Origin of the sequence: Paucibacter sp. TC2R-5, assembly GCF_025717605.1 — a bacterium.
GTDB lineage: Bacteria > Pseudomonadota > Gammaproteobacteria > Burkholderiales > Burkholderiaceae_C > Paucibacter_A > Paucibacter_A albus.
Genome location: NZ_JAJIRQ010000001.1, coordinates 572,954 through 801,060, shown reverse-complemented (window position 1 = coordinate 801,060; position 228,107 = coordinate 572,954). Strand labels below are relative to the sequence as shown.

General features: G+C 61.7%; 205 protein-coding genes, 4 tRNA genes and 1 other RNA gene (2 of these 210 running past the window's edge). 85 read left to right on the top strand and 125 right to left on the bottom strand.

Translation table 11 applies throughout. The annotated features are described in order from the left end of the window. Positions 1-548, bottom strand: partial view of a biosynthetic-type acetolactate synthase large subunit gene (gene ilvB / locus LNV08_RS03425; protein ID WP_263532233.1) — the 5' portion only. Its footprint begins 1,261 nt before the window's first position; 548 of the gene's 1,809 nt are visible here — the first part of the coding sequence; the start codon lies at positions 546-548; its stop codon lies beyond the left edge, outside the window. Between the two features lie 99 nt (positions 549-647). Here ilvB and LNV08_RS03420 point away from each other — a divergent pair, with 99 nt between their 5' ends. Continuing rightward, positions 648-1,109: an Lrp/AsnC family transcriptional regulator gene (locus LNV08_RS03420; RefSeq protein ID WP_263532232.1), complete on the top strand. Its 462-nt coding sequence runs from the start codon at positions 648-650 to the stop codon at positions 1,107-1,109. 38 nt (positions 1,110-1,147) lie between these two features. Here LNV08_RS03420 and LNV08_RS03415 read toward each other — a convergent pair whose 3' ends face one another. Genes LNV08_RS03415 through yedA form a run of 4 tightly spaced genes read right to left on the bottom strand, consistent with a single transcriptional unit; the run spans position 1,148 to position 4,066 of the window. Then, positions 1,148-1,450, bottom strand: coding sequence for a hypothetical protein (locus LNV08_RS03415; protein WP_263532231.1), 303 nt, complete (start codon positions 1,448-1,450; stop codon positions 1,148-1,150). A gap of 29 nt (positions 1,451-1,479) precedes the next feature. Next, positions 1,480-2,349 carry a 2OG-Fe(II) oxygenase gene (locus LNV08_RS03410; RefSeq protein WP_263532230.1) on the bottom strand — a complete coding sequence of 290 codons (870 nt, stop codon included), beginning with the start codon at positions 2,347-2,349 and terminating at the stop codon, positions 1,480-1,482. Then, positions 2,346-3,140: a peroxide stress protein YaaA gene (yaaA, locus tag LNV08_RS03405; protein ID WP_263532229.1), complete on the bottom strand. Its 795-nt coding sequence runs from the start codon at positions 3,138-3,140 to the stop codon at positions 2,346-2,348. The genes LNV08_RS03410 and yaaA overlap by 4 nt, the downstream gene beginning before the upstream one ends. Positions 3,141-3,172: 32 nt before the next feature. Then, positions 3,173-4,066 carry a drug/metabolite exporter YedA gene (gene yedA, locus LNV08_RS03400; RefSeq protein ID WP_263532228.1) on the bottom strand — a complete coding sequence of 298 codons (894 nt, stop codon included), beginning with the start codon at positions 4,064-4,066 and terminating at the stop codon, positions 3,173-3,175. A gap of 108 nt (positions 4,067-4,174) precedes the next feature. Here yedA and LNV08_RS03395 point away from each other — a divergent pair, with 108 nt between their 5' ends. Further along, a complete protein-coding gene (locus LNV08_RS03395) occupies positions 4,175-4,699 on the top strand; it encodes an Lrp/AsnC family transcriptional regulator (protein ID WP_263532227.1) in 525 nt (174 codons plus the stop codon). Between the two features lie 61 nt (positions 4,700-4,760). Here the strand turns inward: LNV08_RS03395 and LNV08_RS03390 are convergent, their stop codons facing one another. Genes LNV08_RS03390 through LNV08_RS03365 form a run of 6 tightly spaced genes read right to left on the bottom strand, consistent with a single transcriptional unit; the run spans position 4,761 to position 12,152 of the window. After that, the gene (locus tag LNV08_RS03390) at positions 4,761-6,098 is read right to left on the bottom strand and encodes a TolC family outer membrane protein (RefSeq protein WP_263532226.1); all 1,338 of its coding nucleotides are present in this window, start codon (positions 6,096-6,098) and stop codon (positions 4,761-4,763) included. A gap of 34 nt (positions 6,099-6,132) precedes the next feature. Beyond that, positions 6,133-6,462: a rhodanese-like domain-containing protein gene (locus tag LNV08_RS03385; RefSeq protein WP_263532225.1), complete on the bottom strand. Its 330-nt coding sequence runs from the start codon at positions 6,460-6,462 to the stop codon at positions 6,133-6,135. An 8-nt stretch (positions 6,463-6,470) separates the two neighbouring features. Next, positions 6,471-7,124, bottom strand: coding sequence for a protein-L-isoaspartate O-methyltransferase family protein (locus tag LNV08_RS03380; protein WP_263532224.1), 654 nt, complete (start codon positions 7,122-7,124; stop codon positions 6,471-6,473). A gap of 28 nt (positions 7,125-7,152) precedes the next feature. After that, entirely contained in the window at positions 7,153-10,308 is a 3,156-nt protein-coding gene (locus tag LNV08_RS03375; protein ID WP_263532223.1) for an efflux RND transporter permease subunit, read from the bottom strand. Positions 10,309-10,323: 15 nt separating this feature from the next. Beyond that, entirely contained in the window at positions 10,324-11,508 is a 1,185-nt protein-coding gene (locus LNV08_RS03370) for an efflux RND transporter periplasmic adaptor subunit (protein ID WP_263532222.1), read from the bottom strand. After that, positions 11,505-12,152 carry a TetR/AcrR family transcriptional regulator gene (locus tag LNV08_RS03365; protein ID WP_263532221.1) on the bottom strand — a complete coding sequence of 216 codons (648 nt, stop codon included), beginning with the start codon at positions 12,150-12,152 and terminating at the stop codon, positions 11,505-11,507. Before LNV08_RS03365 ends, LNV08_RS03370 begins: the two co-directional genes overlap by 4 nt. Positions 12,153-12,507: 355 nt before the next feature. Here LNV08_RS03365 and LNV08_RS03360 point away from each other — a divergent pair, with 355 nt between their 5' ends. Further along, positions 12,508-13,332, top strand: coding sequence for an undecaprenyl-diphosphate phosphatase (locus LNV08_RS03360; RefSeq protein ID WP_263532220.1), 825 nt, complete (start codon positions 12,508-12,510; stop codon positions 13,330-13,332). Here the strand turns inward: LNV08_RS03360 and LNV08_RS03355 are convergent, their stop codons facing one another. Together LNV08_RS03355 and LNV08_RS03350 are read right to left on the bottom strand one after the other, a co-directional pair. After that, positions 13,333-14,733 carry a wax ester/triacylglycerol synthase family O-acyltransferase gene (locus LNV08_RS03355; protein ID WP_263532219.1) on the bottom strand — a complete coding sequence of 467 codons (1,401 nt, stop codon included), beginning with the start codon at positions 14,731-14,733 and terminating at the stop codon, positions 13,333-13,335. It lies immediately after the preceding gene. 67 nt (positions 14,734-14,800) lie between these two features. Further along, on the bottom strand, positions 14,801-15,934 hold the full coding sequence (locus tag LNV08_RS03350; RefSeq protein WP_263532218.1) for a DUF1624 domain-containing protein: 1,134 nt from the start codon (positions 15,932-15,934) through the stop codon (positions 14,801-14,803). Between the two features lie 130 nt (positions 15,935-16,064). On the opposite strand from LNV08_RS03350, the gene map reads away from it, so the two are divergent. From map to gltS, 7 genes are read left to right on the top strand one after another with little or no spacing between them, the layout of a single operon-like run. After that, positions 16,065-16,868 (top strand): type I methionyl aminopeptidase, encoded by an 804-nt coding sequence (map, locus tag LNV08_RS03345; RefSeq protein ID WP_263532217.1) that lies wholly within the window; start codon positions 16,065-16,067, stop codon positions 16,866-16,868. 4 nt (positions 16,869-16,872) lie between these two features. Next, positions 16,873-19,494 carry a [protein-PII] uridylyltransferase gene (locus LNV08_RS03340; RefSeq protein WP_263532216.1) on the top strand — a complete coding sequence of 874 codons (2,622 nt, stop codon included), beginning with the start codon at positions 16,873-16,875 and terminating at the stop codon, positions 19,492-19,494. Then, the gene (mnmH, locus tag LNV08_RS03335) at positions 19,491-20,582 is read left to right on the top strand and encodes a tRNA 2-selenouridine(34) synthase MnmH (protein WP_263532215.1); all 1,092 of its coding nucleotides are present in this window, start codon (positions 19,491-19,493) and stop codon (positions 20,580-20,582) included. The genes LNV08_RS03340 and mnmH overlap by 4 nt, the downstream gene beginning before the upstream one ends. 43 nt (positions 20,583-20,625) lie before the next feature. Next, entirely contained in the window at positions 20,626-21,411 is a 786-nt protein-coding gene (locus tag LNV08_RS03330) for a DUF2189 domain-containing protein (RefSeq protein ID WP_263532214.1), read from the top strand. Between the two features lie 21 nt (positions 21,412-21,432). Then, on the top strand, positions 21,433-21,651 hold the full coding sequence (locus tag LNV08_RS03325) for a DUF2788 domain-containing protein (RefSeq protein ID WP_263532213.1): 219 nt from the start codon (positions 21,433-21,435) through the stop codon (positions 21,649-21,651). 7 nt (positions 21,652-21,658) lie between these two features. Next, the gene (locus LNV08_RS03320; protein WP_263532212.1) at positions 21,659-22,279 is read left to right on the top strand and encodes a YitT family protein; all 621 of its coding nucleotides are present in this window, start codon (positions 21,659-21,661) and stop codon (positions 22,277-22,279) included. 56 nt (positions 22,280-22,335) lie between these two features. Then, the gene (gltS, locus tag LNV08_RS03315; RefSeq protein ID WP_263532211.1) at positions 22,336-23,541 is read left to right on the top strand and encodes a sodium/glutamate symporter; all 1,206 of its coding nucleotides are present in this window, start codon (positions 22,336-22,338) and stop codon (positions 23,539-23,541) included. Between the two features lie 16 nt (positions 23,542-23,557). Here gltS and LNV08_RS03310 read toward each other — a convergent pair whose 3' ends face one another. The 7 genes from LNV08_RS03310 to LNV08_RS03280 form a co-directional block, all read right to left on the bottom strand. Then, positions 23,558-24,427, bottom strand: a complete 870-nt coding sequence (locus LNV08_RS03310) for an alpha/beta hydrolase (RefSeq protein WP_263532210.1) — start codon at positions 24,425-24,427, stop codon at positions 23,558-23,560. Positions 24,428-24,595: 168 nt separating this feature from the next. Further along, a tRNA-Val gene (locus LNV08_RS03305) sits at positions 24,596-24,670 on the bottom strand. Between the two features lie 67 nt (positions 24,671-24,737). Beyond that, positions 24,738-24,812: transfer RNA gene (locus LNV08_RS03300), tRNA-Val, on the bottom strand. Between the two features lie 62 nt (positions 24,813-24,874). Next, the gene (dnaQ, locus tag LNV08_RS03295; RefSeq protein ID WP_263532209.1) at positions 24,875-25,579 is read right to left on the bottom strand and encodes a DNA polymerase III subunit epsilon; all 705 of its coding nucleotides are present in this window, start codon (positions 25,577-25,579) and stop codon (positions 24,875-24,877) included. Positions 25,580-25,602: 23 nt separating this feature from the next. Further along, entirely contained in the window at positions 25,603-26,400 is a 798-nt protein-coding gene (gene lgt / locus LNV08_RS03290) for a prolipoprotein diacylglyceryl transferase (protein ID WP_263532208.1), read from the bottom strand. Positions 26,401-26,500: 100 nt separating this feature from the next. Continuing rightward, complete coding sequence (locus LNV08_RS03285; protein ID WP_263532207.1) at positions 26,501-27,457, bottom strand: tetratricopeptide repeat protein; 957 nt, start codon at positions 27,455-27,457, stop codon at positions 26,501-26,503. Positions 27,458-27,658: 201 nt separating this feature from the next. After that, complete coding sequence (locus LNV08_RS03280) at positions 27,659-28,549, bottom strand: LysR family transcriptional regulator (RefSeq protein ID WP_263532206.1); 891 nt, start codon at positions 28,547-28,549, stop codon at positions 27,659-27,661. A 107-nt stretch (positions 28,550-28,656) separates the two neighbouring features. Here LNV08_RS03280 and ilvD point away from each other — a divergent pair, with 107 nt between their 5' ends. Then, positions 28,657-30,336 carry a dihydroxy-acid dehydratase gene (ilvD, locus tag LNV08_RS03275; RefSeq protein WP_263532205.1) on the top strand — a complete coding sequence of 560 codons (1,680 nt, stop codon included), beginning with the start codon at positions 28,657-28,659 and terminating at the stop codon, positions 30,334-30,336. 6 nt (positions 30,337-30,342) lie between these two features. Here the strand turns inward: ilvD and LNV08_RS03270 are convergent, their stop codons facing one another. Continuing rightward, complete coding sequence (locus tag LNV08_RS03270; RefSeq protein WP_263532204.1) at positions 30,343-31,188, bottom strand: hypothetical protein; 846 nt, start codon at positions 31,186-31,188, stop codon at positions 30,343-30,345. A gap of 247 nt (positions 31,189-31,435) precedes the next feature. Between LNV08_RS03270 and LNV08_RS03265 the strand changes: the two genes are divergently transcribed. The 3 genes from LNV08_RS03265 (at position 31,436) to LNV08_RS03255 (ending at position 39,712) form a co-directional block, all read left to right on the top strand. Continuing rightward, positions 31,436-33,148: a DUF885 domain-containing protein gene (locus tag LNV08_RS03265; RefSeq protein ID WP_263532203.1), complete on the top strand. Its 1,713-nt coding sequence runs from the start codon at positions 31,436-31,438 to the stop codon at positions 33,146-33,148. 136 nt (positions 33,149-33,284) lie between these two features. After that, positions 33,285-38,126 carry an NAD-glutamate dehydrogenase gene (locus tag LNV08_RS03260; RefSeq protein WP_263532202.1) on the top strand — a complete coding sequence of 1,614 codons (4,842 nt, stop codon included), beginning with the start codon at positions 33,285-33,287 and terminating at the stop codon, positions 38,124-38,126. 215 nt (positions 38,127-38,341) lie between these two features. After that, the gene (locus LNV08_RS03255; protein ID WP_263532201.1) at positions 38,342-39,712 is read left to right on the top strand and encodes a DUF3422 family protein; all 1,371 of its coding nucleotides are present in this window, start codon (positions 38,342-38,344) and stop codon (positions 39,710-39,712) included. A gap of 39 nt (positions 39,713-39,751) precedes the next feature. Here LNV08_RS03255 and LNV08_RS03250 read toward each other — a convergent pair whose 3' ends face one another. The 4 genes from LNV08_RS03250 to LNV08_RS03235 all read right to left on the bottom strand — a co-directional run bounded on the left by LNV08_RS03250 (position 39,752) and on the right by LNV08_RS03235 (position 42,886). Further along, positions 39,752-40,228 carry a hypothetical protein gene (locus LNV08_RS03250; RefSeq protein WP_263532200.1) on the bottom strand — a complete coding sequence of 159 codons (477 nt, stop codon included), beginning with the start codon at positions 40,226-40,228 and terminating at the stop codon, positions 39,752-39,754. Between the two features lie 148 nt (positions 40,229-40,376). Beyond that, complete coding sequence (locus tag LNV08_RS03245; RefSeq protein ID WP_263532199.1) at positions 40,377-41,084, bottom strand: riboflavin synthase subunit alpha; 708 nt, start codon at positions 41,082-41,084, stop codon at positions 40,377-40,379. A gap of 35 nt (positions 41,085-41,119) precedes the next feature. After that, positions 41,120-42,322: an ammonium transporter gene (locus LNV08_RS03240; RefSeq protein ID WP_263532198.1), complete on the bottom strand. Its 1,203-nt coding sequence runs from the start codon at positions 42,320-42,322 to the stop codon at positions 41,120-41,122. A 204-nt stretch (positions 42,323-42,526) separates the two neighbouring features. Continuing rightward, on the bottom strand, positions 42,527-42,886 hold the full coding sequence (locus LNV08_RS03235) for an ArsC family reductase (RefSeq protein WP_263532197.1): 360 nt from the start codon (positions 42,884-42,886) through the stop codon (positions 42,527-42,529). 53 nt (positions 42,887-42,939) lie between these two features. On the opposite strand from LNV08_RS03235, the gene aat reads away from it, so the two are divergent. Beyond that, positions 42,940-43,680: a leucyl/phenylalanyl-tRNA--protein transferase gene (aat, locus tag LNV08_RS03230; RefSeq protein ID WP_263532196.1), complete on the top strand. Its 741-nt coding sequence runs from the start codon at positions 42,940-42,942 to the stop codon at positions 43,678-43,680. 18 nt (positions 43,681-43,698) lie between these two features. Continuing rightward, on the top strand, positions 43,699-44,454 hold the full coding sequence (locus LNV08_RS03225) for an arginyltransferase (RefSeq protein WP_263532195.1): 756 nt from the start codon (positions 43,699-43,701) through the stop codon (positions 44,452-44,454). On the opposite strand, the gene LNV08_RS03220 is transcribed toward LNV08_RS03225, so the two are convergent. Further along, positions 44,394-45,590: an NAD(P)/FAD-dependent oxidoreductase gene (locus LNV08_RS03220; protein WP_263532194.1), complete on the bottom strand. Its 1,197-nt coding sequence runs from the start codon at positions 45,588-45,590 to the stop codon at positions 44,394-44,396. The two genes, LNV08_RS03225 and LNV08_RS03220, sit on opposite strands and share 61 nt — an antisense overlap. Before the next feature lie 308 nt (positions 45,591-45,898). On the opposite strand from LNV08_RS03220, the gene LNV08_RS03215 reads away from it, so the two are divergent. Further along, positions 45,899-46,873 carry a response regulator gene (locus LNV08_RS03215; protein ID WP_263532193.1) on the top strand — a complete coding sequence of 325 codons (975 nt, stop codon included), beginning with the start codon at positions 45,899-45,901 and terminating at the stop codon, positions 46,871-46,873. A 123-nt stretch (positions 46,874-46,996) separates the two neighbouring features. On the opposite strand, the gene LNV08_RS03210 is transcribed toward LNV08_RS03215, so the two are convergent. Then, the gene (locus LNV08_RS03210) at positions 46,997-47,647 is read right to left on the bottom strand and encodes a glutathione S-transferase family protein (RefSeq protein ID WP_263532192.1); all 651 of its coding nucleotides are present in this window, start codon (positions 47,645-47,647) and stop codon (positions 46,997-46,999) included. A 27-nt stretch (positions 47,648-47,674) separates the two neighbouring features. Next, positions 47,675-47,878, bottom strand: coding sequence for an oxidoreductase-like domain-containing protein (locus LNV08_RS03205; RefSeq protein WP_263532191.1), 204 nt, complete (start codon positions 47,876-47,878; stop codon positions 47,675-47,677). 182 nt (positions 47,879-48,060) lie between these two features. On the opposite strand from LNV08_RS03205, the gene LNV08_RS03200 reads away from it, so the two are divergent. Together LNV08_RS03200 and LNV08_RS03195 are read left to right on the top strand one after the other, a co-directional pair. Then, a complete protein-coding gene (locus tag LNV08_RS03200) occupies positions 48,061-50,583 on the top strand; it encodes an ABC transporter permease (protein WP_263532190.1) in 2,523 nt (840 codons plus the stop codon). Positions 50,584-50,613: 30 nt separating this feature from the next. Continuing rightward, complete coding sequence (locus tag LNV08_RS03195; protein ID WP_263532189.1) at positions 50,614-51,336, top strand: ABC transporter ATP-binding protein; 723 nt, start codon at positions 50,614-50,616, stop codon at positions 51,334-51,336. 19 nt (positions 51,337-51,355) lie between these two features. On the opposite strand, the gene LNV08_RS03190 is transcribed toward LNV08_RS03195, so the two are convergent. From LNV08_RS03190 to ompA, 10 genes are all read right to left on the bottom strand, one after another. Further along, entirely contained in the window at positions 51,356-52,162 is an 807-nt protein-coding gene (locus LNV08_RS03190; RefSeq protein ID WP_263532188.1) for a LytR/AlgR family response regulator transcription factor, read from the bottom strand. Between the two features lie 25 nt (positions 52,163-52,187). Next, complete coding sequence (locus LNV08_RS03185; RefSeq protein WP_263532187.1) at positions 52,188-52,928, bottom strand: hypothetical protein; 741 nt, start codon at positions 52,926-52,928, stop codon at positions 52,188-52,190. After that, a complete protein-coding gene (locus LNV08_RS03180) occupies positions 52,925-54,046 on the bottom strand; it encodes a sensor histidine kinase (protein ID WP_263532186.1) in 1,122 nt (373 codons plus the stop codon). Before LNV08_RS03180 ends, LNV08_RS03185 begins: the two co-directional genes overlap by 4 nt. A gap of 190 nt (positions 54,047-54,236) precedes the next feature. Further along, positions 54,237-54,803 (bottom strand): YbhB/YbcL family Raf kinase inhibitor-like protein, encoded by a 567-nt coding sequence (locus tag LNV08_RS03175; RefSeq protein ID WP_318014092.1) that lies wholly within the window; start codon positions 54,801-54,803, stop codon positions 54,237-54,239. Positions 54,804-54,915: 112 nt separating this feature from the next. Then, positions 54,916-55,713, bottom strand: a complete 798-nt coding sequence (locus LNV08_RS03170) for a helix-turn-helix transcriptional regulator (RefSeq protein WP_263532184.1) — start codon at positions 55,711-55,713, stop codon at positions 54,916-54,918. Between the two features lie 12 nt (positions 55,714-55,725). Next, entirely contained in the window at positions 55,726-56,670 is a 945-nt protein-coding gene (locus tag LNV08_RS03165) for a DHH family phosphoesterase (RefSeq protein ID WP_263532183.1), read from the bottom strand. A 117-nt stretch (positions 56,671-56,787) separates the two neighbouring features. Next, positions 56,788-57,159: a transfer-messenger RNA gene (gene ssrA, locus LNV08_RS03160) on the bottom strand. Between the two features lie 13 nt (positions 57,160-57,172). Then, positions 57,173-57,886 (bottom strand): phosphoglycolate phosphatase, encoded by a 714-nt coding sequence (gph, locus tag LNV08_RS03155; RefSeq protein WP_263532182.1) that lies wholly within the window; start codon positions 57,884-57,886, stop codon positions 57,173-57,175. Next, positions 57,868-58,572, bottom strand: coding sequence for a bifunctional 2-polyprenyl-6-hydroxyphenol methylase/3-demethylubiquinol 3-O-methyltransferase UbiG (gene ubiG, locus LNV08_RS03150; protein WP_263532181.1), 705 nt, complete (start codon positions 58,570-58,572; stop codon positions 57,868-57,870). The genes gph and ubiG overlap by 19 nt, the downstream gene beginning before the upstream one ends. Before the next feature lie 143 nt (positions 58,573-58,715). Continuing rightward, a complete protein-coding gene (ompA, locus tag LNV08_RS03145; protein ID WP_263532180.1) occupies positions 58,716-59,375 on the bottom strand; it encodes an outer membrane protein OmpA in 660 nt (219 codons plus the stop codon). 267 nt (positions 59,376-59,642) lie between these two features. On the opposite strand from ompA, the gene gyrA reads away from it, so the two are divergent. The 12 genes from gyrA (at position 59,643) to LNV08_RS03085 (ending at position 74,246) form a co-directional block, all read left to right on the top strand. Further along, a complete protein-coding gene (gyrA, locus tag LNV08_RS03140) occupies positions 59,643-62,312 on the top strand; it encodes a DNA gyrase subunit A (RefSeq protein ID WP_263532179.1) in 2,670 nt (889 codons plus the stop codon). A 14-nt stretch (positions 62,313-62,326) separates the two neighbouring features. Further along, entirely contained in the window at positions 62,327-62,926 is a 600-nt protein-coding gene (locus tag LNV08_RS03135; protein ID WP_263532178.1) for a hypothetical protein, read from the top strand. Positions 62,927-62,971: 45 nt separating this feature from the next. Further along, entirely contained in the window at positions 62,972-64,093 is a 1,122-nt protein-coding gene (serC, locus tag LNV08_RS03130; protein WP_263532177.1) for a 3-phosphoserine/phosphohydroxythreonine transaminase, read from the top strand. Then, positions 64,086-65,231, top strand: coding sequence for a prephenate dehydratase (gene pheA / locus LNV08_RS03125; protein WP_263532176.1), 1,146 nt, complete (start codon positions 64,086-64,088; stop codon positions 65,229-65,231). The genes serC and pheA overlap by 8 nt, the downstream gene beginning before the upstream one ends. Positions 65,232-65,245: 14 nt before the next feature. Next, positions 65,246-66,127 carry a prephenate dehydrogenase gene (locus tag LNV08_RS03120; protein WP_263532175.1) on the top strand — a complete coding sequence of 294 codons (882 nt, stop codon included), beginning with the start codon at positions 65,246-65,248 and terminating at the stop codon, positions 66,125-66,127. Between the two features lie 46 nt (positions 66,128-66,173). Continuing rightward, on the top strand, positions 66,174-68,201 hold the full coding sequence (locus tag LNV08_RS03115; RefSeq protein ID WP_263532174.1) for a bifunctional 3-phosphoshikimate 1-carboxyvinyltransferase/cytidylate kinase: 2,028 nt from the start codon (positions 66,174-66,176) through the stop codon (positions 68,199-68,201). Positions 68,202-68,369: 168 nt separating this feature from the next. Then, the gene (rpsA, locus tag LNV08_RS03110; RefSeq protein WP_263532173.1) at positions 68,370-70,091 is read left to right on the top strand and encodes a 30S ribosomal protein S1; all 1,722 of its coding nucleotides are present in this window, start codon (positions 68,370-68,372) and stop codon (positions 70,089-70,091) included. Positions 70,092-70,215: 124 nt separating this feature from the next. Further along, the gene (locus tag LNV08_RS03105; protein ID WP_263532172.1) at positions 70,216-70,554 is read left to right on the top strand and encodes an integration host factor subunit beta; all 339 of its coding nucleotides are present in this window, start codon (positions 70,216-70,218) and stop codon (positions 70,552-70,554) included. Between the two features lie 42 nt (positions 70,555-70,596). After that, a complete protein-coding gene (locus tag LNV08_RS03100; RefSeq protein ID WP_263532171.1) occupies positions 70,597-70,896 on the top strand; it encodes a lipopolysaccharide assembly LapA domain-containing protein in 300 nt (99 codons plus the stop codon). Further along, the gene (gene lapB / locus LNV08_RS03095) at positions 70,886-72,031 is read left to right on the top strand and encodes a lipopolysaccharide assembly protein LapB (protein ID WP_263532170.1); all 1,146 of its coding nucleotides are present in this window, start codon (positions 70,886-70,888) and stop codon (positions 72,029-72,031) included. The genes LNV08_RS03100 and lapB overlap by 11 nt, the downstream gene beginning before the upstream one ends. Next, complete coding sequence (locus tag LNV08_RS03090) at positions 72,018-73,109, top strand: glycosyltransferase family 9 protein (protein WP_263532169.1); 1,092 nt, start codon at positions 72,018-72,020, stop codon at positions 73,107-73,109. The genes lapB and LNV08_RS03090 overlap by 14 nt, the downstream gene beginning before the upstream one ends. A 12-nt stretch (positions 73,110-73,121) precedes the next feature. Then, positions 73,122-74,246 (top strand): glycosyltransferase family 9 protein, encoded by a 1,125-nt coding sequence (locus LNV08_RS03085; protein ID WP_263532168.1) that lies wholly within the window; start codon positions 73,122-73,124, stop codon positions 74,244-74,246. On the opposite strand, the gene LNV08_RS03080 is transcribed toward LNV08_RS03085, so the two are convergent. Further along, entirely contained in the window at positions 74,229-74,960 is a 732-nt protein-coding gene (locus LNV08_RS03080) for a DUF5672 family protein (protein ID WP_263532167.1), read from the bottom strand. The two genes, LNV08_RS03085 and LNV08_RS03080, sit on opposite strands and share 18 nt — an antisense overlap. A 159-nt stretch (positions 74,961-75,119) precedes the next feature. Here LNV08_RS03080 and LNV08_RS03075 point away from each other — a divergent pair, with 159 nt between their 5' ends. Beyond that, positions 75,120-76,415 carry a glycosyltransferase gene (locus LNV08_RS03075; RefSeq protein ID WP_263532166.1) on the top strand — a complete coding sequence of 432 codons (1,296 nt, stop codon included), beginning with the start codon at positions 75,120-75,122 and terminating at the stop codon, positions 76,413-76,415. On the opposite strand, the gene gmhB is transcribed toward LNV08_RS03075, so the two are convergent. The 4 genes from gmhB to LNV08_RS03055 are packed head-to-tail and all read right to left on the bottom strand — an operon-like array spanning position 76,412 to position 79,013. Further along, positions 76,412-76,966 carry a D-glycero-beta-D-manno-heptose 1,7-bisphosphate 7-phosphatase gene (gene gmhB, locus LNV08_RS03070; protein WP_263532165.1) on the bottom strand — a complete coding sequence of 185 codons (555 nt, stop codon included), beginning with the start codon at positions 76,964-76,966 and terminating at the stop codon, positions 76,412-76,414. The two genes, LNV08_RS03075 and gmhB, sit on opposite strands and share 4 nt — an antisense overlap. Position 76,967: 1 nt before the next feature. Further along, positions 76,968-77,438 (bottom strand): adenylyltransferase/cytidyltransferase family protein, encoded by a 471-nt coding sequence (locus LNV08_RS03065; RefSeq protein WP_263532306.1) that lies wholly within the window; start codon positions 77,436-77,438, stop codon positions 76,968-76,970. Between the two features lie 32 nt (positions 77,439-77,470). Then, entirely contained in the window at positions 77,471-78,436 is a 966-nt protein-coding gene (gene rfaE1 / locus LNV08_RS03060; protein WP_263532164.1) for a D-glycero-beta-D-manno-heptose-7-phosphate kinase, read from the bottom strand. Positions 78,437-78,443: 7 nt separating this feature from the next. Further along, on the bottom strand, positions 78,444-79,013 hold the full coding sequence (locus tag LNV08_RS03055) for an SIS domain-containing protein (RefSeq protein ID WP_263532163.1): 570 nt from the start codon (positions 79,011-79,013) through the stop codon (positions 78,444-78,446). A gap of 143 nt (positions 79,014-79,156) precedes the next feature. Between LNV08_RS03055 and LNV08_RS03050 the strand changes: the two genes are divergently transcribed. Both LNV08_RS03050 and LNV08_RS03045 read left to right on the top strand, forming a co-directional pair. Continuing rightward, positions 79,157-80,893 (top strand): ATP-binding cassette domain-containing protein, encoded by a 1,737-nt coding sequence (locus LNV08_RS03050; RefSeq protein WP_263532162.1) that lies wholly within the window; start codon positions 79,157-79,159, stop codon positions 80,891-80,893. Positions 80,894-80,974: 81 nt separating this feature from the next. Then, positions 80,975-81,193 carry a ComEA family DNA-binding protein gene (locus LNV08_RS03045; protein WP_263532161.1) on the top strand — a complete coding sequence of 73 codons (219 nt, stop codon included), beginning with the start codon at positions 80,975-80,977 and terminating at the stop codon, positions 81,191-81,193. Here the strand turns inward: LNV08_RS03045 and LNV08_RS03040 are convergent. From LNV08_RS03040 to LNV08_RS03030, 3 genes are all read right to left on the bottom strand, one after another. Further along, complete coding sequence (locus tag LNV08_RS03040) at positions 81,181-82,494, bottom strand: patatin-like phospholipase family protein (protein ID WP_263532160.1); 1,314 nt, start codon at positions 82,492-82,494, stop codon at positions 81,181-81,183. The genes LNV08_RS03045 and LNV08_RS03040 overlap by 13 nt on opposite strands. A gap of 88 nt (positions 82,495-82,582) precedes the next feature. Continuing rightward, positions 82,583-86,125 carry a DNA polymerase III subunit alpha gene (gene dnaE, locus LNV08_RS03035; protein WP_263532159.1) on the bottom strand — a complete coding sequence of 1,181 codons (3,543 nt, stop codon included), beginning with the start codon at positions 86,123-86,125 and terminating at the stop codon, positions 82,583-82,585. 428 nt (positions 86,126-86,553) lie between these two features. Beyond that, positions 86,554-87,324, bottom strand: a complete 771-nt coding sequence (locus LNV08_RS03030; protein WP_263532158.1) for a hypothetical protein — start codon at positions 87,322-87,324, stop codon at positions 86,554-86,556. A 669-nt stretch (positions 87,325-87,993) separates the two neighbouring features. Here LNV08_RS03030 and LNV08_RS03025 point away from each other — a divergent pair. Continuing rightward, positions 87,994-89,055, top strand: coding sequence for a peptidylprolyl isomerase (locus LNV08_RS03025; protein ID WP_263532157.1), 1,062 nt, complete (start codon positions 87,994-87,996; stop codon positions 89,053-89,055). Here the strand turns inward: LNV08_RS03025 and LNV08_RS03020 are convergent. From LNV08_RS03020 to LNV08_RS03000, 5 genes are all read right to left on the bottom strand, one after another. Next, complete coding sequence (locus LNV08_RS03020; protein WP_263532156.1) at positions 89,027-90,496, bottom strand: WS/DGAT domain-containing protein; 1,470 nt, start codon at positions 90,494-90,496, stop codon at positions 89,027-89,029. The genes LNV08_RS03025 and LNV08_RS03020 overlap by 29 nt on opposite strands. A gap of 130 nt (positions 90,497-90,626) precedes the next feature. Further along, positions 90,627-91,424: a phosphonate ABC transporter, permease protein PhnE gene (gene phnE, locus LNV08_RS03015; protein WP_263532155.1), complete on the bottom strand. Its 798-nt coding sequence runs from the start codon at positions 91,422-91,424 to the stop codon at positions 90,627-90,629. Then, positions 91,421-92,260, bottom strand: a complete 840-nt coding sequence (locus LNV08_RS03010) for a PhnE/PtxC family ABC transporter permease (protein WP_263532154.1) — start codon at positions 92,258-92,260, stop codon at positions 91,421-91,423. The genes phnE and LNV08_RS03010 overlap by 4 nt, the downstream gene beginning before the upstream one ends. Beyond that, on the bottom strand, positions 92,257-93,087 hold the full coding sequence (locus LNV08_RS03005; protein ID WP_414858672.1) for a phosphonate ABC transporter ATP-binding protein: 831 nt from the start codon (positions 93,085-93,087) through the stop codon (positions 92,257-92,259). The genes LNV08_RS03010 and LNV08_RS03005 overlap by 4 nt, the downstream gene beginning before the upstream one ends. Before the next feature lie 15 nt (positions 93,088-93,102). Next, positions 93,103-93,969, bottom strand: coding sequence for a putative selenate ABC transporter substrate-binding protein (locus LNV08_RS03000; protein WP_263532153.1), 867 nt, complete (start codon positions 93,967-93,969; stop codon positions 93,103-93,105). 198 nt (positions 93,970-94,167) lie between these two features. Between LNV08_RS03000 and selD the strand changes: the two genes are divergently transcribed. Together selD and LNV08_RS23045 are read left to right on the top strand one after the other, a co-directional pair. Beyond that, entirely contained in the window at positions 94,168-95,229 is a 1,062-nt protein-coding gene (gene selD / locus LNV08_RS02995) for a selenide, water dikinase SelD (protein ID WP_263532152.1), read from the top strand. Positions 95,230-95,289: 60 nt separating this feature from the next. Next, a complete protein-coding gene (locus tag LNV08_RS23045; protein ID WP_318014090.1) occupies positions 95,290-96,831 on the top strand; it encodes a methyl-accepting chemotaxis protein in 1,542 nt (513 codons plus the stop codon). Between the two features lie 94 nt (positions 96,832-96,925). On the opposite strand, the gene LNV08_RS02980 is transcribed toward LNV08_RS23045, so the two are convergent. Then, the gene (locus LNV08_RS02980) at positions 96,926-97,429 is read right to left on the bottom strand and encodes an OmpA family protein (RefSeq protein ID WP_263532151.1); all 504 of its coding nucleotides are present in this window, start codon (positions 97,427-97,429) and stop codon (positions 96,926-96,928) included. A 483-nt stretch (positions 97,430-97,912) separates the two neighbouring features. Next, a complete protein-coding gene (gene acs / locus LNV08_RS02975) occupies positions 97,913-99,874 on the bottom strand; it encodes an acetate--CoA ligase (protein WP_263532150.1) in 1,962 nt (653 codons plus the stop codon). A gap of 185 nt (positions 99,875-100,059) precedes the next feature. Here acs and LNV08_RS02970 point away from each other — a divergent pair, with 185 nt between their 5' ends. Together LNV08_RS02970 and LNV08_RS02965 are read left to right on the top strand one after the other, a co-directional pair. Next, positions 100,060-100,662: a TIGR00645 family protein gene (locus LNV08_RS02970; RefSeq protein ID WP_263532149.1), complete on the top strand. Its 603-nt coding sequence runs from the start codon at positions 100,060-100,062 to the stop codon at positions 100,660-100,662. A gap of 15 nt (positions 100,663-100,677) precedes the next feature. Continuing rightward, positions 100,678-101,754 carry a calcium/sodium antiporter gene (locus tag LNV08_RS02965; protein ID WP_263532148.1) on the top strand — a complete coding sequence of 359 codons (1,077 nt, stop codon included), beginning with the start codon at positions 100,678-100,680 and terminating at the stop codon, positions 101,752-101,754. A gap of 150 nt (positions 101,755-101,904) precedes the next feature. Here LNV08_RS02965 and LNV08_RS02960 read toward each other — a convergent pair whose 3' ends face one another. The 6 genes from LNV08_RS02960 to LNV08_RS02935 are packed head-to-tail and all read right to left on the bottom strand — an operon-like array spanning position 101,905 to position 107,909. Continuing rightward, positions 101,905-102,249 (bottom strand): Na+/H+ antiporter subunit G, encoded by a 345-nt coding sequence (locus tag LNV08_RS02960; protein WP_263532147.1) that lies wholly within the window; start codon positions 102,247-102,249, stop codon positions 101,905-101,907. Between the two features lie 18 nt (positions 102,250-102,267). Beyond that, positions 102,268-102,567 carry a K+/H+ antiporter subunit F gene (locus LNV08_RS02955; RefSeq protein WP_263532146.1) on the bottom strand — a complete coding sequence of 100 codons (300 nt, stop codon included), beginning with the start codon at positions 102,565-102,567 and terminating at the stop codon, positions 102,268-102,270. Beyond that, entirely contained in the window at positions 102,564-103,073 is a 510-nt protein-coding gene (locus LNV08_RS02950; protein WP_263532145.1) for a Na+/H+ antiporter subunit E, read from the bottom strand. The genes LNV08_RS02955 and LNV08_RS02950 overlap by 4 nt, the downstream gene beginning before the upstream one ends. Further along, positions 103,070-104,728 (bottom strand): monovalent cation/H+ antiporter subunit D, encoded by a 1,659-nt coding sequence (locus tag LNV08_RS02945; protein WP_263532144.1) that lies wholly within the window; start codon positions 104,726-104,728, stop codon positions 103,070-103,072. Before LNV08_RS02945 ends, LNV08_RS02950 begins: the two co-directional genes overlap by 4 nt. After that, entirely contained in the window at positions 104,725-105,063 is a 339-nt protein-coding gene (locus LNV08_RS02940; RefSeq protein WP_263532304.1) for a Na+/H+ antiporter subunit C, read from the bottom strand. Before LNV08_RS02940 ends, LNV08_RS02945 begins: the two co-directional genes overlap by 4 nt. Before the next feature lie 8 nt (positions 105,064-105,071). Further along, positions 105,072-107,909, bottom strand: a complete 2,838-nt coding sequence (locus tag LNV08_RS02935) for a monovalent cation/H+ antiporter subunit A (protein WP_263532143.1) — start codon at positions 107,907-107,909, stop codon at positions 105,072-105,074. A 128-nt stretch (positions 107,910-108,037) separates the two neighbouring features. Here LNV08_RS02935 and LNV08_RS02930 point away from each other — a divergent pair, with 128 nt between their 5' ends. Continuing rightward, positions 108,038-109,579 (top strand): fumarate hydratase, encoded by a 1,542-nt coding sequence (locus LNV08_RS02930; RefSeq protein WP_263532142.1) that lies wholly within the window; start codon positions 108,038-108,040, stop codon positions 109,577-109,579. 24 nt (positions 109,580-109,603) lie between these two features. On the opposite strand, the gene LNV08_RS02925 is transcribed toward LNV08_RS02930, so the two are convergent. After that, a complete protein-coding gene (locus tag LNV08_RS02925) occupies positions 109,604-110,512 on the bottom strand; it encodes a hypothetical protein (RefSeq protein WP_263532141.1) in 909 nt (302 codons plus the stop codon). A 394-nt stretch (positions 110,513-110,906) separates the two neighbouring features. On the opposite strand from LNV08_RS02925, the gene LNV08_RS02920 reads away from it, so the two are divergent. Continuing rightward, positions 110,907-112,022, top strand: a complete 1,116-nt coding sequence (locus LNV08_RS02920; RefSeq protein ID WP_263532140.1) for an HD-GYP domain-containing protein — start codon at positions 110,907-110,909, stop codon at positions 112,020-112,022. Positions 112,023-112,080: 58 nt separating this feature from the next. On the opposite strand, the gene LNV08_RS02915 is transcribed toward LNV08_RS02920, so the two are convergent. The 11 genes from LNV08_RS02915 to orn form a co-directional block, all read right to left on the bottom strand. Further along, positions 112,081-112,494 (bottom strand): EVE domain-containing protein, encoded by a 414-nt coding sequence (locus LNV08_RS02915; RefSeq protein ID WP_318014089.1) that lies wholly within the window; start codon positions 112,492-112,494, stop codon positions 112,081-112,083. Positions 112,495-112,556: 62 nt separating this feature from the next. Next, positions 112,557-112,931, bottom strand: a complete 375-nt coding sequence (locus tag LNV08_RS02910; protein ID WP_263532138.1) for a VOC family protein — start codon at positions 112,929-112,931, stop codon at positions 112,557-112,559. Between the two features lie 80 nt (positions 112,932-113,011). Then, positions 113,012-113,704: a helix-turn-helix transcriptional regulator gene (locus tag LNV08_RS02905; RefSeq protein WP_263532137.1), complete on the bottom strand. Its 693-nt coding sequence runs from the start codon at positions 113,702-113,704 to the stop codon at positions 113,012-113,014. Positions 113,705-113,723: 19 nt separating this feature from the next. After that, a complete protein-coding gene (locus tag LNV08_RS02900; protein WP_263532136.1) occupies positions 113,724-116,543 on the bottom strand; it encodes an ATP-binding protein in 2,820 nt (939 codons plus the stop codon). Between the two features lie 2 nt (positions 116,544-116,545). Continuing rightward, positions 116,546-117,307 (bottom strand): hypothetical protein, encoded by a 762-nt coding sequence (locus LNV08_RS02895; RefSeq protein WP_263532135.1) that lies wholly within the window; start codon positions 117,305-117,307, stop codon positions 116,546-116,548. Beyond that, positions 117,304-118,638, bottom strand: a complete 1,335-nt coding sequence (locus tag LNV08_RS02890) for a hypothetical protein (RefSeq protein WP_263532134.1) — start codon at positions 118,636-118,638, stop codon at positions 117,304-117,306. Before LNV08_RS02890 ends, LNV08_RS02895 begins: the two co-directional genes overlap by 4 nt. 8 nt (positions 118,639-118,646) lie before the next feature. Further along, positions 118,647-119,252, bottom strand: coding sequence for a cold shock and DUF1294 domain-containing protein (locus tag LNV08_RS02885; RefSeq protein ID WP_263532133.1), 606 nt, complete (start codon positions 119,250-119,252; stop codon positions 118,647-118,649). A 115-nt stretch (positions 119,253-119,367) separates the two neighbouring features. After that, on the bottom strand, positions 119,368-121,041 hold the full coding sequence (locus LNV08_RS02880; RefSeq protein ID WP_263532132.1) for a DEAD/DEAH box helicase: 1,674 nt from the start codon (positions 121,039-121,041) through the stop codon (positions 119,368-119,370). Positions 121,042-121,526: 485 nt separating this feature from the next. Next, positions 121,527-124,382, bottom strand: a complete 2,856-nt coding sequence (locus LNV08_RS02875; RefSeq protein ID WP_263532131.1) for an SNF2-related protein — start codon at positions 124,380-124,382, stop codon at positions 121,527-121,529. A 16-nt stretch (positions 124,383-124,398) separates the two neighbouring features. Next, positions 124,399-126,246, bottom strand: coding sequence for a chorismate-binding protein (locus tag LNV08_RS02870; RefSeq protein WP_263532130.1), 1,848 nt, complete (start codon positions 126,244-126,246; stop codon positions 124,399-124,401). Positions 126,247-126,274: 28 nt separating this feature from the next. Further along, complete coding sequence (gene orn / locus LNV08_RS02865) at positions 126,275-126,850, bottom strand: oligoribonuclease (RefSeq protein WP_263532129.1); 576 nt, start codon at positions 126,848-126,850, stop codon at positions 126,275-126,277. Positions 126,851-126,910: 60 nt separating this feature from the next. Here orn and LNV08_RS02860 point away from each other — a divergent pair, with 60 nt between their 5' ends. From LNV08_RS02860 to rsgA, 3 genes are read left to right on the top strand one after another with little or no spacing between them, the layout of a single operon-like run. Further along, the gene (locus LNV08_RS02860) at positions 126,911-128,221 is read left to right on the top strand and encodes a M48 family metallopeptidase (protein ID WP_263532128.1); all 1,311 of its coding nucleotides are present in this window, start codon (positions 126,911-126,913) and stop codon (positions 128,219-128,221) included. A gap of 13 nt (positions 128,222-128,234) precedes the next feature. Beyond that, positions 128,235-128,564, top strand: a complete 330-nt coding sequence (locus LNV08_RS02855) for a 4a-hydroxytetrahydrobiopterin dehydratase (protein ID WP_263532127.1) — start codon at positions 128,235-128,237, stop codon at positions 128,562-128,564. Continuing rightward, positions 128,561-129,469, top strand: coding sequence for a ribosome small subunit-dependent GTPase A (gene rsgA, locus LNV08_RS02850; protein ID WP_263532126.1), 909 nt, complete (start codon positions 128,561-128,563; stop codon positions 129,467-129,469). Before LNV08_RS02855 ends, rsgA begins: the two co-directional genes overlap by 4 nt. 6 nt (positions 129,470-129,475) lie before the next feature. Here the strand turns inward: rsgA and LNV08_RS02845 are convergent, their stop codons facing one another. Both LNV08_RS02845 and LNV08_RS02840 read right to left on the bottom strand, forming a co-directional pair. Continuing rightward, positions 129,476-129,748: a hypothetical protein gene (locus LNV08_RS02845; RefSeq protein WP_263532125.1), complete on the bottom strand. Its 273-nt coding sequence runs from the start codon at positions 129,746-129,748 to the stop codon at positions 129,476-129,478. Between the two features lie 41 nt (positions 129,749-129,789). Then, entirely contained in the window at positions 129,790-130,545 is a 756-nt protein-coding gene (locus LNV08_RS02840) for an SDR family oxidoreductase (RefSeq protein WP_263532124.1), read from the bottom strand. Positions 130,546-130,638: 93 nt separating this feature from the next. Between LNV08_RS02840 and LNV08_RS02835 the strand changes: the two genes are divergently transcribed. Beyond that, positions 130,639-131,151, top strand: a complete 513-nt coding sequence (locus tag LNV08_RS02835) for a response regulator (RefSeq protein ID WP_263532123.1) — start codon at positions 130,639-130,641, stop codon at positions 131,149-131,151. On the opposite strand, the gene LNV08_RS02830 is transcribed toward LNV08_RS02835, so the two are convergent. The 3 genes from LNV08_RS02830 to LNV08_RS02820 all read right to left on the bottom strand — a co-directional run bounded on the left by LNV08_RS02830 (position 131,117) and on the right by LNV08_RS02820 (position 134,400). Continuing rightward, the gene (locus LNV08_RS02830) at positions 131,117-133,183 is read right to left on the bottom strand and encodes a M3 family metallopeptidase (protein ID WP_263532122.1); all 2,067 of its coding nucleotides are present in this window, start codon (positions 133,181-133,183) and stop codon (positions 131,117-131,119) included. The two genes, LNV08_RS02835 and LNV08_RS02830, sit on opposite strands and share 35 nt — an antisense overlap. A gap of 118 nt (positions 133,184-133,301) precedes the next feature. Further along, positions 133,302-133,961: a hypothetical protein gene (locus LNV08_RS02825; protein WP_263532121.1), complete on the bottom strand. Its 660-nt coding sequence runs from the start codon at positions 133,959-133,961 to the stop codon at positions 133,302-133,304. A 166-nt stretch (positions 133,962-134,127) separates the two neighbouring features. Beyond that, entirely contained in the window at positions 134,128-134,400 is a 273-nt protein-coding gene (locus tag LNV08_RS02820) for a hypothetical protein (protein ID WP_263532120.1), read from the bottom strand. Positions 134,401-134,530: 130 nt separating this feature from the next. Between LNV08_RS02820 and LNV08_RS02815 the strand changes: the two genes are divergently transcribed. The 5 genes from LNV08_RS02815 to LNV08_RS02795 all read left to right on the top strand — a co-directional run bounded on the left by LNV08_RS02815 (position 134,531) and on the right by LNV08_RS02795 (position 140,292). Beyond that, positions 134,531-135,091 carry a YaeQ family protein gene (locus tag LNV08_RS02815; protein WP_263532119.1) on the top strand — a complete coding sequence of 187 codons (561 nt, stop codon included), beginning with the start codon at positions 134,531-134,533 and terminating at the stop codon, positions 135,089-135,091. A 30-nt stretch (positions 135,092-135,121) separates the two neighbouring features. Next, positions 135,122-135,982: a DUF924 family protein gene (locus tag LNV08_RS02810; protein ID WP_263532118.1), complete on the top strand. Its 861-nt coding sequence runs from the start codon at positions 135,122-135,124 to the stop codon at positions 135,980-135,982. 84 nt (positions 135,983-136,066) lie between these two features. Next, positions 136,067-137,428 (top strand): argininosuccinate synthase, encoded by a 1,362-nt coding sequence (argG, locus tag LNV08_RS02805; protein WP_263532117.1) that lies wholly within the window; start codon positions 136,067-136,069, stop codon positions 137,426-137,428. Between the two features lie 23 nt (positions 137,429-137,451). Then, positions 137,452-137,967: a hypothetical protein gene (locus tag LNV08_RS02800; protein WP_276595171.1), complete on the top strand. Its 516-nt coding sequence runs from the start codon at positions 137,452-137,454 to the stop codon at positions 137,965-137,967. An 18-nt stretch (positions 137,968-137,985) separates the two neighbouring features. Continuing rightward, a complete protein-coding gene (locus tag LNV08_RS02795) occupies positions 137,986-140,292 on the top strand; it encodes an ATP-binding protein (protein ID WP_263532116.1) in 2,307 nt (768 codons plus the stop codon). Here LNV08_RS02795 and murB read toward each other — a convergent pair. Next, complete coding sequence (gene murB, locus LNV08_RS02790) at positions 140,289-141,317, bottom strand: UDP-N-acetylmuramate dehydrogenase (protein WP_263532302.1); 1,029 nt, start codon at positions 141,315-141,317, stop codon at positions 140,289-140,291. The genes LNV08_RS02795 and murB overlap by 4 nt on opposite strands. Positions 141,318-141,441: 124 nt before the next feature. Between murB and LNV08_RS02785 the strand changes: the two genes are divergently transcribed. The 4 genes from LNV08_RS02785 (at position 141,442) to LNV08_RS02770 (ending at position 145,173) form a co-directional block, all read left to right on the top strand. Continuing rightward, the gene (locus tag LNV08_RS02785) at positions 141,442-141,936 is read left to right on the top strand and encodes a YajQ family cyclic di-GMP-binding protein (RefSeq protein WP_263532115.1); all 495 of its coding nucleotides are present in this window, start codon (positions 141,442-141,444) and stop codon (positions 141,934-141,936) included. A gap of 6 nt (positions 141,937-141,942) precedes the next feature. Beyond that, positions 141,943-142,605 carry a TIGR02281 family clan AA aspartic protease gene (locus LNV08_RS02780; protein ID WP_263532114.1) on the top strand — a complete coding sequence of 221 codons (663 nt, stop codon included), beginning with the start codon at positions 141,943-141,945 and terminating at the stop codon, positions 142,603-142,605. A 243-nt stretch (positions 142,606-142,848) separates the two neighbouring features. Continuing rightward, positions 142,849-144,033, top strand: coding sequence for an acyl-CoA dehydrogenase family protein (locus LNV08_RS02775; protein WP_263532113.1), 1,185 nt, complete (start codon positions 142,849-142,851; stop codon positions 144,031-144,033). A 12-nt stretch (positions 144,034-144,045) separates the two neighbouring features. Next, positions 144,046-145,173: an acyl-CoA dehydrogenase family protein gene (locus LNV08_RS02770; protein WP_263532112.1), complete on the top strand. Its 1,128-nt coding sequence runs from the start codon at positions 144,046-144,048 to the stop codon at positions 145,171-145,173. A 13-nt stretch (positions 145,174-145,186) separates the two neighbouring features. On the opposite strand, the gene LNV08_RS02765 is transcribed toward LNV08_RS02770, so the two are convergent. Beyond that, complete coding sequence (locus LNV08_RS02765; RefSeq protein WP_263532111.1) at positions 145,187-146,182, bottom strand: isoaspartyl peptidase/L-asparaginase family protein; 996 nt, start codon at positions 146,180-146,182, stop codon at positions 145,187-145,189. Between the two features lie 125 nt (positions 146,183-146,307). Between LNV08_RS02765 and LNV08_RS02760 the strand changes: the two genes are divergently transcribed. The 9 genes from LNV08_RS02760 to LNV08_RS02720 all read left to right on the top strand — a co-directional run bounded on the left by LNV08_RS02760 (position 146,308) and on the right by LNV08_RS02720 (position 158,250). Next, complete coding sequence (locus LNV08_RS02760; RefSeq protein WP_263532301.1) at positions 146,308-147,066, top strand: pseudouridine synthase; 759 nt, start codon at positions 146,308-146,310, stop codon at positions 147,064-147,066. 202 nt (positions 147,067-147,268) lie between these two features. Beyond that, positions 147,269-149,176: a response regulator gene (locus tag LNV08_RS02755; protein WP_263532110.1), complete on the top strand. Its 1,908-nt coding sequence runs from the start codon at positions 147,269-147,271 to the stop codon at positions 149,174-149,176. Positions 149,177-149,202: 26 nt separating this feature from the next. Then, positions 149,203-150,270 (top strand): S41 family peptidase, encoded by a 1,068-nt coding sequence (locus LNV08_RS02750; protein ID WP_263532109.1) that lies wholly within the window; start codon positions 149,203-149,205, stop codon positions 150,268-150,270. A 112-nt stretch (positions 150,271-150,382) separates the two neighbouring features. Then, positions 150,383-151,405: a bifunctional riboflavin kinase/FAD synthetase gene (locus LNV08_RS02745; protein ID WP_263532108.1), complete on the top strand. Its 1,023-nt coding sequence runs from the start codon at positions 150,383-150,385 to the stop codon at positions 151,403-151,405. Positions 151,406-151,548: 143 nt separating this feature from the next. Continuing rightward, complete coding sequence (gene ileS / locus LNV08_RS02740; protein WP_263532107.1) at positions 151,549-154,386, top strand: isoleucine--tRNA ligase; 2,838 nt, start codon at positions 151,549-151,551, stop codon at positions 154,384-154,386. A 3-nt stretch (positions 154,387-154,389) separates the two neighbouring features. Continuing rightward, positions 154,390-154,887: a signal peptidase II gene (lspA, locus tag LNV08_RS02735; protein ID WP_263532106.1), complete on the top strand. Its 498-nt coding sequence runs from the start codon at positions 154,390-154,392 to the stop codon at positions 154,885-154,887. A gap of 73 nt (positions 154,888-154,960) precedes the next feature. Continuing rightward, entirely contained in the window at positions 154,961-155,740 is a 780-nt protein-coding gene (locus tag LNV08_RS02730; RefSeq protein ID WP_263532105.1) for a DUF2189 domain-containing protein, read from the top strand. Between the two features lie 72 nt (positions 155,741-155,812). Continuing rightward, positions 155,813-157,324 (top strand): ATP-binding protein, encoded by a 1,512-nt coding sequence (locus LNV08_RS02725; protein WP_263532104.1) that lies wholly within the window; start codon positions 155,813-155,815, stop codon positions 157,322-157,324. Between the two features lie 38 nt (positions 157,325-157,362). Beyond that, entirely contained in the window at positions 157,363-158,250 is an 888-nt protein-coding gene (locus LNV08_RS02720; RefSeq protein WP_263532103.1) for a DMT family transporter, read from the top strand. Between the two features lie 102 nt (positions 158,251-158,352). Here the strand turns inward: LNV08_RS02720 and LNV08_RS02715 are convergent. The 6 genes from LNV08_RS02715 to cysS form a co-directional block, all read right to left on the bottom strand. Beyond that, a tRNA-Ser gene (locus tag LNV08_RS02715) sits at positions 158,353-158,445 on the bottom strand. Positions 158,446-158,490: 45 nt separating this feature from the next. Then, on the bottom strand, positions 158,491-159,759 hold the full coding sequence (locus LNV08_RS02710; protein WP_263532102.1) for an aspartate kinase: 1,269 nt from the start codon (positions 159,757-159,759) through the stop codon (positions 158,491-158,493). Positions 159,760-159,926: 167 nt separating this feature from the next. Then, entirely contained in the window at positions 159,927-161,282 is a 1,356-nt protein-coding gene (gene tilS / locus LNV08_RS02705; RefSeq protein ID WP_263532101.1) for a tRNA lysidine(34) synthetase TilS, read from the bottom strand. Next, positions 161,251-162,222, bottom strand: coding sequence for an acetyl-CoA carboxylase carboxyltransferase subunit alpha (locus LNV08_RS02700; protein ID WP_263532100.1), 972 nt, complete (start codon positions 162,220-162,222; stop codon positions 161,251-161,253). The genes tilS and LNV08_RS02700 overlap by 32 nt, the downstream gene beginning before the upstream one ends. Positions 162,223-162,297: 75 nt before the next feature. Next, the gene (locus LNV08_RS02695; RefSeq protein WP_263532099.1) at positions 162,298-162,933 is read right to left on the bottom strand and encodes a DNA-3-methyladenine glycosylase family protein; all 636 of its coding nucleotides are present in this window, start codon (positions 162,931-162,933) and stop codon (positions 162,298-162,300) included. 16 nt (positions 162,934-162,949) lie between these two features. After that, complete coding sequence (cysS, locus tag LNV08_RS02690; protein ID WP_263532098.1) at positions 162,950-164,338, bottom strand: cysteine--tRNA ligase; 1,389 nt, start codon at positions 164,336-164,338, stop codon at positions 162,950-162,952. A 216-nt stretch (positions 164,339-164,554) separates the two neighbouring features. Between cysS and LNV08_RS02685 the strand changes: the two genes are divergently transcribed. From LNV08_RS02685 to LNV08_RS02660, 6 genes are all read left to right on the top strand, one after another. Then, on the top strand, positions 164,555-165,094 hold the full coding sequence (locus LNV08_RS02685) for a tetratricopeptide repeat protein (protein WP_263532097.1): 540 nt from the start codon (positions 164,555-164,557) through the stop codon (positions 165,092-165,094). A 121-nt stretch (positions 165,095-165,215) separates the two neighbouring features. Then, positions 165,216-165,800, top strand: coding sequence for a peptidylprolyl isomerase (locus tag LNV08_RS02680; RefSeq protein WP_263532096.1), 585 nt, complete (start codon positions 165,216-165,218; stop codon positions 165,798-165,800). Next, the gene (locus LNV08_RS02675) at positions 165,800-166,306 is read left to right on the top strand and encodes a peptidylprolyl isomerase (RefSeq protein WP_263532095.1); all 507 of its coding nucleotides are present in this window, start codon (positions 165,800-165,802) and stop codon (positions 166,304-166,306) included. Before LNV08_RS02680 ends, LNV08_RS02675 begins: the two co-directional genes overlap by 1 nt. Then, the gene (locus LNV08_RS02670; protein ID WP_263532094.1) at positions 166,293-167,102 is read left to right on the top strand and encodes a UDP-2,3-diacylglucosamine diphosphatase; all 810 of its coding nucleotides are present in this window, start codon (positions 166,293-166,295) and stop codon (positions 167,100-167,102) included. The genes LNV08_RS02675 and LNV08_RS02670 overlap by 14 nt, the downstream gene beginning before the upstream one ends. Continuing rightward, positions 167,102-167,887, top strand: a complete 786-nt coding sequence (locus LNV08_RS02665) for a zinc-dependent peptidase (RefSeq protein ID WP_263532093.1) — start codon at positions 167,102-167,104, stop codon at positions 167,885-167,887. Before LNV08_RS02670 ends, LNV08_RS02665 begins: the two co-directional genes overlap by 1 nt. Positions 167,888-167,991: 104 nt before the next feature. Further along, entirely contained in the window at positions 167,992-169,818 is a 1,827-nt protein-coding gene (locus LNV08_RS02660; protein ID WP_263532092.1) for a hypothetical protein, read from the top strand. Between the two features lie 171 nt (positions 169,819-169,989). Here LNV08_RS02660 and clpA read toward each other — a convergent pair whose 3' ends face one another. Both clpA and clpS read right to left on the bottom strand, forming a co-directional pair. Continuing rightward, positions 169,990-172,305, bottom strand: a complete 2,316-nt coding sequence (gene clpA, locus LNV08_RS02655) for an ATP-dependent Clp protease ATP-binding subunit ClpA (protein WP_263532091.1) — start codon at positions 172,303-172,305, stop codon at positions 169,990-169,992. After that, positions 172,302-172,658 (bottom strand): ATP-dependent Clp protease adapter ClpS, encoded by a 357-nt coding sequence (clpS, locus tag LNV08_RS02650; protein WP_263532090.1) that lies wholly within the window; start codon positions 172,656-172,658, stop codon positions 172,302-172,304. The genes clpA and clpS overlap by 4 nt, the downstream gene beginning before the upstream one ends. 77 nt (positions 172,659-172,735) lie before the next feature. Here clpS and LNV08_RS23040 point away from each other — a divergent pair, with 77 nt between their 5' ends. Together LNV08_RS23040 and LNV08_RS02640 are read left to right on the top strand one after the other, a co-directional pair. After that, positions 172,736-173,155 carry a cold-shock protein gene (locus tag LNV08_RS23040; RefSeq protein WP_273599269.1) on the top strand — a complete coding sequence of 140 codons (420 nt, stop codon included), beginning with the start codon at positions 172,736-172,738 and terminating at the stop codon, positions 173,153-173,155. A gap of 375 nt (positions 173,156-173,530) precedes the next feature. After that, entirely contained in the window at positions 173,531-175,777 is a 2,247-nt protein-coding gene (locus LNV08_RS02640) for an NADP-dependent isocitrate dehydrogenase (protein WP_263532089.1), read from the top strand. Between the two features lie 110 nt (positions 175,778-175,887). Here LNV08_RS02640 and icd read toward each other — a convergent pair whose 3' ends face one another. The 3 genes from icd to hemN all read right to left on the bottom strand — a co-directional run bounded on the left by icd (position 175,888) and on the right by hemN (position 179,416). Further along, positions 175,888-177,141: an NADP-dependent isocitrate dehydrogenase gene (gene icd, locus LNV08_RS02635; protein ID WP_263532088.1), complete on the bottom strand. Its 1,254-nt coding sequence runs from the start codon at positions 177,139-177,141 to the stop codon at positions 175,888-175,890. 131 nt (positions 177,142-177,272) lie between these two features. Continuing rightward, on the bottom strand, positions 177,273-177,986 hold the full coding sequence (locus tag LNV08_RS02630; protein ID WP_263532087.1) for a sulfite exporter TauE/SafE family protein: 714 nt from the start codon (positions 177,984-177,986) through the stop codon (positions 177,273-177,275). After that, positions 177,986-179,416 (bottom strand): oxygen-independent coproporphyrinogen III oxidase, encoded by a 1,431-nt coding sequence (hemN, locus tag LNV08_RS02625; protein WP_263532086.1) that lies wholly within the window; start codon positions 179,414-179,416, stop codon positions 177,986-177,988. The genes LNV08_RS02630 and hemN overlap by 1 nt, the downstream gene beginning before the upstream one ends. 179 nt (positions 179,417-179,595) lie before the next feature. Here hemN and fnr point away from each other — a divergent pair, with 179 nt between their 5' ends. Then, the gene (fnr, locus tag LNV08_RS02620) at positions 179,596-180,330 is read left to right on the top strand and encodes a fumarate/nitrate reduction transcriptional regulator Fnr (RefSeq protein ID WP_263532085.1); all 735 of its coding nucleotides are present in this window, start codon (positions 179,596-179,598) and stop codon (positions 180,328-180,330) included. Between the two features lie 9 nt (positions 180,331-180,339). Here the strand turns inward: fnr and LNV08_RS02615 are convergent, their stop codons facing one another. The 9 genes from LNV08_RS02615 to LNV08_RS02575 are packed head-to-tail and all read right to left on the bottom strand — an operon-like array spanning position 180,340 to position 188,231. Further along, complete coding sequence (locus LNV08_RS02615) at positions 180,340-180,621, bottom strand: hypothetical protein (RefSeq protein ID WP_263532084.1); 282 nt, start codon at positions 180,619-180,621, stop codon at positions 180,340-180,342. Between the two features lie 35 nt (positions 180,622-180,656). Then, entirely contained in the window at positions 180,657-180,941 is a 285-nt protein-coding gene (locus LNV08_RS02610; RefSeq protein ID WP_263532309.1) for a hypothetical protein, read from the bottom strand. A gap of 30 nt (positions 180,942-180,971) precedes the next feature. After that, a complete protein-coding gene (gene ccoG, locus LNV08_RS02605) occupies positions 180,972-182,450 on the bottom strand; it encodes a cytochrome c oxidase accessory protein CcoG (protein ID WP_263532083.1) in 1,479 nt (492 codons plus the stop codon). Positions 182,451-182,482: 32 nt separating this feature from the next. Further along, positions 182,483-183,397 carry a cytochrome-c oxidase, cbb3-type subunit III gene (ccoP, locus tag LNV08_RS02600; protein ID WP_263532082.1) on the bottom strand — a complete coding sequence of 305 codons (915 nt, stop codon included), beginning with the start codon at positions 183,395-183,397 and terminating at the stop codon, positions 182,483-182,485. Next, positions 183,394-183,549 (bottom strand): cbb3-type cytochrome oxidase subunit 3, encoded by a 156-nt coding sequence (locus LNV08_RS02595; RefSeq protein WP_263532081.1) that lies wholly within the window; start codon positions 183,547-183,549, stop codon positions 183,394-183,396. Before LNV08_RS02595 ends, ccoP begins: the two co-directional genes overlap by 4 nt. A 13-nt stretch (positions 183,550-183,562) precedes the next feature. After that, positions 183,563-184,186 (bottom strand): cytochrome-c oxidase, cbb3-type subunit II, encoded by a 624-nt coding sequence (ccoO, locus tag LNV08_RS02590; protein ID WP_263532080.1) that lies wholly within the window; start codon positions 184,184-184,186, stop codon positions 183,563-183,565. Positions 184,187-184,213: 27 nt separating this feature from the next. Continuing rightward, a complete protein-coding gene (gene ccoN / locus LNV08_RS02585; RefSeq protein ID WP_263532079.1) occupies positions 184,214-185,662 on the bottom strand; it encodes a cytochrome-c oxidase, cbb3-type subunit I in 1,449 nt (482 codons plus the stop codon). Positions 185,663-185,683: 21 nt separating this feature from the next. Beyond that, a complete protein-coding gene (gene ccoS / locus LNV08_RS02580; RefSeq protein WP_263532078.1) occupies positions 185,684-185,884 on the bottom strand; it encodes a cbb3-type cytochrome oxidase assembly protein CcoS in 201 nt (66 codons plus the stop codon). Positions 185,885-185,891: 7 nt separating this feature from the next. Further along, positions 185,892-188,231, bottom strand: a complete 2,340-nt coding sequence (locus LNV08_RS02575) for a heavy metal translocating P-type ATPase (RefSeq protein WP_263532077.1) — start codon at positions 188,229-188,231, stop codon at positions 185,892-185,894. A gap of 45 nt (positions 188,232-188,276) precedes the next feature. On the opposite strand from LNV08_RS02575, the gene LNV08_RS02570 reads away from it, so the two are divergent. Next, complete coding sequence (locus tag LNV08_RS02570) at positions 188,277-188,810, top strand: DUF192 domain-containing protein (RefSeq protein WP_414858668.1); 534 nt, start codon at positions 188,277-188,279, stop codon at positions 188,808-188,810. Between the two features lie 14 nt (positions 188,811-188,824). Here the strand turns inward: LNV08_RS02570 and LNV08_RS02565 are convergent, their stop codons facing one another. The 4 genes from LNV08_RS02565 to xseA all read right to left on the bottom strand — a co-directional run bounded on the left by LNV08_RS02565 (position 188,825) and on the right by xseA (position 193,044). Further along, the gene (locus LNV08_RS02565; protein ID WP_263532076.1) at positions 188,825-190,264 is read right to left on the bottom strand and encodes a sensor histidine kinase; all 1,440 of its coding nucleotides are present in this window, start codon (positions 190,262-190,264) and stop codon (positions 188,825-188,827) included. After that, positions 190,251-190,958 (bottom strand): response regulator, encoded by a 708-nt coding sequence (locus LNV08_RS02560; protein WP_263532075.1) that lies wholly within the window; start codon positions 190,956-190,958, stop codon positions 190,251-190,253. The genes LNV08_RS02565 and LNV08_RS02560 overlap by 14 nt, the downstream gene beginning before the upstream one ends. A gap of 112 nt (positions 190,959-191,070) precedes the next feature. Further along, complete coding sequence (locus LNV08_RS02555) at positions 191,071-191,652, bottom strand: superoxide dismutase (RefSeq protein ID WP_263532074.1); 582 nt, start codon at positions 191,650-191,652, stop codon at positions 191,071-191,073. 96 nt (positions 191,653-191,748) lie between these two features. Beyond that, a complete protein-coding gene (gene xseA / locus LNV08_RS02550) occupies positions 191,749-193,044 on the bottom strand; it encodes an exodeoxyribonuclease VII large subunit (RefSeq protein WP_263532073.1) in 1,296 nt (431 codons plus the stop codon). A gap of 374 nt (positions 193,045-193,418) precedes the next feature. Between xseA and LNV08_RS02545 the strand changes: the two genes are divergently transcribed. The 7 genes from LNV08_RS02545 to LNV08_RS02515 all read left to right on the top strand — a co-directional run bounded on the left by LNV08_RS02545 (position 193,419) and on the right by LNV08_RS02515 (position 198,204). Beyond that, positions 193,419-194,036 (top strand): MotA/TolQ/ExbB proton channel family protein, encoded by a 618-nt coding sequence (locus LNV08_RS02545; RefSeq protein WP_263532072.1) that lies wholly within the window; start codon positions 193,419-193,421, stop codon positions 194,034-194,036. A gap of 7 nt (positions 194,037-194,043) precedes the next feature. Then, positions 194,044-194,460 (top strand): ExbD/TolR family protein, encoded by a 417-nt coding sequence (locus LNV08_RS02540; RefSeq protein WP_263532071.1) that lies wholly within the window; start codon positions 194,044-194,046, stop codon positions 194,458-194,460. 35 nt (positions 194,461-194,495) lie between these two features. Next, positions 194,496-195,569 (top strand): tetraacyldisaccharide 4'-kinase, encoded by a 1,074-nt coding sequence (lpxK, locus tag LNV08_RS02535; protein WP_263532298.1) that lies wholly within the window; start codon positions 194,496-194,498, stop codon positions 195,567-195,569. After that, complete coding sequence (locus LNV08_RS02530) at positions 195,562-195,783, top strand: Trm112 family protein (protein WP_263532070.1); 222 nt, start codon at positions 195,562-195,564, stop codon at positions 195,781-195,783. Before lpxK ends, LNV08_RS02530 begins: the two co-directional genes overlap by 8 nt. After that, complete coding sequence (gene kdsB / locus LNV08_RS02525) at positions 195,780-196,556, top strand: 3-deoxy-manno-octulosonate cytidylyltransferase (protein WP_263532069.1); 777 nt, start codon at positions 195,780-195,782, stop codon at positions 196,554-196,556. The genes LNV08_RS02530 and kdsB overlap by 4 nt, the downstream gene beginning before the upstream one ends. Before the next feature lie 154 nt (positions 196,557-196,710). After that, a complete protein-coding gene (gene adk, locus LNV08_RS02520; protein ID WP_263532068.1) occupies positions 196,711-197,364 on the top strand; it encodes an adenylate kinase in 654 nt (217 codons plus the stop codon). Positions 197,365-197,445: 81 nt separating this feature from the next. Continuing rightward, positions 197,446-198,204, top strand: a complete 759-nt coding sequence (locus LNV08_RS02515) for a 3-hydroxyacyl-CoA dehydrogenase (RefSeq protein WP_263532067.1) — start codon at positions 197,446-197,448, stop codon at positions 198,202-198,204. A gap of 131 nt (positions 198,205-198,335) precedes the next feature. On the opposite strand, the gene LNV08_RS02510 is transcribed toward LNV08_RS02515, so the two are convergent. The 11 genes from LNV08_RS02510 to LNV08_RS02460 all read right to left on the bottom strand — a co-directional run bounded on the left by LNV08_RS02510 (position 198,336) and on the right by LNV08_RS02460 (position 209,334). Beyond that, the gene (locus LNV08_RS02510) at positions 198,336-199,589 is read right to left on the bottom strand and encodes a hypothetical protein (protein WP_263532066.1); all 1,254 of its coding nucleotides are present in this window, start codon (positions 199,587-199,589) and stop codon (positions 198,336-198,338) included. 116 nt (positions 199,590-199,705) lie between these two features. Next, positions 199,706-200,137 (bottom strand): ExbD/TolR family protein, encoded by a 432-nt coding sequence (locus LNV08_RS02505; RefSeq protein WP_263532065.1) that lies wholly within the window; start codon positions 200,135-200,137, stop codon positions 199,706-199,708. Between the two features lie 15 nt (positions 200,138-200,152). After that, positions 200,153-200,581, bottom strand: a complete 429-nt coding sequence (locus LNV08_RS02500; protein ID WP_263532064.1) for an ExbD/TolR family protein — start codon at positions 200,579-200,581, stop codon at positions 200,153-200,155. A 38-nt stretch (positions 200,582-200,619) separates the two neighbouring features. Then, complete coding sequence (locus LNV08_RS02495) at positions 200,620-201,462, bottom strand: MotA/TolQ/ExbB proton channel family protein (protein WP_263532063.1); 843 nt, start codon at positions 201,460-201,462, stop codon at positions 200,620-200,622. Between the two features lie 90 nt (positions 201,463-201,552). Then, the gene (locus tag LNV08_RS02490) at positions 201,553-202,200 is read right to left on the bottom strand and encodes a hypothetical protein (protein WP_263532062.1); all 648 of its coding nucleotides are present in this window, start codon (positions 202,198-202,200) and stop codon (positions 201,553-201,555) included. Positions 202,201-202,676: 476 nt separating this feature from the next. Beyond that, entirely contained in the window at positions 202,677-203,987 is a 1,311-nt protein-coding gene (locus LNV08_RS02485; RefSeq protein ID WP_263532061.1) for an aspartyl/asparaginyl beta-hydroxylase domain-containing protein, read from the bottom strand. A gap of 103 nt (positions 203,988-204,090) precedes the next feature. Beyond that, the gene (locus tag LNV08_RS02480) at positions 204,091-207,036 is read right to left on the bottom strand and encodes a TonB-dependent receptor domain-containing protein (RefSeq protein WP_263532060.1); all 2,946 of its coding nucleotides are present in this window, start codon (positions 207,034-207,036) and stop codon (positions 204,091-204,093) included. Positions 207,037-207,355: 319 nt separating this feature from the next. Then, the gene (locus tag LNV08_RS02475; protein WP_263532059.1) at positions 207,356-207,607 is read right to left on the bottom strand and encodes a hypothetical protein; all 252 of its coding nucleotides are present in this window, start codon (positions 207,605-207,607) and stop codon (positions 207,356-207,358) included. Further along, entirely contained in the window at positions 207,573-208,526 is a 954-nt protein-coding gene (locus LNV08_RS02470) for an LD-carboxypeptidase (RefSeq protein ID WP_263532058.1), read from the bottom strand. The genes LNV08_RS02475 and LNV08_RS02470 overlap by 35 nt, the downstream gene beginning before the upstream one ends. Then, entirely contained in the window at positions 208,523-209,077 is a 555-nt protein-coding gene (gene tadA / locus LNV08_RS02465; protein ID WP_263532297.1) for a tRNA adenosine(34) deaminase TadA, read from the bottom strand. The genes LNV08_RS02470 and tadA overlap by 4 nt, the downstream gene beginning before the upstream one ends. A gap of 32 nt (positions 209,078-209,109) precedes the next feature. Further along, positions 209,110-209,334: a hypothetical protein gene (locus LNV08_RS02460; RefSeq protein ID WP_263532057.1), complete on the bottom strand. Its 225-nt coding sequence runs from the start codon at positions 209,332-209,334 to the stop codon at positions 209,110-209,112. 354 nt (positions 209,335-209,688) lie between these two features. On the opposite strand from LNV08_RS02460, the gene LNV08_RS02455 reads away from it, so the two are divergent. Both LNV08_RS02455 and LNV08_RS02450 read left to right on the top strand, forming a co-directional pair. Further along, the gene (locus LNV08_RS02455) at positions 209,689-211,824 is read left to right on the top strand and encodes an alkyl/aryl-sulfatase (RefSeq protein ID WP_263532056.1); all 2,136 of its coding nucleotides are present in this window, start codon (positions 209,689-209,691) and stop codon (positions 211,822-211,824) included. An 80-nt stretch (positions 211,825-211,904) separates the two neighbouring features. Beyond that, positions 211,905-213,206 carry an OmpP1/FadL family transporter gene (locus LNV08_RS02450; protein ID WP_263532055.1) on the top strand — a complete coding sequence of 434 codons (1,302 nt, stop codon included), beginning with the start codon at positions 211,905-211,907 and terminating at the stop codon, positions 213,204-213,206. Positions 213,207-213,290: 84 nt separating this feature from the next. Here the strand turns inward: LNV08_RS02450 and guaA are convergent, their stop codons facing one another. From guaA to guaB, 3 genes are read right to left on the bottom strand one after another with little or no spacing between them, the layout of a single operon-like run. Next, a complete protein-coding gene (gene guaA, locus LNV08_RS02445) occupies positions 213,291-214,895 on the bottom strand; it encodes a glutamine-hydrolyzing GMP synthase (protein ID WP_263532054.1) in 1,605 nt (534 codons plus the stop codon). Between the two features lie 26 nt (positions 214,896-214,921). After that, entirely contained in the window at positions 214,922-216,178 is a 1,257-nt protein-coding gene (locus tag LNV08_RS02440; protein ID WP_263532053.1) for an MFS transporter, read from the bottom strand. Between the two features lie 60 nt (positions 216,179-216,238). Then, positions 216,239-217,708, bottom strand: a complete 1,470-nt coding sequence (gene guaB / locus LNV08_RS02435; RefSeq protein ID WP_263532052.1) for an IMP dehydrogenase — start codon at positions 217,706-217,708, stop codon at positions 216,239-216,241. A gap of 84 nt (positions 217,709-217,792) precedes the next feature. Here guaB and LNV08_RS02430 point away from each other — a divergent pair, with 84 nt between their 5' ends. Continuing rightward, positions 217,793-218,359, top strand: coding sequence for a DUF4124 domain-containing protein (locus tag LNV08_RS02430; protein WP_263532051.1), 567 nt, complete (start codon positions 217,793-217,795; stop codon positions 218,357-218,359). A 12-nt stretch (positions 218,360-218,371) separates the two neighbouring features. Here the strand turns inward: LNV08_RS02430 and LNV08_RS02425 are convergent, their stop codons facing one another. Beyond that, the gene (locus tag LNV08_RS02425; RefSeq protein WP_263532050.1) at positions 218,372-218,692 is read right to left on the bottom strand and encodes an RnfH family protein; all 321 of its coding nucleotides are present in this window, start codon (positions 218,690-218,692) and stop codon (positions 218,372-218,374) included. Between the two features lie 2 nt (positions 218,693-218,694). Beyond that, positions 218,695-219,156, bottom strand: a complete 462-nt coding sequence (locus tag LNV08_RS02420; RefSeq protein ID WP_263532049.1) for a type II toxin-antitoxin system RatA family toxin — start codon at positions 219,154-219,156, stop codon at positions 218,695-218,697. A gap of 73 nt (positions 219,157-219,229) precedes the next feature. On the opposite strand from LNV08_RS02420, the gene smpB reads away from it, so the two are divergent. Beyond that, positions 219,230-219,748: an SsrA-binding protein SmpB gene (smpB, locus tag LNV08_RS02415; RefSeq protein WP_263532048.1), complete on the top strand. Its 519-nt coding sequence runs from the start codon at positions 219,230-219,232 to the stop codon at positions 219,746-219,748. Between the two features lie 77 nt (positions 219,749-219,825). Here smpB and LNV08_RS02410 read toward each other — a convergent pair whose 3' ends face one another. The 7 genes from LNV08_RS02410 to LNV08_RS02380 form a co-directional block, all read right to left on the bottom strand. Then, positions 219,826-221,013 (bottom strand): PLP-dependent transferase, encoded by a 1,188-nt coding sequence (locus LNV08_RS02410; RefSeq protein WP_263532047.1) that lies wholly within the window; start codon positions 221,011-221,013, stop codon positions 219,826-219,828. A gap of 61 nt (positions 221,014-221,074) precedes the next feature. Further along, the gene (rimO, locus tag LNV08_RS02405) at positions 221,075-222,487 is read right to left on the bottom strand and encodes a 30S ribosomal protein S12 methylthiotransferase RimO (RefSeq protein ID WP_263532046.1); all 1,413 of its coding nucleotides are present in this window, start codon (positions 222,485-222,487) and stop codon (positions 221,075-221,077) included. Positions 222,488-222,550: 63 nt separating this feature from the next. After that, a complete protein-coding gene (phaR, locus tag LNV08_RS02400; protein WP_263532045.1) occupies positions 222,551-223,147 on the bottom strand; it encodes a polyhydroxyalkanoate synthesis repressor PhaR in 597 nt (198 codons plus the stop codon). A 312-nt stretch (positions 223,148-223,459) separates the two neighbouring features. Continuing rightward, a tRNA-Val gene (locus tag LNV08_RS02395) sits at positions 223,460-223,536 on the bottom strand. 60 nt (positions 223,537-223,596) lie between these two features. Beyond that, positions 223,597-225,948 (bottom strand): RelA/SpoT family protein, encoded by a 2,352-nt coding sequence (locus LNV08_RS02390; RefSeq protein ID WP_263532044.1) that lies wholly within the window; start codon positions 225,946-225,948, stop codon positions 223,597-223,599. Continuing rightward, the gene (locus LNV08_RS02385; protein WP_263532043.1) at positions 225,945-226,886 is read right to left on the bottom strand and encodes an alpha/beta fold hydrolase; all 942 of its coding nucleotides are present in this window, start codon (positions 226,884-226,886) and stop codon (positions 225,945-225,947) included. The genes LNV08_RS02390 and LNV08_RS02385 overlap by 4 nt, the downstream gene beginning before the upstream one ends. Before the next feature lie 48 nt (positions 226,887-226,934). After that, positions 226,935-227,636, bottom strand: a complete 702-nt coding sequence (locus LNV08_RS02380; RefSeq protein WP_263532042.1) for an SIMPL domain-containing protein — start codon at positions 227,634-227,636, stop codon at positions 226,935-226,937. Positions 227,637-227,830: 194 nt separating this feature from the next. Between LNV08_RS02380 and ompR the strand changes: the two genes are divergently transcribed. After that, positions 227,831-228,107 carry the 5' end (the start) of a two-component system response regulator OmpR gene (ompR, locus tag LNV08_RS02375; RefSeq protein ID WP_263532041.1) on the top strand. It continues 458 nt past the right edge of the window, so only the first 277 of its 735 coding nucleotides appear in the window; its start codon is at positions 227,831-227,833; the stop codon falls past the right edge of the window.

Here is a 228,107-nt window from a genome sequence, read left to right as displayed (position 1 = left end):
TTGGGAAAATCCACCAACACCGGCCCCGGCCGCCCACCGGCCGCGCTGGCATGGGCTTTGGCAACGACCGCCGCCACCTCGGCGGCCGAGCGGATCTGCACATTCCATTTGGTCACCGGCTTGGAAATACCGAGCGCGTCACACTCCTGAAACGCATCGGTGCCGATTGCGCCGGTGGCCACTTGCCCGCTGATGCACAACACCGGCACCGAGTCACACAAGGCATCCAACAAGCCGGTGGTGGTGTTGCTCATGCCCGGCCCCGAAGTGACAAACACCACCCCGACGCGGCCGCTGCTGCGCGCATAACCTTCCGCCGCATGGACTGCCGCCTGCTCATGCCTCACTAAAACATGGCGCAGGCGCGGCTCGGCATGCAAAGCGTCATAGAGCGGCAGCACAGCCCCGCCTGGGTAGCCGAAGACGGTATCCACCCCCAGACTCAAGAGCGTCGCAATCAAGGTTTGCGCACCATTGAGCAGAGGAGCCGGCTGGGCCGCTGCATTGCAAGCTGCAGCGGAGAATGTTTTTTCAAGCAAGGTGTCCATATCAACACTTTGCCCAAACAGACTCAGCAAAGGCTGCTGTATTTTCAGGATACTTGGAGGAATTCAGGAAATCTTGCTGCAAATCTACAATACGGCAGCATGAACCTGGATAAATTCGATTTTTCGATTCTGGCTGCACTGCAGCAGGATGCGCGCATCAGCTTGGCCGAGCTCAGCCAAAAGGTCGGACTGACCAGTTCACCCTGCTGGAGTCGCATCAAGCGCATGGAAGAAGCCGGCGTGATCGAGGGCTACTCGGTGCGGGTCAACGCCGCCAAGATTGGCTTGGCCGACACGGTGATCGTGCAAGTCACCTTGGACAATCACTCCGACGAAGCCTTGTTCGAGTTTGGCCAGGCCTTGGAGCAAATACCGGAAGTACTGGAGGCTTTTTTGGTCTCGGGGGACTATGACTATTACGTCCGCATTGCTGTCGCCGACACACGCGACTACGAGCGCCTGCTGCGCGAGCGCCTGTACAAGATTCCCGGCATACGCCACAGCAAATCAAGCTTTGTGTTGCGGCAATTGAAGCAAAGCCAATTGCCGCTGAGGCGCTAAGGTCTCACATCGCTCTGACCCTGAGGCGCCAAAGACACTCAGTGAACTTTATGTCCGCTCTTGGCCTGGACCTTGCCCTTGGCCTTGACCTGAGCGCTCTTGGTCTTGCCTTTGCCGGTCTTCTTGGCATGCTTGCTGCCCTTGGCAGAGGACGTGCTCTTGGCGGCATGCTTGCCGCTCTTTGATTTCTTGGCCGATGCCGTGTGGCCGCCGGTCGAAGCCTTTGCTGCAGGCACCGCATAACGCTGCGCTTGCACCGCACCGGACTGGCTCGGCAGCGACTGCGCCAGGGCCATGCTGGAAACGAAACCGGCCAGCGCCAGAGCAATGATTTTCTTCATGGAATAACTTTCAATGATTGAGACAAAAACTAAACAAACACACCCGCACGCAACCATTTGGTTGCCACCCACTTTTCTCCCTCGCGCACCGGCGCCCCGCCATGCAGGCTTTGCGTTTGGGGGTGCGGTCTGTCATAACTGAAGAAGACCGCATTGCCTTTGACCGGCGAAACGTCCAGCTTGATGTCCGGGAAGATTGTCGCGCCGCCGGCCTGCGGCGTATTGAGATACATCACGAGCGTGCCGACGCGCTGCCCGCCGCGCTTCAAAATGGCCGCCGCGCCGTCCATCGTCGGATCGAAGTAGTCATAGTGCGGCAGATACTCCGCACCGGGGCGGTAACGCAGCACTTGCAGGCCTTCGCCATGGTCGATAGGCCAATTCAAGAGCTTGGCCAGGCGCGACTCGATGGTGCGAATCAGCTCACTCTCGCCGCGCTCGAAAAACATGCCGTCGCTGGTGCGCGCAGGGTTGATTTCGCTGCCGCCCGGCGTGGTCGCAACCGTCTCTGAGCGAGCCAAACGCGCGCTCGCCGCCGCGACCATGGCATCGCACTCCGCATCGGACAAGAGCCCGCCGAGCACCACGACACGCGGCTGAGTGATGCTCATCAAAACCTTGACCTCGTGCCCATCAATCCACAAGGTGGGCTGTCCGCCGCTGAGATCGAGCTCGGGCACTTTGCTTGCAATTTGTAGCTCCGCCGGCACTTGCACGTCGGAGTCGGCACGCGACTCATCCAGCGCCCGGGCGGCCAAGTCCTCTTGCCAGCCGCTGCTTTTCATGGCGTCCAGCAATTGCGCGCGCGTAAAACCCTGCGCCAATTGCTCTTGAATCCAAACCCGCAGTTCAGGGCTGATTGCTTGCTGTTGAATTGATTGATTGTGATGGGCGCTCATAAATTCGATGGCTCCAGCTTGCGTCTAAACACCAAACGTCCCGGCTCCGACAGAGCCGACTGGAAAGCATAACCCTCGGCCGCAAAATCCTGCAGGCCGGCGGGCGTATCAATCCGCTCGGTGATGGCGTAACGGGCCATCAGGCCACGCGCGCGTTTGGCAAAGAAGCTGATGATTTTGTACTGGCCGTTCTTCCAGTCTTCGAACACGCATTCAATCACGCGCGGCTGCAGGTCCGGCCGATTGGCGGCGCGAAAATACTCCTGTGAGGCCAGATTGACAATCACCGGCACCTGCGCGGCACGTGTGCGCACATTCAGATGTTGTGCCAGGCGCTCGCCCCAGAATTTATACAGATTGGCACCCGCCGGATTGGCCAAGCGGCTGCCCATCTCCAAACGGTAGGGTCGAATCAAATCCAGCGGCCGCAGCACGCCGTACAGGCCCGACAAAATCGCCACATGCTCTTGCGCCCATTGCAGCTGCGCGGTGCTCAAGCTATTGGCCGCCAAACCCTCATACACATCGCCGTTAAAGGCCAGCACCGCCGGCTTGCTGTTGACGTGGCTGAAGTTAGGCTTCCAGGCTGCAAAGCGCGCCACATTCAGCTCGGCCAAGGACTCGGACAGATCCATCATGTTGGCAATATCGGCCGGCGTCTTGGCGCGCAGCAGCTTGATCAACTCGCTGGACTGCGGCACAAACTGGGGTTGGCTGGCAAGTTCCAGCAGATCCGGCGGTGTTGGGGTTTCGTAGTCGAGCGACTTGGCGGGAGAGAGCAAATAGAGCATGGACCTGATTGTCGCCGCTCCTGAGCTTACTCTCAGCTCCGACGGCCTTTGAGCAGCAAGACCACGCCCATCAGCACCACGCCAGCCGCCGCCCACTCGAAGCTGCTGATGTGCTCGCCGGCAATCGCCACGCCCAGCAACATCGCAATCACCGGGTTGACGAAGGAATAGCTTGTCGCCAAACCTGCAGGTGCCTCGGCCAGCAAGACCATATAGGCGTTGAAGCCAATCAACGATCCAAACACCACCAGATAGACCCAAGCCAGCACGGACTCCTGCTGCAGCGGCCATTGCAGCGCCTCGCCGCGCAGCAAGCTGATCAAGATAAGTACCACCCCGCCGGCCAGCATCTCACTGGCAAAGCCCATCGCGCCCGGCGCCAAGGGGAACACACGCTGCGACAACACACTGCCCAAGGACCAGGTCAGGCAGGCGATGCTGATGGCCAGCAAACCGACCGGCGAGGCACTGAAGCCCTGCCCCTGCATCAGCATCAACACGCCAACCAGGCCGATGGCCATGCCCAGCATTTCCAGCCGTGTCGGGATCACCTTCCAAAACAGGTTCATCGCGGCCGTCATCAAGGGAATCACCGCGATAAAGGCGACCACCAGGCCCGAGCCCACAGTTTGCTCGGCCGTGGCGGTGAAGCCCATGCCGCCGCCCAGCATCAAAGCACCAATCACCAGCGCATTCAGCCATTGACGCGCGCTCGGCCAGGCCTTGCCGCGCCAGCGCATCCAGGCCGCCAGCAAGACACCCGCCGCCAGGAAGCGCGTGCCCATCTGGAAAAAAGGCGGAAAGCTGATCAGCGCGAATTTGATCGCCAGATAGGTCGACCCCCAGACCAACCAAGTGGCGGCCAGGCAAACCAAGATACGGGGGCTCAAGCCCACTTGAGTGGGGGCAACAGTGGTGCTATTCATGGCCGCAATCGTAAAGAAAGGCCGCCATTTATTGAATGCAACTTCAAAGGCAATCAGCAGTATTCAAACTAACATTGAAGGAATTTCCGCAGCATCGCCTTCAAAAACATGGACAACTCCGATTTCGACAGCCACGACCACCGAATCTTGGCCGAACTCCAGGCCGATGCCCGCCTAAGCATGGCCGAGCTGGGCCGGCGCGTCCACCTGAGCCAACCGGCCGTGACCGAGCGGGTACGCAAGCTGGAAGACCTGGGCGTCATCAGCGGCTACCAAGCGATCGTCAATAGCGCCAAGCTTGGCTATGCGATGCGCGCCGTGATCCGGGTCGGCCGCTGCGATGAGTCGCGCGTATTGCGTGCGCTGGAGGCCAGCCCCGAGGTCTTGACGGCCTATAACGTGACCGGCGAAGACAGCTGGATCTTGGAGATCGCGGTGCGCGACGTGGCGCATTTGGACCAGGTGCTGCAGCGCTATTGCCAGCTGGCCCAAACCTCCACCGCCATCATCCTTAAGGTCTTGCGTGAACATGCGCCGCTGCGCCCGGCGCCGCCGCTCGAGAACGATCCCGGCGAAGCGCCTTCGCCAAACCCGAGCAAGCAAAAAAAGACCCGCCGAAGCGGGTCAGTTTGAGTTGGGCCGGCTGAGTCAGCCCGGACGCATCTGGCCGGCTACATCTGGCCGGCAAACCAACTTACTTCACCAGCAACTGATTGGTTGCGGCCACATCTTCCGGCTTCAGCACGCCAGCCGCCTGGCGCAGCTTCAGGTTCAAGAGCACCGCGTCATAGCGCGCCTTGGCCAAATCACGCTGGGTGGTGAAGAGCTGCGTCTGCGCGTTCAAGACGTCCAGATTGACTCGAACGCCGACCTTGAAGCCCAGTTGTGTGGCGTCAAGCGCCAATTTGGTCGAGGACTCTGCCGCTTCCAGCGCTTTGACCTGCGCAGCCTGCGACAAAGCACCGAAGAAGTTACTCCGCGTTCCCTCTGACACGCTGCGACGCGCGTTGGCCAGATCTTGCCTAGCCTTCTCTTCCAGCACCAAGGCCTCTTTGATGCGGTTTTGCGTGGCGCCGCCGGTATACAAAGGCAGATTGACCGACAACGCAATATTGCCACTATTGGTCGTGCCGAGTATCTGCGAACCATTGCCGCGCGCATTGATCACACCTGCTGTAGCGCTCAAATCAGCCGTCAGGCCATCGGAGGCGCGGGCCTTGCCGGTTTCCAAGACCGAGGAGTCAACACCGACACGGGCCTTGCGGATCAGTGGATGCTGTTCCTCGGCTCGCTCGACCCAAGGCTCGACGGAGGCCGGCGCGATCGCCGGCAAGGCCACCGGCAAGGCCAGCGCCTTGGGCGTGACCTGCTTGCCGACGACATGGTTGAGCTTCAAGCGCTTGACGCGCAAATCATTATCGGCAGCGATTTCGGCGGCGGTGGCCAAGTCATATTTGGCCTGCGCCTCACGGGTGTCGGTGATGGTGGTAGTGCCGACCTCAAAATTGCGCTTGGCAGAGGCCAGCTGCTCTGCAAATGCAGCCTTGGCCGCCTGCGTCGTTGCCAATGTGTCCTCGGCACCGAGCACGTCGAAATAGGCTTGCGCCAGGCGGACGATCAAATCTTGCTCGGCGCTCTCAAGATCGGCCGCCGCGATGTCCAGGCCCAGACGCGCTTGTTCGACGGTGAGGCGGTTGCCCTTGTTGTACAGCGAATACTTGCCGGTCAGGCCTGCTTGAAAGGTGCTGGCCCCCACCCAGTCACGCTTGGGCAGATCGACCTGCTCGTGCTTGGCGGTGCCGCCAATACCCAGCGTAGGCTTCTCCAAGGCTTCGATCTGACCCACCCGATACTGGGCCGAATCGGCCTGAGCACGTGCCGACAAATAGGTCGGGTCAAAGGCACGGGTCGCGTCGTACAGCTCCAGCAGACTCTGCGCCCGCGCACCTGCGGCAGCGCCGAAAGCCAAGGCCAAGGCCACACCAATCTTGGTCAGTGGGCGGAGCGAATTAGATACGCGTTGGTCTGACATGAACTTCCTCGTTAGCAATTACAAATGACAAGCGTCAATATCTCGGCACCGATGGGTCGGTCGAAAGCGACCACGCATCAATACCACCGGCGAGGTTATAGACGGAATCGAAGCCTGCGCGCAGCAAAAATGCGACGACTTGCAGACTTCTGACCCCGTGATGGCAATAACAGACGATGGGCTGCGCCCGGTCCAGCTCTCCCACGCGCGCAGGAATCTGCCCCATCGGTATCAACTCGCTGCGTAAACCGTCAACAACAATGCGGGACAGCTGCGCTTCCCAGGGCTCGCGCACATCCAGCAGCACAGGCGGATGGCTGCCGGCGCACATCGCCAGCAACTCGTCGGAGCCAATCTGCCGCATCTCAACAATCAGAAGCTGAAAGCGCTGACCGGCGCAAAGCCCTGCAAGCGGGGTGCGACGGTATCGAACAAATTGCTGGTGCGGAAGTCTTGCTCACCGACGCGCACGATCAACTGCGCGCGCATCACCGGCTCCTCACCGACGATTGCCGCCAAACGCCCACCCAGCTTGAGCTGAGCCAAGAGCGCTGCCGGAACTTCGGCAACCGAGCCGGATAGCAAAATCACGTCAAACGGGCCTTCCGCCGCAAAGCCATTGGCGCCGTCCTGCTCACGCACAGCCACGTTAGCCAGACCTGCGCGCTTGAGATTGGCGGCGGCAAAAGCGGCCAGTTCGGGGTTGATCTCGAGCGAAATCACCCGCTGCGCCCGGTGGCCCAGCAAAGCCGCCATAAAGCCGCTGCCCGCACCGACTTCCAGCACTTTCTCATGCCGAGCGACCTTCAACTCTTGCAGCAAGCGAGCTTCCACGCGCGGCACCAACATGCACTGACCGCCGGGCAAAGGGATCTCGACGTCCATAAAGGCCAAGGCCTTGCAAGACGGCGGCACAAAATCTTCGCGCTTGACCACCGCCAACAACTGCAAAACGCCGGCATCCAGCACATCCCAGGGCCGGATCTGCTGCTCGATCATATTGAAGCGGGCTTGTTCGATATTCATGTCTAGTCCTTGGGAAAAGCTAATTCCATCAGCCCGGGATTCTAGGGCCTGCAAACTTGCGTTTGGCCCAGGCCCCGAGGTCATCCAGATAGCAATAGATCACCGGCACCACCACCAGCGTCAGCAGCGAGGAGGTGATCACGCCGCCAATAACGGCCTGCCCCATCGGCGCGCGCTGCTCCGAGCCTTCGCTGAGCGCAAAGGCCAAGGGCACCATGCCGAAGACCATCGCCATCGTTGTCATCAAAATGGGCCGCAAGCGCACCTTGGCCGCATGCAGCAAGGCTTCTTCACGCCCCATCGGCTCAGCTTCAACGCCGTGGCCATGCTCCCCGGCGCGCGAGCGGATCGCAAAGTCGATCAACAAGATCGCGTTCTTGGTCACCAAGCCCATCAACATCACGATGCCGATGATGCTGAACATATTCAGCGTCGAGCGGAACATCAGCAGCGCCAGCACCACACCGATCAAGGTCAAAGGCAGCGAGCTCATCAAGGCCAAGGGCTGCAAAAAGCTCTTGAACTGGCTGGCCAGAATCATGTAGATGAACACGATCGCCAGCGCCAGGGCGCCTACTGCGTATTGGAAAGACTCGTTCATATTCTTGGTCGAGCCGCCGAAGGTGTAGCGATAGCCGGGCGGGAAAGCGGTGCGCTCGAGCACCGCCTTGATATCGCTCGACACCTCGCCCGAACTGCGGCCCAAGGCATTGGCGTCGATGGTGATCTCGCGGCTCATATCGCGCCGATTGATCTGACTCGGGCCGCTCGACTCGCTCACCTCGGCCACTTGCGACAAGCGCACAACGCGCGCCGAGCCGTCGGCGGCCGCCGTCACATTGATGGGCAACTGCTGCAGATCGGCCAAAGCCTTGCGGCCGGCCGGCCCCAGCCGCACGATCACGTCGTAGTTCTCGCCATCGAGCGCGCGCCAGTTGCCGACTGTGGTGCCGGCCAGCAAGGTCCGCAGCGAGCCGGCCAAGGCATTGACATTGAGGCCGGCGTCGGCGGCGGCGTCACGCTTGACCTCGATCGCAATCGTCGGACGGTTCGCCTTCAGCGAGCTATCCAGATCGACCAGACCGGGGATCTTGATGATCTCGGCCTGGATCTGCTTGGACAGCCGCTCCAACTCGCCCAGGTCCGTCCCCTGAATCGAAAACTGCAGGCTTTTGCCACCGCCCAAATCGGTCGGGCCAATATTGGTGATGGTGATGGCCGGCACGGCGGCGAGCTTGTCACGCATAGGCTGGGCCAGATCGGCGACGCTGCGGCTGCGCTCGGCGCGGTTGGCCAGGCGCACATAAATCGCGCCGTAAATCTTGCCGGCCGCGAAGCCGCTATTGATCGTCGTGACGGTGTAGCGCACCTCGGGCAACTCGCGCAGCAGCGCATCGATTTGGCGCGCCCGTGCCTCGGTGACTTCCAAGGCGGAGCCCACCGGCGTGTAGAAATTGATTTGCGTTTCGGACAGATCGGCCTTGGGCACGAACTCCTTGCCGACCCCGCCGAGCAAGACAAAGCTGAACAAAAACGTCCCAAACGCGATCCACAAGGTGGTGGCCTTGTGGCGCAGCGACCAGCCCAATATGCGCTGATAAGCGGCCGATAACCATTCGGTGAAGCGGTCCACCTGCAGGGTCAGGCGGCCCAGCGTCTTGTCATACAGCGTCACCGGCGGACCCCGGTGCACACCATGCGCCTGCGGGTCATGCCAGATGCTGGACAGCATCGGGTCGAGCGTGAAGCTGACGAACATCGAAATCAGTACCGCCGCGACGATGGTGATGCCGAATTCATGGAAAAACTTGCCAACGATGCCGCCCATAAAGCCGATAGGCAAGAACACCGCCACGATGGACAAGGTGGTAGCCAGCACGGCCAGGCCGATTTCGGCCGTGCCGTCGAGTGCGGCCTGCCTGGGACTGGCGCCCATCTGCACATGGCGCACGATGTTCTCGCGCACGACGATGGCGTCGTCGATCAAGAGCCCCACGCATAGGCTCAGCGCCATCATGGTGATGTTATTGATCGTGAAGCCGAAGGCATACATGAACAAAAACGTACCGATCAAGGCAATCGGTAGGGTCAGGCCAGTAATGACGGTGGAGCGCCAGGAGTTGAGGAACAAAAAGACGATCAGGATGGTCAGCGCCGCGCCCTCGAACAAGGTGCGCTGCACATTGGCGACCGAGACCCGGATCGCGCGCGAGTTGTCGCGGTTGATCTCGGTGCGTATACCCGCCGGCGTCACATTGGCCGAGTCTTTCAGCGCACTCATCAAACCGTCAACCACCGCAATGGTGTTCTCGCCCTGACTTTTTTGCACGCTCAACAGCACCGTGCGCTGGCCGTTATAGAGCGCCAAACTCTCCACTTCCTGCGGCCCGTCGATCACATCGGCGACCTGCCAGAGCCTGACCGAGGCGCCGCCTTTGCGCGCCACCACGATGTCGCGAAAGTCCGCCGGCACCTTCAGCCGCGCATTGATCTGCACGACCCGTTCCTGCTCATTCGAGCGGATCGTGCCGAGCGGCAATTCCTGGTTCTCGCTCTTGACGGCGGCCAGCACCTGATCAACGCCAACCCCCAGCGCTTCCATGTCTTGCGGGCGCAGTTGCAACTGAATCTGACGCTGCAGCCCGCCGACGACCGACACCGAGCCGACCCCGCGCACGTTCTCAAGCCGCTTTTGCAAGACCTGGGTGGCCCAGGTGGTCAGCTCTTGTGTGCTTCGACTCTTGTCGTCAGCCAAGACCGCCACACTGAATATGGGTGTGCTCTGCGGGTCAAAACGAGAGATGCGCGGCTCCTTGACCTCGTCGCGCAGGAGTGGGCGCATCAGGGCCACCTTCTCGCGCACATCCTCGGCGGCCTTGCGGCCATCAACATCCAGATTGAACTCGATGATGACCACCGAAGTCCCCTCGTAGGAGCGCGAGGTCAAGGCACTGATACCGGCCACCGTGTTGACCGCCGACTCGACCTTCTTGGTGACCTCGCTCTCGACGATCTCCGGCGAGGCGCCGGGATAGTCCATTTGCACCACCACGGTGGGGAAATCAATATTCGGGAACTGATCGACCGACAGACGCTGATAGCTGAACAGGCCCAAGACCACCAAAGCCAGCATGACCATCACGGCCATCACGGGGTTGTTGATCGATACGCGGGTGAACCACATGGTGTCGGCTCCTGCTCAGGGTGCCGAAGCCGCGGCGGCCGGCGCGGTGGCGGGAGCCGAAGCCTGCGCAACGCCTACACGTGGCGGCAGCGTCACCAGCGTGCCATCAGCCACCTGCCCCGCCGTGCCGGTCAAGAGCTGCGCACCTTCGGGCACGCCGCTGCGCAAGGCCTGTACCGGCTGGCCGCGCAGCTCGCCGCTGCGACCCAGCTCCACCTCGCGGGCCCGCGCCTTGCCGTCGATGATTTGCAGCACATAGGGCCGCGCCCTGTCGAAACGCACGGTCGATACCGGCGCCACCAAGCCCTCGATCTCATCCAGCAAAATCCGTCCGCGCGCGAACATGCCGTGGCGCAAGCCCGCCTGACCGGCCACCTTCAGGTAGACCAGCACAGCCCGCGTACCGGCCTGAGCCGCTGGGTTGATGCGCACCACGGTGGCGGGAACTTCCTGCGCCATGCCGTCCACCTGCAGCAGCGCCTTGGCGCCAATCTTCAACTCGGCCGCCATTTCGGGCGGAATGGCCGCCTCCAGCTCCAGCTGGCTCAGGTTGACGATCTCCAGCACCCGGCCGTCTACAGGAACCCGCTCGCCCGGCTGGGCCAGGCGCTGTGAAACCTGGCCGTTGATTGGGGCAATCAATGTGGCGTCGCCATGGGCCTTACGCGCCAGATCGACGGCAGTTTGGGCCGCCTGATAAGTGGCCTCGCTGCCGGCCATGCTCGCCACGGCGTTATCCAAAGCGGTGCTGGAAATAAAGCCCTGCCCGACCAAGGCGCGGTTGTTCTCCAGCGCGCGCCGCGCAATATCGAGTTGCGACTTGGCGGCGCGCGCGTTTTGCTCGGCTTGGCGCAGGCGCAAGTCCAACTCAACCGTATCGAGTTTGCCCAAGACTTGGCCCACACGCACGCTGTCGCCCTCACGCACCGTCAAGTTGGCCAGTTCGGCCGCCACCTTGGCCTTGATGATGGCGGTCTCAAAGGCCCGCAAACTGCCGGAAATTTCAAGCTTGCCCGCGAAGCGTTCGCGCTTGACCACAGCAACATCGATATCGGCCAAGCTCAGGCCGCTGCGCGGTTTGGCCTGCGCCTGAGCCTGCGCATCTTTGGCCGACTTCATCGCCTTCATTTGGCGCACGCCACCGACGCCAAGCAGGGCCACGACGGCCACCGCCAGAGAAATCTTCACCCAAGTTTTCATTGATCTCTTGCTTTCGAATTGCGGCTCAAAAGGCCTCGCAACATCAAGTCCATTTGCACCGCCAAGACGGCGGGCGGGTCGATTGTGGGGCCGTGCAGCTTGCAGGCGCCGAGTGAGTGTTGGTAAAGAATCATGTGCAGCATCGGCCCGACCAGCACATGCACGGTGTCGGCAACCGGCACCGGGCGAAACTCGCCGCTCTGGATGCCGCGTTCGATCAAGCTGCCCAGCAATTGGTGCGTCGGCTGCACCACCTCGTCAACATAAAAGCGCGCCAACTCGGGAAAGTTGCGCGCCTCTGCCATCATGATCTTGCTGATCCCGCCGGCCGTTCCCAGGCCCACCTGCCGCCACCATTCCCCCATCACATGGCAAAGCAAATCGGCCACCGAACCCTGGTGCTGCGCGGCCAGCACGGCGGCCTCGGCGATGCGCGATGACAAGTTCTCACGCACCACCGCCTTGAACAATTCGTCCTTGCTCGGGTAATACAGGTAAAGCGTGCCCTTGGACACCCCCGCCAACGCCGCCACCTCTTCGGTGCGCGTTGCCGCAAAGCCCTTTTCAACAAACAGCGTCAATGCCGCCGCCAGCAACTCCTGCGGGCGGGCTTCTTTGCGACGTTGACGGGGGCTTGTACTCAAGTGCGGCTATACCTAATGACCAATTGGTCAGTAATGTAGGCCAGGGCTCCGTGGGGGTCAACGGCGTAAACCGCGAAAAGCCAAAACCAAGGCTTCGTTGGGCAGCACGGGCCGGCCCGAGCCGCGCAGATGGTTCTTCGCTCGAACTGGGTTTGGCGGAGGTCGGATCAAGGCACAAAGTTGTGCGCTGAAGTCGGAAAATGCCCGGAGCGGGGTTTCGACGGCCGTTCTGCCGCGCTCCGGGCACAAGGCCCACCTCGGCTCTCAATCCAGCACCCCACGCAGCCACGCCGAAGATGGGTGGACATAGCCACTTGTTATCATCGCGCCCACTCAAAAAACAAGGGAGCCCCGTGTGGACGCCATTTTGCTGATCAAGGCCGCCGTCATGGGCATCGTGGAAGGCCTGACCGAATTCTTGCCGATCTCCAGCACCGGGCATTTGATTTTGGCCGGCTCGCTGCTGGGCTTTGATGATGCAAAGAGCAAGGTCTTTGATATCGCCATCCAGACCGGCGCCATCTTTGCCGTCATCTTGGTTTACTGGCAGCGCCTGCGTGAAGTGGCGGCCGGTTTGGGCAATGACGCGCGCGCACGCCGCTTTGTCATCAACGTCGCGATCGGCTTTTTGCCGGCCGTGATCCTGGGCCTCCTGTTCGGCAAGGCCATCAAGGCTCATCTGTTCACACCCATCGTGGTGGCCAGCACCTTTATTTTGGGCGGCTTCATTATTTTGTGGGCCGAGAAGCGCCAGCAAGCGGAGGTCCGCATCCACTCGGTCGACGATATGACACCGCTGGACGCGCTCAAGGTGGGCTTGATTCAATGTCTGGCCATGATCCCAGGCACCAGCCGCTCGGGCTCCACCATCATCGGCGGTATGTTGATGGGCTTGTCGCGTAAAGCGGCGACCGATTTCTCTTTCTTCCTGGCCATCCCGACTCTGATTGGCGCCGGCGCTTACAGCCTGATCAAGGAGCGTGCGCTGCTGAGCATGGCCGATGTGCCGATGTTCGGCGTCGGCCTGCTGTTCTCGTTTCTGAGCGCCTGGGTTTGCGTGCGCTGGTTGCTGCGCTACATCTCCAGCCACAGCTTCACGCCATTTGCCTACTACCGTATCGGCTTCGGCATTCTGATTTTGGTGACCGCCTTCACCGGCACCATCGTTTGGAAAGACTAGTTACGCTGCATGCGCATCACTCACCGAGGCTTCCAACTCGGTGAAGGCCTCCTGCACATAGCGACCCAGCAGCGGCAGATTGGGCAACTCGTCGGTCGCAATCAGGCCGAAGAACAGCTCGCCCGCATAGCTGAACAGCGTGATATTCAGGAGGTTGCTCGGCGGCAAGGTGCTGATGGGATGCATTTCTTCCATCCGCGCGCCTTTGACGTACAGGTGCGACTTCGGGCCCGGCACATTCGACACCAGCGTGTTGCCCATAGGCGGCAAGGTGTTGCTCAGGCCCAGCATCTCGGCGATCTGCGCCACCAGGCCGGTGATGATGGTGTAGGACTCGATCGCTTCGGCCGACACGCTGTCGATCATGGTGCGCACATTGCGCAGCGAGAAGCCGATATTGCGCAGGCGCACATAGGGGTCTTCGGTCGGCGCGGACAGCTCCACCTGGATGATGCCGATCTTGTTACCGGCTGTCTTCTCGCCCTCTTTGCGCAGATTGACAGGCATCTGTATCGTGATCGGCCGGCGCAACTCCACGCCTTGGTCCAAGAGATAGCGGCGCAAAGCACCATCCAAGCAGGTCAGCGCCACATGGTTGATGGTGGAGCGAGTGCGCTCACGAATGCGGTTGACACGGTCCATGGACACGCCAGCGGTGGTGAACTGGCGCCCGGACGTCACTTGGCCGGTCAGCGGTGTCTTGGCGCTGGAGACAAAGGGCAAGGCGATCGCGTTCTTGGTCAGCTTGACGCTCTCCAAGAACAACATCGCGGCCAGGCGACTGATGCCCAGAATCCGCAGGCTGGTGCCGCTGAGTTCTTTCCAGACAGCGGCCAGCATCTCGTCTTGGCGTTTGACGCCAATCCGACGCTTGCCCTTGCCGTGCCCGCCATGTTGGAGCGTCCACACCGGCGTCAGCTCCAGCTCTTCGGCCGAATCGGCCAGCCCCTCGGCCGTCCAGCGCGCCATGGTGACGCCGTCGGCATAGGCATGGTGCATCTTTTGATAGATCGCGAAGCGCCCCTCGGTAAGCCCGTCGATCACATGCAAGGCCCACAGCGGGCGCGAGCGGTCCAACATCGGCTCATGCAGGCCGGCCACAAAGGCGTAGAGCGCCTCGCGGTCATTCGCGCCGCGCGGCAGCTTGTGATAAAAAATATGCTGGCTCAGGTCCACTTCGGCGTCTTGCCAGCAGGGCATGGCGGTCAGCGAAAAGCGAATCACTCGGTTGAAGGGCGGCGCCACCTCGGTGAAGCCCAGGTATTCGCGGTAGAGACTTTTGGCAAAGCTCACTGGCGCTTTGGCCGGCCGCTTGAACATCAGCAGCCCGCCCACATGCTTGGGGCTGGCCTGCGACTCGGCGACGAAGAAACCCAGGTCAAGCAAGGACAGTTTTTTCATGGTGTTGCGCGCAGAGAAATGGTTGCAGCGATTGTGTCGCCAGCGAGTCAGTCGCTTGTCCGTGGGTTTACCCGCGCCAGTGGCGGGTTTGCCTCACCCAAAGCCGGGTCAAAACAGCCATCAACAGCAACACCAAGAACCAGGCCAAATAGCACACCAGCAATGAAGGCTGATAGCCCGGCGGCGCCTGCCAGCCCTGATGCTCCAACATCTGGCCGCCAAAGCGCCATTGCATATAGACCCAGGCCAGGGCATGAATCAAGGCGATGTGTACCAGGTAGAAAAACATTGGCCGGCTGCCGAACAGCATCAAGACGCGCGGCGGGTGTTGCACCCAACGCTCGATCAGGGCCAATGCCGCCAAGCCAAGGCCCAATGTGATGCACAGATAGAGCAGCGAAGGCGGGTATTTATGCACATCGACAAAAGCCATCAGCTCCAGCGCCAAGCCGCTGCCCTGCCCCAAACGCGCCTGCCAGCTATGCGGGTCGCCATAAAAATTGCCGCTGCGCAGCAGTACAAAAGCGAACAACAAGGCAGCTGCAGCGCTCAGCAAAAATCGCTGCCGGCGCGCGGGCTCCCAGGCCAGCACCGGCCCCAAGGCGTAGCCGGCCGCGATCAGCCCGACCCAAGGCATCAAGGGATAGGCAAACACGACGCCCAGGCCCGGCCAAAGCTGCCGGTAGCCGCCCTGATGCCAGGCCATCATCGGCCAGGAGGCGTCTTTGCCATGCCAAGCGTCCAGCAGGTTGTGCGGCAAGATCAAGGCCGCCGCCACCAGGGCAATGAGGGGCAGCGGCAGCCAGATCAACAAGCCCAAGACCATCATGGCCATACCGATCGCCCAGATCACCTGCAAGATCAGCACATTGAAGCCAAACTGCCAGCTGAAACTGACCCAGGTGAGTTCCAGCAAGACCAGCAAAGCGCCGCGCCCGAGCAAGTAACGCGTCATCTCGACCTTGCTGCGGCGCTTTGAGCGCAAGTAAGCCGACATGCCGGCCAGCAAGACAAAGATCGGCGCGCACAAATGGGTGATCCAGCGCGTCCAGAACCAAGCGGGCGAGCCCAGTTGCAGATCCAGGGGATTGAAGGGTGTCGGGGCAAAGAAATCGCGCGTGTGATCCAAAGCCATCAAGACGATAACCAGGCCGCGCAGCAAATCGATAGCGAACAGCCGCTGGGAGGGAGAATGATTCACGGTCGGGAGATGGAGTTGAGGAAGGCCGTTTGTTAGCTTGGATATTAGGTCGGCGATCGCCCCAAGCATCTGGGGTGATTCCCTCGGCACAGCGACGAGGCTTAGGCTTCCCCCAGTTAAACTGCGAGCCATGACGATCACGATCAAATCCGGCGCCGATATCACCGCTTTGCGCATTGCCGGGCGCTTGGCCTCCGAAGTCTTGGACATGCTCACGCCGCATGTCAAACCCGGCATCACCACCGACCAACTCGACAAGCTGGCACACGACTACATCGTCAATGTGCAGCAAGCGATTCCAGCCCCCCTGAACTACACGCCGGCCGGCTACATCCCCTACCCCAAGTCGATCTGCACCTCGGTCAACGACCAGATCTGCCACGGCATCCCAAACGACCGCGCCTTGAAGAACGGCGACATCGTCAATATCGACGTCACCGTGATCAAAGACGGCTGGCATGGCGACACCAGTCGCATGTTTGTCGTCGGCGAAGGCTCGATCGCGGCCAAGCGCCTGTGTGCCTTTACCTACGAAGCGATGTGGAAGGGTATTGCCAAGGTCAAACCCGGTGCTTATCTGGGCGACATCGGCCACGCCATCCAGACCTATGCCGAGAACGCCGGCTTCAGCATCGTGCGCGAGTTCTGCGGTCATGGCATCGGCCAGGTCTTCCACGAAGAACCGCAAGTGCTGCATTACGGCCGCCCCGGCACCCTGGTGCAACTGGTCGAGGGCATGGTGTTCACCATCGAGCCCATGATCAATGCCGGCCGGCGCGAGATCAAAGAAGGCAATGACGGCTGGACCATCAAAACCAAAGACAGATCGCTGTCGGCGCAGTGGGAGCACACGCTGATCGTCACCGAGACCGGCTACGAGGTGTTCACACTCTCGGCCGGCAGCCCGCCGCCGCCTGCATTCATCACTGCTTGATCAGGTGAGCAAGGGCGTGGGCAAGGCGGTCGCAAGTGTCGAGCCCAAAAGCTTGGCCGAGTTCCGCCAAGACTTCAAAGCCGGCAAGCAAGCACTGGTCGAGGCTTTCCGCAAGGGCCGCCCTACGGCCGCAGCAGCGGCCGGTCTGCTCAGCGCACTGGCTGCGCATGTCGACGCCGCCCTGCAAGGGCTATGGGCCCGCAGCACCATGCCCGCAGGCGCCAGTTTGCTGGCCGTGGGCGGCTACGGCCGCGCGGAGCTCTTCCCCTACTCCGATGTCGATGTCTTGCTGCTGCTGCCCGACGGTGTCGAGGCGCATCAATGCGGCGCGGTCAAGACCGGCATCGAGGCCTTCATCACCGCTTGCTGGGACATCGGCCTGGAGATTGGCTCCTCTGTGCGCACGCTGGACGAATGCCGCCAGGAAGCTGCCGGCGATGTAACCATACAAACAGCGCTGCTGGAAGCGCGCTGGCTGGCCGGCGACCGGCCCCTGGTCCAACAGTTGGAAAAATTACTAACGGCCTCCATGGACGCCAGCGCCTTCTTGCGCGCCAAGACGCTGGAGATGAGCCAGCGTCACACCAAGTACGACGACACGCCCTACTCCCTGGAGCCCAATTGCAAGGAAAGCCCGGGCGGCCTGCGTGACCTGCAAGTGCTGATCTGGATCGCCCGCGCCGCCGGCCTGGGGCAGACCTGGAAGGGTTTGGCGCAGGCCGGCCTGATCACCGCCTTCGAGAGCCGCCAGCTGCAACACAACGAAGGCCTGCTCAAACTGATTCGCGCCCGCCTGCACTGCGTGGCCGGTCGGCGCGAAGACCGGCTGGTGTTCGATCAACAAACCGCCGTGGCCGAGAGTTTTGGCTATCAAAGCAGCGCCGGCCAGCGCGCCTCGGAAGTGCTGATGCGGCGCTACTACTGGGCTGCCAAGGCGGTCACGCAGCTGAACCAGATTCTGCTGCTGAATCTCGAGGAGCAGATCAACGGCTCGCAGCAAGGTCTGATGCGCCCGATCGACGCGCATTTTCTGGACCGGGCCGGCATGCTGGAGGTCGCCTCGGACGACCTTTATCAGCGCGAACCGCATGCGATTTTGCGCACCTTCTTGGTCTATCAGCAGACCCGCGGCATCAAGGGGCTGTCGGCCCGCACCCTGCGCGCGCTCTACAACGCGCGCCAGCTGATGAATAGTGCGTTCAGGCGTGACCCGGTCAACCGCGCGACTTTTATGCAGATCTTGCGCCAGTCCGAGGGCCAGACCCACGCCATGCGCTTGATGAACCAGACCTCGGTGCTGGGGCGCTATCTGTGGGTGTTCCGCGGCATCGTGGGTCAGATGCAGCATGACCTGTTCCACGTCTACACGGTCGACCAGCACATCCTGATGGTGCTGCGCAATGTGCGGCGCTTCTTCATCCCCGAGCATGCGCATGAGTACAGCTTTTGCTCGCAGCTGGCCGCGCAATGGGCCAAACCGGAGCTGCTTTATATCGCCGCCCTGTTCCATGACGTGGCCAAGGGGCGCGGCGGTGACCATTCCGATCTCGGGGCCCTAGAAGCCAGGCGTTTTTGCCGCGACCATGGCCTGGACAAGGCCGATGCGGACCTGGTGGTGTTCTTGGTACAGCAACACCTGACCCTCTCCAGAGTGGCACAGAAGGAAGATCTGTCCGACCCCGACGTGATCAATCGTTTCACGCTGAAGATGGTCGATGCCCGGCATCTGACCGGCCTGTATTTGCTGACGGTGGCCGATATTCGCGGCACCAGTCCCAAGGTTTGGAATGCCTGGAAAGGCAAGCTGCTGGAGGACTTGTACCGTGTCAGCCTGCGTGCCCTGGGCGGCGCACAGCCCAATTTGACGGCCGATATCGAAGCCCGCAAGCAAGAGGCCCGGCAAGCACTGGCCCTGCATTCGATGCTGCCCGGTACCGAAGCGCCGCTTTGGCAGACACTGGAGATCAGCTACTTCGCGCGCCATGAAGCCGGCGATTTGGCCTGGCATGCGCGCTCGCTCTGGCGCCATGTGCAAAGCCCGGTGCCGGTGGTGCAGGCCCGCCCCTCGCCGGTCGGCGAAGGCCTGCAAGTGCTGGTCTACTCGCCCGATGCGCAGGATCTGTTCGCCCGCATATGCGGTTACTTTGACGGCGCCGGCTTCAATATTCTGGATGCCAAGGTGCACACCACGCGCAGCGGCTACGCGCTCGACACCTTCCAGGTGCTGAGCCCTGATCTGGACCTGCACCACCGCGACCTGGTGTCGCTGGTCGAGAACAAGCTGACACAGGCGCTGCTGAACGCCGGGCCCTTGCCCGAGCCGCGGCGCGGGCGCTTGTCGCGTCGGGTCAAGTCCTTCCCCTACACGCCGCGCATCGCACTGCGCCCGGATGAGCGCGCCCAACATTGGCTGTTGACCATCAGCACCAGTGACCGCGCCGGCCTGCTCTATGCGATTGCCCGCGTGCTGGCGCGCCACGGCATCAATCTGCAATTGGCCAAGATCTCGACCCTGGGCGAGCGGGTCGAAGATACCTTCCTGGTCGACGGTGCCGCTTTGCAGCACAACAAGGCTCAACTTCAAATCGAGAGCGAGCTGCTCGATGCAGTGGCGCTGCAAAAATGAACGCAGAAACCACAGCCAAACATGGCCCACCTTCGCCGCTGATAGCCGCCGAGGAAGCGATTAGCGCGCTGAAGGCCTTTGACGCCATCATCGACGTGCGCTCGCCGGCCGAATATGCCGAAGACCATCTGCCCGGCGCGCTCAATTGGCCCGTGCTGGATAACGAGGAGCGCCACCGGGTCGGCCTGCTCTACAAAAGCTCGCCCTTCGAGGCGCGCAAGATTGGTGCGGCTTTGGTGGCGCGCAATATCGCCCGTCATATCGAGGCCCATGCCGAGCCCTTGAGTCGCAACTGGCGGCCATTGGTCTACTGCTGGCGCGGCGGCCAGCGCTCGGGCGCCATGACCTGGTTTCTCGGCCAGATCGGCTTCAAGTCACGCCAGCTGCAGGGCGGCTACAAGGCCTATCGGGCGCAGGTTCGCGAAGCCTTGCTGACGCAACCGGCCGGCTTCGAGTTTCATGTGCTGTGCGGCCGAACCGGCAGCGGCAAGACCAGATTGCTGCAGACGCTTGCCGGCTTAGGCGCGCAAGTGCTTGACCTCGAAAAATTGGCGGCCCATCGAGGCTCAATCCTCGGCGCATTGCCGGATCAACCCCAACCCAGCCAAAAAGGCTTTGACACCTTGCTGTGGCAGCAGCTGAGCCAGCTGGACCCAAGCCGGCCGGTCTTTGTTGAAAGCGAAAGCCGCAAGATCGGCCAGGTCCGCATGCCCGAATCGATGTACGAAGCGATGCGGGCCAGCGACCACATTTATTGGCTGGAGATGCCGGGCGCGGCCCGTGTGGAGCTGCTCTTGCAAGACTATGCTCATTTCTTCGAGCGGCCCGACTACTTCTGCGCCAAGCTCGACGCCTTGATCAGCATGCGTGGCCGCGAACGCGTGCAAGGCTGGCAGGCACTGGCGCGCGCCGGCGATTGGGGCACGGTGTTCGCAGAACTGATGCGCGATCATTACGACCCCGGCTACGAGCGCTCCTTGGCCGGACATTACCCGCAGCTTGAGCGGGCAAGGCGCATCCAGCTCGCCGATGGCTCCGCCCCTTGCCTTCATGCCCTCGCGCTGGACTTGATGGCGGTCAAGGCCTGAAGCCCTGCTGCGTGGCAAGATACTTTCTTCAAAGTGAGTACAGATGCAATTTTTAGAAACTGAAAATGCCCTGCGTCAATCACGCCAATTCGGGGTGAAGCCGGTGCCCGTGCTGCGCCCCTTGGGTTGGTTGTCCCGGGGCTGGCAGGACTTGGTGCGCTGCCCTGGCCCCTCGCTCGCCCATGGTCTGGTGCTGGCGGCCCTCGGGGCCTTGATCTTTGTGTTGGCGCGCCAGCATTTCTGGCTGCTGGCCGGCGCCTTCAGCGGCTTCTTGCTGGTGGCGCCGATTTTGGCGACCGGCTTGTATGTGATCAGCCGCGACCTTGAGCATGGTCGCACACCGAGTTTTGCCGCCATCATCAAGGCCTGGCGGCCACGCGACGGACGCTTGGTGGTGTTCGGCGTGTTGCTGGCCTTTGCCGGCACCGGCTGGGTGATGACATCTGCCTCCTTGATCACCGGCTTTGCGGGCGCACCCATTCGAGAGCCGGCGGACTTTTTGCGTCACGTGGTGCTGAACGAAGAATCTCATTTATTCGAAATCTGGCTGGCCATGGGGGCGGTCTTGGCCGCCCCGATGTTCGCCTCGACCTTGATCGCCGTGCCGCTGCTGCTGGACCGCACGGACGTTGGCGTGCTGGGCGCCGTGTTCACCAGCTGGCGCGTGGTGATGGCTTACCCGGCGGCGGTCGCTTTGTGGGCAGGCTTGATCATGTTGCTGACTTTGCTCGGCATGGCCAGCCTGATGCTGGGCTTCGTCGTGGTCTTGCCCTGGTTGGGTCACGCCAGCTGGCACGCCTACCGTGACCTCGTTTCCAACACCGACTGACCGCGGAGGCCCAAGCACAGTATGTTCGGATACAGCGAGCAGCAAATTGCCCAGTTCGGCCTGAGCTGGGGCGTAGGCCTCTTCATGGTCTATATGGTGTTCATCATCTTGCAGCTGGCGCGCGAGTCCAAGGCCGGGCGTTTCGGCACTTTTGTCTTGCTCTTGGGCCTGGGCTTCGGCATGGTCGGCTACTTGGCCAAGGGCGCCATCAAATGGTTTATGACGGGCATCGGCGGATAGATTCCCGATGAGCCTGCGCGACACCATCACCCGCAGCTTCAAGCATTCCAGGCTTGAAGATGTACAGGCCCTGCTCACCGGCACCTTGTTCGTCGCCCTGGGCGTGGCGCTGTTCAAGCAGGTGGGCATGTTGACCGGCGGCACGGTCGGCATCGCCTTCTTGCTTCATTACGCCAGCGGCCTGCCCTTCGGCGCCCTCTTCTTTTGCATCAACCTGCCTTTTTACTGGCTGGCCTATAAGCGCATGGGCTTGCCCTTCACCCTCAAAACCATCACCGCAGTCAGCTTGATGGCCGTGTTAGCTGAAGCACTGCCGCGCTGGCTGCAGTTTGCCCAGCTCAACCCCTGGTTCGCGGCGATTGCCGGTGGCCTGCTGATTGGTGCGGGCATGTTGATTCTGTTCCGTCACCGCGCCTCTCTTGGCGGGCTGAATGTGGTGGTGCTCTATCTGCAGGAGAAGTACGGCTGGCGCGCCGGCTATGTGCAGGCTGGCCTGGACCTGGTGATTCTGCTTTGCGGCTTGGCCTTTGTGCCACCCGATCGAATCGGCCTGTCAATTGTGGGCATGCTGGCCATCAACGCCGCGCTGGCCATCAATCACCGGCCAGGCCGCTATATGGCGGTGTAGTTGTTCACGCAAGTCCTGTAAGCTCGCTAACTTGCCAACTACTGGGACGCGCAACGATGAATGTCAGTAATATCGGCGGATACGGCAGCCTCGTCGCCGCCTCGCTTGTGCTGCTGTTTGGCCGCATGCTGGTGACACGCATTGCCGTTCTGAAGGCCTTGACGATCCCCGAGCCGGTCGCAGGCGGCTTGGTGGTGGCTTTGCTGATGCTGCTGGTGCAGCAGCTGAGCGGCTACACGGTCAAGTTCGATACCTCTTTGCAAACCCCGCTGATGCTGGCGTTTTTCGCCACCATAGGCCTGTCTGCCAACCTTGCCAGTCTGAAGGCCGGCGGCAGCATCATGGTCAAGTTCCTGGGGGTCGTGCTGGGCCTCTTGTTGATGCAAAACATGATAGGCCTAGGCATGGCTTCGCTGCTGGGCCTGGATCGACATCTGGGCCTGCTGGCCGGCTCCATCACCTTGTCGGGCGGGCACGGTACGGGTGCAGCTTGGAGCAAGGTCTTCAGCGAACAGTTTGGCCTGCAGGGCGCGACCGAATTGGCGATGGCTTGCGCCACCTTCGGCCTGGTGCTGGGCGGCGTGATCGGCGGTCCGGTGGCGAAATTTCTGATGAGCAAGATGAAGCCTCAAGCCGCAGCACAGCAGCCGGCTCAGGCGCCAAGCAACTTTGAAGAGCCCGAAGCCACCCGCCTGATCACGGTCAATTCCTTCATTGAGTCCTTGGCCTTGATTGCGCTGTGCTTGGCCGGCGGCGACATGCTCAGCGCTGCCATCGCGGGCACGGCGTTCGAATTGCCGACCTTTGTTTGCGTGCTCTTTATCGGCGTCCTGCTGCGCAACGTCTTGGCCGGACTGGGGCTTCACCAAGTTTTTGACCGCGAAGTTTCGGTACTCGGCAATGTCAGCTTGGCGCTTTTTCTGGCCATGGCCTTGATGAGCTTGCGTCTGTGGGAGCTGGCTAATCTGGCCCTGCCCATGCTGCTGATTCTGGCGGTACAGGCGATGGCCATGGCGGCCTATGCGATCTTGGTCACGTTCCGCGTCATGGGCAGCAACCATGACGCCGTGGTGTTGGCGGCCGGCCACTGCGGCTTTGGTTTAGGTGCGACGCCCACCGCAATCGCCAATATGCAGGCGGTCACGCATCGCTTCGGCCCTTCGCATCTGGCCTTCATCGTCGTGCCCATGGTGGGCGCCTTTTTTATCGACATCGCCAACGCACTGATCATCAAGCTGTTCATGGCCCTGCCGATTTACTGAGCCCGCCAACTTCTTGTCAAAGCAATGCGCTATACCAGCGCAAGTCCAGCAAGCGCCGCGCCAGCTGGTGGCTGCGCCCTGCTGGGTCGGCCAGATCGTGCAAGATATCGAAGTGGTTGCAGCCCTTGATTTCTTCGCAAATCGGCACCACCCGGCGGCCCCAGGCCTGGCGGATCAAACGGTTTTGGCGTTTGAACTCCTCACTCTCTTGCGCGCCCACGATGGCATAGACCGGCGCCTCGGGGGCGGGAAACTGTGCCGGGCTGAGGCGGCGCACGCTGTCGGCATCCAGGCGCAGATCAGCCTGCAAAAACGGGGCCTGGCGCAGCGGCGCCAGATCGTAGACACCCGAGATCGCCAACACGCCCTTGACGAGGTGATGCGGCAAATCCGGCGCGACAGCCTTCCAGTCGCAGCAATTGAGCATGCTCGCCAGATGTGCCCCGGCCGAATGCCCGACCAAGACCACCCGCATGGGGTCGCCGCCATATTCGGCCGCATGACGCCAGACCCAGGCAAGTGCTTGCACCAGTTGCAAGGGAATGCGGTCCATGCCGACATCCGGGCAAAGCGAATAGTTTGGAATCACGACCATGGCCCCTTCATCGGTGAAGGAGCTGGCCAAAAAAGAGCTGTCCGATTTATCCAGCGAGCGCCAATAACCACCGTGCACAAACACCAGCACCGGCGCGTTCGGCACGTCCGAGGGGAAAACATCCAGCCGCTCCGCCGCAGCCTCGCCGTAGGCCACATCAAGCAGGCAGCGCGACCGTTCACGCACCAATTGCGAGGCCCGCGCCCAGCGGCCCAGAATGTCGGCGCTGTCGGCCACGCGAGCGCGGTTGTTGTATTGCTGATCGAACCAGGCGGGGCTTTGACGGGGCATGCTCGGCTACTCCTTGCTTGAAGCTTAGGACTCAAGTGTCGATGCTGGCGGCGGGCCAGCCACTCGACAAAAACCCGCAGCATCGCACAGACCGAGCAGCCTCCTGGCGAGCAAACTGAGCGGGCAAGAAAAAACCTCGCGAAGTCGTCAGACTTGGCGAGGTTGATCTGGTGGGCGGTGCAGGTTTCGAACCTGCGACCCCCACAGTGTGAATGTGGTGCTCTACCCCTGAGCTAACCGCCCTGAATTTTGTGAATCAAATCCACCAGTCCATCTAGACGCACGGCATGCAGCCATGCAGATGATGTTCTGGTGGGCGGTGCAGGTTTCGAACCTGCGACCCCCACAGTGTGAATGTGGTGCTCTACCCCTGAGCTAACCGCCCGACTTTTTCAGTTCTTCGCTAACTGCGAAGCCCACAATTATGCCACGGATTTTGCTGGCGACTCAAGCAGATTGCCAGATTCTTTTTCCGCCGCTGGCCTTGTCCAGCTCGCCCAGCACGCGCTCATGGGCGAGTTGTTCTTCCTCGCTGGCCTGCAAAATCGGCAGCACAAAGCTGCTCAGATCAATCGCGGCCAGCTTGAATTCAGCCGACTGCGCATTGCTGCCCGAGTCATCCATGACCAGCGAATCCTGTCCGCGCGTCAGGCGGATATAGACCTCGGCCAACAATTCGGCGTCGAGCAAAGCGCCGTGCAGCTTGCGGTTGGAGTTGTCAACCTCCAGCCTGCGGCACAAGGCATCCAGCGAGTTGGCCTTGCCCGGGAACAAATCACGCGCCATCAACAGCGTGTCGCGCACGCTGCCCACGGTGTCGGTGATGGGCGGGCGGCGCAGCCTCTTCATCTCGGCATTGACGAAGCCAATATCGAAGGGAGCGTTGTGGATCACCAGCTCGGCGCCGGCCAGAAAATCCAACAACTGATCGGCAATGTCGGCAAACAAAGGCTTGTCGGACAGAAACGCTTCGGTCAGGCCATGCACACGCAGCGCGTCCTCATGGCTGGCGCGTTGCGGGTTGACGTAAAGGTGCAGGTTGTTGCCGGTCAACTGGCGGTTGACCATCTCGACGCAGCCGATTTCGATGATGCGGTCGCCGCCCTCGGCGGCCAGACCGGTGGTTTCGGTGTCGAAAAAGATTTGACGCATGGGGACTCGGGGAAAACTAGAAATCAGGCTTTGCGACGGCTGGAGTAAACCCAGATCAACATGCCCACCGCCACCATGGGCACGCACAGCCATTGGCCTTGGCTCAGGTTGAGCGCGCGCAGGCCCAGATACTCATCGGGCTCACGGAAATACTCGGCCATAAACCTGAAGATGCCGTAACCGATCAAAAACATGCCCGAAACCTGACCGGTTTGGCGGGGCTTGCGCGCATACAGCCACAGCAGAACGAACAACAACAGGCCCTCGCCGAAGAACTGGTAGAGCTGTGAGGGGTGGCGTGGCAAGGCTGAGCCCGACTGCGGAAACACCATTGCCCAAGGCAGGCTGGGGTCCGCCGCGCGCCCCCACAGCTCGCCGTTGATGAAGTTACCCAGACGGCCCATGGCCAGCCCGGTCGGCACGCAGGGCGCGATCAGGTCGGTGACTTCAAAGAACTTGCGCCCACGCAGCTTGGCGAACAAGGCCATAGCGGCAATCACGCCGAGCAAACCGCCGTGAAACGCCATGCCGCCCTTCCAGACCGCCAGCACTTCACCCAGGTTATGCATGTAGTAGTCAGGCTTGTAGAACAGCACAAAGCCCAGCCGCCCGCCCAACACCACGCCCAGCACGCCGAAGAACAAGAGGTCGTCCACATCGCGGCGGCTCCAACCCAAACCCGCAAACTGCGGCTGCGCGACCCGGCGGTTGGCCAAAAACAAAAACAGGCCAAAGGCGGCCAGATAGGTCAGGCCATACCAATGCACGGCCAGGGGGCCGAGCTTGATGGCTATCGGGTCAAACTGGGGGTGAACCCACATTGCGTCGTCCTTTGAAGAGCGCTTGAATGAATCTTGCTGCGCCGGGAAATCAGCCGCGCATCATAAGGTGCCGGCTCAGGCGCGCGGCCGGCCGGCAGCCTCAGCCCAGTTCGGCCAAGCTCTTGCGCGCATCTTTGGCGTAGTTAGGCCGGATATGTTTGTCCGAGGCGGCGCGGCTGAAGGCTGCTTTGGCCGCAGCCTTGTCGTCCAAGGCTAACCAGGCCTCGCCCAACCGGTGGTCAATGGGTAGCTGCTGCGCGCCGGCCAGGCTCTTGGCGCGCTCCAGATGTTGGACCGCAGCCTGGTTTTGCCCTTGATCCAGCGCCAGACGAGCCAGGCAATAGGAGGCCATGGCCTGGCTGGGCTGATCACGCTGCAACTGCTCGAACAAGCTGCGCGCCTTGTCGAACTGCTGCTCCCTCATCCAGTGCCGGCCCAGCTGCGACGTGGCCTCGCGCACGTCGGCCAGCAAGGCGCCGTCACTGCCCGCACGCACGGCCATCAACTCACGCTCGGCCTCGGGCCATTTTTCGGCCGCAGCGGCCACCAGCGATCGCAGCAAGCGCGCCTGTTCGGGCTGGCTGGCGCGAATCTCGGCCTCCAGCGCCTTGGCCTTGGCCGCGCTACCACCCAACATCTGCGGCGTGAACAAATAGAGCTGCACCAGCTTGCTGCGCGCGGCGTACAGCGTCGGGTCAAGTTCAAGTGCCTTGTGCAAAGCGTCCTTCAGGCGCCCCACCATCGCCACCGCTTTCAAGGGGTTGATCATTTGCACTTGGTGGCCCATCACCTCGGCTGCGGCGTAATAGCAAATGGCTTCTTGCGGGCCGCGTTCGCGGCAGGTCTGCGCCAGCTTGGCCGCAGCGTCGAGCCGCGCCACGTCATAGGCATCACTGCTGCCCAAAGCCGCGCCCGCCAAGGCCTGCACATCATCGGGCTTGAGCTTCAGGCGCGCCTTCGAGGCACGCTCCAAGTCCTCATAGCGGCCTGCGTCTAGCAGGCTTTGCAGCTGAGCATCCTTGAACAGCGCGGCCTGCGCGGCAGGGCTCAAGCTCAACAGAGCGAGCAGGCAGATCAAGGAGCTTAGGGCGTGAAAACGGCGGGGCAAGGGCTTGAAGGGCATAGGCAAAAATGACTCGAAGCGAGTTTGAAGTGATTTCGACAAAGAGAGTATGTCTTGATTGTGCGCATCCACGCTGCGCCCAGGCAAGTTCTGCGACGAAGTGCAGAAACAAGCGCTTCAGACGCTGGTTCGAACTCAAGGCAGCATCAAACGCTGAATATGTTCGACAAATCGCAGCACCGTCGGTGCGGCGTCGCGGCGCCAAATCAGGCTGGTTTCACACACCGGCGCCGCCCCAAGCAAAGGCCGGTAGACCACGCCGGCGCGCTGAAAAGCCATCACGCTGGCCGGCACCCAGGCCAGGCCAATGCCGGCCGAAACCAGATTGACGATGGTCTGCATCTGAATCGCCTCTTGCACGACCGGGGGCTCCAAGCCATGCTGGCGATAAAACGCCAGCAGCGCATCGAACAAGGACGGCGCAATCTCGCGCGGGAAAATCACGAGCGGCCGGCGTAGCACCGCCTGTACATCCAGGCTGGCGCTCACCGCCAAGGACTCCTCGCTGCTGAGCGCCAGCACCATGGCCTCGCTGGAAATCCTCAAGCTCTCAAAGCCGGGCGGCTGAGCGCCGGGCGCATGGATGATGAAGCCGGCATCCAGATCGTTCTGCGCGAACTCACGCATTTGCACGTCCAAGGTCGCTTCGCGCAAGGTCAATTCGATGTCGGCGAAGTCCTCGCGAAACAACCTCAACCAGCGCGGCAAATCGCCAAAGCCTACGGTCGATATAAAGCCCAGGCGCAGCCGGCCGCGACTGCCGCGCGCCGCCGCCTGCGCAAAAGCCGGCAAGGCCTCGGCCTGCGCCAAGATGGCGCGCGCCTGCGGCAGCAGGCCCAGGCCGGCCGCGCTCAAGGCGACCGAGCGGCTGCTGCGCTCGAACAGGGGCGCGCCCAGGCTGCCCTCCAGCTTTTGTATCGCCTGCGTCAAGGGGGGCTGCGTCATGTGCAGGCGCTCGGCGGCGCGCCCGAAATGCAGTTCTTCCGCCACGGCTACAAACTGGCGCAGCGTTCGCAACTCAATCATTGATATGCCAATTGTATTAATCAGAAGTGAATAATATATTTGAACAACAGTCAACGCCAACGCATACTGCCAGCATCCCAGCTTTTCAAGAACCGGAGACCACGCTCATGACCGCTGCCAACCGCCGCTCCAAGAACATCACCGAGGGCGTTGCCCGCGCGCCGAACCGTTCCATGTATTACGGCATGGGCTACCAGGAAAGCGACTTCGGCAAGCCGATGATAGGCATTGCCAACGGCCACTCGACCATCACGCCCTGCAACTCCGGCTTGCAAAAGCTGGCCGACGCAGCCGTGATTGGCCTCAAAGCAGCCGGCGCCAACCCGCAGGTTTTCGGCACGCCGACGATCTCGGACGGCATGGCCATGGGCACCGAAGGCATGAAGTACAGCCTGGTCTCGCGCGAAGTGATCTCCGACTGCGTGGAGACCTGCGTCGGCGGCCAATGGATGGACGGCGTGATGGTGATTGGCGGCTGCGACAAGAATATGCCCGGCGGCATGATGGGCATGTTGCGCGCCAATGTGCCGGCCTTGTATGTCTACGGCGGCACGATTCTGCCGGGCAAGTACAAGGGCCAGGATCTCAACATCGTCAGCGTGTTCGAGGCGGTCGGCCAGTTCTCGGCCGGCAAGATGAGCGAGGAAGATTTCTGCCAGATCGAGAAGCGCGCCATCCCCGGCAGCGGTTCCTGCGGCGGCATGTACACGGCCAACACCATGAGCTCGTCTTTCGAGGCGCTCGGCATGAGCCTGCCCTACTCGTCAACCATGGCTAACGTCGAAGACGAGGTGACCGAGAACGTCAAGAAAGCAGCGGCCGTCTTGGTTGAGGCGGTCAAAAAGGATTTGAAGCCGCGCGATATCGTGACCAAGAAAGCGATCGAGAACGCCGTGGCCGTCATCATGGCGACCGGCGGCTCGACCAACGCGGTCTTGCACTTCCTGGCCATCGCCCATGCAGCCGAAGTCGAATGGAGCATCGACGACTTCGAGCGCATGCGCCGCAAAACGCCGGTGCTGTGCGATCTGAAGCCCAGCGGCCAATTCCTCGCTATTGACTTGCACCATGCTGGCGGCATCCCGGCGGTGATGAAGGAGCTGCTCAAGCACGGCCTGCTGCATGGCGACGCGATGACCATCACCGGCAAGACCGTGGCCGAGAACCTGGCCGACGTACCGGACTTGCGCGCCGACCAAACAGTCATCCGCCCGGTCACCAACCCGATTTATGCCGAAGGTCATCTGGCCATCCTGAAAGGCAATCTGTCGCCAGAAGGCTGTGTCGCCAAGATCACCGGCCTGAAAAACCCGGTGATGAGCGGCCCGGCGCGGGTGTTTGAGGACGAGCAATCGGCGCTGGCCGCGATCATGGCCGAGAAAATCGTCGCCGGCGATGTGATGGTCTTGCGCTACTTGGGCCCCAAGGGTGGCCCCGGCATGCCAGAAATGCTGGCGCCAACCGGCGCCCTGATCGGCCAGGGCCTGGGCGAAAGCGTCGGGCTGATCACCGACGGGCGCTTCTCCGGCGGCACTTGGGGCATGGTGGTCGGCCATGTCGCGCCAGAAGCCTACGCAGGCGGCGTGATCGCGCTGGTGCAAGAAGGTGACCGCATCACCATCGACGCACACAAACTGCTGCTGGAACTGCATGTCAGCGAGGAAGAGCTGGCACGTCGCCGCGCGGCCTGGGTGGCGCCGGCACCGCGCTACACCCGCGGCGTGATGGCCAAGTTCGCCAAGAACGCATCCAGCGCCAGTTCAGGCGCGGTGCTTGACTTGCTGTAACGAAGCTCAGCCCTTCAACAAGGGCTCGATCAAGCGCTGCCGCACCAGCGGATGCCAGAGTTTGGCATCTTGCAGCAGTGCCGGCGGCGGCTGGTCCGGGTTGTTCAGGATCAGCCAGCGCCGCTCGGCCAGATGCGCCTGCCTGACCTGCCAACCCACGGCCTTGTCGTGCAAGGCCTCAAAGCTGCCGTCGGCCTGCACCAGCTTCCAGCCATGGCGCAGGCGTTTGGCCAGTTCGGGCCGCGCATGGTTGACCATAAAGGCAAAGGTGGACGGGTAGGCCACCAGCCATTGCTTGAGCACCACCAGTTTGGGCAGGGCCTGCACGATGCCGAAAGCCTCATCCGAGGCCAGCAGAAAAACATCGAAGCGCCCCAGCTCCAACATCGCATCGAAAACGCCGAGCCTCTGAATCCGCTGCACCGGCCAGGCATTGCGCTCCAGCACCGTGGCGTCGGGCCAATGCGAGACCTGCGCGACGCGTAATTTTTTGGCCTGCGCCAAGTCCTTGATGCCCTCAAGCTCGGCCTGCCGGCTGGCCAAGCAGACCGGCAAGCGCAAGCCGTTCAAGCCACGCCTCAGACAGCCGCGCACCTGGATGCCGTCGGCCTCACGCGCTAGCGAGTTCATGCTGGCCACCACATCCAAACTGCCCGCACGCAACTCCAACATCGTGCGACTCTGGGTGATGCTGTCGCGCGGCGGCAGCGCTTCGAATTGATAGGGGCCGTAGCTGGCAATGGTCTTGTCCATCAACAGGGTCAGTACCGCCAAGGGAAAAGAATCGGCCTCGCCTTGCAGAGGCTGCATATCGTGCTGGACCGTCACCGGCTCGCCCTTGGTGGCTGCCATACATGGCGCTGCATACAAGGTGGCGGCAGAGGCCACAGTGGCAGTGAGCGCCTGGCGGCGGCTCACAAGTCGGGGCTCGAAGTCTTCATGCATGGACTCAGTCTAGATCAGGCCACAGACGCGGCAGGACGCAAAGCACCGAGGGTTTTCCCAAGCCGGCGGTTTTGCCGCGTACAAAATGGGCAAGAATGCGCAGGCGTCATTCAGCCAAAAACAACCCAACACGCGCCGTCAAGGCCCGTTCAATATGACCCAAACCTTGAGCCCCTCGGTGCAGCGCCTGCACGCCTTGTTTGATGCTTGTTGGGAACGCGAGTTGGCGGAGAACCCGCTGCAGGCGAGTTACATCGGCGATGCGCGCTTCAATGCCTTGTGGCCGGATTTGAGCCCCGCCGCACAAGCCCGCAGCACCACCGCCAATCAAGCTGCGCTTGCCGAGCTGGATGCCTTAATGGAGGCCGGTTTGCCAACCGAGGAGCAGCTGAACGCCCAGCTCTTCAAGTACGAATTGCAGGCCCGTTTGGCCGTTGCAGCTTTTCAGCCGCTGGCCTGGGCAATTTCCGCGCGCGAAGGGCCGCAGTCGCTGAATGAAATTGCGGAATTCATGCCGCTGGATTCGGCAGCGGATTTCGAGATCTGGCTGCAACGCATGCGCGGCCTGCCCGCCTACCTCGCTCAGTACGAAGCGCTGCTGAGCGACGCGGCCAGTAGCGGCCGCACGCAGCCCCGCCTGTTGATGCAGCGCGTGATGCCGCAGCTGGATTTGCAAGTGGTAGACGACCCTGAGCAAAGCCCCTTCTTCAGCGCCTTCAGACAAATGCCGCCTCGCATCGGCGCCGTCGAAACAGCGCGGCTCCAGGAAGCGGCGCGTCAGATCATCGGCGAGCAAGTCGTGCCGGCTTACCGGCAGTTCAGGCAGTTTTTTGCCGCAGTCTATTTGCCCGCCTGTCGCGAGACGGTCGGCATTTGGGATAGCCCAGAAGGTGCAGCCTATTACGCCAACCGCATCGCTTTTCACACCACCACCACGCTGGACGCCGAGCAGATCCACCAGATCGGCTTGGATGAAGTTGCACGCATCCACCGCGAGATGCAGGCGGTGATGGATCAGCTCAAGTTCGGCGGCAGCAAGGCCGAGTTCTTCGAGCATCTGCGCAGCGACCCCAAGTTCTATTGCAAGAGCGAGCAAGAGCTGTTCACCGCCTACGTGCTGGCGGCCAAGAAGATCGAGCCGGAGTTACCCAAACTCTTCGGCAAGCTGCCGCGCACGCCCTACGGTGTACGCGCTATTCCCGCTACCAGCGCGCCCAACACCACTGCCGCTTATTACAGCGGCCCGTCCGACGACGGCCGACGCGCCGGTTATTACTACGTCAATCTTTACCGCCCCGAGATGCGGCCAATCTACGAGATCGAGGTGCTGACCGCCCATGAGGCGATGCCTGGCCACCACTTGCAGATTGCCTTGGCACAAGAGCAGCAAGACCTGCCCAAATTCCGCCGCTTTGCCGGCTACAACGCTTACCTCGAAGGCTGGGCGCTGTATGCCGAAAAGCTCGGTTTCGAGCTGGGGCTCTACCAAGACCCCTATTCACATTTTGGCCAGCTGACCTATGACATGTGGCGGGCGGTCCGTTTGGTGGTGGACACCGGCTTGCACGCCAAACGCTGGACACGCGAGCAGGCGATTGACTACTTCCGCGCCAATGCGGCCAAGACCGAGGTCGATATCGTCAACGAAGTAGACCGTTACATCGGCTGGCCGGGCCAAGCGCTGTCTTACAAGATTGGCCAGCTGCGGGTGCTGGCGATGCGGGCTCGTGCCGAGGCGGCGCTGGCTCAAAAATTCGATGCCCGGGCCTATCACGACATGCTGCTGGATGGCGGCGCACTGCCGCTGGATCTGCTGGACCGCAAGGTGGACGCCTGGATTGCCGGGCAACATTGCCGAAGTACATAGGCAATGCAGAAAATGCATATAGAGGGGTTTTTCAGACAGCCAGACCCTTTGGCGCCTGCCGCCTGAGGCACACTGCCGGGCACAAGCTGAGCATGGCCACGAGCCCACGGCCTTACTGATTCCTAGGAGACAAGCAATGACTGAACCTCTCAACGCCCTACAGAGCGAACGGATCGATGCGGTGCTGGCGCTGGCCGCCACGCGTCAAAAAACGCCCGAACAAGCGGCGATGATAGAAAGCTTCGGGCGCGAGTATTTCCGCCGCGTCGACACCGAAGACCTGCTGGCCCGCACACCCGAAGACCTGCTGGGCGCCCTGCTCTCGCATCTGCAGTTCGGCGCCAAGCGCCAGCCCGGCCAGACCCTGGCGCGGGTCTTGAGCCCCAGCGTCGCCGACAACGGCTGGGCCTCGCGCCATTCGGTGATCGACATCATCAATGATGACATGCCGTTTTTGGTCGACACCACGACCATCGAGATCAATCGCCAAGGCCTAACCTTGCACCTGATCGTGCATCCGATTTTTGGCGTGGAGCGCGACGCCGACGGCCAACTGCTGGCCATCCGCCCACGCAGCGAGGCGACTGACGCGCCGGGGCTCAAGCGCGAGTCCTGGATGCATATCGAGGTTGACCGCATCATCGATGCCGGGCAGCGCCATGAATTGCTGGCCGGCATTGAGCGTGTGCTCGGCGACGTGCGCGCGGCCGTGCAGGACTGGAAGCCCATGGTCGGCGCCTTGCACGCGGCCATCACAGAGCTTGAGCAAGCACCGGCTGCACTGGACAAAGCCGAAGTTCAAGAAAGCCTGGCCTTTTTGCATTGGCTGGCCGACGACCACATGACCCTGCTGGGCTACCGCTGCCACGAGTTGGTCAGCGAAGGGGGGGCCGACGCCTTGCGCCTGATTTCCGGCAGCGGCCTGGGCCTGCTGAGAGAAACGTCGGAGGAAAAACTCTCCAGCAGCTTCTCGATGTTGCCCGCCAATGCCCGCGCCCTCGCACGTGCGCCCTCGCCATTGCTGGTCATCACCAAGGCCAATACCCGCTCCACCGTGCACCGCGCGGGCTACACCGACTACGTCGGCATCAAGCGTTACAACGCCGCCGGCGAAGTGACGGGCGAGCACCGCTTCATCGGCTTGTTTACCTCTACCGCCTACAGCGCGCGCGTCTCCGAGACCCCGCTGCTGCGCGGCCGCGTCGGCGCCATCACACAGCGCGCCGGCTTGCCTGCGGGCGGCCATCTGGCCAAGGCCTTGCAGCATATTTTGGAGACTTATCCGCGCGACGATCTCTACCAAATCTCCAACGACGAGCTGTATGAAACCGCGCTGGGCATCCTCGCCTTGGGTGAGCGCCAGCGCCTGCGTCTGTTCGTTTGCCGCGACCCCTTTGACCGCTTCTTCTCCTGCTTGGTCTATGTGCCGCGCGAGGCCTACTCGACCGATATGCGGATCAAGTTCCAGGCCATTCTGATGCAGGTCTTCAGCGGCAGCAGCGCCGAGTTTGATGTGCAGTTGAGCGACGCGGTCTTGGCGCGCATCCATTTCACCGTGCGCACGACGCCGGGCCAAGTGCCTGTGTTTGATTGCAAGGATGTCGAGGCCAAGCTGACGGCTGCGGCAAGGCGCTGGGATGATGACCTGCGCGAGGCCTTGGTTGATGCCGAAGGCGAAGCGCGCGGCTTGGAGCTGTTCAAGCGCTGGGCAGCTGGCTTCCCCGCCGGCTACCGCGAGCGCATCAGCGCGCGCGCGGCCGTGCCCGACGTTGTCAAGCTCGCCAGCCTGAGCCCGGAGGCGCCGCTGGCGCTGGCCCTGTACCGCCCCTTTGGCGCCGAGCCGGGCACGCTGGGCTTCAAGGTCTATCGCCTGGGTCAGGCGGTGGTCTTGTCCGACAGCCTGCCGATGCTAGAGCATATGGGCGTGCGCGTGCTGGGCGAGCACAACCACCGCATCCTCGACGCCTCGGCCCCTGCCGGCCAAGGCAATAGCGTGTCGCTGCATGACTTTGAGCTGCAGGCAGCGGTGTCGGATGAGATCGAGCCCGAGGCCTTGGCCCGCTTGTTCGAGGACACTTTTGCGCGCGTCTTCCGCGGCGAGGTCGAGAACGACGACTTCAACCGTTTGGTGCTGCGCGCAGGCCTTGCCAACGACGAAATCGTCGTGCTGCGTGCCTATGCCAAGTATTTGCGCCAGATCGGTTTTGCGCTCTCGCAAGCCACCATCGAAGCCACCTTGGCCGCGCACCCCCGCATCGCGCGCATGTTGGTGACGCTGTTCAAGCTGCGCTTTGACCCCGTCGCCCATGATGAGCTGGGCGCTAACGCACAAGTCAACGGGATTGAGAAGGCGCTGGAGAAGGTCAGCAATCTGCAAGAAGACCGCGTCTTGCGCCAACTGCTGGCCCTGATGCAGGCCACGCTGCGCACCAACTTCTGGCGCACCGGCGTCGGCCACAGCGGTGCAGCCGGCCCGCGCCGCAGTTTCTTGAGCTTCAAGCTCGATTCGGCCAAGATCCCCGGCCTGCCGGAGCCGCGTCCGCTGTACGAAATTTCGGTTTACTCGCCGCGCTTTGAAGGCATCCATTTGCGCGGCGGCAAGGTCGCCCGTGGCGGCTTGCGCTGGTCGGACCGGCCGGAAGACTTCCGCACCGAAGTGCTGGGCCTGGTGAAGGCGCAGATGGTCAAGAACACCGTCATCGTGCCCGTGGGCAGCAAGGGCGGCTTTGTATTGAAAAAGGCCCCGCCACAGTCTGATCGCGAAGCCTTCATGAAAGAAGGCATCAGCTGCTACCAGGACTATTTGCGTGCGCTGCTGGACCTGACCGACAACTATGCGGGGGGTCAGGTCGTGCCGCCGCCGCAGGTCGTGCGTCTGGATGAGGATGACCCGTACTTGGTGGTCGCGGCCGACAAGGGCACCGCCACCTTCTCCGACTACGCCAACACCGTCAGTCTGGAGTATGGCCATTGGCTGGGCGACGCCTTCGCCTCGGGCGGCAGTGTCGGCTATGACCACAAGGCCATGGGCATCACCGCACGCGGTGCCTGGGAATCGGTCAAGCGCCATTTCCGCGAGATCGGCATCAACACGCAGAGCCAAGAGTTCACCGTGGTGGGCGTAGGCGATATGTCGGGCGATGTGTTCGGCAACGGCATGTTGCTGTCACCCCATATCCGCTTGGTGGCCGCTTTTGATCACCGCCATGTCTTCATCGACCCAAGCCCGGACGCAGCAGCCTCGTTTGCCGAGCGCGAACGCCTGTTCAAGCTGCCGCGCTCCAGCTGGGCCGACTATGAAACGGCGCTGATTTCAGCCGGCGGCGGCGTCTGGGCGCGCTCGGAAAAATCGATTCCGATCTCACCGCAAGCACAGGCCGTGCTCGGTATCAGCGCCGACCGCCTGGCCCCTAACGAGTTACTCAGTGCCATCTTGAAGGCGCCGGTCGACCTGCTCTACAACGGCGGCATTGGCACCTATATCAAGGCCAGCAGCGAGGTGCACGCGGATGTCGGCGACCGCGCCAACGATGCCTTGCGCATCAATGGCGCCGAGCTGCGCTGCAAGGTGGTCGGCGAAGGCGGTAACCTGGGCTGCACGCAGCGTGGGCGCGTCGAGGCCGCCTTGGCCGGCGTGCGCATCTACACCGATGCGATCGACAACTCGGCCGGCGTGGACACCTCGGACCATGAGGTCAATATCAAGATCTTGCTGGGTCTGGCCATGGGCGACGGCGAGATGACGCTGAAGCAGCGCAATACCTTGCTGCCGCAGATGACGGACGAGGTGGCGTCGCTGGTGCTGCGTGACAACTACTTCCAGACCCAGGCGCTGTCGATCGCCAACCGCCAAGGCGCGGCGCTGATTGACCAGCAGGCGCGCTTTATCCGCTTCCTGGAACGTGCCGGGCGCTTGAACCGGGCGATCGAGTTCTTGCCCACCGATGACCAGATCAAGGAACGCAAGGCACGCGGCGTCGGCCTGACCACACCCGAAATGGCGGTTTTGCTGGCTTATAGCAAGATGTGGTTGTCCGACGAGTTGATGAGCTCCGATCTGCCTGAGGACAGCTGGATTGGTACTGCGGTAGAGCGTTACTTCCCTGCGCTGCTGCGCGAGAAGTTCGGCGCCTACATCCCGCGCCACCCGCTCAAGCGTGAAATCATCGTCACCCACGTGCTCAACAGCATGTTGAACCGTGTCGGCGCTACCTTTGTGCACCGGCTGAGTGAATCCAGCGGCGCTAAGCCGGCGCAAATCGTGCGCGCCTACCTGGCCACCCGCGAGGTCTTCGGCTATGTGCCGCTGTGGCTGAAGATCGAGGCGCTGGACAATCAGGTCGCAGACGAGGTGCAAGCCGACATGATCGACGAGTTGGGTCGCTTGGGCGCGCATGCCACCAACTGGTTCCTGCGCTCGCGCCGCCTGGCCGAGCCGATGGAGCAGGTGATCAAGCGCTTTGCACCTGCGGTGGAGGTCTTGCGCACCACCTTGGTTCAGCACAACGATCTCTCGGCGCGGGCTGCGGCGCGGGTCGCGGCGGGTGTGCCGATCGACATTGCGCGCGACGTCAGCCATGCCGAGGAGCTGTTTGCGGCGCTCGATATCGCCGAGATCGCCGATGCCACCCAGCATTCGCTGGAAGTCGTTTGCGAGGTCCACGCCAAGCTAGGTCAAAAGCTCGGCCTGGAGCGCCTGCGCCAACAGATCGATGCCTTGGCCGCAGACAGCTATTGGCAGACGCAGGCCAAGGCCGCGCTGGGCGACGATCTGTCCGGTCTGCAACGCGCTATCGCCTTGGATGTGCTGGGGCAAGGTGAAGGGCAAGCCGCGCCCGAACTGCTCAGCAACTGGACCACCCGCAACCAAGACGCACTGGAGCGCGCGCACAAGCTCTTGGGCGAATTCAGCGAAGCCAAGGCGGTGGATCTGGCCATGCTGTCGGTTGCACTGCGCGAGCTGCGCAACTTGGCTTGAACTCCACTTGAGCTTAACTTGAGCAAATCGGGTTAAGCTGACACCCGGCTTGGGTCTCTTGCAAGACAAGGGGCAGAGCAAGACACATGAACCTGCGCGCCGGCTTATCCAGCCGGCGCGCTCATGTTGGCAGCATGGCGATGAGCGCTTTTCAGCGCTGGCCTGCTTTATGCCTCCTGCTTTGTGCCCCCTTTTACTTGCCCAAGACCAGCCCCATGCCCAACTCAGCCGACGCCAACACCGCCGCCCGCTCCATCCTGCCGCCCGATGATGGGCTGCGTTATCTGCTCCACAACGAGGTGCATGCCAGGCCCTCGGCGCGCATTCATTTGCCGGCCCTGATCATCAGCGTGGCCGTGCTCAACGAGGGTGTAAGCCGCGAAGCCGAGTGCGAACACCTGCGCCGCCTGCCCGGCCAAGAAGGCTTGCAACTGGACGAGATGCAGGGTAATTTTTTACGGCTGCGCGGCGACGGGCACACGGTCAAATGGGAACGCCACAGCGAGTTCACCCGCTATGCGATCGTGCAGCCGTTGCCCGAACAGGCACTCCTGGGCAGCCAGCAGCCGGAGCTGATGTCGGCCTTGCGTGTCGATGCCGACTGGCTGCGCACGCTGCCCGGGCGCACGGTGGCTGCCGTCAAGCTGGTCATGCTCGAACATGACATCAGCCACCCCGATGAAGCAAGAGCCCTGGGTCAGCAATGGTTTGGCGGGCGCACCGTCCTGGCCTCGATGATGGGCAACTCGGAAGAGTCCGGGCCTGGCGGGCACTCGGTGGTGGTGACCAATTTCCGCCTGGCAGCGAGCGGCTTTGAGCGCATCTTGGTGATTGCACCGCCCGGGACCAGCCCGACACGCGCGGGCCGCATTTCTCAGCGTTTGCTGGAGCTGGAGGTCTACCGCCTGATGGCTTTGCGCGGCCTGCCGGTGGCCAAAGACATTGCGCCGGTGCTGGCGCAGGCCGAGGCCAGCTTGGCCGAGGTGACGCTCAAACTCGAGGGTAGGCAGGCGTCCGAGAGCGAGCTGCTGGACACCTTGATCCATGTCGCTGCGGGGGTTGAACGCGCCACCGCCCAACATGCCTACCGTTTCGCCGCGACCCAGGCCTACGACACGCTGGTGCGCCAGCGCATTGCCGAGCTGCGCGAAAAGCCGATTCCGGGCACGCAAACCCTGGGGGAATTCATGCAGCGCCGGCTCTCGCCGGCGATTGCCACGGTCGCGGCCACCGCGCAGAGGCTGGCCTCCTTATCGCAGCGCATCGAGCGCGTCAGCGCGCTCTTGCGCACCCGGGTCGACATCGCCACCGAGCAGCAAAACCATCAGTTGCTGGCCAAGCTCACGAGGGGTCAGGACTTGCAGCTGAACCTGCAGACCACGGTGGAGGGGCTCTCCATCGCGGCGATTTCCTACTACGTGGTGAGCCTCTTGCTCTACGGCGCCAAAGCGCTGAAGTCCTCGGGCCTGCCCGTCAACCCTGAAATTGCGGTGGGGGTTTTGATACCGCTAGTGCTTTGGTCCGTCTGGCGCGCGACGCGGCGCGTGCACACAAAATTGCACGCCAAATTGCACAGCAGTGATTGATGCATCAACCCGGCACCCGGGTCGCCCCAGGCCGCAGGCTCAAGCGACTTGAGCACTCGCCTTGTCCCGCTCCTTGTCCCGCTTCTTGGGCGGGCTGGACTGCCAAGACTTGGGCCGCTCGCTGGCTCGCGGGGCCGGTCCAGCGCTTGCAGCACTCAGAGCAGCAGAAGCAGCGGGCTTGATCGATTTGGCCCGGCTCAAGTGCAAGACCTGCAAACAGCTTTGCAATTCGCTCAAGGCTTTGTGCATATTGAGCAATTGCTTTTTTTGCTCGCTCAGCACCGCCACGGCGCCGGGCGGGAAGCTCTCAATATCGGCGTGCATGCGCTTGAGCCAATGATCGACCAGCACTTGCAGCACGCGCAGCTCATGCCCGGCAGACGGCAAACCCTGTGCCTGCGCTTGCAGAAAATGAGTCAGCAAGCTGCCCACCGGCACACCGGCCAGCGCGGCACCTGGTGTCTGCGCGGCCAACCAAGCCTGCAGCGCTTGAATCGGAGTCGTCGGCTGTTCCATGGTTTTCCTCTTCCGGACCGGCTACAACAGGGCCCGAACAATTGGCAGGCAGTGTATGCGGGACAACCCTAGGAAACGCCTATTCCTTCAATATTGCCGGCTTATTTTTCGCAGGCTTGATCCAGCTCAGCAAAGCCGATTTTTGGCCTCAGCCGACCGGCTTGTGTGGCGGCTGGCTCAGATCATCCAGGCTCTGGCCCTGCGCGGCCAGCAGCTTCTCCAGGGCCGGCAGCAAGGGGCCGAGCCGCTCGTCGATCGCCGCCCGCACTGTATCCACAAAGACTTGCGTCTGACGCTCGATTTCAATGTTGAGCAAATCGCCCTCGGCCTTGGCGCCAAAGGTCGTCATGCGCAGCGTTTCGGGGATCAGCCACACCTCGAACCAGCCGGCTTGGCGGTCGGCCTCGGCGACGGTCAGGCTGGCGCCGTTGATGGCGATATAACCCTTGGCGAAGATGTAGCGCATCCAGCTCGGTGGCACTTGGATGCGCACACAGACATTGTTTTCGGGGCGCCGCACGGCCGCCACCGTCGCCATGAAATCGATATGGCCGGAAAGCGGGTGGCCCCCAATCTCGGCGCCGTCGCGCGCGGCGCGCTCAACATTGAGCAAACCGCCCTGCTTCAAGCCGGCCAAGGTTGTCAGATTCAGGCTCTGCTGCATCACGTCAAAATTGGCTTGGTCGCCAGGGCCCAAGGCCGTGACGGTCAGGCACACGCCGTCGCAAGACACGCTGGCGCCGATCTCGAGGCCGACACAAAAGCCGGGCGGAAACTGCAGCGTAAAGCTGCGCAGGCCGGGCCGGTCGGTGATGGCCGCGACGCTGGCGACGGCCTGAACAATGCCAGTGAACATGAGCGAAAGGTCTTGGAAACCGAAAGACCGGCAGCTTACCAGCTGACCTCACGCTCCGGCGTGGAGCCGATCTTGTGGATGGACAGATCGGCGCCGTCGAATTCTTCTTCCCGCGTCAGGCGCAGGCCGACAAAGTGCCGCAGCAAGCCATACACCGTGAAGCCGCCGAGCAAAGCCCAGACCACACCGGCCAAGGTGCCCAGCAGTTGCGCCGCCAAGCTGACCCCGCCCAGGCCGCCCAGCGCCGACTGGCCGAAGATGCCGGCGGCAATACCGCCCCAGGCGCCGCACAAGCCGTGCAGCGGCCAAACGCCCAACACGTCATCGATCTTCCAGCGGTTCTGCGTCAGGGTGAACATCTTGACGAAGATGGCGCCGGCCACACCCCCGACGATCAATGCGCCCAGCGGATGCATCAGGTCGGAGCCCGCACACACCGCGACCAGACCGGCCAAGGGGCCGTTATAGGCAAATCCGGGGTCATTGCGGCCCAGCAAGACGGCCACCAAGGTGCCCCCGGCCATGGCCATCAGCGAGTTCACCGCCACCAGGCCGCTCATCTTGTCCAGCGTTTGTGCGCTCATCACATTGAAGCCAAACCAGCCCACGGTCAGCACCCAGGCGCCCAGCGCCAAAAAGGGAATGCTGGAGGGCGGATGCGCGCTGATGGCGCCGTCCTTGCGGTAGCGATTCAAGCGCGGGCCCAGCAGCAACACGGCCGCCAAGCCGATCCAACCACCCACCGCATGCACCACCACGCTGCCAGCAAAGTCATGAAATTCGGCGCCAAATTGAGCCTTCAACCAGGCTTGCAGGCCCCATGCCTGATTCCAGGCCACGCCCTCAAACAAAGGGTAGATCAAACCGACGATCACGGCCGTGGCGGCCAACTGCGGGCCAAAGCGGGCCCGCTCGGCGATGCCGCCAGAAATAATCGCCGGTATCGCCGCGGCGAAGGTCAGCAAGAAGAAAAACTTGACCAGCTCATAGCCATTCTTCAGGGCCAGCGTTTCGGCCCCGGTGAAGAAGTTGCTGCCATAAGCAACCGTGTAGCCCAATAAAAAATACGCGACGGTCGACACGCAAAAATCCACCAAGATTTTCACCAGCGCATTGACCTGATTCTTCTTGCGCACCGTGCCAAGCTCCAGAAAAGCAAAGCCGGCATGCATGGCGAGCACCATGATGGCGCCCAGCAGAATGAACAGCGCATCAGCGCTTTGTTTGAAGTTCTCCATCGGGTTCTCTGAGTCCTGCGGTAATCATTGAGCACGGCATCCCGAGTGCAACGCACCGACTCGGGATTTAATGCACCAGATCAGCAAGATACATGCCCGCTTTTGGCTCACTGTCGCGCACCAAATCAGGACAACTCACCCCAGAAAGTGGCACTGACTCAGCGTGATGCGCACAAACAAGGGGCAACCTGCACCAAAACAGGATCAAACTTGGCTGTTGAGATGGCTATTGAACAGCTCGGCCGAAAACCCCACGCTCAGGCGCCCGTCGGCCCAGCGCATGACCGGGCGCTTGATGGCGCTGGGCTGGGTGAGCAACAAGGCTTGTGCCGAGGCACTGTCAACGACCGCTGCGCGGGTGGCTTCGTCGAGCTTGCGCCAGGTCGTGCCGGCGCGGTTCAAGACCCGCTCCCAGCCGAGCTGCTCGCACCACGCGGCCAAGTCGCCCGGTGGCACACCGGCCCTTTTGAAGTCATGAAATTCGTAGCTCAAGCCCTGCTCAGTGAGCCAGGCGCGCGCGCGCTTCACGGTGTCGCAGTTCGAAATTCCAAAAAGGGTGTTCATGGGGCGCAGGCCAGTTGAAAGTTCATCTTGGGCTACACGCTACCATGGCAAGCATGATCGATTGGCTTGATGACAACTCTTTGGAATTTCCGCCCAGCGCGCGCACCTTGGGCGCCGATTCGGACGCCCCCGGCCTGCTCGCCGCCGGCGGCGACTTGAGCCCTCAGCGCCTGCACGCGGCCTATTCACGCGGCATCTTCCCTTGGTATGGCGCCGGCCAGCCGCCGCTGTGGTGGGCGCCCGACCCACGCATGGTGCTGCAAACGCAGAACTTCAAGCTCGCGCGCTCGCTGCGCAAAACCATCGCCCATTTCAGGCGCTCGGCCAATTGCGAAATCCGCGTTGACTCCGCCTTGCCGGAAGTGCTGAATGCCTGCGCCGGCGCGCCGCGCGAAGGCCAGTCCGGCACCTGGATCTTGCCCGAGATGCAGGCAGCCTATCTTGACTGGGCAAAGCAATCGGGCGCGGTTCACAGCATCGAGACTTGGATGGACGGCGAACTGGTCGGCGGCCTTTACGGCGTCAATCTGGGCCGTATGTTCTTCGGCGAGTCGATGTTCATGCGCCGCAGCGACGCCTCCAAGATCGCACTCGCCGCCTTGGTCTGCCTTTGCCGCAAGCATGGCATCCCCTGGATAGACTGCCAACAAAACACCGGCCACTTGGCCTCGCTGGGCGCGGCCGAAGTGCCGCGCAGCGCCTTTGAAGCACATGTGGGCCAAGCCGTGAATGAGGCAGCACCAAGCAGCTGGGCCTATCATCCAGCCCTTTGGGCCTTGCTGGATCAAGACTAGCCCCTTGCGAGCCACGCCGTGACACATCCCAAAGAACTCCCCTTGGCGCAGCTGCAGTTCTATGCGACTGCCGCCTACGCTTGCAGCTACCTGCCCGACCGGCAAGCTCGCTCGCAAGTGGCCACGCCCAGCCATTTGATTCACGCCGACGCCTATTCGGGCCTGGTGGCGGCGGGCTTTCGGCGCAGCGGCCTGTTCACCTACCGCCCCTACTGCGACGGCTGCAAGGCTTGCGTGCCGATGCGGGTGCCGGCCGCCAGCTTCAAGCCCAGCCGCAGCCAGCGCCGGGCCTGGCATCAACACCGCCATCTGCAAGCCAAGGTGATGCGCCTGGGCTATAGCCAAGAGCATTACGAACTCTATTTGCGCTACCAAACCGGTCGGCACTCGGGCGGCGGCATGGACCACGACAGCGTCGATCAATACACGCAGTTCTTGCTGCAAAGCCGAATCAATTCACGCATGGTGGAGTTCCGCGAGCCGCAGCCAGATGGCTCGCTGGCGCTGAAGATGGTCTCAATTTTGGACATCCTCAGCGATGGCTTGTCGGCCGTCTACACCTTTTACGAGCCCGAGGAAAAGACCAGTTATGGCACCTACAACGTGCTGTGGCAGATTCAGCAAACCCGAGACCTGCAGCTGAGCCATCTCTACCTGGGCTACTGGATCGCCGAGAGCCCCAAGATGGCTTATAAAACCGGCTTCAAGCCCTATCAGTTGCTACAGGGCGGCACTTGGGTGGATGGCGTGGACACGGGTGACGACCAAGCCTGATCCCCCGCCATCCGCACCAAGACCTCTTGCGCCAGCGCCAGGCAGCTGGTCAATCCGGGCGACTCAATACCCAATAGATTCACCAAACCAGGCAAGCCATGCTGGGCCGGCCCGTCGATGCGGAAGTCCGGCGCGGGCTCGTCCGGGCCATGGATCTTGGGCCGCACGCCGCTGTAAGCCGGCTGCAGCGCGCCGTCCGGCAAGGCCGGCCAATAGCGCCGCACATCGGCGTAAAAAGCATCGGCCCGGCGCGGGTCGAGGCTGTAGTCGAGTTGCGCCGGGTCGTTGATGCCTTGCAGCCACTGTGCGTCCGGCCCAAAGCGGGCCGCGCCGGCCAGATCCAGCGTCAGGTGCACACCCAAGCAATCGTCTTGCGGCATGGGGTAGATCAGGCGACTGAATGGCGCCGGACCGGCCAGGGCGAAATAGCTGCCCTTGCTGAAGTAAGCCTTGGCCTGCTGGGCCGGCGCAAGGCCTTCTATCGCCTGCGTCAGGCCAGCCGCCCACAGACCGGCCGCGTTGACCACGATGCCGGCCTGCAAGCTCATCTCGGCCCCTTCCGCTTGCACTTGCAAGCGCCAGGCCTGGCCGACGCGCCGCAGCCCGGTCACGGTGGAGCACAGGCCCAGGGCGCCGCCGGCCGACTCAAAATCACCCAGCAAGGCGAGCATCAGGCCGTGGCTGTCGATGATGCCGGTGGACGGCGAAGCCAGCGCAGCCTCACAGCGCAGCGCCGGCTCCAGGGCGCTCGCCTGCGCGGCATCAAGCCAGCGCAGATCGTGCACCCCATTGCGCTGCGCCGTTTGCATCAAGCGCTGCAAAGCGCTCACTTGAGCGGCGTCGGTCGCCACCACCAGCTTGCCGCAGCATCGATGGGCGACTTGATGCGATTCGCAATAGTCGTACAGCAGCGCGCGCCCTTGCACACACAGCCTCGCCTTGAGCGAGCCCGGCGGGTAGTAGAGGCCGGCGTGTATGACCTCGCTGCTGCGCGAACTCACGCCGCTGCCTATGCGCTCGGCGCGCTCAAGCAGCAAGGTCTCCAAGCCTTGCTGCGCCAGCGCGCGGGCGACAGCCAGCCCCACCACACCGGCACCTATCACCACCGCATCGACTTCTTCTATAGCTGCGTCCACCCCGACATTGTGCGGCTCCTCGGTCGGGCTCGCGTAAACACTTAGACCGCGATGAGGCGGGGCGCGCAATTTTTCACAAGCTGCTGCGCGCGTAAACCCTAACGTCGAATTTGGCAGGTATTCGCACCTCTACTCCAGCGAATGCTCCATCTTGAAACACTGAAACTGCGCTCCCAACAAGCCCTGCTGTCAAGGGCAATCAACCAGCACGCGTCAGCACCAGATACACGCGGCATGGTCACGGGGAGCTCAGCAAGCGCAGTAAAGATCAGGCCCGACGTCATCACAGGGCTACGAGGGAAGCACCGATGTCCGCCTTTGCTAACGCAAAAAGTAAGCGCATCTTGATTGTTGATGACAGCCGGGCCATTCAGGCCATCATTCGCCGCACGCTTGAATGCGAGGAGTTGGGCGACTTGCTTTTTCAAACCGCCAACGACGGCGCCGATGCGCTCGACAAGGTGGCGTCATTCAAACCTGACCTGGTCCTGTCGGACTGGCATATGCCCGGCGTCTCGGGCATCGAGATGCTGCAAACACTGCGGCAAACCGGCCACAACCATATTGCCGTGGGCTTCATCACCACCGACACGGCCGCCGAATGCCAAACCCAGGCTCGTAGCAACGGCGCCTTGTTCCTGCTCAACAAGCCATTTGATGACCGTACCTTGCGCAGCGCCGTGGCGCTGGGTCTGGGCCGCAGCTCCTTCCTCCGGCCCAGCGCCAAGCCCCGTGAGGCTCGCGGGTCTGAGTTGCCGCCGCCCGCCCAGGCTCAGTCGCAGACGCAGCTGCCTGCCATCGAGTCCTTGGCGCAAACGCAGCAAACCCTGTTCACTCACCTGGGCATGCGGGGCTTTGAGTTGGAGCGTATCTACACGGAGGGCCCTTATGTTCAACAATCGCCGCAGCTGATTGCGCTCTACGGCAGCGCAGGCCGCAAGGGCGTGTACGCTGTCGGATTGCTGGATCTGAGCGCTTGCGTGCTGATCGGCGGGCTGGCGGCCGGCTGCAGCGCGCAAGAGATGCAGGCCAGCCGCATCCAGCAAGCACCTAGCCAAAAGCAAATCGAGCAAGCATCGCGCTTTATGCGCTCAATGGCCGGCTTACTGAAAAAACGCTCCCCCAGCGACGCCCCAGCGCTCAACGCCGCCCGCGTCAGCAGCCAGCCGCAAGACAAGCTGGCCGGCCTGATCGAATCCAACGCGGGACGCTCGGACTTTTTGTTGCGCGTCAACAGCATGGGCGTTCAGGGCGAGGCGCGCCTGAGTTTCTTGCTGGCCTGAAGCTTTGCTTTTTGCGGAGCAGTTCGTTGATGCTCGCACTGGTTCACCGAATCCAAAAGCGAATGCATGAGCGCTATCAAGGTGCTGCCCAGCGACTTGCTGAAGTTCGAAAAATAGGCTTGGCTATGCCTTGGACGGCAGCGCCATCGTCGGCCGCTGCGCCATTGCCAAGCGCCAGCGGTGCAGATCGGGATGGCTCCGCTCATCGGGTTTGATGCGCAGCACGCGCGCGAAATCCACCGCCACGACTGCGGTGATATCGGCCAAGCTGAAGCGATCGGTGGCGATGAAGTCGCGCCCTTGCAAGCGCTCGTTCAAGACAGTGAAGAACTGCTGCACTCTTGCCAAACCACGTTGGGCCAGCTCGGGAATCTGCGCATAGTCCACCGGGCCGGGCAGCGCGCGGTTGACCATCGCGGGCGAGCTGTTACGCAGTGCCTCGGCGATGGCCAGCAGCCCCTCGAACTCGATGCGCCAATTCCAACTGGCGATCTCGGCCTTCTCTTCGGGCGAGATGCCCAACAAGGGCGGCTGCGGAAAACGCGCTTCCAGATAGGCGGCGATGGCCGCGTTGTCACTCAGCAGCAGGCCCTCGCCGGTGCGCAGCGCCGGCACCGTGCATTGCGGATTCAGCTGCCGGTAGGCCTGACCCATCTGTTCGACACGGCGCAGGTCGATCTCGACCGTGTCATGAGCAATGCCTTTTTCGGCCAGCAAGATGCGGGCGCGGCGGGGGCTGGGCGCGGTGGCACAGTCGTAAAGCGTGATGGGCATAGCGGCTGCTTTCTGGATTGCGGTGGGCTAAGGCCTGGCTAGAAGGTCCTGGCCGGCATCGGCCTGGCGAGCTCGCCAGGCGCGCAGGTCCTGCCGGTATTGGTCCATGGCCAGGTCGTGCAAATCGAAGATGCAAGGCTCGCAGCCATTGCCGCAACAGGCATCGAGGTCCGCCGCTGAGGGCGGCTGGGGCATGGCGTCGCTATCTCGAGCATTAAGAGGTAAATCCATGGCGAGAGATTGTCCACCAGCGCCGTCTAAAACGCCTGGCACAGGGCTTTGCGTTTCGGGCGTGGATAAATTTCAGACCGCCCTGGCCAATTTCGTCCTACGCAATGCGTGCTTGGTCGCAATCCCCCTGCCAGGCTCCGCCCGGCCTTCTACATTGGGCCACCCAGTTCCGGTGGAGGCCCATGAACACCCCCAAGTTTTCCCTCTCGATGACGCTGCGCGATTGGCGCGCCGGTGAGTTGCAGTTCCTGTTGATCGCGTTGACGCTGTCGGTCGCTGCGATCGCTTCGGTGAGCTTTTTTGTCGACCGCATCCGGGCCGGCATGGACCGCGACGCGGGCCAGATGCTGGCCGCCGACTTGCGCGTCGCCAGCGACACGCCGCTCAGCCCCGATTGGCAGGCCGCCGCCCTGCAGCGCGGCCTGCAGACGGCCCAAACCATTGAAACCCTCAGCGTGGCCATGGCCGGCCAAGGAATCGACACCCGCTCGCATTTGGTTGGGGTCAAGGCGGTCAGCGCCAGCTACCCGCTGCGCGGCCAAATCCGTTTGAAGCCAGAGGAAGAACGATCCCTTGCCACGCCCGCAACGCCTTCAGCAGGCAGCGCCTGGGTCGACGAGCTGGTGTTGAGCGAGCTCAAGCTCAAGCTGGGTGAGCCGCTGCAACTCGGCGACAAGACTTTTCGGGTCACGCACATCATCAGCAGTGAGCCCGACAGCAGCGGCGCCATGCGCAGGTTCGCGCCCCGGGTGATGATCGCCCAGGCCGATCTGGCCGCCACCCAGTTGATCGGGCCGGCCTCGCTGGTGATTTACCGCCTCTTGCTGGCCGGCGCGCCCGCGTCGGTGGAGGCGTTCAAGACCGAGCTGCAAGCCAAGGCCGAGGCGCGCAAACAGACGAACCTGCAGGTCGATTCGCTGGCCTCCAGCCGCGCGAAATTGGGCGAAGTGTTGCAACGGGGCGAGCAATTTCTAGCTTTGGTGAGCCTGCTCTCGGCGCTGTTGGCGGCGGTGGCGGTGGCGATGGCGGCGCGCCGCTTCATGCTGCGCCACCTGAACGCCAGCGCCATGCTGCGCGTGCTGGGCCTGACGCAAAATCAGCTCGGCGCCGTCTTCTTTATCGAGTTCTTGCTGGTCGGCCTGCTCGGCAGCGCGGCCGGTGTGGCCATCGGTTACGCCGGCCATTTCGTGTTGTTGGAATGGCTGGGAAAACTGCTCGGCAAGGAGCTGCCCGCGGCAAGCTGGCTGCCGGCCTTGCAATGCCTGGCCAGCGGCCTGGTCTTGCTGCTGGGTTTTGCGCTACCGCCTTTGCTGCAACTGCGCCATGTACCGCTCGTCAGCGTGATGCGCCAAGAACCGCTGCCGATGAAGGGGCTGACCCTGGCCAGCTACGGCCTGGGCCTGCTGGCCTTTGTCGGCCTGCTGCTGTGGCAGACCGGCGATGTGCGTCTGGCCGGTTTGAGCGTCGTCGGCTTCCTGCTCGGCTTTGCGCTTTTCGCTGGCGCCGCGATCTTGAGCATGCGGGCGCTCAAGCTGACAGCGGGGGCCTTCCCCACCCTGCCCACCTGGCGCTTCGCCGTCACCGCGCTGCAACGCCGACCGGCCGCCACCGTGACCCAGATCGTCGCCTTGGCCATCGGTTTGATGGCCTTGCTGCTCTTGACCCTGGTGCGCCAGGACTTGATCAAGTCCTGGCAAAACAGCACGCCGGCCGACGCCCCCAACCATGTGATCTTCAACATCATGCCGCAGCAAGTTGCCCCGATCAGCGCCAAGCTGGCCAGCATCGGCTCGCCCGAGTTGCAAAGCCAAATGCGCGGCCATTTGGCGCAAATCAACGGCAAAAATATCGCCGACATCAAGTTCAGCGACGCCAAGGCGCAGGCGCTGGCCGAGCGGGAGTTCGATCTGTCCGACACCGACCGGCTGCCGCCGAACAGCAAAATCACGGATGGTCATTGGCACCAGCTTCAACAAACGCAGCAGGGGCCAAGCAAGGCCGAAGTATCGGTCGACGAGCAAATTGCCAAGCGGCTGGGGCTGAAACTGGGTGACCGCCTGAGTTTCGCGTTAGCCGGTCAGACTTACAGCGCCAGCATCACCAGCCTGCGCAAGGACGAAGTGCAGCTCCAGCGCCTGATCTTCGACTTTTTGCTCAAGCCCGACAGCAGCGTCGATCTGCCGCGCACCTATCTGACGAACTTCTTCTTGCCGGCCGGCGAGCAGCGGTTGATCACCGAGCTATTGCACGAATTCCCCAACCTCAGCGTGCTCGACTTTGGCACCCTGCTCCAGCAAGCGCGCGAGATGCTGGATCAGGTCGCGGCAGCAGTGGAGTTCTTGTTTGCCTTTACGCTGGCTGCCGGCGTGGCGGTGCTGTATGCGGCGCTGGCCGGCTCGCAAGACCAGCGCATGCAAGAAGCGGCCCTGTTGCGAACCCTGGGCGCCACGCGCCAGCAGTTGCGCAGCGCGCAGTGGCTCGAATACCTGCTGATGGGCGGCCTGGCCGGCCTGCTCGCCGCGAGCGGCGCTGCGGCCATCAACTGGGCGTTGGCCAAATTTGTTTTCCACCTCGCATGGAGCCTCTCGCCGCAACTATGGCTGGCCGGCCTGGTCCTGGGCGCCGTTTGCGCGGTGCTGGGCGGCTGGCTGGGCCTGCGCAAGATCCTCACACAAGCACCGCTGCTCAGCTTGCGCGGTGTCTAGACCGCAACTCCTTATCTACAGGCTCTTAACATGAACAACTCGAACACAGATGCCCTGCCGGCGACAGCGCAGCCTGCGGCCATCAGCGTCAAAAATCTAGGCAAACAAGTCCCCGATGCCGGTGGCGCGCTGACGATTCTGCAAGACATCTCATTCGAGGTGCAAAAGGGCGAAACATTGGCCTTGCTCGGGGCGTCGGGCTCCGGCAAGTCCACCTTGCTGGGCCTGTTGGCCGGCCTGGACAGCCCCAGCCAAGGCAGCGTCTGGCTGGAGGGTCAGGACATCTTTGCTCTGGATGAAGACGGCCGGGCGATTCTGCGCAAGCACAAGCTCGGCTTCGTGTTTCAGTCCTTCCAGCTCTTGCCGCATCTCAACGCGCAGGAGAACGTGTCGCTGCCGCTGGAACTGCGCGGCGACAAGTCAGCTCGAGAGAAGGCGCGCGCGATGCTGGACCGGGTGGGTCTGGCAGCCCGGCTGCGCCACTACCCTAAATACCTGTCGGGCGGGGAGCAGCAGCGGGTCGCACTGGCGCGCGCTTTTGTCACCGCACCGGCGCTGTTAATGGCCGATGAGCCGACCGGCAGCCTGGATGCCGCCACCGGAACAGCCGTGATGCAATTGATGTTCGACCTGACCCGCGAGCATCGCTCCACGCTGGTGATGGTCACGCATGACCAGGGGCTGGCGGCGCGCTGCGGGCGCCAGATCAGCTTGTCTGCGGGCAGGATGTTGGAGCCGCAAGTCTGCGCTTAAAGCTGCGCTTGAGCCGCACTCACATCTGCTTGAACAGATGCGTATAGCTCTCGGCCACCAGCAGCGACTCGGGCTTATCTTTCAGCTTCAATTGCAAGCGCCCGCGGAAGTCTCGGCTGGCGCCGGCGATGGCCGCCACATTGACCAGCGTCGAGCGATGGATTTGCCAGAACTGATGGGCATCGAGCTCCTCCGCCAGTTCTTTGAGCGGCTTGCGAATCAAGGCCTCGGCGTCACGGGTCACCACACGGGTGTATTTGGTGTCGGCCTGAAAGTACAAGATCTCGTCAACGGTCAGCAGCCTGAGCGTCTGCCCGACCGAGGCATTGATCCAGCGCAGCGGCGCACGCGCTTGCGCTCCAGGCTGCGGACTCGATGGCGAGTTCCGCTCTTCTGCCTCAAGCGGCTCTCGCGACAGTTGCTTCAACAGGTTCCCGATATCCGCAGGCGGCCCTTGCAGCCGCTCTTTGAGGCGGCGGATGGTGGTGAACAGGCGCGGCACCGACAAGGGTTTGAGCAAATAGTCGACTGCGCCGGCATCAAAGGCCTCGATCGCGTATTGGTCGTAAGCCGTTGCAAAAACAATATGCGAGCGTCCCTGCCCTGCTAGCTGAGCGGCGACTTCCAGCCCGGTGGCGCCCGGCATCTGAATGTCCAAAAACACCACATCAGGCCGATGTTCGGCGACCAACCGCAGCGCCGCGATGCCGTCGGCGGCCTCGCCCAAAATGCACAGCTCGGGCCAGACCTGGCCCAAAGCCTCGATCAATTCCTGCCTGAGCGTGGCCTCGTCTTCGGCCACCACGGCGGTGTAGGTTCTACTCATCAATCATCTCCATCAGAGCTGCGGCTCAAGCTTGCCGGCCAGCGCTCATGGCGCGGCGCAAGCGCGCAATCAAGCGATCCAATTGCGCCGGCGCTTGGGGCTGCCCTTGGGCGTAAGCTTGTTCAATCGACAGCAGCGAATCAAACAGCTGCTGCGGGTCAACTTGGGCAATCTTGGCGCGAAGCCGTGCGGCCATCGCCTCCTCGGCGTAACGACTCTGCTCACCCAACAAGCGCTGCAGCGCCAAATCCTTGTCTCGGCGGCGCGCGCGCATCTCGGCCAGCGCCACCACCAAGCCGCCCACGACCAAGACGTTCAAGGCCGCGCCCAGCACATTGAGCCAGGATTTATGCAAGGGGCTTTGAGCCCGGCAGTCCCCGCAGGCCAATCGCAAAGCAGCGGGGTCCAGCAGCAAAGGCAGCAGCAGCGAAAAAACCAGGTATGACAGAAACGCCGCAGCGCCGGCCCCGACCACTACCGCCAAGACCAGACGTCGGGTGCGAACAGCCGGGTCAGCAGATTCGCTGCGATCGGCCGGCAACCAACACAATAAAAAAACCAGCGCTTGAAACAAAAGCTGCACCGTGGCGAGGGCCAGCGGAGCCCAAGGCTGGGCGACCGGCGCAAAGTCAACCACGCGGTCCAAACCCTCGGCCCCCAGGTAGAGCGCCACCAACACCGCGCAAGCCAACTCACGGCGACGCAAGGAGCGCCAACTGCTGAGCAGATGAGCCACCGCCAAGGACAAGGCCAAGGACGGGCTCAACGCGCGTCCCCCGGCGGCAATGGCAGACGAATCCGCGCCAGCACACCTCTGGGCTGCAGCGCTTCCAGTTCCAATTTGGCGTTCGGGCCAAAACAGGCCAGCAATCTGGCCCTGGTGTTGGCCAGACCGACGCCGCTGCCGCCGCTGCCGGAGTTGCTGCCGAAGCCGGCCCCGTTGTCACGCACTTCCAAGACCGCTTCGCTGAGATCGGAGCCGAGCACTTTTTGAGCGGTGATTTGTAAATGCCCACCTTCGGTCAGCGGCCCGAGCCCATGCTTGATGGCGTTCTCCACCAAGGTGGCCAGAATCAAGGGCGGCAGGCGCAGGCCCAGCAAGCCGGGGTCGGCTTTGATCTCAAAGCTCAGCCGCTCGCCCATGCGCATCTGCAGGATGTGCAGGTAGTTGCGCAGCAACTCCAACTCCTGCCCCAAGGTCGACATTTGCTCGCGCATGCCGGGCAGGGCCGCGTGCAAATAGGCGATCAAGCTGCCCAGCATGTCGCGCCCCCGATCGGGCGTCGTGGCGTACAAGCGGCGGGTGGTCGCCAAGGTGTTGAAAAGAAAATGTGGCTCGATCTGCGCGTTCAAGGCCACCATCTGCGCTTCCATATGCTGCGTGCGCAAGGCTTCGCTCTGCCGCCGGGCCGCAGCCAAGCTCTCTTGGAGCTGCCGGTCTTTCATGCGCGAGATCAGCACCGCATAAGCCATGCAGCCCAACAAGCTGTAGAGCGCCAAGCGCGTCAAGAAAAAGCCCCAATAAATCGGCACCTCAGGGGCCTTGTAGTTGACCCAGGCAAAGCGCAGCAGCATGGCAAAAGCAAGACCCGACACCACCAGCCCCACACGTAGCAACCATTCGCCTCGTGGCCCGATGGCATGCTGCTTGCGCCAAGCAGCCAAGACGGCCTCGGCGCAGGCGGCGCTCAGCAAAATGAGCACGCCCGGCAACAGCGCCAGGCCCGCATAAGAGGCGACCATGAGCAGCCATTGCCGCGCGCCTGCGTCCGCGCCTTCGCCTTCGTACCAAGTCAGCGCCCGCGCCAAGGACAAGAGCACGCTCAACGCCAGCATGGCAGCGATCACGCGCAAATTGAAGACCGACAGAAAGGCTTTTTTCATCGAGGCAGGGCAAGGCAAAGATTCATTGTGCGAGCGAGCAATGGCTTGACCGATGCCAAGCCTGCTCGCCCTCCTGCGCTCATTGTCGAGCGGCCAAGCCCCGCGGCGTAGCCCCTAGCGACCGGCCCGGCCGGGCGCCGACGAAATGGGGATTAAGTCAGCTGACTTCGGCAGGCTCCCGGCGCCAGATTCACTGCGCCTTGGGGCGCCCGTAGTGGGCCGTGAAGCTGGCCTTGCCCAGCGCGTTGGCGTTGATCATGTAGCCGGCCAATGCGGCGGTGGCGTCGGCCGGGATCTCCAGCTTCTCGGTCTTGAGCGCATGCACGGTGAAGATGTAGCGGTGCGGCTTATCACCTTGCGGCGGGCAGGTGCCGCCCCAGGCGGCTACGCCATAGTCAATCCGCACATGGCTGGCGCCCTTGGGCAGATTGGCCCCGCCGACCAGACCGGCGTCGGCCGCCAGCGAGGTGGTTTCGGCCGGCAGATTGATGACCGACCAATGCCACCAGCCCGAGCCGGTGGGTGCGTCGGGGTCATACACCGTCACGGCAAAAGACTTGGTGCCGGCGGGTGCGCCGCTCCATTGCAGCGCGGGCGACTTGTTCTCGCCCGAGCACCCAAAGCCGTTGAACTCGAACTTCTGGTCCATCACGCTGCCGGCCTTGATCTCGGGGCTGCTGAGTTGGAAGCCGGCGGCGTGAATGAGGGAGGAGGCGCCGATCAGTGCGCTGGCCAGGAGGATGCTTTTCATCGTCATACTTTCAAAAATTGGCAGAAGCGCTATGGTGCGCCGACATGCCGCCTAGCCCTAGCCCGCAGGCCTCAATTGCTGTGCGCCATAGCGCAAGCTTGCAAATTTGGCCACTCGATCAAGGCCGCAGATGGGACGGCGTAAACCCGAAGCGCTCACGAAACGCGGCCGAAAACCGGCTGTGGGAGTCGTAGCCACAACGAGCCGCGACCTCGGAAACCTGCAGCGCCGAATCTTGCAGCAAGGCCATCGCGGTCTCCAATCGAACCTCGCGAATGCAATGGCTGAAGGTCAGCAACTCGTCGGCCAGGCGACGCTGCAAGGTGCTGGCGCTCAGGTGGAAGGCTGCCGCCACCTCGTTCAATGACCAATTCGCCTGCGGCCGCTGACCAACCAAACGACGGACCCGGTCACCCCAAGCCAACTCGCGGGTGGCCGAGAACACCAGGCCGCGTTCCGCCAGCAAGAGCAAGACGCCAAGCGCCCGGTGCTCACAAACGGCGGCTGAAGACTTGCCGTCGGATCGCGAAGACAAGAGCGCCGACATGGCAAGACCAAAGATCGCGGTGAATTCCTCATCGGCGGCAGAGCTGGCACAGCCTTGCACCGGCGGCATGCCGGCAAACTGGCCGAACTGCTCGTGAAAGCGCTCGATCAGCGCCGGCGCAAACGCAATCAGGCGCGCCTCATAGCGACCGCCCGGCCGGGGTTCATTGACCATGTCCCATTGCGTCAGGCGTGGGATCACAAACACCCTGCCAGCCGCAAAGCCAACTTCACCGGCCGGCGTCACCAGCCGCTTATGGCCAGCCATCACCCAGCCGACCAGATCGTCGCGCACCGTCGCTGTGCGCACCGCATGAGGCACGGCGGTAGAGATGGTTTGGGCACTGGCGTCGGTGAACACAGTTGTCATGCCGAATTGGATTCAGGGCTTTTCAACTTGGCCGTCGCTTCGCGCATTGAATACGCCGCCGAGCAACTCGGTTAAGCGCTCTACGCCCATCCTGAACCCACAAGCCTGCGCATGCCCGCCGCCGCCCATGCTTTCGGCCAGCGCAATGCAGTCAAAGCTGCGCTGTGAGCGCAGGCCGCATTTCACCGCGCCGCCCTGCCCTGCACTCCACATGAGGGCAAAAGTGCCGGACTTGGCCGACAGCAGATCGCCGACGAGGCTGTGAAACATGCCCGGTGCATTGACCATCAAGCCTTCGATGCCATTGAAGCTCAGCGGCTGAGCGCCTTCGGCCAAGTCGGCGCACAGCTTGCGGTATTTCTCGTCCATCGCCGCGCCGCGCGCCATGAAAGCCTCAACTTGCTCAGCACTGAAGGCGGAGATTTCCTGCCAGCGGGCGAACTCTTTGACCTCCATGTCCAGCGCCGACAGAAAGGCGCCGCTCTCTGGGTATTGCCAAGCCCAAATGTCGCGGTCTTCGACAAAGCGCACCAGGTCTGGCAAGGGCTGCTCGGGATGGAAGAACTCCCATGCCAAGCGTGCGCCGGACTTGCTCATGTCGAAATGCACCACACCGCAGCGGCAATTGAATCCCGAGAGCTTTTCGGCCGCGCTCTTGTGATGATCCAGCAGCACGAGCTTGGCGGCACCGCCGTCCTCGATAGCACTCAAAATTTCCGCCGGGAAGGAAAAGTCGAGCACATAGACCGCTCGGCCCGCAACCGGCGGCAAATCCGCCAATGTTTGAACTTGGCCATGATCCAAGCCAATGAACTCGGCATTGCCCTCGTAAAAAATCCAAGCTGCCAGCGCCGCCGCAAAGCCATCGGAGCAGCCTTTGCCGTGATAAAGAATCAAGGGCTGAGGGTCGCTCACAGATGGGGCAAACAAAACTGACAAAGGCAGGATAGTTTTCATATTCGGTTATGCGAGTTTGTGTTGACCTTGCACCGATTGGGCAAGAAAAAAAGCCCCAGGTCTTCGATGACTTGGGGCCTTCTATGGCGTTTCTCCGCACCTTGGCGGCCTTTAAATTGGTGGAGCCGGGGGGAATTGAACCCCCGTCCGCAAGCCATCACCGGGCAGTTCTACATGCTTAGCCGTCTGATTTGAATCTCACGGTTGAATCGCGCAGTGGCACGCTATCCTTCCCGCCAGTCACTTAATCTTGTTCTGTACCTTGTAACCCGATGCAGAACCAGCCAATGTGAATGACTTCTCAGCCTTCAGTCTTGCGACTTAAGCCCGGCCCATTGGCCAACCGTTGAGAAGCTCACGCGCAATTAAGCGGCGAGTGCGAACGTAGAGTCGTTTGCAGTTACTTTGTTTCCAGTGGTTTTACGAGCGGACTGGTGCTCGGCATGCCCTACTCCGGATCCGCACCCACGTCGAAACCTGGTCGGCCCCAGAACTTTGCATTTTAGGCCAATCCGAGCAGTTTCAAGATGCCGACCGGAGAAGAAAGAACAATATCGGCATTCCAGGACTCAATCGGCTTGCCATTGCCCAAATATCCCCAGCCGGCCGCCACCGTACCCATGCCGGCCGCGCGGCCGGCTACGATGTCTCGCTCATCGTCGCCCACGTAAACGCAGCGCTGCGGATCAACGCCGCCTCGCTTGGCCGCCTCAAGCAGCGGCGCCGGATGCGGCTTGGCATGCGCGGTGGTATCGCCACCAATCACCGCAAAAGCGGCGCCGTGCAGACCCAGATGGCGGGTCAAAGGCAAGGCAAAACGCTCGGCCTTGTTGGTCACAATGCCCCAGGGCGTGCCGGCTTTTTGCAGCGCATCAAGAAGCTCCAACACCTGATCGAACAGCCGAGTTTCCTGCGAAATGCGGGCTTCATAACGATCCAGGAACTCAGCCTTGACTGCCTCAAAATCACTGTCAGCGGGCGTGATTTGCAGGGCCACGTCGAGCATGCCCCGCGCACCTGCGCCGACCATGGGCCGCAAGACCGCCAAGGGCAGCGCCTCCAGGCCACGACTCAAGCGCATTTCGTTGGCCGCGCCGGCAAGATCCGGCGCACTGTCAGCCAAAGTGCCGTCGAGATCAAACAAAAAAGCCTGAACAGCAGTTGGTGAATCTTGCCATTTCTGAGAAATACCCAAGTTCATAGTGGCTTGCGGCATGCAAACAAGTAATTGACGCCGGTATCCGAGCCCAGGCTGTAGCGCTGAGTAAAGGGGTTATAGGTCAAGCCGCGACTGCATTGCAGTTCCAAACCAGCCTCTCGGCAAAACTGCGCCAACTCAGACGGACGCAAGAAGCGTGCGTATTCATGCGTACCAGCGGGCAGCATTTTGAGCACGTACTCAGCACCCACAATTGCAAAAAGAAAGGACTTGACGTTGCGATTCAGGGTCGACAAAAACACCCAGCCGCCGGGCCGGACCAGGTCCGCACAAGCGCGCACGACAGACGCGGGATCGGGCACATGCTCCAGCATTTCCATGCAAGTCACGACATCGAAACTGGCCGGCCGCTCAGCAGCCAGCGCTTCCACGGCAATTTCACGGTATTCAACCCCCTCGGTGCCGGCTTCCATCGCGTGCAGCTGCGCAACTTTGAGCGCCTTGCTTGCCAGGTCAATACCCAACACCTGCGCGTTGCGGCGGGCCATCGAGTCGCTCAGAATTCCGCCGCCGCAGCCCACATCCAGCACTTGCTTGCCGCTCAAGGGGCTGAGGCTGCAAATCCAGTCCAGGCGAAGCGGATTGATTTGGTGGAGCGGCTTGAATTCGCTCTCGGTGTCCCACCATCGGTGGGCCAGGTCGCCAAATTTGGCGAGTTCTTGAGGGTCTGCATTGATCATCATGGCGCAATCGTAGCGGGTTGAATTCGACAGTTGGACGCCAGCTTGGACCCTAAAGCCACAAGCCGGTCTCCCCAACGAAAAAGCCCCGCGTCAGCGGGGCTTTCAATTTCAGAAAACCAAGCGCCTAGGCGCTTGTTAACTGATTACTTGGTGTCGCGTGTACCGACCACTTCGATCTCAACGCGGCGGTTCTTGGCGCGGCCTTCTGCAGTCTTGTTGTCAGCAATAGGAGCCTTCTCGCCCTTGCCTTCGGTGTAGACGCGGTTCTTCTCGGCGCCCAAGCTCACCAAATAGGCCTTGACGGCTTCGGAGCGACGGACCGACAACTTCTGGTTGTACTCTTCAGTACCGATCCAGTCAGTGTGACCGACGGCGATGATGACTTCCAGGTTCAGAGCCTTGGTCTTGCCGTACAGGTCAGCCAAAACAGTCTTGCCTTCTGGCTTCAACACATACTTGTCGAAGTCGAAGAATGCGTCAGCAGCGAAAGTCACCTTCTCGCTGGTTGGCTTTGGAGGCACAACCACTGGCTTAGGTGCAACAGGTGCAACCACGGGAGCAGGTGTTGGCTCAACTGGAGCGGCCTTGACAGCTGGCTTCAAAGCGCCGTCGCATTCCTGGAGTGCCGTAGCAGGCGTCCAGTTGCTGTCACGCCAGCACAGCTCGTTGGTACCGTTCTTGACAGCGGTGCCATCAGTAGCGCGCCAGTTATCAATGGTTTGCTGCGTGGTCTGCGCGAAGGCGCCGGACGCGGCAACCGCTGCGATAGCGAAAAGCGACGCCACTCGATTCAATTTCTTCATGATTCTCCTCTCAAGGAATGCCGCAGTTGCCCTGCGATTGCCTAGTACTGGAACAAAAAAACCTCGGAAACTCCCGCAGTACGGGTTTCTCCTAGGGACTCATCGATTGTGCCATAGGGCACCGATAACTTCGTATTGTGGCGGTGCTTGATGTGAAGGTAAGTGGCATTGTTGCGTCGCTGCGACAGCCGCAGGCCTTTAGAATGCCAGTTCCTGTCCCCAACGATGCAGGCCGCCCCCGCTGGGTGCGGGCCGAGCACAAAGCGCATGACCCAGTTCGCCAAGGAAACATTGCCCATCAGCCTCGAAGAGGAAATGCGGCGTTCATACCTCGATTACGCAATGAGCGTGATTGTTGGTCGTGCTCTACCCGATGCACGAGACGGCCTTAAGCCGGTGCACAGGCGCGTGCTCTTCGCGATGCACGTGCTCAATAATGATTGGAATCGCCCCTATAAAAAATCCGCCCGTATCGTCGGCGATGTGATTGGTAAATACCACCCGCATGGCGACACCGCGGTGTATGACACCATCGTGCGGATGGCGCAAGATTTCTCCATGCGCCATATGTTGGTGGATGGCCAGGGTAATTTCGGCTCGGTCGACGGCGATAACGCTGCAGCGATGCGATATACCGAAATTCGTTTGGCGAAAATAGCCCACGAAATGCTGGCCGATATTGACAAAGAAACCGTCAATTTCGGACCAAACTATGACGGCTCGGAAAGCGAGCCGCTGGTTCTGCCGACAAGGCTGCCAAGTTTGCTGGTCAACGGCTCGACCGGTATTGCCGTCGGCATGGCGACCAATATTCCGCCGCACAACCTCAACGAGGTCATCGACGCCTGCTTGCATGCGCTGAAGAACCCCGATGTGACCATCGACGAATTGATGGAAATCATCCCGGCACCGGACTTCCCGACCGCCGGCATCATCTACGGCCTGTCAGGTGCCCGCGACGGCTACCGTACCGGCCGCGGCAAGGTGGTGATGCGCGCCAAGGTCCACTTCGAGGACATCGACAAGGGCTCGCGCCAATCGATCATCGTTGACGAGATCCCTTACCAGGTCAACAAGAAGACCTTGCTCGAGCGCATCGCCGAGTTGGTGCACGAGAAGAAGATCGAAGGCATCAGCCACATCCAGGACGAGAGCGACAAGTCCGGCATGCGCGTGGTGATCGAGCTCAAGCGCGGCGAAGTGCCCGAAGTGGTGCTGAACAATCTGTACAAGCAGACGCAGCTGCAAGACACCTTCGGCATGAATATGGTCGCGCTGATCGACGGCCAGCCCAAGCTGTGCAACCTGAAAGAGCTGATCATCGTCTTCCTGGAACATCGCCGTGAAGTGGTGACGCGCCGCACGATTTTCGAGCTGCGCAAGGCCCGCGACCGCGGCCATGTGCTGGAAGGCCTGGCCGTTGCGATGGCCAATATCGATGAGTTCATCGCCACCATCAAGGCCTCGCCGACGCCACCTGTGGCCAAGGCCGCTCTGATGGCCAAGAGCTGGGACTCCTCGCTGGTGCGGGAAATGTTGGCACGCGCCGAAGGCGATACCGAAGGCGGCCGAAATGCCTACCGCCCGGAAGGTCTGCCGCCGGCCTATGGCCTGCAGAGCGATGGCCTGTACCGCCTGTCGGACGAGCAAGCCGGCGAAATTCTGCAGATGCGTCTGCAGCGCTTGACCGGCCTGGAGCAGGACAAGATCGTTGCCGAATACCGCGAAGTGATGGCGCAGATCGCCGATTTGCTGGACATCCTGGCCAAGCCGGCCCGCGTCACTGCCATCATCGTTGACGAACTGACCCAAGTTCGCCTGGAGTTCGGCCAGACCAAGATCGGTGCGCGCCGCAGCTCGATCGAACACAACCCGCAAGAACTCGGCACCGAGGACCTGATCACACCGACCGATATGGTGGTGACGCTCTCGCACACCGGCTATATCAAGAGCCAGGCGCTGAGCGAATACCGGGCGCAAAAACGCGGCGGACGCGGCAAGCAAGCGACGCAGACCAAGGACGATGACTGGGTCGATCAGCTCTTCATCGCCAACACGCATGACTGGCTGCTGTGCTTCAGCAACCGTGGCCGCGTTTACTGGCTGAAGGTCTGGGAAGTACCGCAGGGCTCGCGCGCGTCGCGCGGCAAGCCTATCGTCAATATGTTCCCGCTGCAGCAGGACGAAAAAATCACCGTCGTGTTGCCGCTGACTGGCGAATTCCGCGTCTTCCCTGAAGGCCATTTCATCTTCATGGCGACGGCCTTGGGCACGGTCAAGAAGACGCCGCTGGAAGACTTCGCCAACCCGCGCAAGTCCGGCATCATCTCGATCGCGCTGGATGAAGGCGACCACCTGATTGGCGCCGCGCTGACCGACGGCAAGCATGATGTGATGCTGTTCAGCGACGGCGGCAAGGCGGTGCGCTTTGACGAAGACGATGTGCGCTCGCTGGGCCGCACGGCGCGCGGTGTGCGCGGCATGATGCTCGAGCCCGAGCAGCGCTTGATCGCGATGCTGGTGGCCGAAGACGACGGCACGCAGTCGGTCTTGACCGCCACCGAAAACGGCTTTGGCAAGCGCACCAACATCCTGGAGTACACCCGCCACGGCCGCGGCACCAAGGGCATGATCGCGATCCAGCAGACCGAGCGCAATGGCCGAGTGGTGGCCGCGACGCTGGTGCGTCCGGATGACGAAATCATGCTGATCACCGACCGTGGTGTGCTGGTGCGCACCCGGGTCTCGGAAATCCGTGAACTCGGTCGCGCTACCCAGGGCGTCACCCTGATTGCACTGGACGACGGCTCTAAACTGTCGGGCCTGCAACGCATCGTCGAAAACGATGCGAATGAAGGCAACACCCTCGACACCGAAACCACTGACGGCGCATCCACCGAAAACGGTGACGCCTCTGACGACGCTAACAAGGAATAAGCTTGAACAAGTCCATGAAGATTTTGGCCACAGCGGCCCTCGCAGTTTGTGTTAACGCCGGTTTCGCACAGGCTGCCACGCCCGCTGCCACGCCTGCTGCTGCCGCGCCGTCGGCCGCCAAGAAGGAATTGATTGCCAAGCTGATTCAGCTGCAGCAACCCGGCGTCGAGAACATTGCCCGCATGCTGATTCAGCAGCCAGTCGGTCAATTGATGCAAGGTGCAGGTCAGGCCTTGCAAACGCAAGTGCCCGCCGAGAAGCGCGAAGCCACCGCCAAAGCGATTGAAGCCGAAGTGCGCAAATTCGTCGATGAGGCCGTGCCCATGGTGAAGGACAAGGGCGCCAAGATGTCGGCCGGCGTGTGGGCGCCTATGCTGGACGAAAAGTTCAGCGAAGACGAACTCAAGCAGATCATTGTTTGGTTAGAGTCCTCAGCCAGCAAAAAGTACCAGCAAATCGGTGCCGAGATGCAAAACGCATTGGGTCAAAAGCTGATGGCTGAGGTCGGCCCTGGCCTGGACACCAAGTTCAAAGCCTTGCAGCAGAGCATCGCCAAACAACTGGGCGTGGCGCCCAAGCCCGCCACACCGGCCGCCCCGCCCGCCAAAAAGTAATTTCTTCCTCGCCCTTAGCCCTGCTCTTGCCCCCGCCCTGAAAAGATGAGCCTTCGCCCCTTCAATTTTTCCGCCGGCCCCGCCGCCTTGCCTGAAGAGGTGCTGAGACAAGTGGCCGGGGAGATGTTGGATTGGCAGGGCTCAGGCATGAGCGTGATGGAAATGAGCCACCGCGGTGCGGAGTTCACCTCGATTTCCACAGCGGCGGAGGCCGATCTGCGCGAGCTGCTGCAGGTGCCGGCCAATTTCCGCATCCTGTTTATGCAGGGCGGCGGCTTGGCCGAGAACGCGATCGTGCCGATGAACCTATCCAAAGGCGGCAAGGTCGACTTTGTGGTCAGCGGTTCCTGGTCAAAGAAAAGCGCCGAAGAAGCAAAGCGTTATGCCGATGCCGCGGTGGCGGCCAGCGGTAGTGACAGCAAGTTCACCACCCTGCCCGCCCTGAGCACCTGGCAATTGCGCCGTGAGGCGGCCTACGTCCACCTCTGCTCCAACGAAACGATTGACGGCGTCGAGTTCCACGAATTGCCCGATCTGAAGGCGCTGGGCTGCGACGCGCCCTTGGTGATCGACTGCTCATCGCATCAACTCTCGCGCAGCATTGATTGGTCGCGGGTGGGCTTGGCCTTTGGCGGCGCGCAAAAGAATATCGGCCCAGCTGGCCTGACCCTGGTCTTTGTGCGCGAAGACCTGCTCGGTCACGCGATGTCGATTTGCCCATCGGCCTTTGATTTCAAGGTCGTGGCCGAGGCCAAGTCCATGTACAACACGCCGCCGACCTTTGGCATCTATGTCGCCGGCCTGGTGTTCCAGTGGCTCAAGCGCTTCAGCTACGCCGGCAAAACCGGCGTTGCCGCCATCGAGCAACGCAATATCGACAAGGCGCAGTTGCTGTACGCAGCGCTGGACGCATCTGCAATGTTTGAAAACCGTGTAGCGGTGGATTGCCGCTCACGCATGAATATCCCGTTCTACCTGAGCGGCAAGTTCAATACCGAGACACTCACTCAAGCCTTCCTGACCGGAGCGAAAGAGCGACAACTGCTGCAACTCAAGGGCCACAAGTCCGTGGGCGGCATGCGTGCATCGATCTATAACGCCATGCCACTCGAAGGCGTGCAAGCGCTGGTGGCGTATTTGAAGGACTTTGAGGCTCAATATGGCTGAAGTACCGGCTGAACAATCAGCTGCAACGACGGGCGTGCAAACGGCCAACAACACGGCAGCGCCCGAACTGCTGGCACTGCGTCAGCAAATCGATTCGCTTGACGCACAACTCCTGACCCTGCTGAACGAACGCGCCCATGTGGCCGAGCAGGTCGGCGAGATCAAGCGCCGCGAAGGCTCCCCCTTCTTCCGCCCCGACCGCGTGGCGCAGGTGATCGAGAAGATCAAAACTGCCAATACCGGCCCCTTGAAGGCCGAGCATGTCAGTGCAATTTGGCGCGAAATCATGTCGGCTTGTCTGGCGCTGGAAAGCCCACAGCGCGTCGCCGTGCTCGGCCCCTTGGGCACGTTTTGCGAACAGGCGGCAATCGAATATTTCGGCGGCGCCGCCGACCTGATTTACTGCAATAGCTTTGATGAGGTCTTCCACGCCACCGCCTCGGGCAGCGCGCAGTACGGTGTGGTCGGCGTCGAGAACATGACCGAGGGCGTGGTGACACGCTCGCTGGACTTGTTCCTGCACACCCCCACCCATGTGGTCGGCGAGGTCAGCTTGTTGATCCGCCACAACCTGATGCGGCTGGACAATTCGCAAGACGGCATCGAGGCCGTGCTGGCCCACCCGCAAGCGCTGGCGCAATGCCAGAACTGGCTGGCCAAGCATCTGCCCAATGCCGAGCGACGAGCGGTGTCCAGCAATGCCGAAGGCGCAAGGCTGGCGGCCACCAACCCGGCCTGGGCCGCGATCGCCAGCGAGCGTGCCTCGACAATTTTTGGCCTGCACATCGTTGCCCATGCGGTGCAGGACGAAGCCTATAACCGCACGCGCTTTGCCGTGATCTGCTTGCCGCAGACCATGGCCACGCCACCCGCTTCGGCGCATGACTGCACCAGCTTGATCGTTTCGGTGCCGAACCGGCCCGGCGCGATGCATGACCTCTTGGTGCCGCTGAAGACCCACGGCGTGTCGATGACGCGACTGGAGTCACGCCCGGCCCGTACCGGCCAGTGGGACTACTACTTCTACATCGATCTGGATGGTCACCCCTCGCAGCCCAATGTGGCCGCGGCCTTGGCCGAGTTGCGCGAGCTGAGTGCCTTTTTCAAGGTGATTGGCTCCTACCCCGTGAAAGCGTAAGGCAAGTGGCCGCGATGTTCTTTAATCAACTCGGCGTGATCGGCTGCGGCCTGATGGGCGGCTCATTCGCCTTGGCGCTGAAGAAAGCGGGCCTGGTCAAGCGCGTGGTCGGCTATAGCAAGTCGCCGTCAACCACCGAGATGGCCAAACGCCTGGGCGTCATCGATGTGGCGGCAGAATCAGCGCTGTTGGCCGTGTCGGGCTCGGACATCGTGCTGATTGCGGTGCCGGTATCGGCGACCGAGGCGACGCTGAAGGCGATCCGCCATATGGTCAATCCGAACGTGCTGGTGATGGACGTCGGCTCGACCAAAGGCGACGTCGTCAGCGCCGCCAAACGCGCCTTGGGCAAGCAGATCGATGCCTTTGTGCCGGCCCACCCGATCACCGGCAAAGAGTCGGGCGGCGTCCAAAACGCCGATGCCGGGCTGTACAACGACTGCCAAGTCATCCTGACGCCTCTGCCACAGACCAACGCTGACCTGGTGCAACGCGCCACCGATGTCTGGTCGGCGCTGGGTGCACGAGTGCTCAAGATGACGCCGGAAAATCATGACGCAGCCTTCGCTGCCGTCAGCCATTTGCCGCATTTGCTCGCCTTTGCTTATTTCCAATCGGTCGCAGCGCAACCGGCGGGTCGCGACTATCTGAGCCTGGCCGGCCCGGGTTTTCGCGACTTTACACGGATCGCCGCCAGTGAGCCGGCGGTATGGCGCGACATCCTGATGGCCAACAAGGCCGAGGTCTTGATTCAGTCGCAACGATTCCGCCAGGCACTTGACGCGATCGAAGCGCTGCTGAAGGATGACGACGCCACCGGCCTGGAAGCCCGTATCCGCCTGATCTCGGAAGCGCGCGCGCAATGGGCCTTGCCTGCTCCGCGGCAGCCCAAATAGGGCGCGCTCGGCTGTTCTGCGGCCTCTCAAACTTTTCTCGATAGCCATGTTCAAAATTCCATTCCTCGACCTGCCGCCACTGCGAAGTGCCGGCGGCACCGTGCGCTTACCCGGCTCCAAGAGCATCTCCAACCGGGTGCTCTTGCTGGCCGGTTTGTCCGAGGGCGTGACCGAAGTGCACGACCTGCTGGACAGTGACGACACCGCCGTCATGTTGGATTCGCTCAAAGCGCTGGGCTGCCGACTCGAAACCTCCGACCACGGCGTGTTGCAAGTCACAGGCTTCGGCGGGCGGCTGACGGTTGATGCGGCGCAGCTCTTCCTTGGCAATGCCGGCACGGCGATGCGCCCGCTGACCGCCGCGCTAGCCCTGCTGGCCGCCACCCAAGGCGGTGAGTTCGAACTCAGCGGCGTCGCCCGCATGCATGAGCGGCCGATTGGCGACCTGGTCGACGCCTTGCGTCTGCTCGGCTGCCAAATTGACTGCCTGGGTCAGGAAGGCTATCCGCCTTTGAAGCTCACCGGTCCATCCAAACTTGACTTGGCCCAGCCGGTCAAGGTGCGCGGCGATGTGTCCAGCCAGTTCCTGACCGCCCTGCTCTTGGCCTTGCCTTTGGTGGCAAGCGAGCAGGACGTGGTGATCGAGGTGGTTGGCGAGCTGATCTCCAAACCCTATATCCACATCACGCTGGAGCTGCTCAAGCGCTTCGGCATCCAGGTGCAGAGGGAAGATTGGCAGCGCTTCACCATCCCCGCCGGCAGCCGCTACCGCTCGCCGGGCGCGGTGCATGTGGAGGGAGATGCGTCCTCGGCCTCGTACTTCGTGGCTCTGGGCGCGCTGGCCGCCACCGAGGCACCGCTGCGCATCGAGGGCGTCGGCAGCGCCTCGCTGCAAGGCGATGTGCGTTTCATCGAGGCGGCGCAGGCGATGGGTGCGCGCGTCGAAGCCGGCCCTAACTGGCTGGAAGTTCGGCGCGGGGCCTGGCCATTGCACGGCATCAGCCTGGACTGCAATCACATCCCCGACGCGGCGATGACCTTGGCGGTGATGGCGCTGTATGCCGACGGCCCGACCACGTTGACGAATATCGCCAGCTGGCGGGTCAAGGAAACCGATCGCATCGCGGCGATGGCGGCCGAGTTGCGCAAGCTTGGCGCCACCGTCGAAGAAGGCCAGGACTGGCTGCGGGTGCACCCGCTGCTGAGCTGGCAGGCGGCCAGCGTCCACACCTATGACGACCATCGCATCGCCATGTGCTTTTCGCTGGCGGCTTTCAACGGCCTGGTAGCGGGCAAAACCAGCCCGGCCGTGCCGGTGCGAATTCTCGAGCCACATTGCGTGGCCAAGACTTTTCCTGACTATTTCGAAACGCTGTTCGAGGTCAGCAAGGCTCGCAGCAAAGACATTCCCGTCATTTGCATAGACGGCCCGACCGCGTCCGGCAAGGGCACGCTGGCCGACGAGGTGGCTCACGCATTGGGCTATGTGGTACTGGACTCCGGCATGCTCTACCGCGCCAGCGGCCTCGCCGCACAGCGCGCCGGCGTCGATCTGGACGACGGCCAAGCGGTCGCGGCCATCGCCGCCCGGCTGGACCTGCATTTCCGCAAAGGCCGCGTGACGCTGGGCGAGGTCGACATCACCGAAGCGCTGCGCCTGGAAACCACCGGCCTCTTGGCCTCCAAGGTTGCCACCCACACCGAAGTGCGCCACGCTTTGAACCAGTTGCAGCTCGACTACCGTCGCCTGCCGGGCCTGGTGGCCGACGGCCGCGATATGGGCACGGAGGTGTTCCCGGATGCTGCACTGAAGGTTTTTCTCACAGCTTCGGCCGAAACCAGGGCCGAGCGGCGCTATAAGCAATTGATTTCCAAGGGGATTTCGGCTAGTATCGCGGGCTTGCGTCAAGATTTGGAGGCGCGTGACTTGCAGGACAAATCCCGCAAGGCCTCGCCACTAGCCCCTGCCGCAGATGCGCTGGCGCTCGACAACTCGGCCCTGTCCATTGAGGAATCAAAGGATTTGGTGTTGGCTTGGTGGGCCAAGGCGGGGCCTTTTTCGGATCAGCGTTGATTCGGAAAAGGCTCAATGAAACCCGCCGACTTCGGCTTTTGAGCCTGGTGCAAAGCCAAGGTTCGCTGCAGTCGGCGATATCCACAACCTAACCCGTCCGACGGTCAAACGTCAGACACCCACAGTCGGACCGTCAAACGCCTTGGCCGCGCCGACACAGGAAACACCATGACAAAAATCAAAAACCTCGCCGAAGTTACTTCGTTCGAAGCTGGCTCCTTTGGCGCCATGTTCGAAGAGTCGCTGCAGCGTTCCGACCTGCGCGCCGGTGAAGTTATCTCCGCCGAAGTGGTCCGTATCGAGCACAGCTTTGTGGTCGTCAATGCCGGCCTGAAGTCCGAAGCCTACGTGCCAATCGAAGAATTCAAGAACGACCAGGGCGAGCTGGAAGTTCAAATCGGTGACTTCGTTTCCGTCGCCATCGACGCAATCGAAAACGGCTACGGCGACACCATCCTGTCGCGCGACAAGGCCAAGCGTTTGGCTTCGTGGCTGTCGCTGGAAGTTGCTCTGGAATCGGGCGACTTCGTCACCGGTACCGTGTCGGGCAAGGTCAAGGGCGGCCTGACCGTTCTGGTCAATGGCATCCGCGCCTTCCTGCCAGGCTCCCTGCTGGACACACGTCCGGTCAAGGACATGAGCCCGTACGAAGGCAAGACCATGGAGTTCAAGGTCATCAAGCTGGACCGCAAGCGCAACAACGTCGTGTTGTCGCGTCGTGCTGTGGTCGAAGCTTCGATGGGCGAAGAGCGCGCCAAGTTGCTGGAAACTTTGGCCGAAGGCGCCATCGTTCAGGGCGTGGTCAAGAACATCACCGAATACGGTGCGTTCGTGGACCTGGGCGGTATCGACGGCCTGTTGCACATCACCGACATGGCATGGCGTCGTGTGCGTCACCCATCGGAAGTGGTCACTGTTGGTCAGGAACTGACCGCCAAGATCCTGAAGTTCGACGCCGAGAAGAACCGCGTTTCGCTGGGTCTGAAGCAGTTGGGCGACGATCCATGGTTCGGTGTGGCACGTCGCTACCCAACCAGCACCCGCCTGTTCGGCAAGATCACCAACATCGCTGACTACGGCGCATTCGTTGAAATCGAGCCGGGCATCGAAGGTCTGGTGCACGTGTCCGAAATGGACTGGACGAACAAGAACATTGCTCCTTCGAAGCTGGTCACCCTGGGTGATGAAGTCGAAGTCATGGTCCTGGAAATCGACGAAGACAAGCGTCGCATCTCCCTGGGCATGAAGCAGTGCAAGGCCAATCCTTGGGAAGATTTCGCTGAAACCGTCAAGCGCGGCGACCGCGTCAAGGGCCCCGTCAAGTCGATCACCGACTTCGGCGTGTTCGTTGGCCTGGCTCAAGGCATCGACGGTCTGGTGCACCTGTCCGACCTGTCGTGGAACGAGACTGGCGAAGCTGCTGTGCGCAACTTCAAGAAGGGCCAAGAAGTCGAAGCCCTGGTCTTGGCCGTTGACGTCGAGCGCGAGCGCATCTCCCTGGGCATCAAGCAGTTGGACAGCGACCCATTCACCTCCTACACCACGGTCAATGACCGCGGCATGGTCGTGACTGGCAAGGTCAAGACGGTTGACGCACGCGGTGCCGAGATCGAGTTGGCCGACGAAGTGCTGGGTTATCTGCGCGCTTCGGAAATCTCCCGCGACCGCGTGGAAGATGCCCGCACCATGCTGAAGGAAGGCGACGAAGTCTCAACGCTGATCGTCAGCATCGACCGCAAGACTCGCAACATCCAGTTGTCCATCAAGGCCAAGGACAACGCCGACAATCAAGAAGCTATGCAGCGTCTGTCGGCCACAGCCGAGCGTGAAAACGCCGGCACCACCAGCCTGGGCGCTTTGCTGCGCGCCAAGCTGGACAACCAAGGCTAAATCGAAACTCTTTGGCGCGACCTGTTTGGTCGGGCCAAGTTTCGAATCAAGTCAAGAAGGCCCGCCTCCTCAGGGAGTGCGGGCCTTTTTTATGAAAACGTCCAAACTCTAAAGCCACCAAGACATGACCCGATCCGACCTCGTTGTATTGCTGGCCGAGCGCTTCGGCCAACTGGCGCAGCGTGACACCGAGTTCGCCGTCAAGACGATTCTGGATGCGATGTCCGACTCGCTCTCGCGTGGCCACCGGATCGAGATTCGCGGTTTCGGCAGCTTCCAAGTCAACCGGCGCCCGCCCCGCATGGGTCGCAACCCGCGCAGCGGCGAGCAGGTCTTGATCCCCGAGAAATTGGTGCCCCACTTCAAGCCCGGCAAAGCGCTACGTGAAGGCGTTGATGCTGATAATAGCGCCGGCCATTCAGCCAACAAAGAATTGCTCGCCGCGCAACAGATTAAGGGCTAAGTCCGGGCTGGCAAGTCTGCACAGACACTAGAATCCGGCTCAATGCGAATCCTTGTTTGGGCCTTCAGAGCCTTCCTCTTTTTTGCCCTTTTTGCCTTTGCGCTGAACAACAGCCACGAGGTGGTGGTGCGCTGGTTTTTTGGCCATGAATGGCACTCGCCGCTGGTCATTGTGGTCTTGCTAGCCTTTGGCATGGGCTGCGCTCTGGGCGTGCTGGCGATGGTGCCGGCTTGGTGGCATCACCGCCGCATTGCCAGCCGCGGCCCCGCCGCCGGTTCGGCAGCAAACCCCGGCGGCAATGATGAAGCCCAGCCACCCAGCGTGATCCACGATGGAATTTGATTTCCGCTGGCTGCTGTTCGCACTGCCAGGGGCTTTCGCCATCGGCTGGCTGGCCTCCAAGCTCGACACAAGGCAATGGAAGCGCGAGCAAAAAAACTCACCCAAAGCCTACTTCAAAGGCCTGAATCTGCTGCTCAATGAGCAGCACGACAAGGCCATTGACGCCTTCATCGAAGCGGTGCAGAACGACCCCGACACCTCGGAGCTGCACTTCGCGCTGGGCAATTTGTTCCGCCGCCGCGGCGAGTACGAGCGCGCCGTGCGGGTGCATCAACATCTGCTGCAGCGCGGAGACTTGCCCCGCTCGGAGCGTGAACGCGCTCAGCATGCCTTGGCGCAAGACTTTTACAAGGCCGGGCTGTTCGACCGCGCCGAAACCGCCTTCACCGCACTCACCGGCACGCCGTTTGAAAGCGAAGCGGAGCTGGCCTTGCTGGCCCTGTATGAGCGCACCCGCGACTGGCGCAAGGCCGCCGATGTGGCACGCCATTTGGAGCAAACCGGCACCGCCTCTTTTGCCACTCGCATAGCGCATTACCTGTGCGAATTGGCGCTGGAAGCGCAAGCTCGGGATCAAGACGACGAAGCTTTGACCCTGCTCGCCGAAGCCCGCAAGGTGGCGCCTCACGCGGCGCGCGCCCATGTGCTGGGCGGACAGATGCAAGCCAGGCTGGGCCAGCCCAAACTGGCGATGGCGGCCTATGCGGAACTGCTGGCGGTCAACCCCGAGGCCTTCAATCTGGTTGCGCGCGACTTTGCCGAGGCGGCACAGACCTGCGGCTGCCAGCAGCGCGCTCTGGCCATTTTGAGTGATCAATATGGCCGCACACCCGGCATGCATTTGCTGCAGGCCATCGCCAAGCTCGAACCCAGCTCCGACTTGCAGCGCGAACGCCTGAGCCGCCATTTGCGCGAGCAGCCCAATCTTTCAGCAGCTCGCTCGCTGCTGACCCAAAGTGGTTTCAAACTCAGCGAGTCCGAGGCTCCGCTGGTCTCCGCGACGCTGGACCAGGCCGTGCGCCCCTTGCAACGTTACCGCTGCGCCGCCTGCGGCTTCGAGGCCCAGCACTACTTCTGGCAATGCCCTGGTTGCTTGAATTGGGACACCTACCCGCCTCACCATGTCGACGAATAAGCCGCTGCGGTCGGACAAAAGCCCCGATCGCATCCTCATCGTTCGTCTGAGTGCTTTGGGTGATGTCGTGTTGAGCTCGGGGCTGATTCCCGCGCTGCTCAGCCATTGGCCCCATGCCGAGATCACCTGGCTGGTGGAGCCGGCAGCAGCACCGCTGCTCAAACATAACCCACGACTTCATCGGCTGATGGTCTTGCCGACCGCTCATTGGAAGAGCTTGTGGCGCGAAGGCAAAAAGCTGCAGGCCTTGCGCGAGATCTGGCGTTTTCGAACCTCCCTGCGGGCCGCCAGCTTTGATTTGGTCATCGACCCGCAAGGTCTGCTCAAAAGCGGCCTGATGGCCTGGCTGACCGGCGCGCCCCGGCGGGTCAACCTGAAACCGCGCGAGTCCAGCCAATGGTTGATGCATGAGAGCGTGCGGCCCGGCCCCGGCGTGGGACTTGATGCGATGCAGCCCATCATCGCGCATGAGTACCGCGATCTGGCGGTCTATCTCGGCGCCGAGAGCGACAGCTACCGGATGGACCTGACCGTCGGCGAGGCAGCCCGGCAGCAAGCTCGCAGTCGCCTGGCACAAGCCCAGGTCGGCCCCAGATATGCCGTCCTGGCCGCCTTCACCACCCGGCCGCAAAAGCACTGGATCGAAGGCCATTGGGCCGGGCTCGCAGACGGCTTGCTCGCGCAAGGCCTAACGCCCTTATTGCTCGGTGGCCCCAGCGATTTGGAAGCGGCGCAGCGCATTGCCGCCATTAACCCAGCCATCGTCAACTTGGTCGGCCAATTCAAGCTCGACGAGACCGTGGCCGTCATCAGCGAAGCGAGCTTGCTGGTCGGCGTCGACACCGGCCTGAGCCATATGGCGATCGCGCTGGACATCCCCACCGTGGCCTTGTTTGGCTCGACCACACCCTATTTGCGCGGGCCAAGCATGCGCACCCAGGTGCTTTATGAGCGACTACCCTGCTCGCCCTGCAACCGCAAACCCAGCTGCGGTGGCCGCTTTGATTGCATGCGCCTGCTTGATGTCGCGCGCGTCTTGAAAGCCGCTGCCGAAGTCCAGCAGACGACAGCCCACTGATCAGCCAAGCCTATGTCAAACCAACTCGTGCCCAGCGACCTGCTCGCGAAGTCAAAAAAAATTCTGTTCATCACCCACCTGGCGCTGGGCGACTACACCTATTTGCAGAATTTTTTCCAGGCCTTTGCCAAGCACTATCCGCATATCGAAGTGCATATCTGGGTCGACGAATTGCGCCGCAGCAGCAAACCCGCGGATTGGGTGCATCTCAAAAAATATGCCCTGTACGACTGGTTGGCGGCCTGCCCTTTTGTCGCCAAGACCTATGACAAGACCTACAGCCCAGCGCTGTATCAGCAATCGATTCAAGAAGCTCGGCAGCAGCAATATCCTCTGGTCGTGTCTCTAGCCACTTTGCGCCCGCATCTATATGCGGCCTTGGCGCGCAAGATCAGCCCGAGCGGTTTTGTGGTCGGCATGAAGCATGAGCCCGGCCTCTTGGCCTTGCACAGACACTGGGCCTATCGAAAGCTCGATGCAGCCCTCAATCCTGATGCACGAACGCAGGCCGGCCAGCACATCACGGGCATTTACAACGGCTGGTTCAACTCGTTCTTCGGCATGGACTTGGCCGCAGAAGAGCGCTTCCCCTTTCTCGATGTTCCGCCACAGTGGTTGATCGCAAGCCAGCAGCAATTGCTGCAATGGGGCTTTACCGGCACAAGCGATGAGCCCGTACGGCCTGTATTTATCAACCCGTTTGCGAAAAACAATAAGCGCTGCTGGCCCTTGAACCGGGTGGTCGAGCTGATTCAGGCCATGCGCAAATTGCCGGCTTGGGCCAACACTTGTTTTGTCGTCAATGTGGTGCCGGAGCAAATGACCCAGGTGCGAGCCTATTTCGCCACACAGGGTTTGCAGCAAGTACAACTCTTCAGCGCCGAAGAAAACTTCTTCCAATTGCCAGCGATGTTGAGTCAATGCAGTTTGATCATCTCGGTTGAAACGGCCGTGATGCACTTGGCCAATGCGGTGCATATTCCGGTGATCGCCCTGATGCGTCAGAAGAACCCGGAATGGGCGCCCATCGACGAAAAGAACAGCACCGTGATCACGACGCTGAGTCGCAGTGACTGGGTCAAGGCGATCACCGCCGAGCAGGTCACTGCAGTTCTGGATTCAGTCAAACCGGCCTGAGAGCTGGCGCCACTTCATCCAACAATAAAAACCAAGCGCGTCGTAAATGCCTCTGGCTGTCTTGCGGATATTCTTCTTGAACAGTTGCTGCGCCGTGGCTTGACGCCCGGTTCGGCACAAATTCTTGAAAAGATTGCGTGCTGCCCTGTTTTGGAGCATGGCGGGCTCACATTGCGCAAGATACTCGGTCAACTGCGGGTCTTTGAACACGGCATGGAAATTGGCAAAACCGTGAAAGCCAAATGTTGGACCGCTCGGCGGAATAAATTCAAAGGCGAATTTTGAGGCCAACTCGATGGGTGCAAATTTAATGCCATGCTCCTTGATCAATTGCTCACGGTGCAACTCACAAATCACGTAGTCCTCGGGATGCACCTGCTGAATATCAATTTTCTTCAGCGCCTCGATCAAACGCCTTGAGCGCAAGGAAAACCCACCATTGCCGACCGCAACCGGGCGATGCGGCCAAGGTGCACCGATGTAGTCATACTGCAAAAATTCATCGTCCCAACAATCCGCATTGAGAATAAAACCGTCCCACTGCACAACCAAGACGAAGTCACCGTTGAAATAAGCCCCCAGGTCCTTCAACATGAAAGACGAGTAACCCTCCATATCACTGAAGGGCGGAATCAATACTTGTTCGATGTCGGCAGGCAAAGCTTGTCGGCTGGTGCACAACAGCAGGCATTCCTTGAAGGATGCCGCCGCCATGCAGCGCTCCAAGGCATATCGCGCCAACTGGGTACGACGAGTTTCAACGCAAACCAGGCTGACCTGGCTGAGTTGTGGTTTGGACGAGTTCATATACAAGTTATGCCGCAAAATACGCCGCAGTCGATCGGCACCGTTTCCTGAGAATCGAATCATCCCATGATCTACATTGACGTCACCGATCTCATCCTGTGGGTCCGGCGCAAATCCACCGTCACCGGCATTCAACGCGTGCACATCAACTATGCCGTCAATGCCTTGGACCACGGGGCTCAATGCCTGATGTTTTACGGCCGGGAATGCCGCGATGTGGCCCTGGTCAGCAACGAGTTCGTGCGCTTCATGGGCGATGTACTGAGCAGCCGCGTGAAGATGGACAAGCGCAAGTTTTTTGAGATGTGCCCGAACGCGCGGCTCTTTCCCTGGCCCGACTACAGCCAAAAGTACGCTCACCGTCCGGTCAAATACTGGCTGCACACCGTCGGCGGCCATCTGCGCTTTCATACCCAGCGCTGGCTGTTTGAGCGGCCCGCTCAAAGCCCGGATTTCAAGCCGGGTGATGCGCTGCTCAGCATCGGCCGCGACTGGACGATGGAGGGTTACGTCGCCAATATCCAGCGCTTGAAGGATCGCTACGGCATCCGTCCCCAGCTTTTTCTGCATGACATGATCCCGATTCCCGGCGAAAAGCAGGCCGGCACAGCCAAACGCTTTTTGACCTTCGTCACCGATGCATTCAAGACCTTCGACCGCTTCTTCACCAGTTCCGACTACAACCGGGGCGAGATCATCAAGTACATGCATGAGTTTGTCGGCTATGAGAAGCCGGTCGTAAAACTCGGCTTCGGGCAAAACATCAATGCCATGGGCTTGGCCCCGACCGCCTTGCCCGACGGCCTGGAGCCTGGTCGTTATCTCTTGTGCGTGGGCCGGGTTGCAGCATCGAAAAACCAGATTCGTTTGATGAAGGCCTGGCACAAGCTCGTGCAGGCAGGCGCGGACGGCGGTGTGAAGCTGGTTCTTTTGGGTGAACTCAGCGGCAGCTACCGCGAATTCCATGACTACCTCAAAGATGCCAAGGCTTTGGATGGCAAACTGATCTTGCTGGAGAAGGCATCCGATCAGTTGCTCAACACCCTGTACCAAAACTGCCTGTTCACCGTCTTCCCGTCCACCATAGAAGGCTACGGCCTGCCGGCTGCCGAGTCGGTCGCCTACGGCAAGTTCTGCCTCGCGTCCAACGCCACCTCTATCCCCGAAGCGGCCGGCATCTATGCCGATTATTTCGATCCCTATGACGAGGCCGAAATGCAGGCCAAGCTCAGCCATTACCTGAGCGATCGCGCGGCCCTACAAGCCCGCGAGGCCTTGATCAAGACAGCCAACATCAGAACTTGGGCCGAGGCCAGCAGCGAGTTAATCGAACGCGCCAGCCTGCCTGTAGGGGCAAGCTAAGCCAGCAAGCCTGCCACGGCGCTCGCCAAACTGCTTGAACGCTTGGCGCTCAAGCCAACTGGCAATTCAGCCGGCTCACCCCGACCATCCTTGGCCAACAAGAAGGCGCGCCCCACGCCGGCCGCCTTCGCCGCCTCGATATCGGAGGGCTTGTCTCCGAATAGCACCGAGGCCGCCAAATCCAGCGTCAACTCATGCGCCGCCCGCAAAATCATGCCCGGCGCCGGTTTGCGGCAACCGCAGTCCATGCGGAACTCGGCCACCTGTCCATCCGGCAAATGCGGGCAAAACTCGACCGCCGCCAGCGGCACCTGCTGGGTCAGCAAGTAATTTCGCATTTGCTCGGTAAGCCGGTAAAAGTCGGCCTCGCTGTATTTGCCCCGCGCAATACCGGATTGATTGGTCACCACCACCAGCGCATAGCCGGCCTGATGCAGCTGACGCATGGCATCGATCGCGCCGGGGACGAATTCAAAATCTTCCCAGCGGCCTACATAAGCATGGTCGATATTGATCACGCCGTCGCGGTCAAGAAAGGCAGCTTTTTGCATATCAAGTCGAACGCAGGCTGCGCACCAGGGCCGTGGTCGAGTAGCCGTCAACAAAGGACAGCGCCTCAGAGCGCCCACCCCAGGAACGCACCAAGCGCGTTTCTTCCAGCAGCTCCATATCGTAGTCACCGCCCTTGACGTAGATATCGGGGCGTATGCGGGCCAGCAAGGCACAGGGCGTGGGCTCGTCAAAGAAAGTCACGCAGTCCACCGCCGCCAAGCCGGCCAGCACCAAGGCGCGGTCCAACTCGCGGTTGATCGGCCGCTCCGGGCCCTTGCCCAGACCGCGCGCTGAAGCATCGGTATTGATCGCCACAATCAGGCTGCCGCCCAATTGGCGCGCCGCATGCAAATAGCTGACATGGCCGCGGTGCAAGATATCGAACACGCCATTGGTAAACACCAGCGGCCGCGGCAGGCTGGCCAAACGAGCCGCCAAGGCCGTGTTATCCAGTGCGGCCGCGTCCAGCAGCTTGTCCTGCAAGGCCCAATTCAAGGTCGCGCTCAAGCTTGCAACTCCTCATAGCTGACCGTGGCGGTGCCGAACTTGCCGACCACGATGCCGCCGGCCCGATTCGCCCAGCGCATCGCCTGATCCATGCCCAAGCCCGCAGCCATCATCACCGCCAAGGTGGCGATCACCGTGTCGCCGGCGCCGGTCACGTCGAACACCTCGCGCGCTTGAGCGGGCTCATGGTTGATACCGTCGGCGGAGAACAAGGTCATGCCCTCCTCCGAGCGCGTCAGCAAGACGGCCTCGACGCCGATAGCCTCTCTCAGCGCATCAACCTTGGCCTTTAAATCCGCCTCGCCCCGCCATTGGCCGCTGACCAGCGCCAGCTCGGCCCGGTTCGGCGTGATCACGGTCGCACCCGCATAACGCTGAAAATCACTGCCCTTGGGGTCGACCAAGACCGGCTTGCCGGCCGCCCGGGCCAGCGCAATCATCTGCGGAATATGGGCCAGGCCGCCCTTGCCGTAGTCGGAAAACAGCACCAGATCATGGTCGGCCAGCTGCTGCTCAAATGCGTCGGTCATCTCGCCCAAGAGCTCATGATCCGGCTCGTTTTCGAAGTCGATGCGCAGCAATTGCTGGGCCCGGCCGATCACACGCAGCTTGACGATGGTCTGCAGCTTGGGATCGTCGCGCAAGACCGTTTCCACGCCTTGCGCGTGCAGCAGCTCGCGCAGTTTGACGGCAGGCTGATCGCGCCCCACCACGGTCAGCAAGGTCGTGCGAGCACCGAGCATCTTGACGCCAAGCGCCACGTTCGCCGCGCCGCCCAGGCGCTCCTCCTCGCGCTCCACCCGCACCACCGGCACCGGCGCCTCGGGCGAGATGCGTTCGACCGCGCCGTGCCAGTAACGATCCAGCATCACGTCACCGACCACCAACACGCGCTTGGCCGCCAGCAGCTCGCGCGTGGGCAAACTTTGCAGGCCTTGAAGTAAATTCTTAGTCACAAGCATGACCCTCTCAGTCCAAGCCCAGCTCGGCTTCGATCAAACCGCACAAGGTGTGGCCGATCAAGATATGCGCCTCCTGGATGCGCGCCGTCACCTGATGCGGCACCACGATTGACCCGTCACACAGGCCGCGCAGCTGTCCACCGTCGCGCCCCAGCAGACCCAGGGTGTAGACGCCGGCAGCCTTGGCGGCCTCGACCGCACGCAAGACATTGGCCGAGTTGCCCGAGGTGGAGATCGCCACTAGCGCGTCGCCCGAGCGCGCCAGCGCCGTCAACTGACGCGCGAACACCTGCTCGAAGGCGTAATCATTCGAAATGCAGGTCAAGGCCGAGGTATCGGTGTTGAGCGCGATGGCCGCCAGCGGCCTGCGGTCTTTGATGAAACGGCCGGTCAACTCGGCGGCCAGATGCTGGCTGTCAGCGGCTGAACCACCGTTGCCGCAAAACATGATCTTGCCGCCCTGCGTCAGCACCTTGGCCAAATGCTGTCCGGCCTGGGCGATAGCGGGGTCCAAGTCGTGCAACACGGTCATCAGTTGCTGATGCTCGGCAAGGTTGCGCAAAAACAGTGAATTCATTGATGAAAATCCATGAAAAGTAAAGAGTTGCTCGGGCGCCGCAGCCGTCTGCTGTTGGCCAATCACATCACGCCATTATCAACGCAGGCAGACGCGCATTGCCCCCCGTTACTCGACCCAAAATGCCAGCGACAATCCGCGCCATGACGACTGATTCTTCCGAACTCAAACCCGTTGCCAAGCGCTTGATGCGCTTTGTCAAACCCTACCGTACCGGCCTCTCGCTGACTCTGCTGGCCTACGCCGCAGCGGCGGCCACCGAGCCACTGATTCCGCACCTGATCAAGACCGTGTTCGGTCAAGGCTTCGCCAGCAGCTCCTTTTCGGTGTGGTGGGTGCCGGTCGTGTTGATCGGCCTGTTCGCCTTGCGTGGCTTGCTGGGTTTTTTGGGGCAGTACCTGCTCAACTGGTCGGTTACACGGGTGGTGATGGACTTCCGCTGTGCGCTGCTGGATGCCTTGCTCAAGGCCGATGCACGCGTCTTCACCAGCTTGCAGCCCGGCACAGCGGTCACCAAGGTGGTCAACGACCCGCAGCAAATCATGGGCACGCTGACCAACCCCTTTATCAGCGTGCTGCGCGACGGCCTGCCGGCCATCGCGATTTTGGGCTACCTGATCATGCTGAACTGGCAGCTGACGCTGCTGTCCATGATCACAACGCCCTTGATGGCTTTCGTCATGCGCAAGGTCGCCTCGCGCGTGCGCAGGCTCGGCGGCATCGCCTATGACGCGCAACTGCAGTTGGTCAACAAGGTTGACGATCTGACCCGCGCCTGGCGGGTGGTGCGCAGCTTTGACGCGGCCGACCATGAGCGGGCTCAATTCAATGCGCTGGCCCGGCAGGTGCAGCGCAACAACCTGAAGTCGGCTGCGGCGGCAGCCATGACGCAACCCTTGTCGCAGTTCGTCGCAAGCTGGGGTTTGTCTTTGATCGTCTGCCTGGCCTTGCTGCAAGCGCGCCAAGCCAATACCGGCGTGGGCGAGTTCGCCGCCTTCATCACCGGCCTGCTCTTGCTGACCTCACGCCTGCGCCATCTCAGCGACTTGATGCCGCCCATCACCGGCGCGCTGGTGATCGCACGCGGCTGCATGAGCTTGCTGGACATGCCGGTTGAGCCCGACAAGGGGACCAAGGAACTTCAGGACTGCAAGGGCGAGATCCAGATGCAGGATGTTCATCTGCTGTACCCGGACGCCGACCGCCCGGCGCTCAATGGGCTGACGCTCAAGTTCGCAGCCGGTCAAACCACCGCCCTGGTCGGCGCCTCGGGCGCAGGCAAGAGCTCCATCGTCCATCTGCTGCTGGGCTTCGGTCAGGCCGATTCCGGCAGCGTCACGCTCGACGGGGTTGAGGTCAGCGAGCTTCGCAAGGGCAATCTGCGCCGCCAGTTCGCGGTGGTGTCGCAAGACATCGTGCTGTTTGACGCCTCGGTGGCCGACAACATCGCCTACGCCCAGCCCCGCGATGAAGCCAAGTTGGAGCAGGCCTTGCGTGCCGCCAATCTGTGGGACTTTGCACTTGGCCTGCCGCAAGGGCTGGACACCATCATTGGCGCCAACGGCAGCAAGCTCTCGGGCGGCCAGCGCCAGCGCCTGGCCATCGCGCGCGCGCTCTACCGCGATGCACCTGTCTGGGTGTTTGATGAGGCCACCTCCGCGCTCGACACCGAGAGCGAACGCGCCGTACAACAAGCGCTGGAGCAATGGCAGGGTCGCAAGACCTTGATCGTCATCGCGCACCGCTTGTCCACGGTTCGCTCGGCCGACAGCATCCATGTGCTGGGCGCCGGCCGAGTGCTGGAAAGCGGCTCGCACGCCGAGTTGATAGCCGTCGATGGTGCCTATGCCGCGATGGTGCGGGCGCAACACGGCGAATAGCCTAAGGACCTGCTCCTGATGCGGCGCCGCAGCTTGCTGACTGGTTTCATGTGCTTCCTGGCCGGGCACACCAGGGCGCAAATGAAGCTGCTCGAAGCCAACGAAGCCAGCCGCGCCGAGTTGGAGTCGCTGCCCGGCCTGGGGCCGGGCTTGGTGGAAAAGCTGCTGAACGCGCGGGCCCTGGCCCTCTTCAGCGATTGGGCCGATCTGCTGCACCGCGTGCGTGGCATAGGCCCGGCCAAGGCCAGCAAACTCTCCGCTCTGGGTCTGCGCGTGAACGGAACAGCCTACCCCGAGTGATTCATCGCCCCGGGCACCGTCTCGGCAAAGCCGGCTTTGCGCCGCCGCATCGAGGCCGGGTCGCATTGCAAGGCTTGTTCCGGCCAACCAAAAAAGGCCTGTACCTCCGCGCGCCGCGCCAAGGTGTCGCTCATGCCCAAGTTGATCAACTCGCCGGTGAACGAGGGCTCAAACAGCAAGTAGCTGGTCAGCGCCGATCCGCTCGCACCCTTGCCTTCGCCTGCCACCCCGACACTGCGCAAAAGGCCTTTGATCGTCGGCGGCAAGCTGCCTTGATGCTCGGCCGCCAAGTCATCCAGACGCCGGCTGGGCGCTATCACCAAGACCTCAACCGGCCGCAAAGGCGTCGCTTCCCTGGCCTGCTGCGGCAGCAAGGCCAGCGTATTGTTGATGCGCTGCAAGCGCTCCACGTCCACCGCCAACGCGTCCAAAAAAATATTTGACAAGGCATGGCCGGCAATCTGCGCCATGCTGGGGTGACCCGTTACCAGCGCGGAGCGCCGGCTGCCCGGCGGTTCATGCATGCGGCCCGCACCAATCACCAAAATGCGCTCGGCGCCGAGATGGATGGCCGGCGAAATCGGCGCACTCTGGCGCATCGAACCATCACCAAACCATTCGGGCTGACCATCCAGATCCAAGGACTGCGCCGGGAAGATGAAGGGGATCGCTGCGGAGGCCGTCAAGTGCTCGACCGTCAATTGCGTTCTGACGGCAATGCGCTGCGAACGCGACCAGGGCGTGATGGGCTTTTGGGTTTGATAAAACGTAATGTGCTGCCCAGACGTGTAGCTGGAGCCACTGATCGCCAGCGCATGCATATGGCCGGCCGCCAGCATCTGGTCCAGACGATCCATCTCTATCCACCGGTGCAGCAAAGCCGCCAGCGGGGCGTTATCGAGCAGGCTGCGCGGCTGGGTGCGGCGCCAACGCGCCACCGCCCAGCCCAAGCTCATCAAGCGTAACCAGCGCGCGCCGGTGCGGATGATGCCAAAGGCGTCGGCACTGTAAATCTGGTCGACATGCAGGTTCTGCCACAGATGCACCAGCCCATCCACGGCGCCGTCAAAATCATCCGCATGGCAGGCCAAGGTGGCCGCGTTGATCGCACCCGCCGAAGTGCCGGCAATGATGGGAAAAGGGCTGGCACCGCTGAAGCCGGCATCGCGGCGCAACTGCGCCACCGCCGCCAACACACCGACTTGATAGGCCGCACGCGCGCCGCCTCCGGTGAGGATAAGGCCGCAAGGTCCAAAGCTTGGCCTTGAAGCTGTGGTTAGGGTTGGGGTGGCGTTGGGCATGGTCGGCAATGCGGTGAATCATCGCCTATTTGTGCGGGCTCAAGCCTTCAAAAAAGGCGGGAAACCGTAAGTTAGCCCTGCGCCGTCCTCAGTCGTAGATGATTTGCGACACTGGACCGCCCTGCGGATCCTGCGTCGCCAAGCGCAATTGCGCCAAGGCCTCATCACTGGGCCAGAAGCGGCTTTCCTCGCCCAACTCAATCTTGAACTCCGCCCCCGCGTGTTCACCGAACAAGAAATGGTGAGTGGTCATTTTCAAGCCCTGCCTGACCTGACCCTGCTCCGTTTCCAGCAGTCGTGCGGGCCATTGCTTGATCACATCCTGCAGCGCGGGCAGGCTGCGCCGCACCGGCACATAGAAATACTTGCCAAAGCGCGCGCGCGCGCCGGCCAGATCCCATACCGCTTGCACATTGAAACGGAAGCCGCCGGCAAAGCGGTCCATCTGCACCTTGCCCTGCAGAATCAGCAACTCGTCGTCGACCAGCAGGTCTTTGTGCAGGTTCAGCAATTCCTCGTTGGCCACCGCCTCGATGAAGTCACTCTTGTCGTCTAGCTTGAAGATCGCCACCCGGCCCCGATTGCCATTGATGACGCGCAGATCGCTGACGATGCCGGCCAGCATCACCACCTCGCGGCTCTGCGCGGCGTCCTCGATATTGGCGACCCGGCGCTTGACCATGCGGCGCACTTCCTCGCCGCTCTGGTCGAACAGATGGCCGCTCAGGTAGTAGCCAATCGCGGTCTTCTCCAGCGTCAGGCGCTCCTTGATGCTCCAGGGGGCGGCCTCCACCAAGTCAGGCTCGGCGGTGCTTGACGCGTGGGAGTCGCCAAAATCGAACAGCCCGCCCTGATTGGCATTGGCCTCCTGCGTCTCTGCGTGGGTGTAGCCGCGCGCCACGCTGGCCAGCAGGCGGGCACGGTCCGCCTCCAGCTTGTCAAAGGCGCCGGCCTTGATCAGCGCGTCAACCACGCGCTTATTGACCGCCTTGCGATCAATGCGCTTGCAAAAGTCGTAAAAGCTCTTGAACTCGCCACCGGCTTTTCGGACCGCCACGATCGAGTCGATCGCGCCCTTGCCGGTGCCCTTGATCGCACCCAGCCCGTAATTGATCAGCTTGTTGGTAATCGGCTCGAACCGGTGCACACCGAGGTTGACGTTAGGCGGCTCAAACGTGATGCCGAACAGCTTGGCGTCATTCAGCAAGACCTTGAGCTTGTCGGTGTCGTCCATTTCAATCGTCATGTTCGCGGCGAAGAACTCGGCCGTGAAATGCACCTTCAGCCAACCGGTGTGATAGGCCAGCAAAGAGTAAGCGGCGGCGTGCGACTTGTTGAAGCCGTAGCCGGCAAACTTCTCCATCAAGTCGAACACTTCGTCGGCTTGGGCCTCGTCCAGACCGTTGACGGCCGCACCCTTGCGGAAGATCGCCCGGTGCTCGGCCATCTCCTCGGCTTTCTTCTTGCCCATCGCGCGGCGCAGCATATCGGCGCCGCCCAGGGAATAGCCGCCCAAGACCTGCGCGGTCTGCATCACCTGCTCCTGGTAGACCATGATGCCGTAGGTCTCGCTCAGCACCGGCTCCGTTAAGGGATGCGGGTAGACCACCACTTCCTTGCCATGCTTGCGCGCCACAAAGGTCGGGATCAAGTCCATCGGGCCTGGCCGATACAGCGCGTTCAGCGCGATCAGGTCTTCCAGACGCGAAGGCTTGGCATCCTTCAACATGCGCTGCATGCCGCTGGATTCAAACTGGAACACCGACTCGGTCAGCCCTTCCGAGAACAGCTTGTAGGTCTTGCGGTCATCGAGCGGAATGGTCTCGAAGCTGAAGTTCTTTTGCTCCGGGTAGCGGGCAATGATGAAGTCTTTGGCCAACTCCAGAATCGTCAGCGTGGCCAGGCCCAAAAAGTCGAACTTGACCAGACCCACCGCCTCGACGTCGTCCTTGTCGTATTGGCTGACCGCGCTGTTCGAGCCGGGCTGCTGGTATTGCGGGCAAAAATCGGTGATCTTGCCGGGCGCAATCAACACGCCCCCGGCATGCATGCCGATATTGCGCACCATGCCTTCGACGCGGGCGGCCAGCTTCAAGAGCTCGGCCACCTCTTCTTCCTGCGCCTCGCGCTGATCGATCTCGGGCGCCTCGTGGCGCGCGTAGATCATTTTCTCCTTGGCCGGGTCGAAGTTCTCCGGCAGCTTGGCCAGCGTGACCGTTTTGCCAGGAGGCGCCGGGATCAGCTTGGCGATCGAGTCGACTTGGCCATAGCCCATGCCCAGCACGCGGCCAATGTCACGCAGCGCCGCCTTGGCAGCCATGGTGCCGAAGGTGGCAATTTGGCTGACTGCAGGGCGGCCGTACTTGTCCTTGACGTAGTCGATGACGCGGTCGCGGTTACCCTGGCAGAAGTCGATGTCGAAGTCGGGCATCGAAACCCGCTCAGGGTTCAAGAAGCGCTCGAACAGCAGGTTGTATTGCAACGGGTCGAGGTCGGTGATCTTCAGCACATAGGCGACCAGCGAGCCCGCGCCCGAACCCCGGCCGGGCCCCACCGGGCAGCCATTGTTCTTGGCCCACCAGATGAAGTCCGACACGATCAGGAAGTAGCCGGGGAAGCCCATCTTCACAATCGTCTCGAGCTCGAACTCCAGCCTGGCGATGTAACGTGGCATCTGCTCGGCGCGTTTATCCTCGTTCGGATAGAGCAGCACCATCCGCTCTTTCAGTCCCTCGTGCGAGGCATAACGGAAATAATCATCGGGCGTCATCTTGACGCCGTCGACCAGCGGGGTCGGGAACTCCGGCAGCTGCGGCTTGCCCAGCACCAGGCTCAGGCTGCAGCGCCGCGCAATCTCCACCGTATTGGCAATCGCCGAGGGAATGTCAGCAAACAGCACCTCCATCTCGGCCTGACTGCGAAAGTACTGGCCGGGCAAGAAACGCTTGATGCGTTTGGGGTTGCTCAGCGTCTCGCCCTCGGCCACGCAAACCCGCGCCTCATGGGCCTCGAAGTCCTCGGTGCCCAAAAACTGCACCGGATGCGTGGCGACGACCGGCAAGCCCAGTTCGGCCGCGAAAGGCACGCTGGCCTGCACCAGCGCCTCTTGCCCGGCCAGCCCCGCGCGCTGCAACTCGATATAAAAACGCTGTGGAAAGATCTCTTGGAAGCGCCCGGCCCAGTCCAGTGCGCGCGGCTTGTCGCCGGCCAACAAGGCAGCGCCCAGGCCGCCAAACTGCGCGCCCGACAGGCAAATCAAGCCTTCGTTCAGTTCAGACAACCATTCCCATTTCAAGCAGGCCTGGTTGCGCTGGACGTTCTGAATCCAAGCTCTTGAGAGCAACTCGCACAGATTCAGATAGCCCTGTTTGTTTTGCACCAGCAGCAAAAAACGGCTGGGGTTCTTGTCCGAGCCTTCCGGCTCCAGCCAGCAATCGGCACCCAGAATCGGCTTGACGCCCTTCTTGCGCATGCCGCTATAGAACTTGATGCCGCCAAACAGATTGGCCAGGTCGGTGATCGCGCAGGCGATTTGCCCGTCTTTGGCGGCCGCGGAGGCCGCGTCGTCGATTCTGAGGGTGCCGTCGACGACGGAGAATTCGGTGTGGGTGCGTAAGTGAACAAAGGCCATTTGTCCGATTGTACGGAGCCATTGTTCGGCCCCGGCTGAATTGCTCTACCTGCACGATGCCGGGAGTTCGCCCCGGCGGGCGACCTACTTCTCTTGTCTCGCCAAGAGAAGTAGGCCAGAGAAGGCGACCCTGCCGCATGGCCCCTGCGGGGTCCGCTCGGATGCTCAAATTTGCCGAGCCGCGCCCAACTCACTTCGCTACGCTGCGTTCATACAAGGGGCGCGAAACCAGTTCTTGAAGTCGCTGCGCGACGCCCGGCAAATTTTCCGCTCCTCGCCCATGCAGAAGGGGTGAACACCCAAGAACTCGGCTCGCTGCGCATCGCCTCGATGGGTGCCGCGCAGCGCGCTGGCACCTCGCCAGTCGATGGCTTGAGGGTCGGGTCTTCACTATATTTTTGGGATCTGACCCCGAGAGGTGTAGATTTTCAAAGTGGTTTCACGAGCGCCAAGACACGTTCGATCTCGGAGTAGATTTGCGGCCAGTCCTGGGCATGCCGCTGGTTAAAGCTCACGCTGATATGCATTCCTTGGCCCCAGGCAAAGTAAGCCGAGCATCGGTCATCTTTTCTGGCATGTGTACACCCCATGGCCGCCGGTTTGCCAGATAGATAGCTCGCATTCTTTGCGACGTAGATCGTGCTCAACTCGGTCGGCTGTTCTCGAAGTTGAACAGTCACAACATCAAGGTTTGTTGATTGGCTGATGAGGGTCACGGGCCGACCCTTCTTCTCGGCCATTGCAATCATGTCGCTGAGTTCAATCGAGGCTGGCTCAGGGACAAAGTCGAGCTCGATGGCAATGTCATAGAACGGCTGCCCTTTCTCGGGAAAGCTCCCTCCTTCGGGTGGCCCAGTCAAAGGTGTTTTGCTGGGCCAGTAAAAGGCCAAGCCCAGAAAGTCCAGTCGATAGGCTTTGGGCACAGAAAAATAGCGCCCGCCGACTTTCATGGCTACGTTGCCAGCGCTTACCTTCGGAACGACGTCACCTTCGCATGGCTTGTTCAAGCAGTCGATCCGCCGCTGCTCGGCCTTTTGCTGCTCAGATGGTCCACAGCCATAGAGTGTTAGCGCTAGAGACAGGCCAAGCCCGGCAAGCAACAGTTTCCGTAGGGAAAGTAGCCTGGTAAGACCTCCACTCGTCACAATCTCATCGATGCCAACACCCTTCAACGCAAGTTGAAACTCCGTCATTTGCATACCCATTTCCAATTCATTTTCGCTACCTCTACCCGTCCAGTTCCATGCATTCATAAGCAGTGAAGGTCACGATTCCACGCGAATCGTAAAGGCCAGGGTCAGGTGTAAAAAATAGCCCCCCCGAACTTTTCGGCGTCCCATTTAGCCACCGAAAGCCGGGGTCTCAAGAATATCGGCAAGACTTGAGAGGCGGGGCATCGACTTGCAAGGTGCCTGCGCGCAGCGCAGCACCCATCGAGGCGATGCGCAGCGAGCCGTGTTCTTTGGAATTCCCCTTCTGCATGGGCGAGGAGCGGAAAATTTACCGGGCGTCGCGCAGCGACTTCAAAGACTGATTTCGCGCCCCTTGTCTGAACACAGCGTAGCGCAGTGAGTTGGGCGCGGCCCGGCAAATTTGAGCACTGAGCGGACCCGCAGGGCCATGCGGCAGGGGCGCTTTCTTTGCCTTCTTTCTTGTGCGCCAAGAAAACGAAGTTTCGGCGCAGCCAAAGAAGGTCGCCCGCCGGGGCGAACTCCCGGCATAGTGCTGAACGAGCAGATGCACCGAGGCGCGCCAAATTCAAAAGAAACTTAAAGAAGGGGTCAAGTCTCGCCCACACGGTCAAGCCCCGACGCCGGAAGCCACCCCGCAAAGGACGTATGCTCCCGCACCTGGAGAAGACCCCAACCATGCCAAGAAAACTCAAACCCTTGCTTGCCTTGCTCACCGCCGCCTTGCTCATCAGCCAGGCCGCTCACGCCACGCCCCCGACGAAGAACAGCGTCAAAAAGACGCCCACCAAGACTGTCGCCACAGCCCCGGCGAAGAAAAAGCCCGGCGCAAAACCTGTAGCAGCAACGCCTTCGGCAGCCGCGGCCAAGCCAACAGCTGCGGCAGGCGTCAAGGCCAATCCCCGCAGCGGCGCAGAAATTTTGGCCCAATCGCCCGACAGCCATTGGCGCGGGCTGGACCCCGAGAACACGCTGCTGATGGAATTGACCCAAGGCCAGGTCAAGGGTCAAGTCTTGATCGAGCTGGCGCCGCGCTTCGCACCGCTGCACACGCTCAATATCCGTGCGCTGGCCCACGGGGGCTTTTATGACGGCCTGGCCGTCGTACGCGTGCAAGACAACTTTGTCGCGCAATGGGGTGACCCCCATGCCGACGACCCGGCCCTGGCCAAGCCGCTGGGTGCGGCTGCGCCCAAATTGCCGGCAGAGTTTTCCGTCCCGCTCAAAGGTCTGCCCTTGGCCCGCCTGCCAGACCTGGACGGATGGGCCTCGCTAACGGGCTTTGTCGACGGCTTCCCCGTCGCCGCCGACCCCAAGACTGGCCGCGCCTGGCTCGCGCATTGCTATGGAACCGTTGGCGCTGGGCGCAGTGACGCAGTTGATTCCAGCACCGGCGCCGAGCTCTATGCGGTGATTGGACAGGCACCGCGCGGCCTGGACCTGAACATCACCGTGGTCGGCCGGGTTTTGAAAGGCATGGAATTGCTGGCCAGCCTGCAACGTGGCGGCCCGAACATGGGTTTTTACGAGCAAGCCGAACAGCGTCAGCCGATCCAGCGCGTGCGTCTGCTGGCCGATATGCCGCTTGAGGAGCGCCCTGCCCTGCAAGTGCTGCGCACCGACAGCGAGACCTGGACCGAGTTGCTGGCGGCACGGCGCAATCGGGGCGGCTGGTTTGTGCACAACCCCAATCACCTCGATCTGTGCGGCGTCAACCCGCCGACTCGGCCGGCCAAATAGGCGACGAGATAGTCGACGCGACGGTCGCTGAGATAGTCGGCGCAACAATCGCTGCCGGCAAGGCCGGACGGCCCTGCAGCAGTGCAAAAGCGCTGAAGCGCGTTTCCTTTTCCAACTGCACAAAGGCCTCGCCGACCAAGTCCATCAGGCGCTGCGGATCGGCGACTTGGCTGCGGTCGGCGAACATGCTGATCTGGATTTGCCCGGCGTAGGACATCAGCGCGAAGCCAACGCCCATGGTGCCCGCCTGCGGCACCCAGCAGATCGCGTCTTGCAGCCGCGCGCCGGCCAAAAAGCGCGGCTGCGGCGGGCCCTCCACATTGGTCAGGACCACCGAGCCTTTGGAGGTAAAGAGCTTGAGCACCCAGCGCTGCAGCGCGGCCGGCAAATAGCCACTCAAGCTCAAGAAGAACATCGTCGCGTGCGGCTGATGCGAAGCCTTGATGGCCCTCATGCGCGCGCTGGCAAGCGCGAGGCGATCCAAGGCGCGGGCGGCGTCGCTGGGCAGGTCAACAGCCACCAGGCCAAAATGATTGCCCAGCAAAAACGCATCGGCCTTGTTGCGCAGATTGAAGGTGACCGCTGCGCGCAGCGCTCGCTGGGCCGCAGGCTCCCCGCGCTCCTGCAGATAGGCACGCAGCGCACCCGCCACCGCCGCCACCCACACATCATTGACGGTGGCTTGCATGCTTTTGGCGATGCTGCGCACCAGATCGAGCTGCATCGCGGGCAGCTGCAACATGCATTTATCGGCGCTCAGCGGCCGTTTCAGGGAACTGCGGCTATCCGGTATCAACAAAGCCAAACGGGCCAGCTGCGCGGTTATGCGAGTCCAAAAAACCAGCCGGTGCATGCGTTTGCAAAGTGTGGGATGGGCTTGCGGCTGCGCATAGGCCGGATGCCATTCCAGCGCCGCCTGGCCAGCGTGGCCCATGCTGTCATCGGTCAGATGCTTCAACACATGAACGAGGCCTAGGCCGTCGGTGATGCAATGGTGCAGGCGAAACACGATCGCAAAACCGCCACCGACGCGGGTCAAGACCTGCATATGCCAAAGCGGCCTGTCCTTGGCCAGGGGCAGCAAGGCCTGCAACCCCAGCAAGGCTTGCAGTTGAGACTCGCTCACCGCTGCCGCCCCGGCATCAAATTGCACATGCCGTGCAATCTCAAAGTCAGGATCTTGAACCCAAAAGGCTTGAGGCAAAGAGAAGCGGCCACGCCGCCTCAGCTGCACCCGCTGCGTAAACCTGGCGTAGTTGGGCAGGCGCTGAGCGATCGTGCGCCGCAGCGCGTCAAAGTCCAGCGCCCCCTCGAACATCAACACGCTGTTGATGACCATCAAATTGCTGACCCCGTCCATGCGGAACCAGCAATAGTCACGCCGCGACATCGGCTCATCAGCGCCCTGGCCGACCTTGTCGCACGGCTTTTGCTCCAGCATCTTGACGCCTCTTGTTCGGCTTGTTTTTGCAGCTGCCGATGATGGCGGCAGCTGAGCCGAGGCGACCGACTTTGCAAGCCAAGCTATTGGCTTTGCATACCCTCCATTCGGAGAGGCGGGAAAGCCCTTGTCAAGCCAGCGCGCGGCGCAATCGGTCGCTGAGCAAATCCACCAAGGCCACCAGCAGCAGCATCGCGGCCAGGATGGTGGCGGTCTTGTTCATATGGAACAAGCCCATATGAAAGCCCAGCAGCTGGCCCAGGCCGCCCGCTCCCACCACGCCCAGCACGGCGGCCGCGCGAATATTGTTCTCCCAGCGGTACAAGGTGTAGCTGATCAACTGCGGCAAGACCTGCGGCAGCGTCGCATACAAAAATACCCGCAAGTTGCCGGCCCCCTGCACGCGCAAGGCAAAACCTGGCCCTTCGCTGCAGTTCTCGATCGCCTCGGCGAACAGCCGCCCCAACACGCCCGTGGTGTGTGCGGCCAAGGCCAAAGTGCCTGCAAACGGCCCCAGGCCGGCCGAGATCAAGAGCAGGCTAGCCCAGACCAACTCCGGTACCGCGCGCAAGGCATTCAAGAGCCAGCGCGTCGGGCGCCGCGCCAGCGCCGAATCCTGGCCATGCAAGCGCGCCGCACCCAAGGCCAGCAGCAGCCCCGCACATGCAGCAATCAAGCTGCCCAGCGCAGACATCGCCAAGGTCTCCAGCGAGGCAAAAGCCACCTTGGCAACAAAAGGCAGGCTCAGATCGGGCGGAAAAAACTCCGCCACAAAGCGCCCCATGCTGCGCGCAGCCTCGAGTGAAAACATCTGCGCCCATTGCAGATCAAGCGTGGCAAAGCTCGCCAGCACCAAGCCCAGCAAAGCCAAGCATGCAGCCAAGCCACGCCGGCCTATGCTCAGCCGCGCTTGCGGGTAAGGCTTCACCGCAGCGCCCCTCTGAGCGCGGCGCTGATGGTGTCGGCCAGGGCGACCAAGAACACAAACACCAGCAGCATCGTGGCCACCTCGGCGCCATTGAACATCTTCATAGACGCGTCGATCTGTTGGCCCAGGCCGCCGGCGCCGACAAAGCCCAGCACCACCGAGGAGCGAATCGCGCATTCCCAGCGGTAGACGGTGTAACTGCTGAGTTCGGCGGCATTTTGAGGCAGTAATGCGTAGAAAAATGCCTGCATGCGCCCAGCGCCATTGCGCAGTAGGATACGCGTGGACTCGGTGTCGCCGCTCTCCAAGATTTCCGCATAGACCTTGCCCAACATACCCGCGTAACTGAGCGCAATCGCCAGCACGCCGGCGGTGACGCCCAGGCCCACCACCCGCACAAAGATCAAGGCCCAGACCAGCTCCGGTACGCTGCGCAACAGTACCAACAGCCAACGGGTGCCCAAGCGCAGTGCAGCAGGCCCCTGAGCCATGCGGCCACTCAGGGCCGAGACCGAGAGGCTGCGCGTGGCCAGCAGCCCCAGCGGCACGGCGCCCAACAAAGCCAAACTGATGCCGGCAGTGGCCATCGCCACCGTGCGCCAAGCCTCAAGTGCCACCATGCGCAAAAACTCAAGTTCGAGTTTGGGCGGGAAAAAGTCCGCCAAAAATCGCGCCGTGACGGCCAAACTCTGCGGCTCCAACAATATCCAAGGGCGGAACTCGGTCAGCACCGCCAGCGGCCACAGCAAGGCCACGGCCGCGCCCAGCCAGAACACGCGCCCCCGCCAAGCGGGGTCGCGTGATGGCACTGCGCCGGCCGAGGACGATCCGCTCAACGACACACCATCTGCGGCAAGGGTGGCGGAGCAGGCAAGGCTTGCTCCGGCATTTGCCCGGACGCCAGTTCAAGTTCGTGCTGGGCATACAGCTGCGCCAGCAAGGCCGGGGTGACTTCATTCGCAGGCAGGTCGAACAAGACCTGACCCTGGCGCAAGCCAATGATGCGCGGGAAATGCGCCAGAGCCATCTCCACATGATGCAGCGAGGCCAGCAGGGTCACGCCGCGCCGGCGCGCCTCCTGCACCAAGGCTTGCGCGACCAAGCTCGTGCGCATCGGGTCCAAGGCGGAGAGGGGCTCATCCAGCAGCCACAGCTTGGCCGGACTGACCCAAGCCCTTGCCAGCCCGACCCGCTGGCGCTCACCGCCGGAGAGTCGGTCCACGCGCTCGAACAGCTTGTCTTCCAGATCGAAGGCGGCCAGCGCGGCGTGAGCAGCACCAATATCGACCGGATAGAGCAGCGAGCGCAGACTGCGCCTGAAACTCCAGCCCGGCAAGCAGCCGGCCAGAACCGCCGTCACCACTCTTTGCCTGGGCGGCAAAGGTGGCACTTGCGGCGCCAAAAACAGCCGGCCACGCAGGGCCCGCAAGTCGCCGGACCCCAAGCGCCAGGGACTGCTGCCATCGAGTTCGTACTGACCCGCCAGCGGCCGCAAAGCGCAGGCCAGCAGTTGCAAGAGCGTGGTCTTGCCGGCCCCGGAAGGCCCGATCACCGCGACAGCTTCCCCCGCCTCGACGCTCAAACTCAGGCCACGCAAGACCGGCGCCCGAGCAGCGCCCGCAGCCAGGGGCGCTGCGTCTACGGCGCAAAGCGACAGCTTCAAATCAGCAAACTCGCGTCAAAGCAGGCCGGCGCTGTGCGCGGCGGCCTCAATGCCCTTGTAGTTGTCGGGCTGGGTGGGGATAAACCGCGTCGCGCGCTGCAAGTCAAGAATTTCCTTGCCGGCGGCGTCATCGCGGCTCAGACTCAAAAAAGCCTTGGTGATTTTTTCGCGCTGCGCCGCAGGCATATCGGCATGCACGGTCCAGTTGTAGTCGTAATAAGAAGGCGTGGTGTAGAACACCCTCACCCGCTCGGTATCGACCTTTTTATCGGCCACAAACTTCTCCCACACCGAGATATTCAATGCGCCGGCCTGGACCTTGCCGGCGGCAACTGCGGCGATGGTGGCGTCATGCGCGCCGCTATAGGCGACCCGGCGGAAATCCTTGTCCGGATTCAAGCCCGCTTGAAGCACAAAGCTGCGCGGCATCAAGTGGCCGGAGGTTGAGCTCTGCGAGCCAAAAGACACGTCCTTGCCCTTCAGGTCAGCCAAGCTCTTGATGGCGGGATCAGACGTGATGAAGACCGAGCGGAATTTGCTGTCTTCCTCGCGCTGCACCAAGGGCAGCATCTTGCCGCCCGAGCGCGCATTGGCCTGCACAAAGGTAAAGCCACCGAACCAGGCCAGATCAACCTTCTTGTTGACCAGAGCCTCGACGGCCGCCGCATAGTCGGTCACCGGCGTGAACTCGACCTTGACGCCCAACTGGGCCTCCAGGTAGCGCATCAGTGGTGCAGCCTTGCGGGCCAACTCGGTCGGTGACTCGTCGGGGATGGCGGTGACACGGAACACTTGGGCCTGCGCCTGCGCGGACAGGCCCGCAAAGGCCAACACAGCCGCAACGAGGGTTTGGTTCAGATGGCGACGATTGACGACAGACATGGCTCACTCCAAAAAGAATTCTCAGCCGGCATTGGAACTCAAGTTGGCAGGGCGTGCCCAAAGTCCGCGCGGAAGGCCACGCGAAAACCAATCGCCTTCGCCTTGCCGCAGATGACAACACGGTGTGAACAACACAAGGATCCGGCTATGCTGACCGCTGTCCACCCTCCCCCACAAGCTCAACAGATCCCTTCAAGCATGACCATCTCTAAGCCTGAACCCCGCTTGACCTCGCTCTCCCATGGCGGCGGCTGCGGCTGCAAGATTGCACCCGGCCTGCTGTCCGAAATTCTCAAAGGCACGACCGGTTTCCCCATCCCACCCGAGCTGATGGTGGGCATCGAAACTGCCGACGATGCGGCCGTCTACAAGCTCAATGACGAACAGGCGTTGATAGCCACCACTGACTTCTTCATGCCCATCGTCGATGACCCCTTCGACTTCGGTCGCATTGCCGCCACCAATGCAATCAGCGATGTCTATGCGATGGGCGGGCGGCCCATCATGGCCTTGGCTCTGGTCGGCATGCCCATCAATGTGCTGTCGACCCAGACGATTGGCCGCATTCTGGAGGGCGGTGCCTCGGTCTGCCGCGCGGCGGGCATCCCGATTGCGGGCGGCCACACGATCGACTCGGTCGAGCCGATCTACGGCCTGGTGGCGCTGGGCCTGGTGCACCCGAGCCGGGTCAAGCGCAATGCCGACGCGCAGCCGGGCGATGTCTTGGTGCTGGGCAAGCCGCTGGGCGTTGGCATTATGTCGGCGGCACTCAAAAAAGATTTGCTCGGCGAGCAAGGCTATGCGCGGATGATTTCCGTTACGACGAAATTGAACACGCCGGGGCCGGACCTGGCGACGCTGGACGGCGTGCATGCGCTGACCGATGTGACCGGCTTTGGCCTGGCCGGCCACGCGCTGGAATTGGCGCGCGGTGCCGGCTGCGATGTCTGGCTGGAATGGGAGCAGGTGCCCTTGCTGCCGGGCGTGGCGGACTTGGCGGCACAAGGCATCGTCACCGGTGCGTCGGGGCGCAACTGGGCCGCTTATGGGCACGATATTCATCTGCCGGCGGAGTTCTCCAGCATGGCGCGGGCCCTGCTGAGCGACCCCCAGACCAGCGGCGGCCTCTTGGTTTCTTGCGCGCCGGAGGCGGTGGACGCGGTGCTGGACACCTTCAGGCGGCATGGCTTTGAGGACGCCGTCGCGGTGGGCTGCATTGCCAAAGCGCTGGACAAACCGGGGCAGCTTCGAATAGGCTAGCAGCAAAGATCGACGGTAGCCCCCTGCGCATCGAAGTTATGCGAATTCCAAGGAGTGACGATGAAGATTTCCACGCGCTTGCTGCTGTTGCTGGCCATTTTTTCATTGGCATTGCTGCTCGTCGGCGGGCTTGGCCTCTACGGTATTTCCAGCTCCAACGCCTCGCTGAAAACCGTTTATGAAGACCGCACCATCACGGCCGTGCAAATCGGCCAGATCGAGTCCATGGTGGTCAGCAACCGCCTGGCGATTACCACCGCGCTGGCGGACCAAACCCCGCAAACGGTGCGAGCCGCGATCAACACGGTCGAGGCCAATATCGCCACCATTACCAAGCTCTGGGATGCTTATCTGCTGACCTATCTGACGCCTGAGGAGGCCCGTTTGGCCAAGACGTGGGGCGCGGATCGCAAACAGTTCGTACAACAAGGCTTGCTGCCGGCGGTGGAGGCCTTGAAGGCCGATGACATGCCGACGGTGGAAAAGCTGGTCAAGACCGCGCTGCCGGCGCTGTTTGCGCCGGTCAAAACTGGGGCCGAGGCCTTGATGCAATTGCAAATCGATGTGGCAAAGCAGGAATACGACGAGGCTGCGGCGCGCTACTCGACGATCCGCTGGGCATCAATCGTCGCAATTGTGTTGGGCCTGGGCATTTCCGGCCTGATTGGCTGGCTGACTATCCGCGCCATCAGCCATGCTTTGGGGGCGGAGCCGGCCGAGGCCGCTGCGGTCACCGAACGCGTCGGCTCCGGTGATTTGAGTCAGCCCCTGAACTTGCGCTCCGGCGACCACAGCAGCCTGATGGCCAGGCTCAAGGCCATGCAGGACAACCTCACCCAAGTCGTCAGCACGGTGCGCCAGGGGGCCGAGCAAGTGGCCACCTCCAGCGCCGAGATTGCGCAGGGTAATTTGGACCTGAGTGCCCGCACCGAGCAACAAGCCAGCGCCTTGGAGCAGACCGCCGCGTCGATGGAGCAGCTCGGCGCCACCGTCAGGCAAAACGCCGAAAGCACACGCCACGCCAACCAACTGGCCGCCAGCGCCTCAAGCATTGCCATCGAGGGCGGCAATATCGTCGGACAGGTGGTGGAGACGATGAAGGGCATCAATGAGAGCTCGCGCAAGATATCGGACATCATCTCGGTCATCGACGGCATCGCTTTTCAGACCAATATCCTGGCGCTGAATGCGGCCGTCGAAGCAGCCCGTGCGGGGGAGCAAGGGCGCGGTTTTGCCGTGGTCGCCAGCGAGGTGCGCAGCTTGGCGGGCCGTTCGGCCGAGGCGGCCAAGGAGATCAAGAGCCTGATCAATGACAGTGTTGAGCGGGTAGAGGCGGGCACACAACTGGTCGACCAGGCCGGCGTGACGATGGGCGAGGTGGTTAGCTCGATCAAACGCGTCACCGACATCATGGGCGAAATCAGCTCGGCCAGCAAAGAGCAGGCCAGCGGCGTGGCTCAGGTCGGCGAGGCGGTCACACAGATGGATCACACGACCCAACAAAACGCGGCCTTGGTGGAAGAAATGGCCGCCTCCGCCAGCAGCTTGCGGCTGCAGGCCGATGACTTGGTCGCCACCGTTGCCGTGTTTCGCTTGCGCTGAGCATTGAACGCCCAGAAAAAAAGCGCCGCCAGCGATCATTCACTGGCGGCGTTTTTTTTGATTCAAAGGCCGACAAGAGCGGCCCATCCGTTCCTCAGTCCAGCAAACGGATCTCCACCCGGCGGGCTTCGTCGGCAGTGCCGTCGGCCAGGGTCGACTCAGGCTTGCGCAGCAAGATGCGGCCAGCGTCCACACCAGCGGCGGTCAGCACCGAGCGCGTCGCGATGGCGCGTTGCTTGGCCAACTCGGCATTCTTGGCCGCGTCGCCACTGGCGTCATGAAAACCGGCGATAACGATCTTGCGCGCTGGTGCGGCCATCAAGGCTTCCATCGCACGGGCCAGGTCGGGGGCGGCCTCAACCGGCACGGTAGCTTCGGCAAAACCGAAGTGCACGGTCGCCAGCAACTCGCCACTCAGCGGCGCGTCGTACAGATCCGCATCGGACATGGCGGCCACGGCCACAGGTGCGGGGGCCGCACGGTGACGCTGCTTGATCAGTACGTAAGAAGTGATGCTGACCAGCAAAATTGCGATGACAAGGCCAACAAGCCACAGGGCAATGCGTTCGTTGTCGTCTTGTTTGTCGGAAGAAGCCATTGTGAAAATCTCCAGGATTAAGGGAATCAGATCAATCGAAAAGGTTCAATTCGAGTCGGGGCGGATTCTAACGGGCGCAATGGGGAACGCCCGCGAGGCGGGCGTTAGTTTGGATCAGTTGGCTTGCGACAGAAGGGTTCTGTGATCACCCACATCGCTGCGCGACATGAGTGATCCCTAACCCAGCCAAGCGCCTTTGGCGCTGACGACTGCTGCGCAGGCGTCTCTTGGATCAGTTGGCTTCCGACACATGGGTTCTGTGATCACCCACATCGCTGCGCGATATGAGTGATCCCTAACCCAGCCATGCGCCTTTGGCGCTGACGACTGCTGCGCAGGCGTCTCTTGGATCAGTTGGCTTCCGACAACTGATCCAAGATGGCTGGGTTCTGGTGATCACATCACGCGGCTAGCCGCGTGAGTGCTCCCCGAATCCTGCACGCGCCTGTGGCGCCGGCGCGAGCTGCGCTCGCGCATCCTTGATCAATTGGCTTCCGACAATTGATCAAGGATTGCAGGATTCTCCAAAGTACTCGTGTCTTGCGTGACAGCCTCACCCTTAGCGACCGAGCGCAAGAGGCGACGCATGATCTTGCCGGAACGGGTCTTTGGCAGGTTGTCCCCGAAGCGAATGTCCTTGGGCTTGGCGATCGGGCCGATCTCCTTGGCCACCCAATCACGCAACTGTTTGGCAATCGCTTTGGCTTCGTCTCCCGTTGGGCGGGCGCGCTTGAGCACCACGAAGGCACAGATGGCCTCGCCGGTGGTGTCATCGGGGCGACCCACCACCGCCGCTTCGGCCACCAGCTCGGTGCAGCTGACCAGGGCAGATTCGATTTCCATCGTGCCCATGCGGTGACCCGACACGTTCAAGACATCATCGATTCGGCCGGTGATGGTGAAGTAACCCGTTTCCGCATCGCGGATCGCACCGTCGCCGGCCAGGTAATAACCCTTCAACTCCTCGGGGTAGTAGCTCTTCTTGAAACGCTCGGGGTCGTTGTAAATCGTGCGGATCATCGAAGGCCAAGGCTTCTTGACAACCAGAATGCCGCCCTGCCCGTTGGGCACATCATTGCCCATCTCATCGACGATGGCCGTCGTGATACCGGGGAATGGCAGCGTGCAAGAACCCGGCACCAAGGGTGTGGCACCCGGCAGCGGCGTGATCATGTGGCCGCCGGTTTCGGTCTGCCAGAAGGTGTCGACAATCGGGCAGCGGCCACCACCGATGTGCTTGTGGTACCACTCCCAGGCGGCAGGATTGATAGGCTCGCCGACCGAGCCCAGCAAGCGCAAACTGCTCAGATCATAACGGTCGGGATGCACGGCAGCATTGCCTTCCGCAGCTTTGATCAAAGAGCGGATCGCCGTCGGTGCCGTGTAGAAGATCGACACCTTGTGCTTGGCGATCGTCTCCCAGAAGCGGCCGGCGTCCGGATAGGTGGGCACGCCTTCGAAGACGATCTCGGTGCCGCCCAGCGCCAAAGGCCCATAGGTGATGTAGCTGTGGCCCGTGACCCAGCCGATATCGGCCGTGCACCAGAACACATCGTTGTCCTTCAGATCAAAGGTCCACTTGGTCGTCAGCGCCGCGTGCAGCAAATAGCCGCCGCTGGAATGCTGCACACCCTTGGGCTTGCCGGTCGAGCCCGAGGTGTAGAGCAAGAACAAGGGGTGCTCGGCCTCGACCCACTCAGGCTCGCAAGTCATTGGCTTGCCTGCCAACTCTTCATGCAGCCAGTGATCACGCCCTTCGACCCAGCCAATCTCGCCGCCGGTGCGCTTATAAACAATCACGTCCTTCAGCGTTGGGCAAACGCCACCCTCCAGCGCCTCGTCCACGATGGCCTTCAAAGGCAGGGCTTTGCCGCCGCGCAGTTGCTCGTCGGCGGTGATCACCATCACCGCGCCGGCGTCTTGCACCCGGTCACGCAGGCTCTGCGCAGAGAAGCCGCCGAACACCACCGAGTGAATCGCGCCGATGCGGGCGCAAGCCTGCATGGCTGCCACGCCTTCGACCGACATCGACATATAGATGACCACGCGGTCACCCTTCTTGACGCCACGTGCCTTAAGCACATTGGCCAGTTGCGAGACGCGGCCGAGCAACTCGCTGTAAGTGACCTTGGTTGATGAACCATCATCGGCCTCGAAGATGATCGCGACCTTATCACCCAAGCCACGCTCGACATTGCGATCCAGGCAGTTGTAGGACACGTTCAGCCGGCCGTCTTCGAACCACTTGAAGAACGGTGCCTCGCTGTCGTTGAGCACCTTGGTGAACGGCGTCTGCCAAGTCACAAACTCGCGTGCCAAACGCCCCCAATAGCCCTGGTAATCGGCCTCGGATTCATCCACCAAAGCCTGGTAGCCGGACATGCCTTTGACATTGGCCTGTTCTTGCCAAGCAGCGCTGGGCAGATAAAGTTCGTTCTGACTCATGATGTGATTCCTCTGACAGGAGCGGATTACAAGAAGGACTTAACTTGGACAACTGGGCGCTACTGTGCGTCTTGTCTCTGACGAAGCGCTTACTCTAACGTGGTAAATGCCTGTACCTTGGCCTCGAATTTTCACTGAGGCGCAATAGAATCCGCCTCAAACTCCGACACCCCCGAGGAAACCCGATGTCCACCCCAACACCTCCGACCCGCTTGATGCGTCCCTTGTCCAACCTGATTTTTGCCAGCCGCTGGTTGCAAGTGCCGCTGTATCTGGGTTTGATCCTGGCCCAAGCCGTCTACGTCTTTCAGTTCTGGACCGAGTTGGTGCATTTGATCGAGGCCGCTTTCGGCAACACCGAGGCGCTCAATATTCTCGTCAAGAGCATCGGCTACCAGTCCGCCTTGGCGCCGGCCAAGTTGAATGAAACCATTCTGATGCTGGTGGTGCTGGGCCTGATCGACGTGGTGATGATCTCCAACTTGTTGATCATGGTGATCGTGGGCGGCTACGAAACCTTTGTGTCGCGCATGGGCCTGGAAGACCACCCCGACCAGCCCGAGTGGCTCAGCCATGTCAACGCATCGGTGTTGAAGGTCAAGTTGGCCACAGCCATCATCGGCATCTCGTCGATTCACCTGCTCAAGACTTTCATCAACGCCGAAAACTACACCGAGAAGACGCTGATGTGGCAGACCATGATTCACTTCACTTTCTTGCTCTCGGCCTTGGCGATTGCCTACACCGACAAATTGCTGAGTGGCCCCAGCAATAGCAAAGCTCACTGAAAAGCTCAAAGCCAGATGTTGACGCTCGGATTCTTCTTGCTCGGACTGATCGCCTTGGTCTGTGGCGCCGAGTTGCTTGTACGCGGCGCCAGCAAGCTGGCCTTGTCGGCGGGCATCTCACCCTTGGTGGTGGGCTTGACCGTGGTTTCTATGGGCACCAGCGCGCCGGAGGTTGCGGTGTCTATCGGCGCCGCTCTGGACGGCCTGCCCGACCTCGCCATCGGCAATGTGGTCGGCAGCAATATTTTCAATGTGCTGTTCATTCTGGGCATCTCAGCCCTGATCGTGCCCTTGACCGTGCACGCGCAGGTGATTCGCCAAGAGGTGCCGGTGATGATAGGCGCCTCGCTGCTGCTGCTGGCCTTGGGGCTGGACGGGCGGCTGAGCATCAACGACGGTTTGTTGATGATGGCGCTGTTCTTGGCCTATACCGTGCTGCTGGTGCGGCAGTCGCGGCGCGAGTCGAAAGAGACGCAGGCGGAGTTCACCGAAGAAATGCCGGCCGAGGCCAATTGGGACAAGCATTGGGCGGTGCAAATTTTGCTGATCGCGGTGGGTCTGGGCCTGCTGGTGCTGGGCTCGGGCTGGCTGGTGGATGCGGCCATCACGGTGGCCAAGAGCCTGGGCGTTAGCGATTTGGTGATTGGCCTGACGATCGTGGCGGCCGGCACTTCGATGCCGGAGGTCGCCACGTCCATCATGGCAGCCATCCGAGGTCAGCGCGACATCGCCATCGGCAACGTCGTGGGCAGCAATATCTTCAACATCCTGGGTTGCCTGGGCCTGACCGCGCTGATCGCGCCGGCCAGCGTGCCGGTGGCCGATTCGGTGCTGAACTTCGATATCTGGGTGATGCTCGTGGTGGCGCTGGCCTGCCTGCCGGTGATGCTCAGCGGGCGCGAGATCGCACGCTGGGAAGGCTTCATCTTCATCGGCTACTACGTCGCCTACACCGCCTATTTGATCTTGATGAGTCAGCAGCATGACGCCCTGCCCATGTTCAGCAATGTGATGCTGATGTTCTTCCTGCCGCTGACCGTGCTGACCCTGATTGCCAGCTTGCTTCGCAAGCCGGCCAGCAACAAGGCCTGATGTAGAGGGTGAGAATTTTTGTAGCGAGCGGCCGTCAGGCTAGGCGGCCGAAGCGCAGGAACCGGAGCGTACTTGCTGTACGTGAGGATTCCGAGCATTCGGCCAACGCCGCATGGGGGTTGCGCAGTAAAAAGTTCTCACACTCTCAATTCAAGGCCGCGGCTGCCCTGGCGGCAGCCCGGCCTTGGAGGGCAAGCGCAAATGCAGCGCCGCCTTGGCCAAGAGATTGGCCGAGACCGGCGCGGTGATAAACAAGAACAGCGTGATCAACAGTTCTTGCAGGCCAAATTGGCCTTGCGTCCAGTGATAGATCAGACTGGCCAGCAAAACGCCGCCAACCCCCAAGGTGGTGGCCTTGGTGGGCGCATGCAAACGCATGAAGAAGTCCGGGAAGCGCAACATGCCGATCGCGCCGATCAGCGCGAACAAGCCGCCGATGATCAAGAACAGGCTGATGGCAACTTGCGCCAGCCCGTGGATTTCAAGGTTAGCCATGGTCTCGCTTACTCCAATTTACTCCAGCACATCGCCGCGACTGAGGTAGCGCGCCAGCGCCACCGTTGACGCAAAACCCAAGAGCGCAATGATCATTGCCGCCTCGAACAACAGGCCGCTGCCTTCGCGCAGCCCCTGCAAGACCACTAGCGCGACGACATTGACATACATGGTGTCGAGCGCCAGCACGCGGTCAGTGACTGTCGGCCCGACCAGCAAGCGCCAGCCGGTCAGCAGCAGCGCCAAACCGACCGCGCCAGTGGCGAAATTCAGCGCCCAGGCCAGCAGCGGCCAATCAAAAAACAAATGCGTCGTCATTCAAATATCTCCAGCAAAGGCTGCTCATAGCGCTGCTTGATCTGCGCGGCCATCTCTTGCGCATCAATGCAGTCCAGCGCGTGCACCCAGATTTCATGGGCTTCGTCATCGACCACACAAGACACCGTGCCCGGCGTGGTGGTGATGATGGTCGCCAGCAGCATGATGGGGCCGGGCTGACGCAAGGCCAGCGGCACGCGCACCCAAGCCGGCTGGGGTTTGGCGGATGGCCCCAGCACCAGGCGTGCCACGGTCACGTTGGAAACCACGATATCCCACAGCACGATCAGGCCAAAGCGCAGCACCAGCGCCCAGCGTTTGGGCCGCATGGCCGGGCCCAAGAGGCCGTGCAGCAAACGCGGCAGCGCCACACTCAACAGCGCGGCCATCAGCACATGCGCAAAGCTCAGGCTTTGCTGCAAAAGCAGCCAGACCAGGAAAAGCAAGACCGACAGGGCTGGATGGCTGAACCACGCCTTGCCCGCAAGAAGCGCATCCTTTTTCATGGCTTCACCTCCTGCAGAGGAACGGGTTTGCTCGGCTCAAGATAGGGCCGAGTTGTCGGCTGACTGCCCGGCTCTCCATAAGCGCCCAGCACCGCCGCCGCATAGGCTGCGCGGTCGCTCAATTGCACGGCTGCCGCTTGGGTATAACGCTGAATCGGCGCGGCAGCCAGGCTGAGCAGCACGCTTGCACCCAGCAAGCTGCAAGTCGCCCAGACCAGCTTGGGGCTGCCGCCGGCACTGACATTGGCCGGCAGGTCCTGGCGCACATGCCAGAACAAAATGCTGCCCGCCCGGGCCAGGCCCAAAAGCGTGAAAAAGCCCACCAGCAGCAACACCGTCCAGACCAAGGGCGCCCAGGCATGGCTGCTGGCCGCCTCCAGCAGCATCAGCTTGCCGATAAAGCCCGGCAGCGGCGGCAAGCCCGCAGCGGACGCTGCGGCCAACAACATCATCAAGCCCAGCAGCGTCGGCTGCGCCACCGGCGCGGCGGGCAGCAACTGCCCATCCGCATCACCGCGCTGCGCCGCCACCAACTCGGCCAACAAAAACAAGGCCGCAATCACCAAGGTGCTGTTGAGCATGTAGTAAAACGCCGCACCCCAGGCCGCACTTCCGTACAAGCCCAGGCCGGCCAACACCGTCCCTACCGACACCACGGTCAACCAGGCCACCAAACGCGCCAAGGTCTTGGCCGCCAAAGCCCCCAAAACCGCCAACACACTGGTAGCCAGCGCCAGCGGCAGCAGAATCGGCGCCACCGCAAAAGCACTCGCCCCGCCGCTGTCGCCAAACACCACGCCGTGCACGCGAACGATCGCATACACACCCACCTTGGTCATGATGGCAAACAAGGCCGCCACCGGCGGGCTGGACGCCGCGTAGGTCGCGGGCAACCACATGGCCAGCGGCATCAGCGCCGCTTTGAAGCCGAACACCACCAGCAACAGCATCGCCGCCACCTGCAACACGGCCGCGTCGGGCGCGGCAACTGCCGGCACCCGCAGCGCCAAGTCAGCCATATTGAGCGTGCCGGTCTTGGCGTAAATCAGCGCCAGGCCGATCAAGAACAGCGCCGAGGCGGCCAGGTTCAAGACCACGTAATGCAGGCCGACCCGGAAGCGCTCGGCCCCTTGGCCATGCACCATCAACACATAGGATGCGATCAGCAAGACCTCGAAGAAGACGAAGAGATTGAACAAATCGCCGGTCACGAAGGCGCCGTTCAAACCCATCAGCTGAAACTGGAACAGCGCGTGGAAATAGCGCCCATGGGCGTCCCAGCCGCCGGTGGCGTACCACAGCACCGGCAGCGCCACACAAGCGCTCAAGAGCAGCATCAGGGCGCCCAGCCGGTCGACCAGCAAAATGATGCCGAACGGCGCCGGCCAGTCGCCCAGCCGGTAGGTGATCAGCTCACCTTGAGCGGCGCGCATGACCAAGACCACGGCCAAAAGCAGACCCAGGGCGGCAGAAGCCATGCCGATGCGGCGCGCCCACAAGAGCTTGTGATGGCCATGCCCGCCGTGGCTGTCACCGCCGTGATCGCCCAGCAGCAGCAAGGCCACAGCGGTCAGCGCCGGCAGCAAAACGGGCAAAACCGCCAAATGTTGAAAAAACCAAGGTTGAAAGAACCAAGTCTGATCAAACCAATTCATCGCGTGCCCTCTTCCGCAACGCCGTCGACATGGTCGCTGCCGTTTTCATGCCGGCTGCGCAGCGCCAACTCGATCACAAAGCCGGTGGTGGCAAAGCCGATCACGATGGCCGTCAGCACCAAGGCTTGCGGCAAGGGGTCCGCCACCAAGGCGGCACGCTGACCCAATATCGGCGCGGCACCGCTCCACAAGCGCCCCATGGCGAAGATGAACACATTGACCGCGTAACCAATCACACTCAAACCCAGCACGACCGAAAAACTGCGCCCGCGCAGCAGCAAATAAATGCCGCAGGCCGTCACCCAGCCAATGCCGCTGGCGAGCAAAAACTCCATAGAAATCGTCATTTGCCGCCTCCCCGCGTCACTGCTTTGCGCCCGTCTTTGCTGGCCGAGCCCAACACCGACAGCATCAACATCGTTGCCCCCACCACCGTGATGTAGACACCCAGATCAAACAGCGCCGCCGTGGCCAAGGGCAGCTCTCCAATCAAGGGCAGGCTGGGGTGGCCATGCGCGCTGCTCAAAAACGGCCGGCCGAACAAGAAGGCGCCCACGCCGGTCAGCCAGGCGATCAAGAGCCCGACGCCTATCCAGCGCACATAACGCCGGCCTCCTTGGGCATGCATCAAGGCTTCGGCCCGCTGCTGACCGTTCGCCATATATTGCAAAACCAAGGCCACGCCAGTCACCAGGCCGGCGATGAAACCCCCGCCGGGCAAGTTGTGGCCGCGCCAATAGATGTAGGCCGAAGCCATCAAGGCCAGCGGCAGCACCAGCCGCGCCACCACCCGCAGCATCAAGGGCTCGCGGGCATAACTCCAGGGCCGACCGGCGCCGTCCGTCTTGGGGCGCTTGACCCGAAAGCCGTCCAGCAAGGCCAGCACGCCGACGGCCGCAATCCCCAGCACGGTGATTTCGCCAAAAGTGTCATAGCCGCGGAAATCAACCAGGATCACATTGACCACATTGGCGCCGCCGCCGCCCGCCAGGGCGTTCTCCAGGAAGTACCAAGAGATGGACTCATGGTCACGGGTCAGCATCAGCCAGCTCAACCATGCCATGCCGCCGCCCCCGAGCAAGGCCAGCAAGGCATCACGGCCGCGCCGCAAGGAACTGGATTCGATCTTGCCGGCCTGCGGCAGCAAGGCCAGGCCCATCAAAAGCAAAGCGGTAGACACCACATCGACCGACAGCTGCGTCAGCGCCAGATCGGGCGCCGACAAGGCCAAAAACGCCATCGAACACACCAGCCCAACGCCACCGGCCAGAATCACCGCCACAAAGCGCTGCCGGTGCATCAAGACCAGCGCCAAGCCCATCAGGATCAAGAGCAGCCAAACACCGATCGCCAAGGGCGGCGCCGCCAGCAGTTCACGCGAGCCGGTCGTCAGCCCCTCGCTGCGCAGCAAAGGCCAGGCCGACAAAGCAATGGCCGTGGCCACCATCCAGGCCGCATAGCGCTGCAGCGAGCCGTTTTCCAGCCTGCGCGTGCAGCGCCCGGCCAGGCCGAACAAGCCATCGATCGTGGCATGAAACATCGCCTTGGCACTGAGGGGCCCGGGCAAGTAACGATGCAGCCGCCCGCCTCTCATCAAGCCAAAGTACAGCAGCGCGCCGCCGGCCACTGCAATCACGCTCATCAACAAGGGCAAGTTCAGGCCATGCCAGAGGGCGAACTGGAAAGCAGGTGCGGGCTCACCCAACATCGCACCGGCCGCCGCCTGCACCAAAGGCGCCGCCAGCCACATCGGCGCCAAGCCGATGGCAATACACAGAGCCACCAAGACCAGCACCGGCAGCTTCATGCCCCAGGGCGGCTCATGCGGGTGAGCTTGAGGCAACTCACGCGCCGGGCCGTTGAAGAAAACGTCGTGCACCAGGCGCAGCGAATACGCCACCGAACACAGCCCCCCCAGCGTCGCCAAAACCGGAATCGCCCATGACAGCGAACCCCAAAAGCCGGCATGCAGTGCCTGCTCCAGCATCAACTCCTTGGACAAGAAGCCATTGAAGGGCGGCACACCGGCCATCGCAGCCGCCGCCAGCAAACCCAGACTGCCAACCCAGGGCATCAACTTCATCAGGCCGCCGAGCCGGCGCATATCGCGCGTGCCGGTTTCATGATCAACAATGCCGGCCGTCATGAACAGCGCCGCCTTGAAACAGGCATGGTTGAGGACGTGAAACACCGCCACCACCGCGGACATTGGCGTTCCCAAGCCGATCATGAAGGTGATGAAGCCCAGGTGGCTGATGGTCGAATAAGCCAGCAGCCCCTTCAAATCATGTTTGAAGATCGCCACAAAGGCGGCGAACACCATGGTCGCCAGACCGACACTGGCCACCACCCCTTCAAACAGCACCGTGCCGCCCAGAACCGGGTACAGCCGGGCCAGCAAAAACAGCCCCGCTTTGACCATGGTGGCCGAGTGCAAATAGGCCGACACCGGCGTCGGCGCCGCCATCGCCTCGGGCAACCAAAAGTGGAAGGGCAGTTGCGCGCTCTTGCTGAAGGCACCCACCAAAATCAAGCCCAAGGCTAGCGGGTAACGGGGGTCGGCCTGCACCAAGTCGCGCTGGGTCAACATTTGGCCCAAGTCATAGCTGCCGCAGATCTGGCCCAGCACGATCACGCCGGCCAGCAGCACCAGGCCGCCACCACCGGTCACCGCCAGCGCCATGCGGGCGCCCTGCCGAGCTTCTTCCTTGTGGCCCCAATAGCCGACCAACAAGAAGGAAGAAATGCTGGTCAGCTCCCAGAACACCACCAGCAACAAGAGGTTATCGGACAGCGCGATGCCCAGCATCGCCGCCATGAACAGCATCAGCTGGCTGTAGAACTTGCCCTTGGGGTCGTCGGCACTGAGGTAGAAGGCGGCGTAAACAATGATCAGCAGGCCGATGCCAGTGATCAGGCCGGCAAATAACAGCGACAGGCCATCCAGGCGCAAGCCCAGATTCATGCCGATCGCCGGCACCCAGTCGACATGACTGAGCAAGACCTGACCCCGCAGCACCTCGGGCGCAGCCGACAGCAGCAAGCCAAACACCGCAGCGGTGATCAAGCCGGCCGCTAAAGCAGGCGCTTGAGGCCGGCTTTTGAAACCTCCCAACCAGCCACACAGCACAGTGCCTAGCAACAGGGGCAAAAGGACAACCGTAGCGAGCAGCAGGTTCATCGGTCAAAAGAAGATTTTGAGGGCGGCCGATTGTAGGAGCCAGCTCCATAAGCCGAGCTGAAAGCCGGCCGCAAGACGGTTTCAGTAAACTGACGCCAGTTTCATCCCTCCTTGGACCCCGCCCCACCATGTCTACTTCGATCAAATACAGCGACTTCGTTGAAAGCGTCGCCGGCGCGCTGCAATACATCAGCTACTACCACCCGGCCGATTACATCGCCCATCTGGCGCGCGCTTACGAGCGCGAGCAGTCGGCCGCCGCCAAGGACGCGATCGCGCAGATCCTCACCAACTCGAAAATGTGCGCCGAGGGCCGCCGCCCGATTTGCCAGGACACCGGCATCGTCAATGTGTTCCTGAAGGTCGGCATGAATGTGCGCTGGGAAGGCTTCCCCGGCTCGCTCGAGGACGCGGTCAACCAAGGCGTGCGCCAGGCCTATAACTTCGCAGACAACAAGCTGCGCGCCTCGGTCTTGAACGACCCGATCTTCGAGCGCAAGAACACCAAGGACAACACGCCGGCGGTCATCAGCGTGCAAATCGTGCCCGGCAACACCGTCGACGTGATGGTCGCGGCCAAGGGCGGCGGCTCGGAGAACAAGAGCAAGTTCGTGATGATGAATCCGAACGACTCCATCGTCGACTGGGTGCTCAAGACCGTGCCGCTGATGGGTGCGGGCTGGTGCCCGCCCGGCATGCTGGGTCTGGGCGTCGGCGGCACGGCCGAAAAAGCGATGCTGATGGCCAAAGAGGCCTTGATGGAAGACATCGACATGTATGAACTGCTGGCGCGTGGCCCGCAGAACAAACTCGAAGAGCTGCGCATCGAGCTGTATGAGAAGGTCAATGCGCTGGGCATAGGCGCGCAAGGTCTGGGCGGCCTGACCACGGTCTTGGACATCAAGATCAAGACCTACCCGACGCATGCCGCCTCCAAGCCCGTGGCGATGATCCCTAACTGCGCCGCCACGCGCCACGCGCATTTCGTGCTGGACGGCTCGGGACCTAGCTTCCTGGAGGCCCCGAGCCTGGACCTCTGGCCCGATGTGCATTGGGCGCCCGACTACAACAAGAGCAAGCGCGTCGATCTGAACACCTTGACCAAGGCCGAGGTGGCGAGCTGGAAGCCGGGCGACACGCTCTTGCTGAACGGCAAGATGCTGACCGGCCGTGACGCCGCCCACAAGCGGATTGCCGATATGTTGGCCAAGGGCGAGAAGCTGCCGGTGGACTTCACCAACCGGGTGATTTATTACGTCGGCCCGGTGGACCCGGTGCGCGAGGAGGTGATGGGGCCAGCCGGTCCGACCACCGCCACCCGCATGGACGGCTTCACCCGCATGATGCTGGAGCAAACCGGTCTGATTGCGATGGTCGGCAAGGCCGAGCGCGGGCCGGTCGCGATCGAAGCGATCAAGGACAACGGCTCGGCCTATCTGATGGCCGTCGGCGGCGCCGCCTACCTGGTGTCCAAGGCGATCAAGGCAGCACCGGTGGTTGGCTTTGCCGACCTGGGCATGGAGGCGATCTACGAATTCGACGTCGTCGATATGCCAGTGACCGTGGCGGTGGACGCCGGCGGCACCAGCGCCCATATCACCGGCCCGGCCGAGTGGCAGCAGCGCATTGCCTCGGGTCAGACCTCGGTGATCCCGCTGCAGTCGGTCTAAGCGCAGATTGAGTTGGCGTCAGCGCTACCGCGGCGCCAACTCAGGATTGTCGGGCTCGGGTCTCCTTGAGTCCGATCCCGCAGCCTCCGAAGCCGCCGCCAACAAAACCTGACTCGACGCCCGCACCGCGCGTATTTGCAGCGCGGCGCGCTGGCGCTTTTGGGCCTGCTCGGCCAGCACTTGACTCAGCCTAACACCGTATTTGAGCGACTGCTCCTGCTCTTTCAAGGCTTGGCAAAGAGCCATCGCTGTGCGCAAAAAATCTTCGCGCTGCAGCGGATTCAGGGACACCGAGCGCATCGACAGCATTTCTTGCAAGCGCTGCTGCGCCGACGCCAAGTGGCCGCAGCGCAGATCCAACTCGCACAGCGCGTGGGCGGCCGAGTAATGCAGCACCTCCGAGCTTGAATCGGCCAAGAGCTGCAGACTGTCATGAAACAAACGGCCGGCCTCTTCAAAGCGCTGCGCATTCATCAGCGCATGGCCGACATTGAGCCGCAATATCGCGCGCTGCGCATCCGACATAAAGCTCATATCCAGCAGGCTGTTGGCTTGCTGCGCCAGCGGCAGCAAGCGCATCGAACTGGCCTGCGCCAACAGCGTCTTGCCGCCGGCGAGTAACTCGTCAAATGCCAGCACCCCGGCCATCAAGGCATTGGCAAAGCAGCGCACCAGCGCCGGCCCATTGCCTGATTCTTGCGCCTTGAGCAAAGCCTGCTGATGGACCTGCTCCGCAGTCTCGAACTCGCCCAAATTGGCCTGCACATGGGCAAAAGTAGATAGAGCACTGGCTAGGCTTTCCAGCGGCGCGGCCTGGCTGGCCAATTCGAGCGCACGCAAGGCCAGCGGCAAAGCCTCTTCGGCCAAGCCCGCCGCGCAGGCCGCCAGCGCAGCCTGATTGAGCATGGCGACCTGGCCCGTGGCTTGATTCAATGCAGCGTAATGTTCGGCCGCCCGGATTGCGCAGTTGAAAGTTTGGTCAAACGCCCCATTGGCCCAGTGGGCCTCGGCCTGTAGGCGCGCTGCCGCCGCCGCACAGGGCTGGGGCCCCGCGCCAGCGCAACTCTGCTCCGCCAGCAAAGCGAGTGCCGCAGCCGCGAGCGGGCGCTCGCCGTCCAAAACCTGTTGCGCCTGTCTAAGCAGGTCATCGCATGTGGCTTTTACTTTGACTTCTGGCTCTCGGCGCTTGGGCGGGGGCATGGCGTGCCATTTATTAAAGTACTTCCCCTAATATACAAGGCTTGCGATATAAGATTCGGAAGCAGCCGCAGACAGCGCTTTTGCGTTGTTTTTGAGTCCGAAATCATTCAGCCTGGTGGAAAAGCGAATGCCGTATTCCTTGCTTTCCGCAGTCAAACACCGAATTTCGGTCGGGCTAGGCTTGCCCTTCAATGTCTATAAGCAGGATGCCACCCTGCTGCTGGCGCGTGGCCAAGTCCTCAGCAGCCAAGCCGAACTGGACGCGCTGCTGCAACGCGGCGCCTTGGTTGATCTCGCTGATTTGCAGAGTCCTTGCGAGCTGATCCGCCTGGCCAGCCCCGAGCAACTGCCGGCCATCTGGCGCCAAAGCCTGCAAGAACTCGGCGCTGCGCTGAGCGCCTCGAGCCGACCAGGTTTTGCCCAAGCGCTCGATGATGTGACGCCGGCGGTGCTGAGCTTGATCGAGCGGGACAGAGATTTAGCCATCTTCCAGATCATCAAAGCCTCGGACAAAGCTTCAGTGCAATACGGCGTTAGGCACGCCCTGCACTGCGCGATCACCAGTTTCTTGGTGGCACAGCGATTGGGCTGGTCGGACAGCGAGGCACACAAAGTGTTCAAGGTCGCGCTGACCATGGATATCTCCATTCTGGAACTGCAAGGACAGATGGCGGAGCAGACCACGCCGATCACCCCTGCGCAACGCGCGGCGGTCCTCAGCCATCCCGAACGCAGCGAACAGATATTGGTCCTGGCTGGCATCACCGACAGCGAATGGCTGCTGGCGGTGGCCCGCCACCATGAGACTCCGGACGGCACCGGCTACCCCAAAGGCTGCCGGGAGCCGGGGGATTTGGCCACGCTGGTGCAGCGGGCCGACACCTATACCGCCATGCTCAACCCCCGCCACGGCCGCGCCGCCATGGCCGCCGACAGAGCCGGCCGCATGATGTTTATGCAAGACGGCAGCCACCCCATGACCGCCGCACTGGTGAAGGAGTTTGGCCTCTACCCACCCGGCTGCTTTGTGCGGCTGGCCTCGGGGGAAACCGGGGTCGTGGTCAAGCGCGGTGCCAGCGTGATGACGCCCATCGTGGCTGCGCTGAGCTCCCCTTTCGGCACAAGCCTTGCCCATCCGATTCGCCGCGACACCGCCGAGCGCGGCTACTGCATTCACGCGGTGCTCGGTGATCACGGCCAACTCGAACGGCTCCCTGCTGATGCGCTGATGACTCTGGCTTGAATATTCTTCGCTCAAAGCAGCGGGGCTTGCGGCGACGCCGGACAAGTGCCCATGACAGCTACAGCAACATTTCAGCGGCGATCAAATCCATATCGTGCGCGGCGACTTCGAGCAAGCCGAAACGCAGCCGGTAGCCCCAATTTTTCTGCCCACGCGAAAACTCCAGCCGCTCCAGCAAGGGCTGTATCGGCAAGTCCCGACTAGGCCGCCACGCCACTTCACGCCGAAACGGCACGAAGCCTGCGCCCATATCAAAAGCATAAGGTGAGCCGCCCGCAACTTCACCCAGGGCGGTAAAGGCCTGCAGCCTGTCTTTGCCTCCAAACTCGGCGCTGGGTGAGTAATAGACCACACGGTCACCAGGCCGCAAGCGCTTGAGCGGTGCGCCCTTGCCATGGCAGACCTGCATAAAGCCCTCTGCGCGCCCGCGCCGTACATGCTCGGCACTGGCAACCGCGATCCAATTCTTCACGGGTCTTCTTGGAAGCGCTGCCAGCGACTCAAAGCCAGGCAGGCTGGTGTTTAGCGCCAACATTACAGATGGGGCGCGAAGGCGCGCAGTCGGTGACCGTCTGGATCAAGAGCCGTGAAGGTGTAGCCGAAGTCCATGGACGTCGGCGATTGAATGATGGGCAAGCCGAGTGCAATCCACGCGCCATGCAAGCCGTCAAGGGCTGGCCGATCAGGCAGGGCAAAGGCCAACTCGCTGGTGGCCGCTGCGGTGCCGGGCTCGACCAAAGGCTCCACGGTATGGCGCGCCCACAAGCCCAGCATCAACCCGGCGTCCAGCGCGAACAGCGCAAAAGTGGGCGAAGCCTCGATAGGCTCGCGGCCAAGCAGCCGGGCATAAAAGGCTGCGCTCTCGAGTGGGCTACTGACATAGAAAAGAATGAAATTGGGCTGCGTCATGGTGATGAACTTTGTGCTGTCTGGTTGATAACAAGCGTTCATCGTAAAAATCGGCAGTGTCAATTTCTGACAGCAGCAAGCTATTGCGGCGCCATTCCTTCAAGCGCCCGCCACTCGGCCAATAGGGCCTGCCGCGAGCGTGGGTAGCGGATCGAAGACACCGTCATATTGCCGATCCGATCAACCCTGAAGTTACGGATGGCCTGGCGCATTTCGCACCAAGCCACCAAGACACGCGCCGAATCAAAAAAACCCAAAGCAAATGGCCAAACCACTCGTTCGCTGGCTTGACCCTTCAGGTCTCGATATTGCAGCGTCAGCTTGAGCTCATTGCGCATCGCCGACCGCAAACGAGCCATCAACTGCTCAGGCCCTGACAGCGACTCACCGGGCCCCACCAGCAAGGCAGAGCTGTCCAACTCGTGGCGCAACTCGGCCGGCAAGACCGCCGAAATCTTCGCCAGTGCGCTGCGTGCGGCGTCGGCCAATTGGGCGTCGTCGCTGCGCCCGGCAACCCAGCGCGAGCCCAGCACCAGCGCCTCCAACTCATCCGCCTTGAACATCAAGGGCGGCAGCGTGAAGCCGGGCTTCAAGACATAACCAACGCCCGCCTCGCCTTCGATCTGTGCGCCTTGCGCTTGCAAGGTGGCAATGTCGCGATAGAGGGTGCGCAGGCTAACGTCCATTTGCTGCGCCAGCGCCGCCCCCTGAATCGGATGACGATGACGGCGCAGCAGTTGCAAGAGTTCCAGCAAGCGGGCAGCGCGCGACATGCAGTTTGCTCGCAGTCTTTCAGTCGTAAATCGATTTCTCAGGCCGGCGCGCCAGCACCGCGATCGGTGGCGCCCAACGCTCGCCCCTGCCCTTCTTGCTGGTCACCAGCGTGATCTCGCTGGGCTCGAAGACCTCAACGTTGTGGGTGATCGGCGTGGTCAGCAAATACTGCGCACGGGTCGAACGCAAGAAGTGCCCGACCAGCTGAATATTGCGCACGTCCAGGTGGGCAAAGGGCTCGTCGATGAAAACGAAGCCGCCGGGCGAGTCGTCGTCTTTCATCAAGCCAACCAGCAAAATCAGGCTCTTCAAAACTTGCTGACCGCCCGAAGCCTCGCCGTCATTCAAGCCCACCTCACCCTTGCCGTCGAAGTTGAACTTGACTTGCAGGCCGGCCTGCGCCAACACCATATCGTCGTTGTCCAGATGCGGCAGCTCGGCCACGGCGATGACGCCGGCCAACTCGCCCAGCTCCTGCACATTCTTCTTGTAACGCCGCACCGTAGCACGCAGCACATCGATATAGCGTTCACGCGCATTGAAGGCAGCGATGCGGGCCATCTCGTTGCTGGCGCGCCTGTCATCAAGCTGGGTAGTTTGCTCCAGCACCGCCACACTCATGCGATGGTGACGCTCTTGCACCTGAGGGTCGGTTTCCCAGACGCCGCGTTCCAACTCCGCCTGCACATGCCGGCCGGCTATCTCGGCCTGCTTGGCATTCTCGAATTCATCACGCAAGGCCTGCAGCGTAGCCGCTTGAATCCAAGCGGCGGGAAAGCGCGCGCGCGCCTCGCGAGAGGCCTTGGCCTGTGCCTTAAGGTCTTGCAGGCGGGTGTTGTGCTCGCGCTCGGCCCGGCCCACATTTTCTTCACTGGCCTTCAGGCTGAGCTGCGCCGCTTCGTAATCCCGCTCGCTGCGGCTTTGCGCGGTCAGCGCCCGGTCGTGCTCGGCCTCCAGCGCCGTCATACGGCTTGAGGCTTCGGCGCGAGCTTGACGCAAGGCCGGCAAGCGGCTGCGCGCCGCCGCGAACTCATCCGCCCTATCGCCCAATTCCTTGGCCGCCTTATGGCCCTGCGCGGCGCGTTGCGCATCTTTAAACTGGCGCTCGACTTCCGCCTGCTCCTTGGCCAAGCGGCTCAGTTCAGCGTCATAGCGAGCCAGCTCGCTCTCCAGCGCCTTGCGCCGACTTTCCAGCGCAGACACACCGAACTGAAAGTCACGCGGCTCAACCCAGAGGCTGCGGCCACCGCGGGCATCGCGGTAATAGGCATCCGGCGTGATCCACTCCCCGCCAGTCTTGGCGCCGGCCTCGGTATCCTTGACGCGCCGAATGCCACCCAACTGGCGCAAGAGCCAGCCAGGCAGCTTGGCATTGATCTTCAACGCAGCCAGCACCGAGTCCGGGGGGGCGGTGGCCGGCGCGCTCTCGCCCTCGGCCACCACATAGTGCCGATATCGCTCACGCGAGGCCAGCGCAAAAGCATGAGCCTCGTCACCTGGGCGGGCTAACACCACCACCCAACGGGACGGGCGCAGCAAGCCTTCCGCTGCGGCGCGCCAGGCCTCATCGGCAATGTCGATGCAATCGGCCAAGACATGGTGATGAATACCGGCATCATCGAGCGCCCGCCTGAAGCGCGTCACTTCAACCGGTGGCGGTGGCAGGCGCTGGCCGCTGAGACCTTCGAGTGCTGCCTGCGCTTTCTTGCTCTGGTCATTGGCGCGGGTAAAGCTCTCGCGCAAGCTATGCTGGCGGCCGCTCAGGTCCTCGACCCGCTGCGCCAACTCTTGGGCGTCGGTCTCGACGGCGGCCAAAACCTTCAACTCCTCCTCGCGCTTGGCCAAGAGTTCCATCGGCCGCTCGGCCTCACGGGCAGCGTCAAAGCTGCTGCGGTTGTGGCGCCGCTCTTGCTCCAGCTCGGTCAGACGCTGCTTGGCCTTTTGCGATGACTCAAACAAAGCATGCAGCTCCGCGCGCTTGGCCGTCTGCGCGCGCGCGTCGGCGCCAGCAAACAGGCGCTGCCGGTGCAAGTCACGCAGGCCTTGCGCGGTACGCGCTCTGGCCTCACTCCATTGCAAAACCGGCAACACTTCCGAGGCAATGCGCTCGCGCTCGCGCAGGCGCAGCTGGTACTGCTGATAGCTGGTGACGCGGTTGGCCAGATCGGACAGCTGCGCCTGGGTGTGCGAGAGTTCGTGGCCTGCCTGCTCCACTTCCTTGAGCAAATGCTGCTGATGGCTGCGCGCCTGGTCATAGCGGTCCAGCACTTCCTGGTCACCAAACACCTCGAACACCAGGCGCAGCAATTCCTTGGGGCTGAGCTCACACAGGCGGTCGGTCTGGCCCTGCTCCAGCGCGAGCACGCGGCCGATCGCGCGTGTCAGACCGGCAGCCTCCAGGCGGCGGCGCCAGGCCTCGATACCCATCCAATCCTTCTCGCCATGCTCGGACAATTGCTCTACCGTCTGCACGCCCTCACTCATCATGTAGCGGCGTTGCCAGTCGCCGCCATGGCGCTCAATGCGGCAGGCGAGCGTGACCTGGTCCGAATAGATCAGCGAGCTGGCAAAGGGACGCGAGCTGTTCTGGCGGCCGCGCGGGCGGTTGTCCACCAAGGCCCGCAGCCAGGCGGTTTCGGCGTTGGCGTGGCGAGCATAGGTCTTGTAGGTGCGCCCGCCCGAGCACTCCAGGCCCAGCAGCGTGCGCATCGCATCCAGCAGCGTCGTTTTGCCCGAGCCGTTGGGCCCGGCGATGGTGATGATGGCGCCGTCCAGCGGCATGGTGACGCGCTGGCAATAGTCCCAGTGCAGCAGTTCCAGAGATTGCAGATGAAACATGGTCAGTCTTGCTCGGGCGTTATTGTTGTTGTTTCTTCTAGGGCTTCGTCCACGGCTTCTTCGACCACTTCGTCTTGCGCTTGCCGCTGTTTGGCGATTTGCGCAATGGCAGGCGCGGCCAAGACGTCGGTCGTGCGCGCCAGCACATCGGCCAGCGCACCGTCCAGAATGCGCGGCGCCAGCGTGTCGTAGTCCAACAGCAAATCGAGCAGCGGGCCTTCGGCGATGTCTTCGCCGCGCCGCGTGATGAAGCCGTTACGCTCCAAGAGCTTCAAGTTGGAATCCAGCCGCATCTTCTTGCCCAGCTGATTGCCGAAGTCGACCAGCAAGCTGCGGTAGGACAGGGTCGGGCTGACGCTGGCGGCCGTCGGCAGCGGCTTGTCGGTGGCGAACATCTCGTTCTGACCAGCCTCTTTGGCATCGGCACGCGCGACCTGGCGCTGGCGCTTGGGCAAGACGATCAGCGACCACAAAATCACCAGCAGCGCGACGCCGTCACGCGGCAGATCGAGGTTGTTGTTTGCCGCCAAGCCCGTCTCACCAAACACCGCCACCTCGGCCGGACGCAGCATGGCCACGCTGATGTGATCGGCGTAGAGGTTGTCGATCACACGCAAACCCACCGCCGCAAGCCGCTCGCTCAGCGCCGTCCAGACATCGGTATCGATCAGCGCCCGGCGCACCAGCGGGTGGCTGCGCGGCAGCCAGCGGCGCGCCAGCAATTGCGCCGCCAGCGCGGCCGCATCATCAAGAGCTGCGCTCATGCTTTATCTTCCTCATTCATTGACTCACCCGTGGATGCATCCGGGCCGCTGGCTCGCAGCACACCTCGGCTCATCCAGCGTATGTATTCGTCATCGATCGGCCCCTGCTCCACGCCCCAATGCACGCGCCAAGGTTGGCGCGCCATATCGCCGGTCGCACCCACCAAGTGCTGAGCCTGCGGGTCGCCCAGCAGTGGCAACAATTGCGCCCGGTAAGACGCGCGCGCATAACTGCCCCCCAACACGGCAGGGGCCAGGTCTTGCTCCAGCTCGCCGGCCTCGGCCCAGCGGTTCAACAAGGCCTGCATCAACCCCATCTCGGGCGGCAAACTCATCACCGCCAACTCACCCTCGGGTGCGGCCTGAGCCGTCGGCAGCGGCTCTGCCTCCTTCGGCTTGGGCCGATCTCGTTCGAACTCGGCCTCGGCCTGGTCCAGCAACTCATGCTGCGACACCAAGACCGGATGAACCGGGCGCGACAGCGCGCCTAAAGACAGGTTCTCCAGAAAATGCACGCTCTGCAGCCAGCGCCGCACATCTGTCGTCGTGATACCGGTCGAGCCCAAGGTGACGCGCTGGCGGTCGGCCTGCTGCAGAGCCCGGTTGAACTGGCTGGCCATGGCCAAAAGCCGCGCCTGAGCCAGGCCCAACTCTCGCGCCAAGCGCTCTAATTTGGCGTTACCTTGCTCCTGCGCCTGCACCATGATGGCGGTCAGCGCTTCGCTGGCCTTTGCGACCAGACTCAAGGCCTTGCCGAAGCGCTGGCGGGCGCGGCGCAGATGGAACTCGGAGCCACTCGCGATCGCGTCGGCAAATTCGTCATAAAGCCGGGACAGCTGAGCCTGCAGATGCTGCAGATGCGCAGGGTCCAAGGTGCCGAGCTGATGGGCGCCGGCCACATTGGCCAGCAAGGCGGTCAGATCGGCGTCTTGGCCCACACTGGTGATCAGCGGCGTCAACACGCCCAGCAACTGCTGCGCCAAGGGCGTCACGCTGTATTGCTGGTTAGAGCCATCCCACAGCAACAGATCGGCCTCGCGGAAACGCTTGAGCACCAGTTCCAGCGGCTCATCGCGCAGCATATGGAAATGCTGGTTGAAGACCTCGCGGCTGATCCGCGAGGCCGGCATCGCCATCAGCTCCAAAAACACCCAGACACGCAGCTTGACCAAGCTGGCCGGGCCGTGAAAGAGCGCACGCAAGCCGGCCGTCAGGCCTTCTTGGCGCTCCAGCTGCCACAAAAGTTGCGCCTCACTGGGAGCCGCCGCATCGCGAAAATAATCTTCAAAGCGAGCTTCGTCTTCGCTCGCTGGGTTTGGGTTCTCCCGCATGGGTGTGATTATCCCTGCAGTAGGCGCAGCAACTGCCTCAGCAGCGGCGTGGCCAGCAGAACAAAGCACAACACATTGATGCCGACCGTCAGCCAAAACCGGCGCAAAAAGGCGGGCTTGGCTGATTTGTGGCGCAGTAGCTGCTGTGCCAACAAGGCGCCTGGCCAACCGCAGGCCAGCGCGAGCACATGCAAAGTGCGCTCAGGCACACGGGCCTGCATTTTGAAAGCCGCTCGCTTATCACCGGCATAGACGATAAAAGTCGCCAAGCTCATCGCCATATAGGCGCCCCACAGGCCCGCAGGCAAGGGCCAAAGCAGATGGCAAGTCAGGTAGAAAGCGGCAAAGGCGGGAATCAAATACAAGCTGCTAAGCGATTTGCGGGCCGGGCGTACGCTGACGGCGACCTTGCTGACCCGCACCTTCACGGCCCGCCTTTTGCCCTGAGCGTCCTGCCCTAACTCGTAAGTCAAGGCCGCCCCGGCCAGGGGCCGCTCGGCGCGCAGGCCGAAGTCCTTGATATGAACAAACAGTTTGGCCTCACCGCTCGCCGGGCTGATAAAGCCATAGCCCTTGGCATCGTCCCACTGTGTCAGCTGACCTTGTTGCCTCATTGCAATCGATGCTGAAATGATGTTGTCCCAATGAAAAAGCCCGCTGCAGAGCGGGCTTTCTTCTTCTGCTGCTTGACCGAGCGCGTTTTGAGCGCGCCGCCGTCAAGAGCGGATATTAACGACCGAAGCCGCTGCGACGTGGGCCGCCACTTGGAGGGCCGCTACGCTTTGGGCCGCCTGGGCCGCGTGACTCGAAACCACCGCCAGCAGGGCGACGGTCTTGACCGAAGCTTGGCTTGCCGCCGAACGATGGCTTGTTGTCGCCAAAGGCCGGGCGGTCATTGCGAGGTGCGAAGTCACCGCGTGGAGCGAAGTCGCCACGTGGAGCGAAGTCACCGCGTGGTGCGAAACCGCGATCATTGCCACGATCAGCAGGAGCGCGATCGAACGATGGACGGCTGTCCTGACGGAAGTCACCGCGTGGCTCGAAGCCGGCCGGACGGCCGCCTTCACGAGGCTGGAACGGCCGACCTGCGCCGCCACCAAAACTCTTACCGCCGCCGAAACTCTTGTTGCCGCCAAAACCTGGCTTGCCGCCCCATGCAGGACGCGCACCGCGGTCTTCGAAACCACCCGCACCGGCTGGCCGTGGCGGGAAGATGCGTGGTTCTTGCGACTTAGGCTCCAAACCTTCGATCTGCGCGGCCGGGATTTGTTGCGTGGTGAACTGCTGAATGCGGCGGATCATCGACACATCGTCACGCGTGGCCAGCGTCACCGCCAGACCAGCGCGGCCGGCACGGCCGGTACGACCGATACGGTGCACATAGTCCTCGGCCTTCATCGGCAGACCGTAGTTGATCACGTGGGTAATGGTCGGCACGTCAATACCGCGAGCGGCGACGTCAGTGGCAACCAGAACCTTCACTTCACGACGGCGCAAAGCCATCAGCACGCGGTTGCGGCGACCTTGTGGCATGCCACCATGCAAGGGAGCGACCGAGTGGCCGAGTTCCTGCAGACGCTCAGCCAACCAGTCAGCATCGCGCTGGGTGCTGGTGAACACCAGGGCCTGGTCAACATCCTTGTCGGCCAGCAAATGCTCAAGCAACTGGTCCTTGTGGTTGTTGTTGTCGGCCCAGTGCAGACGCTGGGTGATGTTCTCGTGGGTGTCGGTGTGCGAAGCGACATCGATGCGCATCGGATCGCGCAGCAGTTCCTGCGCCAAGCGGCCCACGTGACCGGCGAAGGTCGCGCTGAACATCACGGTTTGACGCGTGGCGGGGATGCGATCGGCGATGGTCTTGATGTCGTCGATGAAGCCCATGTCCAACATGCGGTCGGCTTCGTCGAGCACCAGCAACTCGACATTGTCCAGCACCGCACGGCCCGACTGCATATGGTCCAGCAGACGGCCAGGCGTGGCGATCAAGATGTCAAGCGGGCCACTCAATTGCTTCAGCTGCAAAGCGTAAGGCATGCCGCCCAAAACGGTGGACAAACGCAGGCCCGGCACATAGCGGCCGTAGGTCTGAGCGGCCTTGGCAACTTGCATCGCCAGTTCGCGGGTTGGGCACAGCACCAGCACGCGTGGACCTTGGACCTTGCGGCGGCCCTTTTCGTCCAGCACAGGAGCGCTTGGGTTGGCACGGCTTTCCAGCACCTTGTGCAGGGCTGGCAAGATGAAAGCTGCGGTCTTGCCGCTGCCGGTGCGCGACGACACCATCATGTCCAGACCCTTCAGGCCGGCAGGAATCGCCAATGCTTGTACTTCGGTGGCCGTCTCGTAGCCGGAATCTTTAACAGCGCGCAGGAGGGCTTCTTGGAGGCCTAGATTTTCAAAACTCATGTATTTCTTTCAACAATGCCGTGCCCCGCTCGCAAAATGCAAACGAACACACGCACCCGATGCGCCGCAAAATTTTGCGCATCAAGCCAGTAAAGTCGCTTGGAGAAAGCTCGCGTCGTGCACCGGGTCTTGTTGAGTCGGCAAAAGCATGCCGAGAGGTGCCAGGTGCGGCGCCGGGGGAACAGTCAAAGCGACGGCATCGCCGCCGACCGAACCCGAAGGGTGTTCAGCGCTTCACCCTGGAGGGGTGCACTGGCACCGCACGATGAGTGTGGGCCGGTGTCACTGCGCGCAATCCTGTGTTTCGGATTGGGCAGCTGCCTGAACGGAGGTCAGAGGAGACGTACGAAATGCAGCGGTAATCACCGAAGCAAGACTGCGACTATAGCACACTAGGGTTTCCACGGAAAGACTTTAGGCAAATAGCGCCAATGAAGCGGCCGGCGCGTGCGAAAAATCACGCGCGCCGCCCCCACCACTCTCGCCTAGTCCGGCAAGGCCCCGCACAGCGCCACCAAAGCCTGCATGAAGCGCTGCTGCTCCTCGCCTTGCAGCAGTTGCCGACTCACGTCGCCGTCCAGGCTGCCTGCGGGCAGGTCGACCACGCCGTCCAGCGTTTGCAGCATCGCTTGCTCAAGCCCTGTTTGTGCCAGCAGCTGAATCAAAGGCAAACCGCGCGACTGCTCGTCGGCCAGGCACAGCAAACGCTGCTCCAGCAGCGCCTCGCCCCAAGGCAGTTCCAGGTTCACCAAGGCGGCCCGCTCGATCTGCAGATCCAGCCCCGCTGCGGCCCGGTCGCTGCAGAGCAAAACTGCGCTGCCCGAGCCATCTCGCCAGCGGCGCAACGCTTCCAAGCGCTGCGCCAGCGGCGCTTCCGCCTGCAGCTGCACAAAAGCCGTGCCGCTGGCCTGCAGCCGCACCGCCAACAGGCTCAAAGCATCATCCCATTGGCAGAACACCACCAAACGCTCAGCTGCAGCACCGAGCAACTCGCGCGTTAGCGCCGCCACTGCGGACAATTTCGGCGCCTCGGCCGAGCCCAGCTGCGCATCGAGCAGTTGCGGGCTGATCGCCAACCGGCGCAATTGCTGCAGGGTTTGCTGAACCTGCAAGAGCTCGGTCTCGGACACATAGCCGCTGCGCTGCCAGCGCGCGACCGCTCGGCGCAAGTCGGCCAGCAAGGGCGCTTGCATCTGCTCTTGCTGCTGACTCAAGGCCACCGCACGCAGCTGCACCAGAGCCACAGGCAAGGTCGGCAGCAGCTCGGCACGGCTGCGGCTGAACATCACCCGCTCCAATGTCTGGTCCAGGCGCTCCAAGGCAAAGAAGCTATTGCTTTGGCCGGCGCGGCGCACATGCCGGCTCAGGAAACGCTCCCATGGCCCATTGCGATGCCTGTCCAGCAGATCCACCAAGGCGAGCAAGGCTTGCGGCTGCTCATCCAGAATTTGCCCACTGAGCATCAGCAAAAAGCCCTTGTCGAGTTGCCGCAGCAAGGCCAAGGCATCAGCGTCCAAGCGCGCGGCCTCGTCAACAATGATCAGCTCGGGTGCAAAGCCCTGCAGCAGGGCCAGGTCTTGCCCCAGCGAGGCCAGCGACGCGATCTTGATCTCAAGGCCCTGCCCCAGGTTTTGCAGCTGAGTCTGGCGCGTCTGCGCGTCACCCCAGACCATTTGCGCCCCCGCCAGGCTGAGGGTTTGCACCTCGCCCAACCAGCGCGCCTGAGCGGACTCGGCACACAAGACCAAGACCCGCTCGGTACCGAAATGGCGGGCACACAACTCGGCCGCCGCATAGGCCGGCGCGTACAAGCCCAGACCCAAATCGTCGGCCACCAGGCTGCGCCCGGCACAAGCCGCGAACAAGGCCGCCTCCAGCTGATACAGCGGCAGCGGCAGCTTCAACAAGCCGCGCAATGCGGGGCTTTCCAGCCCTTGCGGATAGGCCTGTGCCAGACGCTGCACGCGCTGACGCGCATCGCGGCCGAGAGCTACCTGCTCCCACACCCCGGCTTCAACGCGCACCTCATGACCGAGTTCGGCCGCCAATTGCAGCAAGCCAGTCAGCAGGCCCACATCATCGGCCGCGTCGGCCGGCAGCCGGCCGCGCTCATCCAGCAAGGCCTGCGCCTCACGCGCCACCGCCTCGGGGCAATGCTGGCCTTGACGCCAGCGCAGATAGCGCGCGGCACCAAAGCCCAGCAGCACTTCGCTGTAGTCCAGCCGCAAGCCCTGCTCGAGTGCAGCGCGTTGTTGCGGCTCGTCCAGCAAACTGCCCAAGGCGAACTCCACATGCTCGCAGCTGCCGCGCTCACCGAAGCGGAACACCTCACAGATGCAGCGGCAGTCACTCAAGCTGGTGCCACGAATCGACACGCGCCACTGCCGCTCGCCGGCCAGCTCGGCCACCACATAGTCGCCAAACACGCCGCTCGCGGCTGAGCCGGGGCGCTGCAAGGCAAACTTGGCGGGCGGCTTCGGAACGGCCGGCGGAGCGGGAGGAGTTGGCCGCGGCGCAGGCACAAGGGCTGGTTTTGTGGCGACCGGCTTGGTTTTTGCGACCGGGCTCTTGGTCCGCTTGGCCGCGGGAGTAACTGACTGGATTGGCGCAGCCTCTACTGGCTTCGTTGCCGGCTTTGCTGCCGTCTTTGGCGCGGGTTTGTGATCGGCCTTGCTAGCCGTCTTAGACGGACTTGGCGTTTTAGACTTTTTCTCGTCCGCCTTCTTGGCTGGGATCAAAGGCTCTGCCGGCAGCGAGACCGCCGCGACCGTCTTAGTGGCCTTGGTCGCCTTGCCCGTCTTTGTCACCGGTTTTGGCTGAACCTTGCCCAATACAGTTTCCGCGACGACTACTTCTTTGCTCGCGACTTTCTTGGTCGCCACTTTCTTGGCAGGCTTTGCCACCGCCACGACCGGCAATTCAGCCGCCGCCTTGGTCGCGCGCTTGGTCGCCTTCACCGGGGCCGGTGCAGGGGCTACTGCCGCAGCGACCACGGCTTCGACGACCTTGACCGCCTTCTTGCTCTGCGCCTTCTTCGCCACCGGGGCCGGGCTGGCAGCGACCGGCTGAGCGGTCTTCTTGGCCGCCACCGCTTTTTTGGCGACTGGCGTTTTTACGGCCACCTTGACCGCAGTCTTTGCTGTGGTCTTGGGAGCTGCTTTGACAGCGGGCTTGGCTGCGGCTTTGGCAGCCGGCTTCTCAGCCACAACAGCCTTGCTCGTTGCCGGTGCCTTGGCTTTCGCCTTGGTCTTGCTCGTTGGTGCAGCGGCGACAGCAGCAGGAGCCGCAGCAACGACAGTCTTGGCGCTGGTCTTGCTGCGCGATTTTGGGGCGATGGCCATAAGAGTATTTGATGAGTTAGGTGAGGCTCAAAGCCCCACCGGAGCCTGGCAACAAGCTGGCTTGACACCAGCCGCGCAGGCTATTGAAAAAGGCAATTTCTTCAGCGCGAGCGAGATCGGCTTTCATCAGCCTGGCCTCGCGCAAGCGCCCAAGATTCAATAATTCTTCACGGTAGACGCCGGGCAAAAGCCCAGCCTCCAGGCGCGGCGTCAGCCACTGACCGTCAATCCGCAAGGCGATATTGCCAAACGTGCATTCGGTCAGCTCCTGCGCCTGATTCCAGAGCAGCGCGTCAAAAGCCTGCGGCGGCTTGGCCTCGGAGAACGCTGCATACACTTCGCGCCGGGTGGTCTTGTGCCGAATGAATTCGGCCCCGGCGCCATCGGTTTGGATCGCAGTATCGGCTAAGGCGAGCATGACGGGCTGCGGCGTGTCCACCAAAGCCGTGCATTCGCTGCGCAGCATGCCGCTCGCTTCAAGCGTCAGACGCAGGCGCCAAGCGCCTTGCGCATGCTTGCGGCCGGCTTGCGCGAGCAGTTCGCGCAACTCGGGCTGGTTCAATTTCAGCCCGAAATATTTTGCCGTGCGTTGCATGCGCGCCATATGGCCGGCCTGCCGCACGCACACACCGTCCTGCAAACGCAGCGTTTCCAGCGCCGCGATCGGCGCCTGCGCGCGCAGCAAAAAACGGCTCTTGGCGCGCCACTCGGCCACTTCGGCCGCGGCATCTGAGTCCAGCGTGATGGCGCTGCCGACACCGGCGCTCAAACCGGCGCTTAAACCGGTGGGCGCGGACTCGACCGTACGGATAGGCACATTGAAGCTGACCACCCCGCCCGGCTGCATCACGCCAAGCGCGCCGCAATACCAGCCGCGCGCGGCTGGTTCCAAGGCCTTGATGATCTGCATAGCCCGCACCTTGGGCGCACCGGTCACCGAACCACAGGGGAACAGCGCGGCGAACAGCTCGGACAAGCGCAGGTTCGGCCGACTGACTGCGGTGATGGTGGACGTCATCTGCCAGACCGTCGGCAAGGCCAAGAGCTCAAACAAGCGCGGCACCCGCACCGAGCCCAGCGTGGCGACGCGGCTGATGTCATTGCGCAAGAGGTCAACAATCATCAGGTTCTCGGCGCGCTCCTTCTCGCTGGTGCGCAAATGCGCTTGCGCCGCCTCGTCCGAGGCCTTGTCATGGCCGCGCGGCGTGGTGCCCTTCATCGGCTGCGCTGCCAGCAGCCAGCTGCGCTCGGCGCTGGGCACCGGCCGCCAGTCAAAGAACAATTCGGGCGACACACTGGCGACGCCTTCGCCACCTGCAAGCCCGCGCAAAAAGAGCGAAAAACCACCCGGCTGAGTACGGTGCAAAGCCAGAAACAGCTCGGCCAAACTGACACCCTGCGGCAATTGGGCTTGTAGCCGCGTCGTCAGGTTGACCTGATAGCAATCGCCGCAACGTATCCATTCGCGGATGCGCTCGATCTGCTCGCACTCGGCGGCGTCCGATTGCACGTCCGCCCAAGCCGTACTCAAAGGTCCAGCGGGCGCCACTTCGGGCCAAGCCTCGGGTGCCTGCTCAAACACCGCAAACTCGGCCAGGGCCAAGTCGCTCGCCTGCCCGACCAGCGCCGCGTCCAGGGCGCCCGCCGCCTCGTAACGCAAGCCGCCCAAGACCCAGGCGCCGTCGCGGCTGGCCTGATGGGCGGCATCGATCACATCCGCCAGATCGGCGGCCGTCTGCGCCCGCAGCCAGCGCGAAGGCGGCGCATAGAAAGCGCCGCGCACGCGCTCGCCATCTTCACGCGCCAGCGGGTGGCGGGGGAAGTCAAAAGCAGCCCAGAGTTGATCCATAGGCTTGGCAGGCATATCAGACCGACTCAGCGCCTTCTCGCCATCAAAGGCTCAGGAAATGCTCGCGGTAATAGGCCAGCTCATCGATGGACTCATGAATATCGGCCAGCGCCGTGTGCGCCTGCGCCTTCTTGAAACCGGCCGTGATGCCGGGCTTCCAGCGCTTGGCCAGCTCCTTCAGCGTCGATACGTCCAGGTTGCGGTAATGGAAGAAGGACTCCAGCTTGGGCATGTAATTGGCCAGGAAACGACGGTCTTGGCAAATGCTGTTGCCGCACATCGGCGACTTGCCGGCCGGCACATATTGCTTCAGGAAAGCGATGGTCTGTGCCACCGCTTCGTCCTCGGTGATGGTCGAGGCCTTGACCCGGTCGATCAGCCCGCTCTTGCCATGCGTGCCCTTGTTCCAGTTGTCCATCTTGTCCAGCGTCTCGTCGCTCTGATGGATGGCGAACACCGGGCCTTCGACCTTGACGTTCAAGTTGGCGTCGGTCACGACCACGGCGATCTCGATGATGCGGTCGCTGTCCGGGTAGAGGCCGGTCATCTCCAGATCGATCCAGATCAGGTTTTGTTCGTTGCTGCTCAGCACAGGGCTGAGGGCGGTTTCTGTGGTCATGGCGTCGTGCTTTCTAGCGTTCTTGAATCGGCGGCATTGTCGCAGCCCTACACTTCGCCCATGTTTGCAAGCTATTTACCCCCTGTTCAGCCTGGCGCCTTAAGCTTGGCCTTCGCTACTGCGCTGCTTTTGAGCCTGGCCGTCAAGTTCTGGCTCAGCAGCCGGCAGGTCCGCCACGTGGTGCAACATCGCGGCCAAGTGCCTGCCAGTTTTGCCGCCACCGTGCCCTTGAATGCGCATCAAAAAGCGGCCGACTACACGGTCGCCCGCAGCCGCTTCGGGCTCTTGAATCTGGCCTTCAGCAGCGCCTTGCTGCTGGCCTGGACGCTGCTGGGCGGCCTGGACGCGCTCAACACCTGGGTTTATGACGCGACCTATTACCGCTTTGGCGCGATGGCCTATCAACTCAGCCTCTTGCTCGCCTTTGTCGTGATCGGCGCCCTGCTCGACCTGCCTTGGGAGCTGTATGACACCTTCCGCATCGAGCAGAGCTTTGGCTTCAACCGCATGACCTGGAAGATGTACGTCAATGACGCGCTCAAGGGCGCGGTGGTCGGCGCCGTGATCGGCCTGCCGATCGCCGCGCTGATTCTGTGGCTGATGGGCACGGCCGGAGCCAATTGGTGGCTGTGGGCCTGGGCCAGTTGGATGGGCTTCAATCTGTTGATTTTGGTGCTCTACCCGACCGTGATCGCGCCGCTGTTCAACAAGTTCGAACCGCTGCCGGACGAGGCGCTCAAGAATCGCGTTGAAGACCTGATGGCACGCTGTGGCTTCGCCGCCAAGGGCTTGTATGTGATGGACGGCAGCCGCCGCTCTTCGCATGGCAATGCCTATTTCACCGGCTTCGGCCCGGCCAAGCGGGTGGTGTTTTTTGACACCTTGCTGTCGCGCCTGAACGGCCCCGAAGTCGAAGCGGTGCTGGCGCATGAACTGGGCCATTTCAAGCACAAGCATGTGCTCAAGCGCATGCTGACCATGTTCGCCCTCAGTCTGGCCGGCTTCGCCTTGCTGGGCTGGCTCGCCAGTCAGAGCGGCTTTTACCTAGCCTTCGCCGTGCAGCCGAATCTGGCCGCGCCCAATGATGCCTTGGCCCTGCTGCTCTTCATGATGGTGCTGCCGGTGTTCGCGTTTTTCTTCACGCCCTTGAGCAGCCTGATGTCGAGGCGCGACGAGTTCCAGGCCGACGCCTATGCCTGCACCCACGCGCGCGGTGCCGATCTGGCCTCGGCCTTGCTCAAGCTGCACGAGGACAATGCCGGCACATTGACGCCGGACCCGGTTTTCGCTCGCTTCTACTACTCACATCCCCCAGCCACCGAACGTTTGGGCGCCATCCTGGCCGGCCCGCAAGCTCAAGCCTCAACTTGATATGTCTTCAAACATGAATCTACTGATCGCCGAATGTTCCCCTCAGCGCGAAGCGCTTGCCTCCACTGAACTGCCAGGCTGGCTGCAGCAAGTGCCGGGCTGGAAGTTGGCAGCGGACGGCACGGCGATCGAGTGCCGCTTCGAGTTCCACAACTTCTATCAAACCATGGCCTTCGTCAACGCGGTAGCCGAGATCGCCCATGGCCAGGACCATCACCCCGAGATGCAGGTCTCATTCGACGCCTGCGTCTTGAGCCTCAGCACCCATTCGGCCAAGGGCTTGACCAGCAACGACTTCATCTGCGCCGCGCAGATTTCGGCCCTGCCGGAAGGCACGGCGTGAGCCGCTTCGACCACCTTGACATCGGCCTGGTGGTGCGCGGCCACGGCCGCCACTACATTGTCGAAAGCCAGGACGGCCTGCGCCGGGTCTGCCACCCGCGCGGCAAAAAGAGCGACTGCGTGGTCGGCGATCTGGTGCGCTGGGCTCCTTCCGGCAGCGACGAAGGCGTAGTCGAGGCGGTCGAGCCGCGCCGCAATCTGCTGTTTCGCCAAGACGAATGGAAGACCAAGAGTTTTGCCGCCAATGTCGATCAGCTCTTGATTTTGGTCGGCGTGGAGCCTGTCTTCAGCGAAACGCAGTTATGCCGTGCGCTGATCGCGGCCGAGGCCGCCGGTATCTCGACCACCATTGCGCTCAACAAGATCGATTTACCGGGCACCGCTGCAGCACGTGAACGGCTGGCCCCGTATCGAGCAATGGAGCTGCCGATGATGGAGTTGGCACTGACGGCCGACCGCGAGGGCTCCGCCGCCCTGCTAACGCCCTGGCTGGCCGGCAAGAAAACTTTTGTGATGGGGCCCAGCGGCACCGGCAAAAGCACGCTGATCAATCTGCTGATACCGGACGCCAAGGCGCAGGTCGGCGAGATCTCGGTGGCGCTGAATTCGGGCCGCCACACCACGACGACGACGCAGTGGTACTGGGTCGACGCCGAGCGCCAAACCGCCTTGATTGACTCACCGGGATTTCAGGAATTCGGCGTCAAGCAGGTCGAGCCTATGCAGTTGCCACTCTTGATGCCCGATCTGCGCAAACATGCCGGCAACTGCCGCTTTTACAACTGCACCCACCAGCATGAACCGGGCTGCGGCGTGCGCGACGCGGTCGAGGCCGGACTGATCAGCGCATCGCGCTACCGGATTTATGGCGAGATTCTGGCCGAGTTAACCACCAAACGCTGGTAGCCCGGCTCAGGGCTGCGGCGGTAGCTTATCAGGCACCTCGCGCACCTCGACATCGATCACCTCGCCCATTGGCTTGGCCGCAGCACCTCGCGGCCCGGCACGAAAGCTGCGCGCGCGCGTGAAGCGCGAAGTATCCAAAACCGGCTTGCGTCCGCGCAGCAAGCTCCAGATGACCAAGCCAATCATCGTGACGATGGCCACGCCCATCAGGCAAAGCACCAGCACGACGGTCACCAGCGCAAAGATCACGCGGGTGATAAAGGTAAACAAGGCAGACAACAAAATACGACTCTTTCTTTCTGGTCCAGCTAAAACAGCTTTCAGCCGCGACCGATAAACGGCATTGTCGTCGCCATCACCGTCATGAACTGAACATTGGCCGACAGCGGCAAGCCGGCCATATAAAGCAAAGCGCTCGCCGCGTGATCGACGTCCATTGTCGCCTCCGCCGCCACCGTGCCATTGGCCTGAGGAACACCCACCGTCATCGGCATGGCCATCTCGGTCAAGGCATTACCGATGTCTAACTGCCCGCAAGCAATATCAAAGGCACGGCCGTCCAGGGACAGCGCCTTGGTCAGTCCGGTGATCGCATGTTTGCTGGCCGTGTAAGGGGCAGAGTTGGGGCGCGGCGCATGAGCGGAGACCGAGCCGTTATTGATGATGCGCCCGCCGCGAGGCGTCTGGCTCTTCATCAGCTTGAAGGCGGCCTGCGCGCACAAGAAACTTGCGCTCAGATTGGTGTCAATCACCGCCTGCCATTGCGCGAATGTCAACTCGTCGATGGCCACAGCCGGCGCGCCGATGCCGGCGTTATTGAACAAAAGGTCGAGCCGCCCGAACTCGGCTCGCACGCGCTCGAACAGCGCCGCCACGGCCTCGGGCTGCGTCACATCGGCTACCCAGGCAAAAGCCCGCTCGGGCGCGCTGGCGGCGGCAGCGGTTTGCTGCAAGGACGACAGGCGCCGGCCAACCAGCGCCACGCAATAGCCGGCCTCAATCAAGGCCAGCGCGCAAGCGCGGCCAATACCGGAGCCGGCGCCGGTCACCAGGGCAAATTTGGGGGTCTGCAACATCGCTTCGGCATCCATATTGTTTGTGACCAGCTATTTGGGGCTCCTGGCTAAAAAATCAAGATCCTTCTGCGCAAGTCCCACTAGACTCGGGGCATGCCCAGCCCAACACCTAACGCAACGTTCGCTCGTGCAGAGAGTTCCGCCAACGTCCCAGAGAACGCGCCCAAGTCCTTTGCTCCTGGTAGCGGGCGCCTGCTCTATATCGAGGACAACCCGGTCAATGTCTTGGTGGTGGAGGAGCTGTTGGCGACCCGACCACAGCTCAGCCTCATCTGCGAAGTGGACGGCGCGCGCGGACTCGCCCGCGCCCGCAGCATGCTGCCGGACTTGATCTTGCTCGACATGCAACTGCCCGACTTTGATGGTTACCAGGTGTTTGAGCGGCTGCGCGCCGATCCGGTCACGGCTACCATCCCCTGCATCGCCTTGTCGGCCAACGCGATGCTTGAGGACACACGCCGCGCCCAAGAGGCTGGTTTCCTAGCCTATTGGACCAAGCCAATAGATTTCAAAGCCTTCTTGCAGGGCTTGGACGAGTTTTTTTTCCGCCCAGCCCTGAACGAAAAGACCATCAAGCCGGCAGCAAACCCCGGCTCTTCAACATAGGCTCCACTGCTGCATCCCGCCCACGGAAAGCCCGGAACGCTGCAGCTGGCTCGACACTATTGCCCGCCTGCAAAATGCATTCGCGCAGACGCGCCGCGACCTGGGCATCGAAGGCGCTGCCGGCTTCGACAAAGGCATCGAAAGCGTCGCAATCCAGTACCTCGGCCCACATGTAAACGTAGTAGCCCGAGGCATAGCTGGAGCCGGAGAACAAATGCTGGAAATGCGTCAAGCGGTGGTTCATGCCGATGGCAGCCGGCAGACCGTAGGCCGCCATGGTCTTGGCCTCGAACTCCACCACATCGGGTGCGACCTCGTCGCTCAGCGAATGGATGGCCAGATCGACCAAGGCGCTGGCCGTGTAGCGCACCGTCTCATAGCCTTGGTTGAACAGCTCGGCTGCTTTGAGCTTGGCCAGCAGCGCATCGGGGATCAACTCGCCGGTCTGGCAATGGCGCGCATGCTTCTTCAACACCTCGGGCTCGCTCATCCAATGCTCGAAGATCTGCGAGGGCAACTCTACAAAATCGCGCAGCACCTGAGTGCCCGACAGGCGCTCAAACTCGACATCGGACAGCAGGCCGTGCAGGCCGTGGCCGAATTCATGGAAGAGCGTGCGCGCGTCGTCAAAACTCAGCAGCGTCGGCTCGCCCGGCGCCCCTTTGGCGAAATTGTTGTTGTTTTGGATGATGGGCAGGCGATCAATGCCGACCCGGCCATTGTTGGCCTGCCAGCGCAGCGCATTCATCCATGCACCGCTACGTTTGGTCGTGCGTGCAAAGTTGTCTTGCAAGAACAGGCCACGAACAGAACCATCGCTGTTCTGCACCTCGTAGACTTTGACGTCCGGGTGATAGCCGGCTACTTCTGGTTTGGCTACAAAGCTCAGACCAAACAGGCGCTGCGCGCAATCGAAAGCGGCGGCGACCATGGCGTCGAGTTGAAAGTAAGGTTTGACCTCAGACTCTTGCAGGTCGTAGCGGGCGACGCGCACCTTTTCCGAATAGAAACGCCAGTCCCAAGCCTCAAGCGCAAAATCGTGACCCAAGCTCGCCATCATCGCTTGCAAGGCTTGGCGCTCGCCCTCGGCGGCAGCCAAGGCCGGCTCCCAGACCTTGGACAGCAGACCGGTGACGGCCGCGCGCGTGCCGGCCATGGTGTCGGCCAGGGCGTAATCGGCAAAGCAAGCATGGCCATGCAGCCGGGCTTGCTCGTTACGTAAGCTGAGGATTTCTTGGGCGATGGCTCGGTTGTCGGTTGGCCCTGCTGTTTCCCCGCGGCTGGTCCAGGCACGCCAAGCCTGCTCACGCAGGTCACGGCGTTCACTGAAGGTCAGGAAAGGCACGATGTGCGAGCGCGACAGCGTGATCACATGCTGACCCGGCAGCCCCCGCTCGGTCGCGGCTTGCGCCGCACTGGCACGCACAAAGTCAGGCAGGCCGGCCAAGTCGGCCTCGCCGCTCAAGACCAGGCGGTAATTGCTCTCGTCGGCCAACACGTTTTGCCCGAACTGGGTGTTGAGCTCGGCCAGCCGCTCCATCACTTGGGCGTAGCGCGCCTGCGCCGCTCCGATCAGCTTGGCGCCCGCACGCACAAAGTCCAGATGTACGCGCTCCAGCAAACGCAGTTCTTGCGCTGTCAGACCCAGCGCTTGGCGCTCTTGATACAGCGCATCAAGGCGTTTGAACAAGGCCTGATGCATATAGACGGCGTTGCTATGCGCTGCCAGCGGCGCGGCCAGCGTGCGCTGCACCGCCTGTAGCTCAGGCGAAGTAGCCGAAGCGGCCAAGGCATAGAAAACCGTCTCAAGCCGGCCCAGCAAGCGGCCGCTGGCGTCAAAGCGGGCCAGGGTATTGGCGAAGGTGGGAGACTCGGCCTGCGTGGCAATCGCCTCCAACTCGGCGCGATGTTGCAGCAAAGCGGCCTCGAAAGCCGGTGCGAACTGCGCGGCCTCGATGACGCCAAACGGGGGCAGGCCGTAAGGCGTGTGCCAGTCTTGCAAAAGCGGGTTGGAATTTGGCGACGTCATCATTGATCTCCGAGCCGGGGGTGTAGCCCGGCACAAACAAAAACGGCGCCGGCCTGGTCAAGGCCTGGCGCCGCATGGGGGCAATCCAGATCAAGCAGAGGGTCTCCCTGCTCTACTCGGTTTACTTGGGGGCAGCGGCAGCGCGCTCTTTCTTGATCGCTTTCTCGTCGGCTTCGTCATAAGCCTTCTTGCTGCAATCGGTCTTCCAAGCATCGCTCTTGTCGAAGTGCGCTTCTTGGCGCGCCTCAAGTGCTTTGAAGCTGGCGTTGAAGGCGTCAACCTTGTCGGCGAAGGCCTTGCGCTTTTCCAAATTGGCCTTGATGCCTTCATTCAGCGTTGTTACGCTGGCGTCGAACGCTGCCGCGCGGGCTTGATAGTCCTTGTTGCGCGCTTCGAGTTCGGCCTTCTCAAGCTTGGGAGCTGCGGCCTTGATTTCCTCGAACATCTGCAGGATGCCGTCGCGCTCTTTCTTCAAAGCAGCCGTGCCGGCGGCACCGGCTTCCTCGCCCTTTTGCAACTCGGCCTTTTCGGCTTTCAAAGCGGCAGCGGTGTCGTTATAGGTCGTTTGATCGGCCTTGATCGCAATGGCTTCGTTGTTGTTGAAGTCGGCCTGGTCCATGCAGGCGCGCAACTCGTCGCGCGTCATCAGCTTGGCCTTGGGCTTTTCAACCACGGGATTGCTGACCTTGTTGTTCTTCGGGTCAACTTTCGCGGTACCGGTGGTCTGAGCGAAGGCGGGCAACAGCGCTGCCGCGAGCAAGGAGACAAGGAGTCGTTTCATGGCAAAAACTTTTTCTTTCGAATGCGCCACCGAAGGTGGCACTGACAAAAAAACCATGGCGCCGCTCAGCAGACCGGCACGCACATGAGGAAAAGCGCCCATGCCGGGCGCCGCGTTCGCATCATGCCATGAGCCAATTCACCACATGGCATAGGCTTGTAAAAAATCAGGCCAAGCCCTTGAGCAGCAGCTCGGCCACCAGGCCGTTGATGCCGCCGGCATGGCTTGCCGCGCGCTCGCGCAGGGTTTGCGTCAGCTCGGACGGCAGCTTGCAAGCGAAAGGCACCAAGCCCGCAGCACTATCCAGGCGACGCTGTTCTTTGCGATCGGGCAGCTGCGCCGCGCCTTGACCGAAACGCCCCGACACCGGCGCACCCCGCATTTGAGAATCCAGCTTGATTCCGGCGAGGCGGTCGAGATCGGTCTTTTTCATATTCATTTTTTGGTCAGCCGCTGTTTGTGGAAGGGCTCGATTGTCTCCCATGCACCGGCTCGGCCGGGCCCAGCGCCTTGGCTGGCCGATAATTGCCAGCTTGTGCAGACCGCACCGTATCCGAGCACCGTCCAATATGGCACTCAAAGCCACCATCCACAAAGCCCAATTGCAAATTGCCGACATGGACCGCCATGTCTACGGGGAACACAACCTGACCATCGCCCGCCAACCGTCGGAAACCGACGAGCGCATGATGATTCGCATCCTGGCCTTTGCGCTCAATGTGCCGGCGGATGAAATGGGCGGCAAGCTTGAGCTCAGCAAGGGTCTGACCGATGTCGACGAGCCCGAGCTGTGGCAGCGCGACTTGACCGGCCATATCTTGCACTGGATCGAACTGGGTCAGCCCGATGACCGCCGCCTGCTCAAGGCCCATGGCCGCGCCGAACACGTCAGCGTCTACGGCTACTCTTACAGTACCGCCATCTGGTGGGCCGGCATCGAGGCCAAGCTGACTCGGGCGCCGCGCTTGTCGGTCTGGCAAATTCCGTCCGAGCAGTCCTTGGCCTTGGCCAAGTTCGCACAGCGCAGCATGCAGCTGCAGGTGACGGTGCAAGACGGCGGCATCTATGTCTCCAGCTCGGCCGATTCCTTGGAAATCACGCCGATCGCCCTGAAACTCGCGAGCGAGTAGCTCCGGCCACACGACCTCAGGGCAGCCACCATGAACACAAGACCACTTGATATTCAGCATGACCCGGTCCAACAACGCTTCAGCGCCCTGGTCGACGGCCATGGCTTGGAGCTGGACTACGAACAGCGAGGTCAACAACTGATCATCACCCACACCGGATGCGCGCCAGCGCTGCGCGGGCGCGGGCTGGCGGGGATTTTGGTCGAGCATGCGCTGGGATGGGCGGCGCCTTTGGGTCTGCAACTGGTGCCAGCCTGCAGCTATGTGGCTACGCATCTGAAGCGGTATCCGCGCTGGCAGCGGTTGACGCTGGCAGCGCAAGCGCAGCAGGTCCTGAACTATTGGTTCGGACCCCTGGGCAGCGCCGATGAAGGGCAGATCCGGCCGCTCTGGTTTCAAAAAAGCGAGACCACCGACGCCGACATCAAACAGCGCTTTGGCGGCTTGATCGATGACGCCTTGGCCGGACGACTGCCTGCCTGGAGCGAAACGCCTTTGAGTCGCCTCGCTCGCATCCTGCTGCTGGATCAGTTCACCCGCAATGTCTTCCGGGGCACGGCCCAATCCTTTGCCGGCGACGACTTGGCCTTGCAAGACACGCTGGCTTTGCTGGACGGCGACTTATTGCGGGAACTGGAGCCCTTGCAGCGCTGGTTCGCCCTGATGCCGCTGGAACATGCCGAGAGCATGCCCATGCAAGACCGCTCGGTGGCCGAGTTCAGCGCCTTGGCGCAGCAAGACGCACGCTTGAGCGGCGCGCTGGACTACGCGCACAAACACCGCGAGGTGATTACCCTCTTTGGCCGCTACCCCCACCGAAATGCCTTGTTAGGGCGCGCCTCCAGCGCGGCCGAGCTCACCTATCTTGCTCAGCCTGGTGCGGGCTTCTAGATGCATTTGAAAATTGACAGAAAATAGGCCCGTTGCGCCAAACTATTCAGCGCCTCCCTCATCGCTAGCTCCAAACTTCAGCCCATGTCCTCCACCATTCTTCAGAACATTCCCGTCGGCCAAAAGGTCGGTATTGCTTTCTCCGGCGGCCTGGACACCAGCGCTGCCCTGCACTGGATGCGCAACAAGGGCGCGATCCCCTATGCTTACACCGCCAATCTGGGCCAGCCGGACGAGCCCGATTACGAGGAGATTCCGCGCAAAGCGATGCAGTACGGCGCCGAGAAGGCTGTGCTGGTGGACTGCCGTGCGCAGCTCGCCCACGAAGGCATTGCCGCCCTGCAAAGCGGCGCCTTCCACATCAGCACCGCCGGCATCACCTACTTCAACACCACCCCGCTGGGGCGCGCCGTTACGGGCACCATGCTGGTGGCCGCGATGCAGGCTGACGACGTCAATATCTGGGGCGACGGCAGCACGTTCAAGGGCAATGACATCGAGCGCTTCTACCGCTACGGTCTGCTGACCAACCCGGCGCTGAAGATCTACAAGCCATGGCTGGATCAGCAGTTCATCGACGAGTTGGGCGGCCGCGCCGAGATGTCGGCCTTCATGACGGCGGCCGGCTTCGGCTACAAGATGTCGGCCGAAAAAGCCTACTCGACCGACTCGAATATGTTGGGCGCGACGCACGAGGCCAAGGACCTGGAGTTCTTGAGCAGCGGCATCAAGATCGTCAACCCCATCATGGGCGTGGCCTTTTGGCGCGACGATGTGGTCGTCAAAGCCGAGCAGGTGACGGTGCGCTTTGAAGAAGGCCAGCCGGTCGCGCTGAACGGCGTCGAGTTCAATGACCCGGTCGAGCTGCTGCTGGAAGCCAACCGCATCGGCGGCCGCCATGGCCTGGGCATGAGCGACCAGATCGAGAACCGCATCATCGAGGCCAAGAGCCGCGGCATCTATGAAGCTCCCGGCCTGGCCCTGCTGCACATCGCCTACGAGCGCCTGCTGACCGGCATCCACAACGAGGACACGATCGAGCAGTACCGCATGAACGGCATGAAGCTCGGCCGCTTGCTGTACCAGGGCCGCTGGTTCGACCCGCAAGCCATCATGTTGCGCGAGAGCGCACAACGCTGGGTGGCGCGCGCCATCACCGGCGAGGTCAGCATCGAGCTGCGCCGGGGCAATGATTACTCGCTGCTCGACACCCGTAGCGCCAACCTGACCTACAAGCCCGAGCGCCTGAGCATGGAGAAGGTCGAGGACGCACCGTTCTCGCCGCTGGACCGGATCGGCCAGCTGACCATGCGCAATCTCGACATTGTCGACACGCGCGAAAAGCTGATGACCTATGCCAAGGTCGGCCTGCTCTCCCCGGCCACGGCCAATAGCTTGCCGCAGCTGCAGGGCAAGCCTGAGGACAAGCCGGCCAGCAAACCTTGATCCGGCAGCGCGTGCACCATGGCTTGCCCCGTCAGCTTGGCGGGGCGCTGGCCCGGTTCGCCTTGCTTGCGGTGTTTGCCGTGTTTGCGCTGTTTGCTACGGGGTCGGCTTGGTCCCAGGTGCGACCCAGCGGCAGCGTTGTGCTGACCATCAGCGGCGCGGGTGTGCCGCGCGAAGCGCAGTTTGACATGGCAATGTTGGCGGCCCTGCCCCAGCACAGCTTCACAACCCGCACGCCCTGGTACCCGTCTGCCCGCAAATTCACCGGGCCTTTGCTTCGGGATGTGCTGGGCGCAGCCGCAGCACAGGGCAAGGAGATAGAGGCGATCGCCATCAATGACTACAAGGTCAACATCCCGATCGAGGACGCGCAGCAGCGCAATTTGATCGTGGCGCGCCTGCTGGACGACAAGCCAATGTCGCTGCGCGACAAAGGCCCGCTCTTCATCATCTATCCCTTTGACAGCGACGAAAGCCTACGCAACAGCGTGTATTACAGCCGCGCGGCCTGGCAGCTAAAGGCATTGCGGGTCAAATAAGCCGGCCCCGAGCAAAGCATGAGCACAGCCAGCACCACCGCATCCACAGGAGCCAGCAGCAGCCAGAGGCGCCGCTTGCGCATATATCTGGCCGGCATGTGCTGCTTGCTGGTGCTCACCTTTGGCGCGGTAGCTTGGCTGCAAACGCGGCAATTCAGCTTGATCAGTTCGGCGCAGCGCTACCAGGACGACTATGTGGTCTGGAGCTTGTTCCAGTTTGAAGTCGACTACCTCAAGCTGCACCAAGCGCTGGACCAAGCTCGGAGCGCGCAATTTGAGCGGCAATCGGCAGAGATCGCGACGGCGGCTGAGTTGGTGGAGCGCCGCTATGAAATTTTCGTCAGCCGTCTCGTGCTGGTGGAGGACGAGCACACCACCCGTTTGCTGCAGCGCGAGCCGGACTACGCCCTGACCCTGGCGAATATCCGCAACTTTGTGCAATGGGCGGACAAGCTGCCCTTGTCGGCCGAGCATCTCCTCAAGAACCCCGAAATTGGCGAGGCTGTTTTAGCCCAGATGAAGGGTCTGGCCGAAGGCATACACGGACTGTCACTGACCGCCTCGCATCAGGTTTCGCTGGATGCCACCGAGCGCAGCGATATGGTGCGCCACCAAGCGCGGCTGAGCCTGTGGCTGACGCTGCTGCAATGCGCATTGACGCTGGGTTTGGCGGGCTTGGTCGTGCATCAGTTCACAAGCCTGCTGCGCCATGCGCGCGAGCAAAAAGATCAGGCCGCCAAGCTGCTCCAAGCACAACATGCGGCGGAAGCCGGCAGCCGGGCCAAGAGCCTGTTTCTCGCCAATATGAGCCATGAGTTGCGCACGCCTATGCACGGTTTGCTGGGCATGCTTGATCTGCTCAAGGCCGCGCCCTTGAATCCCGTGCAACAAGCGCAGCTGAAAGCAGCGGACGACTCCAGCCATCATTTGCTGGTGGTGCTGAACGACATCCTGGACATCTCCAAGATGGAGGCCGGTGGCATCAGCATCACGCGGCAAGCGGTGAATTTGCGCAGCCTGCTGGGCGAAGTGGAGCAGTTGAGCCGCTCGCAGGCCAGCGCCGGCGGGCTGACATTGGCCGTCAAGGCCGAGCCGGGTCTGCCCGACTGGGTCAGCACCGACCCCACGCGCTTGCGCCAGATCTTGCTCAATTTGATCGGCAACGCGATCAAGTTCACACCCAGCGGTCAGGTCGTGCTGCACCTGTTGCGCCAGGACGGGGCAAGCAGCCCGGCGCAGTGGCAGTTTCAGATCCGCGACACCGGCATAGGCATGGATGCGGCCACGATGAACAAGCTGTTTCAACGTTTCAGCCAGGGCGATGATTCAAGCTCAAGGCGCTATGGCGGCAGCGGTCTGGGCTTGGAAATTTCGCGCAATCTGGCGCGTGCCATGGGCGGCGACATCACTGCGCAGAGTCGACTGGGGCATGGTTCGACCTTTGTTTTGTCCTTGCCACTGGACGAATGCCCGGCACCTGACCTGCCCGCCGCCGCCTCGCCCCAAGCGCTGAGCGGCAAGAGCTTGCGCATCCTGGTGTCGGAAGACCACCCAACCAATCAAGCCTATCTGAAGGCGGTGCTGGAGCGCCTCGGGCACCACGCCGTGTTCTGCGATAACGGGCTGGAAACCCTGCAACGCTTGCAGCAAGAAGAAGGAGAAGGCTTCGATCTGGTGCTGATGGATTTGCATACGCCGCTGATGGACGGCTACCAGGCCAGCCAAGCGATACGCGCGCTGCCCGGCCCCAAAGCGGGCATCAAAATCATTGCCTTGTCTGCCGATGCCTTCGAGGAGTCGCGTGCTCGCGCGCTGAGTTGCGGCATGGACGACTTTGTGGCAAAGCCGGTCAGCTTCGAGGTGCTGGTCCGGCTTTTGGGTGGCCAAATCGGGCTGGCCGCTACAAGCACGGCAACCACAGCAGCCCCGGCGACGGCCCTGTGCTCAAGCCTTGAGTTCGAACCGGCCGCTTTGCAAGCCTTGCGCGAAAACCTGCCCGAGACCGTAGTTGGCAAACTCTACGCGACCTATATCGCCAGTCTGGCCCAGACCCGCCAGGCGCTCAAGCAAGCCTGTGATCAGTGCGACCGCGACGCCTTGCAGGCGGCCGCTCACGCCGTCAAGGGTGCGGCCGCCAACCTCGGCCTGATCCTGGTTCAGGAACCGGCCTTGGCCTTGGAAATACGGGCCAAACAAACAGCGGACCAAGGGCTGAGTACCGAGCAAGCTTGGGCCGACTTGCTGGCCCTCACGCAAACGCTCTTGCAAGCGCTGCTGCGCAGTGAAGTGCTTTGTGCCGAACAAGGCCTGCTGACCCGACCCTAAAGCAAGAGCGGCTCGGTTTCCAGGCGTATGCCAAAGCGCCCATAGACGCTCTCTTGAATCGCGCGCGCCAAAGTGACAACTTCCGCGCCGCGCGCTTCGCCCCGGTTGATCAAGACCAGCGCCTGACGCTCATAGACCGCCGCGCCACCCACGGCCTTGCCCTTCCAGCCGCAAGCATCGATCATCCAGCCGGCGGCCAGTTTGACGCTGCCGTCGGGCATGGGGTAATGAACGATGTGCGGGTCGCGGCCAATGATGTCGCGGCATTGCTCGGCGCTGACCAGCGGGTTTTTGAAAAAGCTGCCGGCATTGCCGATCACGGCCGGGTCGGGCAGCTTGGCGCGACGGATTTCGCAGATCCAGTCAAATATTTGGCGGGCCGTCGGTTGCGGCGTCCCGGTCTCGGCCATCTTGCGCTCCAACTCCAGATAACCCAGCACCGGCTGCCAGGGCTTGGGGCAGCGCAGCCTCACATGGGTGATGACGCTCTTGCCGGCCAGCCCGCCAAACCCGCTTTGCTTGAAGACGCTGTCCCGGTAGCCAAACTTGCAAACCGAAGCCGGCAGCAGCACGCTGCGCCCGGTGACCAAGTCCACCACGGCCACGCTATCCAGCCTGTCCTTGATCTCAAGGCCATAAGCGCCAATGTTTTGCACCGGCGCTGCACCCACCGTACCGGGGATCAGGGCCAGATTCTCCAGGCCCGGATAACCCTCCTCAATCGTCCACTGAACCAGTTGATGCCAGGAGACACCCGCGCCTGCCTCGATAATCCAGGCGTCCGGCCTTTCTTCCAGCAGGCGAATGCCAGGTATTTCCATCTTCAGCACCACCGCTTCGACGTCTTGGGTCAACACAATATTGCTGCCGCCGCCCAAGACAAACTTGGGTGCGCGGCCCAGCAGCGGATGATCTACGACTCGGCGCACGTCGGCCACCGAGCGAATGCGCACCAAGCGCTGCGCGGTCGCGGGCAGGCCGAAGCTGTTGTAGGGCTTCAGATTGACGGCCAACTCGACAGGCAAGGCATGGCGCGCCGTTTCGAGTTGGGACTCATTCGGGGGATTTACAGCTTGATCCTGCATGGCAGAATTTTCCCAGATCAATCGGGCTATCCTTGGCCCATCAACCACTCAAGCGTAAATAAACATGCCAAGTTTTGACACCAACCTCGAACCCGATATGGCCAAGATCAAGAATGGCGTTGACACCAGTGCCAAAGAGATCGCCACTCGCTTCGACTTCAAGGGCACCAGCGCCGAAGTCGTCTTGAAGGAAAAAGAAAAGGAAATCCACGCCACCGGCGACAGTGATTTCCAACTCGAACAGATCGAAGCCGTGTTCTACGCCAAGCTGATCAAGCAAGGCGTGGTCATCAGCTTCCTGGACAAGCAGGAAAAGATCGAAAAGCTCGGCGGCGACAAAGTACGCCGGGTCTACAAGATCAAAAACGGCATCGAGTCCGTGCTGGCCAAGAAGATCGTTGCGGCGGTCAAAGACGCCAAACTCAAGGTGCAAGCCTCGATCCAGGGCGACACCGTGCGCATCACCGGCAAAAACCGCGATGACCTGCAAGTCGGCATCGCCTTGCTGAAAAAAGAATTCGCGGACGTGCCGCTGAGCTACGACAACTTCCGGGACTGAAAGCCGATGAAGCTGGCCGCTTTGTTGAGCTTGGCCTGCGCCTGCGGCTTGATGGCCGCGTCAGCCCATGGCCAAACAGCCGGCACGGTCAGCTTCAATGGCAGTTTAGGCAACAAGGCTGCGCTGCTCTTGATCGACGGCGAAGCCCGCACTGTGACGGTGGGCAGCACGGTGCGCGGCGTGCGTCTGGTCTCAGTGGATGAAAGCCGGGCCGAGGTCGAGGTCGGCGGGCGCCGCCAGTCGCTGCTGATGGGAGCGACGCCGGGGCGCATCGGTGACGCCGGCCCCGCCGCCAACGCGGGTCGAAAAATTGTTCTGAGCGCCGGCTCCGGCGGGCACTTCACCAGCATCGGCAGCATCAACGGCCAAAGCACGCAGTTCTTGGTGGATACCGGTGCCACCGCCATTTCGATCAGCCAGGCCGAGGCCGAGCGCATCGGCCTGAACTATTCGGCCGGGCGGCGCATCATGACGCAGACCGCCAATGGCGTGGTGCCGGCGCACATGATGCAGCTGGGCAGCGTGCGCATCGGCGATGTCGAAGTGCGTAACGTCGAAGCCATCGTCATTCCGGGCCACATGAGCCATGTCTTGCTGGGTAATAGCTTTTTGACCCGCTTTCAAATGCTCAGACACAACGATGTGCTGACGCTGGATTTGCGCTACTGAAACTGGTTCGGGCAGGACTCGTCTATGCGCCTTCAGGGTCGCCAGCAGACCTTGGCCGTGAAGCGGTTGGCGCAAAGCTCACAGAGCACCAGCGGGACGGGCCTGGCGCGCCAGGCATCCTCGCGGACATACATCCGCGCCGCCCCTGCAGCAACTTGTCGCAGCCGAGACAAAAAGAAATAGCACGTTCGTGCTAAAACCCGGTCGGTTTAGGAATGTTCAGAACAAGGCGGGCAAAACAGCATGGACTTGAACTTCACGGCGGAAGAAATGGCCTTCCGCGCAGACATTCGGCAATGGGTGGCCGAACACTTGCCGGCGGACATCAGCGCAAAAGTGCATCAGGCGCAGCGCTTGGACAAGAGCGATATGCAGCGCTGGGCCAAGATTTTGGGCCGGCAGGGCTGGCTGGGCTGGGCCTGGCCCAAGCAGTTTGGCGGCCCCGGCTGGAACGCGGTGCAGCGACATCTGTTCGAGGAAGAATGCGCGCTGGCCGGCGCACCCCGCATCGTGCCTTTTGGCCCGGTGATGGTGGCACCCGTCATCATGGCTTTCGGCACGCCCGAGCAACAGCAGCGCTTCTTGCCCGGCATTGCCAGCGGCGATGTCTGGTGGAGCCAAGGCTATAGCGAACCGGGCTCAGGGTCAGATCTGGCCTCGGTCAAATGCAAGGCCGAACGCCAAGCCAGCGGCAGCTTTCTCGTCAACGGCCAAAAGACCTGGACCACGCTGGGCCAATATGGCGACTGGATCTTCTGCCTGGTGCGCACCGACTCCATGGGCAAGCCGCAGACAGGCATCTCCTTCTTGCTGATCGACATGAAGTCCAAAGGCATCACCGTGCGCCCCATCATCATGCTGGACGGCGAGCATGAGGTGAACGAGGTGTTTTTCGACAATGTCGAGGTACCGGCCGAGAACCTGATCGGCGAGGAGAACAAGGGCTGGACCTACGCCAAGTATCTGCTCGCCCATGAGCGCACCAATATCGCCGATGTGAACCGCGCCAAGCGTGAGCTGGAGCGCCTCAAACGCATCGCCAAGGCCGAGGGTTTATTGGACGGCGACGCGCGCTTTCGCGATCAGATCGCACTGCTGGAAGTTGACATCATTGCCTTAGAGATGATGGTGCTGCGGGTGCTATCTGCCGAGAAAAGTGGCAAGCAGTCGCTTGACGTAGCAGGCCTGCTGAAGATCCGCGGCAGCGAGATTCAGCAGCGCTATGCCGAGCTGATGATGCTGGCGGGCGGCCCCTTCAGCCTGCCCTTCATCTTTGAAGCGATGGAGGCGGGCTGGCAAGGCGACCACGTTGGCGCAGCGCATTGCGCGCCGCTGGCCAGCCACTATCTCAATATGCGCAAGACCACCATCTATGGGGGATCGAACGAAGTGCAACGCAATATCGTCGCGCAGACGGTCTTAGGCTGAGAGGGACGAAAAATGGATTTTGACTTCACCGAAGACCAAGACTCGCTGCGCGACGCGGTCAGCCGCTGGGTCAGCAAAGACTACGACTTTGCCCAGCGCCAAGCCATTGTGCGGGCCGGCGGCTTCTCGCGCGCAGCCTGGAGCGGCTTGAGCAGCCTGGGGCTGATGGGCTTGGCGGTGCCCGAAGCCCATGGAGGACTCGGGCTTGGCGCTGTGGACGCCATGGTGGTGATGGAAGAGCTCGGGCGCGGCTTGGTGATGGAGCCATTTGCGCAGGCGGCATTGATCGCGCCAGCGGTGCTCCAAGCCGCATCGCCGGCCCTGCAGGCCGCTTGGCTGCCCAGAATCGCCGCCGGCGAGGCCTTGCTCGTGCTGGCCCAGCAAGAGCGAGCTGCACGTTATTGTTTGAGCCATGTCAGCACCCGCGCCGTGGACGGCAAGCTCAGCGGTGTCAAAAACCTGGTGGCGGCAGTTGATGAGGCCGATGCCTTCATCGTGCCGGCGCGCGTACACGGCGAGGTCAAAGAAGCCCAGGGCATTGCGCTCTACCTGGTCAAGCGCGACGCAGCCGGTGTCAGCACCCGCAGCTACAGCCTGCAAGACGGTTCACGTTCTGGTGATCTAAGCCTCATCGAGGCTGACGCCACCCTGCTGGTCGGCCCCGAGCAGGGTCTGGCCGTGCTGGAGTTGGCCGTCGACTTGGGGCTAGCCGCGCTTTGCGCCGAAGGCGTCGGAGCGATGGAGAAGCTGCTGGCCATCACCGCCGACTACATGAACCAGCGCAAGCAATTTGGGGTCTCAATCAGCAGCTTCCAGGCGCTGCGCCACCGCATCGCCGACGTCAAGATGCAGCTGGAGTTGGCCCGCTCAATGAGCTACTTTGCCAGCCTGAAGCTGGGCGAGGAGCCCGCTGCCCGAAGGCGTGCGCTGGCACAAGCCAAGCTGCAGCTGGGGCAGTCGATGCGCTTTGTGGGCCAGCAATGCACTCAATTGCACGGCGGCATCGGCGTCACCGACGAATACATCTCCAGCCACTACTTCAAGCGTCTGACCGTGATGGAGATGCAGTTCGGCGACAGCCTGCATCAACTCAGTGAGGTCAGCGCTCGTATGACGGATGCGGCCGGGGTGTTTGCCTGAGCCGCCCGTCTTTTCAGGGGGCCAGCCCATCGTCGGCATAAATCGCCAGCACCGGCTGCTCCCCTAGCTTGGCATAGCCCCGGTACATGCCTTCGGAGTTGAAGCTGAAGCAGACATCGCCGTTCGCGGCCACCGCGATCAAGCCGCCGCTGCCGCCCAGGCGCGGCAGCTTGGTTTTGACCACATTGTCGGCCGCCTGCTGCACAGGCAGGCCCAGATAAGCCATCTGCGCCGACACATCAAATGCAGCACAAGCCCGCATAAAGGCCTCGCCTGTGCCGGTGCAAGACACGGCCACCGTGGCGTCATTGGCGTAACAGCCCGCGCCGATGATGGGCGAGTCGCCGACCCGCCCGGGCTGTTTGTTCGTCATACCGCCGGTCGAGGTTGCGGCAGCCAGATGGCCGGCGGCATCCAGCGCCACCGCGCCGACGGTGCCGAGCTTGCGCCTGTCATCAATCGGCCCCGAACTCGGCGCATCCACATCATGGTCCAGTCGGGCGCCGCCGAGCGAAGCCTGTGCAGCACCGAGTTGCGCTCGCCGCAGCTCAGTGCCAAACCAAGTCGGCTCGACCTGCTCCAGCTGATGACGGGCTGCAAACGCATCGCCCGCACTGCCCACAAACATCAGGTGCTCGCTGTGCTGCATCACCGCACGCGCCGCCAGCACCGGGTTGCGGGTTGTGCGCAGGCCCGCCACCGCGCCGGCCTGCAAATTGCTGCCGTCCATCACGCTGGCGTCCAACTCATGCGTTCCATCCGCGGTGTAAACGGCGCCACGCCCCGCATTGAAAAGCTCGCACTCCTCCAATTGCCGCACCGCCTCCACAACCACATCCAAAGCCGCAGCACCGGCGGCCAGCTGGGCCTGACCGGCCAGCAAGATGCGCTCCATCGCAGCCAGATACTCGCTCTCCATCGCCGCCGTCATCTTGCTGCGCAGCAAGGTGCCGGCGCCGCCGTGGATCGCCAAGACGGGCTTGCCCTGAGGGCGGGAGATCGAATTCATATCGCGTCCGTTTCATTTTTATGACCGCAAGACCTTGCCAGCCTGGGGCGCATTCTTGCAGAGCAAGTCCTGCGCCAGTGGCTTGAATACCGAGCCCGGCCTTGAGGGACAATGCCCACATGAAGATGCATATCGCCCAAATCCTGTTTTCCCAAGGCTTCGGCAGCCGCCGCCTGTGCTCCGGACTGCTGTTCAACGGCGAGGTCAGCGTCGGCGGTCATGTCATTGCCGACCCCTGGGAAGAGTTCGAAACCGAAGGCCTGGAGTTCGAGGTCTCGGGCAAGACCTGGCCCTATTACGCCAAAGCCTTGGTGCTGCTGAACAAGCCCAGCGGCTATGAATGCTCGCGCAAACCCAAGCACCACCCAAGCGTGATGAATTTGCTGCCCGCGCCTTTGCGGGAACGCGATGCGCAGCCCATTGGCCGCCTCGACGAAGACACCACCGGCCTGCTGCTGCTCACCGACGACGGCGCGCTGATCCACAAGCTGACCAGCCCCAAGCACCATGTTCCCAAGGTTTACGAGGCGCAGTGCAAGCACCCCGTAACGCCTGAAATGGTGGCACAGTTGCTCGCCGGCGTGGAGTTGCGCGAGCCTGAGTCCAGCAAGCCACCAGGAACCCCAGGTGGTAAACCCGTGCGCACCGTGCCCTACAAACCCGAGCAAGTGCGCGCCGAGGGGGCCGAGGCCTTTGGCACGCACGGCCTGCGTTTGACCCTGATCGAAGGCAAGTACCACCAGGTCAAGCGCATGGTGGCAGCCGTCGGCAACCGAGTTGAAAGCCTGCATCGCCCACAGTTCGGCGCCCTCACGCTGCCGCCCGACTTGAAGCCGGGTGAGTGGATGTGGATCAGCAGCCCCAGCCTGATCACGCCAACATAACAAGTTGATGACACGGCATAGCCGATCGGTGTTTGCCCTAAAAATGCGGCCTGGGTGCAACACCTAGCTAAGGCTTCAGGGTAGACCCGGTTCAACTTGTAACAAAGTGTCTGTAGAACCTCGGACTTAGAACGGCGGTATAAATACCAATGTCAAAGAGCTGCCACAAAAGTGCAGCCGAGTTGTCGAGGGAAACAGATTTATGACTGCAGCATCTGCGCTGGGACAGGTGAGCGCCAAGGCGCCCCACCTGCCATCGCCAAGCCCTGTGAGGCCTGTTGAGTTGACGCGCCCGGACATTTCCGAACAGGTCTTGTCGGAGCGCTTCGCCTCGCTGAGCGAACGCATCACCACCCCCACCTTGATGGGGCTGGCGTTCAGCTTGATGCCGGTGCTGCTTTTTTGGCCTTACCTGCCGCATGCGGTCTTGCTGGCTTGGTTCGGTCTGAGGCTGCTGCTCAGCGGCCTGCGCTGCGCGGATGTCCTGCGCTTTCGGCGTTATTGGCAAAGTTGCCCTAGCACTCCAAGCTCCGCCGAGCTGGCGCCGTGGCGACGCCGCTTCACGGCCACCCTGGCCTTGGACTCCCTCAGCTGGGGCCTGGCCGGTTGGTTCTTTCACGCCGAAGCAGCGCCTGAACTGGAGGGCGTCATTCTGGCCTCGCTGGTGGCCATGGCCGGCATTGCCTTGCTCAATTTAGGAGGCCGCTGGCGCGCCAATCTCGTCTTCAGCAGCCTCGCCTTGGCCCCGCTTATCGCGCATCACCTGAGCCTGGGCAGCCAGTTAGGCGCCTTCACGGCGCTGGGCTTAATGGCCTTCATCGCCATCGGTTTGAATGAATCCCGCCGCGCCGACAAACGCAGCACCGAGTTGCTGCGCATGCGCTTGCTCACCGACCGACTGGCGCAAGAGCGCAAAGAGGCACTGCAATCGGCCGAGCAGTCCAGCACCAGCAAAAGCCGCTTCGTGGCCAATATGAGCCACGAAATTCGCACCCCGCTGAACGGCATTCTGGGCATGACGCAGTTGCTGGAACGCTCGGGCCTGGATCCGCAGCAACGCGAGCAGGTCGACATCATGCGCCGCTCGGGCCATCACCTCTTGGCGTTGGTGAATGACATCCTGGACCTCGCCCGCATCGAGTCCGGCAAGCTCGCCGTGGACGCAGGCCCGGTCAATGTGCGCGAGACGGTCGACGATGTTTGTCGCCTGCTGGGCGAAACCGCGCGCGACAAGGGCCTGGACTTCAAGCTCCACCTGAGCCCTACCCTGCCCCATTTCGCATTGGGTGACGCCTCGCGCATCAAGCAGGTGCTGCACAACTTGATCGGCAATGCGATCAAGTTCACCGACCGTGGCAGCGTTTCGATCGAGGTCGGCACGACCTTGGACATGCGCGCAGGCACCTTGCTGCGCTTTGCCGTGCGCGACACCGGCGAAGGCATTGCCGCCGACCAAATGGAGCGTGTATTTGCGCCCTTCGAGCAGGCCGAACAGGCCGAGGCTGCCCTGGGCCAAGCGCGCAAGCCGCGCCGCCAAGACGGCACCGGCCTGGGGCTGACGATTTCACGCGAGTTGGCGCGTGCCATGGGTGGCGACTTGCGTTGCAGCTCGGTACCTGGCCAAGGCTCCTTGTTTGAATTCACGCTGCCGCTGCAAGCCTGCGTGAGCGAAATCCCGCCGCTGAACAGCGCGCGCGGTGTCGTGCACCCCGCGCCCAAGCTGTCCGGCCGCGTGCTGCTGGTCGACGACAGCATGGTCAATGTGCTGGTCGCCACCGCCATGTTAGAGAGCTGTGGCCTGCAGGTCGAGCAAGCCGAAGACGGCCTGCAAGCCTTGGAGCGACTCGAAGCCGCCGCCTACGACCTCGTCCTGATGGACTGCCAAATGCCCAAGATGGACGGCTTCGAGGCCACACGTCGCTGGCGCGCCCATGAATGCCAGCTGTCGCTCGGCCATGTACCCATCGTCGCCTTGACGGCGAGTGCCGTGAACGGCGACCGCGATCGTTGCATCTCTGCCGGCATGGACGACTATCTGGTCAAGCCCTTCGAAATGGACGACTTGGTCGCCGTCGTGCAGCGGCATATTCAGGTGGCGGAGCTGGTCTGAATCGACCGAAACCGACCCCATTGCGCATGGCCGGCGAAGCCGACAACCCTGCAAAACAAAAGTCTGGTCACACCCTGTGGCTGCTGCTCAGCGTTTCGCTGATCAGCGCATTCATCATCGGCTGCGTGCTGCTGCTAGTCCGCCAATACCGAGGTGACGGCGCGAGTGCGGTGATCGAAAAGCCGACGGAGATCATCGCCGAGGCCATCACGCTGATGCGAGCCAAGGCACTCCAAGGTGAGCGCTCGGATTGGCCGGAAATTCAAAGCATGGCCAATCAGATCGCACACAACAATGGCGGAGAGCGTGAAGGCGACCTGGATACAGCCTTGCGCTACCTGGTGTCAAAGCTTGAGGACGGCCACTCCTCCTATCTGTCGCGAGCAGAAGTACAGGCCTTGCTTGCGCCTGCAACTGCCGCCCCGGGCACACCGGCGTCGATTGCTGATGCAGTGACCGTTCAGCGCTACGCCATGATTGCGACACATGGTTTCAGCAGCCTTGACCCTGCAACAGAGCTGGCCGCTGCCCAATATTTGAGGGCATTGCTGAATGAAAGCGTGGGCCGCAACAACTGTGGCTTGTTGATGGACCTCAGAACGAATTCAGGCGGCAATATGTACCCGATGCTGAGCGGTCTGCTGCCCCTGCTGCCTGAAGGCTTGATGCTGAGCTTCAAGTCGAGAGAAGGCGCTTCAAGCGCAGTCTCCCGCCGAGGCGGCGAGATCTGGGTGGAAGGCGAAAGAATCACCGCAGCGCTTGAGAGTGCCCCTTCGGCACCTGTCTTGCCGATTCATATCGCTGTATTGACCGGGCCGCAAACCGGCAGTTCGGGGGAAATGGTGGCGCTGGCCTTCAAAGGCCGCGCCAATACCCGCTTCTTCGGTCTGCCTACGGCCGGCGTCACCAGCGCCAACCAGCCCTTCCCACTCAGGCATGGCGGCATACTCAATTTAGCAACCTCGATGACCCTGGACCGAAGCGGCAAGCCGCACCCAGGTCCGATTCAACCGGATGAGCTGATCGAAGCCGCAGCCGCTCAAAAGAGCGCCGAGCAAGCAGCTGCGGCTTGGCTCGACAAAAGCTGCAAGTGAACGCTGCAAAATCGATTCGCGGTTTGGCTGCAAAGCGCTTGAGGCCTGAGCGCGGCCACACTCAGCCCAGTACTTCGCTTCCGGTCTATTCGCCCGACGGATAATCCGCGCCATGCATGTTTATCGCGGCTTCAACCACCCCGGCATCGCGCCCGCTTGCGCGCTGACCATAGGCAATTTCGACGGCGTCCACCGCGGGCATCAAGCCATGTTGGCCCTGCTCAAATCGGAGGCGCAGCACCGCGGCCTGCCCTCATGCGTGATGAGCTTCGAGCCGCATCCGCGCGACTTCTTTGCCGCCAAGCTGGGCCAACCTCATCTGGCGCCAGCGCGAATCGCCTCCTTGCGCGACAAGCTCAGCGAGTTGGAGCGCTGCGGCATTGACCAAGTGGTGGTGTTGCGCTTTGACGAACGCCTGGCCAGCTTGAGCGCACAAGACTTCATTCAACAGGTGTTGCTGCAAGGGCTAGGCGCCAAGTACATCCTGGTCGGCGACGATTTCCGCTTCGGCGCCAAGCGCCAAGGCGACTATGCGACCTTGGATGCGGCGGGCCGCGCCAAAGGCTTTGATGTCGCGCGAATGATGAGTTATGAGGTGCACGGTCTGCGCGTCAGCAGCTCGGCCGTACGAGAGGCGCTCAGCTGCGGCGATATGCCGGCGGCAGCCCGACTCTTGGGTCGCCCTTACTCGATCTCCGGCCATGTGGTGCACGGCAAAAAACTGGGCCGCAGCCTGGGGGAATCAGCCAAGGGCGCGGCCGACGGTTTTCGCACGCTGAATCTGCGCTTTACCCATGACAAGCCCGCCGCCCAGGGTATCTTTGCGGTGCGCGTGCAGGGCTTGGCCGAGCGTGCCCTGGACGGGGTCGCTTCGCTTGGCGTGCGCCCCACCATTGAAGACGCCGGCCGCGTGCTGTTGGAAGTGCATTGCCTGGACTGGCCGGCTCAGCTAGGCGCCAACGGGGCCTACGGTAAACTCGTGCGTGTGGAACTACTGCATAAACTTCGCGACGAGGCCCGCTACGACGGGCTGCCCGCCTTGACGGCCGCCATCCAGCAGGATGTGTCGGACGCCCGCGCCTTTTTGGCCACCCATGCTTTGACGCTGCGCCAGACCACCCGCGACCGAATTTGACGCTGCTGCTGCGGCCTTTTGAATCTCGCGCCGCTCGCCTCTAGATTCGCACCAAACGCTGTCTCGCACATGCGCCCTTCCTCCCTAGCTGCGGTTTCATGCATCAAGCGTGAAGTCAGCCAAAAAGTTTGAGTTCTGCCATCATGACCACCGACAAAAAAGACTACCGCGCCACGCTGAACCTGCCGGACACCCCTTTCCCGATGCGGGGCGATCTGCCCAAGCGCGAGCCGGGCTGGGTCAAGGCCTGGGAAGAGCAAGGCACTTACCAGCGCTTGCGCGAAGCCCGCGCCGGTGCACCCAAATTCGTCTTGCATGATGGGCCGCCCTACGCCAACGGCCAGATCCATATCGGCCACGCCGCCAATAAAATCCTGAAGGACATGATCGTCAAGGCGCGTCAGCTGGAAGGCTATGACGCCGCCTACATCCCCGGCTGGGACTGCCACGGCCTGCCGATCGAAAACCAGATCGAAAAGACCTTCGGTCGCGGTCTGCAGCGCGACGAGGTGCAGGCCAAGAGCCGCGCCTATGCCGGCGAGCAGATCGACGCGCAGCGCCAGGACTTCAAGCGCCTGGGCGTGTTGGGCGACTGGGCCAAGCCCTATCGCACCATGGATTTCAAGAACGAAGCCGGCGAGATCCGCGTGCTCAAACGCTTGTTCGAACGCGGCTTTGTGTATCGTGGTTTGAAACCGGTTTACTGGTGTTTTGACTGCGGATCCTCCTTGGCCGAGTTCGAGATCGAGTACCAAGACAAGCAAAGCCCGGCTGTGGACGTCGCCTTCCTGAGCGCCGAGCCGGCCAAGTTGGCCGCAGCGTTCGGCTTGAGCAAGCTGGACAAGGAAGCCTTCACCGTCATCTGGACCACCACGCCCTGGACCATCCCTGCCAATCAGGCGCTGAATCTGAACCCGGATCTGATCTACGCGCTGGTCGACACGCCGCGCGGTATCTTCATGATCGCCGAGGCGCTGGTCGAGAAGTGCCTGAGCCGCTGGCAACTCGAGGGCAGCGTGCTGGCGACCACGGTCGGCAAGAATCTGGCCGGTCTGAATTTCAAGCACCCGCTAGCCCATGTGGATGCAGGTTATGACCGCCTGAGCCCCGTCTATTTGGCCGATTACGCCACCGCCGATGACGGCACCGGCGTCGTCCACTCGGCGCCCGCCTACGGCCTGGATGACTTCCAGTCCTGCGTGGCGCACGGCATGGCCTTCAAGGACATCATCAACCCGGTGCAGGGAAATGGTGCTTACGAGGCCGAGCTGCCGCTTTTCGGCGGCATGCACATCTGGAAGGCCAACCCGGTCATCGCCCAAGCGCTGGAAGACGCCGGCCGCCTGCTCTCGCACGTCAAGATCACCCACAGCTACCCGCATTGCTGGCGCCACAAGACGCCGGTGATCTACCGCGCGGCGGCGCAGTGGTTTGTGCGCATGGACGAGGGCGAGGGTCTGTTCGCGACCGAGCACCCCGAAAAATCGCTGCGCCAAACCGCGCTGGAAGCGATTGACGCGACTAGTTTCTACCCCGAAAACGGCCGTGCCCGGCTACGCGACATGATCGCCGGCCGGCCTGACTGGTGCATCTCGCGCCAGCGTTCCTGGGGCGTGCCACTGCCGATCTTTTTGCACAAGGACAGCGGCCTGGCGCACCCGAACACGCTGGAGTTCATCGAGCGTGCGGCCGTCATCGTCGAGGCCGGTGGCGTCGAGGCCTGGGCCAAGCTGGACCCGGCCGAGTGGCTGGGTGCCGAAGCCGCCGAGTACAGCAAGGGCAGCGACATCCTGGACGTCTGGTTCGACTCCGGCTCGACCTTCCAGCATGTCTTGAAGGGCAGCCATCTGGGTGCCGCGCACGACAAGGGCCCCGAGGCCGATCTCTACTTGGAAGGCCATGACCAGCATCGCGGCTGGTTCCATTCCTCGCTGCTGATCGCCTGCGCGCTCTACGGCCGCGCGCCCTACAAGGGCTTGCTGACCCACGGCTTCGTCGTTGACGGCCAGGGTCGCAAGATGAGCAAGTCGGTCGGCAATGTGGTGGCACCGCAGACCGTCAGCGACAAGATGGGTGCCGAAATCATCCGCCTGTGGTGCGCATCCACCGACTATTCGGGCGACTTAGGCCTGGACGAAAAAATCCTCGCCCGCGTCGTCGACGCCTACCGCCGCATCCGCAACACGCTGCGCTTCTTGCTCGCCAACACCAGCGACTTCGACGCAGCCAAGGATGCCGTGCCGCTGGATCAGTTGCTGGAAGTAGATCGTTACGCGATGGCCCGGGCAGCCGAGTTGCAGGGCGAAATTCTGGCGCATTTCCAGCGCTATGAGTTCCATCCGGTGGTGGCCAAGCTGCAAGTCTATTGCTCGGAAGACCTCGGCGGCTTCTACCTCGACGTGCTGAAGGACAGGCTCTACACCACCGCCCCCGGCAGCCTGGCGCGGCGCTCGGCCCAGACCGTGCTGTGGCAGCTCAGCCATGCCATGCTGCGCTGGATGGCGCCTTTCCTGAGCTTCACGGCTGAAGAGGCCTGGGGTGTCTTTGAGGGAGGCCACGAAGGCAAGAGCATCTTCACCGAGACTTTCTGGAAGTTTGCGCCTGCCGATGCCGAGTTGCTGGCCAAGTGGAGCCGCATCCGCGAGATTCGCGAAGCGGTCAACCGCAGCATCGAAGATGTGCGCAAGGCCGGTGATGTCGGATCCTCGCTGCAGGCTGATGTGCTGGTGGGTGCGCCGGCGGCCGATCTGGCCCTGCTGCAGACCTTGGGCGACGATTTGAAGTTTGTCTTGATCACTTCGGCGGCTACTCTGACCGAAGCGGCCGAGTTGACGGTAACGGTTACCCCGTCGACGCAGCTGAAATGCGAGCGCTGCTGGCATTACCGCGCCGATGTGGGCTCAAACGCCGAGCATCCAACGATTTGCGGCCGTTGCGACAGCAATCTGCACGGCAGCGGCGAAACCCGCCTGGTGGCCTGAACCATGGCGAGCAAAGGCAAAAGCAGCGGCGGCAACAAGCTCGGGCTGTGGCTGGGCCTGGCCCTGATCGTGATCCTGCTGGACCAGTTCACCAAGGTCTTGATCCTGGGGAATTTCCAGTTAGGAGATAGCCGCTTCGTCACCAGCTTCTTCAATGTCGTGCGGGTCCACAACACCGGCGCGGCCTTCAGCTTTCTGGCCGGCGCCGGGGGCTGGCAGCGCTGGTTCTTTGTCGGCTTGGGCGCGGTCGCCACGATCTTCATCACCGTGATGCTGCGCCGCCACGGCCAACAGACGCTGTTCGCAACAGCGCTGAGCCTGATTCTGGGCGGCGCCATCGGCAATGTGATCGACCGCCTGCTGCACGGCTACGTGGTCGACTTCATCCAGGTGCACGCGGGCGGCTGGTACTTCCCGTCCTTCAATATCGCAGACAGCGCCATCACAGTCGGCGCGGTGCTGCTGATCTGGGATGAGATCCGGCGCGTGCGGCGCGGCTGAAACTTGAATTAGTTCGCCGCTCTGCTGGAAAGCCCGGTGGCGCGCCGGGCCAGCTGTGCACTACGCTGCGCGGATGATGCCCAACACGCCAGCAGAACCAGCGCCACTCGACAACTCCTTCAACATCCCACTGCGGACCTTGCGGCTGCGCGACCCCTTGTGCTGGCTGGCTGCGGGCTTGCGGGACTTTCGCCGCGCCCCCGCCATCGGCCTGTTCTACGGCCTGTGCTTCATGCTGATGGGTTGGGCGATTCTGGGCGTGTTTCAACATGCGCCGATTTACACCTTGGCCCTGTCCGCGGGCTTCTTGTTGATGGGACCCTTCATGTGCCTGGGCCTCTACCAAGTCAGCGCGCGACTGGAGAGGGGCGAGAAGCCGACCTTGCTCGACTCGCTGACCGCATGGCGGCGGCGCCTGTCGCAGATCGCCATCTTTGGCGGTGTGCTCTTGATTCTGGAGATGATCTGGGGGCGTGCAGCGCTGATTGTTTTTGCTGTTAGCTTTGACGGCATGCCCGATTTTGCCGGCTCGATCACCAAGCTTTTGGACCCCGAGAACCTCAGCTTCATCGTCGCTTACTTGGCGGTTGGTGGACTGTTCGCGGGTTTGATTTTTTCCATCAGCGTGATTGCAATGCCCATGCTTTTGGCCCGCCAGGCCGACGCGGTGACGGCCGGGCTGACGAGTTTGCGCCTGGTGCTTGCGCAGCCGGGCGTGATGCTGTTCTGGGGCTTTTTGATCACCAGCATCGTGGTGTTGGCACTTCTGCCGTGGTTTGCCGGGCTCTTGATCGCCGGGCCGGTGCTGGGACATGCAAGTTGGCACGCTTACCGCGCGGCCGTGATCGATTGAGCACTACTTGGGCGCGGGTCAGGACACAATGTGAGCCCCGCTCCTCCTCTTGTCCGGTCCCCTCTGAATCCCATGCTCGACTTTTCTTGTTTGACGCATTACGACTGGCTCGACGTGCCCATGTGGGTCTTCGACGCCGAGCGCCAGCGCAATCTTTGGGCCAATGCGGCCGCTCTGCGTTTTTGGCAGGCAGGCTCGGCCGAGAAATTTCTCTCCAGTGATTTTTCGGACACCAGTGTGGCCGTGCGTGAGCGTCTGGCCGTCACCGCGGCTGACCATGCGCAGGGCAAGATCGTGCGCGAGCAATGGACGCTCTACCCCAAGGGACAGCCGACCACCGTGATGCTGGTTTCGCGCGGCATCCTGACGCCGGATCGCCGCCAGGTGATGCTGTTCGCAGCCGACTCGCTGGCCAGTGGCGTCGACCTGAGTGCGCTGCGAGGCATCGAAGCGCTGCAACACACCTCTGTTCGCATTGCGGTGTTCAGTCTCAAAGACGGCAGTTGCTTGATGCGCAATCCGGCCGCAGCGCTGGCCTTCGCAAAGCCCGCGCTCGCCAAGCCTGCGCTGCAAAATGAATTGAACGCCGTCTTCGCCCATGCCGATGATGCCGCTCATGTGATCGCACAGGTACGCGCGGGTCAGAGCGTCAAGGCGGATTTCGAGCTACGCACGAGTGCCGGCCTATGCTGGCATGGCATCAACGCCAGCCCGATGCGCGACCCCGCCACTGGCGAGCCGGTCCTGCTCTTGAATGCCCGCGATATCGCCGACTTGAAAGCCAGTCAGGCGGCACTCGAGACCGCACGCGAAGCCGCTGAAGCGGCCAGTCAGGCCAAGAGCAGCTTCTTGGCCAATATGAGCCACGAAATTCGCACCCCGATGAATGGCGTACTCGGACTGACCGAGTTGGTGCTTTTGACAGAATTGACCGACAAGCAGCGCAAGTTCATCGAGTTGGCCCACAACTCCGCCAAGGGCTTGATGGTCATCATCAACGACTTGCTTGACGTGGCCAAGATCGAGGCCGGCCGGGTGCAGATAGATCAGGCGCCCTTCTCCCTGCACGATTGCTTGCGTGAGGCCCTGCACCCCTTGCTGCTGCAGGCGCATGAAAAAGGCATACAGCTGCACGCCCGCGTCCAACCTGGCGTGCCTCAACGCGCCTTGGGTGACGCGCTCAGGCTGCGCCAGGTGCTGGTCAATCTGGTTGGCAATGCACTCAAGTTCACCGAAAAAGGTGAGGTTCGGCTGGAAGTGCAGATCGTAGAGTTCGAACCCAGCGAGGCAGCAGGCCATCAAGCGCCGCCGGGCGTACTCAGGCTTCGCTTCAGCGTGCACGACACCGGCATCGGCATGACCAAGGACCAAATCGCGCAGATCTTTGAGCCCTTCACCCAAGCGGACGGCAGCATCACACGTCGCTATGGCGGGACTGGCTTGGGCCTGACCATCGTGCAGCGACTAGTCAACCTGATGGGCGGGCGCATCCTGGTGGAGAGCCAGCCCGGCACCGGCTCTTGCTTCAGCTTTGAAGTCGCTTTGCAGTTGGAACCCAGGCCGGCCTCTCCGGCGGGCTCCTGAGGCGCACGGCTTTGCGCCTCAGCCCCCGCTTGGCATTGATGCTGACACTGCCCCCCTTGATGTGGGCAGGCAACGCGGTCGTTGGCCGCTTGATGGTGGGGAGCGTGCCACCCTTGGCTTTGAACGCCATGCGCTGGGCCTTGGCCGCCCTGCTCTTGCTGCCGCTGGCTTGGCGGATTTTGGCAAGGCCAGCGCCGCTCTTGCTGCATTGGCGCTATCTGGCCCTGACCGGCTTTCTCGGCATGGGTTGCTACAACGCCTTGCAGTACCAGGCGCTGCGCAGTTCTACCCCGCTCAACGTCACCTTGATTGCCGCCAGCATGCCGGTCTGGATGCTGGCCGTGGGTGCGGTGCTGTTTAGCGTTAGGCCGAAGCGGCCGCAATTGATCGGCGCGGTCTTGTCGCTCGCCGGCGTGGCCTGTGTGATTGCGCGTGGCCAATTCGCCACCTTGGCGGCGGTGCAATTCGTCAGCGGCGATTTGCTGATGCTGTTGGCGGTTTTCAGCTGGGCCATTTACAGCTGGCTGCTGGCGCGCCCGCCGGCAACGATGCAAGGAGCCGCCAAACCCGACTGGAATTGGGCCGAGCTCTTGCTGGCGCAAGTTCTCTTTGGTCTTTTGTTTGCGGGCAGCATGGCGGGGCTGGAGCAGCTCAGCACGCCGGCGCCGATTCACTGGGGGCCAAGCCTTGCCTTGGCGCTGGCCTTTGTGGCGATAGGCCCGTCCCTGATTGCCTACCGTTGCTGGGCCCAGGGCGTCGCCGAAGCCGGGCCGGCCGTGGCAGCATTTTTCAACAACCTAACGCCGGTGTTCGCCGGGCTGCTGTCGGCAGCGCTGTTGGGCGAATGGCCACATTGGTACCACGGCCTCGCCTTTGCCTTGATCGTGAGTGGAATCTGGGTGTCGGCGAAGGGCCAACAAGGTTGAATTAGGTACGAAGCCCATAGCCCGTGAAACTCCCGAAGTTTTTCGCGGGCTGAAATGAGAAAAGGCCCGCTAGAAACTAGCGGGCCTTACTCAATTTCATCTTGGCGGAGTCGGAGAGATTCGAACTCTCGATGCAGGTTTTGCCCACATACTCCCTTAGCAGGGGAGCACCTTCGGCCACTCGGTCACGACTCCAGCACAGCCTTGAATTCTATACTAAGAATTCAAGGCTGAGAAGACTTATGTAGGAATTTGTTCCAATTCAAACGCGCGGTGCAAGGCACGCACGGCCAACTCCATGTACTTCTCGTCGATAACGACGCTGGTCTTGATTTCGCTGGTGGAGATCATCTGGATATTGATGCCCTCTTCGCTCAAGGCACGGAACATTTTGGATGCCACGCCCACATGCGAGCGCATGCCGATGCCGACGATAGAAACCTTGCAGATGCGCGCATCGCCGACCACCTTGGCCGCCTGTGTCGCAGGCCCAACCGTCTTCTCCAGCAACTCCATCGTGCGCGCGTAATCGTTGCGGTGAACGGTGAAGCTGAAGTCGGTCTTGCCGTCATGCGAGACGTTTTGGATGATGACGTCGATGTCGATATTCGCGTCGGCCACCGGGCCCAGAATCTGGAAGGCGATACCTGGCTTGTCGGGCACGCCTAGCAAGGTCACCTTGGCCTCATCTCGGTTGAAGGCAATGCCGGATACGACGGCTTGTTCCATTTTCTCGTCCTCTTCAAAACTGATCAAAGTGCCAGACTTGGCTTCTTCTTCGATGGAAATGTCCCAGGGTGTGAAGCTGGACAACACGCGCAGCGGCACCCGGTACTTGCCGGCAAATTCAACCGAGCGGATCTGCAAGATTTTGGAGCCCAAGGAGGCCATCTCCAGCATCTCTTCGAAACTGATGGTGTGCAAGCGCCTGGCCTCCGGCACGATGCGCGGATCGGTCGTGTAGACACCGTCCACATCGGTGTAGATCAGGCATTCAGCCGCCTTCAAGGCCGCCGCAATCGCGACCGCCGAGGTATCTGAGCCACCGCGACCCAGGGTCGTGATGTTCTTGTCTTCGTCCACGCCTTGGAAGCCGGCAATGACAACCACCTTGCCTGCCGCCAGATCGGCTCGCACACGGGTGTCGTCAATGCTCTCGATGCGCGCCTTGGTGAAGCTGGAGTCGGTCGCGACCGGCACTTGCCAGCCGGTATAACTGACCGCTTCGACGCCTTCGGCCTGCAAGGCAATCGCCAGCAAACCGACCGACACCTGCTCGCCAGTGGCGGCAATCATGTCAAGCTCGCGGTTCAGCTCTGGGCTGCCGACGGCGGGTGACAACTCCTTGGCAAGCCCGAGCAAGCGATTCGTTTCGCCGCTCATCGCCGAAGGCACGACCACCATCTGGTGGCCGGCGCGCGCCCATTTGGCAACGCGCTTGGCGACATTGCGGATGCGTTCGGCCGAACCCATCGAGGTGCCGCCATATTTGTGAACAATCAATGCCATAGCTTTGTATTTTTCGCGGAGGGGTCGAAAGGCCCTGTCGGGTCGAAATAAGTAAGAAAGAATCGAAAAGCGCCGCGGTCGCCGGCGCCAATTCTACTGTTGCATTGCAGCAATATGACATTCAATCGGGTTACATCGCTCCCAAGCACCAGACTTTTACAAACAAATCATTCAGGCTCTACCCGCCAAGCCAAGCTGACTTGAGGCAGGCCCTCAGCTGCCGTGAAGCGGGCATTCAGACCGAGCCCAGGCACAAAAAGCAAGTCCTCACCCAGGAACAGCAAGGGGCCCCGCCGGCACCAAGCCGGCACAGCCTGTTCTTGATAAACCTTCTTCAGACTGCGCAGCACGCCTTTGGGCTTGAGTTGGAACTGCTCGCCGCCACTACGGGCTCGCTGAGTCAGCTGCGTCAATTGGGATAACTCGATACCGCCAGACCCCACCCGCTCGACCAGCCACGCGCCACCCCATGCCGGCACGGGATGAACACCGACACTGGATAAGTCGATCTCCTGCGGCGCCAATTTTGGGTCAGCGCGTAAGCCGACATCGGCTTTCACCAGCCATTGCAGCTCCCCCCTGTAGAGCCGCAGCTCACCACCGCCACAGTGCCAAGTCCCGGTACTGCTCACCGGCAACTCAAGCAGCAGGCGTTGTACCAAACTGGCCGAAGCCGGCCGCCCCAATTGCGCTGCCAACCAGGCACGTAAGGCGTTACTGGCGCGGGCTGGCGACAGGGCCAGCAAGCCCTCGACGGCCAAACCCGTTTCACTTGCCAAGCTGGCCAAGGCCACCAAGTCTGCGCTTGCGATTTCCTGCTGCAAAGCCAAAGCCTGTTGAGCCCAGGTCGCCGCCTGAGCCAGGCTCGTTTGAGCATGAGGGAAGGCCTGCGCCAAGGCCGGCCAGACCGACAAGCGCAGCCGATTGCGAGCAAAGCGGGGGTCGCTATTGCTATCGTCTTCAAGGTAAACCAGACCATGCGCCAGCACATAAGACTCGATGGCCTCGCGCGGCCGGTTCAGCCATGGCCTCGCCCAGCAGATGCCGTCGCGCCATTGCTGCGACGGCATAGCGGCCAAACCCGCCACGCCTGCACCACGAAGTGCTTGCAGCAGCAAAGTTTCGGCTTGATCGCGCTGGTGATGCGCAAGCAGGACCAAATCGGCGCCCTCCTGCTTGGCCATCGCAGTCAAAGCGGCATAGCGCTGCTCACGCGCCCAGGCCTCGATGCTTTGTGCTGCCGTAGGGCTGTCTGCAAGCCTCGTTGACAAAAATCGGACCGGCAGACCCGCTGCCGACCAGCTTTCGCATTGCTGCTGACAAGCCTTCAGCCAATCATCAGCATAGGCGCTGAGCCCATGATGCACATGCAGCGCGAGCACCTGCAGATTCGCGCCGGCCTCGTTGAGGCTTTTGGCCTGCAGCGCCGTTGCATGCAGCAAGGCGGTGGAGTCTCGGCCGCCGCTGTACGCGACGGCAACAAGACCTGATTCAGCGGGTCTTGGTGTCGCCAAACCGACCATAGGATTGCAGGCGATCGTAACGACGATCCAGCAACTCCTTGGGCTTGAGATCACTCACCTGACGCAAGGCATCGCCAAGTGCGCGCTTCAGATTCGACGCCATCTGCTTGTTATCGCGGTGCGCGCCACCAACCGGCTCGTTGACGATCTTGTCGATCAAGCCCATGGCCTTGAGACGATGGGCGGTGATGCCCAAAGCGCTGGCGGCCTCGGAAGCGCGGTCCGCCGACTTCCACAAAATCGACGCACAGCCTTCCGGCGAAATCACCGAATAGGCCGAGAACTGCAACATCAGCACCTGGTCGGCCACGCCGATGGCCAAGGCACCGCCGGAGCCGCCTTCGCCGATCACGGTCGCAATGATGGGCACTTCCAACTGGGCCATCTCGAAGATATTGCGGCCGATCGCTTCCGACTGGCTACGTTCCTCTGCGCCAATGCCGGGATAGGCACCCATGGTGTCAATCATCGTGAAGACCGGCAGGCCGAACTTCTCGGCCAGCTTCATCAGACGCAAGGCCTTGCGATAGCCTTCGGGGCGCGGCATGCCGAAATTGCGCAGCGCCCGCTCTTTGGAGTCTGCACCACGCTGATGGCCCACCACCATGCAAGCTTGGCCATTGAAGCGGGCCAAGCCGCCCACAATCGCGGCGTCATCGGCAAAGTGGCGGTCACCGTGGAGTTCTTGAAACTCGGTGAAGACTTCATTGCAATAGTCGAGAGTCTGCGGGCGCTGCGGGTGGCGGGCGATTTGGTAGACCTGCCAAGGCGCCACACTGGCGTAAACATCCTTGGTGAGCTGCATGCTCTTCTTGCTGAGTCGGTCGATTTCTTCGGAGATATCGACCGCTGACTCGCTTTGCACGTAGCGCAGCTCTTCGATTTTGGTTTCGAGTTCAGCGATGGGCTGTTCGAAGTCTAGAAAATGTTTCTTGCTCATCCTGCGAATCTTTTCAGTGAGGAAGGTCCTATGCCGGGCCGCCCATTTTAAGGGCTGCCCGAGAACGGAAGATCGTTACTCCACCGGGAGCGGATCGAGGCTACGCCAAATGTACCATGTGGCTACCGAGCGGTAAGGTGACCAAGCGTCACCTACTTCGCGTGCTTCGGCCCTGGAAACCGGCTCGCCTGAGAAGTAGTTTTCGCTGATACCCTTTAAAAGTCTAGGGTCATCCAAGGGCATCACATTGGGCCGCATCAGATGAAAGATCAGGAACATTTCGGCCGTCCAGCGCCCGATGCCCCTGATCGCCACCAACTCATCGATGATGGCCTCGTCTTCCATCTGCGCCCATTGCCGCACATGGACCTTGCCGGCCTCGAAGTTCTGCGCCAAATCGCAAAGATAGTCGACCTTGCGTGCCGACAATCCGGCCGCGCGCAAAGCACCGTCTGGCAAAGCGAGCACCGCCGTCGGCTGCACCCGGTTGGACGAACCACCGATCAAGCCAGCGAATTTCTCCCAGGCAGCTTGGGCCGTCTTGACGGAAATTTGCTGGCCAATGATGGAGCGAGCTAGCGTGGTGAAAGCGTCGCTGCGACTTTGCAAACGCGCCTCGCCAAAGGCTGGAATCAACTTCTTCATCACCCGGTCACGCTTGACCAGGTGCCGACAGGCCTCATCCCAGTACTCCGGGGTCACCCCGGTCACTGACGAGCGCCCCACTTCAGGCCTTCATCCAGGTCGTACCGCTGGCAGAATCCTGCAAGACGATGCCTGCGGCCAGCAACTCGGCGCGAATCCGGTCGGCGCCGGCAAAGTCCCGCGCCGCCTTGGCCGCCGCACGCGCGGCAATTTGCTGCTCTATCGCCGCCTCGTCCAGAGCACTGCTAACACCACCGTTCTGCAGATAGTCACGCGGCCGCTGCTGCAACACACCCAGCACGCCACCCAGCCTCTTCAACAAAGCGGCGTCGGTCACCGAAGCGCTGCGATTGACCTGTGCGGCCAACTCGAACAGCGCCGCAATCGCCCCCGGCGTATTGAAGTCATCATCCATGGCGGCGCGGAAGGCGGCCGCTTGCGGATGCGTCCAATCAATCGCCCCGTCTGCAGCCGGCAAATCCAAACCATCCAACGCGGTATACAAGCGGCACAGCGCGACGCGAGCGTCATCCAGATTCACATCGCTGAAATTGAAGGGGCTGCGGTAATGGGTGCGCAGCATGAAGTAGCGCAGCGTCTCGGCGTCATAGCGCGCCAGCACTTCGCGGATCGTGAAGAAGTTGCCCAGGGATTTGGACATCTTGACCTGATCCACATTCAAAAGACCGTTGTGCGCCCAGATGGTGGCAGGCGGCAGGCCGCTAGCACCTTCGCTCTGGGCAATTTCGTTCTCGTGGTGCGGGAATTGCAGATCGGCACCGCCGCCATGCAAGTCGAACTGCTGGCCCAGGAGCGCGCAGGCCATGGCCGAGCATTCGATATGCCAACCGGGCCGGCCGGGTCCGTAGTCCGAGGCGAACTTGGCGTCCTCGGGCTCCTCGGCCTTGGCAGCCTTCCAGAGCACGAAGTCGAGCGGATCTTGCTTGCCCTCGTCAACGGCCACCCGCTCACCCGAGCGCAGGTCGTCCAGCGAACGACCACTCAGCTTGCCGTAACCCTCGAACTTGCGAACCGAATAATTGACGTCACCATTGCTGGCGCGATAGGCCAGACCCTTGCCCTCAAGCGCACCAATCATGGACAACATCTGCGGCACAAACTCGGTCGCGCGAGGTTCATGGGTGGGCCGCTCGACGCCGAGGGCATCCAGATCAGCATGCATGGCCGCGACCATTTCCTCGGTCAACTGGCGAATCGGAATAGCGCGTTCCAGCGCGCGGCGGATGATCTTGTCATCGATGTCGGTGATATTGCGCACATAAGTAACCCGGTAGTCACTCGCACGCAACCAGCGATAGATCAGGTCGAACGCCACCATCATCCGCGCATGACCGACATGGCAAAGATCGTAAATCGTGATGCCGCACACATACATGCGTGCGTGGCCGGGCTCAAGGGGTTCAAAAGGCTGCACCGCGCGGGTCAGCGTGTTGTAAATGCGAAGGGACATGGAGCTCTCGGGGGCTACGTCGGCAAGGTGCCGACGGGCTGGCCTGCGGTTCATGGGGGCCTACAAAGCGCCCCGTCATAAGCCGTCCCAAGAGCGGTCCGGCTTCAGGCGGGTCGCCGTAGAATGGCCGTCAGTATAGCGGTTGACCCGGTCTTTCAAGCCCGGACTGACCCTGATCTAGCGCGCGCAAGCGGTGGAAAACCAGCCCAAATCCTCATGCCATTTAGCAAATATATAAAGCCAAACTCCTTATTTTTGCTGCTGGCATTGCTACTCACCTTGAGCTCGGCGCGCGCCGGTGACGTCGAGGCCGCCCAGCGCCAATGGCTGGCCGGCCAACGCCCGCAAGCGGTCGCCACGCTGGAGGCCGCCCTGCTAAAAACGCCGCATGAATTGAAGCTTCGCTTCGCCCTGGGGGTGATGCGTATGGAGCTGGGCGAGCCCGCCGCCGCTCTCGCCATCTTCACCGCCTTGACGCAAGACTTCCCAGATCTCGCCGACCCATTTAACAATCTTGCAGTCCTGCATGCCGGCATGGGCGAGTTGGATCTAGCCCAGCAGGCCCTGGAGCAAGCGCTGGCCCTGCAACCTGGCCATGCTCAAGCGCAAGAGAACCTGGGCGACATCTTGCTTCGCCAAGCACACCGCGCTTATCTGCGCGCGCAAGCGAGCCAGACCGCCCCCTCCAGCTCGCTGGGCCTCAAGCTGATGCAAACGCAAGCGCTGCTGCAAACCCTGAAGCTGTCCGCGCAGTGAGCGCCCGAGTCATCAAGCCGCGTCACCCGCCTCGAGAGGGTCATGCAAACGGAGCACGATCCAGCTCTTTCTTGTGAGTGACAATCCAGTCACCCAGACTTTTGTTCCAACAACAGAATCTATGCACGCTCCAAGACGCACCCCTTTGATTCGCCGCCTGCTGCTGGCAGCCGGCATTGCCTTGGCGGCCTTCGCAGCCCAGGCTCAGACTGTGAAGCTCAGCACCAGTGAGGGCGATATTCGCATCTTGCTCGACGCCGAAAAAGCGCCCAAGACGGTCGCCAACTTTCTACAATACGTCAAGTCAGGCCATTACAACGGGCTGATCTTTCACCGGGTGATTGAGAACTTCATGATTCAGGGCGGCGGCTTCAGCGTCGACATGAAGCAAAGGCCGACCAAGCCGCCGATCCCGCTTGAAGCCAATAACGGTCTGTTGAATCTGCGCGGCAGCCTCGCCATGGCCCGCACCAACGACCCCAATTCGGCCACCTCGCAATTCTTCGTCAACACCGTCGACAACGCCTTCCTCGACGCCGCCAATTCGCCCGGCGGCCAAGGTGGTTATGCGGTGTTCGGCCAGGTCATCGAAGGCATGGATGTGGTCGACAAGATCCGCTCGGTGCCGGTTGGCAATAGTGGCCCGCACCAAAACATTCCCCTAAAACCCGTCATCATCAACAAAGCCATTGTGGAGTCCAAATAATGAGCACAAAAACCGTCGAACTGCATACCAACCATGGCCTGATCACTGTCGAAGTCGATCTGGCCAAGGCACCGATCTCGGCCGAAAACTTCCTCGCCTATGTGCGCAGCGGCCACTATGACGGCACGGTGTTTCACCGCGTGATCAAACGCTTCATGATCCAGGGCGGCGGCTTCGCGGTCGGCATGAAGCAAAAGCCGACCACCGGCGAGATCCAGAACGAGGCCAATAACGGCCTGAAGAACGAGCACTACACGCTGGCCATGGCCCGCACCAGCGCGCCACATTCGGCCTCCAGCCAGTTCTTCATCAACACCACCAACAACGACTTTCTGAACTTCAAATCAGAAACCGCTGGCGGTTGGGGTTATGCGGTATTTGGCAAGGTCATCGCCGGCAAAGAAGTCGTGGACGCGATCGAAAAGGTCCGCACCGGCAACTCGGGCGGTCATGGTGACGTGCCGGTTGAAGACGTGATCATTGAGCGCGCGGTTGAACTCGCCTAAGACGCTTGATGCGGGGCCAGCAAAAGCGGCCCCCTCACTGGCTTTTGACGAGCTGACGGCGCCGCCCGAGTGGCGCCGCATCGAATTCCTCTCCGATCTGCACCTTTCGCCGCAAACGCCGGCGACTCTGGCTGCATTGCAGGCGCATCTCCAAGAGACCAGCGCGGACGCTGTGCTGCTGCTGGGCGATATCTTCGAGGTTTGGGTCGGCGACGATGCCCGCTTTGATGACTTCGAGGCCTCTTGCCTTGAGATTCTGCGCAGCGCCGGCGCACGCTTGAAGCTCTACTTCATGGCCGGCAACCGCGACTTTTTGCTGGGGCCCGACATGCTCAAAGACTGCGGCGCACAGGCCTTGAGCGATCCCACCGTGCTGTGCGCTTTTGGCCAACGCTGGCTGCTCACGCATGGCGACGCCTTGTGCCTGGCCGACAGCGCTTACCAAGCCTTCAGGACGCAGGTCAGGGCACCGCAATGGCAAGCTCAATTCCTTGCGCAGCCGCTGGCCGTTCGCCGTGCACTGGCCCAGCAGATGCGCGACGGTAGCAAGGCCCAGCAAGCGATGCAGCGAGAGGACTTGTGGGCCGATCTTGACACCGAGGCCTGCCTGGCTTGGCTCAAGGCCACCGACTGCAAGGCACTCATACACGGTCACACCCACCGGCCGGCCGAGCATGTGCTGGCGCCGGGGCTGATCCGCCATGTTTTGTCGGACTGGGACTTCGAGTCCGAGGCACCGCGCGGCGACGTCCTGCGCCTGCGTGCATCCGGCTTGCGTCGCATCCCGCTGGCCTGATGTGGCGCCGCCTGCAGCAGGCTTGGGCCGCTAAGCTTGAGGCGCGCACACTACGCCGCCACCCCATCCCCGAGCCACTTTGGCAGTTGACCTTGCTGCGCTACCCCTTCTTGGCGCAGCGCAGCGCTGCCGATTTGGCCGAGTTGCGCCGACTGTGCTCGCTATTCCTGGCTGAAAAAGAGTTCCACGGGGTGGCCGGCTTCGAGGTCAGCGATGACATCGCGCTGGCCGTCGCGGCGCAGGCCTGCCTGCCGGTGCTGCGCTTAGGCCTGGACTGGTACGCGAGCTTTGTCGGCATCGTCATCCATGCCGACGAGGTGGTGGCCCAGCGCGAGTTCATGGACGAGGACGGCGTGGTCCACCAATTCGAAGAAGAACTGGCCGGCGAGGCAATGGAAGGTGGCCCGCTGATGCTGGTGTGGTCGGCCTTCGAGCCTGATCCGGGCAGCGCTTCCGCAGATGGTGCGATCTTCAATGTCGTCATCCATGAATTCGCCCACATCATCGATATGCACGGGGGTTGGGCCGACGGCGTACCGCGCCAGGCTGACAAGGCGGCTCACGCGCGCTGGCTGGCAGTGATCGAAGCGGAGTGGCAGTGGTTTTGCGCTCGCGTCGATGCAGGTGCCGCGACGCTGATAGACCCCTATGGCGCCGAGAGCTTGGAGGAGTTCTTCGCCGTCGCGGTCGAGGCCTTCTTTGTAGCACCACGGGCGCTGCTGGGCGAACAACCGGCGCTGTACCGGCTGCTCGCCGACTTCTTCAAGCAAGATCCGGCCGGCTAAAAAAAAGAGACCCCGCAGGGCTAGCCGGTGGCTTATCGTGTTGATATTGCCGACCTAGTTCGGTAGAGTGCCCTCGTAGACAGACCGTCGCGAGGGCATTTTTCTTGGCCAAGATTTCTCCTTCAGGCCATCGAGCGCCTGCCCCGTTTGAGGGCCTGAACGTCAACTTCTGCAAAAACCCCAAATGCGGGAACTTCGGCGTGGCCGAGACGACCCACCGGGTGAAGCGAGCGCCTGGTGCCCCGTCGCAGCCTGGCGACTACGTTCTGGTGGCGTCCGGACGGGGCAAGCCGCAACTGAAGTGCGGTCTGTGCGGCGAAATCCTTCCCATGCGCAGCAACCAATCGCTGCATGAGGAACTGGCTCGGGTCACCAACTATCTGCAGGCACCGTCCGAACCCGCCTGCGCCAACGAGGCGTGCGCATCGTTCGGTGTTCCCCTCTCTACCCCTGACAGCCCGTACGTCCAGTTCGGCAAGACCGCCGCCGGCACACCTCGCTATCGCTGTAACGGGTGCAAGAAAACGTTCTCCGGACGAGGCAAGAGCACGAAGAAGCAACGGATGGCTCACAAGAACCGGGAGGTCTTCGCCCTGCTCATCAGCAAGGTACCGCTGCGGCGCATGGCCTGGATCACCCAGATGGACAGGCACAGCCTCTACGGCAAAATTGCCTTCCTGTACCGGCAGTGCCAGGCCTTCGCTGGTGAGCGGGAGCGTCGACTCCCAGAGATGGACCTACCCAAGCTCTACCTGGCCACCGACCGGCAAACGCTCGCAGTCAACTGGAGCAATCGCCGGGACCGGCGCAACATCACCCTGCAGGCCATCGCCACAGCCGACCTGACCAGCGGATACGTCTTCGGCATGGACCTGAACTTCGACCCGAGCCTTGACTTGGACAAGGTCGACGCTGAGGCTGTAGGCCTGGGCGACCCAGGCAAGCCCCAGCCATACCGGCGCTTCGCCCGTCTCTGGCTCCGATCCGACTACGAGGGCGCGGTTAGGGAAGCCCAAGCTCGCAAGGACGCCAAGAAGCCCAAGAAGGTCGGCGCCTACGTGCCAGACCCGCTGGGCGCGGCCATCGCGGACACCTATGAGGATGCCTCTGTCCGGGACGACATTGAGGAGGTGGTCGGAATGGACTTCGACCAGACTCTGCCAACGACCGGCGTGGAGGTACGCGATCAGTACACCGTCTATGCCCATTTCCTGGCCCTGTCGCGGCTGATTGGGCATGCCCCAAAGGTCCGGTGCTACCTCGACCAGGACTCAGGCTTCCGGGCGGCCTTTATGGCCGCCTTCCACACTCAGGTCAAGCTGCGCCGGGCGGATGCCTGGTTCGTTAAGGTTATGAAGGAGTCGACCATCGACGAGAAAAAGGTGGCGGTCTCGAAGGCCAGAAAGCGCTTGGCGGAGGCAATTGCCGCGCTCGGGGGCAAGTCGGCGTCCCAACGAGATGCCGAAATCCGGCTTGCGCTGGATGAGATGGAGCGGATGAAAAGTTTGGGTAAGTGGGACGACCGGTGGCTGACCCATCCTGCTCCGACCATGGCCGAGCCGGACAAGCGTATCTGCTGGCTCACAGACATCGACCGGCCCGAGGCAGACCCCGACAAGCGGGAGGAGCAACTCAAGCATGCCGCTCGGCTGTACCTGCGCGGTTCACTTCACGCCGTCGACCGCTTCTTCATGCGGGTGCGCCGGAGCCTCACTCTGGCGGAGCGCCCCTACGCCACCGCCAGCGCGGACCGTCGCATGTGGTACGGCTACTCAGCCTACCAGCCCCAGAACTTGGCCATGGTGCTCACTATCTTCAAGGTGGCCCACAACTACTGCCTGCCCGACAAAAAGGACGAGACGCCTGCCATGCGGATGGGGTTGGCGAAGGGACCGGTAGCACTGGAGGACATCATCTACTTCCAACCGTAACCCGCAACATCCGGCGGCTCACGCGGCCCAATGAGAAAAGCCGCACCCTCATGGGAGGATGCGGCCGTCAATCAGTACGCCAATCGGCTCAAGAAGCCCGGCAGCTCGTCAACACGATAAGCCACCGGCTAGCCCGCAGGGTCTCTTTTTACAACTGACTAACGCAGCAACTCAGCTGGCCGTGGCCGGCTCTGCCTTGGGCTTGTTGTCGCGCACCTTGAGCGGCTGGATGTCGAGCAAGGTCTGACCCTCATCGTCCACGTCCACGCTCAAACGCCCACCGTCCACCAAGCGACCGAACAGCAGCTCATCGGCCAGAGCGCGCCGAATCGTGTCCTGGATCAGGCGCTGCATAGGCCGCGCACCCATCAGCGGATCGAAACCCTTGACCGCCAAATGCTTGCGCAGCTTGTCGCTGAAGGTAACCTCGACCTTCTTCTCTTGCAACTGGCTTTCCAGTTGCAGCAGGAACTTGTCGACCACGCGCATGATGATCTCAGAGTCCAGCGCACGGAAGGACACGGTGGCGTCCAAGCGATTGCGGAACTCGGGCGAGAACAACTTCTTGATATCGGCCATCTCATCACCCTGCTCGCGCGAGTTGGTGAAGCCAATGGTCGACTTGTTCATCGTCTCGGCGCCCGCATTGGTCGTCATGATGATGATGACATTGCGGAAGTCAGCCTTGCGCCCGTTGTTGTCGGTCAGCGAGCCATGATCCATCACCTGCAGCAGCACATTGAAGACATCCGGATGCGCTTTCTCGATTTCATCGAGCAAGAGCACCGCATGCGGCTTCTTGGTGATGGCTTCGGTCAACAAGCCACCCTGATCGAAACCGACATAACCCGGAGGCGCGCCGATCAAGCGGCTGACCGCATGACGCTCCATGTACTCGGACATGTCGAAGCGGATCAACTCGATGCCCAAGATATAGGCCAACTGCTTGGCCACCTCGGTCTTGCCCACACCGGTCGGGCCGCTGAACAAGAAGCTGCCGATCGGCTTGTCCGGCTTGCCCAGGCCCGAACGCGCCATCTTGATGGCAGCAGCCAAGGCATCAATCGCCGGCCCCTGACCAAACACCACGCTATTGAGGTCGCGATCCAAAGACTTCAGCTTGCTGCGGTCGTCGCTGGACACGGAGGCCGGCGGGATGCGCGCAATCTTGGCGACGATGTCCTCGACTTCGCTTCGCGTAATGGTCTTCTTTTGCTTGTTCTTGGGCAAGATGCGCTGAGCGGCGCCGGCCTCGTCGATGACATCGATCGCCTTGTCGGGCAAATGCCGATCATTGATGTATTTGGCTGACAACTCGGCCGCCGCCTGCAAGGCGCCCAAAGCGTACTTGACGCTGTGATGCTCCTCGAAGCGCGACTTCAGGCCCTTCAAAATCTCGATCGTCTGCTCGACCGATGGCTCGGCCACGTCAACCTTCTGGAAGCGCCGGCTCAGCGCCGCGTCTTTTTCAAAGATGCCGCGGTACTCGGTAAAGGTGGTCGCACCGATGCACTTCATGGCGCCGCTCGACAGCGCCGGTTTGAGCAAGTTGCTGGCGTCCAGCGTACCGCCCGAGGCCGCACCGGCACCGATCAAGGTGTGGATTTCATCGATGAACAAAATCGCGTTGGGCTGATCTTTCAACTGCTTCAAGACCGCCTTCAGACGCTGCTCGAAGTCACCCCGATACTTGGTGCCCGCCAACAGCGAGCCCATATCGAGTGAATAAACCACCGCCTCGGCCAGCACGTCGGGCACTTGCCCCTCGGTGATGCGCCAGGCCAAGCCCTCGGCGATCGCGGTCTTGCCAACGCCGGCCTCGCCGACCAGCAGCGGATTGTTCTTGCGCCGGCGGCACAGCACTTGCACCACGCGCTCGACTTCCAGCTCACGGCCGATCAGCGGATCGATCTTGCCGTCTTTGGCGAGTTGATTCAGGTTCTGGGTGAACTGATCCAAAGGCGAGCCCTTGCCCTGCCCTTCGCCATCTTCACGCTCAGCCTCGGGGTTAGCGGCGCCATCAGCGCCCTTGGGCGCATCGGGTGGGTCCGACTTCTTGATGCCATGGGCAATGAAGTTCACCACGTCCAAGCGCGTCACGCCTTGCTGGTGCAAATAGTAGACGGCGTGCGAGTCTTTCTCGCCGAAGATCGCCACCAGCACATTCGCGCCGGTGACTTCCTTCTTGCCGCTGCCGGTGGATTGCACATGCATGATGGCGCGCTGAATCACGCGCTGAAAGCCCAGCGTGGGTTGCGTGTCCACCTCATCCGAGCCGCCCACGGTCGGCGTGTTTTCCTTGATGAATTGCGCCAAACTCTTGCGCAAATCATCAAGATTGGCCGAACAAGCCCGCAGCACTTCGGCTGCTGAAGGGTTGTCCAACAACGCCATCAGCAAGTGCTCGACGGTAATAAATTCGTGGCGCTGCTGGCGCGCCTCGACGAACGCCATGTGCAGGCTAACTTCAAGCTCTTGCGCAATCATGCGGCCTCCATAATGCACTGCAAAGGATGGCCGGCTCGCCTTGCGGCGGCCAGCACTAACTCGACTTTCGTCGCTGCGACGTCCTTGCTGAAGACGCCGCACACCCCACGACCATCGTGGTGGATTTTTAGCATGATCTGGGTTGCTGTATCCAGGTCATGACGGAAATACTCCTGCAAAACCATCACGACAAATTCCATTGGCGTGAAGTCATCATTCAGCAGCAGGACTTGATAGAGCCGCGGAGGTTCGGTTTTCTGGGTCGCGCGCTCGAGGATTGTGGTGCCGTCAGAGCTATCGCGACCCGGTTGAATGGGCGGAGGTACTGGCGGTTGGCTGGGGATATCTGGCATGTCTTGATTCTATCGACTAGGCCCAAGCCTCGCTTAGACCTGACTACATCTTGCGCCTTCATGGTCGATTGCAAGCCTTGAATTGGCCCTTGGCACAGGCTTTTTTCACAAACTTCCGCGCAACCAAGGGTCTGCCCCATTCGGGCAGGCCCCGAATTGACACCCCTTCGCCCGAATTTGAAAATTCGCGGCGGTGCAAACAGCACCTTGAATATGGGGAAGGAGTCGATATGGCCTTTGGGACAGTCAAGTGGTTCAACGATGCAAAAGGTTTCGGGTTTATCGAACCAGAAGCCGGTGGGGACGATGTGTTCGCCCATTTTTCAGCCATTCAAATGGACGGCTTTCGAACTTTGCCGCAAGGCGGGCGGGTCAGCTATGAATTGATCCAAGGCCCCAAGGGCCAGCTGGCGCAAAACATCACCCCGATGGATGCACCTGCAAATCAGAGCTCGGCCCAAGCGAAGGCATTGAGCGAGTTGAGTGAAATGGCCTGAACCTCCGCACGAGTACTAGAACAAGGCGAGCGCTCAGGGCGCCTCAGCGCTCGCCGGTCTTTTGCGAAAGCGGCTTGAATCCGGCTGCTCACAGCAGGGGACGCGGCCTTGCAAACGGGTCGCGCCAGCTCCCTCAGCCACATCAAACCGGTCACGCATTTGGGCCATCCGTGCGAGCTCACCGCCACGGCGCCCGCAGACATACCTGGGAACTATGAAGCCCTGTCCGTAGAATGCAGGCCGCTTGACCCATCCGTCAGACCTGTATCAGCAACCGATGGCACAGTGACGGGTCTGCGCAAACCAATCGCGCAAAGCCAAAAGCCATCAGCTCAAACGATGCAACACTCAGCAGCCCTTTCCGGAGATTTGTGAATGACCACCAAGCAGCCGACCATCATCTACACCCTCACCGATGAGGCCCCCTTGTTGGCGACCTGCGCCTTCCTGCCCATCATCCGCACCTTTACGGCGCCCGCTGGTATCCAGATCGAGGAGAGCGATATTTCGGTGGCCTCGCGCGTGCTCGCCGAGTTCCCTGAATACCTGAGTGAAGCCCAGCGCGTGCCGAACACCTTGGCCGAGCTGGGGCGCCTGACTTTGCTGCCCGACACCAACATCATCAAGTTGCCCAATATCAGCGCATCGGTGGGTCAGCTGCAGTCCTGCATCCGCGAATTGCAGTCCAAGGGTTTTGCCATCCCCGACTACCCGGAAGACCCGAAGTCCGAGGAAGAAAAATCCATCCGCGCACGTTACTCCAGGTGCACCGGCAGCGCCGTCAACCCGGTCCTGCGCGAAGGCAACTCCGACCGCCGCGCGCCGCGTGCCGTCAAGGAATACGCCCGCAAGCACCCTCACTCGATGAGCGATTGGGCGCAAGCTTCGCGTACCCACGTCTCGCACATGCACCACGGGGACTTCTACCATGGCGAAAAGTCGATGACGCTGGACAAAGCGCGCGACGTCAAGATGGAATTGGTGACCAAGAGCGGCCAGACCATCATCTTGAAACCCAAGGTGTCCTTGAAAGATGGCGAGATCATCGACTCGATGTTCATGAGCAAGACGGCGCTGTGCGAGTTCTATGAGCAAGAGATTGAAGACGCCTACAAGCATGGCGTGATGTTCTCGCTGCACGTCAAGGCCACGATGATGAAGGTCTCGCACCCGATCGTTTTCGGCCACTGCGTGCGCATCTTCTACAAGGAGGCCTTCGCCAAGCACGCCCAACTCTTCGAGGAGCTCGGCGTCAACGTCAACAACGGCATGGTCAATCTGTATGACAAGCTCGCCACGCTGCCCAGTTCGCAGCGCGAGGAAGTCATGCGTGACCTGCACGCTTGCCATGAAAAGCGTCCCGAGTTGGCGATGGTCGATTCGGCCAAAGGCATCACCAATTTTCACTCGCCCAATGACATCATCGTCGACGCCTCGATGCCGGCGATGATCCGTATGGGCGGAAAGATGTGGGGCGCAGACGGCCGGCCGAAGGACGTGAAAGCCGTGATGCCCGAGTCGACCTTTGCGCGCATTTATCAGGAGATGATCAACTTCTGCAAATGGCACGGCAACTTCGACCCCACCACCATGGGCACCGTGCCCAATGTGGGCTTGATGGCGCAGCAGGCCGAGGAGTACGGCTCGCACGACAAGACCTTCGAGGCGCCTGAGGCCGGCGTGGCCAACATCACCGACCTCGCCACCGGCGAAGTACTGCTGAGCCAAAACGTCGAGGCCGGCGACATCTGGCGCATGTGCCAGGTCAAAGACGCGCCGGTGCGCGACTGGGTCAAACTCGCCGTCACGCGCGCACGCAACTCTGGCATGCCGGCCGTGTTCTGGCTGGACCCGTACCGCCCGCATGAAAACGAGCTGATCAAAAAGGTCAAGCTCTACCTGAAGGATCACGACACGACGGGTCTGGACATCCAGATCATGTCGCAGGTGCGCGCCATGCGTTACACCTTGGAGCGCGTCGTGCGCGGCTTGGACACCATCTCGGTCACCGGCAATATCTTGCGCGACTACCTGACCGACTTGTTCCCCATCATGGAACTCGGTACTTCGGCCAAGATGCTGTCGATCGTGCCCTTGATGGCCGGTGGCGGCATGTACGAGACCGGTGCCGGCGGTTCGGCCCCTAAGCACGTCAAGCAGTTGGTCGAAGAAAACCATCTGCGTTGGGACTCGTTGGGTGAATTCCTGGCCTTGGCAGTGTCCTTGGAAGATCTTGGCATCAAGACCGACAACGCACGCGCCAAGCTGCTGGCGAAGACGCTGGACGCGGCCACGGGACGGCTGCTCGACAACAACAAGAACCCTTCGCCCAAGACGGGTCAGCTAGACAATCGCGGCAGCCAGTTCTACTTGGCGATGTTCTGGGCGCAGGAACTGGCGACCCAGACCGAGGACAGCACATTGGCCGCCCACTTCACGGGGCTGGCCAAGACGCTTGCCGACAATGAGCAGAAGATCGTGGACGAGCTCCAGGTCATTCAGGGCCAAGCAGCCGACATCGGCGGCTACTACCTGCCCGACCCGGTGAAGACCCAAGCCGTGATGCGCCCAAGCACGACGCTCAACGCAGCCTTGGCAGCCTCGGCCGCGCTACAGGCCTGAAGCCAAAGCCGCCAAATTGGCGGCTGTTCTCTCGTGCACTGCACGTAAAAAAGCCCCGCTCTCCACAGGAGAACGGGGCTTTTGTCCGCCAGCAAACGCCGGCGGTCAGCTTACATGTGCTCAATCATCACCGCGCCGAAGCCCGAGCAGGAGACTTGCGTCGCACCGTCCATCAGGCGCGCAAAGTCATAAGTGACCCGCTTGCTCAGAATCGATTTACCCATGGATTCAATGATCAGGTCGGCCGCTTCCAGCCAGCCCATATGACGCAACATCATTTCGGCCGAGAGGATCTCTGAACCCGGGTTCACATAGTCCTTGCCGGCGTACTTAGGCGCCGTGCCATGCGTGGCTTCAAACATCGCGATCGAGTCGCTCAGGTTCGCGCCTGGGGCAATGCCGATACCGCCCACTTGAGCAGCCAAGGCGTCAGACACATAGTCGCCGTTCAGGTTCAGCGTGGCAATCACCGAGTACTCGGCCGGGCGCAAGAGGATCTGCTGCAAGAAGGCGTCGGCGATCGAATCCTTGACGATGATGTCTTTACCGGTCTTAGGATTCTTGAGCTTGCACCATGGGCCGCCGTCGATCAACTCGGCGCCGAATTCCTTTTGTGCCAGGTTGTAGGCCCAATCACGGAAGCCACCTTCCGTGTACTTCATGATATTGCCCTTGTGCACGATGGTGACGCTGGGCTTGTCATTGTCGATCGCGTACTGGATCGCTTTGCGCACCAGACGCTCGGTGCCCTCAATCGACACCGGCTTGACGCCAATGCCCGAAGTCTCGGGGAAACGGATCTTCTTGACGCCCATTTCCTCTTGCAAGAACTTGATCAGCTTCTTGGCCTTGTCACTCTCGGCTTCGAATTCGATGCCGGCGTAGATGTCTTCCGAGTTCTCGCGGAAGATCACCATATCGGTCTTGTGGGGCTCTTTCACGGGCGAAGGCACGCCAGGGAAGTAACGCACTGGGCGCAGGCACACATACAGGTCCAGCTCTTGACGAAGTGCCACGTTGAGCGAACGAATGCCGCCGCCCACTGGCGTAGTCAACGGCCCCTTGATGGACACGACATAGTCCTTCAGCACCGTCAGCGTCTCGGCCGGCAGCCAGACGTCAGGGCCATAGACCTTAGTCGACTTCTCGCCGGCGTAGATTTCCATCCAGTGGATTTGCTTTTTGCCGCCGTAAGCCTTGGCCACAGCCGCGTCAACCACCTTGATCATCACCGGGGTGATGTCCAGACCAGTACCGTCGCCTTCGATGAAAGGAATGATGGGCTGATCGGGCACGTTGAGCGAGAAGTCAGCGTTGACGGTGATCTTCTGCCCACCCTCGGGCACCTTGATGTGTTGGTACATGTATGTCGTCTCCACGGAGCGTGATTGAGAAAATTCGCTTTTTATTCTATGCGAGCTATGCCCGCTTGAAACGCCGGTTACTCCCAGTGTCGCGTCAAGCTCCTACGTGCCAGCGACCCGAACGCCCCAGTTCATTGGCAGAACGCGACGACCTGCGCCCAAACACCATGGCCCAAGGCCCAGCCAGAAGCGGCCGCCAAACCCAGGCCGCTGAGCCGCACCGACCAGCGCATGCCTGCGACCGCCGCACCGCCCTGCCCTTGCAGTTTGACCCAGAGCAGCGGCCCCAAAGCCAACCCTAAGCCGGAAGCCATCGCAAACACCGCCATCACCGCCGCTCCCTGGGCCGGCCCCGAGGCCAAGGCCGCCACCAGCAAGGCTGACTGCAACAGTCCGCAGGGCCAAGCGGCCCAGGCAAGCCCAAGCATGCCGGCTCGTGCGGGCCGAGCGAAGATCATGCCGCCCCCCTTCAAACCGTCCAAGGACGAGGTCACCGAGGGGCGAATGCCGTTGGAGATACGTTGGCCAATGCCTTCGAGCCAGGCCGGCTGGCGCCCATGCCAAAGCAAGGCCAAGCCGAGCAGAAAAGCCGCCACATGCAGCAGGACCCAGAGTGGGCGCAACAAGGCCGAGGCCTGCCCCCATTGAGCCAACAAGCCCACGCTGGCTGCGGCCAATCCCCCTGCGAGGGCATAGCTGAACAAACGCCCGAGCTGAAAGCCGAGCATGGCAGAACGCGATGGGCCCGCAATAGCAGTGCTGGCGCCGCCGCACATGGCCAAACAATGGGGAGTGCCGGCCAGCCCCATCAGCAGGGCCGAACCGGCTAAAGCGACATCAAGCATCAAATGATTCTAGAGAATCTCTCGCGGCTCCGGTCGGCTTGCAGATAACGGTCAAACACCATGGCAACCGCGCGCACAAAATACCAACCCATGGGCGTGACTTGAATCGCACCCGGCTCCAGCGTCACCAGGCCTTGTTCGGCCAACTCAGCCATGCGCGCCAACTCAGGCTTGAAATAGGCCTGCATATCAACCAAGTGTGACAACTCGATCGACTCAAACTCCAACCTGCCCTGGCACATCAAGGCCATGATGACCGCACGCCGGACGATGTCGTCACGGCTCAGAGCCAAGCCGCGCACGATAGGCAACTGGCCTTGGCGCAGCGCGTCGTAGTACTCGTCCAGCGTCTTCGCGTTCTGGCTATAGCAAGCACCGACACGGCCGATCGCCGACACGCCCAGCGCCACCAGATCGCAATCCGGCTGAGTGCTATAACCCTGGAAGTTGCGGTGCAGACGCCCTTGCCGCTTGGCCACAGCCAAGGAATCGGTGGCCAAGGCGAAGTGATCCATGCCGATATAGCTGTAACCATGGCTTTGGAAGCCGGCGATGGCCCCCGCCAACATCGCGACCTTGTCGCCGGCCGGCGGCAGTTGGGCCGTGTCGATGCGGCGCTGCGGCTTGAAGCGCTGCGGCAGATGGGCGTAGCCGTACAGCGCGATTCGGTCAGGCTTCAAGGCCCCAACTTGAGCAATCGTGCGAGCGAACGAATCCGGCGTCTGCAGCGGCAGACCGTAAATCAAATCGACATTGGTGGACTCGAAACCCAGCTCGCGCGAGGCGATCATCAAGGCCTCGACACTCTCGTAGCTCTGCTCTCGGTGCACGGCTTTTTGTACCGCCGCGTCAAAGTCCTGCACGCCAAAGCTGAGTCGGTTGAAGCCCAGTTCACGCAGATGTTTGAGCCGGTCCTTGGTGACCGTGCGGGGATCCACTTCGATCGAGACTTCGGCCCCAGGCGCCACACGAAAACGCTCGCGCAGTGCGAGCATCAACTGAGTCAACTCGGCGTCGCTCAAAAAGGTCGGTGAGCCGCCGCCCAAATGCAGTTGCGACACCGCCGCTCCGCGCCCCAGATGGGCGAGCGTCAGGTCCATCTCGGTGACCAGGGCCTGCAGGTACTCGACCGCCTTGTCATGGTGCTTGGTGATGACCTTGTTGCAAGCACAGTAGTAGCAGACCGATTCGCAAAACGGAATGTGGATGTACAGCGACAAAGGCGAGGCACTGCCCAAGGAGCCACCTGCTCTTTGCTGCAAGGCCTGCGTGTACTGATCGGCCGAGAAGGCTTCGACAAACCGGTCTGCGGTCGGGTAGGAGGTGTAGCGCGGCCCTGAGACATCGAAGCGGCGCAACAGCTCTTCGCTGATACTGTCCGAGGCTTGGACGGAACCCAAGGCGGGGCTAGCGTGAATGATCTGTACCATGGCGCATACTTTGCCAAGAGTTTGCTTTCACCCCTTGATCAAGATCAAGCTTAAGCTGCTTGGTGAGGCCAACAATGCAGCAGTTCTTGAGATACATCAGGCTGATGATCTCGGGAGCCAATTTCCCCAAAGATCCGCCGCCCCGCTGTTACGGCGGCGCGTCAGTTGAAAAGAGCCAAATGAACGCCACCATCCCGATCAAAATCGAACCCCTGAAGGTTGCCTGCTCGAGTTGCAATCTGCGCGAGTTGTGCTTGCCGGTGGGACTGTCGTCGGGCGACTTGGAGCAACTTGACAAGCTGGTCGCGACGCGCCGCCAAGTCGGACGTGGCGACACTTTGTTTCGCAGCGGCGACAGTTTTCTTTCTTTGTACGCTGTGCGCACAGGATTTTTCAAGACCTGCGTCACCTCAGAGGACGGCCGAGATCAAGTCACCGGGTTTCAAATGGCCGGCGAGTTGCTGGGCCTGGACGGCATCAGCACCGATCGCCACAGCTGCGACGCGGTGGCGCTGGAGGATTCTTCGGTCTGCGTGATCCCATACGAGCAACTGGAAGAGTTGTCGCGCGAATTCACCGACTTGCAGCGCCAGTTCCACAAAATCATGAGCCGCGAGATCGTGCGCGATCACGGCGTGATGCTGCTGCTGGGCAGCATGCGGGCCGAAGAACGGCTGGCCGCTTTTTTGCTGAACCTGACCCAGCGACTGCAAGCGCGCGGCTTCTCCGCTGCCGCCTTGGTGCTGCGCATGACACGCGAAGAAATCGGCAGCTACCTGGGCTTGAAGCTCGAGACGGTCAGCCGGACTTTCTCGAAGTTCCAGGACGACGGTTTGCTGGAAGTCAAACAGCGCCAGTTGCGCATCCTCGACCAAGCCGGCTTGCAGCGCTTGGTCAATAGCACCACCTGCTAAGACGCAAACTCAGCGGGGCCAGGCGCGCGGGTGCCGGTCCTGCGGCAGCTCCGGCAAAGTGGCCATCAGCACGCTCAAACTGGCCGCTAGGCTGATGATCAGCCAGAACAGCAAAAATCCCAGGGTATAGACCGCTTGGCGCGGCAACTCGACCGGCGCGCCGCCAAACCAGGTCAGATCACCCGGATCGACCAGCGCAAACACCAGTGCCGTCAGCACCCCGGCCATCAAGAACGAGGGCCACACCACCGCCATCGCGACCCGGCCCAGGGTCGAACGATCAGTTGGCACTGGGCTCGAGTCTGAAGCTGGGGTGGGCGAATCGCTCATTTCCCACCTGTCGCGGCGTGATTGCGAGCCTCTTTCGCAGGCTGCATGGCTTTGGCAGACGCCTGCTCTTGCAGTACGGGATCGGGATAGCGCAGCGCCAAGCCAAGGGTGATGAAACTCGCCACCACGACCAAGGACGGGCCGCCCACCACCCACCACATCACCGGCTCTCGCCACCAAGGGCGCGTCGCCTCGGGCGCTACAACAGCGGCGGCAGTGGCCGAAGTTGAGCCCAATGAAGACGATGAAGCGGGCGAATTGATATTTTGATGCTCAGTCATGATTCTTTTCCAAAGCTGGGCGGCTGCGCATCAGCGCGGCACCACAAACGTTGATTTTTCGATTGAAGCCTGAACCGGCTCCTTGCCCGCTTGCTGTGGGCGCATCAACTGGAACTGGATCGGGTGAGCGCCAGCACCGGCCTGCGCGGCCACTTCCGGCGGCACACGCACCGCCACAGACACCCAGCGCGCTTCGGCTGCACCCACTGTGAGCGCAACCGGCTGAGCCAAAGCCACGCCCGTCATGCCCGTGACCGCCACCGTGAAGTCCTGTGGCTGCTCGGTGGTGTTCATCACCTGCAGGCGGTACAGGTTTTCAATGAAACCGTCCTCGACCAAACGCGCCATCACGCCGCGGTCGCGCACCACATCAAGCTTGACGGGGCTGCGCAGGAACAAAAGACTGCCCAGCAAGGCCGAGCACAAGACCACTAAAACAACCGTGTAAATCACCACACGCGGACGGAACACCCGACGCAGCTTTTGGGCCGGACTCAGGTGTTGGTTCAGCCCGTTCTCGGTGTCGTAGCGAATCAGCCCGCGCGGGTAATCCATTTTGTCCATCACGCCGTCGCAGACGTCGATGCAGGCCGCGCAACCAATGCACTCGTATTGCAGGCCTTTGCGGATATCAATGCCGGTTGGGCAGACCTGAACGCACAAGGTGCAATCGATGCAGGAACCCAGGCCGGCAGCTTTGGCGTCGACCTTCTTGCCGCGCGAACCGCGTGGCTCGCCGCGCTCGGCGTCATAGCTGATGATCAGCGTATCTTTGTCAAACATGGCGCTTTGGAAGCGCGCATAGGGGCACATGTACTTGCAGACCTGCTCACGCATATAGCCCGCATTGCCATAGGTGGCAAAACCATAGAACAAGACCCAGAACCATTCCCAGGGCCCGAAGCCGAGCGTAAAAGCCTCGGCCCACAGCTGCTTGATCGGGGTGAAATAGCCGACAAAGCTGAAGCCTGTCCACAGGCCCAGCGCAATCCAGCTGAGTTGGGTGGCGCTCTTGCGCCATAGCTTGTTGAAACCCCAGGGCTGGGCATCGAGCTTGATTCGCGCTTGACGATCGCCCTCAAACTGGCGCTCGATCCACATGAAGATCTCGGTGTAGACCGTCTGCGGACAAGCAAACCCGCACCACAGTCGCCCGGCCACCGCCGTGAACAAGAACAAGGCGTAGGCCGACACCATCAGCAGCCCCGTCAGGTAGATGAAATCCTGCGGGTAAAGCACCAAGCCGCCGATGTAAAACCGGCGGGTGGCCAAATCAAACAAGACCGCTTGGCGGTCATTCCACTGCAACCAAGGCAGGCCGTAGAACAAGAGCTGGGTGAACCAGACCAAGCCCCAACGCCAGCGCGCAAACAGGCCGCTGACCGAGCGCGGATAGATCTTGCTCTGCGCCTGGTAGAGAGAAACGATCTCGATGACCGTCTGGCTACCCTTGCCTGCCGAGGCAGGCTGTGGGGTCTTGCTCTGACTCTTGTCCGACTCTGCGCTCATGCCTACCTTGGGTGAAGCTTACTTCTCAGACTTCATTTGGCCGCAGCCGCCAAATTGCTCGACATGCCCCAGACATAAGCGCCCACGATGTGGATCTGCTCTGGGCTCAGGCGAGTGGACTGCGCGGGCATGACATTGGTCTTGCCGTTGTTGATCATGCTGATCACGGCCTCTTCACCCCAGCCATGCAGCCACACCTTGTCGGTCAGGTTAGGCGCGCCAATTGCTTGGTTGCCTTTGCCGTCCGCACCATGGCAGGCCGCGCAGACACCGAACTTGGTGCGCCCCATCTGTGCAGCGATCGCGTTATGGGCACTGCCGGAAAGGCTCAGCACATAATTGGCGAGATTGCGGACGTCCTCAGGCGTACCGACTGCAGCGGCCATCGGAGGCATCATGCCGATGCGACCGTTGGTGATGGTCTGGGTGATGGTCTCGTGACTGCCGCCGTAGATCCAGTCGGTGTCGGTCAGGTTGGGGAAACCCTTGCTGCCCTTGCCGTCGGAGCCGTGGCAACCGGCGCAGTTATTGGCGAACAAACGCTCACCGATACCCATCGCCACCGGGTCTTGTGCCAAGGCCTCGACCGGCTTGCCCTGGAACTTCGCGAACAAAGTGGCCATCGCCTTGTTGGCAGCCTCTTGCTCTTGGCGGTACTGGCCTTCACTGGTCCAACCCAGCGAACCAGGTTTGCTACCCAGGCCTGGATACATGGCCAAGTAGATGCCGGCGAACACCACCGTCAGCACGAACAGAATCGCCCACCAGCGCGGCAGCGGATTGTTCAGCTCGATGAGGTCTTCGTCCCAGACATGGCCCGTGCTGTTGTCGTCAGCCATAACCTTGCGGCGGCTGGCGATGAAGAGCAAAAAGATGCAAAAAACCAAGCCCAGAATCGTGCCGGCGGCGACGAATATGGACCAGCCATCATGGAAAAAATCACTCATTGCGGCCTCCCATTACCATCTTCACCCAGCGGCAACATGCCCTGCTCTTCAAAGCTTGCCTTGTTGCGGCCGGCATAAGCCCAGCCCACGATACAAAGAAACACCAGCAGCGAAAACACCGTCACTGCCGCGCGCAAAGTATTGATATCCATAGCAATCAACCTTTCACTTCAGCGCAGTGCCGAGCACCTGCAGGTAAGAAATCACTGCGTCCAACTCGCTGCGGCCCTTGACGGCTTCGGCGGCTTCTGCAATTTCCGGGTCCGTGTAAGGGACGCCGACAACGCGTAATGCACGCATCTTGGGCGCCAGCTCGGCCGGATCCAACATATTCTTGGCCAACCAGGGGTAAGCCGGCATATTGGATTCAGGCACCAAGTCGCGCGGGTTGGTCATGTGAATGCGATGCCATTCGTCGCTGTACTTACCGCCCACCCGGTGCAGATCGGGGCCCGTGCGCTTGCTGCCCCACTGGAAGGGGTGGTCATAGACGAACTCACCGGCGGTCGAAAAGTGCCCGTAGCGCAGCGTCTCCGAACGGAAGGGACGAATCATCTGCGAATGGCAGTTGTAGCAGCCCTCGCGGATGTAGATATCCCGTCCGGCCAGTTGCAGCGCGGTATAGGGCTTGAGCCCGGGTGTGGCTTCGGTGGTCGAGCGCTGGAAGAACAGCGGAATAATTTCCACTGCGCCGCCGACGATGATCGTCAGCAGCACCAGCACAATCATCAGAAAACTATTGGTCTCGATTTTCGCGTGACCGGTGGCTTTATCGTTTGTCGATGCCATATCAATTTCTCCTTGGTCAGCGAAGCATCAGGCGTGAGCCAGTGTTGTCGGGATAGCGCTGGCCTGAGCACGGCCGACTTGCACCGTCTTGATCACATTCCAGGACATGATCAACATGCCGCCCAGATACAGCACACCACCCAGCAGTCGAACCACATAGAAGGGGTAAGTCGCCTTGACGCTCTCAACAAAGGTGTAAACCAGGCTGCCGTCGGGGTTGACCGCACGCCACATCAGGCCCTGCATCACGCCGGCAATCCACATCGCGGCGATGTACAAGACGATGCCCAGCGTAGCAACCCAGAAGTGCAGCTCAATCGCCGACTTGGAGTACATCTCGGTGCGACCGAACATACGCGGGATCAAGTGGTAGAGCGAGCCCATCGAAATCAGACCCACCCAGCCCAAGGCGCCGGAATGCACGTGACCAATCGTCCAGTCGGTGTAGTGACTCAGGGCGTTGACCGTCTTGATCGACATCATCGGGCCTTCAAAGGTCGACATGCCGTAGAAGGACAGCGACACAATCAGGAACTTCAGGATCGGGTCATCGCGCAGCTTGTGCCAAGCACCGCTCAAGGTCATCACGCCGTTGATCATGCCGCCCCAGCTTGGCGCCAACAGCACCAGCGAGAACACCATGCCCACGCTTTGCGCCCAGTCAGGCAAGGCGGTGTAGTGCAGATGGTGCGGACCCGCCCACATATAGGTGAAGATCAGCGCCCAGAAGTGGACGATGGACAGCCGGTAGCTGTAGACAGGACGACCCGCTTGCTTGGGGATGTAGTAATACATCATGCCGAGGAAGCCCGCAGTCAGGAAAAAGCCCACCGCGTTATGGCCATACCACCACTGCACCATCGCGTCTTGCACACCGGCGTAGGCCGAGTAGCTCTTGAACAGGCTGACAGGGATGGCTGCGCTATTGACCAGGTGCAAGAGCGCCACCGCCAAGATGAAGGCGCCAAAGAACCAGTTGGCCACATAGATGTGCTTGACCTTGCGGATGGCGACGGTGCCAAAGAAGACCACCGCATAAGCCACCCAAACCAAGGTGATCAAGATGTCGATAGGCCACTCCAGCTCAGCGTATTCCTTGCCACTGGTAATACCCAAGGGCAGCGTGATCGCCGCCGACAGAATCACCAATTGCCAGCCCCAGAACGTGAACCAAGCCAGGCCGGGCGCGAACAAACGCGTGTAGCCGGTGCGCTGAACCACGTGGTAAGCGGTCGCGAACAGCGAGCAGCCGCCAAAAGCAAAAATCACGGCATTGGTGTGCAACGGTCGCAAGCGACCGTAAGTGAGCCACGGTATGCCCAAATTAAGTTCTGGCCATGTCAGCTGGGCGGCAATGATCACCCCCACCAACATACCCACAACACCCCACAGTACGGCGGCAAGTGCGAATGCTCGCACTACGCCGTCTTCGTACACTCCTCCGGTAGAACTTACCGGTCCAGCGGTTTTTGCCATTGCGTCGGCTCCTTACGGCTTCTAATTAGACGATGGCGATTCTTTGCCATCGCCAGGGGGGGGAACTTGATGTTCATCAAACCCATCTACATCTTCGAGGATTCGATTGCCTTCACGTTCCAAATCTTCCAGTTGACCGTTGTTAATTGCCCACCCAAAGACACCAACGATCAACAGGACCAAGAGTACGGACAAGGGAATCAACAAATACAAAATGTCCATAACGGTGTCAATGTGGTGACCGAGCGAGGCGCTGCGCATTCAGCACAACAAAAAGTGAGCTACCCGCCATCCCCAATCCAGCTGCCCAAGGAGGCAGAAAACCGAGCAAGGCCAGGGGAATACAGGCAGCGTTGTAAACGGCGGCCCAAAGCAAGTTCTGACGAATAATTTGAGCGGTACGCAGAGCCAGCTGGCGCGCCATGGCTAGGTCCAACAGGCGATTCGACAGCAGCAAGGCATCGGCACTGGCGCGCGCCAGCATCGCCCCCTGCCCCATCACCACGCTGACGTCGGCACGCGCCAACACCGGCGCATCGTTGATGCCGTCGCCGACCATCAGCACACAGCGGCCTTCGGCTTGCAGCTGGGCCACCGCGGCCAGCTTCATGGCCGCCGTCGCATCGCCCTGCGCCGACTGCACACCGGCGCTGGCCGCCAGGCGCGCCACCCGCTCACCGGCATCACCCGACAGCAGCAGGCTGCGCAGGCCCTGGCTGTGCAAGGCCGCCAAAGCCTCCCGAGCATCCGCTCGCAACATTTCGCCAAAACGCATGTAGAGAGCCTGCGTGCGGCTACCAAAAGCCAGTTGGGCGTCGGCGAGCTGGGGCTCAGTAGCTACGCTCGGCTCTTGCTCCCGCACCCAAGCCGGCGAACCCAAGCGCCAGACCTGCCCTGCAGCATCGACTGCCTGCAAACCCAGGCCCGGCAGCTCCTGCACCTGCGCCCAAGCTTCCACCTCCGGCAAGGCAGGCTCCGAAACTTGGCTTGAGCCCGCACTAACCAAGGCTCGCGAAAACGGATGCTGCGAATGCTTGGCCAAGGCCCGCGCAGCGCTCAACAAAGCGGCCGCATCGCCGCCGACCGCCTGCTGCTGCAGCAGCACCATGCTTTCTTGTGTCAGCGTGCCGGTCTTGTCCAGCACAACCGTATCGACCTTACACAGGGTCTCAAGCAGTTCCAGCCTGACCAGCAAGACGCCCCGCTTGGCCAAGGCGCCGGTCGCCGCCAACCTGGCCGACGGTGCCGCCAGCGACAGCGCGCAAGGGCAAGTCACGATCAAGACCGATACGGCCACCCAGACCGATCGCGAGGGATCGATAAAGCTCCACAGCAGTGCTCCGCCGATCGCCAGCGCCAATACTGCCCAGAGGAAGGGGCCGGCCACCCGATCCGCCAACTCGGTCGTCGCGGGACGCTGTGTCATCGCCTCGCGCATCAAGCGTTGAATCGCTTGGTGGCGGGTATCGGCACCCACCCGCTGCACCCTCACCAAGACCGGCGACTGCATATTCAGGCTTGCCGCCACCACCTCGTCCCCCACCCCTTTGGCCACCGGCAACGACTCGCCGGTCAGCAAGGATTCATTGGCACTGGTCGCCCCGGACTCGATCCGGCCATCGGCCGGGAAGGCCTGGCCGGCAAAAACCCGCACCAAATCCCCGACCTGCAGGCGACTCGGCGCCACACGGGCGCTGCTGCCGTCTGGCTCAAGGCGCTCCACCGCATCCGGCAAGGCAGCGCTGGACTGCTCCAGCTGCGCAGCGGCGCGGTGTCGCGCGCGCATTTCCAGAAAGCGCCCGCCCAACAAAAACGCCACAAACATCGTCAAGGAGTCGAAATAGACCTCATCGCCGAAGAATCCGCCGGGCTCAAACAAGGCCCCGCTACTGGCCACAAAGGTCGTCAGCAGCCCCAGGACCACGGGCACATCCATGCCCAAGCGGCCGGAGCGAATCTGCCGCCATGCAGCACTGAAAAAAGGCCCGGCCGAGAACAGCAAAACAGGCAGGCTCAACACCCAGCAAGCCCATTGCAGCAGACGCTCCAAATCAGGGCTGAGATCACCGGGCTCGGCAAAGTAAGCCGGCGCGGCCATCATCATCACCTGCATCATCAGAAAGACGGCGACGAACAAACGCCACAAGGCCTTGCGCTGCTCGCGTTCGCGCAGTTCGCGCGCGGGCGCCGCCGCATCCGGTGCGGCGCCATAACCGGCTCGCTCAACGCGCTCCAAAATCGCGCTCAAGCGGATGCGCGTCGGCAACCAAGTCAAGGTCAGGCGCGCGCTGGCGGCATTGACCCTAGCCGCCTGCACACCGGGCAAGTCCAGCAAGGCGCGCTCGATGATGCCGGCGCAAGCACCGCAGTGCAGCCCAGCGAGCTGGAACTGGGAAATGGCTACAGTCGGCGCGGCATTCGACAGACCGCTCGCGGCCTCACCCTCGGCCGCCCGCCAATGCGTGAACGGCGCGAGCAAATCGGGATCATCCAGCGCGGCAATGCGCTCGGCCGCGCAGGCGGGTTCGGCGTCGTGAGGGTGAAGGTGCTTGGAGTCGGAGATCATCATGCGGGGATCGGTCCCATAATCTAGGCGAGTCCATAGGCAAACCAAATGATATATATCAAGACCACCAGTTTTCTTAAGCGTTTTCACCACGCTGGCGGCGCACCGCGCACCAGCCTGTCGCCTCGAATCCACAAGTCGGCCGCCTTGCTCGCCCTGCTATGCGCCGGCTTGCTCGGCAACCCGTCGGCCATGGCGCAAGACAGGCCGCAAAGCCTGCCCGCCATCAAGCTCGGTGCCGGCATGCATGTGATCAGCGCCGAAGTCGCACAGTCCCCCGAGCAGCGCGCCATTGGTCTGATGAACCGGCCTAGCATGGGCGCCAACGAGGGCATGCTATTTGTCTTTGAAGAAGCCAATCCGCAATGCTTCTGGATGAAGAACACCTTGCTGCCGCTGTCAATTGCCTTCATCGCCGATGACGGCAGCGTCGTCAATATCGCCGAGATGAAGCCGCAGTCGCTCGATTCACATTGCTCCACCAAGCCCGTGCGTTATGCGCTGGAGATGAATCAAGGCTGGTTTGCCAAGCGCGGCATCAAGGCCGGCAGCAAACTGACCGGCCGGCCCTGGGGGCAATAAGCGCCGGGCGAATATCAGCGCGAGGGCAGCACCCAGCGCACCCGCAGGCCCGCAAACTCGGGCCGCGTCTGAACCGACCAAGTGCCGCCCAGCCGCGCGATCACCTCATAGGCAATTGTCAAGCCAAGACCGCTGCCGCCGCTGCTGTCGTCGCTGCGGGTATCGGCCCGCTCGCCGCGCCAAAAGGCCTCGGTCAGGCGCGGCAGATCAGCCGGTGCCACGCCAGCGCCGTCGTCCTCGATATCGATCTGAACCGCGTCGGCCAGCGCCCGCACAGTCACCAGCATTTGATTGCCGCCGTAGCGCAAGGCGTTGTCCAGCACATTGGCGAGTGCTTCGCCCAGCCAAAGCGAATCCGCTCGGGCCAGAACCGGTTGGTTCGGCAGTTCCAGCAGCAAGCTGCGGCCTTGCCGGGCGGCACGCAGGGCGAAGGGCTCGGCCGCCTCCCGCAAGAGCGGCCTCAGGTCTTGGTAGGCGGCTTGTCCGTGCGCATTCTGAAGCGCAATCTGTGGCGCACTCTGCGAGCGCACCAAGCTCAGCAACTGCCCAATCAAACGGGCCAGCCTGTCGCTGGACTGCAGCAAGGCCGTCAACACAGGCTGCCAAGCGCTGGCTTGCACCCCCTGGTATTGACTCAGCTCGGAAGCCAACTCCTGCGTCAGCACGCGCAGACCCGCGACCGGCGTGCGCAGTTGATGGGCGGCGTCCGCCACAAAGCGACGCTGCACCGCCACCGATTGCTGCACATCTGCCAACAAGCTGTTGATGCGCTCGATCAGCGGCGCGACCTCGGCCGGCACACCCTCGATAGGCAAAGAGCGCAGATCATCGGGCGCTCGCCGCTCGACCTCCCGCGCCACCGCGCGCAACGGCGCCAAGCCCCGCCTAATACCCCAATTCAGCAGCGCCACGGTCAAAAGCGCAATGGACAAGGTCGGCAAAACCATGGCCAAAGACACATCCCGCAAGAGCCGGCTCCGCTTGCTGCTGGCCTCCAACTTGATCACGGTGACACTGCGATCCAACATCGGCGAGCGCAAGGAGAACTGCGCCCCGCGCACACGCTGCCCCTGAAACTCGGCGTCAAATAACTGTGGCTGGCCAAAACTCTGATGCCGCAAGGCCGGGCGCGGCAGCGTCGCGTCGCCGGCCAGCACCTGTCCGGACTCATCCAGCAAAACAAAGCGATTGGGCGTCTCGCCGTCCCAGTTCAAGAGCTCCAGCGCTTGCCGGCTGATATCCAGCAAAGGGCCACGATCGGTCCACACCAGCTTGGCAGCCAGGGCGACGGTTTCGTCCTGCAGCCCCCGGTCAAAGGCCGCGTTAGCGCCTGCCGTGGACAACCAGGAGGCCACCGCCACCGCTGCGGCAAGGCCCAGCAGCCACATCCAAACCAGCGGCACCAACAGTTGCCGGCGCAAGCTCAAGCGCCGCATGCGCTCAGGCCGGGCCATCACCTGGCTCACTGGGCACGCAGGGCTGCGCACAGCATTCCAGCACATAGCCGAAACCGCGCACCGTGCGTATCGCCAGCCCCAACTCGCCCAGCCGCTTGCGCAGTCTGTGCACATAGACCTCGACCGAGTTCTCGCTGAAATCCGCTTCCCAGCTGGACAAGCGCGCGACGATCGCATCCTTGCTGACGACGCGCCCGACCCGCTGCATCAGCATCTCGGTCAGAGCGAACTCACGCGGACTCAGATAGACCGCCTCACCCAGATAGCTGAGCTCACGGTGCGACAGGTCCATCCTCAAATCACCGACCGACAGGGTCTCGCTGACGCGCCCTTCGGCGCGGCGTTTGAGCGCCCGCAGCCGCGCGATCAACTCCGGCAGATCAAAGGGTTTGACCAAATAGTCATCGGCTCCAGCATTCAAACCGGCCACGCGGTCCGACAACTCATCACGCGCCGTCAACAGCAGCACCGGCTGTTTGGCACCTGCCGAGCGCCACGCCCGCAGCACCGTCATGCCGTCCGCACCAGGCAGGCCCAAATCCAAAACCGCCAATTCATACAGATTGATCAAGCCCGGCGCCATCGCCTGGCGACCATCACCCAGGCAATCGACCTGCCAGCCCTCGCGCTCCAGCGCTCGGGTAACGCCCAAACTGAGCGCCGCATCATCTTCAACCAACAATACACGCATGCCACCACCCCAAGCAAGCCAAAGCCAAGGCGTAAAAAAAAGGCCGGTCAAGGACCGGCCTGCTTCAGTGAATCAAGCTCAGGCGTTCGCGGGGCTTGCGCCCCGCGTGCGTTTAAGCAAAATTAGCCTGCGCAAAATCCCAGTTCGCCAGGTTGTTCAGGAAAGTCTCGACAAACTTGGGGCGCATATTGCGGTAGTCGATGTAGTAGGCATGTTCCCACACGTCAACGGTCAGCAAAGCCTTGTCGGCACCAGTCAGCGGCGTGCCGGCTGCGTCGGTGTTGACGATGTCGACCGAACCGTCGGCCTTCTTCACCAGCCAAGTCCAGCCCGAACCGAAGTTACCGACTGCGCTCTTGGTGAAGGCTTCCTTGAAGGCATCAAAGGAGCCCCACTTGGCCGTGATGGCGTCAAGCAGCGCGCCGGTCGGTGCGCCGCCGCCGTTGGGCTTCATGCAGTTCCAGAAGAAAGTGTGGTTCCAGATCTGCGCAGCATTGTTGTAGATCGGGCCGCTGGAAGCCTTGACGATGGCTTCCAGATCCATCGCCTCGAACTCGGTGCCTTTTTGCAGATTGTTCAGATTCACCACATAGGCGTTGTGATGCTTGCCGTGGTGAAACTCCAGCGTCTCGGCGCTGTAGTGCGGCGCCAGGGCGTCTTTGGCATAGGGCAGTGCGGGCAGGGTATGTTCCATATCGATTCCTCGGTGAAAAAATGCTGGGGGTAATGCGCTGTGGGCGCGATTCTAGGTCTTTGCGCAGGCGCCGTCTTGGCTGCCTGCAAGTGCCCTTCAGACTTTCGGTGTCGCAGACAGTATTTGCATCTGCGCCTCACCGTCAGCCAAGACCGCATGCACTTGTTGACCCACCGCTAACTGCTGGACCGATGTGAGTGCGCGGCCCTGACCGTCGTCCAACCACGCGTAGCCGCGAGCCAGGACCTGCCTGGGATCCAACGCTGCCAGCCGCGCCTCCAAGCCGGCCAAGAGTTGGTCCTGCTGGCGCGTCAAGACTGGTGCGGCACGCCTTACGCGCTGCTCCAGATGAGCCAAACGCTGCATCTGCATGGCCTGCACCTTGGGCAAGGCCTGCGTCCAACGCTGGGTCAATAGAGCGAGGTGCCGACGCTGACGGGCCAGCATCTCGGTCGGCCGCGCCAAGCGCAGCGCCACCCGGTCAAGGCGCTGCGCGGCCAGATCCAAGCGCTGCTGCACGCGCCGAGTCAAGGCGCTGGACAAGCCGGCCAAGGCATCCAGATTGGCCTGCCGGGAGGGCGCGGCCAACTCTGCGGCGGCGGTCGGCGTCGGCGCCCGCAGGTCCGCGGCCAGGTCGGACAGGGTGATGTCTGTTTCATGGCCGACGCCGCAAATCACAGGCAGGCCAGAGCCCGCCACGGCCCGCACCACACGCTCATCATTGAAAGCCCAGAGATCCTCCAACGAGCCGCCGCCGCGCACCAGCAGCAAGGCATCCACCTCGGCGCGGGCATTGGCCAGTTGCAGCGCGGCGACCAGCGCCGCCGGAGCCTGCTCGCCCTGCACCACGCTCGGATAAACAATCACTTCAACATGGGGGGCGCGCCGAGCCAAGGCCGTCAGCACGTCATGCAAAGCGGCACCGGCGGTGGAGGTAATGACGCCGAGCCGGCTGGGAAAGGCCGGCAAAAGCCGCTTGGCGCTCGCATCGAACAGCCCTTGCGCTTCGAGCTTGGCCTTCAAACGCAAAAACTGCTCATACAGCGCACCGGCACCGGCCCGGCGCATGCCTTCGACCACAAACTGCAACTCACCGCGCGGCTCGTATAGCGTCAACCGGCCGCGCATTTCGACCAAGGCGCCGTCGCCTGGCGCAAAGTCCAGCAGGCTGGCCGCGCGGCGGAACATTGCACAGCGCAGCATCGCGGTTTGGCCGTTAGCGTCTTTCAGGTTGAAATAACAATGCCCACTTGCCGCGCGGGTAAAACCGGACAATTCCCCCGCCACGACACAGACGGCGAAGCGCGTGTTGAGACTGTCAGCCACTGCCGCCAGCAAGGCAGCCACGCCCCAGACCGGACGCGGCGCCGCGGCTTGCGGGCGCTCAAACATGAGCGCAGCCCCAGCCCGAAGAAGACGAGAACTCCACAGCACGGCCCATCATGGCCCGAACGGCGATTTGGCGCGTCACGGCGCTGACATAAGCATATAAACGCTTGTTTTTCAAGATCTTTTTCCTGCCCAAGAATTAAGCAATTTATCCTCAGGCCTTGTTTTTCGGGCTTTGGCGGCCGCTAGAACCCGCTTGCCCACAAAGTTATCCACAGCAAAAGTGGATTGTTGGCCAGCGCCTCACCAGAACATGGCGACCAAAATTGTGCCCAAAACCCCGCCTCGGTTCGGGCCATAATCGCCCGCACGCCGGCAGACCGGTGCCAACTTGGCGTCCGCCTGCTATTTCAGCTTTTTTGCACAGGGGTCGCCCGTTGTTTTCGATCATACAAGCCGCTGGTTGGCCAATATGGCCCTTGCTCCTTTGCTCCGTCATCGCCCTGGCCCTGATCATCGAACGTTTCTCCAGCCTGCGCGCTAGCCGTGTGGCGCCCACGCGCTTGCTCGATGAGGTGCTGGGCCTGACCAGCCAAAGCCTGCCCACACCGGACGTGGTCAATCGCTTGGCCGAGCATTCATTGCTGGGTCAAGTGCTGGCAGCAGGCCTGCGCGCCGTGAGCAGCGAGCCCAAGCTGCCGGCAGCCAAGCTGCAACAGGTGTTCGAGTTGGCGGGCCGCCGCGCCATCCATCAGCTAGAACGTTACTTGAACACCTTGGGCACCATCGCTACTGCCGCCCCACTCTTGGGTTTGCTGGGCACGGTGGTGGGCATGATTGAAATTTTCGGCAGCCAAGGCGGAGCCGGGGGCAACCCGGCACAAATGGCCCATGGTATTTCGGTGGCGCTCTACAACACCGCACTGGGTCTGATGGTGGCGATTCCATCGCTGATGTTTTACCGCTATTTCCGTGGCCGGGTCGAGGAGTATGTGCTGGAGCTGGAACAGTCCAGCGACCGCATGCTGAGCCATCTGCAACGCTTCACGGGCTGACAAAGCGATGAAGTTCAGACAGCGCCGCAGCGAAGAGCCGGAGATCAACCTGATCCCATTCATCGACGTCTTGTTGGTGGTTTTGATCTTTTTGATGCTTTCGACCACGTATTCGAAATTCACCGAGTTGCAGATCACCCTGCCGGTGGCCGACGCCGAGAAGCTCAAAGACCGTCCGCGCGAGATCATCGTCGCGGTAGCGGCAGATGGTCGCTATGTTGTCAATTCGCAGCCGGTGGAGGGGCGTGCCGTAGAACTGCTGAGCGCGGCGATGAGCCAAGCTTCTGAAGGCCGCGCGGACAGCGTGGTGATCGTCTCGGCGGACGCCGCAGCGGCCCACCAGTCGGTCATCAATGTGATGGATGCGGCACGCCGCGCCGGCCTGTCTCACCTCACCTTTGCGGCACAAGCCAATGCGCAGTGATCGTGCAATGAGCGCGACGTGCTGAGCCCTTGAACGTGAACGTCTGGGCCCAGCGCTTGCAAGCGCAGTGGTACGGCGGAGGCGCCCTCGCCGCCTCGCTCAGACCGCTGGCTTGGGTTTATGGCCTCTTGCTGTGGATTCGCTCGCAACTCTACCGAAGCGGCTGGCTGCGCACCGAAGAGCTCGCTGTGCCTGTCATTGTGGTGGGCAACTGGATCGTTGGCGGCGCCGGCAAGACCCCCACCATCCTCGCCCTGCTGAAGCAGCTGCAAGCACTTGGCATCCAGGTCGGCGTGATCTCGCGCGGCTACGGCCGCAGCGAAGACGCGCCGCGCCTGGTCAGCCAAGACAGCACAGCAGCTCAGGTCGGCGATGAGCCGCTATTGATCCACCTGCGCAGCGGTGCACCGGTGGCCGTGGCGAGCGACCGGGTCGCCGCCGCCAAGCTCTTGCTGCAAGCGCGGCCGGACTTGCAACTGCTGCTCAGCGATGACGGCTTGCAGCATCTGCGCCTGCCGCGCCAATTGTCGGTGCTGCTGTTTGATGAGCGCGGCTTGGGCAATGGCCAACTGCTGCCTGCCGGCCCCTTGCGCCAAACAGCCAGCAGCCATGTGGCGGCGCATGAGTTGGTGCTCTATAACGCCAAACGCCCCAGCACGGCATTGCCGGGCTATCTGGCCCATCGCAGCCTGGCCGGCGCAGTCAGCCTGGCGGGCTGGTGGCGCGGCGAGCCGGCGCGCAGCGACGCCCTGGCTGCGCTGCGCGGCCGCCCGGTTTTGGCCACCGCCGGCATGGCCCATCCGCAACGCTTTTTTGACATGCTGAGCGACGCCGGGCTGACGATACAAGCCATCCCCTTGGCCGACCATTTCGATTTCAGCAGCCTGCCTTGGCAAAGTACGGCCTATGCGGACATGGAGGACGTGCTGCTGACCGAGAAAGACGCAGTCAAGCTGCTGCCCGCACGGGCCCTCAAGGGCTCCAAAACCATGCGGGTCTGGGTGGTGGCGCTAGACTTCAGCCCCGAACAAGCCTTTCAGCAGGCCTTGCAAACGCATGTGGAGCGTTTGCTGCGTCCTGCCAACAACCTGACCCCAAAAAATGGATAAGCAATTGCTGGAACTGTTGGTCTGCCCCCTGTGCAAGGGGCCACTGGAGCTCAAGCGCAGTGAATCTGCCCAGGAACTGATCTGCTATGCCGACAGACTGGCCTTCCCCATTCGCGACGGCATTCCCCTGATGTTGGAAAACGAGGCTCGCGCCATTGATCCAGAGACCGAGACACGCCCCGAAGCTCGGACTACGCGCCACTTGAACCCATGAGTTTCAGCGTTATCGTGCCGGCGCGACTGGCATCCAGTCGCCTGCCCAACAAGCCCCTGGCCGATATCGAAGGCCTGCCCATGATCGTACGGGTGGCTCAGCGCGCGGCGCTGTCAAAGGCGACTCAAGTCGTTGTGGCCACCGACTCGCCGCTCATCATCGACGCCTGCCGCGCGCATGGTGTGCGGGCCTTGCTGACTCGTGCCGATCATGTGTCCGGCAGCGACCGGCTCGCCGAGGCCTGCGAGCAGTTGGGCCTGGACGGACAAGACCTGGTCGTCAATGTGCAAGGAGACGAGCCGCTGATTGCGCCGGCGATGATCGATGCTTGCGCCGAGTTGCTCAAAGCGCGGCCGCAATGCGTGATGAGCACGGTGGCTCATGCGCTGGATGACGCCGCAGAGTTCGCCAATCCGAATGTGGTCAAGGTGGTGCTGGACGCCCAGGGTCTGGCCCTGTATTTCTCACGCGCCCCCATTCCCTGGTGGCGTGACGGCTCAAGCGCCGCCCAAGCGAATCTTGCCGCCGCTGGCGCCTTGCGCCATGTCGGAATGTATGCCTATCACGCGGGCTTTTTACGGCGCTTCCCGACCTTGACCGCCAGCCCGCTGGAGCAGATTGAGTCACTGGAGCAGTTGCGGGTCTTGTGGCATGGCGAGCGCATCGCGGTGTACGTCAGCCCCGACAAGCCCGGGCCAGGCGTGGACACGCCGGAAGACTTGGCGCGTGTGCGGGCCATCTTCGCAGCCCCACAATCACGCCAAGTTACATAGAGGAACAAGCTATGCCTGCGTCAGGCTAACGTAGGCTTGCCCATGCTATCCTCGCCCGCTATCAACACGCGTGCCACTATGCATCACGCGTGTGCCCGTTGGAAGGGCCGCCGAGCCAGACCGGCGCCTGTTTTGAGACATAACAAGGAGACCCATGCGACTGATTCTTCTGGGCGCCCCCGGCGCCGGCAAAGGCACTCAAGCTGCCTTCATCTGCCAAAAATTCGGCATCCCGCAAATCTCGACCGGGGACATGTTGCGCGCTGCCGTCAAGGCCGGCACCGACATGGGGATTGCCGCCAAAAAGGTGATGGACGCTGGCGGCTTGGTGGGTGATGACATCATCATCGGTCTGGTGAAAGAGCGCATCGCTCAGCCCGATTGCGCAAACGGATTTTTGTTCGATGGCTTCCCACGCACCATCCCCCAAGCCGATGCCATGAAGGCCGCCGGCGTCAAGCTGGACTTGGTACTGGAAATCGACGTGCCGGACAGCGCCATTATCGAGCGCATGAGCGGGCGCCGCGTGCACCCGGCCTCGGGCCGCACCTACCATGTCAAGTTCAACCCGCCCAAGATCGATGGCATCGACGACGCTACCGGCGAAGCCCTGGTGCAGCGTGATGACGACAAGGAAGAAACCGTGCGCAAGCGCCTGGAGGTCTATCAGGCTCAAACTCGGCCGCTGGTAGATTACTACTCGAAGTGGGCGGCAGAAGGCGACGCTAACGCCCCTAAGTATCGGTGCATCGCCGGCATCGGGACGGTCGATGAAATTACCCAGCGCGCCTTGACAGCGCTGGCTTGATTCGCAGCTAAAGCCGCTTGATTGCGGCTTTATTTTTGACTGACAATTGACGCTTACGTAAACGTCAACTCGAGGATTGAAATGGACATCGCAGGCAAGGTATTTATCGTCACCGGCGGCGCGTCGGGCTTGGGTGAAGGCACGGCACGCATGTTGACCGCACATGGCGCAACCGTCGTCATTGCCGACTTGCAGACCGAGCGTGGTGAGGCCTTGGCGGCTGAGTTGGGGGGCGCTTTTGTGCGCGCCGACGTCAGCCAGGAGGCCGATGGGCAGGCCGTGGTCGCCAAGGCTTTGGAGTTGGGTCCGCTGTTTGGCCTGGTCAATTGCGCCGGCATTGCGCCCGCCGCCAAAACCGTGGGCAAGGAAGGCGCACATTCCTTGGCTGCCTTCAGCAAGGTCGTGACGGTCAATTTGATCGGCTCTTTCAATATGATCCGCCTTGCCGCAGAGGCCATGTGCAAGAACCAGCCCGAGCCCACCGGCGAGCGAGGGGTCTTGATCTCTACCGCCTCGGTCGCGGCCTACGACGGCCAAATCGGGCAGGCGGCCTATGCGGCGTCAAAGGGTGGCGTGGTCGGCATGACCCTGCCTATCGCCCGTGATCTGGCCCGCAACGGCATCCGCAATATGACCATCGCGCCGGGCATTTTCGGCACGCCGATGTTGTTCGGCATGCCTCAGGAAGTGCAGGACGCGTTGGCGGCCAATGTGCCCTTCCCTTCGCGCCTCGGCACACCGGCTGACTACGCCAAGCTGGTCCACCAGATCGTCACCAACGAGATGCTCAACGGCGAAGTGATTCGGCTCGACGGGGCAATTCGTTTGGCTCCGAAGTAATGACCTTGAGTGCCAGACCACCCGAGCGCGAGTAGCTCTGGCACCAACTGACTAGACAAACAGTCCAGAATTGAAAAAGGGCCTGATCAAATCGATCAGGCCCTTTTTGCGTTCAGGAGGCTATGCAGCGATCAGCGCTTGGCGCCGCGTGTCTGCACAATCCACAGACGCGCCAAATCGGCTGCGCCGTCGGTGCCCTTGACGGTACGCCAGGTCGCCATCGCCTTGTTCGCATCACCGGCCATCATCTGCGCCATGCCCAGATACAGCTTTGCATCTTCTGGACGCTTGAGCGCATCCTTCTCAATGCCAGCTTCGATCAACTTGACACCCTTGGCGGCTTCACCGCGGAAGGCATAGGCCAGGCCCAAGGAGATCATGGCGTTGCCATCCTTGGATTCATTGGCCGAACGCTCGGCTTCCACTTGGCCCGCCTTGGCTTCAGCGATGCGCTTGTTCATCAGGTCCAGCAAACGCTTGTGACGTGCACCTTCGGCACCCTGACCCAAAACACCTGCGGCCAAGCCCTTGTCCACCACCGACTTGCCCTCTTCAGGGAAGCCGGCCTGAGCGGCCAGCTGCGCATACTCCATATAGTCATTGGCGTCACGCATATTGCCGGTCGCAAGCTTGAGGCGATAGACATCAAGCGTAAAGCGATCGGAGAAGCCCTTTTTCTGCGGCAGCGTGCCCAGCACCTGCGTCCACAGCTCCTTGCTGGGGTAATAGGTCAGCAGCTTGCCAATCGCCAATTGCTCGGCATTGCCATCCTTTTGACGCATGGCGGCGCTCAACAGCAAGTTGAGCTTGTCTTTTGACGGTGTACGGCCAGCCTTTTCATCGGCGTTGATCTCGGCCTCGGTGTCCTTGATGATGGCACCCATATCGCCGGAATTGAACTGCGCCGTCGTCAAGACTTGCTTCATGGTGGCGCTGTTACCGCCTTCCTTGAAATAGCGCTGCGCCCAGGTCAGGGCGCGGGCATTGTCTTTGTTGCGCAGATAGGTGCCTGAGATCGACTCCATCATGCGCAACTGCTCAGGCTGAGACAAACGACCGCTGGCCTTCAAGGCCTCGAAGCCCTTGACCATAGCCTCGGTATCACCGGCACCCGAAGCTGCCGCCACGCGCATCGCTTCGATGTTGTAGTTCTCGGTGGCATTGCGGCCGCTGACGGCTTCGGCCTCAGCGACCTTGCTCAGCGCTTCGCGGTACTTGCCGGCCTTGAACAAGGCGCTGGCATCCTTCAAGCTCTTGCCGACCGCAGGGCGCACGCCCTCGGACTGAGCATGCGCGGGCGCAAAGCCCAATTGACCATCGGGAGCCGCGCCCATCACAAACGCCAGAGCGCCGACGGCAACCAGGGACAGTGTCTTTAACTTCATCGTTAGCTACTTTCTGCGAAAAATTTTGATCGTGACATCGAAGCGAAAAAAAAGACGCGCAGCCCTTAAAGGCAGCGCGTCTCTCGTCTCACTCGATACTCATGTACCGAGCCGCGTCACTTGACGTATTGTTCGTTACCAACCATGCCCATCTTCTTGACACCGAGGCGCTGCGCCGCAGCCATCACGGCCGCAACACTGCCGTATTCGGCCAGCTTATTAGGCTTGATGTGCACTTCGGACTGATCGGGCTCGGCGGCCACTTCTGCCAACTTGGCCTCGACCGACGCTTGATTGGCCAAAGCCACGCCGTCCCAGCTGACCGTGCCGTCAAAGTCGATGAAGACTTCGTGCACAACCGGGTCCTTCAGCGGCTGCTGAGTGCTCGGAGGCGGCATATCCAGGTTCACAGAGTGCAACTGGATCGGGATGGTGATGATCAACATAACGATCAAGACCAACATCACGTCAATCAGAGGCGTCGTGTTGACGTCCATCATCACTTCGGGTTCGTCGCTGCCGGACGAACTACCTACATTCATACCCATGTCTTATCCCTTCAATCAGCCGCCACGCTCAGGTGGCTGCGTGACAAAGCTGACTTTCATGATGCCGGCGCGCTGAGCGGAGTAAACCACACGGCCGACCGACTCGTAACGCGCGCCGCTGTCGCCGCGCACATGAAGTTCTGGCTGAGGGTTCAACACAGACACCTTGCCCAGGCGCTTGACCAGTTCATCGGTGTCATTCACCAAAGTGGTGTTCCAGTAGATGTCGCCATCCTTGGTCACCGAAATATCAATGTTCTCTGGCTTGGTCACCCGTGCAATATTGGTCTCAGCGGGCAGCTTGACCTTGACCGCACTGACGACCGCCGGAATGGTGATGAGGAAGATGATCAAGAGCACCAACATCACGTCCACGAGGGGTGTGGTGTTGATGGTCGAAACCACTTCGTCTTCGCCGGAAGAGGATCCGACATTCATGCCCATGTTGTCTTCTCCGCGTTAGGTTGATTTGAACGCGAGAATTAACGCTTGGTGACTTGACGGTTGCCCATCAGCACGCCGTGCAGGTCGCCAGCAAATGCCTTCACTTCGCCCATCACTTGCTTGTTGCGGTTGACCAACCAGTTGTAACCCAACACGGCTGGCACAGCAACGCCCAGACCGATTGCGGTCATGATCAGCGCTTCACCCACTGGACCGGCAACCTTGTCGATCGAAGCCTGGCCAGCAACGCCGATCGCTGTCAGCGCTTGCAAAATACCCCACACCGTGCCGAACAAGCCGATGAACGGAGATGTCGAACCCACGGTCGCCAGGAAGCCCAGGCCAGTCTGAACACGCGATTGCACGTCGTACACCGAGCGGTCGATGTTCATCGTCACCCAGGTATTGCGGTCGATGTTCTCGGTCAACGCGCCTTCGTGATGCTCGGAAGCCTCAACCGCGTTGGCAGCAATGAAACGGAAGGCACTGCCTTCGCCCAGGCCCTTGATGCCATCAGCCAAGGAAGCCTTCTTGAAGAAAGTGGCGCGAATTTCTTTCGCCTCTTTCGCCAGCTTGGAGGTATCCCACAGCTTGGTGATCAGAATGTACCAGCTACCCATGGACATGATCAGCAACAGAGCCAACACACCCTTGGACACGGCATCGCCGTGCTCGATCATGGCCTTCAGGCCGTATGGGTTGTCAGTGGACTTAGCAGCAGCGGCGGCAACCGGAGCTGCGGCTTCTGCGGCAGGAGCAGCGCCCTCAACCACAGCCGAAGCTGCGTCAGCAGGCTTGGCTTCTTGAGCGTGGACAGGGGAAACAGCGATTGCCGTGGCAAAAGCGATGGCGGCGAACAGGCCGGAAATACGAGAGATCATGGAGTCAGCTCCTGCGGATGAAATCGAAACAAAAAAGATGAAACAAGGCCGGCGGATAGACCGACCTCGAAGATGGGACTTGGTGAGTTCTTATTCGATCTTGAATTGGAACTCTTGCTCGAACACGTGGTCACCTGGGCATTCATAGGTGTCCCGCAGCGTTTCTTCGATCGCCGCAATCAGCGCTCGCTGAGCCTTGCGATCAACACCGCTGCGCAAGCTCTGCACCTCGATGCCGGACACACGGCCCGACTTCACCGTCGCAACGACCCGGAACAAGGCCTCGCCGCTCCAGTTCACTGAAGGCACTTCTGGCTTGCCCATTTTCGTGCAAACCATACCTGCCTTAACGGGACCGGTACGCACTGGCGGCGGAGCCGGTGGTGCCGCAGCCACGGGAGGCTTGGCCGCTTGCACCTGCTGCTGCGGAGGAGCTACTTGCGTGGAGGCAATAGCCGGCGCCGGAGGTGCGGGTGCCGTCACCTGAAACTCAGGAGGCGGAATAAATGGCGGCGGTGGCGCTTTCAGATCCGGTGGCGGCAGCTCGATCTTCTTGATCTCCTCTGGCGGCTTGACCTTCTCTTCAATCACCTTAGTCTCAATCGGACCCGTGACAGCTTCCACCGCCTTACGAGCCAAACCACTGGCAATCAGCCACACGAACAGGACGTGGATCAAAACCACGATACCGATGCCCATGAAACGTGACGGACCTTCCTTTTCCTGCGCAAAGTTCATGCGCGCTCCTTCATAAGACTGCGAAATTCTTCCATCAAGACGCGAGAGCAATGTTCCGCCCTGCGCAGTACCCGTCTCGAACCTGAGGCCCTCATCTACCCGCTTGCGGCGCCGAACCCACCATCACAGCAAATCCTTCACCACCAGCCCTGCATCCGATGACCACTTCAAAAAAAATGCCCGTCAGCTTTGGACCACGGGCCTCGCCGAAAGCACAGACCTTACATGCAGCTTGCAGCAAACGTCCTAACCTTCAGCGCCCCGGATCATAAACGAGTTCCAAAGCCACTCGATCATGGGGATTACCCGATGCACCGTCGCACAAGCTGCGAAGTTACAGGCCGGCTTCATGCCTCATTTTCGGTTGGTATTTTACTGGTATCAGACTGGCTTTGTGCGCCCGACAACCTAGGGTTTTCACCAAGTTGTCACCCTAAATTACAAAGTCACGCTAGGCCGGCGAGACGCAAACAGACTCACAGTTCGAAACCCCCTGCTTTACCCAAAAACTGGTCCTGTGCCTGTGCCATCAAAGCAATCATTCGATGTTCAGCTGGCGTAAGGGCAGGATGCCAGATATCAAAGATCAAAACCACCCGCAGCTGATCGCTGTCATTCCAAGCCTCATGCTCTATGGTGTCATCGAACACCCAAGCCTGCCCAGGCTGCCAACTACGGATCTGATTGCCAACACGAAAGCCGCAGTTAGGCGGAACGATGAGCGGCAAATGCGTAACCAAGCGCGCATTCGTGATGCCAACATGAGGAGGTATGCGGGTGCGGGGCTTTAACAGGGAAAACATCGCCACCGGTGTGCGCCCCGGCATTTCGGGTTGTGGCACCTTTTTCAACAGGCTCATTGTCAGCGGGCATTGCTCGGCATTGCCCTCCACGGGCTGTCCATCTTTGATCAAATGGAACGCGCTCCAGCGCAGCGAATTATTCAACTCCGCCCACTGATTGAGGGGACTATCCGCGCTATAGGTCAGGTAGGGAGTAAAGCCACTTTGCCGCTCCAGGGTCGCAAGAAATTCGGCCTTGATCTGCTCGGTCGCAGACTCCAAATCATCCAACCAGGGAAATTGGCTGCGCTCGAAGAACTCTATGGGCAGCAAGTCAGGCACAAAGTAACCCATGGGCCTTGAGTCATAGCGCTTCTTGCGACCGAACATTAAATCCAGCGAGGCCCGGAAGCGATCCAACTCGGGGCCGGCGAGATCCACCCCACTGCTCGCCATGGCCCGATCAAAGGCTTCGCTCGATTGCTGTTTATAGCGGAGGCAGAAAGCCTTGGCCTTCTCTACCGCTGAACGCAGACCAGCAATCATCGAGTCCAGCGGCGGCGCTACGGCGACCGCCCCCTCGTAGGCGGAAGCAGCCTCATGGTTGCGCCCCTGCCGCTCCATCAAATTGCCGCGCATCAGCAAAGCCATCAATTCATGGGAATCAATTTTTAAAGCTTCGAAAAGTGCAGCCTCCTCTTTGTTCGCATCTCCGCTCGCCCGGAAAAGCATGGCCAGATGAATCCAAGCCTGGGGATTGGCGGGCTCCAAGCGGGTCAGTTGCTCAAAGCAGAGCTTGGCGTTGGCAAAGTCTCGCTGGAGCAAAGCCTGTTGGCCTTTTGCATTCAGGGTCGGCACATGGTGCGGCTGAACGGCCAGGATATTTACCCAGGCCTGCTGCGCTTGATCCGGGCGACCTTCTCGCAGCGCCTGCTGCGCACGCACAAACTCCGCATTGGTAAATGCGGCCGTTTGCTCGCGATCTGAATTGCTAGTATTTGTCATGTCCGCACCATTTTTACGCCAAGAACATCGCTTTTTGAACCGAACAAAAAAAGAAAAAGCGCCTGTGCAAGCACAGGCGCTTTGGCCCATCGTTGAACGTTGATTAGAACTTAGCGTTCAGACCAAGTGTGATACGACGACCCATTGCGTCATACACCACAGGATAGGTGTTGCCGTTGCCGAACGGGGCACCGGTCACGCCCACTGGCGGGTCTTTGTCCAGCAAGTTGTTGATGCTAGCAGCCAAAGTGATCACCTTGGTCAACTTATAAGACATGGCCAAGTCCAGATAGTTCTGAGCCCCAAAGGTCTTGGTGATCTCGTTCACCGTGCCCGACAACTGGCTGTTAGAGCTGGTGGTGTCGACATCAACCGAACCGAAATGGCGCCATGTCAAAGTTGCGTTGACATTCCATGGAGTAGCCCATGTGCCGCGCAATTTGTGACGCCATTTTGGAGCTGGTGTGCCGCAGGTTGAGCCATACAGACCTGCACAATCATAAGAACCCAACCCTGGCGCCGTTTGGTTGCTGAACTCTTGCAGATAGGTACCCAGCAAGCTGGCATCCAGCCTACCCAATTCGCCCATACGCAACGCATAGTCCAAGCCTACATCCAACCCCTTGGTCTTGAACTTGGCAAGGTTCTCGTTCATCGAGTCAATGTAGCCAGACTGCGAAATCCAGATAGAGCCCAGCTTGTCACGGTGAATCTTGTTGCAGAAATAGGGGTCACCTGTTTCCAAGCACTGATTCAAGGACGTGGTGGCCGGCACGCTGCCGATCGCGTCCTTCACTTCAATATTGAAGTAGTCCAGCGACACGTTCAGGTCTTTGATCGGTGTTGCCACCAGGCCAAAAGTCAAGCTGCGGGAAGTCTCGGGCTTGAGCTTCTCGTTACCCGAGAAGAAGCCATTGAACTGACCCGCCGAGCTGTCGAGAATCTTGCCGTATTGGTTGGCCGTCACGCCGGTACGGGCGCACTGGGCTGCGGTCATGCCACTGGCAACAGTACCGGTTTTTGGATCGACTTCACCAGAGCAAGGGTCGGTATCGGCATTGAACAAGCCAATCGCACCAGGTGTGAACAACTCAACCACATTGGGCGAACGCACGGCCTGCTGGTAGCTGCCGCGGAATTTGACTTCCTTGATTGGCGACCAGTCAAGACCTGTACCGTAGGTATTCGTATTGTTGCCGGTGCTGTACTTCGAATGACGATAGGACGTACTCAGATTCAAAGCGTAAATCAGCGGCTTGCGATCGACCAATGGCACGCGCACTTCGCCGTAGATATCGTCAACACTGTAGCGGCCAGCGACACTCTTGGTCGGGCCGCCTTGTCCAGCCAAATCACCGGTAGAAAAGGCGTTGTCTACCGACAGTTCAAGCTGGTCGTAACGATGCTCAACACCGAAAGCAACGCCGACGCCACTGTTTGCAGTCGGCAGCTTCAAGCCGTATTCGGTTAAATCACCGGCCACCGAGCCACCAAAGACACCTTGATTCGTGAAGCCCTTCTGGAAACCGGGCGTAGAGATGTACTTCAGCGCTTCTGGGGTTACGCCGCCCAGCTTCCAAATGTTGTATGGCACGCAGTTCGGGTCGGTACCGTCCAGCTTGGTACGGCAAACGGGCTTGCCGCTGGCATCAGAAACCACATCCAAGGCGCGTGAAATTCGGGCATTGGAAAAGTCATTCAGGTACGTTTCTTGATAGACGACGCGGCCAATTTGACCGAAGACGTCGTAGCTCCAGGCGCCAATATCACCTTTAACGCCAATGATGCTGCGGTATGAGGTGTGGCGGATGTCATCTTGACGTCCGCCGCCTTCCACGTTGCGGCGACCCAAAGCTGCGATATTCGCTATGTCACCAGGCTTATTGAAGCTCAACGGTGCTGGCTTGCCATCCGCGTCTTCGATCAAGGCATTCGATGCGGCCAGCGTTGCCTTCCAAGCATCCGACAACAAGGGATTCTCGTAATGAATGTTTGGGCTGTTGCCGAAGAAGATGCCGCTCGGGGCGATCTGTGCGACGGTGTGGTCATCATGGAAGCCCAGTTGCGTGTAAACGCGGGCCATATCGTTGATGTCGTAGTGGGCCGAGGCCGTGACCGAATAGCGATCAGATGGACGTTGGAAATAATTGATAGGGCCAAAATTGAAGGCGTCCGTCGCAGCCTTGTAGCCGCGTACGCCGCCGTTGGCGTCAGCGACCGTGAAGCTGCCCTGGTTAAGCAAGAAACGACCGGTTGCATTGGTGGACGACCCGCCGCAATTGAAGGCCTTACCGCCGGACGCAATGCCCAAGGAGCAGGAGGAGAAATCACGCTCCGACTGCAGCAGCGCGTCTTCACGGTGGGCCGTGAAGTTCAACACGGCATTGCCCTTGTTGTCGGCGAAGTTGCCGCCAACGGTGACGCTGAACTCCTTGACCTTGCCGTCAGCGCTCTTGTTGCCAGGTACTGGGAAGCCCCGTGCTGTCACCACATCGCCGACTGCATTGCCTTGCTGGTGGTTGAAGAACTGATAGCTGCCGTCGAACTCAACACCTTGAAAATTTTCCTTCAAGATGAAGTTGACCACGCCGGCCACGGCATCGGCGCCATACACAGCGGATGCACCGCCGGTTAAGACCTCAACCCGCTGGATCATGGACACCGGAATTTGATTCAAGTCGGCGGCCACATTGCGCGGGCTACCTGCGGGCATACGGCGGCCGTTGATCAGCACCAATGTCCGGCTAGAGCCCAAGTTGCGCAAATTGACGGTCGCCGTACCCGTCGCACCGTTTGAAACTGCACCTCCAAAGTCAGCAAAAACCTGGGGCAGATTATTCAGCAGACCTTCCGCTGTGCGGATACCGTCGGCCTTGATCGACTCTGCAGTCATCACCACGATCGGGCTTTGACCCTCTGTGTCAATGGTCTTGATGCGCGAACCGGTCACTTCAACGCGCTGCAGGGTTTCCTGAGCCATCGCGGTGCCGGCCAACACGCTGCCTAGAGCCAGCAGGGCCGCAATATTGATGCGTTTTCTTTGGAACATTGTGAACTCCGTAATAGAAGAACTGGGGGTGTGTATTGATGCGTACACAGGACAAGCCACAGCTGGGCCCAACACCATGCGGGAGCATGTTCGGCTCTGCATTCGGTAAATCGAGTGTCCTGCCGCGCCTCTCACATGCGCCCCCGTGATCTCCCTTAGAGACACAGCTATTACTTAATTCACCCCCAAAAACGGGCGTTTTCCCTAGGTAAAACGGAAGATCAAATCGAGAAAACGTTGCCACAACGCGACGGCAAATCGATTCGATATAGGCAAAAAGTGGATAAAGAGGACCAGGGCGGCCAGCTTCTTGCCTGACTTACATCAGAGTTTCAGCGGCGCCTGATGCCTTGAGCGAGATAAAACTGGTCTTATCCCAAGACGCAAATGTTTCATCCGGTTTCAGGGCCATGTGAGGCCCTCCGCCCCCCTCCAACCCAGCATTCATCAAATTCTTAGCGCTGAACAAGTTCAAGGCGATTCCTCCGAGCAACTCAGCTTGAGCCAAACTTTGACCCAGCTTTAGCCCGCAGCATTCAATGCGCGTGAGCTTGCTCTTGATCGTGTTCATGCTTCAACAGCGGATCGTTCTGCCAGCCCAGCAACACATTGCGCCCCTGCACCACCAGATCAACCTTGGCACCGACGGGCAGGCAAACCTTGGTGTCAACATGGCCGAAAGGCAGGCCGGTCAAGATCGGCGTCTTGGTGACGGCGCGTACCGCATTGATGGCCGACTTCAGGTCATAGCCCCGGTCCAGCGGTGAGGCACGCCAGCCGCCAAAGTCGCCCAGCACGATGGCTTTTTGCGCATCCAACACGCCCGCTTGCGCCAGCTGCAAGAGGCTGCGCTCGACCCGGTAGGGGTGCTCGTTGATGTCTTCCAGGAACAGCACGCCGCCCTTGATTCGCGGGAAATGCTTGGTCCCCAGCATCGAATTGATCATGCACAGATTGCCGCCCCAGAGCTGGCCGCGCAGGCACAGGCCATCAAAGCCCTTTTCAGTGCGAAAGCCTACCGCCTCCAGCTGCCCGCTCATCGCCTCGGTGAAGCAGTCCTGCGTAACATCGTCAACGCCGCCGTCCTTATCCGCGCGGCCAAAATCCACGCCCAGCGGGCCGGACCAACTTTGCGCCTTGGCATGGGTCAGCAGCCCCAACTGCAAGGCAGTCAGATCGCTTTGCCCGACCCAGCGGGTGCCCTGCTCCACACTCTTGGCCAGCAGCGCCCAGTCGATGCGGTCCAGCAAACGAGTCAGGCCATAGCCGCCACGCGTAGCCAGCGCCACGCTGGGGGCCGCAGCCGCGACGCGGTGGATGGCGGCAAGACGGGTGTCGTCATCACCGCCAAAGCGCTGGTGCTTGTCGAATGCCGCTTCGTCAATGCTGACCTCGAAGCCGAGCTTGGCCAGACGCTTGGCGGCGCGCTTGATAGGCTGGGCCTTGGCCAGCACGCCGGCCGGGGTGTAGAGGGTCAGTGAATTGCTCATTGGGGCTTGTCCGTAGAAGTGAAATCCGGCAGCACATCGAGATGCGTTGCGTCGCCGGTGGGGATGGGATCAAAAGGCGCCTGAGCCAAGGCCCGCAGGGCAGCCCGGCGCTCGCGCGCAGCCTCGCGCCTTTGGGCAAAGAACTCCCGCAACAGTTGCGCCGAGGCGTCGGCCAACACACCGCCCTGAATACAGGTGTGGTGATTGAGTTGCGGCTGCTCGAATAGATTGAGCACCGAGCCGGCCACGCCGGTCTTGGGGTCGGTCGCGGCGAACACCACCCGCTTGATGCGCGCGTGCAGCATCGCCATCGCGCACATCGCGCAAGGCTCCAGCGTCACGAACAACTCGCATTCCGGCAGACGGTAATTGCCAAGCAGCGTGGCGGCATGGCGCAGCGCCACGATCTCGGCATGCGCGGTCGGGTCATGCGTGGTGATGGGGCGGTTGTAGCCGGTGGCGATGACCTGGCCGGCGCGCATCACGACGGCGCCGACCGGCACCTCGCCGGCCAGCCAGGCGTTTTGCGCCTGGTCGAGCGCAATGCGCATCGCGAATTCGTCGGTGGCGGCGCTTGTATCGCTCAAGGCATCGCCTCGGACGCCCGCTGTGCCGCCTGCTGCGCAGCGTCTTGCAATTGCTGGCGCACGGCGTCGGGCATGTTCTGAGCCGCACCGGCCCCGCTGGCTGCCGACGCCGCCGAAGCCGGCACACCGACCTTGGTCAAGGAGACCGCTTGCTTCTTCATCATCGACAGCAGAAAAGCGAAGGCAATGACCAAACCGAGGATGCTGAGTGCCGCGCGCATGATTGTTTGATTAGTTATCTCTTTGTCTACTGAAGGTGTACTTCGTCATCATTGAGGCGCGAATGTCCATCAAGGCTCGCACACCCGCCGCTTCGATTGTGCCTCAGCAACAGCATGCAAGAGTCCGCAAGCAGCATGCAGGCGCAGCCCTTCCACACACACTCGGCAGCCCGCAGCAATGGCCGGCAGCCACGCCGAGCCGGTATCAATTTCATAGGCATTTGCCATGCATCAAAAGTCTGCTTGCCTTGAGCGGAATTCATTTGACAAATGCAAACCAAAACCCAACACTCCGCGTCGGTTTCGGCAGTCAGAGCCCCGCTCCGGGGTTTGCCTAGCCAACAGGAGCGAAGAGTGAAAACAAGCAAGATGAAGATTTCCGTACAAGCCTCGGCGGCCTCAAAAGCGGCCTTGATCGCCAGCGCCTTTGTTGGCCTAACGGCCACCATCAGCGCACAGGCGCAAACCAATCAAGCCAAGGGCGCCTCGGTGGCCCAGCCGCCTGCCCAAGTCAAGCATTTCGACCCCAAGGGAAGTCCGCCGTCGACCTTCACGCTGGAGTTGCGCAAGGGCATCACTGCAGCCCTGCCCTTCAGCGACAAGCGAGACTTTGAAGAAGCGAACAAGGGCTTCATCGCCGAGCCGGCATACAAGCAGATCAAGGCCGACGCCGGCCATGTCGCCTGGGATATGGGCAGCTATCAATGGCTGTTGGAAGGCAAAGATTTTCAGAGCATCCACCCTTCGCTGCAGCGCCAAGCGGTACTGAATATGAGCTACGGCCTCTACGAAGTGGTGGCGGGCAAGATTTACCAAGTGCGCGGCTTCGACCTGGCCAATATCAGCTTCATCAAGGGCGACACCGGCTGGATCATTTTTGACCCGCTGACGGCGAAGGAAACAGCCCGCGCCGCGCTCGAGTTCATCAATGACAAGCTGGGCAAGCGCCCGGTCGTCGGGGTCGTCTATTCGCACTCGCATGTCGACCATTTTGGCGGCGTGCGCGGCGTGGTGGACGAGGCCGATGTGGTCAGCGGCAAGGTCAAGGTGATTGCACCGGTGGGTTTTATGCAGGCCGCGATCGAAGAGAACGTGCTGGCCGGCAACGCGATGTCGCGCCGCACGCAGTGGCAATACGCGGTGCTGCTGCCTCGCGGCCCGCATGGCCACGTCGATCAGGCCATCGGCAAGAACGTTGCTAACGGCAACACCGGGCTGATTGCTCCCAATGTACTGATCAGCAAAGACATCGAGGAGCTGACGCTGGACGGCGTCAAGATGGTGTTCCAGAACACGCCGGACACCGAAGCGCCGGTCGAGATGCACACCTACTTCCCGCAGTTCAAGGCCTTCTGGGCGGCCGAGAACGTCACCGGCACCATCCACAACATCTACACGCTGCGTGGCGCACCGGTGCGCAATGCGCTGAACTGGTCCAAGCAGATCAATATTGCGCTCTGGCAGTTCGGCCAAGAGGCCGAGGTGATGTTTGCCTCGCACAGCTGGCCGCGCTTCGGCAACGCCCGCGTGCAAGAGGTGCTGCGCTCGCAGCGCGATGCCTACGCGAACCTGAACAACCAGGCGCTGCACTATGCCAACAAGGGCGTGACGATCAACGAGATCCACAACGTCTACGAAGTGCCCAAGAGCTTGCAGCAGCAATGGTCGGCGCGCAGCTACCACGGTGACTCGCAGAACAACTCGCGTGCCGTGATCAACCGCTTCCTGGGCTTTTATGACGGCAACCCGGTCAATCTGCACCCGCTGTCACCGCAGGACTCGGCGCCGCTGTACGTCGAAATGATGGGCGGCTCGGCCAAGATCATCGCCAAGGGCAAACAACTGATAGCCAAGGGCAAGTACTTGGAAGCCACCGAGATTTTGAACAAGCTGGTGTTCGCGGAACATCAAAACCAGCCGGCGCGCGATTTGCTGGCCAGCGCCTATGAGCAACTCGGCTACCTGGGCGAAAGCACCAGCGTGCGCAACAGCTACTTGCAAGGCGCGTACGAGCTGCGCAACGGCCTGCCTGGCGGCACTCCCCCGCGGAGCACCGGCCCCGACGTCGTGCGCGCCATGTCGACCGAGATGTGGTTGGACTTTCTGGGTATCAGCATGGACCCCAAGAAAGCCGAAGGCATGCGTTTCGCCATCAACCTCGTCACGCCCGACAACGGCGAAAAGTACCTAATCGAATTGAGCAACGCCACGCTGACCAATATCAAAGGCCAGCAAGCCAAGAACGCCGACCTGACGATCACCTTGAACCGCAGCGAACTCAACCGCGTGATGATGGGCCTGAGCTCCTTCGATGACTTGGTCAAGGCCGACAAGGCCAAGTTCGAAGGCGATCGCAAGCCTTTTGATCAACTGCGCAGCCTGATGGTCTCGTTCTCGCCGAGCTTCGAGATCCTGCCGGGCACGGCGCCAAAAGCTCAAACCAAGAGCTTGCCGGCTTTCGCCCTGCCCGATCAATTGGACGGCGATTGATCTCGGTTTAACAACTCTGTGAGCGCCGGGAAGGCGGCTGCGGCCACCTCCCGGCGTTTGTCTTTTTGGAGAACACCGCCATGACTAAAAACGATACGCAACAGACCTTGTTGGCGACGGCGCTTGCTGGCGCCCTCGTTTCTTTGAGCCCGGCGGTCAGCGCCGGTGGCATCCTTTTGTACGAGGTCGGCACAGCCGACGTCGGCCTTGCCGCTGCGGGCTATGCCGCTCGCGCGCAAGACGCATCCACGGTGCTGACCAACCCGGCCGGCATGACGCGGCTGAGCGGCAATCAAACCTCGCTGGGCGCGCAAGTGCTGCACGGCGATGTGGGTTTTTCGATCGGTGACGGGACCTCGGCCGCGCTGGGCAACAAGAGCGGCGGCAACCCGGTCGGCTGGTTTCCGGGCGGCGGTGCGTTCTACACACACAGCTTGTCGCCGGACTTGAAACTCGGCTTCGGCGTGACCGGCAACTTCGGCTCGGCCACCAAGTATGAGGACGGCTGGGTGGGCCGCTACCGCGCCCAAGAAGGCAAGCTGCTGGGCGTCTCGCTGCTGCCCTCGGTGGCCACGCGCATCAACGAGCAGCTGTCGCTGGGCGCCAGCTTGAACCTGATGTACGGCATGATGGACAACAAGGTGGCCGTCAACAAAATCATCGGCAGCGACGCCAGCCTGACCCTCAAAGACAATAGCTGGGGCGCGGGCGCCAACTTGGGGCTGATGTACGAAGTCGATGCCGGCCGACGTTTCGGGCTGACCTATACATCGCCGGTCAAGCTCAACTTCAAGGCGCAAGCGCAATGGAGCGATCTGGCACCCGGCGTGCGAGCACTGCTCAACGCCCGAGGCTTGCTGGACACGCAAGTCGATCTCGGCGTGACCGTGCCGCAAGGGTTGATGGCCAGCACCTACCAACAAATCGCAGCGGACTGGGCAATTCTGGGCAGCTTAGGTTGGCAGCAATGGTCGAAGTTCGGCGAGGCCGAAATCGGCATCGACTCCAACAACCCCGTCGGACTGTCGACCCAACTGCCCTTCAGAGACACCTGGCATCTGTCGGTCGGCACGCAGTACAAATGGTCGAATGCTTGGCTGCTGAATGCCGGCATAGGCTATGACTCGGGTTTTCAGAGGAATGGCCAAATTGCCTTGGCGCTGCCGGTCAATGCCACTTGGCGTTTCGGTGTCGGCGGCCAAAAGGAAGAATCGAGCAACTTCAATTGGGGTTGGAGCCTGGAGTACACGCCGCAAGGCACTTTGCGCAGCAATGCTCAGGGTGCGGTGCCCGTCGTTTTAGGTGGGCGTGGCAGCGTGATCGGCGAGTATAAAAAGGTGAACTTCATCTTCCTGGCGATGAATTTCAACTGGAAGTCTTGATCAACCGACATTAAAAAAGCCGCTCAGCGATGCTGGGCGGCTTTCAGTAATTCGGCAAATCAGTCAGCTGGCCAAAGGCTCAACTCACTCCCACTCGATCGTCGCCGGCGGCTTGCTCGACACGTCGTAGGTGACCCGGTTGATGCCGCGCACCTCGTTGATGATACGACCCGACACCTTCTTCAGCAGACCGTAAGGCAGCTCGGCCCAGTCGGCCGTCATGAAGTCGCTGGTCTGCACCGCGCGCAGCGCCACCACATAGTCATAGGTGCGGCCGTCGCCCATCACGCCCACGCTCTTGACCGGCAAGAAGACGGTGAAGGCCTGACTGGTCAGCTCATACCAGTTCTTGCCGGTGGCCTCGTCCTTCCAGCCGCGCAACTCTTCGATGAAGATCGCGTCCGCCCGGCGCAGCAGATCAGCATATTGCTGCTTGACCTCGCCGAGAATGCGCACACCCAGGCCCGGGCCTGGGAAGGGGTGGCGGTACACCATATCGGCCGGCAGGCCCAGCGCCACGCCTAAAGCCCGCACCTCGTCCTTGAACAACTCGCGCAGCGGCTCCAGCAGCTTCAGGCCCAATTGCTCGGGCAGTCCGCCGACATTGTGGTGGCTCTTGATCGTGGTCGCCTTCTTGGTCTTGGTGCCGCCGCTCTCGACCACATCGGGGTAGATGGTGCCTTGAGCTAACCATTTAGCGCCCTTGACATCGGAGTCGGCCGCCTTCAGCTTTGCAGCCTCGGCCTTGAACACCTCGACAAACTCACGGCCGATGATCTTGCGCTTTTGCTCGGGGTCAGTGACGCCCGCCAGATGGCCCAGGAACTGCGCCTCGGCCTGCACATGCACAACCTTGGCATGCAGTTTGCCGGCGAACATCTCCATCACCATCGCGCCCTCGTTCAAGCGCAGAAGGCCATGGTCGACGAACACGCAGGTCAGCTGATCGCCGATGGCGCGGTGGATCAGCGCCGCAGCGACCGAGGAATCAACCCCGCCGGATAGGCCCAGGATGACTTCTTCATCACCGACCTGCTCGCGGATCTTGGCGACGGCTTCTTCGATGTAGTCGCCCATGATCCAGTCGCCCTTGCAGCCGGCAATGTCGCGTACAAAGCGCGTCAGCAGCTCCTGGCCCTTGACCGTGTGCGTCACCTCGGGGTGGAACTGCACCGCGTAATAGCCTTTTTCTTCGTTCGCCATGCCGGCAATCGGGCAGCTCGGCGTTTCGGCCATCAGTTTGAAGCCGGGCGGCATCACGGTGACCTTGTCGCCATGGCTCATCCAGACCTTGAGCATGCCGTGGCCTTCCAGCGTGGCGTGGTCCTGGATGCCGTCAAGCAACCGGGTATGGCCATGGGCACGCACCTCGGCATAGCCGAATTCGCGGTGATCACTGGCCTCGACCTTGCCGCCGAGTTGCACGGCCATGGTGAACATGCCGTAGCAAATACCCAAGACCGGCACGCCCAGGTCCCACACAGCCTGCGGCGCGCGCAACTCATGGTCTTCATAGGTCGAGGCATGGCTGCCCGACAAGATGATGGCCTTGGGCGCGAATTCACGGATGAATTCATCGCTGACGTCATTCGGATGAATCTCGCAGAACACCGCCGCCTCGCGCACGCGGCGGGCGATCAACTGGGTGACTTGGGAGCCGAAATCGAGGATCAGGACTTTGTCATGCATATTCATCTCACTTCATCAAAATTTTTTCAAACAGTCACGGTCGCTGCGGGCCGCGTGCGCGCGAAATGGCGCCAGGCGAAAACGAGCGACAGCGCCTGCAAAGCGGCGCAGAAATAGAACGGTGCGCCGATGCGCCAATCACCTTGCGGCAATTCGGCGACGAAATAGATCAAGCCCGGCCCAACCACGGGCGCCAGCACCGCCATGATGCTGTTCAGCGAGGACACTGCGCCCATCGTTTCGCCTTGGGTCGAAGCGTCGGCAGCGTTCGAGATCAGACTTTGCATCGCGGCATTGACCGCAAAGCCCAAGAGGTTGAAGCCGATGATGGCGTACATCATCCAACCCGCCGTCGAAGCACCCCAGACAAAATTCGTCACCGTGCTGGACAGCAGACCCAGCACGACCAGGCGTTGCGGCGAGAAAATCTTCAACAGCTTCGGCAGCAAAAAGCCCTGCACCAGCACCGACATCACGCCCACTGCGAACAGCGACCAGCCGTTCTCCTTGGGGCCCCAGCCGAATTTGAAATGGGTGTAAAGCACCCAACTGGACTGCAAAATCATTTGCGCCAGACCCGACAAGGCGATCACAAACACCAAGGGGCCGACGCCCTTCAAGCTGCTGAGTTTCTTCAGTGAGTTGACCGGATTGGCGCGCCGCCACGTGAAGGGCCGGCGGTTCTCGGGTTTGAGCGATTCGGGCAGGACGAAAAAGCCATAGCACCAGTTGATCAGCGCCAGCGTGCCGGCCACATAAAACGGCAGGTGCAGGTCGATATCACCCAGAATGCCGCCCATCACCGGGCCGAGGATGAAACCCATGCCGAAGGCCGCGCCCAGCATGCCGAAGCGCTTGGCGCGCTCATCCGGCGCGCTGATGTCGGCCACATAGGCATTGGCGACCGAGGCATTCGCCTGCATCGCGCCGCTGACCACCCGCACCGCGACCAGCATCCACAAGGCGGTGGCCATGGCCGTGACGAAAAAGCTCAGCGCCAGACCGCAAAAGCCGATCAACATCACCGGCCGACGGCCATAGCGATCAGACAAGGCACCAAGAATCGGCGAGCCGATGAAGTTGGCGAAGCCAAAAGCAAAGGCCACCATCAAATAAGCCAGCGTGTGATTGGCAGCCGAACTGGTAAAACTGCCGACCAGTGGCGGCAAGACCGGGATGATCAGGCCGATCGAGATCATGTCGATCAACACCGCCACCATGATGAAACCCATGCCGGCGGATCTACCCTTGGCCACCCTGCTTGGCTCTGTCTCGCTGCTCAATCGAATTCCTTGCTGCTACTCAATGTGAAAAAGGGGCCGAGGCCCCTTTCTTCATGCCGACTACTCGGATCTGTAGTTCGGCGACTCTTTGGTGATCTGCACATCGTGGACATGGCTTTCGCGCATGCCCGCCGAGGTGATCTCGACGAACTCGCCCTTGTTCTGCATGTCTTCGATGGTGGCGCAGCCGCAGTAGTGCATCGACGCCTTGAGGCCACCTGCCATCTGGAAGATCACCTGCACCACCGAGCCCTTGTAAGGCACTTGGCCTTCGATGCCCTCAGGCACCAGCTTGGAGGTGTTGGGGTTGTTGGCCGAGGTGTCCTGGAAGTAGCGGTCGGCTGAACCCTTGGCCATCGCGCCCATCGAACCCATGCCGCGGTAGCTCTTGTAGCTGCGACCCTGATACAAGATCAGGTCACCGGGCGCCTCTTCGGTGCCGGCAAAAGCGCCACCCATCATCACGCAGTCGGCGCCAGCGGCAATCGCCTTGGCCAGATCGCCCGAGAAGCGCACGCCGCCGTCGGCAATCACCGGCACGCCGGTGCCGCGCAGAGCGGTGGCGACGTTGTCGATCGCGGTGATCTGCGGCACGCCCACGCCAGCGACGATGCGGGTGGTGCAGATCGAGCCGGGGCCGATACCGACCTTGACGCCATCGGCACCCGCCTCCACCAGCGCCAAAGCGGCTGCGGCAGTGGCGATATTGCCGCCGATCACGTCAACACCTGGGAACTTGTCCTTGACCCAACGCACGCGCTCCAGCACACCAGCGCTGTGGCCATGGGCGGTGTCAACGATCAAGGCGTCGACGCCGGCCTTGACCAGCATGGTCACGCGCTCTTCGGTGTCGTCGCCAAAGCCGACCGCAGCACCGACGCGCAGCTTGCCGTGCGAATCACGCGCCGCGAGCGGGAAGCTAGTTTGCTTGGTGATGTCTTTGACCGTCATCAGGCCGCGCAACTCGAAGGCCTCGTTGATGACGACCACGCGCTCGAGCTTGTGCTGGTGCATCAAGGCCTTGGCCTCTTCCAGCGAGGCGCCTTCCTTGACGGTGACCAACTTGGATGCAGGCGTCATCATCTGGCTGACGGCCAGATCCATGCGCGTCTCGAACCGGACGTCGCGGCCGGTCACGATGCCGACCACCTTTTTGCCATCCAGCACCGGGAAGCCCGACACGCCGTGCAGGCGCTGCAACTCGATCACTTCGCGCACCGTAGTGCTTGGCGTGATCGTGAAAGGCTCGAGCACGATGCCCGACTCATAGCGCTTGACGCGAGCGACTTCGATCGCTTGCTGCGCTGCAGTCAGGTTCTTGTGCACGATGCCGATGCCGCCCTCTTGCGCGATGGCGATGGCCAAACGCGCTTCCGTGACCGTATCCATGGCGGCTGACACCAGGGGCAGGTTGAGGCGGATATTGCGGGACAGCCGGGTGGCTAAACTGGTGTCGCGAGGCAAGACTTGCGAGAACGCTGGCACCAAGAGGACATCATCAAAGGTGAGCGCTTTGCCGAGTAGGCGCATAGGGGAAGCTCCAGACGCAAAGCGGCATTATACGGAAGGCGCGCAAGGCACCCATCCAAGTGCGGCCAGGGCTACACTCAAAACATGCAAAAACTAAAGCTCAGCGCTGAGCCCACGCGCACCCTCTCGAGCAACTTTAGGCGTCACACCTTGCGCTTCAGCCTGCTCGGCATGCTGGTGCTTTGTGCTGCAGGCCCGGTACAGGCCCAGTGGAAATGGCGCGACGCCAGCGGCAAGCTGCAGTTCAGCGACCTGCCGCCGCCGCAAGGCACGGCCGAGAAAGACATCTTGCAGCGCCCCAAGAATCAGCAGCAAGAACGCATCGTCATCGTGCCCTACGGCACCAGCAGTAGCGCCGCTAGCGCCCCGCTCCCAATGGCCAGCGGGCCGAGCAAGACCGACCTCGAGCGCCAAGCCCGCGAAAAACAAGAAGACAAAGACGCACAACGGCGCCAGCGAGAGAACGAAGCCAAGCTGGCCGAGCAGCGCCACGACAACTGCCTGCGGGCTCAGGAGAATATGAAGCTGCTGCAGGATGGCGTGCGGCTCACGCGCAATAACGACAAGGGAGAGCCCATCGTCATCGATGAAAACCAGCGCGCGGAAGAAATGCAGCGCACCCGCAGCATCATCAACAGCGAATGCCGCTGAAAGTAGCGGCCGCTAAAGCCCGATCTTGCCGCCCAAGGGGCGATGCCGCGAAGCAACCCGCTCTGGCGACTTACGAAAGCGCAGTCGCCGCGATTCTTTCGGATCCACCGTCAGGGGCCGGTAAACCTCGATCCGGTCGCGATCGCGCAGCGCCGTGCTCAAAGGCATCAAACGCCCCCAAACACCGATTTTCATTGCACCTAAGCCTGGCAGTTGATCGGCAAACTCAGGGCAGGCCCGCAGCGCCTGCTCTATCGTCGCGCCCTCAGCCATCTGCAGATATCGTTGTCTAACGTCACCCGCACTCGGACTCCAAACCAATTCAAGCTGCATGGTCAGCGCGCACCGTAAACCGCCTCGGCGCGTTGGACAAACCGCTCGACAAAGGTATTGGCGACGCGATCAAACACCGGGCTGACCACCGCCTCCAGCGCAACACTTGAAAACGCATAGCGCAACTCGAACTCGATCTTGCAGGCCAACTCGGATTCAGCGTTGCCACCCGGTTTGGTCAAAGGCACAAAGCGCCAGTCGCCGTCCAACATTGAAAAAGGACCGTCGACCAAGCGCATGCTGACGCGGCGGTCGGTTTCGTGACTGTTGCGGGTGGTGAAGGCGTGGCGCACGCCGGCGTAGGCCAGGGACAAGCGCGCCGTCACGCCGTCGTCCTGTTGCTCCAAGAGCTCAGCCCGCTCGCACCAGGGCAAGAACTCGGGATAGCGCTCAACGCCGACGACCAAGTCATACATCTCGCGGGGCGAGTACCAGAGCAGAACGGATTTTTTAACATGCTTCATACAATGGCGAGATTGTATTGGCGCGGGCGACTCCATTGACGCCCGCCCCGAGCCACCAAAAAAACAGAGCGCTATGTCCACTCCCAATTCGTCATTCAGGCCGCCGGCCAAAGCAAAGCCGGTCGTATCCAGCGCCCCGATCGCCGAGAACCGCCGCGCCCGCTATGACTATTTCATCGAAGAGCGGCATGAGGCCGGCATCGTGCTGGAGGGCTGGGAGGTCAAATCCATCCGTGCCGGCCAAGTTCAGCTGACCGACGGCTACGTGATGATCAAGGGCGGCGAGATGTATTTGATCGGTTGCCGCATCAACCCGCTGCGCAATGCGTCGACCCACATCAGCCCCTTGGCCGACCGGATCAAAAAACTCTTGCTCAAGGGCGAAGACATCCGCCGCTTGATTGGCAAGATCGAGCAAAAGGGCTTCACCCTGGTGCCGCTCAACCTGCATTTCAAAGGCAGCTACGTCAAAGTCGAAATCGGCCTGGCCAAGGGCAAGGCCGAACACGACAAGCGCAATACCGAGAAGAAGCGGGATTGGGAGAAAGAAAAGGGGCAGTTGATGCGGCATGCATCAAAGTCGAAGACCTAAGCTGCGAAGCAGATTAGCTGCCACTTTCGCCAAAAGGGGCAGTTGATGCGGCACGCCACCAAAGCCCCTTCCCGAGACTAAAGAATAGCCAGCGCCTGCGCCAGATCGGCGCGCAAATCGGCCTCGACCTCCAGGCCAATAGCGAAACGCACGACCACACCCTCGGCAAAGTGGCGACCCAGATTGCGGCTGCGACTCAAGTCATAGGGCACGGCCAAGCTCATCGGCCCGGCCCATGAGTAGCCGATGCCAAACAGCGCCAGCGCGTCGACAAAGGCGTCGACCTGACGCGCGCTGTACTCGGGCTTGAACACGGCCGAGAACAGGCATGCAGCGCCTGCGCAGCTGGTCTGTAGCCAATGCGCATGGCCAGGCGAGCCGGGCAGCGCCGGATGCAAGACCTGAGCAACTTGCGGCTGCGCCTGCATCCAGGCGGCCAAGGCGCGCGTTGTCGCGTCTTGCGCACGGTAGCGCAGTTCCAGCGTCGGCAGGCCGCGCAAGACCAGCTCCACATCGTTTTGACCCAGGCCATAACCGAGATGCTCGTGGGCATGGTTGAGGCGCTCATGCAGGCCTGAGTCTCGCGTGCAGACGGAACCCATCAAGACATCGGCGCCACCCGAGGCGTACTTGGTCAGGGCCTGTATCGACACATCCGCACCGACTCCGGGCGCAATCTCAAAGGGATTGAAGGCCACACCCGAGCCCCATGTGTTGTCCAGCGCCGTGATGACGCCCCCATGGGCTTTGCAAGCCGCCAGCAAACCCAGCAGGTCGGGGAACTCCAGCGTGATCGAGCCGGCCGCTTCCAGCCACACCAGCTTGGTCTGCGGCGTCAGCAGCGCCTTGAAGCCCGCCACATCAAGCGGGTCATAGAACTTGTAAGTGATGCCGAACTGCGGCAGCCAGGATTCGCTCAGGTAGCGGTTCTGACCATAGACGTTGTCAGGCACCAGCACCTCGTCGCCGGGTCGCAGCAGCCCCACGCTCACCAGCGTCACCGCCGCCAAGCCGCTGGGCACAAGCAGGCAGTGCTGCGCGCCTTCCAGGCTCGCAATGCGCGCCGCCAGGGTGTAGCTGGTCGGCGTGCCGTGCAGACCGTAGCGGTAGCTCTGGCCGTCGCGTGGGCGGTATTGATGCAGGTCAGCGGTATTCTTGAACAGCACCGTGGAGGCTTTGAAGACGCCGGGTGGGAACGCATTCCAGCCCTCGGGGGCATGGTAAGGGTGATGGATTTGATCCGTGGAGATGGCGCGTTTGCTCAAGTGAATACTCCGACCAGAAAAAAGAAAACGGGCCGCAGCCCGTTTGGGTTAAGAACAGCGACTAGATTGGCACGCCGATCAAGTCATGGCCTTCGGTCGCGACGATCTTCGCCTTGGTGAACTCACCCACCTTGAGCGTCTTGCTGGCCTTTTGCGGAGCGGCCAGGCGGACCGTGCCGTCGATCTCGGGCGCGTCGGCATAGCTGCGGCCGACACCGCCCTTGCGGCCCATGGCCGGGGCGGAATCAACCAAGACCTGCATGGTCGCGCCGATGCGCGAACGCAATTTGTCGATCGACACCGCTTCGGCGATTTGCATGAAACGCGCCTGGCGCTCTTCACGCACTTCTTGCGGCAGCGCACCGTCCAAGTCGTTAGCAGTGGCGCCCGTCACCGGCGAATAGGCGAAGCAGCCGGCACGGTCGATGCGCGCCTCAGTCATGAAGTCCAGCAAATACTGAAACTCGGCTTCGGTTTCGCCGGGGAAACCGGCGATGAAGGTTGAGCGGATGACGATGTCGGGGCAAATCTCGCGCCAGCGCAGGATGCGCTCCATATTCTTCTCGCCATTGGCCGGGCGCTTCATGCGCTTGAGCACGTCGGGGTGGGCATGTTGCAAAGGCACGTCCAGATAGGGCAGGATCAAACCATCGGCCATCAGCGGCAGCACCTCATCCACATGCGGATAAGGATAGACATAGTGCAGCCGCACCCAAGCGCCGTATTGCTTGGCCATCTCGCCCATTTGCGCAACCAGGTCATACATGCGGGTTTTGACCGGCTTGCCGTCCCAAAAACCAGTGCGGTATTTGACGTCGACGCCGTAAGCGCTGGTGTCCTGGCTGACCACCAGCAACTCCTTCACGCCGGACTCGAACAGCGCACGCGCTTCGTTCAACACATCGCCGATCGGGCGCGACACCAAGTCACCCCGCATGCTGGGGATGATGCAGAAGGTGCAGCGATGGTTGCAGCCCTCGCTGATCTTCAGGTAAGCGTAGTGTTTAGGCGTTAGCTTGATGCCTGCAATGCCACGCGACTCGGGCACCAGGTCGAGAAAGGGGTCATGCGGCTTGGGCACATGCAAGTGCACGGCGTCCATTACTTCTTGCGTCGCATGCGGGCCAGTCACGGCCAGGACGCTGGGGTGCATCTCACGCACCAAGCCGCCGGCATCCGGGCTGCTTGCACCCGCCTTGGCGCCCAAGCAGCCGGTAACGATGACCTTGCCGTTTTCAGCCAAGGCTTCACCGATGGTGTCCAGACTTTCGCGCACCGCGTCGTCAATGAATCCGCAGGTGTTGACGATCACCAAATCGGCGCCGGCAAAGGTCTTGGAGGTTTCGTAGCCTTCGGCCCGCAGCTGGGTCAGGATCAGCTCGGAGTCGGTCAGGGCTTTTGGGCAACCCAGTGACACGAAACCAATCTTGGGTGCAGCGGCAGCGGCGATACCGCTTGTGTTAATTGTGTTCATGCCGGGATTTTCGCTCATCCCGCAAAGACTCACCGCAATGCCGGCTGCAAAACTGCCCGCGCCCTACTTTTTAGGGAAACCTGGCAGCCCAGGAATACCGGGAAAGAGTGCCGAGGCCTGCTGAATTTGCTCCTGCATTTTTTCCTGCATCTGCGAAATCAAGGTCTTTGACTGCTCGGCATAGCCACCCAGCAAACCCTGCATCATCGGTGCCTGCGCACCCAGAAACTGAGTCCACAACTCGGGGCTGAAGGCCAGGCCCTTGCTCTGCTCGGCGAACTTGGTCTGCAAGTCGCCAAAACTCTGCACATTTTTTTCCAGATAGTCACCCATCACGCCCTGCATCGCATGGCCGTAAAAGCGAATGATCTGCTCAAGAGCGGCGGTGCTGAACATCGGTACACCGCCGGTTTCTTCTTCCAGAATGATTTGCAAGAGGATGCTGCGCGTCAGATCCTCACTCGTCTTGGCGTCACGCACCTCGAAAGCCTGGCCCGCGAACACCATTTTCTTGACGTCGGCCAAGGTGATGTAACTGCTGGTTTGAGTGTCATAGAGACGCCGGTTCGGGTACTTCTTGAGCACGCGAACGCCGCTGTTGTGCTCGGCGCCGGACTCAGGCGCCGCGCCTCCCGCGGCCTTTTTGCGGGCAGTAACCATGGACAACTCCTCTTCGATTCGGTTAGCAACAGCGCCTGCGGCGCCGCGCCTATTGCCCTCTGCCGAGCAGGGCTGTCAGTGCATCCATCAATATGTGCAGGTGCAACATTATTCTAGAAGACGCTCAGAGGCAGCCCGAAGGGGATTACCCCTTAGCCATGGCTTCTTGGCGCACAAGGTGAACCACGATAAGCAGTTGGCTTGGAGCAAGAGCATGGCCTGAAAGTGGGCCAAAAAGCAAAAAGCCCGACAGATCTGCGATCTACCGGGCTTCTTATTTCAACGTTACTTGAAGGTAACGCCTACCGTATTTGGTAGGCGCGATTGGACTCGAACCAACGACCCCCACCATGTCAAGGTGGTGCTCTAACCAGCTGAGCTACGCGCCTCAAGAGCTTCGCAGTATAGCCCGGTTTTCAGGGGTGCGCAAGAAAATTTTCAAATTCACTTCATTTTCTTCTGGCAGAGCGCACGCCGTTGACCGTGGCGACATGACGCAAGACCTGGGCCAAACGCCCTGAATCTGCCACTTCTACGGTGAAATGGGTCCAGCTGGTTTCGCTCCGCACCGCCCTGCCAGCGTTCTTGGCCGCTTGCGTGTTCACGGCCACCACATTCATCTTCTCTTTCGAAAAGACTTCCAGCACATCGCGCAGCAGGCCTTGGCGCTCACTGGCCTCCACGACCACGTCTACCGGGTACTGCGCCGCACCGCGCCCCTTGGCATCAAGCTCATTGGGTCGCCCCCCCCACTCCACCTCGATCACGCGTTCGCCGGCCAAGGCCGCCATTTGCCTGAAATTGCTGCAATCGAGCCGGTGGATGGCCACGCCCTTGCCGCGCGTGACGTAACCGCCAATCGCATCGGGCGGCGCCGGCCGGCAACAACGCGCCAGATTGGTCAGCAAGGAGTCCACCCCCACCACCAACACACCGCCGCGCGGCGCGTTGGCGCCCGCCTTGCTGCGGCGCTGGGCCAAGAGCTCATCGTCATCGGGCTCGGGCACCGGCGGGCGCAGCAGCAGTTCGATATTACGCAGCGAGTATTCGTCTTTACCCACCACCTCAAACAAAGCGTCGGCATTCTTGAAGCCCAGCCGTCCGGCCAGATCCTCCAGCTTGACCGCCGTTTTACCCTCCCGCTGCAAAAGCTTTTCGACCGCCTCGCGGCCCCGTGCAGCGGTCTGGCGCTGCGCCATCGCGTTGAACCAGGCCCGCACCTTGGTGCGCGAACGCTGGCTTTGCAGAAAACCCAGCTCGGCGTTGAGCCAATCCAGCGACGGCCCGCCCTCTTTAGCCGACGTCACCTCGACTGTCTGCCCGCTCTTGAGAGGGGTGTTGAGCGGCACCATCACGCCGTCCACCTTGGCACCCCGGCAACGGTGGCCCAGATCGGTATGCACGGCGTAGGCAAAGTCAACCGGCGTAGCGCCGGCCGCCAACTCGACGATCGAGGCCTGCGGCGTGAACACATAAATGCGGTCATCGAAGACCGTGGCCGAGTCAGCGCCGGCGTCGGCTGTTGCAGCCGCACCTGCTGCTGCCCCTGCGGCGACCGATGCGTCACCCTCAACGAAGTCGCGCTCCCAAGCCAGCAGTTGACGCAGCACCGCCTTGCGGGCCTGTGCCACTTGCTCCTCAAAGTCGCCTGCCGCGCTGACGCCGGCATAGCCTCGCGCCCCGGCCTCCTTGTAGGCCCAGTGCGCAGCCACGCCATGCTCGGCATGCTCATGCATAGCGGCCGTGCGGATTTGCACTTCCATCGCCCGGCCGTCCGCACCCAGCACGACGGTGTGCAGCGATTGATAGCCGTTGGGCTTGGGCCGGGCGATGTAGTCGTCGAACTCACCATCGACCGGCGTGTACAGCTCATGCAGGCGGCTCAACACTGCATAACAGTCCGCCACAGCGGGTACGACCACGCGCAACGCGCGCAGGTCGAACACCCGCTCCAGTTGCAAACCCTTGCCCTGCATTTTTTTGTGAATGCTGTAGAGATGCTTGGGCCGGCCCTGCACCTGCGCCTCAATGCCCAGCGTCAGCAGGTCCGCCTGCAGCGCAGCGCGAGCGGCTTCAATGCTTTGCTCACGGCCCAGCCGCTTCTCGTCCAGCGCGCGCGCCAGTTCCCGGTAGGCTTGCGGCTGCAGAAAGCGAAAGGACAAATCCTCCAGCTCCCATTTGATCTGCCAAATGCCCAAGCGATTGGCCAAGGGCGCAAACACCTGCAGTGACTCGGCCGCCAGACTTCCCGGGCAAGCCTGCTTTGACGACGCAAAAAATCGCAGAGTCTGCAAGCGCGATGCCAGCCGCAAGAGCACCACCCGCAGATCGCGGGAGAAAGCCAGCAGCATCTTGCGGACTCGTTCGGTTTGCTCGGCCCGGGCGGCGGCGTCGACCCGCGCCTCGCGGGCTGCGCGCTGAATCTGCACCAGCTTGCGCGTGTGCATGACCAAGCTGGCATAGGACTCGCCAAATGCCTTGCTGACCAACTCTTCGGGTCGAGCCAGATAGTCACCCGCGTAAACCAGGTAGGAGGCCGCCTGCATGGCCGGCGCAGCGCCGATGCCGGCCAAAATCGCGGCCACACCGTCGGCATGGCCCAAGGCCTCTTCGCCGGTGTCCAACAACTGACCCGTCAGCAAAGGCTCCGCAAAAGCCCGTGCTCTGGCCACGGTGTCCAGCGGAGTGATGCCTGTCGCTGGCGCACCCCCGACCGGCGTCAACTCAAGCGCCGGCGAGGCCTCCAGCAAACTGACGATCGCTGCGGTCTGCGCCTGCCCGCTCTGTGAACCCGTCTTCATACCGCTCCCAAAAACTCCCGCACGACCTCGATTTGATCGGCTTGTACCAGCGTCGGCGCATGGCCCACGCCGGCAAACTCATGCAGCCGCGCGCGCGGCCCGCGCTGGGTCATGGCCTGCGCAGTGGCGCTGGACAGCAAATCGGACTCGGCGCCGCGCAGCAGCAGGGTCGGGCAAGTTAGGCTGTCGTAGGCTTGCCAGAGTGCCGCCGTGCCGGCCTCGGCCGCCTCGCGCGAGACTTGCGCGAAAGGTGCGGCCAGTTGCGGGTCGTAATGCAGTCGCACACCGCCTTCCACACCGTCACCACCAGCGCCACTTTCAACAGGCTTGAACATAGGCGCCGAAAGCGCCGCCCATTGCGCCGCGCTATGCGGGCCGAAACCTGGCGAAATGCTGGCCAAATAGGCTGCGCCCTGCTCCTGCGAATCGAAACGCATGTGCTGCCCGAGATAGCTGCCAATACGCTGCAAGGCCTCGAAACCCAGTTCCGGACCCACATCATTCAAGACCATGCGGCGTACCAGGCTGGTCGCCACGCCGGATGCACCTGCTGCGCCCGACAATGCCGGCAAGGCCGCCAATCCCATGCCGATCAGCCCACCCATCGAAGTGCCGACCCAATCGACCTGCTCCACATCCAAGCGCGCCAGCAGCACCACCATATCCGCCACATAGGTGGGGATCTGGTAGCCAAAGGCCTGAGGCAGCCAGTCCGAACGCCCTCGGCCGGCCACGTCGGGGCAAATCACCCGGTGGCTCTCGCTCATGCGACGCGCCAAGGTATCGAAGTCACGCCCCTGACGGGTCAGGCCGTGCACACAGACCAGAACCGGGGCTTGCGCGCCAGCTGCGCCCACACAAGCCCATTCCCAATAAGCCATGCGGCGCAGCCCTGCACTCCCCAGGCATTGCACGTACTTCAGTTGCGGTTCTGTCATTTTTGCTGTCCTCCTCGGCTCATCCTAACAAGGCACTTGATGCGACGCTCAAGGCGCCGTCATCACCACCGAGCCATTCACCGTCACGCTGACCGAGGCCTTGCCCGCCTCCACCGGCAAGGCCTCGTCGGCTGACGCTGCCATCGCCTTGAAACGCATGGGCGGCGCGGCCATAGGCATATTGCCGGGGTCGGCGCTGTTAACGCTGACCTCTCCGATCGAGTAACCATTGAATCCAAACTGCCGCGCGTAGTCAGCCGCGCGCGCCTTGAAGCGGGCAATCGCCTGCGCTGTCACATCGCCCTCGACCTTCTCGCGCTGCTCCTTGGACAGGCTGTATCCAACACGGGCGATGCTCATGGTGTTGATGCGGCCACTCAGCTGCGCGATCGCGGCAGCATCCTTGCCCTCCACCAGCAACTCGGCCGAGCCCTGCCAGCCATTGATGCCGCCCTTAGCCGCATAGCGGGGGTAGAGCGAGAAGTTGCCGGTTTGCACCTCCACCTGACCCGGCTTGGCAATCTTGCGCGCCTCCGTCAGGGCAGCCTCCAGCGCCTGCTTCAGCTGCGTCTGCACCGTCGCCGCATCCGAGCCCTCTTTACTGGTCGAAAAGACGATGCCCAGCACATCACGGGTGACTTCAACACTGGCGCTGGCTGTCAGGTTGAGCCGGTCTCTGGGCAAAGCATCGCTTGCCGCAAAAGCGCCACCGGCCAGGGACAACAAGCCAAGACAAATGATTGCTTTCATGAAACTCCAATTTTTGAAGACGCACACTGAGCGCCCCAGGGCGCGCAGCATTGCACGGAATCGAGCCCGGGCCAGGCCCGAGATGTTAATGAACTGTAACGAGCTGTCAGTGCGGTGCCAAAACAGACCAAAACGCACTCACAATGAGCTTGTTACAAATCAGGATCAACCCGGACTAACCAGGACTCACGGCCATGACCAGCACGCCCCCCACGCGGCCTAATCGCATTTTGATCGTCGATGACGACGCTCGCATCCGCGACCTGCTGCGCCGCTATCTGAGCCAAGAAGGGTTTGAAGTCTTGCTGGCCGAAGACGGCCGCGCCCTCACCAAGCAGCTCAGCCGCGAGACGGTCGATCTGATCGTGCTCGACTTGATGCTGCCAGGCGAAGACGGCCTGACGATCTGCCGCCGGCTGCGCGCCGGCAATGACCTGACGCCCATCATCATGCTGACGGCCAAGGTCGAGG

Excerpts from the sequence above, each read along its gene's own strand:
- LNV08_RS03420 (WP_263532232.1), top strand. The coding sequence starts at position 648 with ATGAACCTGGATAAATTCGATTTTTCGATTCTGGCTGCACTGCAGCAG.
- LNV08_RS03415 (WP_263532231.1), bottom strand. The coding sequence starts at position 1,450 with ATGAAGAAAATCATTGCTCTGGCGCTGGCCGGTTTCGTTTCCAGCATG.
- LNV08_RS03410 (WP_263532230.1), bottom strand. The coding sequence starts at position 2,349 with ATGAGCGCCCATCACAATCAATCAATTCAACAGCAAGCAATCAGCCCT.
- yaaA (WP_263532229.1), bottom strand. The coding sequence starts at position 3,140 with ATGCTCTATTTGCTCTCTCCCGCCAAGTCGCTCGACTACGAAACCCCA.
- yedA (WP_263532228.1), bottom strand. The coding sequence starts at position 4,066 with ATGAATAGCACCACTGTTGCCCCCACTCAAGTGGGCTTGAGCCCCCGT.
- LNV08_RS03395 (WP_263532227.1), top strand. The coding sequence starts at position 4,175 with ATGGACAACTCCGATTTCGACAGCCACGACCACCGAATCTTGGCCGAA.
- LNV08_RS03390 (WP_263532226.1), bottom strand. The coding sequence starts at position 6,098 with ATGTCAGACCAACGCGTATCTAATTCGCTCCGCCCACTGACCAAGATT.
- LNV08_RS03385 (WP_263532225.1), bottom strand. The coding sequence starts at position 6,462 with ATGCGGCAGATTGGCTCCGACGAGTTGCTGGCGATGTGCGCCGGCAGC.
- LNV08_RS03380 (WP_263532224.1), bottom strand. The coding sequence starts at position 7,124 with ATGAATATCGAACAAGCCCGCTTCAATATGATCGAGCAGCAGATCCGG.
- LNV08_RS03375 (WP_263532223.1), bottom strand. The coding sequence starts at position 10,308 with ATGTGGTTCACCCGCGTATCGATCAACAACCCCGTGATGGCCGTGATG.
- LNV08_RS03370 (WP_263532222.1), bottom strand. The coding sequence starts at position 11,508 with ATGAAAACTTGGGTGAAGATTTCTCTGGCGGTGGCCGTCGTGGCCCTG.
- LNV08_RS03355 (WP_263532219.1), bottom strand. The coding sequence starts at position 14,733 with ATGAAAAAACTGTCCTTGCTTGACCTGGGTTTCTTCGTCGCCGAGTCG.
- map (WP_263532217.1), top strand. The coding sequence starts at position 16,065 with ATGACGATCACGATCAAATCCGGCGCCGATATCACCGCTTTGCGCATT.
- mnmH (WP_263532215.1), top strand. The coding sequence starts at position 19,491 with ATGAACGCAGAAACCACAGCCAAACATGGCCCACCTTCGCCGCTGATA.
- LNV08_RS03330 (WP_263532214.1), top strand. The coding sequence starts at position 20,626 with ATGCAATTTTTAGAAACTGAAAATGCCCTGCGTCAATCACGCCAATTC.
- LNV08_RS03325 (WP_263532213.1), top strand. The coding sequence starts at position 21,433 with ATGTTCGGATACAGCGAGCAGCAAATTGCCCAGTTCGGCCTGAGCTGG.
- LNV08_RS03320 (WP_263532212.1), top strand. The coding sequence starts at position 21,659 with ATGAGCCTGCGCGACACCATCACCCGCAGCTTCAAGCATTCCAGGCTT.
- gltS (WP_263532211.1), top strand. The coding sequence starts at position 22,336 with ATGAATGTCAGTAATATCGGCGGATACGGCAGCCTCGTCGCCGCCTCG.
- LNV08_RS03310 (WP_263532210.1), bottom strand. The coding sequence starts at position 24,427 with ATGCCCCGTCAAAGCCCCGCCTGGTTCGATCAGCAATACAACAACCGC.
- dnaQ (WP_263532209.1), bottom strand. The coding sequence starts at position 25,579 with ATGCGTCAAATCTTTTTCGACACCGAAACCACCGGTCTGGCCGCCGAG.
- lgt (WP_263532208.1), bottom strand. The coding sequence starts at position 26,400 with ATGTGGGTTCACCCCCAGTTTGACCCGATAGCCATCAAGCTCGGCCCC.
- LNV08_RS03280 (WP_263532206.1), bottom strand. The coding sequence starts at position 28,549 with ATGATTGAGTTGCGAACGCTGCGCCAGTTTGTAGCCGTGGCGGAAGAA.
- ilvD (WP_263532205.1), top strand. The coding sequence starts at position 28,657 with ATGACCGCTGCCAACCGCCGCTCCAAGAACATCACCGAGGGCGTTGCC.
- LNV08_RS03270 (WP_263532204.1), bottom strand. The coding sequence starts at position 31,188 with ATGGCAGCCACCAAGGGCGAGCCGGTGACGGTCCAGCACGATATGCAG.
- LNV08_RS03265 (WP_263532203.1), top strand. The coding sequence starts at position 31,436 with ATGACCCAAACCTTGAGCCCCTCGGTGCAGCGCCTGCACGCCTTGTTT.
- LNV08_RS03260 (WP_263532202.1), top strand. The coding sequence starts at position 33,285 with ATGACTGAACCTCTCAACGCCCTACAGAGCGAACGGATCGATGCGGTG.
- LNV08_RS03255 (WP_263532201.1), top strand. The coding sequence starts at position 38,342 with ATGCCCAACTCAGCCGACGCCAACACCGCCGCCCGCTCCATCCTGCCG.
- LNV08_RS03250 (WP_263532200.1), bottom strand. The coding sequence starts at position 40,228 with ATGGAACAGCCGACGACTCCGATTCAAGCGCTGCAGGCTTGGTTGGCC.
- LNV08_RS03245 (WP_263532199.1), bottom strand. The coding sequence starts at position 41,084 with ATGTTCACTGGCATTGTTCAGGCCGTCGCCAGCGTCGCGGCCATCACC.
- LNV08_RS03240 (WP_263532198.1), bottom strand. The coding sequence starts at position 42,322 with ATGGAGAACTTCAAACAAAGCGCTGATGCGCTGTTCATTCTGCTGGGC.
- LNV08_RS03235 (WP_263532197.1), bottom strand. The coding sequence starts at position 42,886 with ATGAACACCCTTTTTGGAATTTCGAACTGCGACACCGTGAAGCGCGCG.
- aat (WP_263532196.1), top strand. The coding sequence starts at position 42,940 with ATGATCGATTGGCTTGATGACAACTCTTTGGAATTTCCGCCCAGCGCG.
- LNV08_RS03215 (WP_263532193.1), top strand. The coding sequence starts at position 45,899 with ATGTCCGCCTTTGCTAACGCAAAAAGTAAGCGCATCTTGATTGTTGAT.
- LNV08_RS03210 (WP_263532192.1), bottom strand. The coding sequence starts at position 47,647 with ATGCCCATCACGCTTTACGACTGTGCCACCGCGCCCAGCCCCCGCCGC.
- LNV08_RS03205 (WP_263532191.1), bottom strand. The coding sequence starts at position 47,878 with ATGGATTTACCTCTTAATGCTCGAGATAGCGACGCCATGCCCCAGCCG.
- LNV08_RS03200 (WP_263532190.1), top strand. The coding sequence starts at position 48,061 with ATGAACACCCCCAAGTTTTCCCTCTCGATGACGCTGCGCGATTGGCGC.
- LNV08_RS03195 (WP_263532189.1), top strand. The coding sequence starts at position 50,614 with ATGAACAACTCGAACACAGATGCCCTGCCGGCGACAGCGCAGCCTGCG.
- LNV08_RS03190 (WP_263532188.1), bottom strand. The coding sequence starts at position 52,162 with ATGAGTAGAACCTACACCGCCGTGGTGGCCGAAGACGAGGCCACGCTC.
- LNV08_RS03180 (WP_263532186.1), bottom strand. The coding sequence starts at position 54,046 with ATGAAAAAAGCCTTTCTGTCGGTCTTCAATTTGCGCGTGATCGCTGCC.
- LNV08_RS03175 (WP_318014092.1), bottom strand. The coding sequence starts at position 54,803 with ATGACGATGAAAAGCATCCTCCTGGCCAGCGCACTGATCGGCGCCTCC.
- LNV08_RS03170 (WP_263532184.1), bottom strand. The coding sequence starts at position 55,713 with ATGACAACTGTGTTCACCGACGCCAGTGCCCAAACCATCTCTACCGCC.
- LNV08_RS03165 (WP_263532183.1), bottom strand. The coding sequence starts at position 56,670 with ATGAAAACTATCCTGCCTTTGTCAGTTTTGTTTGCCCCATCTGTGAGC.
- gph (WP_263532182.1), bottom strand. The coding sequence starts at position 57,886 with ATGCCGCAAGCCACTATGAACTTGGGTATTTCTCAGAAATGGCAAGAT.
- ubiG (WP_263532181.1), bottom strand. The coding sequence starts at position 58,572 with ATGATGATCAATGCAGACCCTCAAGAACTCGCCAAATTTGGCGACCTG.
- ompA (WP_263532180.1), bottom strand. The coding sequence starts at position 59,375 with ATGAAGAAATTGAATCGAGTGGCGTCGCTTTTCGCTATCGCAGCGGTT.
- gyrA (WP_263532179.1), top strand. The coding sequence starts at position 59,643 with ATGACCCAGTTCGCCAAGGAAACATTGCCCATCAGCCTCGAAGAGGAA.
- LNV08_RS03135 (WP_263532178.1), top strand. The coding sequence starts at position 62,327 with ATGAAGATTTTGGCCACAGCGGCCCTCGCAGTTTGTGTTAACGCCGGT.
- serC (WP_263532177.1), top strand. The coding sequence starts at position 62,972 with ATGAGCCTTCGCCCCTTCAATTTTTCCGCCGGCCCCGCCGCCTTGCCT.
- pheA (WP_263532176.1), top strand. The coding sequence starts at position 64,086 with ATGGCTGAAGTACCGGCTGAACAATCAGCTGCAACGACGGGCGTGCAA.
- LNV08_RS03120 (WP_263532175.1), top strand. The coding sequence starts at position 65,246 with ATGTTCTTTAATCAACTCGGCGTGATCGGCTGCGGCCTGATGGGCGGC.
- LNV08_RS03115 (WP_263532174.1), top strand. The coding sequence starts at position 66,174 with ATGTTCAAAATTCCATTCCTCGACCTGCCGCCACTGCGAAGTGCCGGC.
- rpsA (WP_263532173.1), top strand. The coding sequence starts at position 68,370 with ATGACAAAAATCAAAAACCTCGCCGAAGTTACTTCGTTCGAAGCTGGC.
- LNV08_RS03105 (WP_263532172.1), top strand. The coding sequence starts at position 70,216 with ATGACCCGATCCGACCTCGTTGTATTGCTGGCCGAGCGCTTCGGCCAA.
- LNV08_RS03100 (WP_263532171.1), top strand. The coding sequence starts at position 70,597 with ATGCGAATCCTTGTTTGGGCCTTCAGAGCCTTCCTCTTTTTTGCCCTT.
- lapB (WP_263532170.1), top strand. The coding sequence starts at position 70,886 with ATGGAATTTGATTTCCGCTGGCTGCTGTTCGCACTGCCAGGGGCTTTC.
- LNV08_RS03090 (WP_263532169.1), top strand. The coding sequence starts at position 72,018 with ATGTCGACGAATAAGCCGCTGCGGTCGGACAAAAGCCCCGATCGCATC.
- LNV08_RS03085 (WP_263532168.1), top strand. The coding sequence starts at position 73,122 with ATGTCAAACCAACTCGTGCCCAGCGACCTGCTCGCGAAGTCAAAAAAA.
- LNV08_RS03080 (WP_263532167.1), bottom strand. The coding sequence starts at position 74,960 with ATGGCGGCGGCATCCTTCAAGGAATGCCTGCTGTTGTGCACCAGCCGA.
- LNV08_RS03075 (WP_263532166.1), top strand. The coding sequence starts at position 75,120 with ATGATCTACATTGACGTCACCGATCTCATCCTGTGGGTCCGGCGCAAA.
- gmhB (WP_263532165.1), bottom strand. The coding sequence starts at position 76,966 with ATGCAAAAAGCTGCCTTTCTTGACCGCGACGGCGTGATCAATATCGAC.
- rfaE1 (WP_263532164.1), bottom strand. The coding sequence starts at position 78,436 with ATGCTTGTGACTAAGAATTTACTTCAAGGCCTGCAAAGTTTGCCCACG.
- LNV08_RS03055 (WP_263532163.1), bottom strand. The coding sequence starts at position 79,013 with ATGAATTCACTGTTTTTGCGCAACCTTGCCGAGCATCAGCAACTGATG.
- LNV08_RS03050 (WP_263532162.1), top strand. The coding sequence starts at position 79,157 with ATGACGACTGATTCTTCCGAACTCAAACCCGTTGCCAAGCGCTTGATG.
- LNV08_RS03045 (WP_263532161.1), top strand. The coding sequence starts at position 80,975 with ATGAAGCTGCTCGAAGCCAACGAAGCCAGCCGCGCCGAGTTGGAGTCG.
- LNV08_RS03040 (WP_263532160.1), bottom strand. The coding sequence starts at position 82,494 with ATGCCCAACGCCACCCCAACCCTAACCACAGCTTCAAGGCCAAGCTTT.
- dnaE (WP_263532159.1), bottom strand. The coding sequence starts at position 86,125 with ATGGCCTTTGTTCACTTACGCACCCACACCGAATTCTCCGTCGTCGAC.
- LNV08_RS03030 (WP_263532158.1), bottom strand. The coding sequence starts at position 87,324 with ATGCAAATGACGGAGTTTCAACTTGCGTTGAAGGGTGTTGGCATCGAT.
- LNV08_RS03025 (WP_263532157.1), top strand. The coding sequence starts at position 87,994 with ATGCCAAGAAAACTCAAACCCTTGCTTGCCTTGCTCACCGCCGCCTTG.
- LNV08_RS03020 (WP_263532156.1), bottom strand. The coding sequence starts at position 90,496 with ATGCTGGAGCAAAAGCCGTGCGACAAGGTCGGCCAGGGCGCTGATGAG.
- LNV08_RS03000 (WP_263532153.1), bottom strand. The coding sequence starts at position 93,969 with ATGTCTGTCGTCAATCGTCGCCATCTGAACCAAACCCTCGTTGCGGCT.
- selD (WP_263532152.1), top strand. The coding sequence starts at position 94,168 with ATGACCATCTCTAAGCCTGAACCCCGCTTGACCTCGCTCTCCCATGGC.
- LNV08_RS23045 (WP_318014090.1), top strand. The coding sequence starts at position 95,290 with ATGAAGATTTCCACGCGCTTGCTGCTGTTGCTGGCCATTTTTTCATTG.
- LNV08_RS02980 (WP_263532151.1), bottom strand. The coding sequence starts at position 97,429 with ATGGCTTCTTCCGACAAACAAGACGACAACGAACGCATTGCCCTGTGG.
- acs (WP_263532150.1), bottom strand. The coding sequence starts at position 99,874 with ATGAGTCAGAACGAACTTTATCTGCCCAGCGCTGCTTGGCAAGAACAG.
- LNV08_RS02970 (WP_263532149.1), top strand. The coding sequence starts at position 100,060 with ATGTCCACCCCAACACCTCCGACCCGCTTGATGCGTCCCTTGTCCAAC.
- LNV08_RS02965 (WP_263532148.1), top strand. The coding sequence starts at position 100,678 with ATGTTGACGCTCGGATTCTTCTTGCTCGGACTGATCGCCTTGGTCTGT.
- LNV08_RS02960 (WP_263532147.1), bottom strand. The coding sequence starts at position 102,249 with ATGGCTAACCTTGAAATCCACGGGCTGGCGCAAGTTGCCATCAGCCTG.
- LNV08_RS02955 (WP_263532146.1), bottom strand. The coding sequence starts at position 102,567 with ATGACGACGCATTTGTTTTTTGATTGGCCGCTGCTGGCCTGGGCGCTG.
- LNV08_RS02950 (WP_263532145.1), bottom strand. The coding sequence starts at position 103,073 with ATGAAAAAGGATGCGCTTCTTGCGGGCAAGGCGTGGTTCAGCCATCCA.
- LNV08_RS02945 (WP_263532144.1), bottom strand. The coding sequence starts at position 104,728 with ATGAATTGGTTTGATCAGACTTGGTTCTTTCAACCTTGGTTTTTTCAA.
- LNV08_RS02940 (WP_263532304.1), bottom strand. The coding sequence starts at position 105,063 with ATGGAGTTTTTGCTCGCCAGCGGCATTGGCTGGGTGACGGCCTGCGGC.
- LNV08_RS02935 (WP_263532143.1), bottom strand. The coding sequence starts at position 107,909 with ATGAACCTGCTGCTCGCTACGGTTGTCCTTTTGCCCCTGTTGCTAGGC.
- LNV08_RS02930 (WP_263532142.1), top strand. The coding sequence starts at position 108,038 with ATGTCTACTTCGATCAAATACAGCGACTTCGTTGAAAGCGTCGCCGGC.
- LNV08_RS02920 (WP_263532140.1), top strand. The coding sequence starts at position 110,907 with ATGCCGTATTCCTTGCTTTCCGCAGTCAAACACCGAATTTCGGTCGGG.
- LNV08_RS02910 (WP_263532138.1), bottom strand. The coding sequence starts at position 112,931 with ATGACGCAGCCCAATTTCATTCTTTTCTATGTCAGTAGCCCACTCGAG.
- LNV08_RS02905 (WP_263532137.1), bottom strand. The coding sequence starts at position 113,704 with ATGTCGCGCGCTGCCCGCTTGCTGGAACTCTTGCAACTGCTGCGCCGT.
- LNV08_RS02900 (WP_263532136.1), bottom strand. The coding sequence starts at position 116,543 with ATGTTTCATCTGCAATCTCTGGAACTGCTGCACTGGGACTATTGCCAG.
- LNV08_RS02895 (WP_263532135.1), bottom strand. The coding sequence starts at position 117,307 with ATGAGCGCAGCTCTTGATGATGCGGCCGCGCTGGCGGCGCAATTGCTG.
- LNV08_RS02890 (WP_263532134.1), bottom strand. The coding sequence starts at position 118,638 with ATGCGGGAGAACCCAAACCCAGCGAGCGAAGACGAAGCTCGCTTTGAA.
- LNV08_RS02885 (WP_263532133.1), bottom strand. The coding sequence starts at position 119,252 with ATGAGGCAACAAGGTCAGCTGACACAGTGGGACGATGCCAAGGGCTAT.
- LNV08_RS02880 (WP_263532132.1), bottom strand. The coding sequence starts at position 121,041 with ATGAGTTTTGAAAATCTAGGCCTCCAAGAAGCCCTCCTGCGCGCTGTT.
- LNV08_RS02875 (WP_263532131.1), bottom strand. The coding sequence starts at position 124,382 with ATGGCCATCGCCCCAAAATCGCGCAGCAAGACCAGCGCCAAGACTGTC.
- LNV08_RS02870 (WP_263532130.1), bottom strand. The coding sequence starts at position 126,246 with ATGCCTGCCAAGCCTATGGATCAACTCTGGGCTGCTTTTGACTTCCCC.
- orn (WP_263532129.1), bottom strand. The coding sequence starts at position 126,850 with ATGACCACAGAAACCGCCCTCAGCCCTGTGCTGAGCAGCAACGAACAA.
- LNV08_RS02860 (WP_263532128.1), top strand. The coding sequence starts at position 126,911 with ATGTTTGCAAGCTATTTACCCCCTGTTCAGCCTGGCGCCTTAAGCTTG.
- LNV08_RS02855 (WP_263532127.1), top strand. The coding sequence starts at position 128,235 with ATGAATCTACTGATCGCCGAATGTTCCCCTCAGCGCGAAGCGCTTGCC.
- LNV08_RS02840 (WP_263532124.1), bottom strand. The coding sequence starts at position 130,545 with ATGTTGCAGACCCCCAAATTTGCCCTGGTGACCGGCGCCGGCTCCGGT.
- LNV08_RS02835 (WP_263532123.1), top strand. The coding sequence starts at position 130,639 with ATGCCCAGCCCAACACCTAACGCAACGTTCGCTCGTGCAGAGAGTTCC.
- LNV08_RS02830 (WP_263532122.1), bottom strand. The coding sequence starts at position 133,183 with ATGATGACGTCGCCAAATTCCAACCCGCTTTTGCAAGACTGGCACACG.
- LNV08_RS02825 (WP_263532121.1), bottom strand. The coding sequence starts at position 133,961 with ATGAAACGACTCCTTGTCTCCTTGCTCGCGGCAGCGCTGTTGCCCGCC.
- LNV08_RS02820 (WP_263532120.1), bottom strand. The coding sequence starts at position 134,400 with ATGAATATGAAAAAGACCGATCTCGACCGCCTCGCCGGAATCAAGCTG.
- LNV08_RS02815 (WP_263532119.1), top strand. The coding sequence starts at position 134,531 with ATGGCACTCAAAGCCACCATCCACAAAGCCCAATTGCAAATTGCCGAC.
- LNV08_RS02810 (WP_263532118.1), top strand. The coding sequence starts at position 135,122 with ATGAACACAAGACCACTTGATATTCAGCATGACCCGGTCCAACAACGC.
- argG (WP_263532117.1), top strand. The coding sequence starts at position 136,067 with ATGTCCTCCACCATTCTTCAGAACATTCCCGTCGGCCAAAAGGTCGGT.
- LNV08_RS02795 (WP_263532116.1), top strand. The coding sequence starts at position 137,986 with ATGAGCACAGCCAGCACCACCGCATCCACAGGAGCCAGCAGCAGCCAG.
- LNV08_RS02785 (WP_263532115.1), top strand. The coding sequence starts at position 141,442 with ATGCCAAGTTTTGACACCAACCTCGAACCCGATATGGCCAAGATCAAG.
- LNV08_RS02780 (WP_263532114.1), top strand. The coding sequence starts at position 141,943 with ATGAAGCTGGCCGCTTTGTTGAGCTTGGCCTGCGCCTGCGGCTTGATG.
- LNV08_RS02775 (WP_263532113.1), top strand. The coding sequence starts at position 142,849 with ATGGACTTGAACTTCACGGCGGAAGAAATGGCCTTCCGCGCAGACATT.
- LNV08_RS02770 (WP_263532112.1), top strand. The coding sequence starts at position 144,046 with ATGGATTTTGACTTCACCGAAGACCAAGACTCGCTGCGCGACGCGGTC.
- LNV08_RS02765 (WP_263532111.1), bottom strand. The coding sequence starts at position 146,182 with ATGAATTCGATCTCCCGCCCTCAGGGCAAGCCCGTCTTGGCGATCCAC.
- LNV08_RS02760 (WP_263532301.1), top strand. The coding sequence starts at position 146,308 with ATGCATATCGCCCAAATCCTGTTTTCCCAAGGCTTCGGCAGCCGCCGC.
- LNV08_RS02755 (WP_263532110.1), top strand. The coding sequence starts at position 147,269 with ATGACTGCAGCATCTGCGCTGGGACAGGTGAGCGCCAAGGCGCCCCAC.
- LNV08_RS02750 (WP_263532109.1), top strand. The coding sequence starts at position 149,203 with ATGGCCGGCGAAGCCGACAACCCTGCAAAACAAAAGTCTGGTCACACC.
- LNV08_RS02745 (WP_263532108.1), top strand. The coding sequence starts at position 150,383 with ATGCATGTTTATCGCGGCTTCAACCACCCCGGCATCGCGCCCGCTTGC.
- ileS (WP_263532107.1), top strand. The coding sequence starts at position 151,549 with ATGACCACCGACAAAAAAGACTACCGCGCCACGCTGAACCTGCCGGAC.
- lspA (WP_263532106.1), top strand. The coding sequence starts at position 154,390 with ATGGCGAGCAAAGGCAAAAGCAGCGGCGGCAACAAGCTCGGGCTGTGG.
- LNV08_RS02730 (WP_263532105.1), top strand. The coding sequence starts at position 154,961 with ATGATGCCCAACACGCCAGCAGAACCAGCGCCACTCGACAACTCCTTC.
- LNV08_RS02725 (WP_263532104.1), top strand. The coding sequence starts at position 155,813 with ATGCTCGACTTTTCTTGTTTGACGCATTACGACTGGCTCGACGTGCCC.
- LNV08_RS02720 (WP_263532103.1), top strand. The coding sequence starts at position 157,363 with ATGCTGACACTGCCCCCCTTGATGTGGGCAGGCAACGCGGTCGTTGGC.
- LNV08_RS02710 (WP_263532102.1), bottom strand. The coding sequence starts at position 159,759 with ATGGCATTGATTGTTCACAAATATGGCGGCACCTCGATGGGTTCGGCC.
- tilS (WP_263532101.1), bottom strand. The coding sequence starts at position 161,282 with ATGGTCGGTTTGGCGACACCAAGACCCGCTGAATCAGGTCTTGTTGCC.
- LNV08_RS02700 (WP_263532100.1), bottom strand. The coding sequence starts at position 162,222 with ATGAGCAAGAAACATTTTCTAGACTTCGAACAGCCCATCGCTGAACTC.
- cysS (WP_263532098.1), bottom strand. The coding sequence starts at position 164,338 with ATGTCCCTTCGCATTTACAACACGCTGACCCGCGCGGTGCAGCCTTTT.
- LNV08_RS02685 (WP_263532097.1), top strand. The coding sequence starts at position 164,555 with ATGCCATTTAGCAAATATATAAAGCCAAACTCCTTATTTTTGCTGCTG.
- LNV08_RS02680 (WP_263532096.1), top strand. The coding sequence starts at position 165,216 with ATGCACGCTCCAAGACGCACCCCTTTGATTCGCCGCCTGCTGCTGGCA.
- LNV08_RS02675 (WP_263532095.1), top strand. The coding sequence starts at position 165,800 with ATGAGCACAAAAACCGTCGAACTGCATACCAACCATGGCCTGATCACT.
- LNV08_RS02665 (WP_263532093.1), top strand. The coding sequence starts at position 167,102 with ATGTGGCGCCGCCTGCAGCAGGCTTGGGCCGCTAAGCTTGAGGCGCGC.
- clpA (WP_263532091.1), bottom strand. The coding sequence starts at position 172,305 with ATGATTGCGCAAGAGCTTGAAGTTAGCCTGCACATGGCGTTCGTCGAG.
- clpS (WP_263532090.1), bottom strand. The coding sequence starts at position 172,658 with ATGCCAGATATCCCCAGCCAACCGCCAGTACCTCCGCCCATTCAACCG.
- LNV08_RS02640 (WP_263532089.1), top strand. The coding sequence starts at position 173,531 with ATGACCACCAAGCAGCCGACCATCATCTACACCCTCACCGATGAGGCC.
- icd (WP_263532088.1), bottom strand. The coding sequence starts at position 177,141 with ATGTACCAACACATCAAGGTGCCCGAGGGTGGGCAGAAGATCACCGTC.
- LNV08_RS02630 (WP_263532087.1), bottom strand. The coding sequence starts at position 177,986 with ATGCTTGATGTCGCTTTAGCCGGTTCGGCCCTGCTGATGGGGCTGGCC.
- hemN (WP_263532086.1), bottom strand. The coding sequence starts at position 179,416 with ATGGTACAGATCATTCACGCTAGCCCCGCCTTGGGTTCCGTCCAAGCC.
- fnr (WP_263532085.1), top strand. The coding sequence starts at position 179,596 with ATGAACGCCACCATCCCGATCAAAATCGAACCCCTGAAGGTTGCCTGC.
- LNV08_RS02610 (WP_263532309.1), bottom strand. The coding sequence starts at position 180,941 with ATGACTGAGCATCAAAATATCAATTCGCCCGCTTCATCGTCTTCATTG.
- ccoG (WP_263532083.1), bottom strand. The coding sequence starts at position 182,450 with ATGAGCGCAGAGTCGGACAAGAGTCAGAGCAAGACCCCACAGCCTGCC.
- ccoP (WP_263532082.1), bottom strand. The coding sequence starts at position 183,397 with ATGAGTGATTTTTTCCATGATGGCTGGTCCATATTCGTCGCCGCCGGC.
- LNV08_RS02595 (WP_263532081.1), bottom strand. The coding sequence starts at position 183,549 with ATGGATATCAATACTTTGCGCGCGGCAGTGACGGTGTTTTCGCTGCTG.
- ccoO (WP_263532080.1), bottom strand. The coding sequence starts at position 184,186 with ATGGCATCGACAAACGATAAAGCCACCGGTCACGCGAAAATCGAGACC.
- ccoN (WP_263532079.1), bottom strand. The coding sequence starts at position 185,662 with ATGGCAAAAACCGCTGGACCGGTAAGTTCTACCGGAGGAGTGTACGAA.
- ccoS (WP_263532078.1), bottom strand. The coding sequence starts at position 185,884 with ATGGACATTTTGTATTTGTTGATTCCCTTGTCCGTACTCTTGGTCCTG.
- LNV08_RS02575 (WP_263532077.1), bottom strand. The coding sequence starts at position 188,231 with ATGATGATCTCCGACTCCAAGCACCTTCACCCTCACGACGCCGAACCC.
- LNV08_RS02570 (WP_414858668.1), top strand. The coding sequence starts at position 188,277 with ATGATATATATCAAGACCACCAGTTTTCTTAAGCGTTTTCACCACGCT.
- LNV08_RS02565 (WP_263532076.1), bottom strand. The coding sequence starts at position 190,264 with ATGGCCCGGCCTGAGCGCATGCGGCGCTTGAGCTTGCGCCGGCAACTG.
- LNV08_RS02560 (WP_263532075.1), bottom strand. The coding sequence starts at position 190,958 with ATGCGTGTATTGTTGGTTGAAGATGATGCGGCGCTCAGTTTGGGCGTT.
- LNV08_RS02555 (WP_263532074.1), bottom strand. The coding sequence starts at position 191,652 with ATGGAACATACCCTGCCCGCACTGCCCTATGCCAAAGACGCCCTGGCG.
- xseA (WP_263532073.1), bottom strand. The coding sequence starts at position 193,044 with ATGTTTGAGCGCCCGCAAGCCGCGGCGCCGCGTCCGGTCTGGGGCGTG.
- LNV08_RS02540 (WP_263532071.1), top strand. The coding sequence starts at position 194,044 with ATGAAGTTCAGACAGCGCCGCAGCGAAGAGCCGGAGATCAACCTGATC.
- LNV08_RS02530 (WP_263532070.1), top strand. The coding sequence starts at position 195,562 with ATGGATAAGCAATTGCTGGAACTGTTGGTCTGCCCCCTGTGCAAGGGG.
- kdsB (WP_263532069.1), top strand. The coding sequence starts at position 195,780 with ATGAGTTTCAGCGTTATCGTGCCGGCGCGACTGGCATCCAGTCGCCTG.
- adk (WP_263532068.1), top strand. The coding sequence starts at position 196,711 with ATGCGACTGATTCTTCTGGGCGCCCCCGGCGCCGGCAAAGGCACTCAA.
- LNV08_RS02515 (WP_263532067.1), top strand. The coding sequence starts at position 197,446 with ATGGACATCGCAGGCAAGGTATTTATCGTCACCGGCGGCGCGTCGGGC.
- LNV08_RS02510 (WP_263532066.1), bottom strand. The coding sequence starts at position 199,589 with ATGAAGTTAAAGACACTGTCCCTGGTTGCCGTCGGCGCTCTGGCGTTT.
- LNV08_RS02505 (WP_263532065.1), bottom strand. The coding sequence starts at position 200,137 with ATGGGTATGAATGTAGGTAGTTCGTCCGGCAGCGACGAACCCGAAGTG.
- LNV08_RS02500 (WP_263532064.1), bottom strand. The coding sequence starts at position 200,581 with ATGGGCATGAATGTCGGATCCTCTTCCGGCGAAGACGAAGTGGTTTCG.
- LNV08_RS02495 (WP_263532063.1), bottom strand. The coding sequence starts at position 201,462 with ATGATCTCTCGTATTTCCGGCCTGTTCGCCGCCATCGCTTTTGCCACG.
- LNV08_RS02490 (WP_263532062.1), bottom strand. The coding sequence starts at position 202,200 with ATGAACTTTGCGCAGGAAAAGGAAGGTCCGTCACGTTTCATGGGCATC.
- LNV08_RS02485 (WP_263532061.1), bottom strand. The coding sequence starts at position 203,987 with ATGACAAATACTAGCAATTCAGATCGCGAGCAAACGGCCGCATTTACC.
- LNV08_RS02480 (WP_263532060.1), bottom strand. The coding sequence starts at position 207,036 with ATGTTCCAAAGAAAACGCATCAATATTGCGGCCCTGCTGGCTCTAGGC.
- LNV08_RS02475 (WP_263532059.1), bottom strand. The coding sequence starts at position 207,607 with ATGAACACGATCAAGAGCAAGCTCACGCGCATTGAATGCTGCGGGCTA.
- LNV08_RS02470 (WP_263532058.1), bottom strand. The coding sequence starts at position 208,526 with ATGAGCAATTCACTGACCCTCTACACCCCGGCCGGCGTGCTGGCCAAG.
- tadA (WP_263532297.1), bottom strand. The coding sequence starts at position 209,077 with ATGCGCATTGCGCTCGACCAGGCGCAAAACGCCTGGCTGGCCGGCGAG.
- LNV08_RS02460 (WP_263532057.1), bottom strand. The coding sequence starts at position 209,334 with ATGCGCGCGGCACTCAGCATCCTCGGTTTGGTCATTGCCTTCGCTTTT.
- LNV08_RS02450 (WP_263532055.1), top strand. The coding sequence starts at position 211,905 with ATGACTAAAAACGATACGCAACAGACCTTGTTGGCGACGGCGCTTGCT.
- guaA (WP_263532054.1), bottom strand. The coding sequence starts at position 214,895 with ATGCATGACAAAGTCCTGATCCTCGATTTCGGCTCCCAAGTCACCCAG.
- guaB (WP_263532052.1), bottom strand. The coding sequence starts at position 217,708 with ATGCGCCTACTCGGCAAAGCGCTCACCTTTGATGATGTCCTCTTGGTG.
- LNV08_RS02430 (WP_263532051.1), top strand. The coding sequence starts at position 217,793 with ATGCAAAAACTAAAGCTCAGCGCTGAGCCCACGCGCACCCTCTCGAGC.
- LNV08_RS02425 (WP_263532050.1), bottom strand. The coding sequence starts at position 218,692 with ATGCAGCTTGAATTGGTTTGGAGTCCGAGTGCGGGTGACGTTAGACAA.
- LNV08_RS02420 (WP_263532049.1), bottom strand. The coding sequence starts at position 219,156 with ATGAAGCATGTTAAAAAATCCGTTCTGCTCTGGTACTCGCCCCGCGAG.
- smpB (WP_263532048.1), top strand. The coding sequence starts at position 219,230 with ATGTCCACTCCCAATTCGTCATTCAGGCCGCCGGCCAAAGCAAAGCCG.
- rimO (WP_263532046.1), bottom strand. The coding sequence starts at position 222,487 with ATGAACACAATTAACACAAGCGGTATCGCCGCTGCCGCTGCACCCAAG.
- phaR (WP_263532045.1), bottom strand. The coding sequence starts at position 223,147 with ATGGTTACTGCCCGCAAAAAGGCCGCGGGAGGCGCGGCGCCTGAGTCC.
- LNV08_RS02390 (WP_263532044.1), bottom strand. The coding sequence starts at position 225,948 with ATGAAGACGGGTTCACAGAGCGGGCAGGCGCAGACCGCAGCGATCGTC.
- LNV08_RS02385 (WP_263532043.1), bottom strand. The coding sequence starts at position 226,886 with ATGACAGAACCGCAACTGAAGTACGTGCAATGCCTGGGGAGTGCAGGG.
- LNV08_RS02380 (WP_263532042.1), bottom strand. The coding sequence starts at position 227,636 with ATGAAAGCAATCATTTGTCTTGGCTTGTTGTCCCTGGCCGGTGGCGCT.